Origin of the sequence: Modestobacter sp. VKM Ac-2984, from assembly GCF_026967985.1 — a bacterium.
Taxonomy (GTDB): domain Bacteria; phylum Actinomycetota; class Actinomycetes; order Mycobacteriales; family Geodermatophilaceae; genus Modestobacter.
The window spans coordinates 1-227,992 of record NZ_JAPVBJ010000001.1 but is presented as its reverse complement, the minus strand read 5'-3'; the positions used below and the strand labels follow the sequence as shown (position 1 = coordinate 227,992).

General features: G+C 74.3%; 220 protein-coding genes, 5 tRNA genes and 1 pseudogene (1 of these 226 cut by a window edge). 158 read left to right on the top strand and 68 right to left on the bottom strand.

The window, feature by feature from the left end:
- Nucleotides 1-1,389, top strand: the 3' portion of a protein-coding gene (locus tag O2W16_RS01130) for a potassium/proton antiporter (RefSeq protein ID WP_269156957.1). Its footprint begins 123 nt before the window's first position; only the last 1,389 of its 1,512 coding nucleotides appear in the window; the start codon falls outside the window, past its left edge; it ends in the stop codon at nt 1,387-1,389.
- Nucleotides 1,390-1,586: 197 nt separating this feature from the next.
- On the opposite strand, the gene mqo is transcribed toward O2W16_RS01130, so the two are convergent.
- Complete coding sequence (mqo, locus tag O2W16_RS01125) at nt 1,587-3,071, bottom strand: malate dehydrogenase (quinone) (protein WP_269156956.1); 1,485 nt, start codon at nt 3,069-3,071, stop codon at nt 1,587-1,589.
- A gap of 324 nt (nt 3,072-3,395) precedes the next feature.
- Between mqo and lspA the strand changes: the two genes are divergently transcribed.
- From lspA to O2W16_RS01100, 5 genes are all read left to right on the top strand, one after another.
- Nucleotides 3,396-3,974, top strand: coding sequence for a signal peptidase II (gene lspA, locus O2W16_RS01120; protein ID WP_269156955.1), 579 nt, complete (start codon nt 3,396-3,398; stop codon nt 3,972-3,974).
- A gap of 56 nt (nt 3,975-4,030) precedes the next feature.
- Nucleotides 4,031-4,996, top strand: coding sequence for an RluA family pseudouridine synthase (locus O2W16_RS01115; protein WP_269156954.1), 966 nt, complete (start codon nt 4,031-4,033; stop codon nt 4,994-4,996).
- Nucleotides 4,997-5,008: 12 nt separating this feature from the next.
- A complete protein-coding gene (locus O2W16_RS01110; RefSeq protein WP_269156953.1) occupies nt 5,009-5,806 on the top strand; it encodes a CPBP family intramembrane glutamic endopeptidase in 798 nt (265 codons plus the stop codon).
- A gap of 219 nt (nt 5,807-6,025) precedes the next feature.
- Nucleotides 6,026-9,580, top strand: coding sequence for a DNA polymerase III subunit alpha (gene dnaE, locus O2W16_RS01105; protein WP_269156952.1), 3,555 nt, complete (start codon nt 6,026-6,028; stop codon nt 9,578-9,580).
- A 110-nt stretch (nt 9,581-9,690) separates the two neighbouring features.
- Nucleotides 9,691-10,410 (top strand): DUF2567 domain-containing protein, encoded by a 720-nt coding sequence (locus O2W16_RS01100; RefSeq protein WP_269156951.1) that lies wholly within the window; start codon nt 9,691-9,693, stop codon nt 10,408-10,410.
- A 59-nt stretch (nt 10,411-10,469) separates the two neighbouring features.
- On the opposite strand, the gene O2W16_RS01095 is transcribed toward O2W16_RS01100, so the two are convergent.
- Nucleotides 10,470-11,405 carry an LON peptidase substrate-binding domain-containing protein gene (locus O2W16_RS01095; protein ID WP_269156950.1) on the bottom strand — a complete coding sequence of 312 codons (936 nt, stop codon included), beginning with the start codon at nt 11,403-11,405 and terminating at the stop codon, nt 10,470-10,472.
- A gap of 80 nt (nt 11,406-11,485) precedes the next feature.
- On the opposite strand from O2W16_RS01095, the gene hisD reads away from it, so the two are divergent.
- The 5 genes from hisD to hisH all read left to right on the top strand — a co-directional run bounded on the left by hisD (nt 11,486) and on the right by hisH (nt 15,414).
- A complete protein-coding gene (gene hisD / locus O2W16_RS01090) occupies nt 11,486-12,802 on the top strand; it encodes a histidinol dehydrogenase (RefSeq protein WP_269156949.1) in 1,317 nt (438 codons plus the stop codon).
- Nucleotides 12,803-12,807: 5 nt separating this feature from the next.
- Entirely contained in the window at nt 12,808-13,935 is a 1,128-nt protein-coding gene (locus tag O2W16_RS01085) for a histidinol-phosphate transaminase (RefSeq protein WP_269157468.1), read from the top strand.
- Nucleotides 13,932-14,528: an imidazoleglycerol-phosphate dehydratase HisB gene (gene hisB, locus O2W16_RS01080; RefSeq protein WP_269156948.1), complete on the top strand. Its 597-nt coding sequence runs from the start codon at nt 13,932-13,934 to the stop codon at nt 14,526-14,528. The genes O2W16_RS01085 and hisB overlap by 4 nt, the downstream gene beginning before the upstream one ends.
- Nucleotides 14,529-14,532: 4 nt before the next feature.
- The gene (locus tag O2W16_RS01075) at nt 14,533-14,709 is read left to right on the top strand and encodes a hypothetical protein (RefSeq protein ID WP_269156947.1); all 177 of its coding nucleotides are present in this window, start codon (nt 14,533-14,535) and stop codon (nt 14,707-14,709) included.
- A 66-nt stretch (nt 14,710-14,775) separates the two neighbouring features.
- On the top strand, nt 14,776-15,414 hold the full coding sequence (hisH, locus tag O2W16_RS01070; protein ID WP_269156946.1) for an imidazole glycerol phosphate synthase subunit HisH: 639 nt from the start codon (nt 14,776-14,778) through the stop codon (nt 15,412-15,414).
- Between the two features lie 64 nt (nt 15,415-15,478).
- Here the strand turns inward: hisH and O2W16_RS01065 are convergent, their stop codons facing one another.
- Nucleotides 15,479-16,246 (bottom strand): SDR family NAD(P)-dependent oxidoreductase, encoded by a 768-nt coding sequence (locus tag O2W16_RS01065; protein WP_269156945.1) that lies wholly within the window; start codon nt 16,244-16,246, stop codon nt 15,479-15,481.
- Between the two features lie 16 nt (nt 16,247-16,262).
- A complete protein-coding gene (locus O2W16_RS01060; protein ID WP_269156944.1) occupies nt 16,263-16,862 on the bottom strand; it encodes a nitroreductase family protein in 600 nt (199 codons plus the stop codon).
- Between the two features lie 128 nt (nt 16,863-16,990).
- On the opposite strand from O2W16_RS01060, the gene O2W16_RS01055 reads away from it, so the two are divergent.
- The 4 genes from O2W16_RS01055 (at nt 16,991) to hisF (ending at nt 19,411) form a co-directional block, all read left to right on the top strand.
- Complete coding sequence (locus tag O2W16_RS01055) at nt 16,991-17,410, top strand: phage holin family protein (RefSeq protein WP_269156943.1); 420 nt, start codon at nt 16,991-16,993, stop codon at nt 17,408-17,410.
- Between the two features lie 89 nt (nt 17,411-17,499).
- Nucleotides 17,500-18,231, top strand: coding sequence for a bifunctional 1-(5-phosphoribosyl)-5-((5-phosphoribosylamino)methylideneamino)imidazole-4-carboxamide isomerase/phosphoribosylanthranilate isomerase PriA (gene priA, locus O2W16_RS01050; protein ID WP_269156942.1), 732 nt, complete (start codon nt 17,500-17,502; stop codon nt 18,229-18,231).
- Nucleotides 18,228-18,620, top strand: a complete 393-nt coding sequence (locus tag O2W16_RS01045; protein WP_269156941.1) for a RidA family protein — start codon at nt 18,228-18,230, stop codon at nt 18,618-18,620. Before priA ends, O2W16_RS01045 begins: the two co-directional genes overlap by 4 nt.
- Nucleotides 18,617-19,411: an imidazole glycerol phosphate synthase subunit HisF gene (gene hisF, locus O2W16_RS01040; protein WP_269156940.1), complete on the top strand. Its 795-nt coding sequence runs from the start codon at nt 18,617-18,619 to the stop codon at nt 19,409-19,411. Before O2W16_RS01045 ends, hisF begins: the two co-directional genes overlap by 4 nt.
- Before the next feature lie 36 nt (nt 19,412-19,447).
- On the opposite strand, the gene O2W16_RS01035 is transcribed toward hisF, so the two are convergent.
- A complete protein-coding gene (locus O2W16_RS01035) occupies nt 19,448-20,077 on the bottom strand; it encodes a TIGR03085 family metal-binding protein (RefSeq protein ID WP_269156939.1) in 630 nt (209 codons plus the stop codon).
- A gap of 184 nt (nt 20,078-20,261) precedes the next feature.
- Between O2W16_RS01035 and O2W16_RS01030 the strand changes: the two genes are divergently transcribed.
- The 17 genes from O2W16_RS01030 (at nt 20,262) to O2W16_RS00950 (ending at nt 43,272) form a co-directional block, all read left to right on the top strand.
- Complete coding sequence (locus O2W16_RS01030; protein WP_269156938.1) at nt 20,262-22,067, top strand: ABC transporter ATP-binding protein; 1,806 nt, start codon at nt 20,262-20,264, stop codon at nt 22,065-22,067.
- The gene (locus tag O2W16_RS01025) at nt 22,064-23,872 is read left to right on the top strand and encodes an ABC transporter ATP-binding protein (protein WP_269156937.1); all 1,809 of its coding nucleotides are present in this window, start codon (nt 22,064-22,066) and stop codon (nt 23,870-23,872) included. Before O2W16_RS01030 ends, O2W16_RS01025 begins: the two co-directional genes overlap by 4 nt.
- Nucleotides 23,873-23,981: 109 nt before the next feature.
- Nucleotides 23,982-24,428 (top strand): hypothetical protein, encoded by a 447-nt coding sequence (locus O2W16_RS01020; protein ID WP_269156936.1) that lies wholly within the window; start codon nt 23,982-23,984, stop codon nt 24,426-24,428.
- 61 nt (nt 24,429-24,489) lie between these two features.
- Nucleotides 24,490-24,903, top strand: a complete 414-nt coding sequence (locus O2W16_RS01015) for a hypothetical protein (protein WP_269156935.1) — start codon at nt 24,490-24,492, stop codon at nt 24,901-24,903.
- An 81-nt stretch (nt 24,904-24,984) separates the two neighbouring features.
- Nucleotides 24,985-26,640: an FAD-binding dehydrogenase gene (locus O2W16_RS01010; RefSeq protein ID WP_269156934.1), complete on the top strand. Its 1,656-nt coding sequence runs from the start codon at nt 24,985-24,987 to the stop codon at nt 26,638-26,640.
- Nucleotides 26,637-27,374 (top strand): hypothetical protein, encoded by a 738-nt coding sequence (locus tag O2W16_RS01005; protein WP_269156933.1) that lies wholly within the window; start codon nt 26,637-26,639, stop codon nt 27,372-27,374. Before O2W16_RS01010 ends, O2W16_RS01005 begins: the two co-directional genes overlap by 4 nt.
- Before the next feature lie 80 nt (nt 27,375-27,454).
- Complete coding sequence (gene hisI / locus O2W16_RS01000; RefSeq protein ID WP_269156932.1) at nt 27,455-27,829, top strand: phosphoribosyl-AMP cyclohydrolase; 375 nt, start codon at nt 27,455-27,457, stop codon at nt 27,827-27,829.
- A complete protein-coding gene (locus O2W16_RS00995) occupies nt 27,826-29,331 on the top strand; it encodes an anthranilate synthase component I (protein ID WP_269156931.1) in 1,506 nt (501 codons plus the stop codon). Before hisI ends, O2W16_RS00995 begins: the two co-directional genes overlap by 4 nt.
- Nucleotides 29,328-29,987 carry a TIGR02234 family membrane protein gene (locus tag O2W16_RS00990; protein WP_269156930.1) on the top strand — a complete coding sequence of 220 codons (660 nt, stop codon included), beginning with the start codon at nt 29,328-29,330 and terminating at the stop codon, nt 29,985-29,987. Before O2W16_RS00995 ends, O2W16_RS00990 begins: the two co-directional genes overlap by 4 nt.
- Nucleotides 29,988-30,121: 134 nt before the next feature.
- On the top strand, nt 30,122-30,931 hold the full coding sequence (trpC, locus tag O2W16_RS00985) for an indole-3-glycerol phosphate synthase TrpC (protein ID WP_269156929.1): 810 nt from the start codon (nt 30,122-30,124) through the stop codon (nt 30,929-30,931).
- 77 nt (nt 30,932-31,008) lie between these two features.
- Nucleotides 31,009-32,403 (top strand): tryptophan synthase subunit beta, encoded by a 1,395-nt coding sequence (gene trpB, locus O2W16_RS00980; protein ID WP_269156928.1) that lies wholly within the window; start codon nt 31,009-31,011, stop codon nt 32,401-32,403.
- Nucleotides 32,400-33,203: a tryptophan synthase subunit alpha gene (gene trpA / locus O2W16_RS00975; RefSeq protein ID WP_269156927.1), complete on the top strand. Its 804-nt coding sequence runs from the start codon at nt 32,400-32,402 to the stop codon at nt 33,201-33,203. The genes trpB and trpA overlap by 4 nt, the downstream gene beginning before the upstream one ends.
- On the top strand, nt 33,200-34,291 hold the full coding sequence (lgt, locus tag O2W16_RS00970; RefSeq protein ID WP_269156926.1) for a prolipoprotein diacylglyceryl transferase: 1,092 nt from the start codon (nt 33,200-33,202) through the stop codon (nt 34,289-34,291). The genes trpA and lgt overlap by 4 nt, the downstream gene beginning before the upstream one ends.
- A gap of 398 nt (nt 34,292-34,689) precedes the next feature.
- Nucleotides 34,690-39,366 carry a glutamate synthase large subunit gene (gene gltB, locus O2W16_RS00965; protein WP_269156925.1) on the top strand — a complete coding sequence of 1,559 codons (4,677 nt, stop codon included), beginning with the start codon at nt 34,690-34,692 and terminating at the stop codon, nt 39,364-39,366.
- The gene (locus O2W16_RS00960) at nt 39,359-40,843 is read left to right on the top strand and encodes a glutamate synthase subunit beta (RefSeq protein ID WP_269156924.1); all 1,485 of its coding nucleotides are present in this window, start codon (nt 39,359-39,361) and stop codon (nt 40,841-40,843) included. Before gltB ends, O2W16_RS00960 begins: the two co-directional genes overlap by 8 nt.
- 129 nt (nt 40,844-40,972) lie before the next feature.
- A complete protein-coding gene (gene pyk, locus O2W16_RS00955) occupies nt 40,973-42,388 on the top strand; it encodes a pyruvate kinase (RefSeq protein ID WP_269156923.1) in 1,416 nt (471 codons plus the stop codon).
- A complete protein-coding gene (locus O2W16_RS00950; RefSeq protein ID WP_269156922.1) occupies nt 42,385-43,272 on the top strand; it encodes an acyl-CoA thioesterase in 888 nt (295 codons plus the stop codon). Before pyk ends, O2W16_RS00950 begins: the two co-directional genes overlap by 4 nt.
- Nucleotides 43,273-43,357: 85 nt before the next feature.
- Here the strand turns inward: O2W16_RS00950 and O2W16_RS00945 are convergent, their stop codons facing one another.
- Nucleotides 43,358-45,208, bottom strand: coding sequence for an aminotransferase class V-fold PLP-dependent enzyme (locus tag O2W16_RS00945; protein ID WP_269156921.1), 1,851 nt, complete (start codon nt 45,206-45,208; stop codon nt 43,358-43,360).
- Between the two features lie 74 nt (nt 45,209-45,282).
- Nucleotides 45,283-45,356: transfer RNA gene (locus O2W16_RS00940), tRNA-Leu, on the bottom strand.
- A gap of 68 nt (nt 45,357-45,424) precedes the next feature.
- On the opposite strand from O2W16_RS00940, the gene O2W16_RS00935 reads away from it, so the two are divergent.
- Together O2W16_RS00935 and O2W16_RS00930 are read left to right on the top strand one after the other, a co-directional pair.
- Entirely contained in the window at nt 45,425-46,045 is a 621-nt protein-coding gene (locus O2W16_RS00935) for an ANTAR domain-containing response regulator (RefSeq protein WP_269156920.1), read from the top strand.
- A 223-nt stretch (nt 46,046-46,268) separates the two neighbouring features.
- The gene (locus tag O2W16_RS00930; protein WP_269156919.1) at nt 46,269-47,597 is read left to right on the top strand and encodes an ABC transporter substrate-binding protein; all 1,329 of its coding nucleotides are present in this window, start codon (nt 46,269-46,271) and stop codon (nt 47,595-47,597) included.
- A gap of 121 nt (nt 47,598-47,718) precedes the next feature.
- Here the strand turns inward: O2W16_RS00930 and O2W16_RS00925 are convergent, their stop codons facing one another.
- The 6 genes from O2W16_RS00925 to O2W16_RS00900 form a co-directional block, all read right to left on the bottom strand.
- A complete protein-coding gene (locus tag O2W16_RS00925; protein ID WP_269156918.1) occupies nt 47,719-48,135 on the bottom strand; it encodes a DUF1772 domain-containing protein in 417 nt (138 codons plus the stop codon).
- A 79-nt stretch (nt 48,136-48,214) separates the two neighbouring features.
- The gene (locus tag O2W16_RS00920) at nt 48,215-49,102 is read right to left on the bottom strand and encodes an ABC transporter ATP-binding protein (protein WP_269156917.1); all 888 of its coding nucleotides are present in this window, start codon (nt 49,100-49,102) and stop codon (nt 48,215-48,217) included.
- A complete protein-coding gene (locus O2W16_RS00915; protein ID WP_269156916.1) occupies nt 49,099-50,142 on the bottom strand; it encodes an ABC transporter ATP-binding protein in 1,044 nt (347 codons plus the stop codon). Before O2W16_RS00915 ends, O2W16_RS00920 begins: the two co-directional genes overlap by 4 nt.
- Nucleotides 50,132-51,130 (bottom strand): branched-chain amino acid ABC transporter permease, encoded by a 999-nt coding sequence (locus O2W16_RS00910; RefSeq protein WP_269156915.1) that lies wholly within the window; start codon nt 51,128-51,130, stop codon nt 50,132-50,134. Before O2W16_RS00910 ends, O2W16_RS00915 begins: the two co-directional genes overlap by 11 nt.
- Nucleotides 51,131-51,133: 3 nt before the next feature.
- The gene (locus O2W16_RS00905) at nt 51,134-52,387 is read right to left on the bottom strand and encodes a branched-chain amino acid ABC transporter permease (RefSeq protein WP_269156914.1); all 1,254 of its coding nucleotides are present in this window, start codon (nt 52,385-52,387) and stop codon (nt 51,134-51,136) included.
- A 307-nt stretch (nt 52,388-52,694) separates the two neighbouring features.
- Nucleotides 52,695-53,102 carry a PaaI family thioesterase gene (locus tag O2W16_RS00900; RefSeq protein WP_269156913.1) on the bottom strand — a complete coding sequence of 136 codons (408 nt, stop codon included), beginning with the start codon at nt 53,100-53,102 and terminating at the stop codon, nt 52,695-52,697.
- Between the two features lie 90 nt (nt 53,103-53,192).
- Here O2W16_RS00900 and polA point away from each other — a divergent pair, with 90 nt between their 5' ends.
- Nucleotides 53,193-55,943: a DNA polymerase I gene (gene polA, locus O2W16_RS00895; protein ID WP_269156912.1), complete on the top strand. Its 2,751-nt coding sequence runs from the start codon at nt 53,193-53,195 to the stop codon at nt 55,941-55,943.
- A 58-nt stretch (nt 55,944-56,001) separates the two neighbouring features.
- Here the strand turns inward: polA and O2W16_RS00890 are convergent, their stop codons facing one another.
- Nucleotides 56,002-56,568 carry a 2'-5' RNA ligase family protein gene (locus tag O2W16_RS00890; RefSeq protein WP_269156911.1) on the bottom strand — a complete coding sequence of 189 codons (567 nt, stop codon included), beginning with the start codon at nt 56,566-56,568 and terminating at the stop codon, nt 56,002-56,004.
- A gap of 98 nt (nt 56,569-56,666) precedes the next feature.
- On the bottom strand, nt 56,667-57,527 hold the full coding sequence (locus O2W16_RS00885; protein ID WP_269156910.1) for a class I SAM-dependent methyltransferase: 861 nt from the start codon (nt 57,525-57,527) through the stop codon (nt 56,667-56,669).
- 230 nt (nt 57,528-57,757) lie between these two features.
- Between O2W16_RS00885 and rpsA the strand changes: the two genes are divergently transcribed.
- Nucleotides 57,758-59,224: a 30S ribosomal protein S1 gene (gene rpsA, locus O2W16_RS00880; protein WP_269156909.1), complete on the top strand. Its 1,467-nt coding sequence runs from the start codon at nt 57,758-57,760 to the stop codon at nt 59,222-59,224.
- 314 nt (nt 59,225-59,538) lie between these two features.
- Here the strand turns inward: rpsA and O2W16_RS00875 are convergent, their stop codons facing one another.
- Complete coding sequence (locus O2W16_RS00875) at nt 59,539-59,712, bottom strand: hypothetical protein (RefSeq protein WP_269156908.1); 174 nt, start codon at nt 59,710-59,712, stop codon at nt 59,539-59,541.
- 236 nt (nt 59,713-59,948) lie between these two features.
- Between O2W16_RS00875 and coaE the strand changes: the two genes are divergently transcribed.
- Nucleotides 59,949-60,545, top strand: a complete 597-nt coding sequence (gene coaE / locus O2W16_RS00870; protein WP_269156907.1) for a dephospho-CoA kinase — start codon at nt 59,949-59,951, stop codon at nt 60,543-60,545.
- 83 nt (nt 60,546-60,628) lie between these two features.
- Nucleotides 60,629-61,144, top strand: a complete 516-nt coding sequence (locus tag O2W16_RS00865) for a VOC family protein (protein ID WP_269156906.1) — start codon at nt 60,629-60,631, stop codon at nt 61,142-61,144.
- A 93-nt stretch (nt 61,145-61,237) separates the two neighbouring features.
- Here O2W16_RS00865 and O2W16_RS00860 read toward each other — a convergent pair.
- The 4 genes from O2W16_RS00860 to O2W16_RS00845 form a co-directional block, all read right to left on the bottom strand.
- Nucleotides 61,238-61,312: transfer RNA gene (locus O2W16_RS00860), tRNA-Val, on the bottom strand.
- A 53-nt stretch (nt 61,313-61,365) separates the two neighbouring features.
- A tRNA-Cys gene (locus O2W16_RS00855) sits at nt 61,366-61,436 on the bottom strand.
- A 42-nt stretch (nt 61,437-61,478) separates the two neighbouring features.
- Nucleotides 61,479-61,550, bottom strand: a tRNA-Gly gene (locus O2W16_RS00850).
- Nucleotides 61,551-61,669: 119 nt separating this feature from the next.
- Nucleotides 61,670-62,185, bottom strand: a complete 516-nt coding sequence (locus O2W16_RS00845) for an SsgA family sporulation/cell division regulator (RefSeq protein WP_269156905.1) — start codon at nt 62,183-62,185, stop codon at nt 61,670-61,672.
- A 174-nt stretch (nt 62,186-62,359) separates the two neighbouring features.
- Here O2W16_RS00845 and O2W16_RS00840 point away from each other — a divergent pair, with 174 nt between their 5' ends.
- The 25 genes from O2W16_RS00840 to O2W16_RS00720 all read left to right on the top strand — a co-directional run bounded on the left by O2W16_RS00840 (nt 62,360) and on the right by O2W16_RS00720 (nt 84,959).
- A complete protein-coding gene (locus O2W16_RS00840; protein ID WP_269156904.1) occupies nt 62,360-62,986 on the top strand; it encodes a sigma-70 family RNA polymerase sigma factor in 627 nt (208 codons plus the stop codon).
- Nucleotides 62,983-63,885: an anti-sigma factor gene (locus tag O2W16_RS00835; RefSeq protein WP_269156903.1), complete on the top strand. Its 903-nt coding sequence runs from the start codon at nt 62,983-62,985 to the stop codon at nt 63,883-63,885. The genes O2W16_RS00840 and O2W16_RS00835 overlap by 4 nt, the downstream gene beginning before the upstream one ends.
- A gap of 14 nt (nt 63,886-63,899) precedes the next feature.
- A complete protein-coding gene (locus O2W16_RS00830; RefSeq protein WP_269156902.1) occupies nt 63,900-64,391 on the top strand; it encodes a TIGR02611 family protein in 492 nt (163 codons plus the stop codon).
- Nucleotides 64,392-64,418: 27 nt separating this feature from the next.
- Nucleotides 64,419-64,490: transfer RNA gene (locus tag O2W16_RS00825), tRNA-Val, on the top strand.
- 107 nt (nt 64,491-64,597) lie between these two features.
- Nucleotides 64,598-65,005, top strand: a complete 408-nt coding sequence (locus O2W16_RS00820) for an HNH endonuclease (RefSeq protein WP_269156901.1) — start codon at nt 64,598-64,600, stop codon at nt 65,003-65,005.
- A gap of 10 nt (nt 65,006-65,015) precedes the next feature.
- The gene (locus O2W16_RS00815; protein ID WP_269156900.1) at nt 65,016-65,573 is read left to right on the top strand and encodes an MOSC N-terminal beta barrel domain-containing protein; all 558 of its coding nucleotides are present in this window, start codon (nt 65,016-65,018) and stop codon (nt 65,571-65,573) included.
- A 46-nt stretch (nt 65,574-65,619) separates the two neighbouring features.
- A complete protein-coding gene (locus tag O2W16_RS00810) occupies nt 65,620-66,768 on the top strand; it encodes a CapA family protein (RefSeq protein WP_269156899.1) in 1,149 nt (382 codons plus the stop codon).
- 82 nt (nt 66,769-66,850) lie between these two features.
- Nucleotides 66,851-68,914 carry a threonine--tRNA ligase gene (gene thrS / locus O2W16_RS00805; protein WP_269156898.1) on the top strand — a complete coding sequence of 688 codons (2,064 nt, stop codon included), beginning with the start codon at nt 66,851-66,853 and terminating at the stop codon, nt 68,912-68,914.
- On the top strand, nt 68,911-69,537 hold the full coding sequence (locus O2W16_RS00800) for an HIT family protein (protein WP_269156897.1): 627 nt from the start codon (nt 68,911-68,913) through the stop codon (nt 69,535-69,537). Before thrS ends, O2W16_RS00800 begins: the two co-directional genes overlap by 4 nt.
- Nucleotides 69,538-70,191 (top strand): phosphatidylinositol phosphate synthase, encoded by a 654-nt coding sequence (gene pgsA, locus O2W16_RS00795; protein WP_269156896.1) that lies wholly within the window; start codon nt 69,538-69,540, stop codon nt 70,189-70,191.
- Complete coding sequence (locus tag O2W16_RS00790) at nt 70,188-71,150, top strand: phosphatidylinositol mannoside acyltransferase (RefSeq protein WP_269156895.1); 963 nt, start codon at nt 70,188-70,190, stop codon at nt 71,148-71,150. The genes pgsA and O2W16_RS00790 overlap by 4 nt, the downstream gene beginning before the upstream one ends.
- On the top strand, nt 71,150-72,376 hold the full coding sequence (locus O2W16_RS00785; RefSeq protein ID WP_269156894.1) for a glycosyltransferase family 4 protein: 1,227 nt from the start codon (nt 71,150-71,152) through the stop codon (nt 72,374-72,376). The genes O2W16_RS00790 and O2W16_RS00785 overlap by 1 nt, the downstream gene beginning before the upstream one ends.
- An 11-nt stretch (nt 72,377-72,387) precedes the next feature.
- A complete protein-coding gene (locus tag O2W16_RS00780; RefSeq protein ID WP_269156893.1) occupies nt 72,388-72,924 on the top strand; it encodes a hypothetical protein in 537 nt (178 codons plus the stop codon).
- 64 nt (nt 72,925-72,988) lie between these two features.
- On the top strand, nt 72,989-73,894 hold the full coding sequence (pdxS, locus tag O2W16_RS00775; RefSeq protein WP_269156892.1) for a pyridoxal 5'-phosphate synthase lyase subunit PdxS: 906 nt from the start codon (nt 72,989-72,991) through the stop codon (nt 73,892-73,894).
- A complete protein-coding gene (pdxT, locus tag O2W16_RS00770) occupies nt 73,891-74,589 on the top strand; it encodes a pyridoxal 5'-phosphate synthase glutaminase subunit PdxT (protein ID WP_269156891.1) in 699 nt (232 codons plus the stop codon). The genes pdxS and pdxT overlap by 4 nt, the downstream gene beginning before the upstream one ends.
- Nucleotides 74,586-75,338, top strand: coding sequence for a YebC/PmpR family DNA-binding transcriptional regulator (locus O2W16_RS00765; RefSeq protein WP_269156890.1), 753 nt, complete (start codon nt 74,586-74,588; stop codon nt 75,336-75,338). Before pdxT ends, O2W16_RS00765 begins: the two co-directional genes overlap by 4 nt.
- Before the next feature lie 193 nt (nt 75,339-75,531).
- Nucleotides 75,532-76,113 carry a crossover junction endodeoxyribonuclease RuvC gene (gene ruvC / locus O2W16_RS00760; RefSeq protein WP_269156889.1) on the top strand — a complete coding sequence of 194 codons (582 nt, stop codon included), beginning with the start codon at nt 75,532-75,534 and terminating at the stop codon, nt 76,111-76,113.
- On the top strand, nt 76,110-76,745 hold the full coding sequence (gene ruvA, locus O2W16_RS00755; protein WP_269156888.1) for a Holliday junction branch migration protein RuvA: 636 nt from the start codon (nt 76,110-76,112) through the stop codon (nt 76,743-76,745). The genes ruvC and ruvA overlap by 4 nt, the downstream gene beginning before the upstream one ends.
- A complete protein-coding gene (gene ruvB / locus O2W16_RS00750; protein WP_331253720.1) occupies nt 76,742-77,869 on the top strand; it encodes a Holliday junction branch migration DNA helicase RuvB in 1,128 nt (375 codons plus the stop codon). The genes ruvA and ruvB overlap by 4 nt, the downstream gene beginning before the upstream one ends.
- A 158-nt stretch (nt 77,870-78,027) precedes the next feature.
- A complete protein-coding gene (gene yajC, locus O2W16_RS00745; RefSeq protein ID WP_269156887.1) occupies nt 78,028-78,363 on the top strand; it encodes a preprotein translocase subunit YajC in 336 nt (111 codons plus the stop codon).
- A 13-nt stretch (nt 78,364-78,376) separates the two neighbouring features.
- Nucleotides 78,377-80,011: a protein translocase subunit SecD gene (gene secD, locus O2W16_RS00740; protein ID WP_269156886.1), complete on the top strand. Its 1,635-nt coding sequence runs from the start codon at nt 78,377-78,379 to the stop codon at nt 80,009-80,011.
- Entirely contained in the window at nt 80,008-81,597 is a 1,590-nt protein-coding gene (gene secF / locus O2W16_RS00735; RefSeq protein WP_269156885.1) for a protein translocase subunit SecF, read from the top strand. The genes secD and secF overlap by 4 nt, the downstream gene beginning before the upstream one ends.
- A complete protein-coding gene (locus O2W16_RS00730; protein WP_331253719.1) occupies nt 81,594-82,181 on the top strand; it encodes an adenine phosphoribosyltransferase in 588 nt (195 codons plus the stop codon). The genes secF and O2W16_RS00730 overlap by 4 nt, the downstream gene beginning before the upstream one ends.
- Before the next feature lie 100 nt (nt 82,182-82,281).
- Nucleotides 82,282-84,687: a RelA/SpoT family protein gene (locus O2W16_RS00725; protein ID WP_269156884.1), complete on the top strand. Its 2,406-nt coding sequence runs from the start codon at nt 82,282-82,284 to the stop codon at nt 84,685-84,687.
- Nucleotides 84,687-84,959, top strand: coding sequence for a hypothetical protein (locus O2W16_RS00720; RefSeq protein ID WP_269156883.1), 273 nt, complete (start codon nt 84,687-84,689; stop codon nt 84,957-84,959). The genes O2W16_RS00725 and O2W16_RS00720 overlap by 1 nt, the downstream gene beginning before the upstream one ends.
- 19 nt (nt 84,960-84,978) lie before the next feature.
- Here the strand turns inward: O2W16_RS00720 and O2W16_RS00715 are convergent, their stop codons facing one another.
- Both O2W16_RS00715 and O2W16_RS00710 read right to left on the bottom strand, forming a co-directional pair.
- Nucleotides 84,979-85,623: a class I SAM-dependent methyltransferase gene (locus O2W16_RS00715; protein WP_269156882.1), complete on the bottom strand. Its 645-nt coding sequence runs from the start codon at nt 85,621-85,623 to the stop codon at nt 84,979-84,981.
- A 41-nt stretch (nt 85,624-85,664) separates the two neighbouring features.
- The gene (locus O2W16_RS00710; RefSeq protein WP_269156881.1) at nt 85,665-86,468 is read right to left on the bottom strand and encodes a peptidylprolyl isomerase; all 804 of its coding nucleotides are present in this window, start codon (nt 86,466-86,468) and stop codon (nt 85,665-85,667) included.
- Nucleotides 86,469-86,629: 161 nt separating this feature from the next.
- Here O2W16_RS00710 and O2W16_RS00705 point away from each other — a divergent pair, with 161 nt between their 5' ends.
- The 4 genes from O2W16_RS00705 to aspS are packed head-to-tail and all read left to right on the top strand — an operon-like array spanning nt 86,630 to nt 91,435.
- Nucleotides 86,630-87,313 carry an MBL fold metallo-hydrolase gene (locus O2W16_RS00705; protein ID WP_269156880.1) on the top strand — a complete coding sequence of 228 codons (684 nt, stop codon included), beginning with the start codon at nt 86,630-86,632 and terminating at the stop codon, nt 87,311-87,313.
- On the top strand, nt 87,313-88,578 hold the full coding sequence (hisS, locus tag O2W16_RS00700) for a histidine--tRNA ligase (RefSeq protein ID WP_269156879.1): 1,266 nt from the start codon (nt 87,313-87,315) through the stop codon (nt 88,576-88,578). The genes O2W16_RS00705 and hisS overlap by 1 nt, the downstream gene beginning before the upstream one ends.
- Nucleotides 88,575-89,600 carry an aldo/keto reductase gene (locus O2W16_RS00695; protein ID WP_269156878.1) on the top strand — a complete coding sequence of 342 codons (1,026 nt, stop codon included), beginning with the start codon at nt 88,575-88,577 and terminating at the stop codon, nt 89,598-89,600. Before hisS ends, O2W16_RS00695 begins: the two co-directional genes overlap by 4 nt.
- A gap of 56 nt (nt 89,601-89,656) precedes the next feature.
- A complete protein-coding gene (aspS, locus tag O2W16_RS00690; protein WP_269156877.1) occupies nt 89,657-91,435 on the top strand; it encodes an aspartate--tRNA ligase in 1,779 nt (592 codons plus the stop codon).
- 64 nt (nt 91,436-91,499) lie between these two features.
- Here the strand turns inward: aspS and O2W16_RS00685 are convergent, their stop codons facing one another.
- Complete coding sequence (locus O2W16_RS00685) at nt 91,500-92,267, bottom strand: DUF559 domain-containing protein (RefSeq protein ID WP_269156876.1); 768 nt, start codon at nt 92,265-92,267, stop codon at nt 91,500-91,502.
- A gap of 297 nt (nt 92,268-92,564) precedes the next feature.
- Nucleotides 92,565-93,422 (bottom strand): aldo/keto reductase, encoded by an 858-nt coding sequence (locus O2W16_RS00680; RefSeq protein ID WP_269156875.1) that lies wholly within the window; start codon nt 93,420-93,422, stop codon nt 92,565-92,567.
- Nucleotides 93,423-93,456: 34 nt separating this feature from the next.
- Here O2W16_RS00680 and O2W16_RS00675 point away from each other — a divergent pair, with 34 nt between their 5' ends.
- The 15 genes from O2W16_RS00675 (at nt 93,457) to nusB (ending at nt 107,819) form a co-directional block, all read left to right on the top strand.
- Nucleotides 93,457-94,818 carry a replication-associated recombination protein A gene (locus O2W16_RS00675; RefSeq protein WP_269156874.1) on the top strand — a complete coding sequence of 454 codons (1,362 nt, stop codon included), beginning with the start codon at nt 93,457-93,459 and terminating at the stop codon, nt 94,816-94,818.
- A 104-nt stretch (nt 94,819-94,922) separates the two neighbouring features.
- On the top strand, nt 94,923-95,348 hold the full coding sequence (locus O2W16_RS00670; protein ID WP_269156873.1) for a DUF948 domain-containing protein: 426 nt from the start codon (nt 94,923-94,925) through the stop codon (nt 95,346-95,348).
- Nucleotides 95,348-95,644, top strand: a complete 297-nt coding sequence (locus O2W16_RS00665; protein WP_269156872.1) for a hypothetical protein — start codon at nt 95,348-95,350, stop codon at nt 95,642-95,644. The genes O2W16_RS00670 and O2W16_RS00665 overlap by 1 nt, the downstream gene beginning before the upstream one ends.
- 59 nt (nt 95,645-95,703) lie before the next feature.
- Nucleotides 95,704-98,373, top strand: a complete 2,670-nt coding sequence (alaS, locus tag O2W16_RS00660; RefSeq protein WP_269156871.1) for an alanine--tRNA ligase — start codon at nt 95,704-95,706, stop codon at nt 98,371-98,373.
- Between the two features lie 203 nt (nt 98,374-98,576).
- On the top strand, nt 98,577-98,981 hold the full coding sequence (gene ruvX, locus O2W16_RS00655; RefSeq protein ID WP_442928890.1) for a Holliday junction resolvase RuvX: 405 nt from the start codon (nt 98,577-98,579) through the stop codon (nt 98,979-98,981).
- Nucleotides 98,978-101,020: an endolytic transglycosylase MltG gene (mltG, locus tag O2W16_RS00650; protein WP_269156869.1), complete on the top strand. Its 2,043-nt coding sequence runs from the start codon at nt 98,978-98,980 to the stop codon at nt 101,018-101,020. The genes ruvX and mltG overlap by 4 nt, the downstream gene beginning before the upstream one ends.
- A 28-nt stretch (nt 101,021-101,048) precedes the next feature.
- Nucleotides 101,049-101,840 carry a shikimate dehydrogenase gene (locus tag O2W16_RS00645; protein WP_269156868.1) on the top strand — a complete coding sequence of 264 codons (792 nt, stop codon included), beginning with the start codon at nt 101,049-101,051 and terminating at the stop codon, nt 101,838-101,840.
- Between the two features lie 10 nt (nt 101,841-101,850).
- Nucleotides 101,851-102,507, top strand: coding sequence for a prepilin peptidase (locus tag O2W16_RS00640; protein WP_269156867.1), 657 nt, complete (start codon nt 101,851-101,853; stop codon nt 102,505-102,507).
- Between the two features lie 35 nt (nt 102,508-102,542).
- The gene (aroC, locus tag O2W16_RS00635) at nt 102,543-103,721 is read left to right on the top strand and encodes a chorismate synthase (protein WP_269156866.1); all 1,179 of its coding nucleotides are present in this window, start codon (nt 102,543-102,545) and stop codon (nt 103,719-103,721) included.
- Entirely contained in the window at nt 103,718-104,248 is a 531-nt protein-coding gene (locus O2W16_RS00630) for a shikimate kinase (protein ID WP_269156865.1), read from the top strand. The genes aroC and O2W16_RS00630 overlap by 4 nt, the downstream gene beginning before the upstream one ends.
- Entirely contained in the window at nt 104,245-105,309 is a 1,065-nt protein-coding gene (gene aroB / locus O2W16_RS00625; protein WP_269156864.1) for a 3-dehydroquinate synthase, read from the top strand. The genes O2W16_RS00630 and aroB overlap by 4 nt, the downstream gene beginning before the upstream one ends.
- A complete protein-coding gene (aroQ, locus tag O2W16_RS00620; RefSeq protein ID WP_036335050.1) occupies nt 105,306-105,740 on the top strand; it encodes a type II 3-dehydroquinate dehydratase in 435 nt (144 codons plus the stop codon). The genes aroB and aroQ overlap by 4 nt, the downstream gene beginning before the upstream one ends.
- A complete protein-coding gene (locus tag O2W16_RS00615; RefSeq protein ID WP_269156863.1) occupies nt 105,737-106,849 on the top strand; it encodes a M24 family metallopeptidase in 1,113 nt (370 codons plus the stop codon). Before aroQ ends, O2W16_RS00615 begins: the two co-directional genes overlap by 4 nt.
- Nucleotides 106,850-107,410, top strand: a complete 561-nt coding sequence (efp, locus tag O2W16_RS00610; protein WP_269156862.1) for an elongation factor P — start codon at nt 106,850-106,852, stop codon at nt 107,408-107,410.
- Between the two features lie 4 nt (nt 107,411-107,414).
- Nucleotides 107,415-107,819: a transcription antitermination factor NusB gene (gene nusB, locus O2W16_RS00605; RefSeq protein WP_269156861.1), complete on the top strand. Its 405-nt coding sequence runs from the start codon at nt 107,415-107,417 to the stop codon at nt 107,817-107,819.
- A gap of 91 nt (nt 107,820-107,910) precedes the next feature.
- Here the strand turns inward: nusB and bldD are convergent, their stop codons facing one another.
- Nucleotides 107,911-108,453, bottom strand: a complete 543-nt coding sequence (gene bldD, locus O2W16_RS00600; protein ID WP_052091032.1) for a transcriptional regulator BldD — start codon at nt 108,451-108,453, stop codon at nt 107,911-107,913.
- Nucleotides 108,454-108,728: 275 nt separating this feature from the next.
- Here bldD and pyrR point away from each other — a divergent pair, with 275 nt between their 5' ends.
- The 16 genes from pyrR (at nt 108,729) to O2W16_RS00520 (ending at nt 126,585) form a co-directional block, all read left to right on the top strand.
- Nucleotides 108,729-109,352: a bifunctional pyr operon transcriptional regulator/uracil phosphoribosyltransferase PyrR gene (gene pyrR, locus O2W16_RS00595; RefSeq protein WP_269156860.1), complete on the top strand. Its 624-nt coding sequence runs from the start codon at nt 108,729-108,731 to the stop codon at nt 109,350-109,352.
- Nucleotides 109,349-110,278, top strand: coding sequence for an aspartate carbamoyltransferase catalytic subunit (locus tag O2W16_RS00590; RefSeq protein WP_269156859.1), 930 nt, complete (start codon nt 109,349-109,351; stop codon nt 110,276-110,278). Before pyrR ends, O2W16_RS00590 begins: the two co-directional genes overlap by 4 nt.
- Complete coding sequence (locus tag O2W16_RS00585; protein ID WP_269156858.1) at nt 110,275-111,579, top strand: dihydroorotase; 1,305 nt, start codon at nt 110,275-110,277, stop codon at nt 111,577-111,579. Before O2W16_RS00590 ends, O2W16_RS00585 begins: the two co-directional genes overlap by 4 nt.
- A complete protein-coding gene (gene carA / locus O2W16_RS00580; protein ID WP_269156857.1) occupies nt 111,576-112,742 on the top strand; it encodes a glutamine-hydrolyzing carbamoyl-phosphate synthase small subunit in 1,167 nt (388 codons plus the stop codon). The genes O2W16_RS00585 and carA overlap by 4 nt, the downstream gene beginning before the upstream one ends.
- Before the next feature lies 1 nt (nt 112,743).
- The gene (gene carB / locus O2W16_RS00575) at nt 112,744-116,058 is read left to right on the top strand and encodes a carbamoyl-phosphate synthase large subunit (protein ID WP_269156856.1); all 3,315 of its coding nucleotides are present in this window, start codon (nt 112,744-112,746) and stop codon (nt 116,056-116,058) included.
- A 26-nt stretch (nt 116,059-116,084) separates the two neighbouring features.
- Entirely contained in the window at nt 116,085-117,422 is a 1,338-nt protein-coding gene (locus O2W16_RS00570; protein WP_269156855.1) for a dihydroorotate oxidase, read from the top strand.
- The gene (gene pyrF, locus O2W16_RS00565; protein WP_269156854.1) at nt 117,419-118,297 is read left to right on the top strand and encodes an orotidine-5'-phosphate decarboxylase; all 879 of its coding nucleotides are present in this window, start codon (nt 117,419-117,421) and stop codon (nt 118,295-118,297) included. Before O2W16_RS00570 ends, pyrF begins: the two co-directional genes overlap by 4 nt.
- Complete coding sequence (locus tag O2W16_RS00560) at nt 118,294-118,596, top strand: hypothetical protein (protein ID WP_269156853.1); 303 nt, start codon at nt 118,294-118,296, stop codon at nt 118,594-118,596. The genes pyrF and O2W16_RS00560 overlap by 4 nt, the downstream gene beginning before the upstream one ends.
- A 349-nt stretch (nt 118,597-118,945) precedes the next feature.
- Nucleotides 118,946-119,275, top strand: coding sequence for an integration host factor, actinobacterial type (mihF, locus tag O2W16_RS00555; RefSeq protein ID WP_269156852.1), 330 nt, complete (start codon nt 118,946-118,948; stop codon nt 119,273-119,275).
- Nucleotides 119,276-119,325: 50 nt separating this feature from the next.
- Nucleotides 119,326-119,901, top strand: coding sequence for a guanylate kinase (gene gmk, locus O2W16_RS00550; RefSeq protein WP_269156851.1), 576 nt, complete (start codon nt 119,326-119,328; stop codon nt 119,899-119,901).
- 83 nt (nt 119,902-119,984) lie between these two features.
- Nucleotides 119,985-120,248: a DNA-directed RNA polymerase subunit omega gene (gene rpoZ, locus O2W16_RS00545; RefSeq protein ID WP_036335031.1), complete on the top strand. Its 264-nt coding sequence runs from the start codon at nt 119,985-119,987 to the stop codon at nt 120,246-120,248.
- 126 nt (nt 120,249-120,374) lie between these two features.
- Nucleotides 120,375-121,631 (top strand): bifunctional phosphopantothenoylcysteine decarboxylase/phosphopantothenate--cysteine ligase CoaBC, encoded by a 1,257-nt coding sequence (coaBC, locus tag O2W16_RS00540; protein WP_269156850.1) that lies wholly within the window; start codon nt 120,375-120,377, stop codon nt 121,629-121,631.
- 126 nt (nt 121,632-121,757) lie between these two features.
- Nucleotides 121,758-122,978 carry a methionine adenosyltransferase gene (gene metK, locus O2W16_RS00535; protein ID WP_269156849.1) on the top strand — a complete coding sequence of 407 codons (1,221 nt, stop codon included), beginning with the start codon at nt 121,758-121,760 and terminating at the stop codon, nt 122,976-122,978.
- A gap of 106 nt (nt 122,979-123,084) precedes the next feature.
- Nucleotides 123,085-125,037 (top strand): primosomal protein N', encoded by a 1,953-nt coding sequence (locus tag O2W16_RS00530; protein WP_269156848.1) that lies wholly within the window; start codon nt 123,085-123,087, stop codon nt 125,035-125,037.
- A 181-nt stretch (nt 125,038-125,218) separates the two neighbouring features.
- Entirely contained in the window at nt 125,219-125,797 is a 579-nt protein-coding gene (locus tag O2W16_RS00525; RefSeq protein WP_269156847.1) for an ArsR/SmtB family transcription factor, read from the top strand.
- Nucleotides 125,794-126,585 (top strand): SRPBCC family protein, encoded by a 792-nt coding sequence (locus O2W16_RS00520; protein ID WP_269156846.1) that lies wholly within the window; start codon nt 125,794-125,796, stop codon nt 126,583-126,585. The genes O2W16_RS00525 and O2W16_RS00520 overlap by 4 nt, the downstream gene beginning before the upstream one ends.
- A gap of 26 nt (nt 126,586-126,611) precedes the next feature.
- On the opposite strand, the gene O2W16_RS00515 is transcribed toward O2W16_RS00520, so the two are convergent.
- Nucleotides 126,612-127,106: a hypothetical protein gene (locus tag O2W16_RS00515; RefSeq protein ID WP_269156845.1), complete on the bottom strand. Its 495-nt coding sequence runs from the start codon at nt 127,104-127,106 to the stop codon at nt 126,612-126,614.
- 62 nt (nt 127,107-127,168) lie between these two features.
- Here O2W16_RS00515 and def point away from each other — a divergent pair, with 62 nt between their 5' ends.
- From def to O2W16_RS00500, 3 genes are read left to right on the top strand one after another with little or no spacing between them, the layout of a single operon-like run.
- A complete protein-coding gene (gene def, locus O2W16_RS00510; RefSeq protein WP_269156844.1) occupies nt 127,169-127,726 on the top strand; it encodes a peptide deformylase in 558 nt (185 codons plus the stop codon).
- A complete protein-coding gene (fmt, locus tag O2W16_RS00505) occupies nt 127,651-128,664 on the top strand; it encodes a methionyl-tRNA formyltransferase (RefSeq protein ID WP_269156843.1) in 1,014 nt (337 codons plus the stop codon). Before def ends, fmt begins: the two co-directional genes overlap by 76 nt.
- Entirely contained in the window at nt 128,661-130,076 is a 1,416-nt protein-coding gene (locus O2W16_RS00500) for an RsmB/NOP family class I SAM-dependent RNA methyltransferase (RefSeq protein ID WP_269156842.1), read from the top strand. The genes fmt and O2W16_RS00500 overlap by 4 nt, the downstream gene beginning before the upstream one ends.
- Nucleotides 130,077-130,148: 72 nt before the next feature.
- Here the strand turns inward: O2W16_RS00500 and O2W16_RS00495 are convergent, their stop codons facing one another.
- Nucleotides 130,149-130,535, bottom strand: coding sequence for a hypothetical protein (locus O2W16_RS00495; protein WP_269156841.1), 387 nt, complete (start codon nt 130,533-130,535; stop codon nt 130,149-130,151).
- Nucleotides 130,536-130,667: 132 nt separating this feature from the next.
- Nucleotides 130,668-132,146, bottom strand: coding sequence for an aldehyde dehydrogenase family protein (locus O2W16_RS00490; RefSeq protein WP_269156840.1), 1,479 nt, complete (start codon nt 132,144-132,146; stop codon nt 130,668-130,670).
- Between the two features lie 123 nt (nt 132,147-132,269).
- On the opposite strand from O2W16_RS00490, the gene rpe reads away from it, so the two are divergent.
- The 8 genes from rpe to O2W16_RS00450 all read left to right on the top strand — a co-directional run bounded on the left by rpe (nt 132,270) and on the right by O2W16_RS00450 (nt 138,220).
- Nucleotides 132,270-132,935: a ribulose-phosphate 3-epimerase gene (gene rpe / locus O2W16_RS00485; protein ID WP_269156839.1), complete on the top strand. Its 666-nt coding sequence runs from the start codon at nt 132,270-132,272 to the stop codon at nt 132,933-132,935.
- The gene (gene ribD, locus O2W16_RS00480) at nt 132,932-133,987 is read left to right on the top strand and encodes a bifunctional diaminohydroxyphosphoribosylaminopyrimidine deaminase/5-amino-6-(5-phosphoribosylamino)uracil reductase RibD (protein ID WP_269156838.1); all 1,056 of its coding nucleotides are present in this window, start codon (nt 132,932-132,934) and stop codon (nt 133,985-133,987) included. Before rpe ends, ribD begins: the two co-directional genes overlap by 4 nt.
- A gap of 1 nt (nt 133,988) precedes the next feature.
- Nucleotides 133,989-134,606, top strand: a complete 618-nt coding sequence (locus O2W16_RS00475) for a riboflavin synthase (protein ID WP_269156837.1) — start codon at nt 133,989-133,991, stop codon at nt 134,604-134,606.
- Nucleotides 134,603-135,898, top strand: a complete 1,296-nt coding sequence (locus O2W16_RS00470) for a bifunctional 3,4-dihydroxy-2-butanone-4-phosphate synthase/GTP cyclohydrolase II (protein ID WP_269156836.1) — start codon at nt 134,603-134,605, stop codon at nt 135,896-135,898. Before O2W16_RS00475 ends, O2W16_RS00470 begins: the two co-directional genes overlap by 4 nt.
- 84 nt (nt 135,899-135,982) lie before the next feature.
- Nucleotides 135,983-136,492, top strand: coding sequence for a 6,7-dimethyl-8-ribityllumazine synthase (gene ribH, locus O2W16_RS00465; RefSeq protein ID WP_269156835.1), 510 nt, complete (start codon nt 135,983-135,985; stop codon nt 136,490-136,492).
- Complete coding sequence (locus O2W16_RS00460; protein ID WP_269156834.1) at nt 136,489-136,752, top strand: phosphoribosyl-ATP diphosphatase; 264 nt, start codon at nt 136,489-136,491, stop codon at nt 136,750-136,752. Before ribH ends, O2W16_RS00460 begins: the two co-directional genes overlap by 4 nt.
- A 93-nt stretch (nt 136,753-136,845) precedes the next feature.
- Complete coding sequence (gene hisG / locus O2W16_RS00455) at nt 136,846-137,709, top strand: ATP phosphoribosyltransferase (RefSeq protein ID WP_269156833.1); 864 nt, start codon at nt 136,846-136,848, stop codon at nt 137,707-137,709.
- A 19-nt stretch (nt 137,710-137,728) separates the two neighbouring features.
- Complete coding sequence (locus O2W16_RS00450; protein WP_269156832.1) at nt 137,729-138,220, top strand: SSI family serine proteinase inhibitor; 492 nt, start codon at nt 137,729-137,731, stop codon at nt 138,218-138,220.
- Nucleotides 138,221-138,238: 18 nt separating this feature from the next.
- Here O2W16_RS00450 and O2W16_RS00445 read toward each other — a convergent pair whose 3' ends face one another.
- Nucleotides 138,239-139,234: a DUF2877 domain-containing protein gene (locus O2W16_RS00445; RefSeq protein WP_269156831.1), complete on the bottom strand. Its 996-nt coding sequence runs from the start codon at nt 139,232-139,234 to the stop codon at nt 138,239-138,241.
- 398 nt (nt 139,235-139,632) lie between these two features.
- On the opposite strand from O2W16_RS00445, the gene O2W16_RS00440 reads away from it, so the two are divergent.
- The 4 genes and pseudogenes from O2W16_RS00440 (at nt 139,633) to O2W16_RS00425 (ending at nt 144,441) form a co-directional block, all read left to right on the top strand.
- Complete coding sequence (locus O2W16_RS00440) at nt 139,633-141,459, top strand: PucR family transcriptional regulator (protein WP_269156830.1); 1,827 nt, start codon at nt 139,633-139,635, stop codon at nt 141,457-141,459.
- A 153-nt stretch (nt 141,460-141,612) separates the two neighbouring features.
- Nucleotides 141,613-143,055, top strand: a complete 1,443-nt coding sequence (locus tag O2W16_RS00435; protein ID WP_269156829.1) for a uracil-xanthine permease family protein — start codon at nt 141,613-141,615, stop codon at nt 143,053-143,055.
- A gap of 154 nt (nt 143,056-143,209) precedes the next feature.
- Nucleotides 143,210-143,587 (top strand): annotated as a pseudogene (locus tag O2W16_RS00430) (VOC family protein); the annotation flags it as partial.
- 95 nt (nt 143,588-143,682) lie between these two features.
- On the top strand, nt 143,683-144,441 hold the full coding sequence (locus O2W16_RS00425) for an SDR family NAD(P)-dependent oxidoreductase (RefSeq protein WP_269156828.1): 759 nt from the start codon (nt 143,683-143,685) through the stop codon (nt 144,439-144,441).
- Nucleotides 144,442-144,459: 18 nt separating this feature from the next.
- On the opposite strand, the gene O2W16_RS00420 is transcribed toward O2W16_RS00425, so the two are convergent.
- Nucleotides 144,460-144,855, bottom strand: coding sequence for an SRPBCC family protein (locus O2W16_RS00420; protein WP_269156827.1), 396 nt, complete (start codon nt 144,853-144,855; stop codon nt 144,460-144,462).
- Nucleotides 144,856-144,916: 61 nt separating this feature from the next.
- Here O2W16_RS00420 and O2W16_RS00415 point away from each other — a divergent pair, with 61 nt between their 5' ends.
- On the top strand, nt 144,917-145,567 hold the full coding sequence (locus O2W16_RS00415; RefSeq protein WP_269156826.1) for a hypothetical protein: 651 nt from the start codon (nt 144,917-144,919) through the stop codon (nt 145,565-145,567).
- A gap of 100 nt (nt 145,568-145,667) precedes the next feature.
- Nucleotides 145,668-146,591 carry a DMT family transporter gene (locus O2W16_RS00410; protein ID WP_269156825.1) on the top strand — a complete coding sequence of 308 codons (924 nt, stop codon included), beginning with the start codon at nt 145,668-145,670 and terminating at the stop codon, nt 146,589-146,591.
- Here O2W16_RS00410 and O2W16_RS00405 read toward each other — a convergent pair.
- A complete protein-coding gene (locus O2W16_RS00405; protein ID WP_269156824.1) occupies nt 146,588-146,974 on the bottom strand; it encodes an ArsR/SmtB family transcription factor in 387 nt (128 codons plus the stop codon). The two genes, O2W16_RS00410 and O2W16_RS00405, sit on opposite strands and share 4 nt — an antisense overlap.
- 116 nt (nt 146,975-147,090) lie before the next feature.
- Between O2W16_RS00405 and arsB the strand changes: the two genes are divergently transcribed.
- From arsB to O2W16_RS00390, 3 genes are read left to right on the top strand one after another with little or no spacing between them, the layout of a single operon-like run.
- Nucleotides 147,091-148,224 carry an ACR3 family arsenite efflux transporter gene (gene arsB / locus O2W16_RS00400; RefSeq protein ID WP_269156823.1) on the top strand — a complete coding sequence of 378 codons (1,134 nt, stop codon included), beginning with the start codon at nt 147,091-147,093 and terminating at the stop codon, nt 148,222-148,224.
- Complete coding sequence (locus O2W16_RS00395) at nt 148,221-148,631, top strand: arsenate reductase ArsC (RefSeq protein ID WP_269156822.1); 411 nt, start codon at nt 148,221-148,223, stop codon at nt 148,629-148,631. The genes arsB and O2W16_RS00395 overlap by 4 nt, the downstream gene beginning before the upstream one ends.
- A complete protein-coding gene (locus O2W16_RS00390; protein ID WP_269156821.1) occupies nt 148,628-149,053 on the top strand; it encodes an arsenate-mycothiol transferase ArsC in 426 nt (141 codons plus the stop codon). The genes O2W16_RS00395 and O2W16_RS00390 overlap by 4 nt, the downstream gene beginning before the upstream one ends.
- A 32-nt stretch (nt 149,054-149,085) precedes the next feature.
- On the opposite strand, the gene O2W16_RS00385 is transcribed toward O2W16_RS00390, so the two are convergent.
- The gene (locus tag O2W16_RS00385; protein WP_269156820.1) at nt 149,086-149,541 is read right to left on the bottom strand and encodes a hypothetical protein; all 456 of its coding nucleotides are present in this window, start codon (nt 149,539-149,541) and stop codon (nt 149,086-149,088) included.
- A 161-nt stretch (nt 149,542-149,702) separates the two neighbouring features.
- Here O2W16_RS00385 and O2W16_RS00380 point away from each other — a divergent pair, with 161 nt between their 5' ends.
- Nucleotides 149,703-150,956, top strand: a complete 1,254-nt coding sequence (locus tag O2W16_RS00380) for an APC family permease (RefSeq protein WP_269156819.1) — start codon at nt 149,703-149,705, stop codon at nt 150,954-150,956.
- Nucleotides 150,957-150,978: 22 nt separating this feature from the next.
- Here O2W16_RS00380 and O2W16_RS00375 read toward each other — a convergent pair whose 3' ends face one another.
- Nucleotides 150,979-152,391, bottom strand: a complete 1,413-nt coding sequence (locus tag O2W16_RS00375) for an FAD-dependent oxidoreductase (RefSeq protein ID WP_269156818.1) — start codon at nt 152,389-152,391, stop codon at nt 150,979-150,981.
- A 100-nt stretch (nt 152,392-152,491) separates the two neighbouring features.
- On the opposite strand from O2W16_RS00375, the gene O2W16_RS00370 reads away from it, so the two are divergent.
- The gene (locus O2W16_RS00370) at nt 152,492-152,851 is read left to right on the top strand and encodes an ArsR/SmtB family transcription factor (RefSeq protein ID WP_269156817.1); all 360 of its coding nucleotides are present in this window, start codon (nt 152,492-152,494) and stop codon (nt 152,849-152,851) included.
- Nucleotides 152,852-152,869: 18 nt separating this feature from the next.
- Here O2W16_RS00370 and O2W16_RS00365 read toward each other — a convergent pair whose 3' ends face one another.
- Complete coding sequence (locus O2W16_RS00365) at nt 152,870-153,682, bottom strand: DUF998 domain-containing protein (RefSeq protein WP_269156816.1); 813 nt, start codon at nt 153,680-153,682, stop codon at nt 152,870-152,872.
- A 49-nt stretch (nt 153,683-153,731) separates the two neighbouring features.
- On the opposite strand from O2W16_RS00365, the gene O2W16_RS00360 reads away from it, so the two are divergent.
- Nucleotides 153,732-154,064 carry a YnfA family protein gene (locus tag O2W16_RS00360; RefSeq protein ID WP_269156815.1) on the top strand — a complete coding sequence of 111 codons (333 nt, stop codon included), beginning with the start codon at nt 153,732-153,734 and terminating at the stop codon, nt 154,062-154,064.
- A 9-nt stretch (nt 154,065-154,073) separates the two neighbouring features.
- Here the strand turns inward: O2W16_RS00360 and O2W16_RS00355 are convergent, their stop codons facing one another.
- Nucleotides 154,074-154,505 carry a hypothetical protein gene (locus O2W16_RS00355; protein WP_269156814.1) on the bottom strand — a complete coding sequence of 144 codons (432 nt, stop codon included), beginning with the start codon at nt 154,503-154,505 and terminating at the stop codon, nt 154,074-154,076.
- Between the two features lie 102 nt (nt 154,506-154,607).
- Here O2W16_RS00355 and O2W16_RS00350 point away from each other — a divergent pair, with 102 nt between their 5' ends.
- Together O2W16_RS00350 and O2W16_RS00345 are read left to right on the top strand one after the other, a co-directional pair.
- On the top strand, nt 154,608-156,125 hold the full coding sequence (locus tag O2W16_RS00350) for a Mur ligase family protein (RefSeq protein WP_269156813.1): 1,518 nt from the start codon (nt 154,608-154,610) through the stop codon (nt 156,123-156,125).
- 45 nt (nt 156,126-156,170) lie between these two features.
- Nucleotides 156,171-157,382, top strand: a complete 1,212-nt coding sequence (locus tag O2W16_RS00345) for an MFS transporter (RefSeq protein WP_269156812.1) — start codon at nt 156,171-156,173, stop codon at nt 157,380-157,382.
- Between the two features lie 78 nt (nt 157,383-157,460).
- On the opposite strand, the gene O2W16_RS00340 is transcribed toward O2W16_RS00345, so the two are convergent.
- From O2W16_RS00340 to O2W16_RS00330, 3 genes are all read right to left on the bottom strand, one after another.
- On the bottom strand, nt 157,461-157,664 hold the full coding sequence (locus O2W16_RS00340) for a hypothetical protein (protein ID WP_269156811.1): 204 nt from the start codon (nt 157,662-157,664) through the stop codon (nt 157,461-157,463).
- Between the two features lie 98 nt (nt 157,665-157,762).
- Nucleotides 157,763-158,080: a hypothetical protein gene (locus O2W16_RS00335; protein WP_269156810.1), complete on the bottom strand. Its 318-nt coding sequence runs from the start codon at nt 158,078-158,080 to the stop codon at nt 157,763-157,765.
- Between the two features lie 4 nt (nt 158,081-158,084).
- Entirely contained in the window at nt 158,085-158,738 is a 654-nt protein-coding gene (locus tag O2W16_RS00330) for a DJ-1/PfpI family protein (protein ID WP_269156809.1), read from the bottom strand.
- Nucleotides 158,739-158,832: 94 nt separating this feature from the next.
- Here O2W16_RS00330 and O2W16_RS00325 point away from each other — a divergent pair, with 94 nt between their 5' ends.
- Nucleotides 158,833-159,795, top strand: a complete 963-nt coding sequence (locus O2W16_RS00325) for a GlxA family transcriptional regulator (protein WP_269156808.1) — start codon at nt 158,833-158,835, stop codon at nt 159,793-159,795.
- 133 nt (nt 159,796-159,928) lie between these two features.
- Here O2W16_RS00325 and O2W16_RS00320 read toward each other — a convergent pair whose 3' ends face one another.
- The 3 genes from O2W16_RS00320 to O2W16_RS00310 form a co-directional block, all read right to left on the bottom strand.
- Nucleotides 159,929-160,405: a hypothetical protein gene (locus O2W16_RS00320; RefSeq protein ID WP_269156807.1), complete on the bottom strand. Its 477-nt coding sequence runs from the start codon at nt 160,403-160,405 to the stop codon at nt 159,929-159,931.
- A gap of 18 nt (nt 160,406-160,423) precedes the next feature.
- The gene (locus O2W16_RS00315) at nt 160,424-160,813 is read right to left on the bottom strand and encodes a hypothetical protein (RefSeq protein WP_269156806.1); all 390 of its coding nucleotides are present in this window, start codon (nt 160,811-160,813) and stop codon (nt 160,424-160,426) included.
- Between the two features lie 103 nt (nt 160,814-160,916).
- Complete coding sequence (locus tag O2W16_RS00310) at nt 160,917-161,870, bottom strand: helix-turn-helix domain-containing protein (RefSeq protein WP_269156805.1); 954 nt, start codon at nt 161,868-161,870, stop codon at nt 160,917-160,919.
- A gap of 202 nt (nt 161,871-162,072) precedes the next feature.
- On the opposite strand from O2W16_RS00310, the gene O2W16_RS00305 reads away from it, so the two are divergent.
- Entirely contained in the window at nt 162,073-162,951 is an 879-nt protein-coding gene (locus O2W16_RS00305; protein ID WP_269156804.1) for an alpha/beta fold hydrolase, read from the top strand.
- 100 nt (nt 162,952-163,051) lie between these two features.
- On the opposite strand, the gene malQ is transcribed toward O2W16_RS00305, so the two are convergent.
- The 4 genes from malQ to O2W16_RS00285 are packed head-to-tail and all read right to left on the bottom strand — an operon-like array spanning nt 163,052 to nt 167,411.
- Nucleotides 163,052-164,983 (bottom strand): 4-alpha-glucanotransferase, encoded by a 1,932-nt coding sequence (malQ, locus tag O2W16_RS00300; protein WP_269156803.1) that lies wholly within the window; start codon nt 164,981-164,983, stop codon nt 163,052-163,054.
- Between the two features lie 57 nt (nt 164,984-165,040).
- Complete coding sequence (locus O2W16_RS00295; RefSeq protein ID WP_269156802.1) at nt 165,041-166,249, bottom strand: MFS transporter; 1,209 nt, start codon at nt 166,247-166,249, stop codon at nt 165,041-165,043.
- Nucleotides 166,246-166,845, bottom strand: a complete 600-nt coding sequence (locus O2W16_RS00290; RefSeq protein WP_269156801.1) for a TetR/AcrR family transcriptional regulator — start codon at nt 166,843-166,845, stop codon at nt 166,246-166,248. Before O2W16_RS00290 ends, O2W16_RS00295 begins: the two co-directional genes overlap by 4 nt.
- The gene (locus O2W16_RS00285) at nt 166,842-167,411 is read right to left on the bottom strand and encodes a sugar O-acetyltransferase (protein WP_269156800.1); all 570 of its coding nucleotides are present in this window, start codon (nt 167,409-167,411) and stop codon (nt 166,842-166,844) included. Before O2W16_RS00285 ends, O2W16_RS00290 begins: the two co-directional genes overlap by 4 nt.
- Nucleotides 167,412-167,483: 72 nt before the next feature.
- Here O2W16_RS00285 and O2W16_RS00280 point away from each other — a divergent pair, with 72 nt between their 5' ends.
- Nucleotides 167,484-168,014: a phosphoribosyltransferase gene (locus O2W16_RS00280; RefSeq protein ID WP_269156799.1), complete on the top strand. Its 531-nt coding sequence runs from the start codon at nt 167,484-167,486 to the stop codon at nt 168,012-168,014.
- 81 nt (nt 168,015-168,095) lie between these two features.
- Here the strand turns inward: O2W16_RS00280 and hrpB are convergent, their stop codons facing one another.
- Nucleotides 168,096-170,573, bottom strand: a complete 2,478-nt coding sequence (hrpB, locus tag O2W16_RS00275; protein ID WP_269156798.1) for an ATP-dependent helicase HrpB — start codon at nt 170,571-170,573, stop codon at nt 168,096-168,098.
- Nucleotides 170,574-170,680: 107 nt separating this feature from the next.
- Between hrpB and O2W16_RS00270 the strand changes: the two genes are divergently transcribed.
- The 6 genes from O2W16_RS00270 (at nt 170,681) to O2W16_RS00245 (ending at nt 179,493) form a co-directional block, all read left to right on the top strand.
- On the top strand, nt 170,681-172,768 hold the full coding sequence (locus tag O2W16_RS00270; RefSeq protein WP_269156797.1) for an elongation factor G-like protein EF-G2: 2,088 nt from the start codon (nt 170,681-170,683) through the stop codon (nt 172,766-172,768).
- Nucleotides 172,769-172,812: 44 nt separating this feature from the next.
- Nucleotides 172,813-174,492, top strand: coding sequence for an SLC13 family permease (locus tag O2W16_RS00265; RefSeq protein ID WP_269156796.1), 1,680 nt, complete (start codon nt 172,813-172,815; stop codon nt 174,490-174,492).
- Nucleotides 174,493-174,619: 127 nt separating this feature from the next.
- Complete coding sequence (locus O2W16_RS00260) at nt 174,620-175,825, top strand: cation:proton antiporter domain-containing protein (protein WP_269156795.1); 1,206 nt, start codon at nt 174,620-174,622, stop codon at nt 175,823-175,825.
- 72 nt (nt 175,826-175,897) lie between these two features.
- Nucleotides 175,898-176,947 (top strand): TIGR03885 family FMN-dependent LLM class oxidoreductase, encoded by a 1,050-nt coding sequence (locus O2W16_RS00255; protein WP_269156794.1) that lies wholly within the window; start codon nt 175,898-175,900, stop codon nt 176,945-176,947.
- Nucleotides 176,948-176,958: 11 nt separating this feature from the next.
- Nucleotides 176,959-178,638 (top strand): alpha-amylase family protein, encoded by a 1,680-nt coding sequence (locus tag O2W16_RS00250; protein WP_269156793.1) that lies wholly within the window; start codon nt 176,959-176,961, stop codon nt 178,636-178,638.
- Between the two features lie 156 nt (nt 178,639-178,794).
- Nucleotides 178,795-179,493, top strand: a complete 699-nt coding sequence (locus O2W16_RS00245) for a hypothetical protein (RefSeq protein ID WP_269156792.1) — start codon at nt 178,795-178,797, stop codon at nt 179,491-179,493.
- A gap of 66 nt (nt 179,494-179,559) precedes the next feature.
- Here O2W16_RS00245 and O2W16_RS00240 read toward each other — a convergent pair whose 3' ends face one another.
- The 4 genes from O2W16_RS00240 to O2W16_RS00225 all read right to left on the bottom strand — a co-directional run bounded on the left by O2W16_RS00240 (nt 179,560) and on the right by O2W16_RS00225 (nt 183,522).
- Entirely contained in the window at nt 179,560-180,306 is a 747-nt protein-coding gene (locus O2W16_RS00240; RefSeq protein ID WP_269156791.1) for a hypothetical protein, read from the bottom strand.
- A gap of 78 nt (nt 180,307-180,384) precedes the next feature.
- Nucleotides 180,385-181,149, bottom strand: a complete 765-nt coding sequence (locus O2W16_RS00235; RefSeq protein WP_269156790.1) for a sulfite exporter TauE/SafE family protein — start codon at nt 181,147-181,149, stop codon at nt 180,385-180,387.
- Nucleotides 181,146-181,934, bottom strand: a complete 789-nt coding sequence (locus tag O2W16_RS00230; protein WP_269156789.1) for a sulfite exporter TauE/SafE family protein — start codon at nt 181,932-181,934, stop codon at nt 181,146-181,148. Before O2W16_RS00230 ends, O2W16_RS00235 begins: the two co-directional genes overlap by 4 nt.
- Before the next feature lie 55 nt (nt 181,935-181,989).
- A complete protein-coding gene (locus O2W16_RS00225; protein ID WP_269156788.1) occupies nt 181,990-183,522 on the bottom strand; it encodes a GGDEF domain-containing protein in 1,533 nt (510 codons plus the stop codon).
- 155 nt (nt 183,523-183,677) lie between these two features.
- Here O2W16_RS00225 and O2W16_RS00220 point away from each other — a divergent pair, with 155 nt between their 5' ends.
- Nucleotides 183,678-184,211: an SRPBCC family protein gene (locus tag O2W16_RS00220; protein ID WP_269156787.1), complete on the top strand. Its 534-nt coding sequence runs from the start codon at nt 183,678-183,680 to the stop codon at nt 184,209-184,211.
- A gap of 63 nt (nt 184,212-184,274) precedes the next feature.
- Here O2W16_RS00220 and O2W16_RS00215 read toward each other — a convergent pair whose 3' ends face one another.
- The gene (locus O2W16_RS00215; protein WP_269156786.1) at nt 184,275-186,896 is read right to left on the bottom strand and encodes a DEAD/DEAH box helicase; all 2,622 of its coding nucleotides are present in this window, start codon (nt 186,894-186,896) and stop codon (nt 184,275-184,277) included.
- Between the two features lie 452 nt (nt 186,897-187,348).
- Between O2W16_RS00215 and O2W16_RS00210 the strand changes: the two genes are divergently transcribed.
- Nucleotides 187,349-188,206 (top strand): SDR family oxidoreductase, encoded by an 858-nt coding sequence (locus O2W16_RS00210; RefSeq protein ID WP_269156785.1) that lies wholly within the window; start codon nt 187,349-187,351, stop codon nt 188,204-188,206.
- 89 nt (nt 188,207-188,295) lie between these two features.
- Here the strand turns inward: O2W16_RS00210 and mmuM are convergent, their stop codons facing one another.
- From mmuM to O2W16_RS00195, 3 genes are all read right to left on the bottom strand, one after another.
- On the bottom strand, nt 188,296-189,210 hold the full coding sequence (gene mmuM, locus O2W16_RS00205; protein ID WP_269156784.1) for a homocysteine S-methyltransferase: 915 nt from the start codon (nt 189,208-189,210) through the stop codon (nt 188,296-188,298).
- A gap of 19 nt (nt 189,211-189,229) precedes the next feature.
- Nucleotides 189,230-190,009, bottom strand: coding sequence for a hypothetical protein (locus tag O2W16_RS00200; protein WP_269156783.1), 780 nt, complete (start codon nt 190,007-190,009; stop codon nt 189,230-189,232).
- Nucleotides 190,010-190,152: 143 nt separating this feature from the next.
- Nucleotides 190,153-190,644 carry a SixA phosphatase family protein gene (locus tag O2W16_RS00195; protein ID WP_269156782.1) on the bottom strand — a complete coding sequence of 164 codons (492 nt, stop codon included), beginning with the start codon at nt 190,642-190,644 and terminating at the stop codon, nt 190,153-190,155.
- A 69-nt stretch (nt 190,645-190,713) separates the two neighbouring features.
- Between O2W16_RS00195 and arfB the strand changes: the two genes are divergently transcribed.
- Together arfB and O2W16_RS00185 are read left to right on the top strand one after the other, a co-directional pair.
- Nucleotides 190,714-191,151, top strand: a complete 438-nt coding sequence (gene arfB, locus O2W16_RS00190; RefSeq protein WP_269156781.1) for an alternative ribosome rescue aminoacyl-tRNA hydrolase ArfB — start codon at nt 190,714-190,716, stop codon at nt 191,149-191,151.
- A gap of 37 nt (nt 191,152-191,188) precedes the next feature.
- Nucleotides 191,189-191,566, top strand: a complete 378-nt coding sequence (locus O2W16_RS00185) for a VOC family protein (protein WP_269156780.1) — start codon at nt 191,189-191,191, stop codon at nt 191,564-191,566.
- Here O2W16_RS00185 and O2W16_RS00180 read toward each other — a convergent pair.
- The 3 genes from O2W16_RS00180 to O2W16_RS00170 form a co-directional block, all read right to left on the bottom strand.
- Complete coding sequence (locus O2W16_RS00180) at nt 191,560-192,021, bottom strand: hypothetical protein (protein WP_269156779.1); 462 nt, start codon at nt 192,019-192,021, stop codon at nt 191,560-191,562. The two genes, O2W16_RS00185 and O2W16_RS00180, sit on opposite strands and share 7 nt — an antisense overlap.
- A gap of 42 nt (nt 192,022-192,063) precedes the next feature.
- Entirely contained in the window at nt 192,064-192,213 is a 150-nt protein-coding gene (locus tag O2W16_RS00175) for a hypothetical protein (protein ID WP_269156778.1), read from the bottom strand.
- A gap of 71 nt (nt 192,214-192,284) precedes the next feature.
- Entirely contained in the window at nt 192,285-192,719 is a 435-nt protein-coding gene (locus O2W16_RS00170; protein ID WP_269156777.1) for a hypothetical protein, read from the bottom strand.
- A 281-nt stretch (nt 192,720-193,000) separates the two neighbouring features.
- Between O2W16_RS00170 and O2W16_RS00165 the strand changes: the two genes are divergently transcribed.
- Genes O2W16_RS00165 through O2W16_RS00155 form a run of 3 tightly spaced genes read left to right on the top strand, consistent with a single transcriptional unit; the run spans nt 193,001 to nt 198,530 of the window.
- On the top strand, nt 193,001-195,586 hold the full coding sequence (locus tag O2W16_RS00165; RefSeq protein WP_269156776.1) for a molybdopterin oxidoreductase family protein: 2,586 nt from the start codon (nt 193,001-193,003) through the stop codon (nt 195,584-195,586).
- The gene (nirB, locus tag O2W16_RS00160) at nt 195,586-198,126 is read left to right on the top strand and encodes a nitrite reductase large subunit NirB (protein WP_269156775.1); all 2,541 of its coding nucleotides are present in this window, start codon (nt 195,586-195,588) and stop codon (nt 198,124-198,126) included. Before O2W16_RS00165 ends, nirB begins: the two co-directional genes overlap by 1 nt.
- A complete protein-coding gene (locus O2W16_RS00155; RefSeq protein ID WP_269156774.1) occupies nt 198,123-198,530 on the top strand; it encodes a Rieske (2Fe-2S) protein in 408 nt (135 codons plus the stop codon). The genes nirB and O2W16_RS00155 overlap by 4 nt, the downstream gene beginning before the upstream one ends.
- 31 nt (nt 198,531-198,561) lie before the next feature.
- On the opposite strand, the gene O2W16_RS00150 is transcribed toward O2W16_RS00155, so the two are convergent.
- Nucleotides 198,562-198,993, bottom strand: a complete 432-nt coding sequence (locus O2W16_RS00150) for a DUF2000 domain-containing protein (protein ID WP_269156773.1) — start codon at nt 198,991-198,993, stop codon at nt 198,562-198,564.
- A 159-nt stretch (nt 198,994-199,152) separates the two neighbouring features.
- On the opposite strand from O2W16_RS00150, the gene O2W16_RS00145 reads away from it, so the two are divergent.
- On the top strand, nt 199,153-199,833 hold the full coding sequence (locus tag O2W16_RS00145) for an AraC family transcriptional regulator (protein WP_331253727.1): 681 nt from the start codon (nt 199,153-199,155) through the stop codon (nt 199,831-199,833).
- Between the two features lie 5 nt (nt 199,834-199,838).
- On the opposite strand, the gene O2W16_RS00140 is transcribed toward O2W16_RS00145, so the two are convergent.
- Both O2W16_RS00140 and O2W16_RS00135 read right to left on the bottom strand, forming a co-directional pair.
- Entirely contained in the window at nt 199,839-200,633 is a 795-nt protein-coding gene (locus tag O2W16_RS00140; protein ID WP_269156772.1) for a hypothetical protein, read from the bottom strand.
- A gap of 121 nt (nt 200,634-200,754) precedes the next feature.
- On the bottom strand, nt 200,755-202,191 hold the full coding sequence (locus O2W16_RS00135) for an MFS transporter (RefSeq protein ID WP_269156771.1): 1,437 nt from the start codon (nt 202,189-202,191) through the stop codon (nt 200,755-200,757).
- A 200-nt stretch (nt 202,192-202,391) separates the two neighbouring features.
- Here O2W16_RS00135 and O2W16_RS00130 point away from each other — a divergent pair, with 200 nt between their 5' ends.
- Nucleotides 202,392-202,925, top strand: coding sequence for a DinB family protein (locus O2W16_RS00130; protein ID WP_269156770.1), 534 nt, complete (start codon nt 202,392-202,394; stop codon nt 202,923-202,925).
- A 91-nt stretch (nt 202,926-203,016) separates the two neighbouring features.
- Here O2W16_RS00130 and O2W16_RS00125 read toward each other — a convergent pair whose 3' ends face one another.
- The 3 genes from O2W16_RS00125 to O2W16_RS00115 form a co-directional block, all read right to left on the bottom strand.
- Entirely contained in the window at nt 203,017-203,991 is a 975-nt protein-coding gene (locus tag O2W16_RS00125) for a formate/nitrite transporter family protein (protein WP_269156769.1), read from the bottom strand.
- A 76-nt stretch (nt 203,992-204,067) separates the two neighbouring features.
- Nucleotides 204,068-204,517 (bottom strand): cyanase, encoded by a 450-nt coding sequence (gene cynS, locus O2W16_RS00120; protein ID WP_269156768.1) that lies wholly within the window; start codon nt 204,515-204,517, stop codon nt 204,068-204,070.
- Between the two features lie 240 nt (nt 204,518-204,757).
- Entirely contained in the window at nt 204,758-205,909 is a 1,152-nt protein-coding gene (locus tag O2W16_RS00115; RefSeq protein ID WP_269156767.1) for a uroporphyrinogen-III synthase, read from the bottom strand.
- 138 nt (nt 205,910-206,047) lie between these two features.
- Between O2W16_RS00115 and O2W16_RS00110 the strand changes: the two genes are divergently transcribed.
- From O2W16_RS00110 to O2W16_RS00090, 5 genes are all read left to right on the top strand, one after another.
- Nucleotides 206,048-206,557 carry a PH domain-containing protein gene (locus O2W16_RS00110; RefSeq protein WP_269156766.1) on the top strand — a complete coding sequence of 170 codons (510 nt, stop codon included), beginning with the start codon at nt 206,048-206,050 and terminating at the stop codon, nt 206,555-206,557.
- Between the two features lie 265 nt (nt 206,558-206,822).
- Nucleotides 206,823-207,470, top strand: coding sequence for a translation initiation factor IF-3 (gene infC / locus O2W16_RS00105; RefSeq protein ID WP_269156765.1), 648 nt, complete (start codon nt 206,823-206,825; stop codon nt 207,468-207,470).
- A gap of 92 nt (nt 207,471-207,562) precedes the next feature.
- Nucleotides 207,563-207,757 (top strand): 50S ribosomal protein L35, encoded by a 195-nt coding sequence (gene rpmI, locus O2W16_RS00100; protein WP_269156764.1) that lies wholly within the window; start codon nt 207,563-207,565, stop codon nt 207,755-207,757.
- 37 nt (nt 207,758-207,794) lie between these two features.
- Nucleotides 207,795-208,184, top strand: coding sequence for a 50S ribosomal protein L20 (rplT, locus tag O2W16_RS00095; protein WP_166756901.1), 390 nt, complete (start codon nt 207,795-207,797; stop codon nt 208,182-208,184).
- Nucleotides 208,102-209,094: a TrmH family RNA methyltransferase gene (locus O2W16_RS00090; protein WP_331253726.1), complete on the top strand. Its 993-nt coding sequence runs from the start codon at nt 208,102-208,104 to the stop codon at nt 209,092-209,094. The genes rplT and O2W16_RS00090 overlap by 83 nt, the downstream gene beginning before the upstream one ends.
- A gap of 1 nt (nt 209,095) precedes the next feature.
- Here the strand turns inward: O2W16_RS00090 and O2W16_RS00085 are convergent, their stop codons facing one another.
- On the bottom strand, nt 209,096-211,345 hold the full coding sequence (locus O2W16_RS00085; RefSeq protein WP_269156763.1) for a diguanylate cyclase domain-containing protein: 2,250 nt from the start codon (nt 211,343-211,345) through the stop codon (nt 209,096-209,098).
- 153 nt (nt 211,346-211,498) lie between these two features.
- Between O2W16_RS00085 and pheS the strand changes: the two genes are divergently transcribed.
- Genes pheS through O2W16_RS00070 form a run of 3 tightly spaced genes read left to right on the top strand, consistent with a single transcriptional unit; the run spans nt 211,499 to nt 215,854 of the window.
- Nucleotides 211,499-212,566 (top strand): phenylalanine--tRNA ligase subunit alpha, encoded by a 1,068-nt coding sequence (gene pheS / locus O2W16_RS00080; RefSeq protein WP_269156762.1) that lies wholly within the window; start codon nt 211,499-211,501, stop codon nt 212,564-212,566.
- Nucleotides 212,563-215,037: a phenylalanine--tRNA ligase subunit beta gene (gene pheT / locus O2W16_RS00075; RefSeq protein ID WP_269156761.1), complete on the top strand. Its 2,475-nt coding sequence runs from the start codon at nt 212,563-212,565 to the stop codon at nt 215,035-215,037. The genes pheS and pheT overlap by 4 nt, the downstream gene beginning before the upstream one ends.
- Nucleotides 215,030-215,854 (top strand): SDR family NAD(P)-dependent oxidoreductase, encoded by an 825-nt coding sequence (locus tag O2W16_RS00070; protein WP_269156760.1) that lies wholly within the window; start codon nt 215,030-215,032, stop codon nt 215,852-215,854. Before pheT ends, O2W16_RS00070 begins: the two co-directional genes overlap by 8 nt.
- Nucleotides 215,855-215,881: 27 nt before the next feature.
- Here O2W16_RS00070 and O2W16_RS00065 read toward each other — a convergent pair whose 3' ends face one another.
- From O2W16_RS00065 to O2W16_RS00050, 4 genes are all read right to left on the bottom strand, one after another.
- Nucleotides 215,882-216,199, bottom strand: coding sequence for an STAS domain-containing protein (locus tag O2W16_RS00065; protein WP_269156759.1), 318 nt, complete (start codon nt 216,197-216,199; stop codon nt 215,882-215,884).
- A 109-nt stretch (nt 216,200-216,308) separates the two neighbouring features.
- Nucleotides 216,309-216,746 carry a glyoxalase superfamily protein gene (locus O2W16_RS00060; protein ID WP_269156758.1) on the bottom strand — a complete coding sequence of 146 codons (438 nt, stop codon included), beginning with the start codon at nt 216,744-216,746 and terminating at the stop codon, nt 216,309-216,311.
- A gap of 22 nt (nt 216,747-216,768) precedes the next feature.
- Nucleotides 216,769-217,227 carry an NAD(+)--rifampin ADP-ribosyltransferase gene (arr, locus tag O2W16_RS00055; protein WP_269156757.1) on the bottom strand — a complete coding sequence of 153 codons (459 nt, stop codon included), beginning with the start codon at nt 217,225-217,227 and terminating at the stop codon, nt 216,769-216,771.
- 121 nt (nt 217,228-217,348) lie between these two features.
- Nucleotides 217,349-218,230 (bottom strand): diacylglycerol/lipid kinase family protein, encoded by an 882-nt coding sequence (locus O2W16_RS00050; RefSeq protein ID WP_269156756.1) that lies wholly within the window; start codon nt 218,228-218,230, stop codon nt 217,349-217,351.
- A 127-nt stretch (nt 218,231-218,357) separates the two neighbouring features.
- On the opposite strand from O2W16_RS00050, the gene argC reads away from it, so the two are divergent.
- Genes argC through tyrS form a run of 9 tightly spaced genes read left to right on the top strand, consistent with a single transcriptional unit; the run spans nt 218,358 to nt 227,693 of the window.
- Nucleotides 218,358-219,398, top strand: a complete 1,041-nt coding sequence (argC, locus tag O2W16_RS00045) for an N-acetyl-gamma-glutamyl-phosphate reductase (RefSeq protein ID WP_269156755.1) — start codon at nt 218,358-218,360, stop codon at nt 219,396-219,398.
- Nucleotides 219,395-220,546 carry a bifunctional glutamate N-acetyltransferase/amino-acid acetyltransferase ArgJ gene (gene argJ, locus O2W16_RS00040; RefSeq protein WP_269156754.1) on the top strand — a complete coding sequence of 384 codons (1,152 nt, stop codon included), beginning with the start codon at nt 219,395-219,397 and terminating at the stop codon, nt 220,544-220,546. Before argC ends, argJ begins: the two co-directional genes overlap by 4 nt.
- On the top strand, nt 220,543-221,601 hold the full coding sequence (argB, locus tag O2W16_RS00035) for an acetylglutamate kinase (protein WP_269156753.1): 1,059 nt from the start codon (nt 220,543-220,545) through the stop codon (nt 221,599-221,601). Before argJ ends, argB begins: the two co-directional genes overlap by 4 nt.
- Nucleotides 221,598-222,788 carry an acetylornithine transaminase gene (locus O2W16_RS00030; RefSeq protein ID WP_269156752.1) on the top strand — a complete coding sequence of 397 codons (1,191 nt, stop codon included), beginning with the start codon at nt 221,598-221,600 and terminating at the stop codon, nt 222,786-222,788. The genes argB and O2W16_RS00030 overlap by 4 nt, the downstream gene beginning before the upstream one ends.
- On the top strand, nt 222,785-223,735 hold the full coding sequence (argF, locus tag O2W16_RS00025) for an ornithine carbamoyltransferase (RefSeq protein ID WP_269156751.1): 951 nt from the start codon (nt 222,785-222,787) through the stop codon (nt 223,733-223,735). The genes O2W16_RS00030 and argF overlap by 4 nt, the downstream gene beginning before the upstream one ends.
- Complete coding sequence (locus tag O2W16_RS00020; protein WP_269156750.1) at nt 223,732-224,277, top strand: arginine repressor; 546 nt, start codon at nt 223,732-223,734, stop codon at nt 224,275-224,277. Before argF ends, O2W16_RS00020 begins: the two co-directional genes overlap by 4 nt.
- On the top strand, nt 224,274-225,716 hold the full coding sequence (gene argH / locus O2W16_RS00015; protein ID WP_269156749.1) for an argininosuccinate lyase: 1,443 nt from the start codon (nt 224,274-224,276) through the stop codon (nt 225,714-225,716). Before O2W16_RS00020 ends, argH begins: the two co-directional genes overlap by 4 nt.
- Before the next feature lie 4 nt (nt 225,717-225,720).
- On the top strand, nt 225,721-226,395 hold the full coding sequence (locus O2W16_RS00010) for a DNA-3-methyladenine glycosylase (protein WP_269156748.1): 675 nt from the start codon (nt 225,721-225,723) through the stop codon (nt 226,393-226,395).
- A complete protein-coding gene (gene tyrS, locus O2W16_RS00005) occupies nt 226,392-227,693 on the top strand; it encodes a tyrosine--tRNA ligase (protein WP_269156747.1) in 1,302 nt (433 codons plus the stop codon). Before O2W16_RS00010 ends, tyrS begins: the two co-directional genes overlap by 4 nt.
- Nucleotides 227,694-227,992: the final 299 nt, after the last annotated feature.

Sequence of the window (227,992 nt, the reverse complement as noted above, 5' to 3'; positions counted from 1 at the left end):
GTGGCGCTGGGGGAGAGCGGCCTCGGCGTCGACTTCGAGGACGTCGGGCTCACCCAGACCCTCGGCGTGGCCGCCCTCGTGGTGATCCTGGCCGAGGGTGGCCTGACCACCCGCTGGTCCGACGTCCGCCGGGCGGTGGGCCCGGGCATCGCACTGGCCACCGTCGGCGTGGTGGTCAGCATCGCCGTCGTCTCCTCGATCGCCGTCTGGCTGCTGGACTTCGACTGGCTGTTCGCCCTGCTGGTGGGTGCGGTGGTCACCTCCACCGATGCGGCCGCCGTCTTCTCCACCCTGCGCCGGATCCCGCTGCCCCGGCGGATGGTCGCCGCGCTGGAGCTGGAGTCCGGGCTGAACGACGCCCCGGTCATCCTGCTCGTCCTGGTGCTCAGCGAGCAGCTCACCGGCGGGGCCCCCTCGGTCTGGTACCTCGTCCTGGCCGAGGTGCTCGGCGAGCTGGCCGGCGGGACGGCGATCGGCGTCGGGATCGGCTTCGGCGGGGCCTGGCTGCTCCGGCGCGCCGCCCTGCCGCTGGTCGGCTTCTACCCGCTGGCCACCGTGGCCCTGTGCGTGCTGGCCTTCGCCTCCGCCGACCTGGTGCACACCTCCGGCTTCGTCGCCGTCTACCTGTGCGGCCTGGTGCTCGGCAACGCCGCGCTCCCGCACCGGGCCGGCACCATCGGCTTCGCGGAGGGGCTGGCCAGCCTCGCCCAGATCGGCCTGTTCGTGCTGCTGGGGCTGCTGGTCTCCCCGGCCCGGCTGCCCGACGCCCTGCTGCCGGCGCTGCTCGTGGGCGGCGCGCTGCTGCTGGTCGCCCGCCCGCTGTCGGTGCTGCTGAGCGTCGTTTGGTTCCGCATCCCGATCGCCCAGCAGCTGTTCATCTCCTGGGCCGGGCTGCGCGGCGCCGTCCCCATCGTGCTCGCGACGTTCCCGATCGCCGCCCAGGTGCCCGGTGCGACCCGGGTGTTCGACACGGTGTTCGTGCTCGTCGTCGTCTTCACCGTGGTGCAAGGCTGGTCACTGCCGGCCGTCGCCCGGCTGCTCCGGCTGGCCACCCCGGTCACCCCGCAGGACATCGACGTCGAGTCCGCCCCGCTGGACGAGCTCGGCGCGGAGCTGATGCAGCTCCGGGTGCCGGAGACGTCCCGGCTGCACGGCGTCTACCTGCCCGAGCTCCGGCTGCCCGAGGACGCCGCGGTCGTCCTCGTCGTCCGGGACGGCAAGCCGTTCGTCCCCGACCGGTCCACCCGGCTGATGCACGGCGACCAGGCGCTGCTGGTGTCCGCGCGCGGGTCCCGTCAGGAGGCCGAGCGGCGGCTGCGCGCGGTCAGCCGGGCCGGCCGGCTCGCCACCTGGCGCGGGGAGAGCGGCCAGCCCAGCGAGAGTGACTGAGCACGTCGCGACCCTCCGGGCCGCACCGCGGCCAGGAGCCGTGCCCCGGGCACGTTGAGCCGCTTGGAGCCGTGCCGTCGGGAGCCTCCGGCCCCGCGACGGCCCAGCTCAGCGGTCCTCCGGACCGCGGCCAGCCCGCGTCGGCGTGCGTTCGAGCGCCCCGATCGGGGGGCCTCCGGCCCCCGCGATCGGGGCGCTCAGCCCTGGAGTTCGAGCGTCTTCGTCGTGTCGGCGCGGACCTCGGCCATCAGCGCCGGCTCCTCGGACAGCTTGTGGCCGTAGGAGGGGATGGCCTCCTGCAGCAGCGGACGCCAGGTGTCCATCCGCTCCGGGAAGCAGCGCTCCAGCAGCGTGAGCATCGCCGAGGTGGCGGTGGAGGCCCCCGGGGACGCGCCCAGCAGGCCGGCGATCGAGCCCTCGGCCCCCACGATCAGCTCGGTGCCGAACTGCAGCACGCCGCGGCCGGTCGTCGCGTCCTGCTTGATGACCTGCACCCGCTGGCCGGCGGTGATCAGCTCCCAGTCGTCCTGCTCGGCGGTGGGGACGAACTCCTCGAGCGCTCGGAACCGGGCGCTGGTCGACTGCAGGACCTGGCCGATCAGGTACCTCGTCAGCGGGATGTTGGCGATCCCGGCGCCGAGCATCGAGCCCAGGTTGCCGCTGCGCACCGACTTCGGCAGGTCCCACATCGACCCGGCCTTGAGGAACTTGGGGGAGAAGCCGGCGTAGGGCCCGAACAGCAGGGCCTGCTCGCCGTCGATCAGCCGGAGGTCCAGGTGCGGCACGGACATCGGCGGCGCGCCGACCTTCGCCTGGCCGTAGACCTTGGCCTGGTGCTGGCCGACCAACTCGGGGGATCGGGTGCGGAGGAACTGGCCGCTGACCGGAAACCCGCCGAAGCCGCGGATCTCCGGGATGCCGGAGCCCTGCAGCAGCGGGAGCGCGCCGCCGCCGGCCCCGACGAAGAGGAAGCGGGTGCGCACGGTGCGGCTGCGGCCGGAGCCGGAGCGGACGGTGACCGCCCAGCGCCCGTCGGACTCCCGCCGGACCTTGCGGACCCGGGTGGAGGTGTGCAGCTCGACGCCCCGGCCGACCGCGGCGTCCAGCAGCAGCCGGGTCAGCGCGCCGAAGTTGACGTCGGTGCCGGCCAGCGACCGGGTCGCGGCGGCGACCTCGTCCGCCGGGCGGCCGGCCATCATCAGCGGCACCCACGAGGCGAGGACGTCGCGGTCGTCGGTGTACTCCATCTCCGCGAACAGCGGTTCGGCGGCCAGCGCGTCGTACCGGGTGCGCATGTACCGGCGCCCGGCCTCGCCGGTCACGAAGCTCACGTGCGGCACGGAGGTGATGAACCGCTTGGGGGAGTCGGTCAGCCCGGAGCGCACCAGGTGCGACCAGAACTGCCGGGACACCTGGAACTGCTCGTTGATGCCGACGGCCTTGGACGTGTCGACGTGGCCGTCGGGTGCCGCGGGGGTGTAGTTCAGCTCGCACAGGGCCGAGTGGCCGGTGCCCGCGTTGTTCCACGCGTCGGAGCTCTCACCGGCGACCTGGTCGGCGGACTCGAAGACCGCGACGGTCCAGTCCGGCGCCACGACGCCCAGGAGCGCGGAGAGCGTCGCGCTCATGATGCCGCCGCCGACGAGGACTACGTCGGGGTTCGAGGAACCATCCGTGGTCAAGATCTGCCTCCGTGACTGAGTGCGTACCGGTCCATCGTCGTCCGCCCCGGCGGGCGACACGTCCCGAACCCGGGAGTCCCCCCGATCTGAGGGGATGAGATGCATCACAGGGTCGCCTCCTCGAGGGTCCCCCGCGGCACCTCCGCCCGCAGCGCGGGTGACGGACGACGGGTCCGGCCGCCCCGCAGCCGACGGCCCCTGATCGTGCCCCGGCGCCCGGTCGCCCGGGACGGGGCCCTCCCGGCAGTCTGCCGAACGGGGCGCGGTCGGCCGCTATCGTCGTGACCGACGTGGTCACCGGGGCCGCCAACGGGGAGGACGGCGATGTCCGAGCAGCCCGATCCCACGACGGGTTCCTCGGCCGCTGCGGCCGGCCCGCGCGGCCGTTCCCGGGCCCGCCTGCTGCTCGGCCTGGCCGCCGCGGTCCTGGCCCTGGACCTGGCCACGAAGCTGATCGTCGTCGCCACGCTGTCCGACCGGGAGCCGCTGCGGCTGCTCGGCGGGGCGCTCTACCTCACCGAGGCGCGCAACACCGGTGCGGCCTTCTCCTTCGCCGAGGGCGCCACGCTGGTGTTCAGCCTGATCGCGCTGGCCGTGGTCGTGGTGATCGTGCGCAGCGCGCGGCGGATGCACTCGGCCGCCTGGGCGGTCACCCTCGGCCTCGTGCTCGGCGGTGCGCTGGGGAACCTGGTCGACCGGGTGTTCCGCGACCCGGGGTTCCTGCGCGGCGGCGTCGTGGACTTCCTCTCCGTGTTCGACCCCTACGGCGGGGTGTTCCCGATCTTCAACGTCGCCGACTCGGCGATCGTCTGCGGTGGCGTGCTGGGCGCGATCCTGGCCTTCCGCGGCATCGAGTTCGACGGCAGCCGCAGCGACGACCGGCCGGACGCCGTCACCGACTGAGCGCAGGACGGCCCGGCGGCGGCCGGCCGGAGTGCCCCACCCGTCACAATGGTGCGGTGATCAGCAGTCCCGGCCTGGCCTCTTCCGGCGGGCGACCCGGTGAACACCGGTCGCTGCCCGTGCCCGACGGGCTCGAGGGCCAGCGGGTCGACCAGGCGCTGGTGCGGCTGTTCGGGGTCTCCCGCGCCGTGGCCGCCGAGCTGGCGGACGGCGGTGCCGTCGTCGTCGACGGCCGTGCCCGGGGCAAGGGCGACCGACTGACCGCCGGCAGCTGGCTGGAGGTCGAGCTGCCGCCGCCACCGGGTGAGCCGGCCGCCCCGGTGCCGGTCTCCGGGCTGACGGTGGTGCACGACGACGACGACGTCGTGGTCATCGACAAGCCGGTCGGGGTGGCCGCGCACGGCAGCCCCGGGTGGACCGGGCCCACGGTCACCGGCGGACTGACTGCGGCCGGCTACCGGATCTCCACCAGTGGCGCGGCCGAGCGGCAGGGCATCGTGCACCGCCTGGACGCCGCGACCACCGGGCTCATGGTCGTCGCCAAGAGCGAACGGGCTTACACCCTGCTCAAGGCGGCGTTCAAGGAGCGCACCGTCGACAAGGGGTACCAGGCCCTGGTGCAGGGGCACCCCGACCCGTCCAAGGGCACGATCGACGCCCCGATCGACCGGCACCCCAAGCACGACTGGCGGTTCGCGGTGGTGACCGGCGGCCGCCCGTCGGTCACCCACTACGAGGTGGTGGAGGCCTTCCCGGCGGCCAGCCTCGTCGACGTCCACCTGGAGACCGGGCGCACCCACCAGATCCGGGTCCACTTCTCCGCCCTGCGCCACCCCTGCGTCGGGGACATGACCTACGGGGCCGACCCGACGCTGGCCGCTCGGCTCGGGGTGCAGCGGCAGTGGCTGCACGCGGTGCGGCTCGGGTTCGCCCATCCCGCCGACGGGCGCTGGGTCGAGTTCACCAGCGACCACCCCGCCGACCTGGCCGGCGCCCTGGCTGTCCTGCGCGCCGAGAACTGAGGCGCTCGCCTCGTGTCCGGAGCCCCCGACCTCCCTGCTGCACTCGCCGACTTCGGCGCAGCGCAGCTGGCGGCGGTGATCATCGCCGTCTACCTGGTCGTGGGGGAGCCGTTCGTCGGGTACGTGCTGCACCGGCGCTTCGAGGGGCGCCTGCGCACCGACCCGGCGGCGCGGCGGTCCTTCTACCGCCGGCTGCTGGTGCTCGAGTGGGGTCTGGCGGCGGTCACCGTCGTGGTCTGGCTCGCCGCCACCGGGGTGAGCGCGGCCGAGGTGGGGCTGCGCTGGCCGACCGGCTGGCCCGGACCGGCGACCTGGCTGGCGGTCGTCGTGCTCCTGGCGCTGGTCCTGCTGACCACCCGGGCGTTGCGCAGCGGTGCGGTCGCCGGGCCGCCGCCGGAGACGCTGCGCCGCACCCGGCCCGGCGAGGCCCGGCACGCCGAGCCACCCGGGCACTCGACGCTCGCGCTGCTGCCGCGCAGCCGGTCCGAGCGCCGGCTGTTCGCCCTGGTCGGGGTGACCGCGGGGGTGTGCGAGGAGTGGCTGTACCGCGGCTTCTTCCTCGCCGTGGTGGCGGCGCTGGCCCCCGGGCTGCCCGCCGTGGTGCTGGTCCTGGTCGCCGCGCTGGCGTTCGGGCTGGCGCACGCCTACCAGGGGCCGGCCGGGGTGGTGACCACCGGCGTCCTCGGGGGTGTGCTGGCCGGGGTCTACCTCGACACCGGCTCGCTCCTGCTGCCGGTGCTGCTGCACGCCGCGATCGACCTGCGGTTCCTGTTCGTGCCGGCCTCCGCGCTCCCGGCCGCCGTCCGGTGAGGCGCCGGGGCGGGTGTGACGGAGTGGTCCGGATCGCCGAGACACGTTCTGTCGGACCCTCGGCGTAGGACTCCGGAGGTGCGAGGATCGGGGACCGACACCCCGCACGGCAGCACCCCTGAACGGCCTTCCCCGCCGGTCACCCCAGAACGACCCGCCGCCCCTGTCCACCGCTGGTGGGCAGGCGGTGAGCACGACCCGTGAGGAGCACCACGCACCGTGAGCACCCCGTCCTCAGAGAACTTCGTGCACCTGCACGTGCACACCGAGTACTCGATGCTCGACGGGGCCGCCAAGCTCGGTGAGGTCACCAAGGCCGCGGCCGACGAGGGCATGCCGGCGCTGGCGATGACCGACCACGGCAACGTCTTCGGCGCCTACGACTTCTACAAGACCGCCAAGGCCGCCGGCGTGAAGCCGATCATCGGCATGGAGGGCTACTACACCCCCGGCTCCCGGTTCGACCGCGCCCCCTTCGACTTCGGCGACAAGCTGATGGACGAGGAGGGCGACGGCGGGAACAACCGAGGCAAGGCCGCCTACACGCACATGACCCTGCTGGCGAAGACGACCGAGGGGATGCACAACCTCTTCCGGATCTCCTCGCTGGCCAGCCTGGAGGGCCAGTACCGCAAGCCGCGCTTCGACCGCGACCTGCTGGAGAGGTACGGCACGGGCCTGATCGCCACCACCGGGTGCCCCTCCGGGGAGGTCAACATGTGGCTGCGGGCCGGCAAGGTGGACAAGGCCCGGCAGGCGGCGGCGGACTTCCAGGACATCTTCGGCAAGGAGAACTTCTACGCCGAGATCATGGACCACGGGCTGTCCATCGAGAAGAGGACCAAGCCGGCCCTGCTGGAGATCGCCAAGGAGCTCGGCATCCCGCTGCTGGGCACCAACGACCTGCACTACACCCACCGTGAGGACGCCCAGGCGCACGACGCCCTGCTGTGCATCCAGACCGGCTCCCGGCTCAACGAGACCAACCGCTTCAAGTTCAACGGCGACGGCTACTACCTGAAGTCCGCCGCGGAGATGCGCGCGCTGTTCCGCGAGCACCCCGAGGCCTGCGACAACACCCTGCTGATCGCCGAGCAGTGCGAGGTGCAGTTCACCGAGGGCGCCGACCTGATGCCGCGCTTCCCGCTGCCCGAGGGCGAGGACGAGACCTCCTGGTTCGTCAAGGAGGTCGAGGCCGGGCTGCACAAGCGCTACCCGGCCGGCATCCCCGACCACGTCCGCAAGCAGGCCGACTACGAGGTCGGGATCATCACCCAGATGGGCTTCCCGGGGTACTTCCTCGTGGTCGCCGACTTCATCAACTGGGCCAAGGACAACGGCATCCGGGTCGGCCCGGGCCGCGGCTCGGCCGCCGGTTCGATGGCCGCCTTCGCGATGGGCATCACCGACCTCGACCCGCTGCAGCACGGGCTGATCTTCGAGCGGTTCCTCAACCCCGAGCGCGTCTCCATGCCCGACGTCGACATCGACTTCGACGACCGCCGCCGGGGCGAGGTGATCCGCTACGTCTCGGAGAAGTACGGCGAGGAGCGGGTCAGCCAGATCGTCACCTACGGCACGATCAAGGCCAAGGCCGCGATCAAGGACGCCGCCCGGGTGCTCGACCGGCCGTACTCGGTGGGCGACGAGCTGACCAAGCTGATGCCCCCCGGCGTCATGGGCAAGGACATCCCGCTGTCGGGCATCTTCGACCCCAAGCACGAGCGCTACAAGGAGGCCGGGGAGTTCCGGGCCCGCTACGAGTCCGACCCGGGCGCGGCCGAGGTCGTCGACCAGGCCCGCAAGCTCGAGGGGCTGAAGCGGCAGTGGGGCGTGCACGCCGCCGGGGTCATCATCGGCCGGTACCCGCTGATCGACAGCATCCCGATCATGCGGCGCGAGGCCGACGGCGCGGTGATCACGCAGTTCGACTACCCGACCTGCGAGACCCTGGGCCTGCTGAAGATGGACTTCCTGGGTCTGCGCAACCTGACCGTGATCGACGACGCACTGCGCAACATCGTCATCAACGGCAAGGACCCGGTCGACCTCGACGAGATCAGCAAGGACCTCACCGACCCGGCCACGTACGCCCTGCTGTCCCGCGGGGAGACCCTGGGCGTCTTCCAGTTCGACGGCGGCCCGATGCGGTCGCTGCTGCGGCTGATGCGCCCGGACAACTTCGAGGACATCTCCGCCGTCGGTGCGCTGTACCGCCCGGGTCCGATGGGCGCGAACTCGCACACCAACTACGCGCTGCGCAAGAACGGCCAGCAGGAGATCACCCCGATCCACCCTGAGCTGGCCGAGTCGCTCGCGGAGATCCTGGGCCAGACCTACGGCCTGATCGTGTACCAGGAGCAGGTCATGGCGATCGCGCAGAAGGTCGCCGGGTACTCCCTCGGCAAGGCCGACCTGCTGCGCCGCGCGATGGGCAAGAAGAAGAAGTCGGTCCTGGACGCCGAGTACGTCGGCTTCGAGGCCGGGATGAAGGCCAACGGCTACTCCGCCGCCGCGGTCAAGACGCTCTGGGACATCCTGGTCCCGTTCGCCGACTACGCCTTCAACAAGGCGCACTCGGCCGCCTACGGCCTGGTCTCCTACTGGACCGCCTACCTCAAGGCCAACTACCCGGCCGAGTACATGGCCGGGCTGCTCACCAGCGTCGGCGACGACAAGGACCGCCGGCCGGTGTACCTGGCCGAGTGCCGCCGGATGGGCATCAAGGTGCTCCCGCCGGACGTCAACGAGTCCTCCTGGGACTTCACCGCCGTCGGTACCGACATCCGCTTCGGCATGGCGTCGGTGCGCAACGTCGGGCACAACGTCGTCGACTCGATCGTGCGGGCGCGCGAGGAGAAGGGCGCGTTCAAGGACTTCGCCGACTTCATGCGCAAGATCGACACGGTGGCGTGCAACAAGAAGGTCATCGAGTCCCTGGCCAAGGCCGGCGCGTTCGACTCGATGGGCCACTCCCGGCAGGGCATCGCCGCGATCCACGCCAACGCCGTGGACCAGGCGATGGGGGTCAAGCGCAAGGAGGCCGAGGGGCAGTTCGACCTGTTCGGCAGCTTCGGCGAGACCGCCGAGGACCCGTTCGGCTCCTCGCTGGACATCGCCATCCCCACCGCGGACTGGTCGAAGTCGGAGAAGCTGGTCTTCGAGCGGGACATGCTCGGCCTCTACGTCTCCGACCACCCACTGCACGGGGTGGAGCACGTGCTCACCTCGCACGCCGACACCGCGCTGGCCGAGATCATCGCCGGCGGGGTCGAGGACGGCGCCAACGTCACGATCGCCGGCATCCTGACCGCCGTCGGGCCACGCACCAACAAGCAGGGCGCGCCGTGGGCGATCGCCACGATCGAGGACCTCGAGGCCGGGCTGGAGGTGCTCTTCTTCCCCAAGACCTGGGCGCAGGTCTCGGACAAGGTGGTCCGCGACCAGATCGTGGTGGTCAAGGGCCGGATCAGCCGCCGCGACGACACGCCCTCGCTGTTCGCCTCCGAGGTGTACGTCCCCGAGGTCACCGACGGGCCCCGCGGTCCGGTGCTGGTCTCGATGCCGGCGGCCCGCTGCACGCCGCCGGTGGTGGAGCGGCTCCGCGAGGTGCTCGGCAGCCACCCGGGCACCACCGAGGTCCAGCTCAAGCTGCTCAACGGCGGCCGGGAGACGGTGCTGCGGCTGGACCAGGGGTTGCGGGTCCAGCCCAGCACCGCGCTGATGGGCGACATCAAGGCGCTCCTGGGCCCCACCAGCGTCGCGCTCCTGTGACGGCGGCCCCCGCTGCCTCCGGCCCGCCCGCACCCGAGCGGCGGAGCCTCGGAGGGGGCCGGGGGACGGCCTGAGTCGAGGCACACAGCCGGGGCAGCGACACTGGACCGGTGACCGATCCCCGTACCGCCGGGCCGGCGCCCGGTGCACCGGCCGGTCCCGGCGCTCTGCCGGCGTCCCGGCCCGCGACACCCCCACCGGGCTGGGTGCCCCAGCTGCCGGCGACCCGGGCCGGGTGGGCGCCCGGCCTGCGTGGCAGCCGCGAGGACGTGCGGACCGGGCTGATCACCGTGCTGGCCCTGACGGTCGCCGGCCTGGGAGCCGGCGCACTGTGGGCCTGGCTGGCCCCGCGGGCCGACTACCGGGTCACCGAGACCCAGATCGTGCCGGTGGTCGGGGTGCCGAGCGCCGAGGTGTTCTTCGCCGACGACGGCGTGTACGTCCTGGTGCTGGCCGGGCTGGGGGTGCTGGCCGGCGTCCTGGTGTGGCTGATCCGTCGCCGCCGCGGGGTGCCTGCGCTGGTCGGCCTGGCCGGCGGGATGGTCGGCGCCGGGGTCGTCGCCTGGCAGCTGGGTGAGCTGCTGGGGGCGGGGCCCACCGAGGCGGAGCTGGCCGAGGTGGGGGGGACGATCACCACCGGCGTGGACCTGGCCGCCACCGCGGCGCTGGCCATCGGGCCCTTCGCCGCCGTGCTCACCTACCTGGTCGCCACCGCGCTCACCCCCGACGACGACCTCGGCCGCCCCGACGACACCCCGCGGGCCGAGCAGCAGCTGCCGCCCCGCCCCCCGCTCCCGCCGGTGCCACCAGCAGCCCCCCGCCGCCCGTAGGCCCCTTGCAGGGTCCCGCCGCGAGCGTGCGAGCGGTGGGGGGCAAGGGGGTCCTTCAATCAGTTGGGGGTCATCGGGGTGGCGAACTGGCGCAGCGGCACCGGCACCGCGCCGAGGGTCCGCAGCAGGGTCAGCTCCCGCCGCAGCATCCGGGACTCCATGGCCAGCCGGCGGCGGGTCGCGGACTCGGCCAGCAGCGCCTGCCGGTCCTCGGTGGTCAGCAGGGCCACCGAGGCCACCAGGTAGGACAGGCCCCGGGCGTCGTCGCTGACCTCGCGCAGCAGGGCCGCGGTGTCGGCGATCCCGGCCGGGGCGGCGTCGTCCTCGGGCACCAGGTCCTCCGACGTCAGCGCCTCCAGCACCTCGTCCGGCAGCCCGTCGCCACCGCCCTGGCGGACGGCGACGTCGGCCACGTACCGGGCGAAGAGGTCGCGGACGTTGCCGGCCAGCAGCTCCAGCGAGCCGCGGGCCACCTCGGTGACGACCTCGTCGGCCTCGTGTCCGTGGCCGGCGTCCACGCCGACGAGCCCCTCGGCGTCCCCGGCGGCCTCCTCGGCCGCCTCCTCCTCGTGCAGCCACTCGACGACCGCACGCAGGTACGTCGGCGCGGCGCCGGCCTCACCGCCGGCCTCGCCGCCGTGCTCGACCACGTCGGCCGGTGCCAGGACGTCGAGCAGCCGGAACCGCTCACCACCGACGGTCACCACCTGGTACCCGCCGTCGGACTGGGGGGCGACCACCCGCAGCACCGCGGTGCAGCCGACGTCGAAGAGCGCCTCGGCGGGCGCGACGCGCTCCACCTCCCAGCCCTGCCGGATCGCCACCACGCCGAACCGGCGCGGTGCCCCCTCGGGGAGGGCGGACAGATCGGCGACGAGCTGGCGGTACCGGGGCTCGAAGATGTTCAGCGGCAGGACGACGCCGGGGAACAGCGGGGTCTCCAACGGGAACAGCGGGATGACCTCGCGGTCCCCGGTTCCCTCCTCCTCGCGCACGCCGGGAGCCTACGGGCAGCGGGGCCGGTGCACCCGCCGTCTACCGTGGGGTGTTCTCCCGTCGTACCCGGAGGTGCTCCGTGCTGTCCCGCATCGACCTGCGTGGTCCTGCTCTGCCCGGGCCGCGTGAGCTCGCCCAGCTGCTGCCGCGTGCCGGCGTCGACATCGACTCGGTGCTCGACGTCGTCCGGCCGATCTGCGAGGACGTGCGGCTGCGCGGCGCCGCGGCGGTCCGGGAGGTCACCGCGCGGCTGGACGGCGTGGACGTCCCGGACATGGCCGTGCCGCAGGCGGCGCTGGACGAGGCGCTGGCCACCGTCGACCCCGCGGTGCGCGCCGCCCTGGAGGAGTCGATCCGCCGCGTGCGGATCGTGCACTCCGACCAGCGCCGGACCGACGTCACCACCGACGTGGTGCGCGGCGGCACCGTCACCGAGCGCTGGGTGCCGGTGCGCCGGGTCGGCCTGTACGTGCCCGGCGGGCTGGCCCCGCTGCTGAGCTCGGTGGTCATGAACGTCGTCCCGGCGCAGCTGGCCGGGGTCACCTCGATCGCGGTGGCCAGCCCGCCGCAGCGGGACAACGGCGGCCTGCCCGACCCCGGGGTGCTGGCGGCGTGCGCGCTGCTGGGCGTCACCGAGGTGTACGCGGTGGGCGGGGCCCAGGCGATCGCCGTGTTCGGCTACGGCGCCGGGTCCTGCGCGCCGGTCGACCTGGTCACCGGGCCGGGCAACGTCTACACCACCGCGGCCAAGCGGCTGCTGCGCGGCCTGATCGGCATCGACTCCGAGGCCGGCCCCACCGAGGTCGCCGTCCTGGCCGACGACACCGCCGACCCGGTGCACGTCGCCGCCGACCTGATCAGCCAGGCCGAGCACGACCCGCTGGCCGGCGCGGTGCTGGTCACCACCAGCGAGGAGCTCGCCGACGCCGTCCTGGAGCTGGTGCCCGGTCAGGTGGCCGCCACCAAGCACAGCGACCGGATCACCACCGCGCTCGGGGGCACCCAGTCGGGCATCGTGCTGGTCGACGACCTGGACGCCGGGCTGGCCGTGGTCGACGCCTACGCCGCCGAGCACCTGGAGATCCAGACCCGGGACGCCCGTGCGGTGGCGATGCGGGTGCGCAACGCCGGCGCGGTCTTCGTCGGGCCGTGGGCGCCGGTCTCCCTCGGCGACTACGCAGCCGGTTCCAACCACGTGCTGCCCACCGGCGGCTGCGCCCGGCACTCCAGCGGGCTGAGCGTCCAGTCGTTCCTGCGCGGCATCCACGTGGTCGAGTACGACGAGCAGGCCCTCGCCGAGGTGGCCGGCCACATCGACGCGCTGGCGAACGCCGAGGACCTGCCTGCGCACGCCGCGGCGGTGCGGGCCCGGCAGCAGTCGCCGTCCCGGTCGTGACCGCGATGGAGGCGCTGCCGCTGCGGCCGGAGCTGCGGGGGCGGTCGCCCTACGGCGCGCCGCAGCCGCCGGCCGACCACCGGCTCAACACCAACGAGAACCCGCACCCGCTGCCCCCGGCGCTGCTGGCCGACCTGCAGGTGGCCCTGACCGAGGCGGCCATGGGGCTCAACCGCTACCCCGACCGCGATGCGACGGCGCTGCGGATCGACCTGGCCGCCTACCTGACCCGCACCAGCGGCGAGCAGGTCACCCCGGCGCAGGTGTGGGCGGCCAACGGCTCCAACGAGGTGCTGCAGCAGGTGCTGCAGACCTTCGGCGGCGCCGGGCGGACGGCGCTGGGGTTCACGCCGTCCTACTCGATGCACCCGATCCTCAGCGCGGGCACCGGCACCGCCTGGGTCGACGGGCACCGCCGCACCGACTTCACCATCGACCCGGCGGCCGCGGCCGCCCAGGTGCGCGAGGTGCGGCCCGACGTCGTCTTCGTGACCAGCCCGAACAACCCGACCGGGACCGCGGTCGAGCTGGACACCATCGCCGCGCTGTACGAGGCCACCTCCTACGACGACGGCGCCGGCGTGCTGGTCGTGGACGAGGCCTACACCGAGTTCGCCCGCTCCGGCACGGTCTCGGCGCTCTCGTTGCTGCCCGGCCGGCCGCGGCTGATCGTCAGCCGCACGATGAGCAAGGCGTTCGGGATGGCGGGGCTGCGGCTGGGCTACCTGGCCGCCGACCCGGCCGTGGTCGACGCCCTGCAGCTGGTCCGGCTGCCCTACCACCTGAGCTCGCTGACCCAGGCGGCCGCGCGGGCCGCGCTGGCGCACACCGAGCAGCTGCTGGCCACGGTCGACCTGGTCCGGACGGAGCGCGACCGGATCGTCGCCGCGCTGCCGGGCATGGGGCTGACCAGCGTGCCCAGCGACGCCAACTTCGTGCTCTTCGGGCACTTCACCGACTCCGCCGCGGCCTGGCAGGCGCTGCTGGACCGCGGGGTGCTGGTGCGCGACGTCGGCCTGCCGGGCTGGCTGCGGGTCACCGCCGGCACCACCGAGGAGACCGATGCGTTCCTCACCGCGCTGGGTGAGGTCGCACCGGCGCACCGCAGCTCTCTGGGAGGATCGACGGCATGAACCGCACTGCACGCGTCGAGCGCACGACCAAGGAGACCAAGCTCGTGGTCGAGGTCGACCTCGACGGCACGGGGACGGCCGACGTCGCCACCGGGGTCGGCTTCTACGACCACATGCTCACCGCGCTGTCCAAGCACAGCGGCATCGACCTCACCGTGCACGCCGACGGTGACCTGCACATCGACGCCCACCACACGGTCGAGGACGTCGCGATCGCGCTCGGTCAGGCGTTCGCCGAGGCGCTGGGCGACAAGCGCGGGATCACCCGCTACGGCGACGCGACGATCCCGATGGACGAGGTCCTGGTGCAGGCCGCCGTCGACCTGTCCGGCCGGCCGTACTTCGTGCACGCCGAGCCGGCGGACATGACGCCGATGATCGGGCCGGACTACCCGACGTCGCTCACCAAGCACGTGCTGGAGTCCTTCGCGTTCAACGCCCGGATCAGTCTGCACGTGCGGGTGCTCTACGCCGGCCGGGACGCCCACCACATCGTCGAGGGGCAGTTCAAGGCCCTGGCCCGCGCGCTGCGCACCGCCGTCGCCCTGGACCCGCGGGTCACCGACGTGCCCTCGACCAAGGGCGCTCTGTGACCTCGTGAACTTCGGCGTCGCGCTGATGGTCGTCGGCGGTTTCCTGCTCGGCGGCGCGTACAGCATCTTCAAGGCCGACTCCGACACCGACGGGCGCACCGGGGTGCAGGTGGCCTTCGCCGTCATCCTGCTGGTCGCCGCGCTGCTGGCGACCGCGGCCGGCGTCCTGCGCCTGGTCTAGGGGCGGTCGCCCCGCAGCCCGGGAATGCCGGCGGGCCGCAGCGGGCTGGTGGGTAGCGTGGGAGATGTGAAGAAGATCGTCGTCCTCGACTACGGGTCGGGCAACCTGCGCTCGGCCGAGCGCGCGCTGACCCGGGTGGGTGCCGACGTCACCGTGACCGCCGACCCGGAGGCCGCGCTGGAGGCCGACGGGCTCGTCGTCCCCGGGGTGGGCGCCTACGCCGCCTGCATGGACGGGCTGCGCGCCGTGGACGGGCCCAAGGTCATCGGCCGCCGGCTGGCCGGCGGGCGTCCGGTGCTCGGCATCTGCGTGGGCATGCAGATCCTGTTCGAGCGCGGCGTCGAGCACGGCCAGGACACCGAGGGCTGCGGGGAGTGGCCCGGCGTCGTCGAAGAGCTGCACGCGCCGGTGCTGCCGCACATGGGCTGGAACACCGTCTCCTCCCCGGAGGGGTCGACGCTGTTCGCCGGCCTGGAGGAGCAGCGCTTCTACTTCGTGCACTCCTACGGGGTGCGGGAGTTCCCGCTGGCCGAGCCCGGCGTCACCGGGCGGCTGACCCCGCCGGCGGTCACCTGGGCCGAGCACGGCGACCGGTTCGTCGCCGGGGTGGAGAACGGGCCGCTGTCGGCGACCCAGTTCCACCCGGAGAAGAGCGGCGACGCCGGCGCCCAGCTGCTCACCAACTGGCTCCACACGCTCGACTGACCCCGGCCCCGCTGCAGGGGCCCGCCGCGAGCTCGCGAGTGGTGGGGGGCAGCGGGGTCCTTCTTCAGCTCCGCAGGTAGCTCGCGCCGTTCACGTCGATGATCGTGCCGGTGGAGAACCGGGCTCCCGGCGAGGCCAGCCACAGCACCGCCGAGGCGACCTCGTCGGGGTCGGCGACCCGGCCGTAGGGCGACTGGGCGCGGACGGCGTCTCCGCCCGGGCCGTCGAGCACCTCGCGGGCCATCTCGGTCTGCACGAAACCCGGCGCCACGGTGCCGACCGAGATGCCGTGCGGGGCCAGCGCCAAGGCCATCGACTGGCCGAAGGCGTTCAGCCCGGCCTTGGACGCGCCGTACGCGGGGTTGGCCGGCTCGCCGCGGAAGGCGCCCCGGCTGGAGACGTTGACAACCGCGCCGCCACCGGCGGCGATCAGGTGCGGCAGTGCGCGGAACGTCGCGTTGGCCGGGCCGACCAGGTTGACCGCCAGGGTGTGCTGCCAGGCCGCCTGCCACTCGTCGTAGCCGGTCTCCAGCGGCGGGTGCGCGGTGAAGACGCCGGCGTTGTTGACCAGCACGTGCAGCCCGCCCAGCGCCGCGGCGGCCTCGTCGACCATCCGGCCCACGGCGGCGGGATCGGTGAGGTCGGCCTGCACCAGCACGTGCCCGTCGCCGGGCAGCTCGGCGAGCACCTGCTCGGCCCGCTCCCGTGAGCCGCCCCAGTGCACCGCCACCCGGTCGCCCTGGCCGGCGAACGCGAGGGCGATCGCGCGGCCGATGCCGCGGGAGGCGCCGGTCACCAGGACGGCGCGGGAACTCGGGGTCTGCGTGGCCACGCAGGGAGTCAACCAGTCACCAGCTGCCCCGGTGCACGACCTCGTCCAGGCCCCGCCGGCCGCGCTTGAGCGACGGCGACCGCTTGTCCTCGGCGCCGGGCCAGCCCACCGAGACGCAGCCGATCGGGGTGTAGGCGGCCGGCACCCCGAAGGCGGTGCGGAAGGCGTCGACACGCTCGGCCGGCACGCCGAAGAAGCAGGCGCCCAGCCCCTCGTCGACCGCGGTGAGCAGCATCAGCAGCGAGGCCATGCCGGTGTCGACGTCCCAGTAGGGCACCGGCCAGCGGGCCTCGTCGCGGTCGGTCCAGCCCTTGTCGGGCTCCGCGTAGCGCTGCAGGTAGGCGGCCTTGTGCGACAGCGGCACCACCAGCAGCGGCGCCCGGCGCATCCGGGTCAGCCAGCCGTCGGCCGGGCCGGCGTCGGTGGTCGCCGTCCAGAAGCGCTCCCGCTCCTCCGGCGTCTCCAGCACCAGGAACGCCCAGCCCTGGCTGAACCCGGCCGAGGGCGCCCGGATCGCGTGCTCGAGCAGCCGGTCCCGCACCTCGGGCGGCACCGGCCGGTCGGGGTCGTAGTCCCGCACCATGCGGCGGCGGCGGACGACGTCAGCGAACTCCACGGCACGACTCCATGCAGGGCACCCTGCCGCACCCGCCCGACAGGTTGTCGGCGCCCCGGTCGGGTAGGAGCGCACCGCGGCCGCCGGGGACCTCCCGGCCGTCGCCACCGCCGGACCGAGGGGCAGCCATGACGACGAGCGGACGGGGGACGCCGACCGGCGGCCTCGTGCAGAGCCTGCAGGGGAACGCGGCGTCGCTGGTGCGCCTGGAGCTCGACCGGCTCCGGCAGGAGCTGACCGACAGCGCGCGCCAGGCCGGCCGGGCCTCGGCGCTGCTGGGCGCGGCCGGGCTGCTCGGCATGGTCACGGTGGGGACCTCGGTGGCCCTGGTGCTGCGGTCGCTGGACACCGTGCTGCCCCGCCCGGCCTCGGCCGCGCTGCTGAGCGGGGTCTGCGGCGCCGGCGCCGGGGTGCTCGCCGCGCTGGGGGTCGCCGAGCTGCGCCGGGCGAGGCCGTTCGTGCCGGAGGAGACCGTGCAGAGCGTGAAGGACGACGCGCGGGCGGCCCGCCCCGGGGCGTCCGGGGGCACCGCGCCGCCGGCCGGCTGATCGGCCCGCCACCGGCCGCCGGGGAGGCCCGCCACCGGCCGCCGGGGAGGCCGGACCCGGCTGTCGGCGGGCTTCCCTAGGCTGTGCACGTGTCGAAGCTCCAGCTGCTCCCCGCCGTCGACGTCGCCGACGGCCTCGCCGTCCGCCTGGTCCAGGGGGAGGCCGGCAGCGAGACCTCCTACGGCGACCCCCTCGAGGCGGCGCTGGCCTGGCAGCGCGACGGTGCCGAGTGGGTGCACCTGGTCGACCTGGACGCCGCCTTCGGGCGGGGCTCCAACCGGGAGCTGCTGGCCCGGGTGGTCGGCTCGCTCGACGTCGACGTGGAGCTCTCCGGTGGCATCCGGGACGACGAGTCCCTGGCGGCCGCGCTGGCCACCGGCTGTCGCCGGGTGAACCTGGGCACCGCCGCGCTGGAGTCCCCGGAGTGGTGCGCGCGGGCGATCGCCGAGCACGGTGACCGGGTCGCCGTCGGCCTGGACGTCCGGGGCACCCGGCTGGCCGCCCGCGGCTGGACCAAGGAGGGCGGGGAGCTGTACGAGACCCTCGCCCGGCTGGACGCCGAGGGGTGCGCCCGCTACGTCGTCACCGACATCACCAAGGACGGCACGCTGCGCGGCCCGAACCTCGAGCTGCTCCGCGAGGTCTGCGCGGCCACCTCACGCCCGGTCATCGCCTCCGGGGGCGTCAGCTCGCTGGACGACATCCGCGCGCTGGCCGCGCTGACCGAGGTCGGCGTCGAGGGCTCGATCGTCGGCAAGGCGCTCTACGCCGGGCAGTTCACGTTGCCCGAGGCGCTTGCGCTGACCGAAGAACTGGCATGACCGCGCTGCGGCTGGGATCGGGGGCTCCCTGGGAGGCGGTCGTCGGCTACAGCCGGGTCGTCGTCCACGGTGACACCGCCTGGGTCAGCGGGACGACGGCGACCGTCGACGGCGTGGTCGTGCACCCCGGCGACGCCGGCGCGCAGACCCGGGCGGCGCTGGACACGATCACCCGGGCGCTGGCCGACGCCGGGTTCGCCCTCGGCGACGTGGTGCGCACCCGCCTGTACGTCACCGACATCAGCCGCTGGGAGGAGGTCGGGCGGGTGCACGGCGAGTTCTTCCGCGACGTCCGGCCGGCCACCGCGATGGTGCAGGTGGCCGCCCTGATCGACCCGGCGATGCTGGTGGAGATCGAGGCCGACGCAGTACGAGGGGCGGGATCATGAGCCTGGCCGTGCGGGTGATCCCGTGCCTGGACGTCGACGCCGGCCGGGTGGTCAAGGGCGTCAACTTCGTCGACCTGGTCGACGCCGGTGACCCGGTGGAGATGGCCCGGGTCTACGACGCCGAGGGCGCCGACGAGCTGACCTTCCTGGACATCACCGCCAGCTCCGGTGACCGGGAGACGACCTACGACGTCGTCCGGCGCACGGCGGAGAGCGTGTTCATCCCGCTCACCGTCGGCGGCGGGGTGCGCAGCGTCGCCGACGTCGACCGGCTGCTGCGCAACGGCGCGGACAAGATCGCGGTCAACACCGCGGCGGTGACCCGGCCGGAGCTGATCGCCGAGATCGCCGACCGGTTCGGCAACCAGGTCCTCGTGCTGTCCCTGGACGCACGCCGGGTGCGGGACGGCGTGCAGACCGACTCCGGGTTCGAGGTCACCACCCACGGTGGCCGGCGCGGCACCGGCCGGGACGCCGTGGAGTGGGTGGTGCAGGCTGCCCGGCTGGGCGTCGGCGAGGTGCTGCTGAACTCGATGGACGCCGACGGCACGCGCACCGGCTTCGACACCGACCTGATCGCCGCGGTGCGCCGCGAGGTCACCGTGCCGCTGATCGCCAGCGGGGGAGCGGGCGCGGTCGACCACTTCCCGCCGGCGGTGGCGGCTGGCGCCGACGCGGTCCTCGCGGCCAGCGTCTTCCACTTCGGCCAGCTGCGGGTCGGCGACGTCAAGCAGGGGCTGGCGGCCGCCGGCGTGCAGGTCCGGCAGGAGACCGACCACCCGCTGCGCTGACCGGCGGCGCCCGCGGCGCTGACCGGCGACCGCGGGTCAGTCGACGGTCAGGTCCACGCAGGCGACCTCGCGGCGGCCGCTCACCCAGAGCAGCACCTCCAGCGGGGCTCCGGTCACCGTGGTCGTCGGTTCACCGTCGTGCAGCCGGCGCTCGCTGCCCGCCGAGCCGTCGGGCACGTCGCTGCGCTGCACCAGCAGGCCGGCCGTCGGCCGCGGCGCGGCCCCGCCGCGGGCCAGCAACGGCACGCTCTTCCAGAGCTGGTCCTGCACCTGGCGCGGCAGCTCGCGCGGTGCCCAGCCGGGCTGTGCCCGCCGGACGTCCTCGTGGTGGATGACCATCTCCGCGGTGTTGACCAGCCGGTCCAGCACCGGCCAGGCGGTGGGCACCCAGGCCGGTGGACCCGACCGAACCTCGGCGACCAGCCGGGCGAAGTCCTGGTGGTCGCGGGCCCGGCCGTGCACCTTGTCCGTCCATCGCGCGAACGGCCCACCCAGCACGAACCCCGGCATGGCGTCGGGGCGGCGGTCGCGCACGACGAGGTGGGCGGCCATGTCCTGGGTGGCCCAGCCCTCGCAGCAGGTGGGCTGGTCGGGCCCCAGCTGCTCCAGCAGGTCGGCCAGCGCGGCCCGCTCCGACTGCGACACGGGCACGGCGGAGGTCGGCACCAGCCGAGGCTATATCCGTTCCGCCACCCCGGCTCCGCCGGCGAGACCGGTGCGTGACCCACGCCCAGCCCCCGGCGTCCCGGGCACCGACCGACCCGTCCTGGGCTCCTGCCGATTCCGTTAGGGGGCCTAAGGAATGCGCGTAGGCTGGCGACACCGACCGCTCGATCCCTGGAGGACCCCTGTGCCGCGCCGCAGAGACGCCGTCGTCCGGCGCGGGCTCCGTCACGTGCGCCGCGCCGTGCGCGAGCAACCGGGCATCTTCGCGCTGGCCTTCCTGGGCAGCAGCCTCTACGGCGGGATGACGGTCGCCAGCGCCTACGTCATCGGTGGGATCACCACCCGGGTGCTGATGCCGGCCTTCGAGGAGGGGGCCACCACCACGGCCGCGCTGACGCTGGCCGCCTTGGCGATCCTCGTCGTCGCCGTCCTGAAGATCGTCGGGATCATCGGCCGGCGGCTGTTCGCCGGGATGATGGCCTACCGGCTGCAGGCCGACTACCGCCGCCGGGTCACCGCCCAGTACCTCCGGCTGCCGCTGTCCTGGCACCAGCGGCACCCCACCGGGCAGCTGCTGTCCAACGCCAACTCCGACGTCGAGTCGGCCTGGTTCTTCGTCCAGCCGCTGCCCTTCGCGTGCGGCGCGCTGGTGATGGTGGCCATCACCAGCGTCGCGCTGGTGCTCACCGACCCGCTGCTCGCCGTGGTCGGGCTGGTCGTCTTCCCCCTGGTGTTCGTGATGAACGCCGTCTACAGCCAGGTCATGTCGCCCCGGATGGCGCGTGCCCAGCAGCTGCGCGCCGAGGTCAGCGAGATCGCCCACGAGAGCTTCGACGCCGCACTCGTCGTCAAGACGCTGGGCCGGGAGACCACCGAGACCAGCCGGTTCGCGGTGAAGGCCGACGAGCTGCGCGACGGGCTGATCTCGGTCGGCCGGGTCCGGGGCCTGTTCGACCCGCTGATGGAGGCGCTGCCGAACCTGGGCACCCTGGCGGTGCTGCTGATCGGGGCCCAGCGGGTCGCCGCCGGTGCCGCCGACGCCGGCGACCTGGTCTCCATCGCCTACCTGTTCACCCTCCTGGCGCTGCCGATCCGGGCCATCGGCTGGGTGCTGGCCGACCTGCCGCGGGCGATGGCCGGGTTCGACCGGGTGACCCCCGTGCTGGAGGCCACCGGGGAGATCCCGCACGGCCCCGACGCGGCGCCCGCCGGCGACCAGGGCGCCGTGCTCGACCTGCAGGACGTCTCCTTCCGCTACGGCGGTGCCGCCCGCCCGACCCTGGACGGCGTCACCTTCGACGTCGCCGCCGGGCGCACGCTCGCCGTCGTCGGCCCGACCGGCGCCGGCAAGTCCACCCTCGCCGGGCTGCTGGTGCGGCTGACCGACCCGGACTCCGGGGCGGTGCTCCTCGACGGGGTCGACCTGCGCACCCTCCGCGAGGGCCAGGTCAGCGACCAGGTGGCCTTCGTCGCCCAGACGACCTTCCTGTTCGACGACACCGTCCGCGACAACGTCACCCTGGGCGGGCCGTACACCGACGAGGAGGTCCACGAGGCGCTGCGCATCGCCGCCGCCGACGACTTCGTCGGCCGGCTCCCCGACGGCCTGGACACCCGGGTCGGCGAGCGCGGCGCCAGCCTCTCCGGCGGTCAGCGGCAGCGGCTGGCGCTGGCCCGGGCCATCGTCCGCCGTCCCCGGCTGTTGGTCCTGGACGACGCGACCAGTGCCGTCGACCCGTCGGTGGAGGCCCGGATCCTGGACGCGCTGCGCGCCGCCGACCGGCCGGCCACCGTCGTCGTGGTCGCCTACCGGCAGGCCACCATCTCGCTGGCCGACGAGGTGCTGTGGCTGGAGGCCGGCCGGCTGGTCGCCCGCGGCACGCACACCGAGCTGCTCGCCCGGGTGCCCGGCTACGCCCGCCTGGTGCACGCCTACCAGCCGCCCGAGCCCGGCCCGGCCGAACGCGAGCCCGCGGGGGTGTCGGCGTGAGCGACCAGCCGGTGCTGGCCACCGACCGCCGGTCGGAGAGCGCCACCGCGACCCTGCGCCGCGGCCTGCGGATGATGCCGGAGTTCCGCCAGGGGCTGCCCGCCACCTTCGCCCTGGCCCTGATCGCGACCGCCGGCCGGGTGGTCGTCCCGATCGCGGTGCAGCAGACCCTGGACCGGGGGCTCGGCGCACCGGGCGGCCCGGACATCGACCTGGTCCGCGACCTGGTCGCGATCTGCGCGGTCGTCGTGCTGATCACCAGCTTCGCCGTCTACCGGATGAACGTCCGGCTGTTCCGCACCACCGAGACGGCGCTGGCCGGGCTCCGGGTCCGGGCGTTCCGGCACGTGCACGACCTGTCGGTGCTGCACCAGCAGGGCCAGCGGCGGGGGTCACTGGTCTCCCGGGTGACCAGCGACGTCGACCAGCTGTCGGTGTTCATGCAGTGGGGCGGGGTGCTCGGGCTGGTCAGCCTCGGCCAGCTCGTGGTGGCCACCGCCGTCATGGCGGTCTACTCCTGGCAGCTGACCCTGCTGGTGCTGGTCTGCTTCATCCCACTGGCGGTGGCGATCAAGTTCTTCGCCCGCCGCCTCGCCGAGGTCTACGGGGTCGTGCGGGAACGGGTGGGCGACGTGCTGGCCGCCGTGGGGGAGTCGGTCATCGGTGCGCCGACGGTCCGGGCCTACGGCGTGCGCACCCGGACGGCGGCCCGCATCGACGGCGCCATCGACCGGCACTACCGCGCCTCCGTGCACGCGCAGAAGGTGACCGCCGGGGTCTACGTCAGCGGGGAGTTCATCGCCGCCGTCGCCAACGCGGCGGTCGTCGTGGTCGGCGTGCTGCTCGGCATCGCCGGGGACATCAGCGCCGGCACCCTGGTCGCCTTCCTCTTCCTGGTCACGCTGTTCGTCGCGCCGGTGCAGACCGCCAGCGAGGTGCTCAACGAGGCACAGAACGCCGTCGCCGGGTTCCGCCGGGTGCTCGACGTGCTGGACACCGAGCCCGACGTCCAGGACCCCACCGACGGCCGGCCGCTGCCGGACGGGCCGCTGGACGTGCGCTTCGACGCCGTCTCCTTCGCCTACGGCGCGGGGGCCGCCAAGGCCCTGGACGGCGTCGACCTGACCATCGCCGCCCGGACCCGCATCGCGATCGTCGGGGAGACCGGGTCCGGCAAGACGACGTTCGCCAAGCTCGTCACCCGGCTGATGGACCCCACCGGCGGCCGGGTGCTGGTCGGCGGCGTGCCGCTGGACGAGGTGGCCTTCGCGTCGTTGCGCGAACGCGTGGTGATGGTGCCCCAGGACGGGTTCCTGTTCGACGCCTCGGTGGCCGACAACGTCCGCTACGGCCGGCCGGACCTGACCGACGCGCAGATCGTCGCCGCCTTCGACGAGCTCGGCCTGCGGGACTGGCTGGACGGGCTGCCCGACGGCGTCAGCACGCCGGTGGGCCAGCGCGGGGAGTCGCTGTCGGCGGGGGAGCGGCAGCTGGTCGCGGTGGCCCGCGCCTACGTGGCCGACCCCGACCTGCTGGTGCTGGACGAGGCGACCAGCGCCGTCGACCCGGCCACCGAGATGCGGCTGACCCGGGCGCTGGACGCGCTCACCGACGGGCGCACCACGCTGACCATCGCGCACCGGCTGTCCACCGCGGAGCGGGCCGACGAGGTCCTGGTCGTCGACGCCGGCCGGGTGGTCCAGCGCGGCACCCACGCCCAGCTCGTGGAGGCCGACGGGCCCTACGCGCGGCTGCACGCCTCCTGGCGCCGCAGCTCCGGTCGGCAGTCCGAACCCGCCGCCTGACCCGCCGCCTGACCCGGCGCCGGGTGCCGGTGGGGCGGGTGGGACGCCGACCTCGCCCGTCCGGCCGGTGCGCGGACACCGACGACGCCCGAACCCCTAGCGTGCGGCCGTGCACCCCGCTCCGACCCGCCGCCGTCCGCCGCTGCCCGCCCTGGTCGCCCTGCCGCTGGCGGTGCTCACCGCCCTGGGCACGGCGTTGTTCGGTTTCGTCGCCCTGGCCTTCTCCAACGGTCACTTCGCCGACGGCAACTGGCTGGTGATCGCCGTCCCGGCGGTGCTGGCGGCCTGGCTGCTGGCCGGTGCCCTGCTGCTGCTGACCGGCCGTTCCTGGCTGGCACTGGTGCTGCCCGCTGCGGTGCTGTTCGGCCTGGTCGTCTGGGGGACCATCGCCGCCGGGCTCGGCACGGACACCGCCGGGTTCGTCGTCCTGCTGTGGCTGCTGCCCGCCGGCACCGCGGGGCTGGCCGCGCTCCCCGGCGTGCGCCGCTGGGTCACCGCGCGCCGGGGGGCCGGTCGTCCACAGCCCTCGGCTGAGTCGTCCACAGCCCTCGGCTGAGTCGTCCACAGCCCTCGGCTGACCGGCCGCACCGGCGCGCCGTTCTCCCTGGCGTCCCGGTGTGCGCACACCCGCGGAGTCCCCGCCCTGGTCGGCCCAGCTCGCCATCTCGGTCAGCCACCTCAGCGGCGTGCCACTGGTGTTCCTCGCGGTGCTGGCCGTCAGCTACGACGACGCCGTCGCCGAGGGCGGTCACTGGTGGGCGCTGCTGCTCCTGGTCCTGGCGATCGGGCAGTTCACCGGTGCGGCGCGGCTGCGCGCGCGGCGAGGGCGGCGGCTGCTGGTGGGCGCCTCGGTCGCCTCCGTCGTCGGCTGTGCCCTCGCCGCGCTGGTGGAGTCGATGCGGGCACCGGCGGACGGCGCGGCCGGGGTGCTCGTCCTGCTGGCGGTCGGGCCCGCGGCGGCCGCGCTCCTCGGCTCGTCGTCCGGGGCACGGCGCTGGACCGACCCTGCCGCCCCGCCGCCGTCCGGCTGAGCCGCGCCCACCGACCCGCCCGGGCGACTCGCACGCGCCGGACCGCCCGACCGGCGCCCCGGGCCAGCTAGCGTCCCCGGGGTGGGCAACGACGCTGACGTGATCGTGGTGGGGGCGGGGCTGGCCGGGTTGGTCGCCACCGCCGAGCTGGCCGACGCCGGGAAGCGGGTGCTGCTCCTGGACCAGGAACCGGTCGCCTCCCTCGGCGGGCAGGCGCACTGGTCCTTCGGCGGCCTGTTCCTCGTCGACAGCCCCGAGCAGCGCCGGCTGCGGGTCAAGGACTCCCTGGAGCTGGCTCGGCAGGACTGGCTGGGCACCGCCGGCTTCGACCGCGAGGAGGACCACTGGCCCCGCCAGTGGGCCGAGGCCTACCTGCAGTTCGCGGCGGGGGAGAAGCGCGCCTGGCTGCGCGAGCAGGGCGTCCGGTTCTTCCCGGTCGTGGGCTGGGCCGAGCGCGGCGGGTACACCGCCACCGGGCACGGCAACTCCGTCCCCCGGTTCCACATCACCTGGGGCACCGGGCCGGGCGTGCTCGCCCCGTTCCTGCGCCGGGTCGCCGACGCCGCTGCCCGCGGGCTGGTCGAGGTGCGCCACCGGCACCGGGTCGACGGCCTGGTGGTCACCGGCGGCGCGGTCACCGGGGTGCGCGGTGCGGTCCTGGAGCCCAGCGACGTCGCGCGCGGCGTCGCCAGCTCCCGCACCGAGGTCGGCGAGTTCGAGTACGCGGCGCAGGCGGTCGTCGTCACCTCCGGCGGCATCGGCGGCAACCACGAGCTGGTGCGCAAGAACTGGCCGGCGCGGCTGGGCCCGGTGCCGAAGCGGCTGCTCTCCGGCGTCCCGGCGCACGTCGACGGCCGGATGCTGGAGATCGCCCAGGGCGCCGGTGGCCGGGTGGTCAACCCCGACCGGATGTGGCACTACACCGAGGGCATCGCGAACCACTCACCGATCTGGGCCCACCACGGCATCCGGATCCTCCCGGGCCCCTCCTCGCTCTGGCTGGACGCGACCGGGTCCCGGCTGCCGGTGCCGCTGTTCCCCGGGTTCGACACCCTCGGCACGCTCGCGCACATCGGCACGACCGGGTACGAGCACACCTGGTTCCTGCTGACCCAGAAGATCGTGGAGAAGGAGTTCACCCTCTCCGGGTCCGAGCAGAATCCCGACCTGACGGGCAAGGACCTCAAGCTGCTGCTCACCCGGGTGCGCGCGGGTGCGGCGGCGCCGGTGCAGGCGTTCCTGGACAGGGGCGAGGACTTCGTCGTCGAGCGCACCCTGCCCGAGCTGGTGGCCGGGATGAACCGGGTCACCGGCGACTCCCCGCACGTCGACCTGGCCACCGTGGAGCGGGAGGTCGTCGCCCGCGACCGGGAGATCGCCAACACCTTCACCAAGGACCTCCAGGTGACCGCGATGCGCCAGGCCCGCACGTTCCTCGGCGACAAGCTGATCCGGGTGGCCGCCCCGCACCGGCTGCTGGACCCCGACGCGGGGCCGCTGATCGCCGTCCGGCTCAACGTGCTCACCCGCAAGTCCCTGGGCGGGCTGGAGACCGACCTGTCGGGCCGGGTGCTGCGTGCCGGGGGTGAGCCGTTCCCGGGCCTGTACGCGGCCGGGGAGGTCGCCGGCTTCGGGGGCGGGGGCATGCACGGCTACCGCTCGCTGGAGGGCACCTTCCTCGGCGGCTGCCTGTTCTCCGGCCGGGTGGCCGGGCGGGCGCTGGCGGCGGCGCTGTGACCACACCCGACTGGGACGCCGCTCCCGACTGGGACGCCGTGCCCGACTGGGACGCCGTGCCCTACGCCGGCCCGCCGTCCTACGGAGCTCCGCCGCCTCAGCAGGGGCAGGGATCCGCGTCCCAGGCGGGCCTCCCGCCGGGGTGGGGACCGCCGCAGGGGTGGGCGGCCCCGCAGGGCTGGCCACCGCCACAGGGCTGGGGTGCACCGGGCTGGGGTCCGCCGGCATGGGGTCCGCCGGGGGCCTGGGGCGGGCCGCGGCGCCCGGCCCGGCCGGGGTCGGTGGTCGCCGCCGCGGTGCTGGCGTTCGTCTCCGCGGTGCTGGTGGTCCTCGGCACGATCTACGGCCTGGCCTTCAGCGCACTGCTCAGCCTCGCGCGCGGGCCCTCGGCCGGCGTCGGCACCTGGACGGCGCTGGCCCAGCTGGCCCTGGTGGCCCTGCTCGTCGTCGGCGGGCTGCGGCAGCTGAACGGCGACCGGCGGTGGTTGCTGGGTGCCGGTGCCCTCCAGGTCGTTCTCTGCCTGCACTGGGTCGTCGTGCTCGACGACCTCTCCTCGCGGACCGTCGGCGACGTCCTCGGCTTCGTGCCGCTGCTCTACCTCGCTCTCGCGGGGACGGCGATCGGTCTCACCTTCCTGCCCGACGCCCGGGCGTGGGGCCGGCGGGCCGACCCGCCGGAACCGGCCCCGGGCCCCGAGCAGACGTCGGCAGGGGTGCGCTGGCCCACGGCCTGACCGGCCGGTTCCCCAGGGCCTGACCGGCCGGTTCGCCAGGGCCTGACCGGCCGCGACGCAGCGGGTGGGACGATCCCTGCATGTCCGCCCCTGCCCCCGACACCGCCCTGGACCCCGCCGTCGCCGCGCTGCTCAGCCGCGACCCCGCCGGCCTCGTCGCCGCCGTCGTGCAGCAGCACGACACCGGCGAGGTGCTGATGGTCGCCTGGATGGACGACGAGGCGCTGCACCGCACGCTCACCACCGGACGGGCCACCTACTGGTCCCGGAGCCGGGGCGAGTACTGGGTCAAGGGGGAGACCTCCGGCCACCGGCAGTGGGTGCGCGACGTGCGGCTGGACTGCGACGGCGACGCCCTGCTGCTGCTGGTCGACCAGGAGGGCCCGGCCTGCCACACCGGCGAGCGCAGCTGCTTCCACCGCCCGCTGCCGGCCACGCCCGGGGCGCCGGCATGAGCCTGCAGCTGGGCCGCACCAGCCCGACCCGCGCCGAGTTCGCCCACCTGGACGCCCCCGTCGTCCCGGTCACCCGCCGGCTGCTGGCCGACAGCGAGACCGCGGTGGGCATCTACCGCAAGCTGGCCGGCAACCGTCCGGGCACCGTGCTCCTGGAGTCCGCCGAGCAGGGCAAGCAGTGGTCCCGGTACAGCTTCGTCGGCGTGCGCAGCGCCGGGGTGCTGACCGAGGCCGACGGGACGACGGCCTGGCTCGGGGACCCGCTGCCCGGGCTCACCGACGACCTGCCGGGCGACCCGCTGGCCGCCGTCCGCACCCTGGCCCGCCGGCTCCGCTCACCGCGCACCCCCGGCCTGCCGCCGCTGACCGGGGGGCTGGTCGGCTACCTGGGCTACGACGTCGTCCGGCGGCTCGAGCGGCTGCCGCAGACCGCCGTCGACGACCTGGGCATGCCCGAGCTCGCACTGATGCTCGTCACCGACCTGGCGGTGCTGGACCACACCGACGGCACCGTGCTGCTCATCGCCAACGTGCTGGGCGGCGCGCCGGGCGGCTACGACGACGCCGTCGCCCGGCTCGACGCGATGGCCGCCGACCTGGCCGAGGCGTCACCCCCGGGCGTGGCGATGGTCGAGACCGCCGACGCGCCGCCGGTGACCAGCAACATGGGGCCGGGGGAGTACGAGGCCGGGGTCGAGCGGGTGCGCGAGCACGTCCGCGCCGGCGACGTCTTCCAGACCGTGCTGGCCCAGCGGTTCGAGCTGGCCACCGCCGTCGACGCCCTGGACCTCTACCGGGTGCTGCGGGCCACCAACCCCTCGCCGTACATGTACCTGCTGCGCTTCGCCGGCCGGCAGTCGCCGTTCGACGTGGTCGGCTCCTCTCCTGAGGCGCTGGTCACCGTCACCGGGAGCAGGGCCGTGGTGCACCCCCCGGCCGGCACCCGTCCCCGCGGCGCGACCCCGGAGGACGACGTCCGGCTCACCGAGGAGCTGCTGGCCGACCCCAAGGAGCGGGCCGAGCACGTCATGCTCGTCGACCTGGCCCGCAACGACCTGGGCCGGGTGTGCGAGCCGGGCACCGTCGAGGTCGCCGACTTCATGCGGGTGGAGCGGTACAGCCACGTCATGCACCTGGTCTCCACCGTCGCCGGCCAGGTGACCGCCGACCGGGACGCCCTGGACGTGTTCGACGCGACCTTCCCGGCCGGCACCGTCTCCGGTGCGCCCAAGCCGCGGGCGATGGAGGTCATCGAGTCCCTGGAGCCGACCCGCCGCGCGCTCTACGCCGGCACGGTCGGCTACGTCGACGCCAGCGGTGACATGGACATGGCGATCGCCATCCGCACCGCGGTGCTGCACGACGGGCGGGCGTACGTGCAGGCGGGCGCCGGCGTCGTGGCCGACAGCGACCCGGCCACCGAGGAGGCCGAGACCCGGCACAAGGCCCGCGCGGTGCTGTCGGCGATCGCCACCGCGGAGGGGCTGCGGGAGCTGTCGTGAGCCACCCCGCGCCCTCGGCGCCGGCCCCGGCCACCGCCCGGGGCCGGCGGGAGCTCACCGTCGCGGTCCTGCTGTGCGCGCTGTCCGGGGGGCTGGCGCTGTCGGCGTCGGGGGAGCCGTGGGCCGACGTCACGGTCGTGCGCGAACCGCCACTCCCGCCGACGGCGGAGGTGCTGACCGGCGGCCAGGCCGCCCCGCTGGTCGCCGCCTGTGGGTTGCTGCTGCTCGCCGCCGCGCTCGCGGTCATCGCCGTCCGCGGCGCCGGCCGGGTGGTGGTCGGCCTGCTCGTCGCGGCGTCCGGGGGCGTGCTCGGCTGGTCCGGCCTGCGGGCGGTCACCGGCTCGCTGGACCTCGGCGATGCCGTCGTCACGTCGGGGATCGGGCTGGGGGAGGCGCAGGTGACCGTGGACCCCGTGGCCACCTGGCCCGCGGTGGCCCTCGTCGCCGGCGTGCTCGGCGTGCTGGCCGGGGCCCTGGTGGTGCTCCGCGGCGGGGAGTGGCCGGGCATGGGGCGGCGCTACGAGCGCACCGGTCAGCCGGCGGCGCCGGAGCCGGCGCCGGCCCGCCCGACCCGTCCCGCCCGTCCGGAGACCGACGAGGACCGGCACCAGGCGGCCTGGAAGGCGCTGGACCGGGGAGACGACCCGACAGTCTGAACAGGGGCGTCCCGGGCGCGGTGCACCGGCCCCCCGGGACGGGACCGGACCCGACCCGTCTCTAGAGTGATCCGCGCGGTCCGAGTGGTGAGGGCCGGTCCGGTGCCACATCCTGAGAGGTCCGAGGAGGGGTCATGAGCGTCCTCGACGAGATCGTCGCCGGCGTCCGGGAGGACGTCGCCGCCCGTCAGGCCACCACCCCGCTGACCGAGGTGCAGGCCGCGGCCCGCGACGCCCGGCCCGCCCTGGACGCCCTGGCCGCGCTGCGCGCGCCGGGCGTCGGCGTGATCGCGGAGGTCAAGCGGCGCAGCCCGAGCAAGGGCGACCTCGCCGCGATCGCCGATCCGGCCGCGCTCGCCGCGCAGTACGCCGCCGGCGGTGCCCGGGCGATCAGCGTGCTCACCGAGGGACGGAGGTTCGGCGGGTCGCACGCCGACCTGGCCGCCGTCCGCGCCGCCGTCGAGGTCCCCGTGCTGAACAAGGACTTCGTGGTCAGCAGCTACCAGGTGCACGAGGCCCGGGCGCACGGCGCAGACCTCGTGCTGCTCATCGTGGCGGCGCTGGACCAGCCGGTGCTGATCGGCCTGCTCGAGCGGATCGAGTCCCTGGGCATGACGGCCCTGGTCGAGGTGCACAGCGAGGGCGAGGCCGACCGTGCGCTCGCCGCGGGCGCCTCGGTGATCGGCGTCAACGCCCGCGACCTGACCACCCTGTCGGTCGACCGCTCCACCTTCGAGCGGATCGCCCCGGGGCTGCCGAGCGAGGTCGTCAAGATCGCCGAGTCCGGCGTGCGCGGCCCGCACGACCTGATCAGCTACGCCGGCGCGGGCGCTGACGCGGTGCTGGTCGGCGAGGGCCTGGTCACCGCTGGCGACCCGCGGCAGGCGGTCGCCGACCTGGTCACCGCCGGTTCACACCCGGCCACCCCGCGCACCGCCCGCTAGTCAGTACGGCCTCCTTGCAGGGGCCCGACGCGAGCCTGCGAGCGGTGGGGGGCAAGGAGGTCCTTACGCTGGGGGGCATGACCCTCTCCGCGCCCGCACCGGCCCCTGACGTCCCCGACGCCACGGCGTCGGCGCAGTGGCCGGACGCCACGGGGCACTTCGGCGTCTTCGGTGGCCGGTTCGTCCCCGAGGCCCTGATCGCCGCGCTCGACGAGCTGACCGCGGCCTACGAGGCGATGCGGGTCGACCCCGCGTTCCTCGACGAGTACGCCACCCTGCAGCGCGACTACACCGGCCGGCCCAGTCCGATCACCGAGGTGCCGAAGTTCGCCCAGCACTGCGGTGGCGCCCGGGTGCTGCTCAAGCGCGAAGACCTCAACCACACCGGCTCGCACAAGATCAACAACGTGCTGGGCCAGGCGCTGCTCACCAAGCGGATCGGCAAGACCCGGGTCATCGCCGAGACCGGCGCCGGCCAGCACGGGGTCGCCACCGCCACCGCCGCGGCCTTGATGGGGCTGTCGTGCACCGTCTACATGGGCGAGGAGGACACCCGCCGCCAGGCGCTCAACGTCGCCCGGATGCGGCTGCTGGGTGCCGAGGTGATCCCGGTGACCACCGGGTCGCGCACGCTGAAGGACGCGATCAACGAGGCGTTCCGCGACTGGGTGACCAACGTCGAGACCACCAACTACGTCTTCGGCACCGTCGCCGGTCCGCACCCGTTCCCGATGATGGTCCGGGACTTCCAGCGGGTCATCGGCGACGAGGCGCGGGCCCAGTTGCTCGAGCGCGAGCAGCGGCTGCCCGACGTCGTCCTCGCCTGCGTCGGCGGCGGGTCCAACGCCATCGGCATCTTCACCGCCTTCGTGCCCGACGAGGCCGTCCGGCTGGTCGGCCTGGAGGCCGGTGGGGACGGCGTGGACACCGGCCGGCACGCGGCCACCATCACCGGGGGAGACCCCGGGGTGCTGCACGGCGCACGGTCCTACCTGCTGCAGGACGACAACGGGCAGACGGTCGAGTCGCACTCCATCTCCGCCGGCCTGGACTACCCCGGCGTCGGCCCCGAGCACGCCTTCCTGCACGACATCGGGCGGGCCGAGTACCGGCCGGTCACCGACGCCGAGGCGATGGAGGCCTTCGCGCTGCTGTGCCGCACCGAGGGGATCATCCCGGCGATCGAGTCGGCGCACGCACTGGCCGGGGCGATGGTCGTCGGCCGGGAGCTCGGCCCGGACGCGCTGCTGCTGGTGAACCTCTCCGGCCGCGGGGACAAGGACGTCGAGACCGCCAGCGCCTGGTTCGACCTGGCGGACCGGACGGCGCCGACCGACTCCGACGAGCGGGCGGTCGAGGCCGGCCGGGGCGCCGAGCCCGGGCCGGGGATGGACACCGACCAGCACACCACCGAGGGCGCGGTCAGCAACGACCGGGCCGTCGCCGGGCAGGACGCGGGGGAGCAGGCATGAGCAGCGCCCTCGCCGAGGTGATCGGCGCCGCCCGCGCCGAGGGCCGGGCAGCGCTCATCGCCTACCTCCCGGTCGGCTACCCGGACGTCGACACGTCGATCGCGGCCATGGTCGCGGCGGTGGAGGGCGGCGCCGACGTCGTCGAGATCGGGGTCCCGTACTCCGACCCGGGGATGGACGGGCCGGTCATCCAGGAGGCCGTGGACGTCGCCGTCCGGGCCGGGGTGGGCATGGCCGAGGTGCTGCGCGCCGTCACGGCGGTCGCCGACGCCGGGGCGGTGCCGGTGGTGATGAGCTACTGGAACCCGATCGAGCGCTACGGGGTCGACCGGTTCGCCGACGACCTGGCGGCGGCCGGTGGCGCCGGCGCCATCACCCCCGACCTCATCCCCGACGAGGCCGGTCCGTGGCTGGCCGCCAGCGACCGGGTCGGCCTGGACCGGGTCTTCCTGGTCGCGCCGTCGTCCACCGACGCGCGGCTGGCCGCCACCGTCGCCGCCTGCCGCGGTTTCGTCTACGCGGCCTCCACGATGGGCGTCACCGGCAGCCGGGCCACCGTCGGGGACGCCGCGGAACGGCTGGTCGCCCGCACCCGCGCCGCCGCCGGCGAGCCGCCGGTCTGCGTCGGCCTGGGGGTCTCCACCGGCGACCAGGCCGCCGAGGTCGCCGGGTTCGCCGACGGCGTGATCGTCGGCTCGGCGTACGTGCGGCGGCTGCTCGACGGTCACGGCGCTGCCGGCGTGCGTTCACTGTCCGTCGAGCTCGCCGAGGGCGTCCGGCGTGCGAAGGTGCAGGCATGACCGTGCTCGCGGACGCCGCCGTCCTCGCCGCGATCCCCAGCCCCACCCAGGGGGTCTGGGAGATCGGGCCGTTCCCGCTGCGCGCCTACGCGCTGTGCATCATCGCCGGCATCGTGCTGGCCTGCTGGCTGGGTGAGCGCCGCTGGGTGTCCCGTGGTGGCGCCCCCGGCGACGTCCTGGACATCGCCGTCTGGGCGGTGCCCTTCGGCATCGTCGGCGGCCGCATCTACCACGTCATCACCACCCCGCAGCCCTACTTCGGGGAGGGCGGCGACCCGATCCGGGCCTTCGCCATCTGGGAGGGCGGCCTCGGGATCTGGGGCGCCATCGCGCTCGGTGGCGTCGGCGCGTGGATCGGCTGCCGCCGGCGGGGCATCCCGCTGCCGGCCTGGGCCGACGCCATCGCCCCGGGCATCGCGCTCGCCCAGGCCGTGGGGCGACTGGGCAACTGGTTCAACAACGAGCTCTACGGCAGCGCCACCGACCTGCCGTGGGCGCTGACGATCTACCGCTGGAACGCCTCCGCCGGTCAGGCGGTCACCGGCCCCGACGGCGAGCCCCTGGTGCTGGGCACCTTCCACCCCACCTTCCTGTACGAGCTGCTGTGGAACCTCGGCGTCGCCGCGTTGGTGATCTGGGCAGACCGCCGCTACCGGCTCTCCCACGGGCGGGCCTTTGCGCTGTACGTGGCCGCCTACTGCGCCGGCCGGGTCTGGATCGAGATGCTCCGCATCGACACCGCCGAGCAGTTCCTCGGGCTGCGGCTGAACGTCTTCACGTCGGTCGTCGTCGGCCTGCTGGCCGTCGCCTACCTGATCGTCAACCGCGGCCGGCCGCGCGAGGTGATCACCCGCGGGGCGGACAAGGCCCGCGAGGAGGCCCCGGCCGAGGTCTCGTCGCCGACGGCGGGCACCACGGCCGCCACCACCGCGAACGGCACGGCCCCGGGCGCCACGACCTCGGGTGCGACGGCCGCCGGGCGGCCGGCGGCAGGCGGCACGGTCGCGGGGGAGACGGTCACCGACCGCGCCGGTGAGGACCGGGCCGGTGCGCGCACCGACGAGGGCGGTTCACCCGGGAAGGGCTGACCCCGGTACGGCGCGTCGGGGCGCCGTCCGCGCAGCTGGACGAGATGTTCCCGACACCTGGTCGACATGTCGCGCAGGTGTCCTCGCTGTGTACGCTCGAACCCGGCCGACCAGTGATCCTGGGCCGGTCGGCGACGTCGGACCGGGCCAGCGCTGCCCCGTGCACGACCATCCCGCGGCCACCCGTCCCTGCGGGTGTGCGGGTCCGTGATGCCGGCTCGACGTACCGTGTCCGCCGGCCTCCGCTGCCCCACTCGTCGGACCCTCCCCGGTCCTGGCGTGCACCACCCACCCGCTCTGACCACCCGGCGGGGTCTGCGACCCCCCGCACCAGCGCCACCCGCCGACCGGATCCCGGGCGGCGAGCGGCGCCGCGGCCAGCCGACGACGGGAGTGACATGTCTGACCTCGCCGCCCCCTCCGCGGGATCGCCTTCCCCGGCCGCATCTGCGCCGGCCGTGCCCTTCTCCGCGCTCCCGGCCGCCTCCGGGCTCTACGACCCGGCCAACGAGCACGACGCCTGCGGCGTCGCGTTCGTCGCCGACGCCCGGGGCCGTCGCTCCCGGAAGATCGTCGCCGCCGGTCTCACCGCCCTGCACAACCTCGACCACCGTGGCGCCGCGGGCTCCGAGCCCAACTCCGGTGACGGGGCGGGGATCCTGACCCAGGTCCCGGACGGGCTGCTGCGGGAGAGCGTCGAGTTCGACCTGCCGCCGCTGGGCGAGTACGCGGTCGGCATCGCCTTCCTGCCCGCCGACGAGACCGAGCGGGCCTCGGTCGTCGACGCCGTCGCCGGGCTCGCCGCCGAGGAGGGGCTGACCGTCCTGGGCTGGCGTGAGCTGCCGGTCGACCCGGACGGCGCCGACCTCGGGCCCACCGCCCGGCGGGTCATGCCGCACTTCGCCCAGCTGTTCGTCGCCGAGACCATCGGTGCCCGCGCCGACTCCCGCGCCTTCGGCGGCACCGCCGCCCCGCACGGGGTGACCCGGCTGGAGCGTCGCGCCTTCGTGCTGCGCAAGCGGGTCGAGCGGGCCGCCCGGGACGCCGGCACCAGCTGCTACATCGCCTCGCTGTCCTCCCGGACGATCACCTACAAGGGCATGCTGACCACCGACCAGCTGCCGGCGTTCTTCCCCGACCTGCAGGACGAGCGGTACGAGTCGGCGATCGCGCTGGTGCACAGCCGGTTCTCCACCAACACCTTCCCCAGCTGGCCGCTGGCCCACCCGTTCCGGTTCATCGCCCACAACGGCGAGATCAACACCATCAAGGGCAACCGGAACCGGATGCGGGCCCGCGAGGCCAAGCTGGAGACCGAGCTGTTCGACGGCCCGGCCGGTCCGGCCAGCGAGCTCGGGCTGGAGCGGATCTTCCCGGTCACCGCCAGCGACTTCAGCGACTCGGCGACCTTCGACGAGGTGCTCGAGCTGCTCCACCTGTCGGGCCGTTCGCTGCCGCACGCGGTGCTGATGATGATCCCGGAGGCGTGGGAGAACCACGACGAGATGGACGCGGCCCGCCGCGCCTTCTACCGGTTCCACTCCTCGATCATGGAGCCCTGGGACGGGCCGGCCTGCGTGGCGTTCACCGACGGCAGCCTGATCGGCGCCGTGCTGGACCGCAACGGCCTGCGCCCGGGCCGCTGGTGGCGCACCAAGGACGACCTGGTCGTGCTGGCCAGCGAGGCCGGCGTGCTCGACATCCCGGCCGCCGACGTGGTCGCCAAGGGCCGGCTCCAGCCGGGCCGGATGTTCCTCGTGGACACCGCCGCCGGGCGGATCGTCTCCGACGAGGAGGTCAAGGGCTCCCTGGCCGGCGCCGAGCCCTACGACGACTGGCTGCACGCCGGCCAGGTGCACCTGCCCCAGCTGCCCGAGCGGCGTCGCTCGCGGCCCAGCCACGAGTCCGTCGTCCGCCGCCAGTTGCTCTTCGGCTACACCGAGGAGGAGCTGCGCATCCTGGTGCAGCCGATGGCCGCCAGCGGCGCCGAGTCGATCGGCTCGATGGGCACCGACACGCCGATCGCGTCGCTGTCGGACCGCTCGCGGCAGCTGTACGACTACTTCACCCAGCTGTTCGCCCAGGTCACCAACCCGCCGCTGGACGCCATCCGCGAGGAGCTGGTCACCAGCCTCGGGCGCACCTTCGGCCCCGAGCAGAACCTGCTCGACGCCACCCCGGCCTCCTGCCGGCAGCTGTTCCTGCCCTACCCGGTCATCGACAACGACGAGCTGGCCAAGATCTTGCACATCGACGACGACGGCGACCTGCCCGGCTTCGCCGCCGTGCGGATCACCGGCCACTTCGACGTCGCCGGCGGTGGCGAGGCCCTGGCCCAGGCGGTCCAGGACCTGCGCACCAAGGTCAGCAAGGCGATCGCGGCCGGCGCCCGGGTCATCGTGCTGTCCGACCGGGACTGCGACGAGAAGCGCGCCCCCATCCCGTCGCTGCTGATGACCGCCGCTGTCCACCACCATCTGGTGCGCGAGCGCACCCGGATGCAGGTCGGCCTGGTCGTGGAGTCCGGCGACTGCCGCGAGGTGCACCACGTCGCCCTGCTGCTGGGGTACGGCGCGGCCGCGGTGAACCCCTACCTGGCGTTCGAGAGCGTCGAGGACCTCATCCGCACCGGCACGCTCACCGGCGTCCAGCCGGCCCAGGCCGTCCGCAACGTGGTCAAGGCCATGGGCAAGGGCGTGCTGAAGGTGATGAGCAAGATGGGCATCAGCACCGTCGGCTCCTACACGATGGCGCAGATCTTCGAGACGGTCGGGCTGTCCAAGGCCGTCGTCGACGAATACTTCACCGGGACGGCGGCCACCCTCGACGGCGTCGGGCTCGACGTGCTCGCCGAAGAGGTCGTGATGCGGCACCGCCGCGCCTACCCGAGCAACCCGACCGAGACGGCGCACCGGCGGCTGGAGACCGGCGGGGAGTACCAGTGGCGCCGCGAGGGCGAGGTGCACCTGTTCAACCCCGAGACGGTGTTCCTGCTCCAGCACGCCACCCGGTCCCGGCAGTACGACGTCTTCCAGCGCTACACCGACACCGTCGACGGTCTCTCGGCCCAGGCGGCGACGCTGCGCGGCCTGTTCACCCTCAGGACCGGGGCCCGGCCCGCCGTCCCGCTGGAGGAGGTCGAGTCGGTCAGCGAGATCGTCAAGCGGTTCCAGACCGGCGCGATGAGCTACGGCTCCATCTCCGCCGAGGCGCACGAGACGCTGGCGATCGCGATGAACCGGCTGGGCGGCAAGTCCAACACCGGCGAGGGCGGCGAGGACCCCGACCGGTTCACCGCCGACCCCAACGGCGACCTGCGGCGCAGCTCGATCAAGCAGGTCGCCAGCGGCCGGTTCGGCGTCACCAGCGAGTACCTGGTCAACGCCGACGACATCCAGATCAAGATGGCCCAGGGCGCGAAGCCCGGTGAGGGCGGTCAGCTGCCGGGGAGCAAGGTCTACCCGTGGGTGGCCCGCACCCGGCACTCCACGCCCGGGGTCGGCCTGATCAGCCCGCCGCCGCACCACGACATCTACTCGATCGAGGACCTCAAGCAGCTGATCCACGACCTCAAGAACGCGAACAACGAGGCGCGGGTGCACGTCAAGCTGGTCGCGGAGTCCGGGATCGGCACCGTGGCGGCCGGGGTCAGCAAGGCCAAGGCCGACGTCGTCCTGGTCTCCGGCTTCGACGGCGGGACCGGTGCGGCGCCGCTGACCTCGCTCAAGCACGCCGGCATCCCGTGGGAGATCGGCCTGGCCGAGACCCAGCAGACGCTGCTGGCCAACGGCCTGCGCGACCGGATCGTGGTGCAGGTCGACGGCCAGATGAAGACCGGCCGGGACGTCATCGTCGCCGCGCTGCTGGGCGCCGAGGAGTTCGGCTTCGCCACCGCGCCGCTGGTGGTCGAGGGCTGCGTGATGATGCGCGTCTGCCACCTGGACACCTGCCCGGTCGGCATCGCCACCCAGAACCCGGAGCTGCGCAAGCGGTTCACCGGCAAGCCCGAGTTCGTGGTGACCTACTTCGAGTTCCTGGCCGAGCAGGTGCGCGGGTACCTCGCCGAGCTGGGCTTCCGCTCCATCGACGAGGCCGTCGGTCACGCCGAGCTGCTGGACGTCGCACCGGCGATCGACCACTGGAAGGCCTCCGGGCTGGACCTGCGGCCGATCCTGGCCGTGCCCGAGCTGCCCGAGGGCACGCCGCGGCACAAGGTCCGCGACCAGGACCACGGGCTGGACGTCGCCCTGGACCAGACGCTGATCCAGCTGTGCGAGGGCGCCCTGCTCGACGCCCGCCCGGTGCACCTCGAGCTCCCCGTCCGCAACGTCAACCGCACCGTCGGCACGATGCTGGGCTCGATGGTCACCCGCCGCTTCGGTGGGGAGGGTCTGCCCGACGGCACCATCGACCTGACCTTCACCGGGTCGGCAGGGCAGTCCTTCGGGGCGTTCCTGCCCCGCGGGATCACCATGACCCTGGTCGGCGACGCCAACGACTACGTCGGCAAGGGCCTGTCCGGCGGCCGGATCATCGTCCGCCCGGCACCCGAGGCGAGCTTCCCCGCCGAGGACAACGTCATCGCCGGCAACGTGATCGGCTACGGCGCCACCTCCGGCGAGGTCTTCCTCCGCGGCCGGGTGGGGGAGCGGTTCTGCGTCCGCAACTCCGGGGCGCTGGCCGTCGTCGAGGGCGTCGGTGACCACGCGCTGGAGTACATGACCGGCGGCACCGCGGTGATCCTCGGGCCGACCGGGCGCAACATCGCCGCCGGCATGTCCGGGGGGATCGGGTACGTGCTCGACCTGGCCCGGCACCGGGTCAACACCGAGATGGTGGACGTCGAGGCGCTGGACGGGCAGGGCTCGGCCTGGCTGCGTGACGTCCTCGAGCGCTACTGCGCGGCGACCGACTCGGCGGTCGCGACCAGCCTGCTGGCCGACTGGGGCCGCTGGGCGGGCCGATTCAGCGTGATCATGCCGCGTGACTACCGGCGTGCCATGGAGGCCCGGCGGGCCGCCGAGGCCGCCGGCTACGACGTGGACCGTGCCGTGATGGAGGCAGCTCGTGGTTGACAGCACCGGGTTCCTGAGGTTCGACCGTGAGCTGCCGCCCCGGCGGCCGGTCGACCTGCGCCTGCTGGACTGGAAGGAGGTGTACCTGACCCGCGACACGGGTGAGGACGCCGTCTTCCCGGTGCAGGCCGTCCGCGATCAGGCGGCGCGCTGCATGGACTGCGGCATCCCGTTCTGCCACCACGGCTGCCCGCTGGGCAACCTGATCCCGGAGTGGAACGACCTCGCCCGCCGGGACGACTGGCAGGAGGCGATCGAGCGGCTGCACGCGACGAACAACTTCCCTGAGTTCACCGGGAAGCTCTGTCCGGCGCCGTGCGAGTCGGCCTGCGTGCTCAACCTGGAGAACGCGCCGGTCACGATCAAGCAGATCGAGTGGGAGATCATCGACCAGGCGTTCGTCAACGGCTGGGTCACCCCGCAGCCGCCGGCGGAGCTGACCGGCAAGAAGGTCGCCGTCATCGGGTCCGGGCCGGCCGGCCTGGCCGCCGCCCAGCAGCTCACCCGCGCCGGGCACCAGGTGACCGTCTACGAGCGCGACGACCGGATCGGCGGGCTAATCCGCTACGGCATCCCCGAGTTCAAGATGGAGAAGCGCCACCTGGACCGGCGGCTGGACCAGATGCGCGCCGAGGGCACCCGCTTCGTCACCGACGTCACCGTCGGCGGCAGCGCGGGCAGCCTGAGCACCGAGCAGCTGCGGGCCGAGCACGACGCCGTCGTGCTGGCGATCGGCACCCCGGTGGCCCGGGACCTGCCGCTGCCGGGCCGGCAGCTGGACGGCGTGCACTTCGCCATGGAGTACCTGCCGCACGGCAACCGCGAGGCGCTCGGCGAACTCGACGACCCGCCGTTGTCGGCCAAGGGCAAGAACGTGGTCATCATCGGCGGCGGCGACACCGGGGCGGACTGCCTGGGCACCGCGCACCGCCAGGGCGCGGCCTCGGTGGCCCAGCTGGACTACAAGCCGGCGCCGTCGGGCACCCGGCCCGAGGACAACCCCTGGCCGACCTACGAGATGGTCCTGCGGGTCTCCCCGGCGCACGAGGAGGGCGGCGAGCGGCTGTTCGCCGTCAACACCGAGGCCTTCCTCGGCGACGAGCAGGGCCGGGTCCGGGCGATCGAGGTCGTCGAGATCGAGGTCGTCGACGGCAGGCGCCGGCCCAAGCCCGGGAGCACCCGGGAGCTGCCGGCCGACCTGGTCCTCCTGGCGCTGGGCTACACCGGGCCGGAGACCACCGGTCTGGTCGAGGAGCTGGGCTGCGGCGTGGACGAGCGGGGCCGGGTGGCGCGCGACGACGAATACATGTCCAGCGTCCCCGGGGTGTTCGTGGCCGGGGACATGGGCCGGGGCCAGTCGCTGATCGTCTGGGCCATCGCCGAGGGGCGCGCCGCGGCCGCCGCCGTCGACACCTGGCTGACCGGCAACTCGATGCTGCCCCGTCCGGTCACCCCGCACGCCGTCCCGCTGCGCTGACCCGCTGGTCGGCCGCTGGTCGGCGCTGGTCATCGCGGGGATGAGACGTCCCTGACGACTGCTGCCCCTCGGGGGGACACGACGGACCCGGTCCGCCGTGCCCGCCCGAGGGGCGACTAGTTTTGCCTCATGTCTCGTCGCGCGAAGATCGTCTGCACCCTGGGCCCGGCGACCGGTTCCCTGGACCAGATCACCGCCCTCGTCGAGGCGGGGATGGACGTCGCCCGCCTCAACTTCAGCCACGGGAAGCACGCCGACCACGAGACGGCCTACCGGCACGTGCGGGAGGCCTCCGACAAGGTGGGCCGCGCCGTCGCCATCCTGGCCGACCTGCAGGGCCCGAAGATCCGGCTCGGCACCTTCGCCGACGGCCCGGTCGTCTGGGCCGCCGGCAGCCGGGTGTGCGTGACCGTGGAGGACGTCCCGGGCACCGCCGAGCGGGTCTCCACCACCTACAAGGACCTCGCCAACGACGTGCGGGTCGGTGACCGCCTGCTGATCGACGACGGCAAGCTCGCCCTCACCGTGGTCGAGGTCGACGGCCCCGACGTGTGGTGCCTGGTGCTCGAGGGCGGCCCCGTCTCCAACAACAAGGGCCTGTCCCTGCCCGGCGTCGCCGTCAGCGTCCCGGCCCTGTCGGAGAAGGACGCCGAGGACCTGCGCTTCGCGCTCTCCCTGGGCGTCGACTTCATCGCGCTGTCGTTCGTGCGGCACGCCAAGGACGTCGAGCTGGTGCGCGAGATCATGCGCCAGGAGGACGTCGAGGTGCCGGTGATCGCCAAGCTGGAGAAGCCGGAGGCGGTCGAGAACCTCGAGGCGATCGTCGAGGCGTTCGACGGCGTCATGGTGGCCCGCGGCGACCTGGGCGTCGAGCTGCCGCTGGAGCAGGTCCCGCTGGTGCAGAAGCGTGCGGTGCAGGTGGCCCGGGAGCGGAACAAGCCGGTCATCGTCGCCACCCAGATGCTCGAGTCGATGATCAGCGCCTCCCGGCCCACCCGGGCCGAGGCCTCCGACGTCGCCAACGCCGTCCTGGACGGTGCGGACGCGGTGATGCTGTCGGGGGAGACCTCGGTGGGCAAGTACCCCGTCGTCGCGGTCAAGACGATGGAGCGGATCATCGATGCGGTCGAGTCCGACGCCGTGCGGGTGCCCGAGCTGCTGGTGCCGCCGCGTCAGCGCTCCGGGGCCATCGTGCGGGCCGCCAAGGACATCGGTGAGGCCCTCGACGTCGCCGCGCTGGCCGCGTTCACGCTCACCGGCAAGACCGCCCAGCTGCTCGCCGCCCTGCACACCCGGCTGCCGATCCTCGCCTTCACCACCGACCCGGCGGTCCGCAGCCGGCTGGCGCTGTCCTGGGGCGTGGAGACCTTCCTCGTGCCCGAGGTGACCCACACCGACGACATGGTCGGCCAGGTCGACTTCTCGCTGCTGTCCATCGGTCGGCTGAAGGAGGGCGACAAGGTCGTCATCGTCGCCGGCAGCCCGCCGAACACCGCCGGCTCCACGAACCTGGTGCGGGTGCACGAGGTGGGGACCGAGGCGTGACGGCCGGGGTCGCGCAGCCGGGGGAGACCCCGGCTGCGGAGCTGATGATCGTCCTGGACCTGGAGGAACGGGGCCCGGACGTCTACGTCGGCCAGACCCCCAGCACGCCGTTGCAGCGGATCTTCGGCGGTCAGGTCGCCGCCCAGGCCCTGACCGCCGCCAACGCGACGGTCGGGCCGGGGCGGGTGGTGCACTCGCTGCACTCGTACTTCCTGCGCCCCGGGGACCCGCACGAGGAGATCCGCTACGAGGTCGACCGCATCCGGGAAGGTCGCTCGTTCAGCACCCGCCGGGTGGTGGCCCGGCAGACCCGCAAGGGGGAGGACGTCGCGATCTTCGCGCTGACCGCGGACTTCACCGCGGGGGAGCGCGCCGTGGTCGAGCACTCCCTGCCGATGCCCGAGGTGCCCGGGCCCGACGGCCTGCCCGGGCTCGCCGAGGTGACCGCGGCGCACCCCGACCAGGGCGCGGCGTCCGCGGCGATCGGGCGCGCGGTGGAGCAGCGGTACCTGGCCGACCCGTTCGACCCGCAGCCGCGGCTGCCCCCGGACACCGCCTTCCGGGTGTGGTTCCGGGTGGCCGGCCGGCTCCCCGACGACGACCACGTGCACGCAGCCGCGCTGACCTTCGTCAGCGACCTGACGCTGCTGTCGGCCGGGCTGGCGCGCAACGGTGGCGGCTGGGGCGGGTCGATCGTGGGCGCCAGCCTCGACCACGCCGTCTGGTTCCACCGGCCGGTGCGCGCTGACGAGTGGTTCCTCTACGAGACCGACAGCCCCGCGGCCGCCAGTGGGCGCGCGCTGTGCTTCGGTCAGATCTGGGCCGCCGACGGCACGCACGTGGCGACCGTGGCCCAGGAGGGCCTCATCCGCTCCCTCGGCTGACGCCCGCGGCTCCAGGCGCGCGGTCGTGCGCTCAGCGGGGTGACCGGCCTCCGGCGACCCCGCTGAGCGCACGACCGCCGCCGGGTCAGCGGGCCGGGTGCTCCGGGGCCGCCGGGGTCGGGACGTCCAGGTCGGCCTGTGCGCCCGCCTGGGTGGCCGTCTCGTCGCCTGCGGCGGGGGTCTCCACGGTGGGGGTCCCGGCGTCCGGGGTACCCGTGGTCGGCTTCTCGGCGTCCGAGGGTTCCGCAGTCGGGGTCTCGACGTCGGGCGCCTCGGTGGTCGGGGTGTCGATGTCCGGGGTGCCGGACGTGTCCTCTGCCGCGAGTTCGGTGCTCGGCTCGGTCTCCGGGGCCGCTCCGGCAGCTGCGTCCGCCTGCTCGGCCGCTGCCTGCTCGGCCGCGGCCGCGGCTGCGTCGGCGGCGGCCCGCTCGGCGGCGGCCTGGCGCTCGGCCAGCTCGCGGGCCCGCTGCTCGGCCTGCTGCTCGGCGAAGTCGTTGGCCAGCCAGTCGTGGCCCTCGCACAGCAACGTCCACAGCCGCTCCACGTGCGCCCGGGTGGTCGACGGGGCACCGATCGCGACCCGGAGCACCGCCCGGCCGGCCACGGTGGTGTGGGTCAGGAAGACCTCGCCGCCGTCGTTGAGCCGGTCCAGCAGGGTCATGGTGGCGACGTCGGCGTCCACGCCGCGCGGCCAGCGCGGCTGCAGGCAGACCAGCGACAGCGGGTGGGGGGCGACGACGTCGAACCGGTCGTCGGCCTGCGCCCAGCCGGCCAGCTCCTGGGCGAGCGCGACGTGGCCGCGGACGTGCTCCCGCAGCCCCTCGGCGCCGTACCAGCGCACCACGAACCACAGCTTGAGGGCCCGGAAGCGGCGACCCAGCTCGATCTGCCAGTCGCGGTAGTCGACGACCGCGCCGGTGTCGGTGGCCGCGTTGCGCAGGTACTCGGGGAGGATCGACAGGGCCCCGGTGAGGGCGGCCCGGTCGGCGACCCAGAAGAGCGTCGCGTCGAAGCCGGTCAGCAGCCACTTGTGCGCGTCGGTGGTGTAGCTGTCGGCCCACTCGACACCGGCCTGCAGCGGACGGAGCTCCGGCGCGACGGCGGCGACCCCGGCGTAGGCGGCGTCCACGTGCAGCCACACCCCGAAGCGCTGGCAGATCGGGCCGATCTCGGCCAGCGGGTCGATCGCGGTGGTCGACGTCGTACCGACCGTCGCGCAGACCAGGACCGGGACGAACCCGCGGGCCACGTCCCGCTCCAGCCGCTGCTGGAGGGCGTGGGGGCTCATCGCCAGTTCGGAGTCGACCTCGACCACGCGGATCGAGTCGGTGCCCAGCCCGGCGATCCGGGCCGCCTTCTCCATCGAGCTGTGCGTCTCGGCGGAGACGTAGACGGTGTGCTCCTCCGGCCGGACCCCCTGCCGCAGCGTCGCGCCCTTGCTCACCCGGTGCAGTGCAGCCAGCAGGGCCACCAGGTTGGCCCCGGAGCTGGAGTCCTGCACCACGCCGCCGCCGGTGCCGGTGGACGTGAAGGACCCGGGCAGGCCGAGCAGGTCGGCGAACCAGTCCATGACGTGCTGCTCGAGTTCGGTGGCCGCCGGGCTGGTCACCCAGGACATGCCCTGGACGCCGAGGCCCGCGGAGAGCAGGTCGCCGAGGACGGAGGGGCCGGAGGTGTTGGCCGGGAAGTAGCCGAAGAAGCCCGGGTGCTGCCAGTGCGTCACCCCGGGCAGCACGATCCGCTCCAGGTCCGCCAGGACGGCGGAGACCGGCTCGCCCTGCTCGGGGGCCGTCGCCGGCAGCATGGCCCGGACATCGCCGGGGGAGACCCGCGACCGGACCGGGTGGGCGGCGATTCCCGTCCAGTAGTCGGCGATCCAGTCGACGACCTCGTGGCCGTGCTGGCGGAACTCCTCAGGGGTCAAGTGGCCGGTCACTGGGCCACCGTATTGGCCGGTGACGCCCGTCGCGGCGGTGGGTCGTCCGGCCCGTGCTCCTGCTGGTGTTCGGGTGCCCCCGGTGCGACTCGAACGCACACTGCGCGGGTTTTGAATCCGCTCCCTCTGCCGATTGGGGTACGGGGGCCAGCTCAACCGGGTGAGCAGCAGGGTATCTGGCGGGGTCCGGCCTCGTGCGGCCGATAGGATCACCCGGTGACCAACGCACCGACCCGGGTCCTCATCGCAGAGGACGAGGCCCTCATCCGCCTGGACCTCAAGGAGATGCTGGAGGAGGAGGGCTACGTCGTCGTCGCTGAAGTCGGCGACGGGCAGGCCGCCGTGGAACAGGCGCAGCTGCTGCGCCCGGACCTCGTCGTCCTCGACGTCCAGATGCCCGTCCTCGACGGGATCGCCGCGGCCGAGCAGATCGCTGCCGCGCGCATCGCGCCGGTGATCGTGCTGACGGCCTTCAGCCAGCGGGAGCTCGTCGAGCGCGCCCGGGACGCCGGTGCGATGGCCTACCTGGTGAAGCCGTTCTCCAAGAACGACCTGGTGCCCGCGATCGAGGTGGCGGTGGGCCGGTTCCAGGAGATGCACGCCCTGGACGCCGAGGTGAGCGACCTGAAGGAGCGGCTGGAGACCCGCAAGGTCGTCGAGCAGGCCAAGGGCCGGCTCATGTCCGAGCGCGGCATGACCGAGGCGGAGGCCTTCCGCTGGATCCAGCGGACGGCGATGAACGAGCGCACGTCGATGAAGGCCCTGGCGCAGGCGATCCTGGCCACCGACGCGCAGCCGACCGGAGACCCCAGCCCGACCGCTCCCGCCGACTCCTGAGCCGCGGCGCCGGGGAACAGCTCCCGGCGCGTTGCGCCGGTGTGTCGCCCGCGCCACCGGTGTGGCGACTGCGCAACGTGCAGGTCACAACCCCATCACGGTGCGGTCGAGGGTGGTCCGACCCGCGCAACCGGCAGTTAGGTTCTCCGCACTGATCGGCTCCCCGACAGGCAATGGGGCCTGTCGGAGAGCGTGGAGCACACACCTCACTGGGAGTTCCTTGATGCGCACAGGCACATTTGCCCGCGCGACCGCCCTCTCCGGCGCTGCCCTCCTCGCGCTGACCGCCTGTGGCGGCAGCGACGAGGACGGCGGTACCGCTGCTGAGGATGCGAGCGGCGAGAAGCAGGTCAACATCTACGGCACCGACGGCAACATGGGCAACGCCCTCGGCGAGGACTTCTCGGACGAGGGTGCGCTCGTCGGGATGAGCGGCACCACGCCGCTGACCGAGCTCTCCGGCGACTTCACCGAGCGGCTGCTCGCGATCGACCCGGACCTGCAGGACTACAACTACGCCGGTGAGACCTACGACGCCGTCATCCTGACCGCGCTGGCGGCCCAGGCCGCCGGCAGCAGTGACGCCACCGTGTTCGCGCCGTACCTCAACGGGCTGACCTTCGGTGGAGAGGCCTGCGACAGCTACAGCGCCTGCCTGGAGATCATCAACGCCGGTGGCAACGTCGACTACGACGGTGTCAGCGGGCCGCTGAGCTTCGCCGAGGCCGGGGAGCCGGCCCAGGCCAGCTTCGGCATCCTCCAGTTCGGTGAGGACAACGCCCTCGACGACGCGGAGACCGACTTCGTCATCGCCGGTGACGAGGCCAACGCCGCCACCGACGAGGGCCCGGCCTACGCGCCGGCGGGCGCCACGGGTGACCCCCTGGTGATCGGCACCTTGCTGCCGCTGACCGGGAACCTGGCCTTCCTCGGCCCGCCCGAGGTCGCCGCTGCACAGCTGGCGGTCAACGAGGTCAACGAGGCCGGTGGCGTGCTCGGCCAGCCGGTGCAGCTCGTCGAGGGTGACTCCGGTGACGCCTCGACCGACACCGCCACCCAGACGGTCGACCGGCTGCTGCAGTCCAACGTCGACGCCATCGTCGGTGCCGCGTCGTCCGGGGTGAGCCTCACCGTCATCGACACCATCACCGGTGCCGGTGTCCTGCAGATCTCGCCGGCGAACACCTCCGACCAGTTCACCGAGTACGCCGACAACGGCCTGTACTTCCGCACTGCGCCCCCGGACACGCTGCAGGCCCGTGCGCTGGCCGACCTGATCGCCGAGGACGGCAACAACACCGTCGGCATCCTGGCGATCAACGACCCGTACGGCACGGGTCTGGCCGAGAACACCCGCGACAACCTGATCGCCGGTGGTCTGTCCGAGGACAGCATCAAGTACGTCACCTACGACCCGCAGGCGGCGAACTTCGACTCCGAGGTCCAGCAGATGGTGGACTTCAACCCCGACGCCGTCGTGGTCATCGGTTTCGAGGAGTCCTCGCGGATCATCCAGGGCCTCAACGCCCAGGGCATCGGGCCCCAGCGCTGAGCTGAGGCACGAGGCGCTGTGATCGTGCAGCGCTGAGGCTGTTCCACCCCGTTCCAGGCTGCGGCCCGGCACCCTCGAGGTGCCGGGCCGCAGTGCTGGGCGGGGCACGGCGGACCGGCCCTCAGCCGACCAGCAGCACGGCGAGGACGACGCCGGCGGTCGCCAGGCCCACCCGGAGGGCGTCCACGCGGAGCAGCCGACGGTGGACGGCGGCGTCCCAGCCGGCGTCCAGGCGGCGGTGCAGCGGCACGGCGCCGAGCGCGGTCACCAGCAGGACCAGGGCGGTCACCGTGGCCGCGGCGAGGGCCAGGCCCCACGGCGTCCCGGCCGGCGGGTCGACGAGCAGCCAGCCGCTGGTCACCGCCTGCGCGGCGAAGAGGGGCCCCACCACCCGGGCCACCCGGCGCTGGTGCGCACGCTCGTAGGCGGGGAAGGCAGCCGCGGGCACCTGGTCGAACTGGGGGTAGACGAGCACCCGCACGGTCCACTGGAAGCCGGCGTACGCGCTGACCGCGATCAGGTGGACGAGGAGGAGCACCGCGTGAGTCTGCCTCGCCCGATGGCACCGGGGACGACGACGGCCGGCCTCCCAGGGGAGACCGGCCGTCGCGGTGGTGTCACTGGGCCTTGGCGAGGGTCCCCAGGTAGAGCTCGATCACCTTCGGGTCGTTCATCAGCGACTTGCCGGTGTCGGTGTAGGCGTTGCGGCCCTGGTCGAGCACGTAGCCACGGTGGCAGATCTGCAGGCACCGCCGGGCGTTCTGCTCGACCATGATGATCGAGACGCCGGTGGCGTTGATCCGCCGGCAGCGGATGAACACCTCGTCCTGCAGCACCGGGGAGAGGCCCGCCGAGGGCTCGTCCAGGAGCAGCACGGAGGGGTCCATCATGAGTGCGCGGCCCATGGCCACCATCTGCCGCTCGCCACCGGAGAGGGCGCCGGCCTTGCCCTTCCGCCGGTCACCGAGGAGCGGGAACAGGTCGGCGACGTAGTCGAAGCGCTCCTTGAACGACTTCGGACGCAGGTAAACGCCCATCTGCATGTTCTCCTCGATGGTGAGCGAGGGGAACACGTTGTTGTTCTGCGGCACGTAGCCGACGCCCAGGGAGACCAGCCGGTGGGCCGGGGCCGACGTGATGTCCTCCCCGCGGAGCGTCACCGCGCCGGACCGGACCGGGATCAGCCCGAACAACGCCTTGAGCAGCGTGGACTTGCCGGCGCCGTTGGGGCCGATGATCCCGACGAGCTCGCCGTCGGCGAGGTAGAAGTCGCAGCCGTTGAGGATGTTGACCCCGGGCACGTAGCCCGCCACCAGGTCGTCGGCGCGGACCAGTGCACCCTCGGCGAGCCGCAGGTGCTCCTCCCGGGTGGCTGCCTTCTCCGCGGGCGACATGGCCGCCGCGGTGGCGGCCCCGGGCTCCTCGGCGACCGGCCGGTCCTGCTCGGACTCCGGGACCGAGAACCTGCGGTCCTCCGGCGGACCTGGTACGTCGGCGGTGCTCATCGTCCTGTCCTCCTCTTGCGGCCCCGGTCGGAGCTGATGACGTCCTCTCGCCGGGCACGTTCGGCCGCCTGGTCCTCGGCGAGGAAGCGGTCCTCCTCCTCCTCGGACAGCGGGGCGTCGTGGTGCGCGCCGAGGTAGGCGTCGACGACGGCCTTGTTCTGGCTGATGGAGTCCGGTGCGCCCTCGGCGATGACCTTCCCGGCGGCCATGACGACGACCCAGTCGCTGATGTCCCGGACGACGTCCATGTCGTGCTCGACGAAGATGACCGTCATGCCCTCCTCGCGGAGGTCCTTGACGTGGCCCAGCAGGCTCTGGGTCAGCGCCGGGTTCACCCCGGCCATCGGCTCGTCGAGCATCACCACCTGCGGCTCGCTCATGAGCGCGCGGGCCATCTCCAGCAGCTTGCGTTGGCCGCCGGACAGGCTGCCGGCGAAGTCGTCCTTCTTGGCGTCGAGCTTGAACCGCCGCAGGAGGTCCATCGCCCGCTCGGTGTTGGCCTTCTCCTGCGCCTTCCAGGTGCCGGGCACCAGGGCACGGAGGAAGCTCTCCCCGCGCTGCCCCTGGGCGCCGAGCAGCATGTTCTGCAGCACGGTGAGCCGGGACAGCGCCTTGGTCAGCTGGAAGGTGCGGACGACGCCGAGCCGGGCGACCTGGTGCGGGCTCAGCTTGCCCAGGTCGCGGCCGTTGAACGACCAGGTGCCGGTGTTGGGCTGGTCGAACCCGGTGAGCAGGTTGAACAGCGTCGTCTTCCCGGCACCGTTGGGGCCGATCAGCCCGGTGATCCCGCCGCGCTGGATCTCCAGGTGGTCGACCGACACCGCGGTGAGGCCGCCGAACGTGCGGGTGACGTGGTCGACGACGATCGCCGGGTCGGGCTTGGCGACGCCGACCTCCCAGGGGACGTCCCGGAGGGCGGCCTGGGCCACCCGCTGGGGCTGAGCGCGCGTGGCGCCGGCCGGGGCGGCACCGCCGGCCGGGACCGTGGCCTCCTCGGACCGTGCGGCGTGCGCGCCGTGGGGAGCGGGGTCAGCGGGCATCGAGCATCACCTCTCGTCGGTCACCGAAGATGCCCTGGGGCCGGAACACCAACAACAGCATGAGCCCGATCCCGACCAGCACGTAGCGCAGCTGCGCGACGTCGGTGGAGGAGAGCAGTTCCGCGGGGATGACCCCGTTGGCGATCAGGGAGCGCAGCCCGGTGTCGGCGAACTGCAGGATGAACAGCAGCAGCATGGACCCGATGACGGGGCCGAGCACCCGCGCCGCACCACCGAGGATCAGCGCCGCGTAGGCCAGGAAGGTGTTGGCGTTCTGGTACTGGTCGGGGATCGCCGAACCGGTGCCGATGGCGTACACCATGCCGCCGAAGGCGCCGAAGATCCCGCCGAGGACCAGGGCCTGCATCTTGTAGGCGTAGACGTTCTTGCCCAGCGAGCGGACGGCGTCCTCGTCCTCCCGGATGGCCTTCACCACCCGCCCCCACGGAGAGCGCATGAGCGCCCAGACGAGCAGCGAGCACAGCGCGACCAGGATCCACCCGATGGTGACGACCCAGAGCTCGCTGCCGCTCCAGGTGGTGCCGATCAGGTCGTACCGGCGACCGGTGTCCCAGGGAGCCAGCGCGACGAAGTCGCGGTTGAACGCCGACAGGCCCCGGGTGCCACCGGTGACCGGGGTGGCGGAGACGGATCGGAAGACCAGTCTCAGCCCCTCGGCCGTGGCGATGGTGACGATGGCGAGGTAGTCGGCGCGCAGGCGCAGCGTCGGCAGGCCGAGCAGCAGAGCGAGCACGACGGCGGCGAGCACCCCGACGAGGACGCCGACCCAGAACGGCAGCCCCCACTGGCTCACCGAGATGGCGATGCCGAAACCGCCGAGCATGGCGAAGGCGATCTGGCCGAAGTTGAGCAGGCCCGTGTACCCGAAGTGCACGTTGAGCCCGATGGCGAGCAGGGCGAAGAAGATCGCCTGGAACCCGAAGAACGCCTTGCCGGCGATCGCGAACGCGTTGAGGAGGTCGGCCATCGGTCAGCCGATCCTGGCGCGGCTGCCCAGGATGCCCTGGGGACGGATGACGAGGATGACGATCAAGAGGAGCAGGCCTCCGACGTACTTCATGTCATTCGGGATGACGAGGGTGGACATCTGCACGAAGACGCCGACGATGAGGCTGCCGAGCAGGGCGCCGTAGGCGGTCCCGAGCCCACCGAGGGTGACCCCGGCGAACATCAGCAGCAGCAGCCGGAAGCCCATGTCCCACTGGACCTGGTCGGAGAGGCCCAGGAGCACGCCACCGAGCGCGGCGAGCGCACCGCCGAGCACCCAGACGAAGAGGACCACCCGGTTGACGTCGATGCCGGAGGACGCCGCCAGGTCGCGGTTGTCCGACACCGCCCGCATCGCCTTGCCGATCTTGGTGCGCTGCAGCATGAGCGCCACCAGCACGAGCACGACGACCGCGATGACGATCGAGGCGATGTCCCGGTCCTGCAGGGTGAACAGGCCGTAGCTCCGCGCCCGCTGGCCCTGGTAGTCGGCGTAGGGGTTGGAGAACCCGCCGTAGAAGATCTGGTAGGTGTAGCGCAGCGCCAGGGAGAGCCCGATCGAGACGACCAGCGCCGCGATGAGCCCGGTGCCGCGGCGCCGCAGCGGCCGCCAGATGATCAGCTCGTTGAGGGCGCCGACGACCCCGCCGACCACCATCGCCAGGAGGGCGGCGGGGATGAGCGGTACCCCGCCCTGCACGTTGATGTACCAGGCCGCGATGGCGCCGATGGTGACCAGCTCGCCGTGGGCGAAGTTGGTCAGCCCGGTGGTGCCGTAGATCAACGACAGGCCGACCGCTGCCATGGCGATCAGGAGCCCGAACCGCAGGCCGTCGACGAACAGCTGGACGGCGCGGACGGTGCCGCCCCCGTCGTTGCGGCTGCCGTCGTTCAGGCCGATGTTGACCGGCTGCGCGCGCCCGGCGTCGACGGTGACGGTCCGGCTCGGCTCGCCGTTGACCTCGACGCCCTCCGGCAGGTCGTCGGGGTCGACGCTCACGACGTACTGGCCGGGACCCGGGAGGTCGACCTCCCACCGGCCGTCCTCGCCGGTCTGGACGGTGTCCACGATCTCGCCGTCGGGGGTGGCCACCTCGACGGTGACCCCTTCGATCGGGCCGCTCAGGCTGGTCTGCAGGGTGCCGCGCACCTGCTCGCCCGCCTCGGCTGCGGAGGCGACGCCGGGCGCCAGGGTGGCGAAGGCCATCCCGAAGGCGGCGAGGAGCAGGACCAGCACCAGTGGACGGTGGGCGCTGTGCCACCGGCGAGGGCTCCGCCGGTGTCCGGGTGGGTCCTCCCGGGTGGAGCTGCGTTCCCCGCACCTCGCGGCACGGTGGGGCGCGTGCGTCACTCGACCTCCCAGCCGTTGGATGTGAGCCGGGACAGTAACCCACTGCTGTTACGGGCATCGACCTGCTGGGACACACTGTGACCCTTCTGCGACACGCCGATGTGCTACTCGCCGGTAGTCCAGGGGCGACGTGTCGCCCGCGCGCGCGGCCCGGCGCCGCCCGGACCGGGGGCGGGGCAGGCCCGCGCCGGGTTCACCGGGCGGGGCGGATCAGGCAGGTGAGCCGTGCGCTGGCGGTCGGCCGGCCGGCCTCGTCGCTCACCGCGATCAGGAAGGTCGCCAGGGTCCGACCCCGCCGGACCGGTGTGCAGACCGCGGTGACCAGGCCGGACGTGGCCGCCCGCAGGTAGCTGGCGTTCAGCTCGATGCCGACCACCGTCCCGCCGGGCCCGGCGTGCAGCATCGCCGCCCACGACCCGACGCTCTCCGCCAGGGCGCAGGTGGCCCCGCCGTGCAGCAGGCCGAAGGGCTGTTCGTTGCCGGCCACCGGCATGGTCGCCACCAGCCGGTCGGGGGAGTAGTCGGTGATCTGGATCCCGAGCTTGTCGTCCAGCGGGCCCTGGGTGTCGGACGGCAGCCAGTCGGGACGCGCGGTGGTCATGCACGCACCGTAGTTGCGGCCCGGCTGCAGGGGCCTGCGCCGAGCTCGCGAGGCGTGGGGGGCAGCCGGGTCCTTCTAGGATCGCGGTCGATGTCCGCACCGGTGAGCACCTCAGCCAGCAGCCCAGCGTCCGCCTCCGACCCGGCCTCCGGGGTCCGTCCGCGGCTGCTGCTGCTCGACGGCCACTCGCTGGCGTACCGGGCCTTCTTCGCCCTGCCGGTGGAGAACTTCTCGACCACCACCGGGCAGCCGACCAACGCCGTCTACGGCTTCACGTCGATGCTGATCAACGTGCTGCGCGACGAGAAGCCCAGCCACCTCGCGGTGGCCTTCGACGTCAGCCGAAAGACCTTCCGCAGCGAGATCTACGCCGACTACAAGGCCAACCGCGCCGAGAGCCCGACCGACTTCCGCGGCCAGGTGAGCCTGGTGCAGGAGGTCCTCGGTGCGCTGCACGTCCCGGTGATCACCGCGGAGAACTACGAGGCCGACGACGTCATCGCCACCCTGACCGTGCAGGCGGTCGAGCAGGGCATGGACGTGCTGATCTGCACCGGCGACCGGGACGCGCTGCAGCTGGTCAACTCCCACGTCACGGTGCTCTACCCACGCAAGGGCGTCTCCGACCTCACCCGGTTCACCCCCGAGGAGGTGGAGGCCAAGTACGGCCTGACCCCCACCCAGTACCCCGACTTCGCCGCGCTGCGCGGCGACCCCAGCGACAACCTGCCCAACATCCCGAGCGTGGGGGAGAAGACCGCCGCCAAGTGGGTGCGCGAGTACGGGTCGCTGGACGCGCTGGTCGACCAGGTGGACACGGTGAAGGGGAAGGTGGGGGAGAAGCTGCGGGAGCACCTCTCCTCGGTGCTGCAGAACCGCCGGCTCACCGAGCTGGACCGCGCCGTCCCGCTGGAGGTCGGGCCGCAGGACCTGGCCGTCCAGCCCTGGGACCGCAACGAGGTGCACACCCTCTTCGACAACCTGCAGTTCCGGGTGCTGCGCGACCGGTTGTTCGCCACCCTGGCCACCCCGGCGCCGGAGGTCGACGGCGGCTTCGACGTGACCGCCGACCAGGTGGGCCCCGGGGGGCTGCGGGAGTGGCTGGACGCGCATGCGCGCACCGGCCACACCGGGCTGGTCTTCCGCGGGAGCTGGGGGCGGGGCACCGGCGAGCTCACCGGCATCGCGCTGGCCGCGGCCGACGACCACGCCACCTTCGTCGACCTGGGCCCCGACCTCGACGTCGCCGACGAGCAGGCGCTGGCCGGCTGGCTCGCCGACCCGGCCTCGCCCAAGGTCGTGCACGAGGTGAAGGGCCCGCTGCTGGCCGTCTGGAGCCGCGGCTGGGAGCTGGCCGGGATGGTCAGCGACACCGCGCTGGCCGCCTACCTCGCGCTGCCGGGGCAGCGGTCCTTCGACCTGGGCGACCTGGCGGTGCGCTACCTGCGCCGGGAGCTCAAGGACGCCGCCGAGCCGGAGGTCCAGCTCACCCTGGACGGGCTCGGCCCCACCGAGGACGACGTCGCCGCGGCCGCCGCACACGCCGACGTCCTCAAGGCGGTCGCGGTCAACGACCTCTCCGACGCCCTGGAGCAGGTGCTGGGCCAGAAGGGCGGCGGCCAGCTGCTCGGGGACATCGAGCTGCCGCTGACCCGGGTGCTGGCCGCGATGGAGCACCGCGGCATCGCCGCCGACCTGGACTCCCTGCACGAGCTGCAGCAGGAGTTCGCCGCCGCGGTCGCCGACGCCGCCCAGGAGGCCTACGCCGTCATTGGCAAGGAGATCAACCTGGGGTCGCCCAAGCAGCTGCAGGCGGTGCTGTTCGACGAGCTCGGCCTGCCCAAGACGAAGAAGAACAAGACGGGCTACACCACCGACGCCGAGGCGCTGACCACGCTGCTGGCCTCGACCGGGCACCCGTTCCTGGAGCACCTGCTGCGGCACCGCGACGTCACCCGGCTGCGCACCGTGATCGACGGGCTCATCCCCATGGTCGACGACGGGGGCCGCATCCACACCACGTTCCAGCAGACGATCGCGGCGACCGGCCGGCTCTCCTCGACCGACCCGAACCTGCAGAACATCCCGATCCGCAGCGCCGAGGGGCGCCGGATCCGGCAGGCCTTCGTCGTCGGCGCCGGATACGAGTCGCTGCTGACCGCCGACTACAGCCAGATCGAGATGCGGATCATGGCCCACCTGTCCGAGGACGCCGGCCTGATCGAGGCGTTCACCTCCGGGGAGGACCTGCACTCCTTCGTCGCGTCGCGGGCATTCGACATCCCGATCGAGCAGGTCGACCCGGAGATGCGCCGGCGGATCAAGGCGATGAGCTACGGCCTGGCCTACGGGTTGAGCGCCTACGGGCTGTCCCAGCAGCTGCGGATCACCCCGGAGGAGGCGCGCGGTCAGATGCACGCCTACTTCGAGCGGTTCGGCGGCATCCGCGACTACCTCGACGGGGTCGTGGACGACGCCCGGCAGACCGGCTACACCGAGACGACGCTGGGTCGCCGCCGCTACCTGCCGGACCTGACCAGCGACAACCGGCAGCGCCGGGAGATGGCCGAGCGGATGGCGCTCAACGCCCCGATCCAGGGGTCGGCCGCCGACGTCATCAAGGTGGCGATGCTGAACGTGGAGCGGGCCATCGCGGCCGAGGGGCTGAGCTCACGGATGCTGCTGCAGGTCCACGACGAGCTGGTGCTCGAGGTGGCGCCGGGGGAGCGGGAGACCCTGGAGGCGCTGGTGCGGCGGGAGATGGCCGGCGCGGCCCAGCTGTCGGTGCCGCTGGAGGTCTCGGTCGGCTTCGGCACCAGCTGGGACGACGCCGCCCACTGACGGCCTCGTCCGGAGGCTCGCCCGAGCTTGCGAGGGGGGAGGGGGACGAGGTCCTTCCTCAGCGGGTGGGGCGGCCCAGGGGAAAGGTGCAGACCTGCTGCCAGGACCCGGCTTCCCGGGTGCCGGCGTAGAGCGCGGCGGTGTCGATGCGGGTGCGCAGCGGCATCGCCGCGCACAGCACCTCCTGGGCCTGCTCGAGCCCGGCCAAGTCGCCCTGCCGGCGCTGCCCGATGCTCAGGTGCGGCACCGGATCGCCGTGCGCACCGCGGTAGGGAGGGTGGTCGGGGAACGCCTCGGCGACGATGCGGGTCAGCCGGCGGAACGGCTCGTCCGGTTCGGGGACGAGGTAGAGCATCTCGTCCCCGAACCACGCGGTCTTGGTGAACGTGCAGTCGAACGGGGACTCGGCGGCGAGCAGGTCGGCCAGGCCGGTCAGCACGGCGTCGTCCACCTGGCGTGGGGTGACGAAGGGGTAGATCAGCGACAGGTGGGCCGGGACCCCCCACGACGCGGAGACGTCGAACTGCTGGCGGTGCGGGTCGACCAGCGGTTCGGCGTCCGGGACCAACAGCACCACGGCGCTCTCGGTCGCATCGCCCAGGACGGACTGTGCACTCTGGTCCACCGCGCGGCTCCCTCGCTCCGTTCCGGCGTCACCGGGCGGGGCCGGTGTCGCTGGACAGCCTGGCAGGTCCGCGCCCCGATCGGCAGGTCGACGGCGGATCAGCCGGGCAGGTCGCAGACCAGGATGAGCGTCCCGGGCATCAGCGCACCGCGCTCCGGGGACCACTGCCCCCAGGTCTCGGTCCTCCCGGGCGTCCACTCCGGTTCGAGGAGGTCGCGCAGCACGAACCCGGCGCCGACGACGGCCCGCACCCAGTCGCCGATCGTGCGGTGGTGCTCGACGTAGACCGTCGTCCCGTCCCCGTCGGTCTCCACGTACGGCGCACGGTCGAAGTAGGAGGAGACGACGCGCAGGTCCGCCGGGTCGGGGGAGTCGGGCATCGGCCACCGCATCGGGTGGTTCACCGAGGCGACCAGCCGCCCGCCCGGGCGCAGCACGCGGGCGACCTCGGCGAGCACGGCCCGCGCGTCGGCGACGAAGGGGAGGCCGCCGAAGGCCGAGCAGGCCAGGTCCACGCTCGCGTCCGCCAGCGGCAGCGCCCCCGCGTCGGCCTGCAGCAGCGGGACGTCGATGCCGGTGGACCGGTTCAGCTCCGCCGCGCGGGCGAGCATGCCCCCGGACACGTCGAACCCCACCGGGGAGGCGCCGGCCGTCCGCAGCCAGCGGGCGCAGGGGGCCGACCCGCAGCCGATCTCCAGCACCCGCCGCCCAGCGACCTCGCCCAGCAGGTGCGCGTCGGCCTCCCGCAGCCCCTCGGGGCACCAGAGGAAGTCGGCGTCGCCGAGGTCGCTGCCGTGCTCGGCGAGGTAGGCCGGTGCGGCGGCGTCCCACCAGCCCCGGTTGGCCCGGGCGGACTCGGCCGGGCCGGCCGCACGGCGGGTCACCCCACCGGCCGCCGGGTACCCGTCCTCGGCCAGCGGCAGTGGGGTGGAGGAGGGGCGCGCGGGGGTGCTGTCCATGACGCGCCGATGGTGACACGCCGCCGGGTGGGTGACCGTCCCGGCCGGGCCGCACCCCTGGTGGACCGGCCCTCGCCGGGTCCGTACGATGGGGATCACGCCAGAGGTCTGTGGCGTCGACCTCCCTGTGCGGGGGTCGGCATCGCCGTCTCCCGTGAACCTCCCCGCGGTCGTCCTCGGCCGCGGGTGATCCTGTCCCTACGCATCCCCCGTCCGGAGCACTCGACCACATGACCTCCACTCAGGTCCGTCCCGACAGCACCCCCCAGATCGCGGTGAACGACATCGGCACCGCCGAGGACTTCCTCGCCGCGATCGACCAGACGATCAAGTACTTCAACGACGGCGACATCGTCGAAGGCATCATCGTCAAGGTCGACCGGGACGAGGTGCTGCTGGACATCGGCTACAAGACCGAGGGCGTCATCCCCTCGCGTGAGCTGTCCATCAAGCACGACGTCGACCCGACCGAGGTCGTCAAGGTCGGCGACGAGGTGGAAGCCCTCGTCCTCCAGAAGGAGGACAAGGAAGGCCGGCTCATCCTGTCCAAGAAGCGGGCTCAGTACGAGCGCGCCTGGGGCACGATCGAGGCCAAGAAGGAAGCCGACGAGGTCGTCACCGGCACCGTCATCGAGGTCGTCAAGGGCGGTCTCATCCTCGACATCGGCCTGCGCGGCTTCCTCCCCGCCTCGCTGGTCGAGATGCGTCGCGTCCGCGACCTGCAGCCCTACGTGGGCCGCGAGCTCGAGGCGAAGATCATCGAGCTCGACAAGAACCGCAACAACGTCGTCCTCTCCCGTCGTCAGTGGCTGGAGCAGACCCAGTCCGAGGTCCGCAGCGAGTTCCTCAACAAGCTCGCCAAGGGCCAGGTCCGCACGGGCGTCGTCTCCTCGATCGTCAACTTCGGTGCCTTCGTGGACCTCGGTGGCGTCGACGGCCTGGTGCACGTCTCCGAGCTGTCCTGGAAGCACATCGACCACCCGTCCGAGGTCGTCGAGGTCGGCCAGGAGGTCACCGTCGAGGTCCTCGACGTCGACCTGGACCGTGAGCGGGTCTCGCTGTCGCTGAAGGCGACGCAGGAAGACCCGTGGCGTCAGTTCGCCCGCACGCACCAGATCGGTCAGGTCGTGCCGGGCAAGGTCACCAAGCTGGTCCCCTTCGGTGCGTTCGTGCGCGTCGACGAGGGCATCGAGGGCCTGGTGCACATCTCCGAGCTGGCCGAGCGCCACGTGGAGATCCCGGAGCAGGTCGTGCAGGTCGGCGACGAGATCCTGGTCAAGGTCATCGACATCGACCTGGACCGTCGGCGCATCTCGCTGTCGCTCAAGCAGGCCAACGAGGGCGTCGTCGGCGACGAGGAGCAGTTCGACCCGGCCGCCTACGGCATGGCCGCGCAGTACGACGAGCAGGGCAACTACGTCTACCCCGAGGGCTTCGACGCCTCCACCGGCGAGTGGCTCGAGGGCTACGACGAGGCCCGCGAGACGTGGGAGCGGCAGTACGCCGAGGCGCAGGCCCGGTTCGAGGCGCACCGCAAGCAGATCGCGGCGGCCAAGGAGGCCGACGCCGAGGCTGCGGCCGGCGGCAGCTACTCCAGCGAGCCGGAGGACACGCCGGACGCCCCCTCGACCGGTGGCACCCTCGCCTCCGACGAGGCACTGGCGGCCCTGCGGGCCAAGCTCGCCGGCGGCGAGTGACCCAGCAGCTCGGCTGAGCAGCACCTGACCGTGCGCCGTCCACCTCCGGGTGGGCGGCGCACGGTCGTCTGTGCCGGAGGGTGACCCGACCTCGCCAGAGGCGTTGCCCGGACCGCGACGACCCCGTCGACCATGGAGGTCGACGGGGTCGTGGCCGTTCGAGGCTCAGCCCTGAGCTGTCGGACGGTGGGTGCGTGCCGGCTCGTCCGTGAGCCGTTGGCGGGCGGGCAGCCGGAGCGCCTCAGCCCGCGGTCCTGCGCTCCAGCCGCGCCCCACTCGTGAGCTCGCGAGGGGTGCTGGCAGGAAGCCCTGCGTCAGAGGCTGAGGATGATGGCGAATGCGGTCCGCGGACGGCCGCCGGCGTTGGCCAGGAAGTCCCAGGTGTGCCGGCCGGAGCGGACGCTGGGCATCAGGGCGCGGAGGAACGCGGTCCCCCGGCGGCTCTGCGGCAGGCGCTCGCGCACGCCCGGCAGGTCCGAGCAGCGCACCCCGGCAGGGTTGTCGAGCCGGTGCCGACCACGGCGGGGAGTGCCAGCGGCCGACAGTGCGCCATCGAGCGTGGAACGGGACATGGTCGGTTCTGCCTCTCTCCTGTGGCGGGGGAAGTCCACCGGGACGAAAGGTAGGTCCTGTGACTGGTGTGACTGGTGCGACGCGCCGAGGGTGCCGTCGCCGTGACCTCCCCGAGACCTGCGGGTGGGGTGCGCCCTCCTAAGGTCGGCCCGTGTTGAGGATCGGGTTGACCGGGGGCATCGGTTCGGGGAAGAGCACCGTGGCGGCTCTGCTGGCCGAACGCGGTGCGGTCGTCGTGGACGCCGATCGACTGGCTCGGGAGGTCGTGGCGCCCGGCACGCCGGGTCTGGCGGCGATCGCCGAGGAGTTCGGGCCCGACGTGCTGGCCGGGGACGGCGCGTTGGACCGGGCCGCGCTCGCCGCGGTCGTCTTCGCCGATCCCGCCGCTCGGGCCCGGCTGGACGCGATCGTCCACCCCCGGGTCCGCGCCCGGGCCGCTGAGCTGGCCGCCGCCGCGCCGCCGGGGTCGGTCGTGGTGCAGGACGTGCCCCTGCTGGTCGAGACCGGCCAGGCGGGCTCCTTCGACCTCGTGCTGGTCGTGGAGACCGATCCGGAGACCCGGGTGGCCCGGCTGGTGGACCGGGGCCTGTCCGCCGCCGACGCGCGGGCACGGATCGCCAGCCAGGCCACCGACGAGGAGCGCCGTGCGGTCGCCGACGTCGTGCTGCACAACGACGGTGGACCGGAGGCGCTGGCGGAGCAGGTGCAGCGGTTCTGGTCCGAGCGGGTGGAGCCGGCGACGCGCTGACCGCGGCGATGAGTTCCGGCGGCCGGTGCAGTCCTCCCTGCAGGCCCCCCGGTGCGGGGTGCCGGTCGAGGAGCGGAGTGGAGATGGCCCAGCAGAAGATCGTCCCGAACCTGTGGTTCGACACCCAGGCCGAGGAGGCGGCGCAGTACTACATCGACGTCTTCGGCACGGGGCGGGTGCTCGACGTCACCCGGTACCCGGAGGGGGCGCCCGGCCCGGCCGGGTCGGTGATGACCGTGGAGTTCGAGCTGGCCGGCCAGCGGCTCGTCGGGATCAACGGTGGTCCCCAGTTCCCCTTCACCGAGGCCGTCTCGTTCCAGATCGACTGCGCCGACCAGGCCGAGGTCGACCGGTACTGGGACCGGCTCGTCGGCGACGGGGGAGAGGAGGGCCAGTGCGGGTGGCTCAAGGACCGGTACGGACTGTCCTGGCAGGTGGTCCCGGCCGGCATGGCCGAGGTCTTCGCCGACCCCGACCCGGCGCGGGCGCAGCGTGCCGTGCAGGCGATGCTCGGCATGCGGAAGCTGGACGTGGCGGCGCTCCGCGCTGCCGCGGACGGTGTGCCGGGCGCTGCCGCGGACGGTGTGCCGGTCGGCTGAGTGGGGATCGTCACAGCAGGCCCGGACCACCCGCAGAGCTGTGGTCGAGACGACGACAGGCCCCAGGTCCGTGGACCTGGGGCCTGCTGGAGCTGGTGGGCGATACTGGGATCGAACCAGTGACCTCTTCCGTGTCAGGGAAGCGCGCTACCGCTGCGCCAATCGCCCGTACCGGTCTGCCGACCGGCCTGCCTCCACACCCGTGCTCCGTGGAGGAGACGAGGTGGAGACGGGATTTGAACCCGTGTAGACGGCTTTGCAGGCCGTTGCCTCGCCTCTCGGCCACTCCACCGCACACCGGGCGCCGATCCAGAGACCAACGCCCGGGGTTCCGAGCGGACGACGGGATTCGAACCCGCGACCCTCACCTTGGCAAGGTGATGCTCTACCACTGAGCCACGTCCGCGTTGCGGATCAAGTCCGCGTTACGGGGAGAACTCTAACCGACCCGATTCGGGCCTCCAAACCGGGGGGGTCCGAGGAGTGTCGGGACGGGGATCTTCGCTGGTCAGCGGCGCGTGGAGGTCAGTGCGACGTGGGGTTGTCGGTGCCGCCGCGCAGCAGCGCGGTGAGCTCCTCGTCGACCTGCAGGAGCTCGCTCTCCGCGCCGACCGGCACGAGGGCGTCCGTCTCGCGCAGGAACTGGCCGACCGCGGCGCCGGACACCTCGAACAGCGCCTCGCCCGACGGAGCGCGCAGCTGGAGGAAGAGCACGTCCAACCCGTTGCGGGCCGGCCACAGCCGGACGTCGCCCTCGCCGACCGGTCCGATCAGGCCGGCCCGCAGCAGGTCACGGCTGAGCAGCCACTCGACGCTGCCCTCGTCGTCCGGGTCTGCGTCGTCGAGGCCGGGCGCCTGGGCCGCCGCCTCGTCGTCGTGGACGTCGACCACCTCACCGCTGTCGTCGCCGAAGCGGACGCGCACGGCGAACGGGTCGGTGGAGTCGTAGACGAGGGCGGCCGGGACGGCCGTCCAGGACTGGGGGCCGATGAGGTGGAACGTCGTCCGAGCGGTGCAGCCGGACATCGAGTGGCGAGGCATGCCTCCTTAACGACCCAGAACGGCCCTTGGTCACGCATGGTCTCGGCGTGTCGCGCCACACCCGTCACATGCGCCCCAGGAGGCGACACCCGACACGGCCCGTCGCCGGCGCCCAGCCCGTCGCACGAGGTGGTGAACCGATCAGCGCCGACGCGCCGAACGCCGCGTGTGACCATGGGCCTCGTGAGCCGACCAGTGCGCAGTCCCGAGGACGGCGCAGCCGACCTCGAACTGGTCCGCCGGATGGCGGCTGGTGACCGCACGGCGGTCGACGACCTCTACCTGCGCTTCCGGCGCCCGGCCTTCGCCCTCGCCCGCCGGGTGCTGGCCGACGAGGTGCTGGCCGAGGACGTGCTCCAGGACGTCTTCCTGGGCATCTGGCGCAACCCCGGCGCCTTCGACGGCAGCCGGGGCAGCGTCGCCTCCTGGGTGCTGACGATGGTCCACCACAAGGCGGTGGACGCCGTCCGACGTGAGGAGTCGCATCGCCGCCGCACGGCACGGGCCGAGGAGGACATGGCCCTCGCGGCACCGACCGAGACACACGACGTCGAGGACGAGGCCTGGGAGCGGGTGGAGGCCGGTCGCGTGCGGACGGCGCTGCGCTCCCTGCCCGATCCGCAACGGGAGGCGCTGACGTTGGCCTACTACGGCGGGTACACCCAGCGGGAGGTGGCCGCCCTGACCGGCACCCCGCTGGGGACGGTCAAGACCCGGATGCTGGCCGGCATGCGCCGGCTCAAGGAGACGCTCGGCACGGGGTTGCCCGGGATCACGCCGGCCGACGGGACCTCCCGATGACCGCACCGACGAACGGCCGGGACGACGAGCACCGGCGCTGGGAGGAGCTCGCCGTCGGCTGGGCGCTGCACGCCCTCGAGCCCGAGGACGAGGACGTCTTCGCCGCCCACCTCGCCGACTGCGACCGCTGCGCGGACACGGTCGCCGAGACCGCCGAGGTCATGACGGCGATGTCCAGCGACCTGCCCCAGGCGGAGCCGTCGGACACCCTGCGCGACCGGCTGCGCGCCGCGGTCGAGGAGACCGAGCAGCTGCCGCAGAACACCCGCCCCGCGCGTCGGCGTGAGCAGTCCCCGGCTGCGGCGGCCCGTCCCGCTGCCCGGTCGGCCCCCTCCGGCGCCGGCACGGGCAGCACCTCCGCCCGGGACCTGCAGCTGCCCCTGCCCACCCGGTTCGCCGACCCGCGCCCGGCCTGGAAGCGGGTGCTGCCGACCGCGCTGGTCGCCGCCGGGGTGGCTGCGGTGCTGGCGCTGGGCGCCTGGAACGTCGCGCTCACCAGTGCCCGCGACGAGGCCGTGGCCGCAGCGGCCGAGCGGGCACAGGTGCTGGACGCGCTCCTGGAGCCGGGGCAGGCCACCATCGCCCCGCTCGCCGGGGACGAGGACGGACCGGAGCTCGCCACGGTCGTCGCCCGGGACGGTCAGCTGCAGGTGCTGGCCGACGGACTGCCGGTCAACGACCCCAGCGAGAGCACCTACGTCGTCTGGGGGTTGCCCGATGGTCCCCCGGTGGCCATCGGCACGTTCGACGTGGTCACTTCAGAGATCGACCTGCGAACCGTAGGCTCAGCGGCGACCGGACTCGACGAGTACCCCGCCTACGGCGTCAGCATCGAGCCCGGTCGACAGGCTCCGTCGGAACCGACGGACATCGTCGCGACCGGGCAGGTGACCAGCTGAACGGACAGGACACGATGGCAGCCCCGGGTGAGCACGTGCCGGGTCCGGCGGACCCGGACCTGCCCGAGACCGCCGAGCAGCGCCGTGCCCGCTACGACGCCGACGAGGTGCACAGCCTGCGGGAGCGGGTCGCCGAGGCGAGCTGGCGCCGGTGGATCGCCGCCCGCCGCAGCATGGACACCCCCTACCGGGGCGCGGTCGGGCTGGTGGGCGGCCTGGTCGTGACCTTCGGCATCGTCACCATCCCGCTCCCGGGGCCCGGGTGGCTGACCGTGATCGCCGGGCTGTTCCTGCTCGCCACCGAGTTCACCTGGGCCGAACGGGTGCTGGAGTTCACCCGGATGCACGTCGCCCGGTGGTCGGACTGGCTGAACCGCCAGCAGTTGGTCGTCCGCCTGGCCATCGCCGCCCTGACCGCGGCGTTCGTGGTGGCCGTGCTGATCGTGACCCTGCACATGACCGGCGTCCCGGACTGGGTGCCGGGGTGGGTGCCACTCTGGCGTTGAGCGTCTGGCAAGATGTTCGACGCACCCGGGCGATTGGCTCAGCGGTAGAGCGCTTCGTTCACACCGAAGAGGTCACTGGTTCGATCCCAGTATCGCCCACCGGATGCAAGGGCCAGGTGAACCCGGAGACGGGGAGCCTGGCCCTTCGTCGTCCCGGGGGTCCCTGGACCGGCGCGCCCGTCCCCAACGGGCGCACCATGGACGCGATGGCACTGGACCGGGCTGCCCGACTACGGGTCGCCGTGCAGCGCGACGGACCCACCTGCGTGTGGTGCGGCCGGACGTTCGGCGGGCAGGTGGTCCCGACCACCGAGCACGTGGTGCCACGGGTCAAGGGCGGGCCGTCCTGGCTGGAGAACGAGGTGGCCGCCTGCCGCCGCTGCAACTCCGAGCGCGGGCACACCGCGCCGGTCCCGTGGCTGGAGGAGTGCGAGCGCCGCGGCTGGCACCCCGACGAGCTCCGGCTGACCCGGGTGCTCGTCGCACTGGACGAGGCCATCGCCGAGCGTGGGGGGCAGCGTCGGGCCCGTCCGCACGTGGAGGCGCAGCTGCGGCGACTGCGGCGCCGGGGGAGCCCGTCGGCCGGGCAGGCCGCCCGGTCGCGCCCCGCGTAGCGTCGGCGAGGTGAGCGATGCGGTGGGCAAGGTCGGCCAGATCTCGGTGTACCCGGTGAAGTCCCTGGCCGGGCGGGTGGTCCCGGCCGTGGAGGTCGAGGACGCCGGCCTGCACGGGGACCGGGCGTGGTCGGTGGTCGAGGTCGACACCGGCGAGCGGGTCACCGTGAAGACCACCCCCCGGTTGAGCGAGGTCGTGCCCACCGGCGACAGCGAGGCCGACACCCTCACCCTCACCGAGGTGCTGGGGCGACCGGTCCGGCTGGCTGCTGCTGCGGGAGGCCCACAGGTCGACGCCGCCGCCGTCCACCTGGTGTCCCGCGAGGCCGTCGCGCGGGCCGCGGAGGGCGACGTGCCCGAGGGCTGCTCGGCCGACGACCCGCGCGCCAACCTGCTGCTGCACCTGCCCGACGGGCAGGACGAGCGGTCCTGGGTCGGCCGGCGGCTGCGGATCGGCACCGCGGAGCTCGACGTGGTCCGCACGCCCAAGCACTGCCTCGGCGTCTACGCCGAGGTCCGCACCCCGGGCCTGGTCGCCGAGGGGGACGAGGTCCAGCTGCTCGACTGACGTGGGCAGACCCGTCCCGGGCTCCGCGGTCGCTACCCTCCAGACCGTGACCAGGAGAGCTGCGGTGGCCCTGTGCGTGGCGCTGCTGGCCGGCTGTGGCGCTGACGTGGAGTCCCCGGTCGCGGAGGCGCCGGCCCCGTCGTCGTCGGCCCCGTCGGCCGCTCCGTCGTCGGCAGCGCCCCCGCCGGCGCCGGACTCGTTCACCCTCGTCGCGACCGGGGACGTCCTGGTGCACCAGGGTCGCGCGCTGACCTCCGGCGCCCAGCAGCCCGACGGCAGCTGGGACTTCTCCGCCGTCTTCGCCGGGGTGGCGCCGGTCCTGCAGGCCGCCGACCTGGCGATCTGCCACCTGGAGACGCCGGTCGCACCGGTCGGCGGGCCGTACTCGGGGTACCCGTCCTTCGCCGTCCAGCCCGAGATCGTCGACGCCCTCGCCGACGCCGGGTACGACCTGTGCTCGACCGCCTCCAACCACTCCCTGGACGACGGCTTCGACGGGCTGGTGCGCACCCTGGACGCCCTCGATGCGGCGGGCATCGCGCACACCGGCACCCACCGCAGCTCGGCGGAGAGCGAGCAGCCCGTGGTCGTCGACGTCGGGGGAGTCCAGGTCGGGCACGTGGCCACGACCTTCTCGCTCAACGGGGTCCCGCTGCCGGCCGACGCGCCCTGGGCGGTGGACACCTTCGCGGTGCCCGACGTCAGCGAGGTGCTGGCCGATGCGGCCGCTGCCCGGGCGGCGGGCGCGGAGGTGGTGGTGGCCAGCGTGCACTGCTGCGCCGAGTACGACCACGCGCCGACGGCGGCGCAGGAGGAGGCGGTGCGCACGCTGCTCGCCTCACCGGACGTCGACCTGGTGCTCGGGCACCACGCGCACGTCGTCCAGCCGTTCGAGCAGATCGGCGGCGAGTGGGTGGCCTACGGCCTGGGCAACCACCTCGCCGAGCACAGCACCCGTGGGTACGACACCGAGGACTCGGTGATCGCCCGGTTCACCTTCACCCGGGGCGAGGACGGCCGGTTCACCGTGTCGCAGGCCGAGGCGGTGCCGGTGCGGATCGAGGTCGGGGCTGCCGACGCCGGCGGTGCCGCCGTCCGCCTGGTGCCCGCCGACCCGGAGAGCGCCGCGCGGATCGGTGCGGTGCTCGACGCGCGGGGCGCGGTCGCCGCCGGGCTGGCGATCGTCCCCGGCTGACCGGGACCGTCGTCCCGGCGCACTAGTCTCGACTGCGCCCGGCCGACCGGTCGGGCCCGTCGCCTGACCTCCGGGAGCTCTCGTGTCCAGCCCGCCTCCGCCCACCGCCGCCACTGCCGCGATCCGGGTGCCGGCCGGGACGACGGCCCTCCAAGCGCTCAAGGACGCCGGGGTGCCGCTGAAGGGCCCGGACGGCGCGGTCGTCGTCCGGGACGTGGTCGCCGGCGACCTCAAGGACCTCGGCTGGGCCCCGGAAGCCGACGCGGAGGTCGAGCCGGTTCCCGCCGCCAGCCCCGACGGTCGCGCGGTCATCCGGCACTCCACCGCGCACGTGCTGGCCCAGGCCGTGCAGGACCTCTTCCCGGGCACCCGGCTGGGCATCGGCCCGCCGGTGGAGAACGGCTTCTACTACGACTTCGACCCCGAGCGGCCGTTCACCCCGGAGGACCTGCAGGCGCTGGAGAAGCGCATGCAGGCGATCGTGAAGCAGGGGCAGAACTTCAGCCGCCGGGAGATCGGTGACGACGAGGCGCGGGCCGAGCTGGCGCACGAGCCGTACAAGCTGGAGCTGATCGGGCTCAAGGGCGGTGCCGGCCAGGACGGGGCCGGCCAGGACGGGGCCGGCGAGGAGGTCGCCGAGGGCGCCGACGTCGAGGTGGGCGGCGCTCAGCTGACCATGTACGACAACCTCGACCCGCGCACCGGCGACCGGCTGTGGACCGACCTGTGCCGTGGTCCGCACCTGCCGCGGACCAGCACCATCCCGGCGTTCTCCCTCACCCGCAGCGCCGCCGCCTACTGGCGGGGGAGCGAGAAGAACCCGCAGCTGCAGCGGGTCTACGGCACCGCCTGGGAGAGCAAGGACGCGCACAAGGCGTACCTGGAGCAGGTCGCCGAGGCCGAGCGCCGCGACCACCGCAAGCTCGGCGTCGAGCTCGACCTGTTCAGCTTCCCCGACGAGATCGGCTCGGGCCTCGCCGTCTTCCACCCCAAGGGCGGGGTGGTGAAGCGGGAGATGGAGGACTACGTCCGCCGCCGGCACCTGGAGGAGGGGTTCGACTACGTCGGCACCCCGCACATCAGCAAGCGCGGGCTCTTCGAGACCTCCGGGCACCTGCCGTACTACGAGGAGACGATGTTCCCGGCCATGGAGCTGGAGAACAGCGAGTACTTCCTCAAGGCGATGAACTGCCCGATGCACAACCTGATCTTCCGGTCGCGCGGGCGGTCCTACCGCGAGCTGCCGCTGCGGTTCTTCGAGTTCGGCTCGGTGTACCGGTACGAGAAGTCCGGCGTCGTGCACGGCCTGACCCGCGTCCGCGGGCTGACCCAGGACGACTCGCACAGCTACGTCACCCCGCAGCAGGCGCCCGGGGAGGTCCGGCACCTGCTGGCCTTCGTCCTCGGCCTGCTGCGCGACTTCGGCCTGGACGACTACTACCTGGAGCTGTCCACCCGGGACGACGGCCCGAAGTTCATCGGCTCCGACGAGGAGTGGGCCACCGCCACCGCGGTGCTGGAGGAGGCGGCCCGGGAGACCGGCCTGGAGCTCGTCCCGGACCCCGGTGGTGCGGCCTACTACGGCCCGAAGATCTCCGTCCAGGCCCGCGACGCCATCGGCCGCACCTGGCAGATGTCCACCATCCAGTACGACTTCAACCAGCCGGCCCGCTTCGGCCTGGAGTTCAGCGCCGCCGACGGCACCCGGCAGCAGCCGGTCATGATCCACTCGGCGAAGTTCGGCTCCATCGAGCGGTTCTTCGGCGTGCTGACCGAGCACTACGCCGGCGCCTTCCCGGCCTGGCTCGCCCCGGTCCAGGTGGTCGGCATCCCGATCACCGACGAGCAGGTGCCGTACCTGACCGACGTCGCCCTGCAGCTGCGCCAGCGCGGCATCCGGGTGGAGGTCGACGACTCCGACGACCGGATGCAGAAGAAGATCCGCACCGCCAGCAAGCAGAAGGTGCCCTTCGTGCTGATCGCCGGGGCCACCGACGCCGAGGCGGGGGCGGTCTCCTTCCGCTACCGCGACGGCTCGCAGCGCAACGGCGTCCCGGTGGCCGAGGCGGTGGCCCAGGTGGCCGCCTGGGTCGAGGGTCGGCACAACAGCGACCCGACCGCGGAGACCCCGATGGTGGCCGGATGACCGGGGGCGCGGGCACTGGGACGGGCATGGGCGAGGAGCCGGTCGCCTACCGGGTGCCGCTGCGCAACGACGACGACGGGCCGACCTCGGGCTTCGAGCACCTGTGGACGCCCTACCGGATGGCCTACATCCGCGGGGAGAACAAGCCGACCGGCGACCACGACTGCCCGTTCTGCCTGATCCCGGCGATGTCGGACGAGGACGGGCTGATCGTGGCCCGGGGCGAGACGGTGTTCGCCGTGCTCAACCTCTACCCGTACAACGCCGGCCACCTGATGGTCGTGCCGTACCGGCACGTGCCCGACTACACCGACCTGACCATCACCGAGGTGGCCGAGCTCGGCGCCTTCACCCAGACGGCGATGCGCGTGGTGCGGTCGGTCAGCGGCGCGCACGGGTTCAACATCGGGATGAACCAGGGCTCGGTCGCCGGCGCCGGCATCGCCGACCACCTGCACCAGCACGCGGTGCCGCGCTGGGGCGGGGACACCAACTTCATGCCGGTGGTCGGGCTGACCCGGGTGCTGCCGCAGGTGCTGGCCGAGACCCGGGCCCTGCTGGCCGGCGCCTGGCCAGCTGCCGGCCAGGGGGCCGGCCCCGCCCCGCACCCGACGGTGGCCTGAGTGCTCGGCGTCAACCTCCGGCCGGCCGTCGGCCGCTTCTGGGCGCCCGTGGTGCGCGGCCTGGTCCGGGCCGGCGTCACCGCGGACGCGGTGACCCTCACCGGCACCCTCGGGGCGGTCGTCTCCGCGGTCTTCCTGATCGGGAACGGGCAGCTGTTCTGGGGCGCCCTGGCCGTGACCGTCTTCGTGCTGCTGGACATGCTCGACGGCGCCCTCGCCCGGGCCCGTGGGGGCGGTTCGGTCTTCGGTGCGGTGCTGGACTCCGCCGGTGACCGGGCCGCCGACGCCGCCATCTTCGGCGGGCTGGTCTGGTGGTTCTCCGGTGTCGGCGACAACCGGCTGCTGGTGCTGCTCGCGCTGCTGTGCCTGGTGCTCGGGGTGCTCACCTCCTACATCAAGGCCCGCGCCGAGGGGGTCGGGCTGTCGGCCGACGTGGGGATCGTCGAGCGCACCGAACGGCTGATCCTGGTGCTGGTCGGCACCGGGTTCACCGGCCTGGGCATCCCGTACGCGGTCCACGTCGCGCTGTGGGTGCTGCTCGTGGGCAGTGCCGTGACGGTCGCGCAGCGGTTCGCCGCAGTCCGCCGGGAAGCCCACGGACGTCGACTGCCGACGTCGCCCCCCGACCAGCCGTCCGAGCGCCCCGCCCCGTGAGCCGCCGCGTCGACCTGCTCGCCCGGCTCACCGACGCCGGGTACGCAGCCGGCTGGCGGGCCGTCCGGCTGCTGCCCGAGCCGGTGGCCCGAGCCGGCTTCGCAGCGGGCGGCGCGCTCGCCGTGCGCCGCGGCGGTCGGGGTGCCCGGCAGTTGCGGGCCAACCTGGACGTCGTCACCGGCGGCGGCCTGGACGACGCCGCGCTGGACGACCTCACCCGGCAGGCGATGCAGTCCTACGCCCGCTACTGGCAGGAGGCCTTCCGGCTGCCCACGCTGTCCAGCGAGCGCATCCTCGCCGGCTCGGAGCTGCGCGGCCGGGAGCACCTGGAGGCCGCGCGTGCCCAGGGCCGCGGCATCGTCCTCGCCCTGCCGCACAGCGGGAACTGGGACGCCGCCGGGGTGTGGCTGATCGCCTGGCTCGGCGGGCCCTTCCTGACCGTCGCCGAGCGGCTGCGGCCGGAGTCGCTGTACCGCCGGTTCGTCGCCTTCCGGGAACGGCTGGGCATGCGGGTCGTGCCGCTCACCGGCGGCGAGCGGCCCAGCTCGGCGGTGCTGCGCGAGTGGCTGGCCGACGGCGGGACCGCCTGCCTGCTGATGGACCGCGACCTGTCCGGCAGTGGTGTGCCGGTCACCTTCTTCGGCCGCCGGACGACGATGCCCGGCGGCCCGGCCCTGGTCGCGGCCCAGACCGGGGCCACCCTGCTGCCCGCCGTCTGCCAGTTCGACGGGGCGGGGTGGCAGTTCGTCGTCCACCCCCCGGTGCCGCTCGACGGGCCGGGCCGGCTGCGGGACCGGGTGACCAGCGCCACCCAGCAGGTCGCCGACGCCTTCGCCACGACGATCGCCGAGCGTCCCGAGGACTGGCACGTGCTCGGCCGGGTCTGGCCCGAGGTCGGCCCCGAGGGTCGTCTCCCGGCGCCCTCGGCCGTGTCCACGCCGGCGGCGGAGGTGGGGTGATGCGGATCGGGCTGGTCTGCCCCTACCAGTGGGACGTCCCCGGTGGCGTGCAGTACCACGTGCGCGACCTCGCCGAGACGCTGCGCGGGCTCGGACACCACGTGGAGGTCCTGACCCCGGCACTGCACGAGGAGTCGCTGCCCGCCGAGCACGTGACGTGGGCCGGTCGCGCGGTGCCGGTGCCCTACAACGGCTCGATGGCCAGCATCTCCTTCGGCCTGGTCTCCGCCGCCCGGGCGCGCCGCTGGCTGCGGGACGGGCACTTCGACGTCGTCCACGTGCACGAGCCGGCGTCGGTGTCGCTGTCGCTGCTGGTCTGCATCATCGCCGAGGGCCCGATCGTGGCCACCTTCCACGCGGCGACCACCCGGTCCAAGGTGCTCGCGGCGCTCGGGCCGTGGGCACGCCCGTGGCTGGAGAAGGTGTCCGGCCGGATCGCCGTCTCCGACTTCGCCCGCCGCGTGCAGGTCGAGCACCTGGGTGGCGATGCGGTGGTCATCCCGAACGGGGTGCACGTCGCGGCCTTCGCCGAGGGGCCGACGCTGGCCGGCTACCGGCGGGGCACCGACGCCCCGACGATCGGCTTCCTCGGCCGCTACGACGAGCCGCGCAAGGGCCTTCCGGTGCTCCTGGAGGCGATGCGGACCGTGGTCGCCGGACACCCGCGGGCCCGGCTGCTCATCGCCGGCCGCGGCGACCCCGACGAGCTGGACGAGCTGCTGACCGACGACCTGCGCCCGCACGTCACGGTCCTCGGGGAGCTGGACGAACCGGCGAAGGCGGCCTTCCTCCGGTCGATCGACGTCTACTGCGCCCCGAACCTGCTGGGGGAGTCCTTCGGGGTGATCCTGCTGGAGGCGATGGGCGCCGGCGCGCCGGTGGTCGCCAGCGACCTCGACGCCTTCGCCCGGGTCCTGGCGGACGGCGCCGCCGGGGTGCTGGTCCGGCGCGGGGACGCGGCCGCGCTGGCCGCAGCGCTCGGCGGCCTGCTGGCCGACCCCGCCCGGCGGGCGGAGCTGCAGGCGGCCGGCCGGCGGGCCGTCGCCGACTACGACTGGGCCGTGGTCGCCCAGCGGATCCTCGCCGTCTACGAGACGGTCGCCCCGCCGGGCGGCACCGGGGTGACCGCCTCCACCGCGGCCGACGCCGCCCTCCTGGGTGACCTCCCCGACGCGATCGGCGGACCCGCGGCGTCAGGGCCCTTCCGCAGGCGGGTGCACCGCTAGCCTGGTACGTCATGACCACCGCGACCTGGCTGCTGTTCGCCGCCGGGTTCCTGGTCGCCCTGGTGCTCCTCTGGACGGTCTGGACGCTCACTCGCCTGCGCCGGCTGGCCGGGCGGGTCCGCCGGGCGAGGGAGGTGCTCGACGCCGGGCTGCTGCGCCGGGCCGAGCTGGGGGCCGCGCTGGCCCGGGAACGCGCCGACGACCTCGGTGCCGACCTCGCCGGTGCCCTGGCCGCGGCCGCGGCCGGGGCCCGGGCACCGTCGGCCGGGGACCGGGAGGCCGCCGAGAACGCGCTCGGCCGGCTGCTCCGCCGGGTCCCCGCTGAGGTGCTCCCCTCGGAGCTCGAGGACGCCGGCATGCGGGTGGGCCTGGCCCGGCGGTTCTACAACGACGCCGTCCGGGACACCCGGACGCTGCGCCGGGGGCGGCTGTCCCGGGTGCTGCGGCTGCACGGCGACCGTCCGCTGCCCCGGTACTTCGACATCGACGACGGCCTGGACGCGGTGCTCACCGGTCCGGGCTCCGGCACCGCACGGCCGGTTGGCTGATCCGCCGTACGCTGGGACGTCCCCTCCCGCCGGTCCCCGGCCCGACGACCTGCGAGGCAGCAGCATGTCCCTGAACCACAGTGAGCCCACCGGCACCGGCACCGAGCGCGTCAAGCGCGGGATGGCCGAGCAGCTGAAGGGCGGCGTCATCATGGACGTCGTCACCCCCGAGCAGGCCAAGATCGCCGAGGACGCCGGCGCGGTCGCGGTGATGGCCCTGGAGCGGGTGCCCGCCGACATCCGCGTCGAGGGCGGCATCGCCCGGATGAGCGACCCCGACATGATCGAGGGCATCATCGGCGCGGTCTCCATCCCGGTGATGGCCAAGGCCCGGATCGGCCACTTCGTCGAGGCGCAGGTGCTGCAGGCGCTCGGCGTCGACTACGTCGACGAGTCCGAGGTGCTCACCCCGGCCGACGAGGCGCACCACATCGTCAAGAGCGCGTTCACCGTGCCCTTCGTCTGCGGCGCCACCGACCTCGGGGAGGCACTGCGCCGGATCTCCGAGGGCGCGGCGATGATCCGCTCCAAGGGCGAGGCCGGCACCGGCAACGTCGTCGAGGCCACCCGGCACATGCGGGCCATCCGGGCCGGCATCAAGCGGCTGGGCACCCTGGACGAGACCGAGCTGTTCGTCGCCGCCAAGGAGCTGCGGGCGCCGTACGACCTCGTGGTCGAGGTGGCCCGCACCGGTGCGCTCCCCGTCGTCCTGTTCACCGCCGGCGGCATCGCCACCCCGGCGGACGCCGCGATGATGATGCAGCTGGGCGCCCAGGGCGTCTTCGTCGGCTCGGGCATCTTCAAGTCCGGCGACCCGGCCCAGCGTGCTGCCGCGATCGTGCAGGCCACCACCTTCTTCGACGACCCCGACGTGATCGCCAAGGTCTCCCGCGGGCTCGGTGAGGCCATGGTCGGCATCAACGTCAGCACGCTGCCGGAGAGCGAGCAGTACGCCAAGCGCGGCTGGTGACCCCGCCGACGATCGGGGTGCTCGCCCTGCAGGGCGACGTCCGCGAGCACCTCGCCGCGCTGCGGGCGGCCGGCGCCGAGGCGCGGCCGGTGCGCCGGCCCGGTGAGCTGGCCGAGGTCGACGGGCTGGTCCTGCCCGGCGGGGAGTCCACCACGATGGCCAAGCTCGCCGGGCGGTTCGGCATGCTGCAGCCGCTGCGGGACGCCGTCCGCGCCGGGCTCCCCGCCTACGGGTCGTGCGCCGGGATGATCCTGCTGGCCGACACGGTGCTCGACGCCCCGGCCGACCAGGAGACGATCGGTGGCCTGGACGTGACGGTGCGCCGCAACGCCTTCGGCCGGCAGGTCGACTCCTTCGAGACCGAGGTGCAGCTGGCCGGGGTCCCCGGGCCGCCGCTGCACGCGGTGTTCATCCGGGCGCCATGGGTCGAGGAGGCCGGGCCGGACGTCGAGGTGCTCGGCCGGGTGGAGGGCGGACCGGCCGACGGTAAGATCGTCGCCGTCCGTCAGGGCCGGCTGGTGGCCACCAGCTTCCACCCCGAGCTGACCGGGGACACCCGGGTGCACGCTCTGTTCGTGGAGCTGGTGCGGGAGGTCGTGGAGCTGGTGCCGGAGGCAACGGCGATGAGGGCACGAGACCATGCGAGCAGTGCCGGCGCCGGAGCGGACGCGGGCAGTGAGGGGAGAACGTCGTGAGCGGGCATTCCAAGTGGGCGACGACCAAGCACAAGAAGGCCGGCATCGATGCCAAGCGCGGCAAGCTCTTCGCCAAGCTGATCAAGAACATCGAGGTCGCCGCGCGCACCGGCGGTGCTGACCTGTCGGGCAACCCGACGCTCTACGACGCCGTGCAGAAGGCGAAGAAGAGCTCGGTGCCCAACGACAACATCGACCGCGCGGTCAAGCGCGGCGGTGGCCTCGAGGCCGGCGGGGTCGACTACCAGGGCATCACCTACGAGGGCTATGCCGCCGGCGGCGTCGCCGTGCTGATCGAGTGCCTCACCGACAACAAGAACCGGTCGGCGATGGAGGTGCGCACCGCGATGACCCGCAACGGGGGGAACATGGCCGACCCCGGTTCGGTCTCCTACCTGTTCTCCCGCAAGGGCGTCGTCGTGGTCCCCGCGACCGGCACCACCGAGGACGACGTGCTGATGGCCGTGCTGGACGCCGGCGCGGAGGAGGTCCGCGACCTGGGCGACACCTTCGAGGTGGTCTGCGAGCCCACCGACCTGGTCGCCGTGCGCACCGCCCTGCAGGACGCCGGCATCGACTACGACTCCGCCGACATGGGCTTCCTGCCCAGCGTGCAGGTCGAGCTGGACGCCGACGGCGCGGGCAAGGTCTTCCGGCTCATCGACGCCCTCGAGGACCTCGACGACGTGCAGAACGTCTACGCGAACTACGACGTCTCCGACGAGGTCATGGAGTCCATCGACGCTTAGGCCCCCTCCGGTCGTGGCCTGAGCTCGCGAAGGGCTCGTGGGAGGGGGTCCTTCTGCCTGCTGCCCCCCACCACTCGCAGGCTCGCGGCGGGTCCCTGCAGCAGGGCCGTTCCAGCCCGTCACCAGCGTGTCGGAGGCGGGTGCGTTCGACCTCGGCGGTTAGCGTGGTTCGAACACGTGTTCGCGTCGGCTGGTGGAGGTCCTCATGCGGGTGCTCGGCATCGACCCGGGGCTCACCCGGTGTGGGTGGGGCGTGGTCGAGGGGCGCCCCGGTGCTCGACCGGTGGCCCTGGGGGTGGGCGTCGTCCGCACCTCGCCCGACCTCGACCTGGAACTGCGTCTGCTGGAGGTGCACACCGCCGTGACCGCACTGCTGCGCGAGCACCGGCCCACCGCGGTCGCCATCGAGCGGGTGTTCACCCAGAACAACAAGGGGACGGCGACCGGCACCGCGCAGGCAGCCGGCGTCGCCGCCCTGGCCGCGGCGCAGGCCGACGTGCCGGTCGCCTGGCACACGCCCAGTGAGGTCAAGGCCGCCATCTCCGGCAACGGCCGCGCGGACAAGGACCAGGTCACGATGATGGTCACCCGGGTCCTCGGGCTCGCCACCGCGCCCAAGCCCGCCGACGCCGCCGACGCCCTGGCGCTGGCCGTCTGCCACGTGTGGCGGGGGCCGGCGCAGCAGCGGCTGCGGGTCGCGGCCCTGGCCGGCGGCATCGGCGCCCCCGTCCGGCCGGCGACGCTGCCCCGCTGGACGGGGGTGACGCCCCGATGATCGCCTCGGTGAACGGCCGGGTGGCCGCGGTCTCGCCCGACGGCGCGGTCGTCGAGGTCGGTGGCGTGGGGCTGTCCGTGCAGTGCACCCCCGGCACGATCGCCCGGCTGGCGGTGGGGGAGCAGGCCCGACTGTCGACCAGCCTGGTGGTCCGCGAGGACTCCCTCACCCTCTACGGCTTCGCCGACGACGACGAGCGCCAGCTGTTCGAGCTGCTGCAGACCGCCAACGGCGTGGGCCCCCGGCTCGCCCAGGCGGTGCTGGCCATCCACCCGCCCCGCGAGGTGCGCCGGGCGGTGTCGATGGGCGACCTGAAGGCGCTGATGCAGGTGCCCGGGATCGGCAAGAAGGGCGCCGAGCGGCTGGTGCTGGAGCTGCGCGACCGGCTGGGCACGACGACGTCGGACACCTCGCTGGACGGCCCGCCCGTCGCCGGTCTCGGCGCGGTCACCCCGGTGGCCCCCTGGCGGGACCAGCTCACCGCGGCCCTGGTCGGGCTGGGCTGGTCGAGCCGGGAGGCGGACACCGCGCTCTCCGCCCTCGAGCCGGTGGCCGAGGAGCAGCAGCTGGCCGGCGGCGTCCAGGTCGCGGTCCTCCTGCGCCAGGCGCTGCAGATCCTGGGCCGGTCGTGAGCACCCCGTTCGACCGCGGGCTGTCCGCCGCCGACGCCGGGCCGGGCCGGTTCCCCGACGACGCGGTCGACCCCCGGGCCGGCGACGAGGAGCGGGTCGTCGAGTCGGCGCTGCGCCCGAACTCGCTGACCGACTTCATCGGCCAGCCCAAGGTCGCCCGCCAGCTCGACCTCGTGCTGGAGGGCGCCAAGCGCCGCGGCCGGCCGCCGGACCACGTGCTGCTCTCCGGCCCACCCGGGCTGGGCAAGACCAGCCTCGCGCTGATCATCGGCACCGAGCTCGGCACCGCCGTGAAGATCACCAGCGGACCGGCGATCGAACGCTCCGGCGACCTCGCCGCGATGCTGTCCAACCTCGGCCCCGGTGACGTGCTGTTCATCGACGAGATCCACCGCATCGCCCGGCCGGCCGAGGAACTGCTCTACATGGCGATGGAGGACTTCCGGGTCGACGTCGTCGTCGGCAAGGGGCCGGGTGCCACGGCGATCCCGCTGGAGATCCACCCGTTCACCCTGGTCGGCGCCACCACCCGCGCCGGGCTGCTGACCGGGCCGCTGCGCGACCGGTTCGGCTTCGTCGGGCAGATGGAGTTCTACGAGGTCGCCGACCTGGAGCGGGTGCTATCGCGCAGCGCCGACCTGCTGGGGGTCCACCTCACCGACGACGGCTCGGCGGAGATCGCCGGGCGCTCCCGCGGCACCCCGCGGATCGCCAACCGGCTGCTCCGCCGGGTCCGCGACTACGCCGAGGTGCGGGCCGACGGCCGGATCACCCGGGACGTCGCCCAGGCGGCGCTGGCCCTCTACGACGTGGACGACCTCGGGCTGGACCGGCTGGACCGGTCGGTCCTCGAGGCCCTCGTCGTCCGCTTCGGCGGTGGACCGGTGGGGGTGGCCACCCTCGCGGTGGCCGTGGGGGAGGAGCCGCACACGGTCGAGGAGGTCTGCGAGCCGTTCCTCGTGCGGGCCGGGCTGCTGGCCCGCACCTCGCGCGGGCGGGTGGCGACCGAGGCGGCCTTCCGTCATCTCGGGCACACCGTGCCGCGGGGCGGCCTGCCGCTCAGCGGCCTCACAACCGACCCGCCGTCGGACACACCGTCGTCACAGACCCTCTTCGACGCATAGACTCCTCGGCGCTGGCGCGCAACCCGGCTGCAGCCGGGGCGCCCCGCCCCGGAGCCACCCTGCGCAGGCGGGCGTGCGCCGGCGCCGATGTACCCGAGCGGCCCGATCCCGGGCCGCACCCACCGCGCGACTCGCTGCGGTAGAGAGGCTCACCCGTCGTGGAACAGTTCTTCCCGTTGATCCTGCTCGTCCTGGCCTTCGGCCTGCTGATCGTGCTGCCCGCCCGGCAGCGCAAGAAGCTGCAGGCGAAGGCCGAAGCGCTGCAGTCCTCACTGACCGTGGGCACCCCGGTCATGCTGACCAGCGGGATCCACGGCACGGTCGCCTCGCTCGGCGAGGGCACCGTCGGCCTGGAGGTCGCCCCGGGGGTCGTCATCACCGTCGCCCGCCCGGCGGTCATGGAGATCCGCCAGCCGGCGTCCGGCGCCGTTCCGCCCGAGGGGGCCACCGGCACCATCGACGGCGACGGCAACCCCACCGACCGCACCCGCTGAGCCGGGTCGACGCATGGCCGCCCGTCAGCTCCCCGCCCGCCGGTACTTCGCGGCGTTCCTCCTGATCGTCGCCGGGCTGTACTCCCTGGTCTTCCTCACCGGCGACCAGCGCACGCCGCAGCTCGGTCTGGACCTGCAGGGCGGGACGACGGTGACCCTCGCGGCCCGCACGCCCGACGGTCAGGCGCCCGACCCCGAGGACCTCGACCTCGCCCGCGAGATCATCGAGCAGCGCGTCAACGGCCTGGGCGTCGCCGAGGCCGAGGTCGTCACCGAGGGCAACAGCAACATCGTCATCTCGGTGCCGGGCGAGGACGGCGACCAGGCCCGTGAACTGGGGGCCACCGCGCAGCTGCGCTTCCGTCCGGTGCTCGTCGGTCCCGAGCCGGCCGCTCCGGCCACGGACCCGGCTGCCACGGACCCGGCCGCCACGGACCCGGCTGCCACGGACCCGGCAGCGACCGACCCCGCGGCGACCGACCCGGCGACCGACCCCGCGGCCACGGACCCCGCGGCCACCGAACCTGCTGCTGCCGACCCGGATGCACCCGTCGTCACCCAGGAGGAGGCGCTCGCCGAGTACGCGACGCTCACCTGCGACACGACGACCACCGAGGTCGACCAGCCCGGGTCCTACATCGCCGCGTGTTCCGACGACGGCACCGCGAAGTTCCTGCTCGGGCCGGCGGTCATCGAGGGCACCGACGTCGCCGACGCCACGTCCGGCACGGAGGTCGGCACCGGTGAGTGGGTCGTCAATCTCGACTTCACGTCCTCGGGTTCGGCCGCCTGGGCGGAGTACACGACGGCCAACGTCGGCAACAACGTGGCGATCACCCTCGACGGGCGGGTCGTCTCGGCGCCGACGATCAACTCGGCCATCGTCGGTGGCACCACCCAGATCACCGGCAGCTTCGACCAGGCCGCCGCCACCGAGCTGGCCAACCAGCTCCGGTACGGCGCCCTGCCCCTGACGTTCAGCCAGGCGACGGCCCAGACCATCACCACCGAGCTGGGCAGCGAGCAACTGCGCGCCGGGCTCATCGCCGGTGGGATCGGCGTCGCGCTCGTGTTCGTGTACGCGCTGCTCTACTACCGCCTGCTCGGCCTGGTGATGATCGCCAGCCTGGTGCTGTCAGCGGTCGTGGTCTACGCCAGCCTCGTGCTGCTGAGCCGGGAGATCGGCTTCGCGCTGAGCCTCGCCGGGATCGCCGGCTTCATCGTGTCCATCGGCATCACGGCCGACTCGTTCGTCGTCTACTTCGAGCGGCTCAAGGACGAGGTGCGCGAGGGGCGCAGCCTGCGCAGCGCCACGCCGCGGGCCTGGGTGCGGGCCCGCCGGACGATCCTGTCCGCCGATGCGGTGAGCTTCCTCGCCGCGGCCATCCTGTACTGGCTGGCCATCGGTGACGTGAAGGGCTTCGCGTTCACCCTGGGCCTGTCCACGGTGCTCGACCTGATCGTCGTCTTCCTCTTCACCCACCCCCTGATGGTGGTGCTCAGTCGGTTCAAGGGGTTCGGGACGAACCGCTTCTCCGGCCTGGGCCGGGTGGACCACAGCCGGCGACCGGTCCAGCCGTCACGGAGCGAGCGCGAGCTGGTCGGCGCCGCCACCGGCAGCAGCAGCACGAACGGGAGCAACCGATGACCCCCCGCGACCGCACCGGCGCCGACGGCGTCGGCCCCCAGGGCCACGGCCTGGGAGAGGACGCGCCGGAGGCGCAGGGCCCGGAGGTGCGCCCGGCGGCTCCTGCCCCGGACGCCACCGCCCCCGACGCCACCGCCTCCGACGCCACAGACCCGGACGCCACAGACCCGGACGCCACAGCCCCGGACGCCACAGACCCGGACGACACTGCCGGGTCGGTGGACCAGTCGGCCGGCGAGGAGCTGGACGGCGAGGAGGTCGACGACACCGACGTCCGCGACGAGGCGGCCGGTGACAGCACCGGCGACCAGGCGCTCGCCGATGCCGGGCTCCCCGCCGAGGGGACGATCCCGGGTGCCGCCCGGGCACGCCCCCGGGCGTCCCTGGCGCACCGGCTCTACAACGGCGAGGTCGGCCTCGACGTGGTCGGCCGGCGGCGCTTCTGGTTCCGGGTCACCGCCGTCGTGATGCTGCTGTGCGTCGCGGCGATGGTGTTCCGCGGCTTCAACTTCGGCATCGAGTTCGCCGGCGGGAACAGTGTGCGGGTGCCGGCCACCAGCGCCGAGCTCGGCGAGGTCCGCGAGGCCGCCGAGGACGCGGGAGCCCAGGTCTCCAGCGCCCAGGTGGTCGGTGGCGACTCCGTCCTGCTGCGCACCAGTGCGCTGGACAACGAGACCGAGACGGCCGTGGTCGCCGCGGTCGCCGACGCTGCCGGCGTCGACCCCTCCGAGGTCAGCCCGCAGTCGGTGAGCGCGGACTGGGGCGGCAACGTCACCAACCAGGCGCTGATCGCGCTGGCCGTCTTCCTGGTCGCTGTGGTGGCGTTCCTCGCCGTGCGGTTCCGGCCGACGATGGCGATCGCCGCCATCGTCGCGCTGCTGCACGACATCGTCGTCACTGCGGGGATCTACGCACTGATCGGCTTCGAGGTCTCGCCCTCGACGGTCATCGGGCTGCTGACGATCCTGGGCTTCTCGCTCTACGACACCGTCGTGGTGTTCGACAAGGTCGACGAGAACACCAAGGACCTCGACAAGAGCGCCCGATCGACCTACGGCGAGGCCGCGAACCTCGCGGTGAACCAGACGCTGATGCGCTCGATCAACACCTCGGTCATCGCGCTGCTGCCGGTGGCCGGGCTGCTGTTCGTCGGCGCCGGGCTGCTCGGGGCCGGCACGCTGAAGGACCTCGCCCTGGTCCTCTTCGTCGGTCTGGCCGCCGGCACCTACAGCTCCATCTTCCTGGCCACGCCGGTGCTCGCCGAGCTGGAGGAACGCCGGCCCGAGCAGCAGGCGCTGCGCCGGCGGGTGCTGGCCCGCCGGTCGGCCGAGGCCCGCCAGGGCGGTGCGCGGGTCGACGCCCCCGTGGCGACGGCCCGGCGGGGGAGCGGGGCCACCCGTCGCAGCGCGGTGGCGGTCGCCGAGCGGGAGGAGGCCCTGCCGAGCCAGCCGATGGCCGACGTGCAGATCGAGTCGCCGGCCTCGGTGCGCCCGAGCGCCCGGGGCGGGACCACGACCCCCCGGCCCGGTCAGCGGCCGAGCCGGCCGGGGCAGGGGCAGCGCCCGGCAGGTCGGAAGCGACGGTGAGCGCCGTCCAGGACGGTGAGCTGCCGATCGAGGAGCTGATCGCCAGCTTCTCGGTGGACGTGCCCGACTTCCCCGAGCACGGCGTGCTGTTCCGGGACCTGACGCCGGTCTTCGCCGATGCCGGGGCGTTCCGGCGGGTCGTCGACGCGCTCACCGAGCCCGCCGACGTCGACCCGCGGGCGGCTGCGCTGGGCCGGGCCGACGGCGGGCCGGGCTTCGACGTCGTGGCCGGCGTCGAGGCGCGGGGCTTCCTTCTCGCGGCCGCCGTCGCCCTGGACGCCGGGACCGGCGTCCTCCCGGTGCGCAAGGCGGGCAAGCTGCCCCGCGAGGTGGTCTCGGCCGAGTACGTGCTGGAGTACGGGACGGCGACCCTCGAGCTGCACGCCGACTCGATCACCCCCGGCCAGCGGGTGCTGCTGGTCGACGACGTCCTGGCCACCGGCGGCACGCTGGCGGCGGCCATCGCGCTGGTCGAACAGCTCGGCGGGGTGGTCACCGCGGTCGCCGTCGTGGTGGAGCTCATGGCCCTCGGCGGCCGGGAGCGGCTGTCCCCGCACCCGGTGCACGCGCTCTGGCGGGTCTGAGCCCGACCTCACCCCATCCCGGGTGAGCGCGGGGGGCGCGACCCGGTGGGGCGCGGCTAGCATGGGCAGGGTCTACCTCCTCAACAGTGCAGGAGCACCCGTGGCCTCTGACGTCGTCGCACCGCAGACGTCCGGCGCGCCCGCCGTCGAGGAGGCGCCGCCCCGCGTGCCGCTGCCCGAGCGGCCCGCCGTCCGTCGCCCCGACGACGTGGCCCCCGAGCCGGGCGGGGAGGCCGAGACCGCGCCCCGCCGCCGGGTCCGCGACCGGCTGGCCCGGCGGATCGTCGCCGGTCAGCGCTCCACCGGCATCCGTCCGGTGCTGGAGCCGCTCTCGGTGCTGCACCGGCAGAGCCACCCGAAGGCCGACCTCGCCCTGCTGCAGCGCGCCTACGACGTCGCCGAGGAGGCGCACGCCGAGCAGAAGCGCAAGAGCGGCGACCCCTACATCACCCATCCGCTCGCCGTCGCCACCGTGCTCGCCGGCCTGGGCATGGACACCACGACGCTGGTCGCCGCCCTGCTGCACGACACGGTCGAGGACACCGGCACCACGCTGGAGTCGATCACCGCCGACTTCGGCCCCGAGGTGGCGCACCTCGTCGACGGCGTCACCAAGATCGACAAGGTCAAGTTCGGGGACGGCGCGCAGGCCGAGACGATCCGCAAGATGATCGTCGCGATGTCCCGCGACCCGCGGGTGCTGGTCATCAAGCTCGCCGACCGGCTGCACAACATGCGCACGCTGCGCTTCCTCCCGCCGGAGAAGCAGGAGAAGAAGGCGCGCGAGACGCTGGAGATCCTCGCCCCGCTGGCCCACCGGCTGGGCATGAACACGATCAAGTGGGAGCTCGAGGACCTCGCCTTCGCCACCCTCTACCCCAAGCGGTACGACGAGATCGTGCGGCTGGTGGCCGAGCGGGCGCCGTCCCGGGACACCTACCTGGCCGAGGTCACCTCGGCGGTGACCGAGCAGCTCAAGGCGGCCAAGATCGAGGCCGCCGTCACCGGGCGGCCCAAGCACTACTACTCGATCTACCAGAAGATGATCGTCCGCGGCCGGGACTTCACCGACATCTGGGACCTGGTCGGCATCCGGATCCTGGTCGAGTCCGTCCGGGACGTGTACGCCGCACTCGGCATCATGCACGCGCACTGGCAGCCGGTACCCGGCCGGTTCAAGGACTTCGTGGCGATGCCGAAGTTCAACATGTACCAGTCGCTGCACACCACGGTGATCGGCCCGCAGGGCAAGCCGGTGGAGCTGCAGATCCGCACCCACGACATGCACCGCACCGCCGAGTACGGGATCGCGGCGCACTGGAAGTACAAGGAGAAGGCCCGGGCCGCGGGCGGCAAGGCCGACCTCACCCCGGCCCCGGGCGCCCCGGGCGACGACATGCTGTGGCTGCGCCAGCTGCTGGACTGGCAGCGCGAGGCGCAGGAGCCCGGCGAGTTCCTGGAGACGCTGCGCTACGACCTCGGTCCGCAGGAGGTCTTCGTCTTCACGCCCAAGGGCGACGTGATCAGCCTGCCGGGGGAGTCGACCCCGGTCGACTTCGCCTACGCGGTGCACACCGAGGTCGGGCACCGGTGCATCGGCGCCCGGGTCAACGGCAACCTGGTGTCCCTGGACAGCCGGCTGTCCAACGGCGACGTCGTGGAGGTGTTCACCTCCCGGTCGCCGAGCGCCGCCCCGTCGAAGGACTGGCTGACCTTCGTCGGCAGCTCCCGGGCGCGCACCAAGATCCGCCAGTGGTTCACCAAGGAGCGTCGCGAGGACGCCGTCGAGGCGGGCAAGGACGCGCTGACCAAGGCGATGCGCAAGGCCGGCCTGCCGCTGCAGCGCCTGCTCGGCGGGGAGTCGCTGGCCACCCTCGCCGCCGACCTGCACTACCCCGACGTCAGCGCGCTGTACGCGGCGGTGGGGGAGAACCAGGTCTCGGCGCACTCGCTGGTCGAGAAGCTGATCACCGCGCTGGGCGGGTCGGAGGGCGCGGCCGAGGACATCGCCGAGACGGCGATCCCGACCAAGCGCACCGTCGCCCGCACCGCCAGCGGCGACCCGGGCGTCGTCGTGCACGGCATGACCGACGTGTGGGCCAAGCTCGCCAAGTGCTGCACGCCGGTGCCCGGCGACGAGATCCTCGGCTTCGTGACCCGCGGTGGCGGCGTGAGCGTGCACCGCACCGACTGCACCAACGCCGCGGACCTGCAGGCCAAGCCCGAGCGGCTGGTCGAGGTCGACTGGGCCTCCCAGCCCGGCGCGGTGTTCCTGGTCGCGATCCAGGTGGAGGCGCTGGACCGGCACCGGCTGCTCTCCGACGTCACGCGGGCGCTGGCCGACGAACGGGTCAACATCCTCTCCGCCTCGGTGCAGACCAGCCGCGACCGGGTGGCGATCAGTCGGTTCACCTTCGAGCTGGCCGACCCGGCGCACCTGGGCGCGGTGCTGCAGACCGTTCGCAACGTCGATGGCGTGTTCGACGTGGAGCGCGTCACCGCCTGATGGACGTCCGGGGGGTCGACCCGCGGGACGTGCGCTGGGAGGTTGATCAGCCGGGGTACCGGGTGTACTTCTGGACCGACTCGGCCGACCCGGTGGGCATGCGAGTCTGCGACGAGTACGAGCTCACCGGTCCCGACGTGGCCGCGGCGTCGGTGCTCGCCTGGGCCGCCGAGCAGGCGGGAGAACGCCGCGCCGACTGGTTCGAGGTGTTCGTCGTCGTCGACCACGTGCCCGGCGACCGCGGGCTCGTGCGGCTCACGCCGTCCCGTTGACGGCCGGGCCGACGGTCGGTCAGCCGAGGCGGGTGGCGACGACGGCGTACAGCGGGTCGCCGACGCCCGGTGGGGTGCGCAGCGTGATCGTCGGCTCGGTGAACCGCCCGCTGCGCCGCACCAGCTCGGCGACGACGGCCCCGTGCTGCTGGTCGTCGGTGGCCAGCCAGCCGTGGACGGCCTTGGTGGGGAAGCAGCGGTTGGAGAAGGTGACCGCCAGCCGGCCGCCGGGGCGCAGGACCCGGCCCACGTCGGCGAGCACCTCGACGGGCCGGGTGAGGTAGTCGATCGACACGCAGCACACCGCGGCGTCGACGTCGTCGTCGGGCAGCGGGATGCGCGGGTCGGCGTTCAGGTCGTGCACCAGCCGCTGCGTGGCCGCCGGGTTGGCGGCCAGCTCCTCGTCGTTCATGCCGAGCACCACGAGCTCGGCGGGGGGCGTGCGGAAGTGCGACACCCACGAGGACATCAGGTCCAGCACCCGCGTCGGCCGGGGCGCAGCGCCGTCGATGCCCAGCTCGGAGTACAGCTCACCGACGGCGGTGATCGCGCCCTCGTCGATGTGCGTGACGAGCCGGGGCCGGTCGTAGAACCCGGCGTCCGGCCCATCGTCGCTGCGGTCGAAGAAGCCCGGCGGGAAGCCGGCGTACGGGTCGGCGTCCATCGCGCCTCAGTGTGCGGGCGGCGGCGTCGCCCCGCGAACGGTCAGGGTGCGGCGACGGTCGTCGACTCGATCGTCACCGGCTGGGCCGGCGGACCGTCGGAGGCGCCACCCTCGATGCCGGCGGCCGCGATGGCGTCCAGCGTCGCCAGCCCGGCCTCGTCGATGGTGCCGACGACGGTGTAGTCCGGCTGCAGCTGGCTGTCGGCGTAGACCAGGAAGAACTGGCTGGCGTCGGTGCCCTGCCCGGCGTTGGCCATCGCCAGCGTGCCGCGGGGGTAGGTCTCCGAGCCGGTCACCTGGGTCGGGAAGTCGTAGGTGGGGCCGCCGGTGCCGGTGCCGCTGGGGTCACCGCACTGCAGCACGCTCAGGCCGCCGCTGGTCAGCCGGTGGCAGGGCGTGTCCTCGAAGAAGCCCTGCTCCGCCAGGTAGACCATGCTCGCCGAGGCGCAGGGGGCGTTCGCCTGATCCAGGGTCAGGCCGATGTCACCGGCGGAGGTGGCCAGCGTCAGGTCGGTGGTGCCGGCCGCCGGGACCTCGGCCGGCGGGATGCCGACGTCGGTGAGGGTCTCGCTGCCGGAGGTGTCCGGGACGAAGTCGCAGGTCCCGTCGCTGCCGTCGACGACCGGGGCCGCGGTGGTGGCCTCGGGGGTGGCCGTGGCGTCCGCGGGCTCGTCGTCGCCCAGGCCGATGACGATGAAGACCGCCCCGGCCACGGCGAGGACGGCCAGGACGGCCACCCCGATCAGGGTGTTGCGCCGGCGCTTCTGGGCGATCTCCTCGCGGCGCTCGAGCTGCCGCTGCAGCCGTCGCTGCGCGGCCTGACGACGCTGCTTGTTGGTCGGCACTCTTCTCGGGCTCCTCGGGCTCTGCGCTCTGCCGCCGGCGGCGCGCGGCCCGGGCCGCGTGCCCACACCGCGGTGTGTGTCGAGTGCGGAGTGTAGGTGGGTCGTCTGTCCGGACCCTGGGAGCGCCAGGTGGGTGGATCCCGCCCGCGTAACCTGCACGGGTGCTCATCCGCTCCTTCCCCGCCGGCGCGTTCGGCACCAACTGCTACGCCGTCGCCTCCGGGCCCGGGCAGGAGTGCGTCGTCGTCGACCCGGGGATGGACGCGGTCGAGCCGCTGGCCCGGATGCTCGCCGACGACGGGCTCAAGCCGGTCGCCGTCGTGCTGACCCACGGCCACCTCGACCACACCTTCTCCGTGCTGCCGGTCTGCTCCGGCTACGACATCCCCGCCTACCTGCACCCCGAGGACACCGGCATGCTGTCGGACCCGGCGCGCTGGCACGGTCCGCAGCTCGCCCCGCTGATCACCGGCGTGCAGCTGCCGGACCCCGCCGACGTCCTGCCGCTGGCCGACGGGACGACGATCTCGCTGGCCGGCGTCGACCTGACCGTGCGGCACGCGCCGGGGCACACCCGGGGCTCGGTGGTCTTCTCCCTGGACCTGGGGGAGGCCCCCGGCCTGCTCGCCGGTGACGTGCTCTTCGCCGGCTCGGTCGGCCGGGTCGACCTCCCCGGCGGCTCGTGGGAGGACATGCTCGGCTCGCTGCGCGACGTCGTCCTGCCGCTGGACGACGAGACCGTCGTCCTCCCCGGGCACGGCCCGGCCACCACGATCGGGCGCGAACGCGCCACCAACCCGTACCTCGCGGAGGCCGCGAGTGCGCCGAAGGGACGAGGACTCTGATGACCGAGCCCATGCGGGCTCCGAAGGGCACGTTCGACACGCTGCCCCCCGACTCGGCGCAGTTCCTCGCCGTCCGCGACACCCTGACCGCGCCGCTGCGCCGGGCGGGCTACGGCTACATCGAGACGCCGACGTTCGAGGACACCGCGGTGTTCTCCCGCGGGGTGGGGGAGTCCACCGACGTCGTCTCCAAGGAGATGTACACGTTCACCGACCGCGGTGGCCGGTCGCTGACGCTGCGGCCCGAGCTCACCGCCGGGCTGATGCGGTCGTTCATCGAGCACCGGCTCTACGCCGGTGCCCTGCCGGTGAAGCTGTGGGCGGTCGGGTCGGCGTTCCGCTACGAGCGCCCGCAGGCGGGCCGCTACCGGCACTTCACCCAGGTCGACTGCGAGGCCCTCGGCGTGGACGACCCGGCGCTGGATGCGGAGATCGTGGCGCTGGGCGTGCAGGGGTTCCGCGACCTGGGCCTGCGCGACTTCGAGCTGCTGCTGACCTCGCTCGGTGACGCCACCTGCCGTCCGCAGTACCGCGAGCTGCTGGTCGACTTCCTGGCCGAGCTGGACCTGGACGAGGACACCCGGCGCCGGGCGGAGATCAACCCGCTGCGGGTGCTCGACGACAAGCGGCCCGAGGTGCAGGCCCAGCTGGACGACGCCCCGCTGATGGTCGACCACCTCTCCGACTCCACCAAGGCCCACTACGACGCCGTCCGTGAGCACCTCACCGACCTCGGTGTGAGCTGGACGGAGGCGCCCCGGCTGGTGCGTGGGCTGGACTACTACACGAAGACGACCTTCGAGTTCGTGCACTCCGGGCTCGGCTCCCAGTCGGCGATCGGTGGCGGCGGCCGCTACGACGGGCTGTCCGCGGCCCTCGGCGGGCCCGACCTCTCCGGCATCGGCTACGCCGTGGGTGTCGATCGCACGCTGCTGGCGGTGCAGGCGGAGGGGCTGGACGTCGTGACGTCCTCCGGCGTGCAGGCGTTCGTCGTCCCGCTGGGCGCGGAGGCCAAGCGGCTAGCGGTGAAGCTCGTCGGGCAGCTGCGGGAGGCCGGGGTCTCCGCCGACACCGTCTACGGCGACCGCGGGCTCAAGGGCGCGATGAAGGCCGCCGATCGGTCCGGTGCCTCGCACGCGGTGGTGCTCGGTGACCGCGACCTGGCCGAGGGGGTGGCCCAGCTGCGCGACCTGCGGTCGCACGAGCAGGTCGCCGTCCCCCTGGCCGAGCTGTTCGACCGGGTGCGTGCGACGGTGAGTGCGTGACTGTGACCGATGGGATCGCCGAATCCGCCAACACGCCCCTCGAGACCCGGCCGCTGGGCCGCACCGGCGCCGACGTCTCCGTCGTCGGCCTGGGCACCTGGCAGCTGGGCGGTGACTGGGGGAACGTCTCCGAGGACGACGCCGCCGCCGTCCTCGACGCCGCGCTCGACGCCGGCGTCACGCTGCTGGACACCGCCGACGTCTACGGCGACGGCCGTTCCGAGGAGCGCATCCGCAAGGCGTTGGCCGCCCGGGGCGAGCGCCCCTTCGTGGCCACCAAGGCCGGCCGCCGCGCCGACCCGTTCGCCGCGGAGACCTACACCCCGGAGAACCTGCGCGCCTGGATCGACCGGAGCCGCCGCAACCTCGGCGTCGACACCCTGGACCTGGTGCAGCTGCACTGCCCGCCGCCGGCCGTCTACTCCGACGAGCGGGTCTACGAGACCCTCGACGCGCTGGTCGAGGAGCAGGCGATCGCGGCCTACGGCGTCTCGGTCGAGACCGTTGCCGAGGGCCTGACCGCCCTGCAGCACCCGGGCGTGCAGTCGATCCAGGTCATCCTCAACGTCTTCCGGCGCAAGCCGCTGGAGCAGCTGCTGCCCGCCGCCCAGCGCGCCGAGGTCGGCATCCTGGCCCGGGTGCCGCTGGCCAGCGGGCTGCTGTCGGGGAAGTACTCCACCGACACGACCTTCGCCGCCGACGACCACCGGAACTTCAACCGCAACGGTGAGGCCTTCGACGTCGGCGAGACCTTCGCCGGGGTGCCCTTCGAGGTCGGTGTCGCCGCCGCCCGCGAGGTCGCCGAGATCGCCGGCCCCGACGTCACCACCGCGGCCTTCGCGCTGCGCTGGGTCATCGACCAGCCGGGCGTCACCACCGTGATCCCGGGCGCGCGGAACGTGCAGCAGGCGCTGGGCAACGTCGCCGCCGCAGCGCTGCCGCCGCTGAGCGCCGGCCAGCTCGCCGACCTCGAGCGCGTGTACGACGAGCGCATCCGCGCCCACGTGCACGACCGCTGGTGACCACCTCCTCGCTCCGCACCCCCTGAGACAGCGCACCTCCTGAGAAAGGCACTCCCTTGCTCCGCACCCACGACGCCGGCACGCTCCGCGCGACCGACGCCGGTTCCACGGTCACCCTCGCCGGCTGGGTCGCCCGCCGGCGCGACCACGGCGGGGTCGTCTTCCTCGACCTGCGTGACGCCTCGGGCTACGCCCAGGTCGTCGTCCGCGAGGAGGAGGCGCACGCGCTCCGCAACGAGTACTGCGTGCTCGTGACCGGTGACGTCCAGCGGCGTCCGGCCGGCAACGAGAACGCCGAGCTGCCCACCGGGGAGATCGAGGTCGTCGCCAGCACGCTGCAGGTGCTCTCGGCGTCCGCGCCGCTGCCGTTCCCGATCGAGACGGCGCAGGCCGCCGGCGACGACGTCCGGTACGCCCACCGCTACCTGGACCTGCGCCGCCAGGGTCCGGCGTCGGTGCTGCGGCTGCGCAGCGAGGTCAACCGGATCGCCCGCGGCGTGATGGCCGGCCACGGGTTCGTCGAGGTGGAGACGCCGTCGCTGACCCGCTCCACCCCCGAGGGCGCCCGGGACTTCGTCGTCCCGGTGCGGCTGCAGCCGGGGCACTGGTACGCCCTGCCGCAGTCACCGCAGCTGTTCAAGCAGCTGCTGATGATCGGCGGGCTGGAGCGGTACTACCAGATCGCCCGCTGCTTCCGGGACGAGGACTTCCGGGCCGACCGGCAGCCGGAGTTCACCCAGCTGGACTTCGAGATGAGCTTCGTCGACCGGGACGACGTGCTCGCGATCGCCGAGGACGTCATCCGGGCGCTGTGGCAGGAGCTGGCCTCCTACGAGGTGCCGGAGATCCCGCGGATGACCTACCGCGAGGCGATGGACCGGTTCGGCTCCGACAAGCCCGACCTGCGCTTCGGCATCGAGCTCACCGAACTGACGTCGTACTTCGCGGACACGCCGTTCCGGGTGTTCCAGGCGCCCTACGTCGGCGCGATCGTGATGCCCGGCGGCGGCTCGCAGCCGCGGCGGGCGTTCGACGCCTGGCAGGACTGGGCCCGCTCGCGGGGCCACAAGGGCCTGGCGTACGTGACCATCGCCGAGGACGGCACGCTCGGCGGTCCGGTCTCGAAGAACATCTCCGAGTCCGAGCGGGCCGGCCTGGTCGAGGCCGTCGGGGCACAGCCCGGGGACTGCGTCTTCTTCGCCGCCGGCCCCCGCCGCGGTGCCCAGGAGCTGCTCGGGGCCGCGCGCAACGAGATCGCCAAGCGGCTCGAGCTCATCGCCCCCGGGTCCTGGTCGTTCCTGTTCGTCGTCGACTTCCCGATGTTCGAGGAGACCGAGGACGGCGACTGGACCTTCATGCACCACCCGTTCACCTCGCCCACCCCGGAGTGGCGGGAGCGCTTCACCGAGGACAAGGGCGCGGCGCTGTCCGACGCCTACGACCTGGTCTGCAACGGCAACGAGCTGATGAGCGGCTCGGTCCGCATCGCCGACGCCGCACTGCAGGAGCGGGTGTTCCAGACCCTGGGCATGACCCAGGAGGAAGCCCGGGCGCAGTTCGGCTGGTTCCTGGAGGCCTTCGACTACGGCCCGCCGCCGCACGCCGGTGCGGCCATCGGCTGGGACCGGACGGTGGCGCTGCTGGCCGGCGTCGACTCGATCCGGGAGGTCATCGCCTTCCCGAAGACCGGCGCCGGCTTCGACCCGCTGACCGGTGCCCCCACGCCGATCACCGCAGCCCAGCGCACCGAGGCCGGGATCGACGTCGATCCCGACGCCGAGCCGGCCCCGGGCGAGCCCGGCGCCCCCGGCCCGACCGACCCGTCCAAGAAGTGACCGTGGGTTGATCATCGGCGAGTGGTTGCTCGCACCAGCGTGTCGGGCGACCACTCGCCGATGATCAACTCTGCTGAGGCCGCCAGCCGCGGCTGAGCAGGGCGCGGCGGGTCCGGTCGACGACGACGTGCGGACGGAGCAGGTGCGTCCGCGCGAACCGGAGCACAAGCCACCCGTCCGCGGCCATCAGCGAGTACCGGTCGACGTCTCGGGCGAACTGCTCCGGGTCGGCGTGCTGCCGTCCCTCGTACTCGAGCAGCAGCTTCCACTCGCGGTACCCCAGGTCGCCGTGCGCCACCTCGCGGCCCCGTCGGTCGGTCACCGGCACCTGGGGTTCAGGATCGGGCAGGTCGCTGACGACCAGCCAGTACCGCATCACGCTCTCCGGTCGGGACTGGGCCAGCGGGCTGAGCAGCGGGGCGCAGGCGCGGGCCCGCACCACGCCGCGCACCCGGTCGGCGCGCTCAAGGCGCGCGTCGAGGCGTGCTCTGTCCAGATGGCCGGCGCGCAGCAGGGCGTCTCCGACGGCCACCAGTTCCTGGGGTGGGAGCACGGCAGACACGTCCAGGAAGGTCTGCGCCCCTGAGGTGATCCGGAGGCCCCGGTCCAGGACCACGTCCTCGGCCTCCAGTCGTCGACCGTGCACCACCAGTCCCGCGTGCTGGGGGAGCACCCGGCGCGGGGTCAGCGCGACATGTGGGCGGGGTGGCGCGGGTATCGGCGCCCCGAGCAGCACAGCGGCCGTCTGGTGGCTGAAGGCGGCGTCCGCCGGCAGCACGGTGGACAGCAGTCCGAGTCTCTCGCGTTCGTCGATGGCGTCGTCGAGACGCACCACCACCCCATGTGCCAGTCGGACGAAGGAAGGTCCGCGTAGGACCGACCGGCTGAGGCCAGCGGAACGTGCGGTGGCTGTAGTGAAGAGCTGCGGTGCCATGCCTAGCACCGTCAGCGCTGCCCCCGCTCAACGGGAGTGCCTCCGTGCATCTGTGGACCCGCCGTGCTCCTGTGGACGGCGCCGTCCCGGCGGCTGGCCAGCGTTGATCATCGGCATCTGGCTGGTCGACACGCCGGGGTCGGCAGCCAGATGCCGATGATCAACGGAGTCTGAGCGTGAAGCTGAGGTTGAGGGTCAGGCGGTGTTGAGGCGGGCGAGCTGGGCGGTGGTGAGGGTCAGGTCTGCCGCGGCGGCCGAGTCGGTGATCGACTCCTTGCGGGAGGCGCCGGGGATGGGCAGGACAACGTCGGCCTGGGCGAGGTGCCAGGCGACCGTCACCCGGTACACCGACACGCCCAGCTCGTCGGCGACCGCCGCGAACTCCTGGGCCGTCGAACCCAGCGACTTGGCCGCCGACACCCCGCCGAACGGGCTCCACGGCAGGAAGGCCAGCCCGTGCTCCGCGCAGTGCGCCAGCTCATCGGCGGAGGAGCGCCAGTCGGGGGAGAACTGGTTCTGCACGCTGAACAGCGCATCGCCGACGATCTCCCGGGCCGTGTCGATCTGGTCGACGTCGGCGTTCGAGATCCCGGCCAGCTGCACCAGCCCGTCGTCCACCAGTCCGCGGAGCGCCCCCATCGACTCCTCCCACGGCGTCGCCGGGTCGGGCCGGTGGAACTGGTACAGCCCGATCGCCTCGACGCCCAGCCGGCGCAGCGAGGCCTCGCAGGCCCGGCGCAGGTACGCCGGTGAGCCGTCGAGGCCCCACTCGGCGCCGTGCCGGGTGTGCCCGCCCTTGGTCGCCACCAGCACGTCGTCCACGGAGCCGTAGGAGGCCAGCGCGCGGGCGACGAGCTCCTCGTTGTGGCCGAAGTCCGCCTCGGTGTGCGAGTAGGCGTCCGCGGTGTCGATCAGCGTGACGCCGGCGTCCAGCGCGGCGTGCACCACGGCCGCGGCCTCCTCCGGCGCGGGGCGGGGGTCCTTGGTGGACAGGGGCATCGCCCCGAGCCCCACTGCGCTGACGGTCCGGTTCCCGATGCGTCGCTTCTGCATGGGACCCTCGTGCCCCACGGGTAGCGTCGCAACCGTGACGGCAGGTGACGCGCGGCTGTTCGGGGGCGGGCTCTTCGACCCCGACCCGGCCGAGGGGCCGCCACCGGTCGACCCGGGAGCGCCGCTGGCGGTCCGGATGCGGCCGCGGTCGCTGGACGAGGTGGTCGGCCAGCAGCACCTGCTCGGCCCGCGGGCCCCGCTGCGCCGGCTGGTCGAGGCCGACGAGCCGATGTCCCTGGTGCTCTACGGCCCGCCCGGCACCGGGAAGACGACGCTGGCGCACGTCATCTCGCTGGCCACCCAGCGCTCTTTCGTGCAGCTGTCCGCGCTGGACTCCGGGGTCAAGGAGGTCCGCGCGGTCATCGCGAACGCCAAGCGCGAGCTGACCCACGCCGGCCGGCGCACCGTGCTGTTCATCGACGAGGTGCACCGTTTCTCCAAGACCCAGCAGGACTCGCTGCTGTCCGCGGTCGAGGACCGGATCGTCAGCCTGATCGCTGCGACCACCGAGAACCCGTTCTTCTCCGTGGTCAGCCCGCTGCTGTCCCGCAGCCTGGTGCTCGCGCTGCAGTCACTGGACGACGAGGACGTGCGCACCGTGCTGCGCCGGGCGCTGACCAGCGACCGTGGGCTGGACGGCGCGGTGACGCTGACCGCCGAGGCCGAGGAGCACCTGCTGCGGGTGGCCGGCGGCGACGCCCGCAAGGCGCTGACCGCGCTGGAGAGCGGCGCCGGGGCGGCCCGCGCGGCCGGCTCCGACGTCCTGGACCTGGCCACCCTGGAGACGGCGGTCGCCCAGGCGGCGGTGCGCTACGACCGCTCCGGCGACCAGCACTACGACATCGCCAGCGCGCTGATCAAGAGCATCCGGGGCAGCGACGTCGACGCGGCGCTGCACTACCTGGCGCGGATGGTGGAGGCGGGGGAGGACCCGCGCTTCATCGCCCGCCGGCTGGTCATCTCCGCCAGCGAGGACATCGGCATGGCCGACCCGACCGCGCTGCTCACCGCGGTCGCCGCCGCCGACGCGGTCGCCTTCATCGGCATGCCGGAGGGGCACTTCCCGCTGGCGCACGCCGTCGTCCACCTGGCCACGGCGCCGAAGTCCAACGCGATCACCACGGCGATGGGGGAGTCGGTCGCCGACGTCCGGGCCGGGCTGGCCGGGCCGGTGCCGGCCGGGCTGCGCGACGCCCACTACGCGGGCGCGAAGAAGCTCGGGCACGGCGCGACCTACGTCTACCCGCACGCCCACCCCGACGGCGTCGTCCCGCAGCAGTACCCGCCCGATGCGCTGGTCGGGCGCGACTACTACCGGCCGACCGGGCGCGGGGTGGAGGCGCAGATCGCCGCCCGGCTGGCCAAGCTGCGGGCGATCGTCCGGCGTCGCAGCTGACGCTCCCCGGCGCTGGCGGTCGGGCCGGTGCCCCGGCGGCTAGTGTTGCGCGACCGGTGGCCACTCACCGGGAACGTGCACGAGACGACGAAGGGGACCCTCGAGTGTCCGCAGGAGAGATCGCCGGGCTCATCGCCGCCGGCGCACTGGTGCTGCTCGTGATCCTGGTGGCGGTGCCGCTGCTCAAGCTCGGGCGGACGCTGGACGAGACGACGCTGACGATCCGCCAGGTCCGGGAGCAGAGCCAGCCGATCCTGAGCCAGGCGTCCACGACGGTCACCCACGTCAACGCCAACCTCGAGCGGGTCGACGACATCACCGGCAACGCCGCGAACGTCTCCAGCAACGTCGCCGCCCTCACCAGCGTGTTCGCCGCCACCCTCGGCAGCCCGCTGATCAAGGTCGCCGCCTTCAGCTACGGGGTCCGCAGCGCCTCCCGGAAGAAGCGGGAGGGCCAGGCCGTCGCCGACGCCGCCGCCCGCGACAAGGCCGAGCGGCGGGCTCGCCGCAGCGCCCGGCGGGCCGCCTGATGCGCCGGCTGTTCTGGCTGGCCATGGGCATCACCATCGGTGTGCTCGTCGTCCGCAAGCTGTCCGAGACGGCGGAGAAGCTGACCCCGCAGAGCCTGGCCGGCAACCTCGCCGACGGGCTGCGCGAACTGGCCGACGCGATCGGCGACTTCGGTGCCGACGTCCGCGCCGCGGCCGCCCTCCGGGAGGACGAGCTGCGCGCCGGCACCGGCCTCGACGCCCCGCTGCCGGACAGCAGCCAGGCCTCCCTGTCGAACGCGCTGCCCCGCCGCGGCGCCCACGCCGCGGACAGCTGAGCCATCCCCTCCGGGCGCCGCGCGCGCCCACCCCGCGCTGAAGGACCGAGACCACCCGCATGCAGACCGCCGAGATCCGCCGCCGCTTCCTGGAGCACTTCGAGAAGCGTGGGCACACCGTCGTCCCCAGCGCCTCGCTGGTGTCGCCGGACCCCTCACTGCTGTTCACCGTCGCCGGGATGGTGCCGTTCATCCCGTACCTGACCGGTCGTGAGCCGGCGCCGTACCCGCGCGCGACCAGCGTGCAGAAGTGCGTGCGCACCCTCGACATCGAGGAGGTGGGCAAGACCACCCGGCACGGCACGTTCTTCCAGATGAACGGCAACTTCTCCTTCGGCGACTACTTCAAGGCCGAGGCGATCGCCTTCGCCTGGGAGCTGGTGACCGGCGCGGTGGCCGACGGCGGCCTGGGGCTGGACGCGGAGCGGATCTGGCCGACGGTCTACCTCGACGACGACGAGGCGTTCGACGCCTGGCGGGCCTACGTCCCGGCCGAGCGCATCCAGCGCCGCGGCAAGGACGACAACTACTGGTCCACCGGTGCGGCCGGCCCGGCCGGGCCGTGCTCGGAGATCCACTACGACCGCGGGCCGGCGTACGGCCCCGACGGCGGGCCGGAGGCCGATCCCACCGGCGACCGGTTCCTGGAGATCTGGAACCTGGTCTTCATGCAGTACGAGCGGGGGCCGGGGGAGGGCAAGGAGTTCCCGATCCTCGGCGAGCTGCCGAGGAAGAACATCGACACCGGCATGGGCCTGGAGCGGGTGGCCTTCCTGCTCCAGGGCGTCGACAACATGTACGAGATCGACCAGGTCGCGCCGGTCCTGCACCGGGCCGCGGAGCTCGCCGGCGTGCGTTACGGCGCCGACCACGAGGCCGACGTCCGGCTGCGGGTGGTCGCCGACCACGTGCGCAGCGGCCTGATGCTGATCGGCGACGGGGTGACCCCGGGCAACGAGGGGCGCGGGTACATCCTGCGCCGGCTGCTGCGCCGGGCGGTCCGCTCGATGAAGCTGCTCGGGGTCGAGGAGGCGTCGCTGCCGGAGCTGCTGCCGGTCTCCCGCGACGCGATGAGCCCCAGCTACCCCGAGCTGGCCACCGACTTCGCCCGCATCTCCGGGATCGCCTACGCCGAGGAGGAGGCGTTCCGGCGCACCCTCACCGCCGGGACGGCGCTGTTCGACACCGCCGTCGGCCAGGCGAAGAAGGCGGGCACCCCGGCCCTGTCGGGTGAGCAGGCCTTCTCGCTGCACGACACCTACGGCTTCCCCATCGACGTGACCCTGGAGATGGCCGCCGAGCAGGGCGTCAGCGTCGACGAGGAGGGCTTCCGGGCCCTGATGAAGGAGCAGCGGGACCGCGCCCGGGCCGACGCGCGCGCCAAGCGCACCGGCGCGGTCGACGTGCTGGCCTACCGGCGGCTGCTGGCCGAGCACGGCCCCACCGACTGGCGGGCCTACGACACGCTGCACACCGACTCCCGCGTCCTCGGCGTGGTCGACGAGGAGGACACCGACGGCGAGCCGGTCGTCGGTCCCGGCTCGGTCACCCGGGTCGTGCTGGACCGCACGCCGTTCTACGCCGAGTCCGGTGGCCAGGTCGCCGACGCCGGCGAGCTGACCTGGGACGGCGGTCGGGCCGAGGTCATCGACGTGCAGCGCCCGGTCAAGGGCCTGGTCGCCCACCAGGTCCGGGTGCTGGAGGGGGAGCTGCGGGCCGGCACCGAGCTCACCGCCCAGGTCGACCGCGAGTGGCGGCTCTCGGCCTGCCAGGCGCACTCCGGCACGCACGTGCTGCACGCGGCGCTGCGCCAGGTGCTCGGCCCGCAGGCGCTGCAGTCCGGCTCCTACAACCGGCCCGGCCACCTGCGGCTGGACTTCGCCTGGCAGGGCGCGCTGTCCGCGCAGCAGCGGATCGACGTCGAGGACGTCGCCAACGCCGCCGTCCGGGCCGACCACGGGGTCCGCGCGCTCTACATGACGCTGCCGGAGGCGCGGGAGTTCGGTGCGCTCGCGCTGTTCGGGGAGACCTACGGCGAGCAGGTCCGCGTCGTGGAGATCGGCGGTGAGTGGTCGCGGGAGCTCTGCGGTGGCACCCACGTGCACGGCAGCGCCCAGATCGGCACCCTGGCGCTGACCGGCGAGAGCTCGGTCGGCTCCGGCTCTCGTCGGGTGGAGGCCGCCGTGGGCCTGGAGGGCTTCCGGTACCTGGCCCGCGAACGTGACCTGGTCCGCCAGCTCGCCGACCTGCTCAAGACCCCGCAGGACGGCGTCGCCGACCGGGTGAGCAGCATGCTGGAGCGGCTGCGGGAGGCCGACAAGGAGCTGGCCGACCTGCGCGCCCGGCAGACCCTGGCCGCCGCCGGCGACCTCGCGGCCGGCGCCCGAGAGCTGGGCGGCGTCGCCGTCGTGACCGGTGCACCGGCGGGGCTGTCCGGTGGGGACCTGCGCAGCCTCGCCCTGGACGTGCGCGGCCGGCTCGGCGAGCGGCCGGCGGCCGTGTTGCTGGCCTCGGCCGCAGACGGCAAGGTGGCCCTGGTGGCCACCGTGAACCCGGCGGCCCAGCAGCAGGGCCTGTCGGCGAACGACCTGCTGCGGGCGGCAGCGCCGGCCGTGGGTGGTCGCGGCGGTGGCAAGGCCGACGTGGCTCAGGGTGGCGGGACCGATCCCGCCGGCATCCCCGCAGCCCTGGCGGCTGTCGAGCAGATGATCGGAGCGGCCACGACGTGAGCGGGGCGTCCGACGGACCCGGTGGCGGGCCGGTGGCGGGGCGGACCAGCCGGTCCGGCCGCCCGCCGGCGCCCGCAGCCGCCCCGCCGGACGACCCGCCACCGCACGATGCGCCACCGCACGACGCCCCGCCGGAGAGCGGCCCACCGGCCTGGATGCCCGGCCGGCGACTGGGCGTCGACGTCGGGACCGTGCGGGTCGGCGTGGCCCTCTCCGACGCCACCGGCATGCTCGCCAGCCCCCTGGAGACGATCCGGCGGGCGAAGGACCAACGCGACTTGGACCACCTCGCTGAGCTGGTTGTGACACACGAGGTGGTCGAGGTGGTTGTGGGATTGCCAAAGCATCTGTCCGGAGCGTCGGGCGCGTCGGCAAGAGATGCCAGTGCATACGCTGAAGCCCTGGCCAGTCGCATTGGGAACGTCCCGGTGCACCTCGTCGACGAGAGGCTCTCCACGGTGACCGCAGCGGGTCATCTGCGCGCCGGTGGCATCGATGCCCGCCGCCAGCGTTCGGTGATCGACCAAGCAGCCGCCGTGGTCATCCTGCAGAGCCATCTCGACGAGCGACGACGCACTGGCCCCGACCTCAGGGGGCGCCACTCGTGACGGAGCCGACCCAGCCGCATGCCCGCGGTCGCCACTCCCAGTCCGACACCGGCGCCGGACGCCCGGCCGCCGACCTGTTGGCCGCGTGGGCGGGCGCTGCGACCCTGCAGCTCCCCGACGACGACGCGACCCTGCGCCCGCGCCGGCGCCGCCGGTACGTGGCCGACACCGACGCCCGCGCCCGCTCGGCGGGTGGGAGCGTCGACGTGGCGGACGTGGAGATCACCGGCCTGGCCGCCTCCGGCATCGCCGACGTCGGCCTCGCCGCCGCAGGCCTCGACGTGAGCGCCTTCGACCTCGGCCGGCGGACCACGGGCCCGGCGGCCCCCGGACTCGGGCAGCGCCCGGACGGGGCCGTCCAGGGCACAGCAGCCCGGCAGGTGGCCGTCCCGCAGACCGCCGAGATGCCGGCCGCGCCGCCGGCCGTCCCCAGCCTCGGGGCGACCGCACACGGGCCCGGTCCGGCGGCCGGCCGGCGGGTCCCGACCCCGCGGCCGCCCGCCGAACCCACCACCGCCGACCACGTCCGGGCGGACCGGTTCGCCGACGCCGGGACCGACCCTGGTTGGCTGTCGGCATCCAGCCGTCCCGTCCCCGGGTCGGCCGGACCGTCGCCGGTCCCGGCGCACGGGCCCTCCGGTGCACTCGCCGGGCTCGTCACCGGGCAGGGCGGCGCCGAGGTGCGCAACGCATCTCGGGACACGCCTGTCGAGGAGCCGGCCACGGTGGTGCACGCCGCACTGCCCGCCGACGAGCTCGACCCGGACGAGGAGCATTGGCGGATGGCCTCCGAGCGGCACGGGAGCGACGAGGGCGACCTCGATCCTGCCCATCTCGACCCCCACGACGACGGCACCGTCGTGCCGGCAGCCGACGCGGCCCCCGAGACCGGTGGCCTCGACGTCATCGGCGGCGGTGACCACGACGAGCACCACGACGAGTACGACGACGTCCACGCCGACGAACACGGCGGGGCGACCGGCAGCGGCCGGGGTGGGCGCCGACGCCGGGGCCCGGTGGTCGTCGGTCTGTCCCTGGTCGTCCTGGCCGCGCTGGTGGCGGGGATCTTCCTCGGTGGCAAGGCCCTCTGGGAGCAGGTGAACCCGGTGGCCGAGGACTATGCGGGCGCGGGTACCGGCGAGGTCGACGTCCGCGTCGAGTCGGGTGACTCGCTGCGGGCCATCGGCGACACGCTGGTGGAGGCCGGCGTCATCGCCTCGGTGCCGCCGTTCACCGACGCCGCGGAGGCCAACCCGGCCGCGACCGGCATCCAGCCCGGCGTCTACCGCCTGCGCGAGCAGATGTCCGGCCAGGCCGCGCTGGACCTGCTCCTGGACCCGGCGTCCCGGCAGGTCACCCGGGTCACCGTGCCCGAGGGCCTGCAGGTCACCCAGGTGCTCCAGCGGCTGGCCGACGAGGGCGGGCTGCCGCTCGCCGACCTGGAGGCCGCCGCCGCCGACCCGGCGCAGCTGGGCCTGCCGGCCTACGCCAACGGCTCGCTGGAGGGGTTCCTCTTCCCGGCCACCTACGACATCGAGCCCGGCCAGACGGCCGTCGACGTGCTCAGCAGGATGGTGGCGCGCACCGACCAGGTCCTCACGGACCTGCAGATCCCGGTCGAGCAGCGCCTGGCGGCGCTGACCGAGGCCAGCATCGTGCAGGCCGAGGCCGGCACCGTGGAGGACATGGGCAAGGTCGCCCGGGTGATCGAGAACCGGTTGATGGACGGCATGCGGCTGCAGATGGACAGCACCGTCAACTACGCCAGCGGCGAGACCGGGCTCCTCACCACCCCGGAGGACCGGGCCAACCCCTCGCCGTACAACACCTACGCGAACGCCGGCCTGCCGCCGGGCCCCATCGGCAACCCCGGTGAGGCGGCGCTGCGCGCGGTCCAGTCCCCGACCGAGGGGCCCTGGCGGTTCTTCGTGCTGACCAACCCGGAGACCGGCGAGTCGGCGTTCGCGGAGACGGTCGAGGAGCACCAGCGGAACGTGCTGGTCTTCCAGCAGTGGCTGCGGGACAACCCGGGCAATTGACGCACCGTCGCGACCCGGTCCGGCCGGCATGAGGGCAGCCGTCCTCGGCCGGCCGGTCGGGCACTCCCTGTCACCCCGGCTGCACCGGGCCGCCTACGCCGCACTCGGCCTGGACGACTGGACCTACGACGCCCTGGACGTCGGGGCCGAGGACCTGCCGGTGCTGCTGGCCGGACTCGGCCCGGAGTGGCGCGGGTTCTCGGTGACCATGCCGTGCAAGCAGGCGGCGGTGGCGGTCGCCGACGACGTCGACCAACTGCCGCGGCTGCTGGGCGCGGCGAACACCCTGCTGCGCACCGACGCCGGCTGGCGCGCGGAGAACACCGACGTCGCCGGTGTGGGGATGGCTCTCCAGCTGGGCGGCGTGGAGCAGGTCGAGCACGCCGCCGTCCTCGGGGCCGGGGGGACGGCGGCCGCAGCGGCCACCGCGCTCGCCTCCCTCGGCGCCCAGCAGGTGGACGTCGTCGTCCGGGAGCCCGCCCGTGCCGCCGACCTGCTCCGGGTGCTGGCCGCCCTCGGGGTCAGCGCCGACGTCCAGCGGCTGGACCGCACCGGCACGGTCACCGCGCCGGTGGTGGTCAGCACGGTCCCCGCCGGCGGCCAGGCCGCCGTCGCCGACCTCACCTGGCGTCGCGGACAGACGGTGCTGGACGTGCTCTACGCCGGCTGGCCCACCCCGCTGGCCCAGCGCGTGCAGGCGGCCGGCGGGCGGACCATCAGCGGCCTGGAGGTGCTCTTCTGGCAGGCCACCGCCCAGGTCGAGCTGATGACCGGCCGGCCGGCGCCGATCGAGGCCATGCGCGCCGCGCTGGACGCCTGACCGCACCCAGGTGACCGGGGTGCTCACCGGGGCTGCCGCCGTCCTGGGGCTGCTGCTCGGCCCGTGGCTGGCGACCGTCACGGTGCGGCTGGCCGAGCGTGACCCGGTGGCGCGTCCGTCGTCCGGGCGGGTGGTGGTGACGGCGGTCGGCGCCGCCGTGGCGCTCGCCGCCGCACCGGCACTGGCCGGTCTGCGGCCGGCCACCGTCGCGTTCGCCTGGTTCGGGGCGGCCGCGGTGGTGCTGGCCGGGGTCGACCTGGCCCGGCACCGGCTGCCCGACCGGGTCACCTTCCCGGCGGTCGCTGCCTGCGCCCTCGCCCTGCTCGTGGACGCCGCGGTGCTGGGCACCTGGCCCGCGCTGGCCCGGGGGGTCGTCGCCGCCGCGGTGGTGTTCGGCCTGGGCACCCTCGCGCGGGTCGTCCACCCCGGCGGTCTCGGCGGCGGCGACGTCAAGCTGCTCGGCCTGCTCGCCCTCCTCCTGGGCTGGGTGGGCTGGAGCGTGCTGGTGGCGGGGGTGCTGGCCGGGTTCGTGCTCGGCGCGCTGGGCTCGCTGCTGCTCATCGCCCTGGGCCGAGTCGGCTGGCGCACGGCCGTGGCGTTCGGCCCGCCGTTGCTGGTGGGCGCCTACGTCGCCCTGGGGCTGGCTGCCGCGATGCCCATGCCCTGACGGGAGGTGCGCCGTCGACTGGCAGAATCGCCGGCATGTTGCGCTGGTTGACCGCAGGTGAGTCGCACGGTCAACAGCTCACCGCCATCCTGGAGGGGCTGCCCGCCGGGGTGCGGGTGCAGACCACCGACCTCGACGCCCAGCTCTCCCGCCGCCGCCTCGGCCACGGCCGCAGTGCGCGGATGAGCTTCGAGGAGGACGTCGTCACCCTCACCGGCGGCGTCCGGCACGGGGTGACCCAGGGTGGGCCGATCGCCGTCCAGGTCGGCAACACCGAATGGCCGAAGTGGCAGAGCGTGATGGCCGCGGACCCGGTCGACCCGGACGTGCTGGATGGCCAGGCGCGCAACGCCCCGCTCACCCGCCCGCGCCCCGGTCACGCCGACCTCGCCGGCATGCAGAAGTACGGCTTCGACGACGTCCGCCCCGTGCTGGAGCGGGCGAGCGCGCGGGAGACCGCCGCCCGCGTCGCGCTGGGCACCGTGGCGCAGGCCTTCCTGCACCAGGTGCTCGGGGTGCGGGTGGTCAGCCACGTGGTCGCGATCGGGCCGGTCGCCGTCCCCGACGGGGTGCTGCCCGGGCCGGAGGACAACCCGCGGGTGGACGAGGACCCGGTGCGCTGTGCCGACCCGGCCACCAGTGCGCGGATGACCGCCGAGATCGACGACGCCCGCAAGTCCGGCGACACCCTGGGCGGGGTGATCGAGGTGGTCGTCCACGGCCTGCCGCCGGGCCTGGGCAGCCACGTGCACTGGGACCGCCGGCTGGACTCCCGGCTGGCCGGGGCGCTGATGGGCGTGCAGTCGGTCAAGGCCGTCGAGGTGGGTGACGGGCTGGAGACCGCCCGCCGGCGCGGCTCGGTCGCCCACGACGAGATCGACGTGGACGGCGACCGGCTGTCCCGGCGCACCGACCGGGCCGGCGGCATCGAGGGCGGCATGACCAACGGCGAGGTGCTGCGGGTGCGCGCCGCGATGAAGCCGATCAGCACGGTGCCGCGTGCGCTGGCCACCATCGACACCGCCACCGGTGAGGCCGCGGTCGCGATCAACCAGCGCAGCGACGCCTGTGCCGTGCCCCGCGGCAGCGTGGTCATGGAGGCGATGGTCGCCCTGGTGCTCGCCGACGCGGTGCTGGAGAAGTTCGGCGGGGACTCGGTGCCGGAGACCCGCCGGAACGTGCAGGGCTACCTCGACGCCCTGACCTACCGGTGAGCGGCCCCGCGCTGGTCGTGGTGGGGCCGCCCGCGTCGGGCAAGACGACGGTGGGCGCAGCGGTCGCGCGGGCCCTCGACCTGCCGTTCCGGGACACCGACGCCGACGTGGAGGCCCAGACCGGGACCACGGTGGCCGACCTCTTCGTGCAGCAGGGCGAACCGCACTTCCGGGCGCTGGAGGAGCAGGCCGTGGCCCGTGCGCTGGCCGAGCACGACGGCGTCCTGGCCCTCGGCGGCGGCGCGGTCACCAGCGCCGCCACCCGGGAGCGGCTGGTCGCCCACGGGCGGTCCGGCGGCGCGGTGGTCTGGCTGGACGTCGACGTCACCTCGGCGGCCAAGCGGGTGGGGCTGTCCCGCGACCGGCCGCTGCTGGCGGTCAACCCACGCGCCATGCTGCGGACCATGCTCGAGACCCGCGCCCCGCTCTACGCCGAGGTCGCCACCGCGACCGTCGTCACCTCGGCCCGTCCGGTCGAGGACGTGGTGGCCGACGTGCTCACCGCCGTCGGGGCGGGCACCCCGTGACCGCCCAGCGGATCACCGTCGGCGGCGACCGGCCCTACGACGTGCTCATCGGCCCGGGGGTGCAGGCCCGGCTGGGGCTGCTGCTCGACGGCACCGCCCGCGCCGCCGTCGTGCACAGCCGGTCGCTGGCCGCGGCGGCCGGTGCCGCGGTCGAGACGCTGCAGCAGGCCGGGGTCGCCGCCGAGGCGGTCGTCGTCCCCGACGGCGAGGCGGCCAAGACCGCCGAGGTCGCCGCCGGGGCCTGGGAGGAGTTCGGCCGGCTGGGGCTCACCCGGTCCGACGCCGTGGTCGGCGTCGGCGGGGGAGCGGTCACCGACCTGGCCGGGTTCCTCGCCGCCACCTGGACCCGCGGCATCCGGGTGGTGCAGGTGCCCACCAGCCTGCTGGCCATGGTCGACGCCGCGGTCGGGGGCAAGACCGGCATCAACACCGCGGCCGGCAAGAACCTGGTCGGGGCCTTCCACCCGCCGGCGGCGGTGCTGGCCGACACCGACGCGCTGGCCGGGCTGCCCGCGGCGGAGTTCCGCTCCGGGCTGGCCGAGGTCGTCAAGTGCGGGTTCATCGCCGACGGCCGCGTCCTGGAGCTGCTGGCGGCCGACCCGACGGGCCGGGCGGACACCGCCGAGCTGATCGCACGCGCCGTCCAGGTCAAGGCCGACGCCGTGACCGACGACCTCTACGACACCGGGCGCCGGGAGTTCCTCAACTACGGGCACACCCTGGGGCACGCGATCGAGCGGGTCGAGGACTTCGGCTGGCGGCACGGCGAGGCGGTGGCGGTCGGGCTGGTGTTCGCCGCCGAACTGGCCTGCCAGGCCGGGCGGCTGTCCCGCGCCGACGCCGACCGGCACCGTGAGCTGGTCGCCGCCATGGGGCTGCCCACCACCTACCGGGGCGACTGGGCCCAGCTGCAGTCGGTGATGCGGGTGGACAAGAAGGCCCGCGGTGCCTCGCTGCGCTTCGTCGTCCTCGACGGGCTCGGTGCGCCGGGCATCCTGACCGACCCCGACCAGGCCTGGCTGGACGCCGCCTGGGAAGCCGTGAACGGAGACCGTGCATGACGATCCAGGTGCTCAACGGCGCCAACCTCGGCCGGCTCGGGACCCGCGAGCCCGAGGTCTACGGCACGACGACCCACGCCGAGCTGGTGCAGCTGATCGAGGCCGCCGCCGCCGAGCTGGGGCTGGACGTCGTCGTCCGGCAGACCGACTCCGAGGGCGAGCTGCTCGGCTGGGTGCACGACGCGACCGACGCCGGCGACCCGGTGGTGATCAACCCCGGCGGGTGGTCGCACACCTCGGTCGTCCTCCGCGACGCGCTCGCGGCGGTGCCCGCCCCGGTGGTCGAGGTGCACATCAGCAACGTGCACACCCGCGAGCCGTTCCGGCACCACTCCTACGTCTCGGCCGTGGCCGACGGGGTGATCGTCGGGCTCGGGGTGCAGGGGTACGAGCTCGCGCTGCGCCACCTGGCCGCCCGGGGAGCCCGGTGACCCGCCCCGAGGCCGGCCGCCGGGACCGGCTGCGCGCCGCCGCGGCGGTCGCCGGGCTGGACGCCGTCCTGGTCACCGACCTGCTCAACGTCCGCTACCTGACCGGCTTCACCGGCTCCAACGGCGCCCTGCTGCTGGGTACGGACGGCGGCTCCGCGGGCAGCGGGGACCTCTTCGGCACCGACGGCCGGTACACCACGCAGGCCGGCACCCAGGTGCCCGACGTGGAGCTGCTGGTCGACCGGGCCACGATGCCCGCCCTGGCCCGGGCCGCCCGCACCGGCGGGGCGACCCGGCTGGGCTTCGAGTCCCACGTCGTGACCGTCGACGAGCTGCGCGGCCTGGAGCGGCTGCTCGGTGAGGACGGCGCGGCCGTGGAGCTGGTGAGCATCCGCCGGGCGGTGGAGGCGCTGCGCGCGGTCAAGGACGACGGCGAGATCGAGGCGCTGCGACGGGCCTGCGCGGTCGCCGACGCGGCGCTGGCCGAGCTGGCCGCCGAGGGTGCCCTGCGCCCCGGGCGCACCGAGCTGCAGGTGGGGCGGGAGCTGGACGCCCGGATGCTCGCGCTGGGTGCCGAGGCGCCGAGCTTCGAGACGATCGTGGCGGCCGGGGCGAACTCGGCCATCCCGCACCACCGGCCCGACTCCACCGAGCTGACCGAGGGCGACTTCCTGAAGCTGGACTTCGGGGCCACCGTCGACGGCTACCACTCGGACATGACCCGCACCCTGGTGCTGGGGCACGCGGCGGACTGGCAGCGCGAGGTGTACGAGCTGGTGGCGGCCGCGCAGGCGGCCGGCCGGGCGGCGCTGGCGGTCGGCGCCGAGGTGACCGCGGTGGACGCGGCAGCCCGCGACGTCATCGTCGCCGCCGGGCACGGCGAGCACTTCACCCACGGGCTGGGGCACGGCGTCGGCCTGGAGATCCACGAGGCTCCGGGCATCTCGGCACTGGGCGCAGGTACCCTGGCCGCTGGCATGGCCGTCACCGTGGAGCCAGGGGTGTACCTGCCCGGCCACGGCGGTGTCCGGATCGAGGACACCTTGATCGTCACGGACGACGAGCCCGAGTTGTTGACCCTCACGAGCAAGGAACTGCTGGTCCTCTAGATGGCTACCACCAACGACCTCAAGAACGGCACCGTCCTCAACCTGGACGGCCAGCTGTGGACAGTCACCGACTTCCAGCACGTGAAGCCGGGCAAGGGTGGCGCCTTCGTGCGCACCACCCTGAAGAACGTGCTCTCCGGCAAGGTCGTCGACCGGACGTTCAACGCCGGCCTCAAGATCGAGACGGCCAACGTCGACAAGCGGTCGATGACGTTCCTCTACGCCGACGGCACCGACTACGTCTTCATGGACGGTGACACCTTCGAGCAGATCTACGTCCCCGCCACCACCCTCGGGGACGGTGCGAACTACCTGCTGGAGAACACCGAGGTCACGGTGGCGGTGCACAACGAGACCCCGCTGTACGTCGAGCTGCCGGTGACCATGGAGCTGGTCGTGCAGCACACCGACCCGGGCCTGCAGGGCGACCGCTCCACCGGCGGCACGAAGCCGGCGACCCTGGAGACCGGTGCGGAGGTCCAGGTCCCGCTGTTCATCACCACCGGCGAGAAGCTGAAGATCGACACCCGCGACGGCCGCTACCTCGGCCGGGTCAGCTGACCTCGTGGCAGCCCGCACCAAGGCGCGCAAGCGCGCGGTCGACGTCCTCTACGAGGCCGACCTGCGCTCCAGCGATCCGCTCACGGTCCTGCGGGACCGCATCGCCGACGGCAACCCGCCGGTGCCCGAGCACGCCGTCCGGCTGGTCGAGGGCGCCGTCGCGCAGCAGGCCCGGATCGACGCGCTGATCGAGGAGCACGCCTCCGGCTGGTCGCTGGACCGGCTGCCCGACGTCGACCGGGCGATCCTGCGGATGGCCGTGTTCGAGCTGCTGTGGGTCGACGACGTCCCCGACGCGGTGGTCATCGACGAGGCGGTGGAGCTGGCCAAGGCGCTGTCCACCGACGACTCGCCGGCCTACGTCAACGGCGTCCTCGGCGGCATCGTCCGCGCCGAGATCCCCACCTGAGGCAGCCGCAGCCACCTGCTGCGAACGCGAACGGCCCACTCTGGAGACCAGAGTGGGCCGTACCCGTTCAGCGCCCTGCCGGGGGCCTTCGTCAGCGCGGCGCGCGGCGGCGGTCGCCCCAGTTCGCCTCGTCGTCGTCCTCGGTGGCGTAGCCGACGCCGTCGGCGCCCGGGGAGAGCACACCCCACTCGATGAGCCGGGTGGTCAGCTCGTCGGGGCTCATGTCGTAGATGATCGCCAGCGACTTCAGGTCCTCGGCGCGGATCGAGAGCACCTTGCCGTTGTAGTCGTGCCGCTGCGCCTGGATCGTCGAGGCGTAGCGGGCCAGCGGGCCGGCCTCGTCGGCCGGCAGCGAGCCCAGCGACTCCAGGTTGAGCACGATCTTCGTGCTCTTGGTGACCGCGGAGCTCGGCCGCGGGTCCGGCAGCAGCTCGGAGACGGGCACGCCGTAGAAGACGGCCAGCTCGGACAGCCGCTGCACGGTGACCGCGCGGTCGCCGCGCTCGTAGGAGCCGACGACGACGGCCTTCCACCGGCCGTGGGACTTGTCTTCCACGCCCTGCAACGACAGCCCTTGCTGGTTGCGGATGGCCCGCAGGCGGGCGCCCAGCGCCCTGGAGTAGTCGGTGCTCATGACCTCTGCTCACTGACTGTCGTCGGTAGGGAACGGTTCTGGTCACGCAGAGTACTGGCACAGCCGGTGTGGCGACAGCCCGGGAGCCCCCAACGGGTCAGAAGCCCTCGCCGGCCGAGGCAGGAACCATCGCAGCGACCGCCTGCCGGGTGCGACGCGGGCCACCTCCGGCGGTGCAGTACCGTCTTCGGCGGTCCACCTCGTCGTCGGCCGGTCCGGCCGGCGGCGCTGATCTCCTTTAACGACCCGTCCCGTGAGGCGGGGAAGGAGGCTTGATGACCACGTCATCAGAGCTGCCCGTGCCACCGCCCACCGAGCCGCCCGCCGGTGGCCCCCCGCCGTTGCTGAGCGCGGACGACGTCGCCCGGGTGGTCGACCGGATCGCCCACCAGCTGATCGAGCGCGCGGCGAGCGCCTCCTCCGCCGGCACCGCCGACGGCGGCCTCGGTGACCTGGTGCTCGTCGGGATCCCCACCCGCGGCGCCCCGCTGGCCCGCCGGCTGGCCGCCCGGATCGAGGCCTTCAGCGGCACGGCGGTCGACGTCGGCACCGTCGACATCACCCTCTACCGCGACGACCTGCGGCTGCGCGGCGTCCGGGCCCTGGAGGACACCCGGCTCCCGGGTGCCGGGGTCGACGGCCGGCTGGTGGTGCTCGTGGACGACGTGCTGTTCTCCGGCCGGTCGGTGCGCGCCGCCCTGGACGCGCTGCGGGACCTCGGCCGGCCGCGCGCCGTGCAGCTGGCGGTGCTGGTCGACCGCGGCCACCGGGAGCTGCCGATCCGGGCCGACTACGTGGGCAAGAACGTGCCGACCTCCCGCACCCAGTCGGTGAAGGTGCACCTGGCCGAGGTCGACGGGCTGGACGAGGTCCTGCTGACCGAGGGGGAGGACGCGTGAAGCGGCACCTGCTGGAGGCCGCGGACCTGGACCGGGCCGACGCGACCCTCGTCCTGGACACCGCCGGCCAGATCGAGTCCGCACTGGCGGGCCGGGAGGTCAAGAAGCTCCCCACCCTGCGTGGGCGCACCGTGGTCAACCTCTTCTACGAGGACTCCACCCGCACCCGGATCTCCTTCGAGCTGGCGGCCAAGCGGCTCTCCGCCGACGTCATCAACTTCTCCGCCAAGGGCAGCAGCGTCTCCAAGGGCGAGAGCCTGAAGGACACCGCGCTGACCCTGGAGGCGATGGGCAGCGACGCGATCGTCATCCGGCACCAGGCGTCGGGAGCGCCGCACCGGCTGGCCCGCTGGGTCAAGGGCAGCGTGGTGAACGCCGGCGACGGCACCCACGAGCACCCCACCCAGGCGCTGCTGGACGCCTACACGATCCGGCAGCGGCTGGGCCGGCTCGACGGCGTGCGGGTGGCGATCGTCGGCGACGTGCTGCACAGCCGGGTGGCCCGCTCCAACGTCTGGCTGCTGACGACCCTGGGTGCGGAGGTGACGCTGGTCGCCCCGCCGACCCTGCTGCCGGTGGGCGTGGGCAGTTGGCCGGTGGCGGTCAGCTACGACCTGGACGCCGTGCTGCCCAAGGTCGACGTGGTGATGATGCTGCGGGTGCAGGCCGAGCGGATGAACGCCTCGTTCTTCCCCAGCGCCCGCGAGTACAGCCGCCGCTACGGCCTGGACGGGCGGCGGATGGCCGTGCTGCCCGACGACGCGATCGTCATGCACCCCGGCCCGATGAACCGCGGCATGGAGATCGCCGCCGAGGTGGCCGACTCGGCCCGCTCCACCATCGTCGACCAGGTCGGCAACGGCGTGAGCGTGCGCATGGCCGTCCTGTACCTGCTGCTCGGCGGCGCTCCCGAGGGGACCACGTGACCACGTACCTGATCAAGAACGCGAAGCCGTACGGCGAGGACGCCGTCGACCTGCTGCTGGCCGACGGCGTGATCACCGCCGTCGGCACCGACCTGTCCGCCGACGGCGCCCAGGTGGTCGAGGCGGCCGGGTTGATCGCGCTGCCCGGCCTGGTCGACCTGCACACCCACCTGCGCGAGCCGGGCCGGGAGGACGCCGAGACGGTCGAGACCGGCAGCCGGGCCGCGGCGCTGGGCGGGTTCACCGCGGTGCACGCGATGGCCAACACCGACCCGGTCGCCGACACCGCCGGTGTGGTGGAGCAGGTCTGGCGGCTGGGCCAGGAGGCCGGCCTGGTCGACGTCGTCCCGGTCGGGGCGGTCACCGTCGGACTGCGCGGGGAGCGGCTGGCCGAGCTCGGCGCGATGGCCGACTCCGCCGCCCGGGTGCGGGTGTTCTCCGACGACGGGCACTGCGTCGCCGACCCGGCGCTGATGCGCCGCGCCCTGGAGTACGTCAAGGCCCTCGACGGGGTCGTCGCCCAGCACGCCGAGGAGCCGCGGCTCACCGTGGGCGCGCAGATGAACGAGGGCGACCGCTCCGCCCGGCTGGGGCTGGTCGGCTGGCCGGCCGCGGCCGAGGAGGCGGTGATCGCCCGCGACGTGCTGCTGGCCCGGCACGTCGGGGCACGGCTGCACGTCTGCCACGTCTCCACCGCCGGGTCGGTGGAGATCCTGCGCTGGGCGAAGTCCCGCGGGGTGCAGGTCACCGCCGAGGTGACCCCGCACCACCTGCTGCTCACCGACGAGTGCGCGGAGACCTACGACCCGGTGTTCAAGGTGAACCCGCCGCTGCGCACGGACGCCGACGTCCGGGCGCTGCGGGCCGGGCTGGCCGACGGCACGATCGACGCCGTCGCCACCGACCACGCCCCGCACGCGGTGGAGGACAAGGAGAGCGAGTGGGCCTCGGCCCGGCCGGGGATGCTCGGCCTGGAGCAGGCGCTCTCGATCGTCGTGCAGACCATGGTCGAGCCCGGGCTGCTCGACTGGCGCGGGGTCGCCGACCGCATGTCGGTCCGGCCGGCGGCCATCGGCCGCCTCGCCGATCGTGGTCCGGACTCCCACGGCCGACCGCTCGCCGTCGGCGAGCCGGCCAACCTGCTGCTGCTGGACCCCACGCACCGGGCCACGGTCGACCCGGCCGCGCTGGCCAGCCGCAGCCGCAACAGCCCCTATGCCGGCCGGGAGCTCCCCGGCCGGGTGGTCGCCACGTTCCTGCGGGGGACGGCGACCGTGATGGACGGGAAGGCACAGAAGTGAGCGACGCGATCCTCGTCCTCGAGGACGGCAGGACCTTTCACGGCGACGCCTACGGCGCGACCGGCACGACCGTCGGCGAGGCGGTGTTCTCCACCGGGATGACCGGCTACCAGGAGACGCTCACCGACCCCAGCTACGCGGGCCAGATCATCACGATGACGGCGCCGCACGTGGGCAACACCGGCGTCAACGGCGAGGACGACGAGAGCCGCCGGATGTGGGTGGCCGGCTTCGTGGTCCGCGACCCGGCCCGACGCCCGGCCAACTGGCGGGCCACCGGCAGCCTGGACGACGAGCTGGTCGCCCAGGGCGTGGTGGGGATCAGCGGCATCGACACCCGCGCGCTGACCCGGCACCTGCGTGACCGCGGCGCGATGCGGGCGGGGATCAGCACCGAGCTGGGGGCCGACGAGCTGCTGGCCCGGGTGACCGCCAGCCCGAGCATGACCGGAGCGGACCTCGCGCCGAGCGTCAGCGCGAGCGAGCCCTACGTCGTCCCGGCGGTGGGGGAGAAGCGGTTCACCATCGCCGCCCTCGACCTGGGCATCAAGACCGCCACCCCGCGGTACCTGGCCGAGCTCGGCGTCGAGACGCACGTGCTGCCGGCCACGGCGACCGCCGAGCAGCTGCTCGAGGCCGGGGTGGACGGCGTGTTCGTCTCCAACGGGCCCGGCGACCCGGCGGCCGCCGACTACGCGGTCGCCGCGGTGCGCGGGGTGCTGGCGGCCCGGCGTCCGCTGTTCGGCATCTGCTTCGGCAACCAGATCCTCGGCCGGGCCCTGGGCCTGGGCACCTACAAGCTGCGCTTCGGCCACCGCGGGCTCAACCAGCCGGTGCTGGACCGGGTCAGCGGCACGGTGCGGGTCACCAGCCACAACCACGGCTTCGCCGTCGACGCCCCGCTGGACCGGCCGGTCGACACCCCCTTCGGGCCGGTGGAGGTCAGCCACGTCGGGCTCAACGACGACGTCGTCGAGGGCCTGCGGCTGCTGGAGACCCCGGCGTTCAGCGTGCAGTTCCACCCGGAGGCCGCGGCCGGGCCGCACGACGCCAACCCGCTGTTCGGCCGGTTCGTCGACCTGATGGCCGCCGAGCGCGAGCGCGGGGAAGCGGTCAGCCCCCCGCTGACAGTGCAGGACACCACCGGCGAGAAGGGGGCCTGAGATGCCCAAGCGGACAGACCTCCAGCACGTGCTCGTGATCGGCTCCGGGCCGATCGTCATCGGCCAGGCCAGCGAGTTCGACTACTCGGGCACCCAGGCCTGCCGGGTGCTCAAGGCCGAGGGGCTGCGGGTCAGCCTGGTCAACAGCAACCCGGCCACGATCATGACCGACCCCGAGGTCGCCGACGCCACCTACGTGGAGCCGCTGACGCCGGAGTTCGTCGAGCGGGTGATCGCCAAGGAGCGCCCCGACGCGCTGCTGGCCACCCTGGGCGGCCAGACGGCGCTGAACCTCGCCATCGGGCTGTACGAGAACGGGGTGCTGGAGAAGTACGGCGTCCAGCTCATCGGCGCCGACGTCGACGCGATCAACCGCGGCGAGGACCGGCAGAAGTTCAAGGACATCGTGCGCTCCATCGGCGCCGACGCCCCGCGCTCGACGGTCTGCGGGACCGTCGAGGAGGCGCTGGCCACCGCCGCCGAGGTCGGCTACCCGGTGGTCATCCGACCCAGCTTCACCATGGGCGGGCTGGGCTCGGGCATCGCCACCGACGAGCCGATGCTGCGCCGGATGGCCGGCCACGGGCTGGCCGACTCCCCGGTGCACACCGTGCTGATCGAGGAGTCGGTGCTCGGCTGGAAGGAGTTCGAGCTCGAGCTGATGCGCGACCGCAGCGACAACGTGGTGGTCATCTGCTCGATCGAGAACATCGACGCGATGGGCGTGCACACCGGTGACTCGGTGACCGTCGCCCCGGCGATGACGCTCACCGACCGCGAGTACCAGCACATGCGCGACGTCGGCATCGCCGTGCTGCGCGAGGTCGGCGTCGACACCGGCGGCTGCAACATCCAGTTCGCCGTCCACCCGGAGACCGGCCGGCTGGTCGTCATCGAGATGAACCCGCGGGTGTCACGGTCCAGCGCCCTGGCGTCCAAGGCCACCGGCTTCCCGATCGCCAAGATCGCCGCCAAGCTGGCCATCGGCTACACCCTCGACGAGATCACCAACGACATCACCGGGGTCACCCCGGCGTCGTTCGAGCCGTCGCTGGACTACGTGGTGGTGAAGATCCCGCGCTTCGCCTTCGAGAAGTTCCCCGGTGCCGACCCGCGACTGACCACCACGATGAAGAGCGTCGGTGAGGTCATGGCGATGGGCCGCAACTTCACCGAGGCGCTGGGCAAGGCGATGCGGTCGACGGAGACCTCGGCGGCCGGGTTCTGGACCGACGCCGCCCAGCCCGCGGACGCCGCGGCACTGGTGGAGCAGTTGCGCACCCCCGTCGACGGCCGGCTGTACACCGCCCAGCGGGCCCTCGCCGCGGGCGCCACCGTCGAGCAGGTGTCCGAGGCCAGCGGCTTCGACACCTGGTTCGTCGACCAGATCGCCATGGTCAACGAGATCGGCGAGGAGGTCCGGGAGGCGCCGTCGCTGACCCCGGAGCTGCTGCGCCGGGCCAAGCGGCACGGCCTGTCCGACCGCCAGGTGGCCGTGCTGCGGCCGGAGCTGGCGGGGGAGGACGGGGTCCGCACGCTGCGCTGGCGGCTGGGCATCCGGCCGGTCTACAAGACCGTGGACACCTGCGCCGCCGAGTTCGCCGCCCGGACGCCGTACCACTACTCCTCCTACGACTCCGAGACCGAGGTGGAGCCGCGGGAGAAGCCGGCGGTGCTGATCCTCGGGTCGGGTCCGAACCGGATCGGGCAGGGGGTGGAGTTCGACTACTCCTGCGTGCACGCGGTGATGGCCCTGCAGGACGCCGGCTACGAGGCGGTGATGGTCAACTGCAACCCGGAGACCGTCTCCACCGACTACGACACCGCCGACCGGCTGTACTTCGAGCCGCTCACCTTCGAGGACGTCCTGGAGGTCGTGGAGGCCGAGCGCGCCGCCGGCCCGGTCGCCGGGGTCATCTGCACCCTCGGCGGGCAGACCCCGCTGGGCCTGGCGCAGCGGCTCAAGGACGCCGGCGTCCCGGTGCTGGGCACCTCCCCGGAGGCGATCGACGCCGCCGAGGACCGCGGCGAGTTCTCCCGGGTGCTGTCCGACACCGGCCTGCTCGCGCCCAAGCACGGCATGGCGACGACGTCGGCCGAGGCGGTGGCGATCGCGGCGTCCATCGGCTACCCGGTGCTGGTGCGACCCTCCTACGTGCTCGGCGGGCGCGGGATGGAGATCGTCTACGAGGACGCCATGCTGGAGGCCTACATCACCAAGGCCACCGACGTGAGCGCCGACCACCCGGTGCTGGTCGACCGGTTCCTCGAGGACGCCGTGGAGATCGACGTCGACGCGCTCTACGACGGCACCGACCTGTACCTGGGCGGGGTCATGGAGCACATCGAGGAGGCCGGGATCCACTCCGGCGACTCGGCGTGCGCGCTGCCGCCGATCACCCTGGGCGGGGAGGACCTGCAGACCATCCGGCGGGCCACCGAGGCGCTCGCCGCCCGGATCGGCGTGCGCGGGCTGATGAACGTGCAGTACGCGCTGAAGGACGACGTCCTCTACGTGCTGGAGGCCAACCCGCGCGCCAGCCGGACGGTGCCGTTCGTGTCGAAGGTGACCGCGGTGCAGCTGGCCAAGGCCGCGGCGCGGATCGCGGTCGGCCAGACGATCGCCCAGCTGCGCACCGAGGGCGTGCTGCCGGCCACCGGTGACGGCACCGACCTGCCGGTCGACGGCCCGATCGCGGTGAAGGAGGCGGTGCTGCCGTTCCACCGCTTCCGGACCATGGAGGGCCACGGGGTGGACACCGTGCTCGGGCCGGAGATGAAGTCGACCGGTGAGGTGATGGGCATCGACGCGGAGTTCGGCACCGCGTTCGCCAAGTCCCAGGCCGCCGCCTACGGCGACCTGCCGACCGGGGGCACGGTGTTCGTGTCGCTGGCCAACCGGGACAAGCGCTCGGCGGTCTTCCCGGTCAAGCGGCTGGCCGACCTGGGCTTCCGGGTGCTGGCCACGGTGGGCACCGCCCAGGTGCTCCGCCGCAACGGGGTCGCCTGCGAGGTGGTCGGGAAGTTCTCCCAGGGGCCGGGCAACGTGGTCGAGCGGATCCTGGCCGGCGAGATCGACCTGGTGGTCAACACCCCGTTCGGCACGCCGGGCAACAGCGGGCCGCGGCTGGACGGGTACGAGATCCGGGCCGCCGCGGTGAGCGCCGGCATCCCGTGCATCACCACCGTGCAGGGGATGGCGGCCACCGTGCAGGGCGTGGAGTCGCTGCGCCGCGGCGACATCGGGGTGCGCAGCCTGCAGGACCTGCACCAGGCCCTGGCCGCCGCCCAGGCGGCGGCCGGGACCACGGCATGACGGGGGGCGGGGGAGCAGACACGGTCGTGGTCGAGCTCGTCCGGGAGGTGCGGGCGGCCGGGCTGACCGGTCCGGTGCTCCGGGGCCTGCACGCGGCCGCCGTGACCCGGCTGGACGGCGCCCCCGCCCCCGAGCCGGTCTGGCTCGTCGAGCTGACCACCGAGCTGGACCGGGACGGGCTGGGCGCCGACGACCTGCCCGCCCTGGTCCGGCTGCTGGCCACCACCGGGATGCACCGGCTGCTGGCCCGGGCGGGGGTGTGCTTCCCGGCCTACGCCCTCACCGACGACGTGGCCGCTGCGCGCGTCGGACCGCCGGGGCCCCGGCTGCCGGTCCGCCCGCGGGCCGCCGGCAGCTGGTCGGTGCTGGGCCGGCGGACCGGCTTCCCGATCGGCGTCCCGGCCTGCCCGATGACCGGCACCGCCGCCTGGGTGCAGTACCTGGCCGGCAACGGCTTCAACCTGCTCACCTACAAGACGGTCCGCAGCCGCCCGCACCCGGCCAACCAGTTCCCCAACTGGGCGTTCGTGCCCTCGGTGCGCGAGCCGTTCGCGGTCGACGGCCCGCCGCCGGTGGTCACCGCCGAGCCGTCGGACTGGGTGCCGCCCGGCGACCCGGCGGTGACCAGCGCGAACTCCTTCGGGGTGCCGTCGCCGGACCCGGCGGTCTGGACCGAGGACGTCGCCGCGGCCGTCCGCTGCCTGGCCTCCGACCAGCTGCTGCTGGTCAGCGTGCTGGGCGAGGACGTCGGCGAGGGCCCGCCGCAGTTGCAGGCGATCGCCGAGGACTTCGCCCGCACGGCGCGGCTGGCGGAGTCCGCCGGCGCCCCGGTGGTGGAGCTCAACCTGTCCTGCCCCAACGCGCTGGACGCCGCCCAGGGCGGGGTGCGACCGCCGATCTGCCTGGACGCCGAGCTGACCACCGCGATCGTCGAGACCACCCGGCGCGCGCTGTCCAGCAGCACCGGGCTGGTCGCCAAGCTCTCCTGGCTGGACGCACCCGCGCTGGCCGGTCTGCTGCCGCGGATCGCCCCGCAGCTGGACGGGGTGGCCGCGATCAACACGGTGCAGTGCGCCGTGCAGCGCGCCGACGGCCGGCCCACCTTCCCGGGGCGGCCGCTGGCCGGGGTCTCCGGCGCCGCGGTGCGCGACCTCGCCCTGGACTTCACCGCCCGGCTGCTGGACCTGCGGGCGGCCGGCGGGTTCGACTTCGACGTCCTGGCGATGGGCGGGGTGACCGACCCCGCGAGCTGCGCGGCGCTGCTGGAGCTCGGCGCGGCCGGCGTGCAGACCGCCACCGGCGCCTTCGCCGACCCCTTCCTCGCCCGGGCGTGCGTCACCGAGCTCGCCGGGGCCGCGGCGTGAGCGGCACGTTCGGGGAGCGGCTGGCCGACGCCGTCGCCGCTCGCGGCCCGCTCTGCGTGGGCATCGACCCGCACGTGCCGCTGCTGGAGCGCTGGGGGCTGCCCGACAGCCCGGAGGGGCTGGCCCGGTTCACCGACGCCGTCGTGGACGCGCTGGCCGGGCACGTGGCGGTGCTCAAGCCACAGCTGGCCTTCTACGAGCGGCACGGCTCCCGCGGGCTGGCCGTGCTGGAGGAGGCCGTCGTGCGCGCCCGGGCGGCCGGGGCGCTGGTCCTGCTGGACGCCAAGCGCGGTGACATCGGCTCCACCATGGACGCCTACGCCGACTACCTGCGCCCCGAGCACCCCCTGGCCGTGGACGCCCTGACGGTCAGCCCCTTCCTGGGCCCGGGGTCCCTGCAGCCGGCCGTGGACACCGCCCGCCTGCACGGCGGTGGGCTGTTCGTCCTGGCCCGCACCTCGAACCCGGACGCCGGCACGCTGCAGCACGCACTGGTGGGGGAGCGCACCGCCGCCCAGGTCGTCATCGACACCGTGCGCGGCTGGAACACCCCGGGGTGGGTGGTGGGCGACCCGCTGCCCGACATCGCCGCGGTGCGCGACCTGGCGGGCCGGTGGGGCCCGACCACGGGCTCGTTCGGCGTCGTCGTGGGCGCCACCCTGCCCGACCTGGACGTCGACCTCGACGGGCTCGGCGGGCCGGTGCTCGCCCCGGGCCTGGGCGCCCAGGGCGGGTCGGCCGCCGACCTGCGCCGGCTGTTCGGGACCGGACGCGCCGTCGTCCCCACCGTCTCCCGGGACGTGCTGCAGGCCGGGCCGGACGCCGCCGCGCTGCGGGCCGCAGCCGACCGCTGGACGGCCGAGCTCACCGCGTGAGACGCGCGGCGCCCCGGGCGGTGCTGGCCCTCGGGGCGGCGCTGTGTGCGCTGGGCGTCGCGCTGTTCTGGCGGGCGAACCAGCCGGGGTCACCGACCGACGGCGGGTGGGCCGCCTACACGCCCCTGCCGGCGGGGACCGCGTACCAGAGCAGCCTGACCCTCTCCTTCGACGACGACCGCTGGGCGGTGCTCTGGACCGCCGGCCACGTCGTCGGTGCCGGGCTGGCCGTGGTCGGGCTGCTGGTGCTGTCCGGCCTGGCCGGGTGGCTGCTGGGCCGGCGGCGGCCTGGCCGGTGACCGTCGTCGCCATGGCGGGCCGGCCCCCGGTGCGGTCGCCGTGCTGGTGGTGGTGACAGGCGTCGCGGTCCTCGGTGGCCTGCTGCTGGCCGGGGTGGTCGGTCGGTCGCTGGGCGGCGGACGACCGGTTGACCAGCAGTGACGGCAGGGTTACGGGACCGCCCGGTCCGATCGCGTGTCCGTGCAGCACACCGGCCCGGCGCAGATGACACGGGGTCCAGGATGACCAGCGGGTTCGAGGTGACTAGGTTGGCGCCCAGGCTCACACCGAGGGCCGCCGTCCAGGCACACTCCACACCGAACGACACCGCCGGTCGCAGCGCCGGCACGATCACGATTGGGTTGCTCCGTGCCCCTTCCCGAGTTGTCCCCAGAACAGCGCGCCGCAGCCCTGGAGAAGGCCGCCGCGGCCCGCAAGGCCCGCGCCGAGCTGCGTGAGCGGCTGAAGACCAAGGGCGCGACGGTCGGCGACGTCCTCAAGCAGGGCGAGACCGACGAGGTCATCGGCAAGATGCGGGTCTCCGCGGTGCTGGAGTCCCTCCCCGGTGTCGGCAAGGCGCGCGCGGCCAAGATCATGGAGCGGCTCGAGATCTCCCCGACCCGTCGCGTCCGTGGCCTCGGCGCCAACCAGCGCAAGGCGCTGGAAGCCGAGTTCGCCGGCGAGGTCGTCGAGCCCTGAGTCCGTCCCTGTCCCGACCGACCCGCACCCCCAGCCCGAGGACGCCGAGCGTGGCCCGCACCCCTGCCCGCCTGACGGTCCTCTCCGGTCCCTCGGGGGTGGGCAAGGGCACGGTCGTCGCCGAGGTCCGGCGCCGGCACCCGGAGGTCTGGGTGTCGGTGTCGGTCACCACCCGTGCCCCCCGTGCGGGTGAGGTCGACGGTGAGCACTACTGGTTCGTCGACGACGACTACTTCGACTGGCTGATCGAGCACGACGGCCTGCTGGAGTGGGCGGAGTACGCGGGCAACCGCTACGGCACCCCGGTGGCACCGGTGCAGGAGCAGCTGGCCTCCGGCGCCCCGGCGCTGCTGGAGATCGAGTTGCAGGGCGCCCGGCAGGTGCGCGAGCGCGCACCGGAGGCCCAGCTGGTGTTCCTGGCCCCGCCGTCCTGGGCGGAGCTGGTCAGCCGGCTGGCCGGCCGGGGTACCGAGCACCCCGAGGTCCAGTCCCGCCGACTGGCGCTCGCGCAGGCCGAGCTGGACGCCTCCGGGGAGTTCGACGTGGTCGTCGTCAACGACGACGTGGCCAGGGCCGCCGACGAGTTGGTAGGCTTGCTGACTGCGTCTCCCCCCGCTGGTCCCTGACCGCGGTCGAGGGCGCACCCGAGGCGACCGTGCGGAGCCATCCGCCGCCCGCCCGCACACCGAGTTGAGGAGCACGCCCGCCCGTGTCCGGAGTCGCACCTGCCCCTGAGGGCATCACCAACCCGCCGATCGACGAGCTGCTCGAGCGGACCACCAGCAAGTACGGGTTGGTCATCTACGCCGCCAAGCGTGCGCGCCAGATCAACGCCTACTACAGCCAGCTCTCCGAGGGCCTGCTGGAGTACGTCGGCCCGCTGGTCGACACCGCGCCCCAGGAGAAGCCGCTGTCGATCGCGCTCCGCGAGATCAACGAGGGCCTCCTCGCCCACACCGCCGGCGAGAACTAAGTAGTTCTTCTTCGGCCCCCTCCGGTCGTGGCCTGAGCTTGCGAAGGCCTCGTGGGAGGGGGTCCTTTCAATGACGAAGCCCCCGGCTGGTGCCGGGGGCTTCGTCGTGTGTGGAGGATGGACCGCATGAGCCAGATCGTCCTGGGCGTGGGTGGTGGCGTCGCGGCCTACAAGTCCGCCCTGTTGCTGCGCGCCCTCACCGAGTCCGGCCACGACGTCCGGGTGGTGCCCACGGCGTCGGCGCTGCGCTTCGTCGGCGCCGCGACGTTCGAGGCGCTCAGCGGGAACCCGGTGTCCACCGAGGTCTGGGACGACGTCCCGGAGGTCGCCCACGTCCGGATCGGGCAGCACGCCGACCTGGTCCTGGTCAACCCGGCCACCGCGGACCTGCTGGCCCGGGCGGCGGCCGGGCGGGCCGACGACCTGCTCACCGCCACGCTGCTCACCGCGCACTGCCCGGTCGTCTTCGTCCCGGCCATGCACACCGAGATGTGGCTGCACCCGGCCACCCAGGACAACGTCGCGACGCTGCGCCGCCGCGGCGCGGTCGTGCTGCCCCCCGCGGTGGGGCGCCTCACCGGCCCGGACTCCGGCCCCGGGCGGCTGCCCGAGCCCGCCGACGTCGCGGCGCTGGCCGAGCTGGTGCTCTCCGCCGGTGCCGGCGCGCTCGCCCCCGACCTCACCGGCCGCCGGGTCGTGATCAGCGCCGGCGGCACCCGGGAGCCGCTGGACCCGGTGCGGTTCCTGGGCAACCGCTCGTCCGGGCTGCAGGGCTGGGCGCTGGCCCGGGTCGCCGCGGCCCGGGGCGCCGAGGTCGTGCTGGTCGCCGCCAACGTCGAGCTGCCGGCCCCGTTCGGGGTGCGGGTGGTGCCGGTGGAGAGCGCCGAGGAGCTCCGGACCGCGATGCACGCCGAGTCGTCCGGGGACCCCGGGTCCTCCGGGCAGGGGGCGGCTCGGCCGGCCGACGTCGTCGTCATGGCCGCCGCGGTCGCCGACTTCCGGCCCGCCACGGTCGCCGGCAGCAAGCTGAAGAAGGGCGGGGCCGCCGAGCCCAGCTCGGTGGAGCTGGTCCGCAACCCCGACGTCCTGGTCGAGCTGGTGGGCGCCCGGCTGCCCGGGCAGCTCGTCGTCGGCTTCGCCGCGGAGACCGGTGACGCCGAGGGCGACGTGCTGACCCACGCCCGCGCCAAGCTGGCCCGCAAGGGCACCGACCTGCTGGTGGTCAACGACGTCTCCGCCGGCCGCGTCTTCGGCCGGGCCGAGAACGAGGTGACGGTGCTGGCCACCGACGGGTCGGCGACCGCCGTGCCGCCCGGTCGCAAGGACGCGGTCGCCGCCGCGATCTGGGACGTGGTGTCCGACCGGCTGCCCCGGCAGGCCTGACACCACCGCCTCACCGAACGGGCGGGAGCTCCCGCCGGTAGCCTCAGCCGTCGGGCCGTCCACCATGTGGTGCAGCCCGGCCGACCGCGAGCAACGCGCTCGGCAGCCGACCGCAGGGAGAACCGAGTGCCACGCCGTCTGTTCACGTCCGAGTCGGTGACCGAGGGCCACCCCGACAAGATCGCGGACCAGATCAGCGACTCGATCCTGGACGCGATGCTCGCCCAGGACCCGCGCAGCCGCGTCGCCGTCGAGACCCTCATCACCACCGGCCAGGTGCACATCGCCGGTGAGGTCACCACCTCCGGCTACGTCGACATCGCCGACATCGTGCGCAAGACGATCCTCCGCATCGGCTACGACTCCTCCCGCAAGGGCTTCGACGGCGCCTCCTGCGGCGTCAGCGTCTCCATCGGCGCGCAGTCCCCGGACATCGCCCAGGGCGTGGACGTCGGCTACGAGACCCGCACCGGCGAGCTGAGCGCGGCCGAGCACCGGGCCGCGGCGGCCGACGACCTGATCGCGCGGCAGGGCGCCGGCGACCAGGGCCTGATGTTCGGGTACGCGACGGACGAGACCCCCGAGCTGATGCCGCTGCCGATCGCGCTGGCCCACCGGCTGTCCCGGCGGCTGTCGGCCGTCCGCAAGGACGGGTCGGTGCCCTACCTGCGCCCCGACGGCAAGACCCAGGTCACCGTCGTCTACGAGGACGACCGGCCGGTCGCCGTGGACACCGTGGTGGTCTCCTCCCAGCACGCCGAGGACATCTCCATCGACACGCTGCTCGCCCCGGACGTCCAGGAGTTCGTGGTCGAGCCCGCGCTGCGCGAGCTGGGCCTGCCCACCACCGGCTACCGGCTGCTGGTGAACCCGACCGGCAAGTTCGTCATCGGTGGCCCGATGGGCGACGCCGGGCTGACCGGCCGCAAGATCATCGTCGACACCTACGGTGGCATGGCCCGGCACGGCGGCGGCGCGTTCTCCGGCAAGGACCCCTCGAAGGTCGACCGGTCCGGGGCCTACGCGATGCGCTGGGTGGCGAAGAACGTGGTCGCCGCCGGGCTGGCCCGCCGGTGCGAGGTCCAGGTCGCCTACGCGATCGGTGCCGCCCACCCGGTCGGCCTCTTCGTGGAGACCTTCGGCACCAACACGATCCCCGAGGACGTGCTGGAGAAGGCGATCACCGCGGTGTTCGACCTGCGGCCCGGCGCGATCGTGCGGGACCTGGACCTGCTGCGGCCGATCTACGCGCCGACGGCGGCCTACGGCCACTTCGGCCGCACCGACATCGAGTTGCCCTGGGAGCGGCTGGACCGGGTCGACGCGCTGAAGTCGGCGGTGGCATAAGGACCTCCGGGCACCCCGCTGCGCACCGACGCGCAGCGGGGCACTGCAGGAGGGCCGTGCCAGCACGTCGCCGGGGACTGTCGGAGTGAGCGGGGAGACTGGTCCGGTGCGGGTCGCCCGGGTCGTCGTCGACGTGCCGTTGGCCCACCTGGACCGGCCCTTCGACTACGCCGTCCCCGACGAGCTCGCCGAGCAGGTGGTGGCCGGCTGCCGGGTCCGGGTGCGCTTCGCCGGCAAGCTGGTGGACGGCGTCGTCCTCGAGCTGGCCGCCCACACCGACCACACCGGGAAGCTGGCCCCGCTGGCCAAGGTGGTCTCCGCGGAGCCGGTGCTCACCCCGGAGGTCGCCGAGCTGGCCCGCTCGGTCGCCGACCGGTACGCCGGCTCGCTGACCGACGTGCTGCGGTTGGCCCTGCCGCCGCGCCGCGGAGCCCCGGAGAAGCGACCCCGGCTCGACCCGCCGCCGGCACCCGAGGCCCCCGACCCGGCGGGCTTCGCCCGTTACCCGACCGGGCCGCAGCTGTTGACCGCCGTCGCCGAGGGGCGGCCGGCGCGCGCGGTCTGGACCGCGCTGCCCGGGGAGGACTGGCCGACCCGGCTGGCCGAGCTGGCGCAGGCCGCGCTGTCCGGCGGTCGCGGTGCGCTGGTCGTGGTCCCCGACGGCAAGGACCTGGACCGGCTGGCCGCCGCGGCCGACCGGCTGCTGCCGGCCGGCTCGGTCGCCGTGCTGCGCGCGGACTCCTCGCCGGACACCCGCTACGGCCGGTTCCTCGCCGCCTCCCGCGGCACCGCCCAGGTGGTGCTCGGCACCCGGGGCTCGGTCTTCGCGCCGGTGCGGGAGCTGGGCCTGGTGGTCATCTGGGACGACGGTGACGACCTGCACGCCGAGCCGCGGGCGCCCTACCCGCACGCCCGCGACGTGCTGGTCCACCGGGCACACCTGGCCTCCTGCGCAGCCGTGGTCGCCGGGACCGCACGGACGGCGGAGGCGGCGCTGCTGGTGGAGTCCGGGTGGGCGCACGAGCTGATCGCCGACCGCGCCACCCTGCGCGCCGCCGCACCGCGGGTGGAGGCGCTGGGCAGCGACTTCGAGCTGGCCCGGGACCCGGCCGCCCGCTCGGCCCGGCTGCCGACCCTCGGGTTCACCGTGGCCCGGCGGGCGCTGGCCGACGGTGCGCCCGTGCTGATCCAGGTGCCCCGCTCGGGCTACGTGCCCTCCCTGGTCTGCGACTGGTGCCGCGCGCCGGCCCGCTGCGCGCACTGCGCCGGCCCGCTGGGGATCGCCCCGGCGCCGGGGCCCGGTGGCGTGCGGATCGCGGCCTGCCGCTGGTGCGCCCGGCCCGCGGCGACCTTCGACTGCCCGCACTGCCACGGCACCAAGCTGCGTGCCGCCGTCATCGGCGCCTCGCGCACGGCCGAGGAGCTGGGCCGGGCGTTCCCCGGCGCGGCCGTGCGGGTCTCCGGCCGCACCTCCGGCGTGCTGGCCACGGTCTCCGGTGACCCGGCGATCGTGGTCGCCACCCCCGGCGCCGAGCCGGTGGCCGAGGGCGGCTACGGCGCGGCGCTGCTGCTGGACTCCTGGGCGCTGCTGGGCCGGGCGGACCTGCGGGCGGGGGAGGAGACGATGCGGCGCTGGATGAACGCCGCGGCGCTGGTGCGCGCCGGCGGCCAGGTGGTGGTCGCCGCCGACGCGGCCCACCCGGTCGTGCAGGCGCTGGTCCGCTGGGACCCGGCCGGGCTGGCCACCCGGGAGCTGGCCGACCGCCGGGAGCTCGGGTTCCCGCCGGTCACCCGGATGGCCTCCCTGGCGGCGTCCCCGGCTGCGCTGGCGGACTTCCTGGCGGCGCTGCGGCTGCCCGAGGGCGCCGACGTCCTCGGTCCGGTGCCCGAGCCCCCCCGGCCCGGGCAGGAGGGCGAGCGGGAGCGCTACCTGGTCCGGGTGCGGCGCAGCGACGGGGCGGTGCTGGCGCGGGCACTGCACGACGTCCAGGGGGTGCGGAGCGCCAAGAAGGTCGCCGAGCACGTCCGCGTGCAGCTGGACCCGCTCGACCTCGCCTAGGTGGGCGTGACCGTCACGCCGGTGGCAGCGGCTGATCGGCGCACGGCCGCCGAAATCGTCGTGCCGCCCCGTCCGGCCTGGTCGGCCCGGGCGCATCCGTGCCGGACGGGAACCGGCCATCGGGCGGGGCAGCACGCCCGGAGGCCTTGACGACTTTTCTTGTCAGGAGAACGGTGACCTCATGCAGGACGTCGAGGTCATCGAGGACGCGGGAGCCGCCGCCGCCGCGCTGGACCCGGTCCGGGCCCAGCTGCTCGGCGAGCTGGCCGTCCCGGCCTCCGCCGCCGGGCTGGCCGCCCGGGTCGGCATCGCGCGCCAGAAGGTCAACTACCACCTCAAGGCGCTCGAGGCGCACGGCCTGGTGGAGCTGTCCGAGGAGCGCCGGCACGGGGGCATCACCGAGCGGGTGCTGCAGGCGTCGGCGGCGTCCTACGTCGTGTCGCCGGCGGCCGTCAGCGCGGCCGCGGCCGACCCCGACGCCAACGCCGACCACCTGTCGGCGGGCTACCTCGTCGCCCTGGCCGGCCGGCTGGTGCGCGAGGTCGGCGCCCTGGCGCGCCGGGCCGGCGCATCCGGCACGCGCCTGCCGACGCTGACCATCGACACGAAGATCGGCTTCCGCTCGGCCGCCGACCGGGCTGCCTTCGCCGACGACCTGACCGCGGCGGTGCTCGACCTGGCCGCTCGGTACCACCACGACGACGGGCGCCCGCACCGGCTCGTCGTCGCCGCCCATCCCGTTCCCGAGGAGAGAACATGAGCACGACCACGGACGTCCCGTACCGCCTGGAGTTCAGCGTCGAGGTCCCGGGCACCCCAGAACAGGTCTGGCAGGCCATCGCGACCGCCCAGGGCATGAGCGCCTGGTTCCTGCCGACCGAGATGGAGGAGCGCGAAGGCGGCTCCCTGCACTTCTCGATGGGTCCCGAGATGGGCTCGGACGGCCGGGTCACCGGCTGGGACCCGCCGCACCGCATCGCCTACGAAGAGGACTGGGCCGCCCTCATGGGCAAGGACCCGGATGCGCTGAGCCCGCTGACCTCGGAGTTCCTCGTCGAGGCACGGTCCGGCGGCACCTGCGTCGTGCGCGTCACCAGCAGCGGCTTCGGGACCGGCGCCACCTGGGAGTCGGAGTGGTGGGACGACATGGGCTCGAGCTGGACGCCGTTCTTCGACAACCTGCGCCTGTACCTGGCGCACTTCCCCGGCCAGGAGGCCACGCAGCTGGAGGCCACCGCCTCCCACCCCGGCGAGGCGGAGGCGCTCTGGTCGACGCTGCGCGACGCGCTCGGGCTGGGTGACGAGGGCGCGCCGGTCGAGGTGCGCGGCGCCACCGGCACGGTCGAACGTGTCGGCGAGCGGCAGGCGCTGGTCCGGCTCACCGCGCCGGTCCCCGGGATGCTGCGCGTCTTCACGTACGGCCTGGGTGACGGCACGGCGACGGCAGGGGTGCGGGCGTACCTGTTCTCCGCCGACGCCGCTGACCACGTGCGGCGCGAACAGCCGGCCTGGCAGACCTGGCTGCAGGAGCTCTCCGTCCCGGCCTGATCTCCGGTGCGAACTGCCCCGGGTGCTCAGCTGGTCGGCTGGTCCAGCAGTTGCACCAGTTCGGCGTCCAGCTGGGCGGTGGCCATGTCCTCGATCGCCCGCTCGGTGGCCCGGCGCCAGCGCACCGGGAGCGTCGACGCGGCGGCGCCCACCCCGACCACCACCCCCAGCAGCAGGTGCGGACGGCGGTGGCCGCGCCGGCGCAGGGCCCGGGCGGCCGGGCGGTGGACAGCCGTAGCCGCCAGCCCCCAGGCCGTCGTCGCCAGGGCCTGGTGGCGGGTCACCGCCCGGTCGGCCGGGGGCGTCGGCTCGGTCGGCATGCCCTGGAAGGTGCGCCGCAGCGCCGGCAGGTCGTAGGCCACCGTGTCGGCGGCCGTCGCCGCCATCAGGGCCAGGTAGACGCGCCACCGGGCCGCGGACCGGGGTGGCAGGTCGAGGGCGGCTTCGGCGCCGCCGACCATCATCCCGTCGACGAGGGTGCTGATCACGGCGTGGACGCGGTGGGCGGCGAGTGAGGCCATTGCTGCACCGTAGCCAGATCACCCTGCAGGCGCCGCAGCCCCCGGCACCTACGATCGTCCGCGTGAGCGTGACCCCCATCCGGATCATGGGCGACCCGGTGCTGCGCACCCCGGCCGCCCCCGTCGTCGACTTCGACGCCGAACTGCGTCAGCTCGTCGCCGACCTGACCGACACGATGCACGCGGCCGGCGGTGCCGGCATCGCCGCTCCGCAGATCGGCGTCGGCCTGCGGGTCTTCACCTGGTACGTCGACGGCGAGGTCGGCCACCTGGTCAACCCCGACGTCACGCCGGTGGGCGAGGAGACCGAAGAGGACGCCGAGGGGTGCCTGTCGATCCCCGGCTTCCGGTTCGACTGCCGCCGGCACCTCTACGTCGCCGCGACCGGCTGGAACATGTACGGCGACCCGGTCCGGGTGGAGGGGTCGCACAAGCTGGCCCGCGCCATCCAGCACGAGACCGACCACCTCGACGGCGTGCTGTTCGTCGACCGGCTCGACACCGAGGACCGCGCGGCCGCGCTCGCCGTCCTGCAGGACGCGGAGTGGCAGGGGGCGCAGTCCTGGCTGCCCGACGGCGCACCGGTGCCGGCGCCCGTGGTGAAGGTGAGCCCCCACTGAGGCTCCTGTTCGCCGGTACCCCGGCGCCGGCCGTCGTCGCCCTCGACGCGCTGCTGGACTCCGCCCACGAGGTCGTCGCCGTCCTCACCCGGCCCGATGCCCCGTCCGGCCGCGGCCGGCGCACCAGCCGGTCACCGGTCGCCGAGCGCGCCGACGCCGCGGGCATCCCGGTGCTCCAGCCACGCTCGCCCCGCGAGCCGGAGTTCCTCACCCAGCTGGCCGACCTCGCCGTCGACTGCGCCCCGGTCGTCGCCTACGGCGCCCTGGTGCCGCCGGCGGCGCTGGAGGTCCCGCGGCACGGCTGGGTGAACCTGCACTTCTCGCTGCTGCCCGCCTGGCGCGGTGCGGCACCGGTGCAGCACGCGATCATGGCCGGCGACGAGGTCACCGGCGCGGCCACCTTCCAGCTGGAGGCCGGCCTGGACACCGGCCCGGTCTTCGGCGTCGTCACCGAGCCGATCGGGGCCACCGACACCGCCGGCGACCTGCTGGACCGGCTGGCGGTCAGCGGTGCCCGGCTGCTGGTCGCGACCCTGGACGGCATCGCCGACGGCTCGCTGCGGCCGGAGCCCCAGCCGGCCGAGGGGGTCAGCCTGGCGCCGCGGATCGAGACCGAGGACGCCCAGGTCGACTGGGCCCTGCCGGCCCATGTCGTCGACCGGCGGGTGCGTGGCGTGACGCCGGCCCCGGGCGCCTGGACGACGTGGCGCGGCAACCGGCTGCGGCTGGCACCGGTGGAGCCGCTGTCCTCGTCGCTGGCGCTCGCACCCGGTGAGCTGTCGATCGGGTCGACCGGTGTCCTGGTGGGCACCGGGCGCGGTGCGGTGCGCCTGTCGTCGGTGCAGCCGGCCGGCAAGAAGATGCTCGCGGCGGCCGACTGGGCGCGCGGCGCGCGCCTGGAACCGGGCGAGCGACTCGGTGAGCAGGTGGCGGCATGACCGGCCCGGACGAGCGCGCCGCCCACAAGCGGCGCAACGACCCCGGCACCGGCAACCAGCGCCCGCAGTCCCGCCGGCACCGGCCCGTCCTGGACGGCGCCCGGCTGACCGCCTACGACGTGCTCGACGGGGTCTCCAGCCGAGCGGCCTACGCCAACCTGCTGCTGCCCCAGCTGCTGCGCGAACGGCAGCTGGAGCCCCGGGACGCCGCCTTCGCCACCCAGCTGGCCTACGGCACGCTGCGCGCCACCGGCACCCTGGACGCCGTCCTGACCACGCTGGTGTCCCGGCCGCTGGCCGAGCTCGACCCCAAGGTGCTGGACCTGCTGCGGCTGGGCGCCTACCAGTTGATCGACCTGCGGGTGCCGGCGCACGCCGCGGTCGACACCACGGTGGCGCTCACCCGGGCGATCGTCGGCACCGGCGCCTCCGGGCTGGTCAACGCCGTGCTGCGCAAGGTCGCGGCCGGCGGTGACCGGGCGGCCTGGGTCACCGCGCTCGCCCCGGCCGACGACGACGAGCGGCTCACCCTCACCACCGACCACCCGCGCTGGATCGTCGACGCCTGGCGCGACGCGCTCGCCGACGACGCCGAGGTGGAGGCCGCGCTGCTGGCCGACGACGCCGCGCCCGAGGTGCACCTCGTCGCCCGGCACGTCGACCGTGACGAGCTGGCCGCCGACTCCGGTGGCGACCCCGGCCCGTGGTCGCCGCACGCCGTCCGGCTGCACGGCGGTGACCCCGGCAAGCTCGCCGCGGTCCGCTCCGGCGCCGCGGCGGTGCAGGACGAGGGGAGCCAGCTGGCTGCCCTCGCCCTGGTCCGGGCGCCGCTGGAGGGCCCCGACGTGCGCTGGCTGGACATGTGCGCCGGCCCGGGCGGCAAGGCGGGGCTGCTGGCCGCCGTCCGGCCGGCCGGGGTGCACCTGACCGCCGTCGACCGCAGCGAGCACCGCGCCGAACTGGTCCGCGGCGCGCTGGCCGGCGCCGAGGACGTCGAGGTCCTGGTCGCCGACGGCACGGCACCGGACTGGCCGGCCGGGTCGTTCGACCGGGTGCTGCTGGACGCACCGTGCACCGGCCTGGGCGCCCTGCGCCGCCGGCCGGAGGTGCGCTGGCGCCGGACCCCTGCCGACGTCCCGCCGCTGGCCGAGCTGCAGCGGCAGCTGCTGGACAGCGCACTGGCCTCGGTCCGGCCCGGGGGAGTGGTCGCCTACGTGACCTGCTCGCCGCACACCGCCGAGACCGTCGCCATCGTCGATGCGGTCGCCGGCCGGGACGACGTCGAGGTGCTCCCCGTGGCCCCGCTGTTCCCCGAGGTGCCCGGCATCGAGCGCGGCGAGCACGCCCAGCTGTGGCCGCACCGGCACGGCACCGACGCGATGTTCATGGCCCTGCTCCGCCGCACCCGCTGAGGAACCGGGTGACCGGGGAGCCCCGGCACGGCTGGTGTCCGCAGCCGTGCCGGGGCTCCTGAGCGGTGGGCGTCAGCCGGCTTCGTCGGCCGGGTCGGCGCTCCGGCGGGTCAGCTGCTCGTGCCGCTCCTGCGCCTCCTGTGCACCGTCCAGGCCCAGCCGGTCCGCGATCTGGGTCCAGGTCAGCCCCTCACCGCGGGCCATGGTCAGCAGGCCGACTTCGAGGTCGTCCACCTCCGCCCGCAACAGCGGGAGCAGGCTGAGTGCTGCGACCAGGTCCTCGCCCTGCACCGAGGGCTCGGCGTCGTCGGTGTAGGCGAGGCTGCCCCCGGCCAGGCCGGTCACCAGCCGGACCGCCTCGTGCGGGCTGAGCGTGTACGGGTTCAGCAGTCGCGCCCGCGCCTCCGGGGTGGCCGCGTACCGCTCGTGGATGCGGAACAGGGCGGCGTGGTGGTTCATCGGCGGGCTGGGCGAGGGGCGGCGCCGAGCCGGTCCGGGTGCGGGGACATGCGGTCAGCGTGGGGTGCCGGGCGGCCGGTGGGCAACGGGATCGGCCACCGACCGCCCGTCAGACGTTCCCGCGGGAACGGCTCAGAAGGGGAACTGCCGCTTGGTGTGCTGGACGCTCACCCAGTGGTCGGTGGTGAACTCCTCGATCGCCCAGTCGCCGCCGAAGCGACCCAGCCCCGACTCCTTCTCCCCGCCGAACGCGGTGTTGTTCTCGTCGTTGAGCGGGGAGTCGTTGACGTGGGTCATCCCGGCGTCCACCCGCAGCGCGAAGTCCACCCCGCGCAGCGTGTTCTCGGTGAACACGGCGCTGGACAGGCCGTACTCGGTGTCGTTGGCGATCGCCAGCGCATCGTCCTCGTCGCGGGCCCGGATGATCGTGGCCACCGGCCCGAACACCTCCTGGCGGGCGGTCGCGACGTCGTTGCCGCCGAGCAGCACGTGCGGGGGCAGCACCGAGCCGATCGGGCCGGTCGGGTCACCGCCGAGGACCTGCTGGGCGCCGTCGGAGATCGACTGGGCGACCTTCTCCTGGATGCCCTCCAGCTGCTTGGCGTTGATGATCGGGCCGATCACCGTGTCCGGCTCGGTCGGGTCGCCGACCTTGAGCCCGCGCACCCGCTCGACGTAGCGCTCCACGAACTCGTCGTGCACGGCGTCGTCCACGATGATCCGGTTGGTGATCATGCAGACCTGGCCCTGGTGGAAGAACTTCCCGAACACGGCGGCGTCCACCGCGTAGCCGAGGTCGGCGTCGTCCAGCACCACCAGCGGCCCGTTGCCGCCCAGCTCCAGCGACAGCTTCTTCAGCCCGGCCTTCTCGGCGATCCCCTTGCCCACCGGGGTGGAGCCGGTGAAGGAGACGACCCGGGGCGTGGGGTGGGAGACGATCGCGTCGCCGATGTCGCTGCCGGAGCCGATCACCACCGACAGCAGGCCCTCGGGCAGCCCGGCCTCCTCGTAGATCTTGGCCAGCAGCAGGCCGCCGGTGACCGGGGTGTCACCGGCGGGCTTGAGGACGACGGCGTTGCCGACGGCCAGGGCCGGGGCGACGGAGCGGTTGGACAGGTGCATCGGCACGTTCCACGGGCTGATCACCGCGACCACCCCGACCGGGCGCCGGTAGACCCGGCTCTCCTTGCCCTCGATGTCGGCCGGCAGGATCCGGCCCTCGACCCGGTAGGGGTAGGACGCCGTCTCGTGGAAGTCGCGCAGCGTGATGGCGAACTCGAAGGCCGCGGTGGGGGCGGTGGCGCCGCTCTCCTTGATGTGCCAGTCGACGATCTCCTCCTCGCGGGCCTCCATGATCTGGCCGGCCCGGCGCATCACCGCGGCGCGCTCGCTGGGCAGCCGGGCGGCCCAGTCCCGCTGGGCCTCCTTCGCCCGGGCGTAGGCCTCGTCGAGGTCGTCGGCGTTGGCGAGCGGGATCTCGGTCAACGTCTCGCCGGTGTAGGGGTTGGTGTCGGTCGCGGTCTTCCCGGCCCGGCCGGCGCGCCAGGTGCCGGCGATCGGCATCCGGTCGAAGCCGTCGTAGCGGGCAGGTGCTGAGTTCTCCGATGCCATGGGGGACCGCGTACCCGGTCGTGCGCAACGGACACGTCCTCCGCCCGGCGGCAGTCCAGGGGAGTGCCGCCGGCTCCCCGGTCGCCCGGCCGGGGCGCTGAGCGCGGCCCCTACGATCAGCGCGTGTCCCGGGAACCCATGATCGCGCCCAGTCTGCTGTCCGCGGACTTCGCCCGGCTCGCCGACGAGGTGCAGCGGATCGCCGACGCCGACTGGGTCCACGTCGACGTCATGGACGCCCACTTCGTGCCCAACCTGACCCTCGGCCTGCCGGTGGTCAAGGCGATCCAGGCGGTCAGCCCGGTCCCGCTGGACTGCCACCTGATGATCGACGACCCGGAGCGGTGGGCTCCCGGCTACGCCGAGGCCGGTGCCCGCAACGTCACCGTGCACGCCGAGGCCTGCACCGACCCGCGTGCCGTGGCCCGGGACCTGAAGGCCGCCGGCGCGCTCGCCGGGCTGGCGATCAAGCCGGGCACCCCGTTGGAGGACTACCTCGACGTGCTGCCGGAGTTCGACACCCTGCTGGTGATGACGGTGGAGCCCGGCTTCGGCGGGCAGTCGTTCATGCCCGAGGTGCTGCCGAAGGTGCGGGAGGCCCGGCGGCTGGTCGAGGCCGGCCACCTCCAGCTGTTCCTGGAGGTCGACGGCGGGATCAACGCCGACACCATCGAGCAGGCCGCCGAGGCCGGCGCCGACGTCTTCGTCGCGGGCTCGGCCGTCTACGGCGCCGACGACCCCGGCCGGGCGATCGCCGCCCTGCGGGCCCAGGCCGCGCGCGCACGGTGAACGCCGCCGAGCAGGCGGCGATGGCCCGGGCCCGGGAGCTGGGGCTGCGGGTGCTGGGCACCACCAGCCCGAACCCGCCGGTCGGTGCGGTCGTGCTGGACGCGGCCGGCGCCGTCGTGGGGGAGGGGGCGACCTCCCCGCCGGGTGGCCCGCACGCCGAGGTGCACGCGCTCGCCTCGGCGGGGGAGCGCGCCCGTGGGGGCACCGCCGTCGTCACCCTGGAGCCGTGCGCGCACACCGGCCGCACCGGGCCCTGCGCCGACGCGCTGATCGCCGCCGGGGTCGCCCGGGTCGTCGTCGCCGTTCCCGAGCCGACCCGGCTGGCCACCGGCGGCGCGGCCCGGCTCCGCGCAGCCGGAGTCGACGTCGAACTGGGCGCCGAGCAGGCCGCGGCCGCCGAGGGGGCCCTGGCCGGCTGGCTGACCGGGGTGCACCAGCACCGGCCCCAGGTGGTCTGGAAGGTCGCCACCACCCTGGACGGGCGGGTCGCGGCCGCCGACGGCACCAGCCGCTGGATCACCGGGCCCCAGGCCCGGGCCGCCGTGCACGCGCTGCGGGCGACCTGTGACGCGGTGCTCGTCGGGTCCGGGACGGCGCTCGCCGACGACCCGCAGCTCACCGCCCGCGACGCCGACGGCCGCCCCGCCGACCGCCAGCCGTTGCGCGTGGTGCTGGACCGCCGCGGCCGGGTGCCCGCCACCGCCCGGGTGCACGACGACGCCGCACCCACCCTGGTCAGCCGGGCCGCCACCCCGGCCGCGCTGCTGGCCGAGCTGTTCGACGCCGACGTCCGCCGGGTGCTGCTGGAGGGCGGGCCCACGCTGGCCGCCGCCTTCCTCGCCGCCGGCCTGGTCGACGAGGCCGTGGTGCACGTCGCGCCCACGCTGCTCGGGGCCGGCGCCGCCATGGTGGGCGGGCTGGGAATCAGCACGATCACCGGGGCGCTGCACCTGCAGGTCACGGACGTCACCCGCATGGGCGGGGACGTGCAGATCCGGTTGCGGCCCACCGGGCACACTGGGCGGGGAATCTCGACCGGCGGAGGGAGCTGAGGTGTTCACCGGCATCGTGGAAGAGCTCGGCACCCTGGTCGCGCGTGAGGACGGCGCGGACAGCGCGGTGCTGCGCATCCGCGCACGCAAGGCGCTGCAGGACGTCGCGCTGGGCGACTCGATCGCGGTCAACGGCGTCTGCCTGACCGTGACCGGGGTCGAGCCCGGCCCCGACGGCGGCGGCGTCTGGAGCACCGACGTGATGGCCGAGACCCTGCGCCGCAGCAGCCTCGGCGCCACCGGCTCCGGCGACCGGGTCAACCTCGAGCGCGCCGTCACCCCGCAGACCCGACTGGGCGGCCACATCGTGCAGGGCCACGTCGACGGCGTCGGCACCGTGGTCTCCCGCACCCCCGGCGACGACTGGGAGGTCGTGCGGATCGCCGTCCCGGCCGAGCTCGCCCGCTACGTCGTGGAGAAGGGCTCGATCACCGTGGACGGCGTCTCGCTGACCGTGAGCGCGCTCGCCGACTCCCCGGAGCCCTGGTTCGAGGTCAGCCTGATCCCCACCACGCTGCGCGAGACCACCCTGGGCGACCGCGCCCCCGGTGACCGGGTCAACCTGGAGGTGGACGTCATCGCCAAGTACGTCGAACGACTGTTGGGAGCACGCCGATGAGCGGATTCCGGTTGGACTCCGTGGAGAGCGCGATCGCGGCGGTCAAGAGCGGCCGGCCCGTCGTCGTCATCGACGACGAGGACCGGGAGAACGAGGGCGACCTGATCTTCGCCTCCGAGCTCGCCACCCCCGAGGTGGTGGCCTTCATGGTCCGCTACACCTCGGGCTACGTCTGCGTCGCGGTGACCGAGGAGGACGCCGACCGGCTCGACCTCCCCCCGATGTTCCGGGTGAACCAGGACCGCCGCGGCACCGCCTACACCGTCACCGTCGACGCCCGGGAGGGCGTGACCACCGGCATCTCCGCCGCCGACCGGGCACACACCATCCGCACCCTGGCGTCTGCGGAGACCAGCTCTGCCGACCTGGCCCGCCCCGGGCACGTGGTGCCGCTCCGCGCCAAGGACGGCGGCGTGCTGCGCCGCCCCGGCCACACCGAGGCCGCCGTCGACCTCGCCGTCCTGGCCGGTCTGCGTCCCTCGGGGACGCTGTGCGAGGTGGTCAGCGAGAAGGACCCGACCGGCATGGCGCGCGGGGAGGAGCTGCGGGTCTTCGCCGACGAGCACGACCTGGTCATGGTCTCGATCGCCGACCTCATCGCCTACCGCAAGCGCTTCGACAAGCTGGTCGAGCGGGTCGCCGAGGCCCGGGTGCCGTTGCGCGCCGGGGAGTTCACCGCGGTCGGCTACCGCAGCTCCTACGACGAGCGCGAGCACGTGGCCTTCGTCTACGGCGACATCACCGCGAACGACGGTGAGGACGTGCTGGTGCGCGTGCACTCCGAGTGCCTCACCGGCGACGTGTTCGGCTCGCTGCGCTGCGACTGCGGCCCGCAGCTCGATGCCGCGCTCGCCGCCGTCGCCCAGGAGGGCCGCGGCGTCGTCCTCTACATCCGTGGTCACGAGGGCCGGGGCATCGGCCTGCTGCACAAGCTGCAGGCCTACCAGCTGCAGGACACCGGTGTGGACACCGTCGACGCCAACCTCGACCTCGGGCTCCCCGCCGACGCCCGCGACTACGGCACCGGCGCGCAGATCCTGGTCGACCTGGGCATCCACACCATGCGGCTGCTGACCAACAACCCGGCCAAGCGCGCCGGGCTGGAGGGGTACGGCCTGAAGATCACCGGCCGGGTCGCCCTGCCCAGCAACGTCACCGTCGACAACGTCGGGTACCTGCGCACCAAGCGCGACCGGATGGGCCACCTGCTGGAGATCATCGAGCCCGACGCCCCCGACACCGGCGGCGAGCCGCCCGCGCCGGGACGGCGCGCCGACGAGCAGCCGATGTGACCGGGTCACACCCCGGCCCACGGCACACTGCACCGTCCCTTACCGACCGTCCCAGCTGAGGACGAACAGCACCGAGGAGAACTCATGAGCGGGTCCGGAGCGCCGGGGCAGGAGCCCATCGACGCCGCGGGGCTGACCCTGGGGATCGTGGCGACCACCTGGCACGGCGACATCACCGAGTCGCTGCTGCAGCGGTCGATCGCCTGCGCGAAGGCCGCCGGCATCCCGGAGCCGACCGTCGTCCGGGTGCCCGGCGCGATCGAGCTGCCCGTGGTCGCCCAGGCCCTCGCCGCCACGCACGACGCGGTCGTGGCCCTCGGGGTCGTCGTCCGCGGGGGCACGCCGCACTTCGAGTACGTCTGCGACTCCTTCACCGCCGGCCTCACCCGGGTGTCGCTGGACTCCGGGAAGCCGGTCGGCAACGGTGTCCTCACCACCGAGGGCGAGCAGCAGGCGCGCGACCGCGCCGGCATGGACGACTCCGGTGAGGACAAGGGCTGGGAGGCGACCGCCGCCGCGCTGCAGACCGCCCTGGTGCTGCGTGAGCTGCGCACCCCCAAGCAGGGCACCGGCTTCCGGGTCGGTCCGGCGTGAAGACGTTCGACCAGCTGTTCGCCGAGCTGAGCGAGAAGGTGGCGGCCGGCGACCCCGCCTCGGGCACGGTCACCGCCGTGCGTGACGGCGTGCACGCCGCGGGCAAGAAGGTCGTGGAGGAGGCGGCGGAGTCCTGGATGGCCGCCGAGCACGAGGGCGCAGAGCGGACGGCGGAGGAGATCAGCCAGCTCCTCTACCGGGTGCAGGTGCTCATGCTGGCCCGCGGGCTCGGCCTGGACGACGTCTACGCTCACCTCTGAGCAAGGACCCCCTTCTCCTCACCCCTCGCAAGCTCGGGGCGAGCCTCTGAAGGGGGCCGACGGTGCCACCCCCGGGTTCAAAGGAGCTGTTCTGTGCTGCGCGTTGCCGTGCCCAACAAGGGTGTCCTCAGCGAGCCCGCGGCCGCGATGCTGGCCGAGAGCGGGTACCGGCAGCGGCGCACCACCAGTGAGCTGGCGGTCTACGACCCCGAGAACGACACCGAGTTCTTCTACCTGCGCCCGCGGGACATCGCGATCTACGTCGCGGCCGGCACGCTGGACGTCGGCATCACCGGTCGCGACATGCTGCTGGAGACCACCCCGCCCGAGGGTGGCGACGTGGCGGCCGAGGTGATGCCGCTGGGCTTCGGCCGGTCGTCGTTCCGCTTCGCCAGCCCGGCGGAGTCCCCGGTCGACGAGGTGGCGAAGCTGGAGGGCAAGCGGATCGCCACCGCCTACCCGGGGCTGCTGCAGCGCTTCCTGGACGAGACGGGCATGAAGGCCGCCGTGGTCAAGCTCGACGGCGCCGTGGAGACCGCGTGCCGGCTCGGCGTCGCCGACGCCGTCTGCGACGTGGTGGAGACCGGCACGACGCTGCGCGCGGCCGGGCTGCGGATCATCGGCGAGCCGGTGCTGGCCAGCGAGGCCGTGCTCGTCGGCCGGGCCGGTGCCGACGAGGTGCCGGCCGTCGCCCAGCTGCGCCGGCGGCTGCAGGGTGTCCTGGTGGCCCGGCGCTACGTGATGCTCGACTACGACTGCCCCAACGACCTGCTGGCCCAGGCCACCACCCGCACCCCGGGGCTGGAGGGGCCGACGGTGAGCCCGCTGCAGACGCCGGGCTGGTCGGCGGTGCGGGCGATGGTCCGCAAGGAGGACACCAACCGGGTGATGGACGAGCTGTGGGAGCTCGGCGCGCGGGCGATCCTGGTCACCAGCATCGCTGCGTCCCGCATCTGACCCGGGCAGACTGGCGGGCATGCGCCGCGCCGTCCTGCTGTCCCTGGTCGTCCCGCTGATGCTGCTCGCCGCCTGCGGTACCGCAGACGACGCCGGTCCGGCCGTCGGCTCCTCGACGCCACCCGTGACCGGCTCCCCGGCGGAGCCGACCGCGTCGGACCCGGCCACCACTCCGGGGGACGCCGACGGCGCCGACTTCGACCTGGTGGTCGAGTACGACCCGGGCGAGGGGGCACCGGTGGAGCGCTACACCCTCACCTGCGGAGAGACCGTTGAGGGCGACCTCCCCGACGCCGAGGCGGCCTGCGAACACCTGATGGAGCTCGAGGAGCCGTTCGCCCCGGTGCCGGACGACGCGATCTGCACCCAGCAGTACGGCGGGCCCCAGACGGCGCACGTCACCGGCGTGTGGCGGGGTGAACCGGTCGACCTCCAGCTCTCCCGCACCGACGGCTGCCGGATCGCGCAGTGGGAGCGGCTCGGACCGCTGCTCCCGGGACCGGCCGGCTGAGCGGCCGGCCCGCGCGGGTCAGCGGGGCCGGCTGGTCCGGTCGGCGAGGTCGATCGCGGTGCACAGCCCCAACGCCATCGCCCGCCCGCTGGTCGAGCCGGTGGCCAGCAGGGTGGTGATCGCCGGTGCGAGCGCACCGTGGCCGACCAAGCCGCGCAGCACGGCGGCGAACTCCCCGCTGACCCGGCCGGCGGCGGCATGCCGCAGCAGCGCCCGGGACAGCTCGGTGGTGCGCCCGGCGGCCAGCCCCGTCACGCCGGCGCCGAAGCGCTCGGCGGCGGGGTGCCCCAGCAGCACGAGCCCCGCGGTGACACCGGCCAGCACGTCGTCGCCGGCGGGGGTGAGGCCGGGGCCCAGCCCGATCAGACGGGTCGCGGTGCGCAGCGCGGCGTCGACGTCGGCCCGACGGACGGCGCCGCGCAGTGCGGCCAGCGGACCGCTGGGCCCGCTGGGCAGGCCGGGGAGGACGAATGCGCTGTGCGGCACGCCCTCGCCGTAGAGGGCCGAACGGAGCTGGCGGACCCCTTCGGGGAGCAGCGCCGGGCGTGCGGTGGGCAGCTTGGGCCGGGGGTCCCACCACGCGGCGGCGCTGACGGTCAGGTCGCCGACGGTCAACCGGCCGCCGCCCAGCCGGGCGGGGGCGCCGCTGGGCACCGAGACCAGGGGCCGGCCGTTGGAGGGCCGGAAGAGCACGCACCCCAGCGGCAGCCGGGCGGCGTCGGAGGTCAGCACGCCCACCACGTCGGGGCCCTGCGGGGTCTGCACGGTCAGGTACACCGCTGCGGGGACCGACAGCAGGACCCGCGCCGACCGGACCGGCCCGCGCAGCAGGTCGGCGATGCCGGTGCTGGCCTGGGCGGGCACCGAGGCGCCCGGCGCCCGGGCGCCGGGGGCTGCGGACCCACGTGGCAGGGGGATGGTCGGGACGCCGGCCCGGGCAGCGCGCCCGGTGCCGGTGTCGTCGGGGCTCGTGTCCCGGTCGTGGCCGCCGGTGCTCTCGTCGATGGTGCGCATGTGCCCTCCACCCGTGCGGTCGACGGGCGTCGCCTGCAGCGGGCCCGTCCCGGTCTGGCTTTCCCAGCCGGGACGCCGGGCCACCCGTCGATCGACGGAGCCGCCTACCATCCGAGCCGGGACGCAGGACGGGGGCTCGAACCTGGTGGCGCGTCCCCCGTGCCTGTATGGCGATTGTCGCCAAGTGTGCCTTCTGCCGTCCAGAGACGTCTGACAGAATCTCGCACAGCAGGCTCGTGCACGGTGTTTTGGGGGAACGTACAGTGACTGAACGTGATACGTCTGTGACATACGCTTCGCACAGCGACCGGGTGGCTACTTTCAGCACCATCCCCGCATCCGCCGAGCCTGTCCTCTCCCAGCTCCCGCCAGCCGACCGGACCGCCCTCCAGGACAGCATGGGGCTGACGGTCGACCAGCTCCTGCAGCTGCCCGGGCTGACCGGCGCGCTCGTCGTCGGCGGGGCCACCGGCACCCGCCGGATCGTCCGGCACGTGTCCGTGGAGGACCCGGCCGACCCCGTCGGGGGTGCCGGCCCGGACCTGCTCGTCGTCCTCGGTGCCCGGCTGCCCAGCGGCGACCCGGCGCAGAGCCGTGCGCTGATCGATCGGCTGCACCGGGCCGGCAGCGGCGCACTCGCCTACCGCTCGGAGGCCGGCTCGGGCAACCCGGCCGGCGACGTCCCCGCCGAGCTGCTCGCCGAGGCCGACCGCCGCGGCTTCCCGGTGCTCGCCCTGCCCGCGCGGGCCCGGCTGGACGAGGTGGTCGCCGAGGTGCTCGGCGCCATCATCGACAAGCAGACCCAGGCGCTGAGCCTCGCCAACCGGATGCACAACCAGTTCATCGACGTGGCGCTGTCCGGCGGGGGACTGTCCGAGGTCACCGCGCAGGTGTCGACCTTCCTCGCCGGGGCTGCCGTGCTCGGCCTGGGCCCGGACCGTGAGGTCGCCACCCACGCCGGCCCGCCGGAGGAGGTCGCCGAGATCCGCGACTGGCTGTGGCTGCTCGACGCCGCGGCCGACGACGCGTTCGCCGACCTGACCCCCTCCCGTCGGCTCTCGGGCAACCGCGCCGATCAGAGCGTGGTCACCCCCGCCGACGTGCTCGCCGACGCCGACCTCTCGCCGGCCGACGGCATCCTGCTGGTGCCCGGGCACCACGAGCTGCCCGGGGGGATCGGGGAGTACGCGGTCGCGCCGATCATGGCCGGTGACCAGCGGCACGGCTGGCTGGTCGCGGTGAACCGGCACGGCCCGATGCTGCTGGGCGCCGGTGCGGTCCTCGAGCAGGCCGCGGTCATCGCCGCGCTGTCGGAGATCCGTTCGCAGGCGGTGCACTCGGTGGAGCTGCGGTTCCAGGGCGACATGGTGCGCCGCCTGGTCGGTGGCACCTTCGCGCACACCGAGCGGGCGCTGGCCTACGCGCGCTCCTTCGGCTGGCGGCTCGACGGGCCGGTCGTCGTCCTGGTGACCGCCACGGAGACGGTGGCCGACGCCGGCGCGGACCCGACCCGGGCACTGGACGTGCTGGACCGGCTGGCCGACGGCTGGCGGGCCGCGGTCGACAGCGAGGTCGCCGGCGCCGCGGTCGCCGGGCTCGCCACCGAGATCGTCACCGTGCTCCCGTTGGACGGGCGCACGCCCGAGGAGCTCTCCAACCTGGTCGCCTCGGTGACCGCCCGGGTGAACGCCCGGCTGCGCCGGGTGGGCCGGCTGCTGGGCACCGGGATCGGCCGGCCGGCCGAGTCGCTGTCGGCGCTGGGGGAGGCCTACCAGCAGTCCCAGCGCGCCCTCGTGGTCGGGCAGGAGATCCACGGCGGCCACGCGGTCACCCACTTCGACCAGCTCGGCGTGTTCCGGCTGCTGTCGCTGATCCCGGACAGCAACGAGCTGCGCTCCTACGTCGACGAGGTGCTCGGCACCCTCGCCGACTCCTCCGACGCGGATGCGGTGGACCTGCGGGAGACCCTGCGGGTGCTGCTGGAGACCAACCTCAACGTCGCGGAGTCCGCGCGCCGGCTGCACTTCCACTACAACACGATGCGGTACCGGATCGGCAAGCTGGAGCGGCTGCTCGGCCCCTTCACCAGCGACCCCACGCTGCGGCTCAACCTGCTGCTCGCGCTGCACGCCGCCCGCATCCGCGGGCTGGACCAGCCGCACCGGCCGCCGGTGGAGAGCGTGGTCGCCGCCGTCCTGGACGACGGGCTCGAGTCCCTGGTCTGAGGCGGCGGCGTGTCCGCCGTGTTGCGGCGCCGTTCATCTGCCGGTCCGTGATGGGAACGTGTCCAGGACCCCCTGGTGTGATCGACGGACTTCTGCCACTGTCCGGTACCTCAGCGCTGAGCTACCTGTTCGGCGGAGCTGCGAGGAGGACCGATGGCGTTCGGCTGGAAGCTCTACGGGGACGGGAAGACCCCGCCGCTGGGTGACGCGGTGGCGCCCGACGAGCGGCTGTCCTGGCCGTTGACCGTCGGCATCGGCGCCCAGCACGTGGTCGCCATGTTCGGCGCCACGTTCGTCTTCCCGCTGATCATGGGGCTGGACGCCAACCTGGCGATCATGATGAGCGGGATCGCCACGATCATCTTCCTGCTCATCGTGCAGGGGAAGGTGCCCTCCTACCTGGGCACCAGCGCCGCGTTCGTCGGCGGCGTCGCGGCGGTCCGCGCCCAGGGCGGGGACAGCTCCGACGTGGTCGGCGCGATCCTCGTCTCCGGCATCGTGCTCGCGCTGGTCGGCCTGCTCATCCAGGCCGCCGGGGTGACCGTGGTGAACCGGGTGCTGCCCCCGGCGGTGACCGGCGCGGTGGTCCTGCTCATCGGCTTCAACCTCGCACCCGTCGCCGCAGGCCTGTACTGGCCGCAGGACCAGTGGGTCGCGCTGGCGACCATGGCGTTCGTCATCGTGGTCTCGCTGGCGCTGCGCGGGTTCTGGGCCAGGATCTCGATCCTGCTCGGCCTGGTCTTCGGCTACCTGCTGTCCCTGCTGCTGGACACCTTCTCCCAGGCGGTCACCTACGACGCGGCAGGCGTGGGGACGGCGCACGACCGGGTCGACCTCAGCGGCGTCGGCGAGGCCTCGTGGTTCGGGCTCCCCGAGCTCACCGCGCCGTCGTTCTCGGTCAACTTCGCACTGCTGGTGCTGCCCGCGGTCATTGCGCTGGTCGCGGAGAACGCCGGCCACGTCAAGGCGGTCGGCGAGATGACCAAGCGCGACCTGGACCCGGTGCTCGGCCGAGCGGTCTTCGCCGATGGTGCCGCCACCGTGGTCGCCACCTCGGTCGGTGGCTCCCCGACCACCACCTACGCGGAGAACATCGGCGTCATGGCCGCCACCCGGGTCTACTCGACCGCGGCCTACTACGTCGCCGCGCTGGTGGCGATCATGCTCGGGCTGGTGCCCAAGTTCGGCGCCATCGTCAACGCCACCCCCGGTGCGGTGCTCGGCGGGATCACCGTCGTCCTCTACGGGATGATCGGTCTGCTCGGCGCCAAGATCTGGAAGGAGAACCGGGTCGACTTCGCCAACCCGATCAACCTGGTGCCCCTGGCGGCCGGGATCATCATCGGCATCGGTGACGTCCAGCTGCGGTTCAGCAGCGAGTACTCCATCGGTGGCATCGCGCTGGGCACGATCGTCGCCGTCGTCGGCTGGCACGTCGCCCGGATGCTGGCCCCGGCGGAGATGAAGGCGTCGCTGTACCAGGAGGGTGGCTTCGCCGCCGGCACCGGCCCGGCTCTCAGGGCCACCGGCAGTCACAACACGGACCCGGGTGGGCCCGACCCCTCCGACGTCGACCGGGTGAACCGGACCCGCTGACCCTCGTGCGCACCGGCCCGGCTCCTCCCGAGGAGCCGGGCCGGTGGCACGTCCGGACCGTCCCGCGACGGCGTGCCTGTACGGATCCCGCCCGGTCACGTGATGATGGCCGCCGACACCAGCCGGGACGCCTGATCAGCACGGACAGCCAGGAGGCCACGTGGACTTCCGACTCCAGCTCGTCACCGTCCCCGTCTCGGACGTGGACCGGGCCAAGGTGTTCTACGTCGACCAGGTCGGCTTCCAGGTCCAGCAGGACGTCGAGGTCGACGAGGGCCACCGGTTCGTCGAGCTCGTGCCACCGGGTTCGGCCTGCTCGATCGCCCTGACCGCCGGCTACGTCGACGCCGAACCCGGCTCGCTGCGCGGCGTGCAGCTCGACGTCGACGACGTCCACGAGGCACACGCCGCCCTGCGCGCCGGCGGTGTGGCGGTCACCGACGTCCAGGAGCACCCCTGGGGCAGCTTCTGCTTCTTCGCCGACCCCGACGGCAACGGCTGGTCGGTGCACCAGCCGCCCCGCCTCGGCTGAACACCCGGTCGGGGGCGGCGCGCGGGCGTGAGCCCCGCCGTCCCGGGGCACTGGGGCTCCGGGGCCGCACCGGTCGGCCCGGGAGAGAGGGACGCATGACGGAGAACAGCCGGCCGCTGCAGGGGAAGGTCGCCCTGGTCACGGGGGCCTCGTCGGGGATCGGCGAGGCGACCGCGGTCGCGCTGGCCGAGGCCGGGGCGGCGGTCGCCATCGGCGCTCGGCGCAAGGACCGGCTCGACGCGCTGGCCACGAAGCTGCGGAACGACGGTGCCCGGGTGCTGCAGCTGGACCTGGACGTCACCGACGAGCAGGCCTGCGCCACGGCGATCGCCCGCACCCGCGAGGAGCTGGGCGGGCTCGACGTCCTGGTCAACAACGCCGGGGTGATGCTGCTGGGCACCATCGTCGGCGCCGACCCGGAGGACTGGCGCCGCATGATCGACACGAACGTGCTGGGTGTGCTCTACATGACCCACGCGGCGATCGAGGGCATGGTCGAACAGGGGTGGGGCGACGTGGTGAACATGTCCAGCGTCGCCGGCCGGACCGCCCGCAAGGGCGCCGGGGTCTACAACGCCAGCAAGTGGGCGGTGAACGCCTTCAGCGAGTCGCTGCGCCAGGAGGTCACCGGCCGCGGCGTGCGGATCAGCCTGGTGGAGCCGGGTGCGGTGGCCACCGAGCTGACCGACCACATCACCCAGCCCGAGGCCAAGCGGGCCTCGCAGGAGATGGCCGCGGGGATGACGCGGCTGCAGGCGGAGGACATCGCCCGGGCGGTGCTCTACGTGGTCAGCCAGCCGAGCCACGTGGCGGTCAACGAGGTGCTGGTGCGCCCCACCGACCAGGAGCGCTGAGACAGCCAGCAGTGGGGGTCAGCCGGCCTCGAGCACCCGCTGCAGGGTCTCGAGGTCGGCGGCCACCGCTGCGGAGTCGGCCTCGAACTCCTCGGCCGTGGCGCCGGCCGCCCGGCGGAGGGTGAAGACCACCTCGCTGCCGGCGCCGTCGGCGAGCACCCGCACCGGGTTGGTGGTGGTCGTGCCGTCGGGCAGGACGACGTCGTGGTCCAGCACGCCGTACTCGTTGACCGGCACGAACCGCACCAGCACCCGGCCCATCGGTGACTCGGCGACCCACTCGCCGCGCTCCCGTCGGATCCCACTGGCCAGGCCCGCGGCCCACAGCGGCAGGTGGGCCGGGTCGCGGACCCAGGCGTACACCGCGGCGGCGGGGCGGTCGACGGAGACGGTGAGGTGCCGGGACTCGCTCATGCCGGCATCGTGCCAGTCACGGGCTGGCATCGGCGGGGTCACCTGCGACACCCTGCCCATCGTGGACCCCATCTCGGCGCGCACCCGACCTGCGGAGACGGACGACGACCCCCGCTGGGCCCAGGCGCTGGCCAGCGCTGGACGGGCGCAGGGCGCCAGAACACGCCCACGGCTGCTGACCTGGTCATGGGTGCTGGCCCTGACGGTGCTGGCGCTGGCCGGCGTGCTGCTCGTGGCGGTGCTGTCCACGGAGGCACTGGTGCCCGAGCCCGGACCGTCCGGCGGCTGGGAGGCGGCCGGTCTCGCCGTCCAGGGCGCCGGCCTGGCGGTGATGGTCGGCTACGGGTTCGTCGCGTGGCGGACCGGGCTGTTCCAGGCCGCATGGTGGCAGCCGACCGCCGTGCTCAGCCGGGCACAGCGACGCAGCCTGCACGCCCAGGTCCGCGGGCGGGCGGCGGTCGACCCGGCGCGGCTGCCGCTGGCCAGGGCCCAGGCCCGACGGCTGCTGCTGCAGCGCGACCAGCTCCTGCTGCTCGTCGGTGTCCTCGTGCAACAACTGGGGCGCGCGATCGGTGATCCGACGCCGTCGACCGTGGCCTTCACGGCGGTGGCGACGGGTGTCCTGCTCGCCGTGGCCGGGCTGATGTGGCGGCAGGGCCGACGGGCGGCGCGGTTCCTCGCCGACCACCCGGACCCCGGGTCCCCGGTCTGACCGCATCGATCCGGCCATCGTCCGGGGCGGGACGGCCAATGCGGGTGCGACGACCGGAAACCGCCGGATCCCGTCGGCGGCGCCCCCTAGCGTCCGGTGCGTGTCCAGCCCCGCCCCGCGCGACCCGCTCACCCTCCTCGCCGTCAGCGTCACCGTCCTGGCCTGGGCGTCGGCGTTCATCGGCATCCGTGCGGTGGGCGAGGACCTCTCACCCGGGGCACTCGCGCTCGGCCGGCTGGCCGTCGGCACCGCCGTCCTCGGTGCGCTGCTCACCCGGCGCGGCTGGGTGGCACCGACCGCGGGGGAGTGGCGGCTGCTCGCCGTCTGCGGGATCGGCTGGTTCGGCATCTACAACGTGGCGCTCAACGCCGCCGAGCAGCACCTGGACGCCGGCACCACGGCGATGCTGGTCAACATCGGCCCGGTGCTGATCGCGGTCTTCGCCGGCCTGCTGTTGGGCGAGGGCTTCCCGCGCTGGCTGGTCATCGGCCTGGGCGTGGCCTTCTGCGGGGTGCTGCTGATCGGCTTCGCCACCCGCAGTGCCGGTGCCGACCTGCTGGGCGTCGCGCTGTGCGTGGTCGCCGCGGTCACCTACGCCGCCGGCGTCGTGGCGCAGAAGCCGTTGCTGCGCCGGCTGCCCGCGCTGCAGGTGACCTTCACCGCCTGTGCGATGGGGGCGGTCTGCTGCCTGCCCTGGGCCGGGGTGCTCGTCGACGAGCTGGGCACCGCGCCCGCGTCCTCGATCGCCGGCACCGTCTACCTCGGGGCAGTGCCGACCGCGCTGGCGTTCAGCACCTGGGCCTACGCGCTGCGCCGGATGGACGCCGGCCGGCTGGGAGCGACCACCTACCTGGTGCCGCCGATCGTCGTGCTGCTGGGCTGGGGGCTGCTGGACGAGGTGCCGCCGGCACTGGCCGTCGTCGGGGGCGGCGTCTGCCTGCTGGGCGTGGCCCTCTCCCGCCGGCGCACCCGGGTGCGCAGGCCGGTGCCGGTGCCGCAGGAGGCGGGGACCTCGACCGTCTAGCGGGGGCCGGGCTCTCCGCCGCCGGGCAGCGCGGTCACGACCGCGTCCAGCGCACCGGGCACCAGGGAGAAGTAGGCCCAGACCCCGCGCTTGTCCCGGGTGAGGAAGCCGGCGTCCACCAGCACCTTGAGGTGGTGGGACACGGTCGGCTGGGACAGGCCCAGCGGCTCGGTGAGGTCGCAGACGCAGACCTCACGGCCCTCGTTGCCGGCCACCAGGGCGAGCACCCGGAGCCGGGCCGGGTCCGCCAGCGCCTTGAGGGTGCGGGCCAGGTCGGCGGCCTGCTCGGCGCTCATCGCGCCGGCGAGCTCGGCGGGGGAGCACCCGGGCGCACCGACGTCGACCAGCTCGAGGTCCAGCCCCGCCGTTCGGCTGCTGTTCACCCGGCCAGTATCGACGGGGCATTGACGGCTGTCGATACCCCCGGCATCCTCTGGGACAGATAGACCGACGTCGATGCACAGCCTCCCGCACCGGGGGCAGAGGAGCAGCCCACCCCATGAGCGATCTCGCCGCGGAGACCCCCCGCTCCGGCACCGACCTCGAGACCCCGGTGCTGGCCCGGTTGTCCACCCTGGACCGCTTCCTGCCGGTGTGGATCGTCGCCGCGATGGTCCTCGGCCTGCTGCTCGGCCGGTTCGTCCCCGGGCTGGACGACGCGCTGGACGCCGTCCGGGTCGGTGAGGTCAGCCTGCCGATCGCCATCGGGCTGCTGCTGATGATGTACCCGGTGCTGGCCAAGGTGCGGTACTCCGAGCTCGACCGGGTGACCGGGGACCGGAAGCTGCTGGGCGCCTCGCTGGCGCTGAACTGGCTGGTCGGGCCGGCGCTGATGTTCGCGCTGGCCTGGCTGCTGCTGCCCGACCTGCCCGAGTACCGCACCGGGCTGATCATCGTGGGCCTGGCCCGGTGCATCGCCATGGTGCTGATCTGGAACGACCTGTCCTGCGGCGACCGGGAGGCCGGGGCGCTGCTGGTGGCGATCAACTCGGTCTTCCAGATCCTCGCCTTCGCCGTCCTCGGCTGGTTCTACCTCCAGGTGCTGCCCGGCTGGCTGGGGCTGTCGACCACGTCGGCGGAGTTCAGCTTCTGGGCGATCGTGCTCTCGGTGCTGGTCTTCCTCGGCATCCCGCTGGTCGCCGGCTTCCTGACCCGCACGATCGGCGAGCGCGCCAAGGGCCGCGACTGGTACGAGGGGACGTTCCTGCCGAAGATCGGCCCGGTCGCCCTCTACGGCCTGCTGTTCACCATCGTCATGCTCTTCGCCCTCCAGGGCGACGCGATCACCTCCAACCCGTGGGACGTCGCCCGGATCGCGCTGCCGCTGCTGGCCTACTTCGCGCTGATGTTCGGCGGGTCGTTCCTGCTCGGCATGCGGCTGGGGCTGGGCTACGCCAAGACCGCGACCCTCGCCTTCACCGCGGCCGGCAACAACTTCGAGCTCGCCATCGCGGTGGCGATCGGCACCTTCGGGGTCACCTCCGGGCAGGCGCTGGCCGGCGTCGTCGGGCCGCTGATCGAGGTGCCGGTGCTGGTCGGGCTGGTCTACGTCTCCCTCTGGGCCGCCCGCCGCTGGTTCCCTGGTGACCCGACCGTCCCCGCCGTCCCCGACCCCTCCCGGAGGAACGCATGACCAAGCCCAGCGTCCTGTTCGTCTGCGTGCACAACGCCGGCCGCTCCCAGATGGCCGCCGGCTGGCTGCGCCACCTGGCCGGGGACGCGGTCGAGGTGCGCTCGGCCGGTTCGGTGCCCGGCGACCAGGTCAACCCCTCGGCCGTCGCGGCGATGGCCGAGGTCGGCATCGACATCTCCGACCAGCGGCCCAAGGTGCTGACCACCGACGCCGTCGAGGCCTCCGACGTCGTCATCACCATGGGCTGCGGGGACGCCTGCCCGGTCTTCCCCGGCAAGCGGTACCTCGACTGGGCCCTGGAGGACCCGGCCGGCAAGGGCGTGGAGTCCGTACGCCCCATCCGGGACGACATCGAGGGCCGGATCCGCAGCCTGCTCGCCGAGCTGCAGGCGCCCGCCACCCGATGACCGGCCGGCCCAGCGTGCTGTTCGTCTGCGCGCGCAACTCCGGGAAGTCGCAGCTGGCCGCAGCGCTGATGGCGGACCTGGCCGGGGACGCCGTCGAGGTGCGCTCGGCCGGGACGGCGCCCGGCGACGCGCTGAACGAGCAGTCGGTCCGAGCCCTGCAGGAGCTGGGCATCGACATCTCCGGCGAGCGCCCGAAGCCGGTCACCGAGCAGCTGGTGCGGGACGCCGACGTCGTGGTGACCCTCGGCCAGGAGGCCCGGGTCGAGCCGGTGACCGGCACCCGTCTCCTCACCTGGGACGTCGACGAGCCGTCCGCGCGCGGCGTCGAGGGCATGGACCGGATGCGGCTGGTCCGGGACGACATCGCCCGTCAGGTGCGGTCGCTGGCCGCCGAGCTCGGCGTCGACCTGCGCCGGCGGTGAGCCCGGGGCGCGACCGCGGGTGCGGCCTCCGGTCAGGCGGGGGCGCCGGCGTCCTGGTCGGCCGTGAGGTGGGTGACCGGGACGTCCGTGGCCTTGCGCAGCCGGGCCGGGAGGTCGCGGCGCAACCACTTCGAGAGCCCGTGCGGCAGGATGGAGACGACGATCTCGTCGGCTGCGACGTGCTGGAGGGCCTCGCGGACCGCCTCGAGCACATCCGGGTCGCCGACCTCGCCGTCGACCGTGGCACCCAGCGTCCGGAGGTGTTCGAGCGCCTGCTCGAGGCGCTGGGCGGCCACGGCATAGGCGCGGTCGGCAGCCGAGGGTCCCAGGCTCGCGTAGGCGCTGGGGCCGTCCAGCTGGTCGTCCAGCGGCGTGGCCGGGGCCACGACGTGGAACTCGTGCGGTTCGGCGGCGATGCGTCGTTCCACGGCGGCACTGAGGGTGTCGGTGGTGAGGGTCTGGTTGGCGACGATCAGGCAGTGGCGCATGCTCGTGCTCCGGTTCGGTCGGTGACCCGCAGACGCCGTCATCGTGGCGTGGATCACGGTGGTGCGCCAGGGGTGCTGGGGGACGATGTCGGCGTCCGGACCCGACTCGATCGGGGCGCGAGGGCAGGAGCCGAGCTGCAGACCGGGAACGAGGAGTCGGTGTGACCGTCGGACCAGGCCTGTCCCGCCGGCTCGGCACCGGCGACGCCGTCGTCATCGGGCTGGGGTCGATGATCGGGGCCGGCGTGTTCGCCGCCTTCGCCCCGGCCGCGCAGGCCGCCGGCGCGGGGCTGCTGATCGGGCTGGCGATCGCCGCCGTGGTCGCCTGGTGCAACGCCACCGCGTCGGCCCAGCTCGCCGCGCAGTACCCCGCCTCCGGGGGCACCTACGTCTACGGGCGGGAGCGGCTCGGGGACTGGTGGGGCTTCCTCGCCGGCTGGGGGTTCGTGATCGGCAAGACGGCCAGCTGCGCGGCGATGGCGCTCACCTTCGCCGCGTACGCCGCGCCGGCCGGCTGGCAGCGCCCGGTCGCCGTGGCAGCCGTGCTCGCGCTCACCGCGACGAACTACCGCGGCGTCACCCGCACCGCCGGGCTCACCCGGGTCATCGTCACCGTCGTGCTGACCGCGCTGGCCGTCGCGGTCGCCGCGATGCTCCTCGGCGGTCCGGCGGGCGGGACGGCACCGGGGGACTGGGCGGTCGAGGGCGGCGTCCTCGGGGTGCTGCAGTCGGCGGGGCTGCTGTTCTTCGCCTTCGCCGGCTACGCGCGCATCGCGACCATGGGCGAGGAGGTCCGCGACCCGGCGCGGACCATCCCGCGCGCGGTGCTGCTGGCACTGGGCCTCACCGTCGCGGTCTACCTGGTGGTCGCGGTGTCCCTGTTGACGACGCTGGGCGCCGACGGCATCGCCGCCACCGCCGAACCGCTGGCCGCCGCCGTGGCCGCCGGCAGCTGGGACTGGGCCGGGCCGGTCGTGCGGATCGGCGCGGCCGCGGCGGCGCTCGGCGCGCTGCTGGCGCTGATCGCCGGCGTCGGCCGGACCAGCCTGGCGATGGGCCGGCAGGGCGACCTGCCGCGGTACCTGGCCGCGGTCCACCCGCGCTTCTCCGTGCCGCACCGGGCCGAGGTCAGCGTCGGCGTCGTCGTCTGCCTGCTCGTGCTGACCGTCGACCTGCGCGGCGCGATCGGCTTCTCCTCCTTCGGGGTGCTGCTCTACTACGCCGTCGCCAACGCCGCGGCGTTCACCCAGGACGGCGCGCACCGCCGGTTCCCCCGGGCGCTGCAGGTCCTCGGCCTGGTGGGCTGCCTGGTCCTGGTGGCGACCCTGCCGTGGCAGGCCGTGGTCACCGGCACCGCGGTCTTCGCCGTGGGCATCGCCTGTCGGGCCACCCGGCTGCGACTGGCGGCCCGGTGATCCCCTGACGGAGGTGCGGGGGTCAGCGGTCTGAGGAGGAGGCCCCGGAACCGACCGGCTGCGGGGCCGCACCGCAGCAGCTCACCGCCGCGGGCTCCTCGGCCGACCACCCGTGGGCACGGCCGGTGGCGAAGCCGACTCCGGCGGACTCGGCGGTCTCCCGGGCGCCCAGGTCGGTGCTGCAGACGCCGGTCGAGGGCAGGTGCAGCTGCACCGAGTCCGCGGCCTCGGTGTCCCCGGCCAGCGCGGCGGCGATCGAACGCACCTGCTCGTAGCCGGTGGCCAGCAGGAACGTGGGAGCGCGCCCGTAGGACTTCATGCCGACCAGGTAGAAGCCCTCGTCGGGGTGGGCCAGGTCGCGGTGCCCGTGCGGCGGCACGGTGCCGCAGGAGTGGGAGTTCGGGTCGATCAGGGGCGCCAGCCGGGCCGGGGCCTCGAGGGCGGGGTCGAGGTCGAGCCGCACCTCGCGCAGCACGTCCAGGTCGGGGCGGAAGCCGGTGGCGGCGGCCACCGCGTCGACCACCAGCTCCAGCGGGGCGCCGTCCCGGCCGGTCCCGAGCAGCCGCAGCCGGCCGTTCCCGGTCGGTGCGAGCTCGGTCCAGGTGACCTCACGGTGCAGCTCGACGTGCCCGGCCTGGACGGCGGCCTTCAGCGTCGAGCCGAGCAGCCCGCGGGCGGGGAGTCCGTCGGAGTCGCCGCCGCCGTAGAGCCGGGCGGGGGAGCGGCCCCGGATCGTCCAGCTGATCCGCGTGCCGGGCTCGCGCTGCTGCAGCTCCACCAGGGCCAGCAGCGTGTTCGCCGCCGAGTGGCCCATGCCGACCACCACGGTGTGCTTCCCGGCGAACCGGGCGCGGTCCCGGCCGAGCACGTCGGGCAGCGGCCCGACCAGCCAGTCGCCGGCCTGCTCCTCCCCGATCGCGGGGAGGCCGGCGGCGCCGAGCGGGTTGCGCTGCCCCCAGGTGCCCGAGGCGTCGACGACCGCCCGGGCGGTCACGTCCTGCACCCGGCCGTCGACGACGGTGCGCACCACGTACGCCCGGCCCTCCCGCCCGACGGTGCGGGTCTTGTCCACCCCGGCCCGGCTGACCGCGACCACCCGGGTGCCGGTGCGGATCCGGCCGGCCAGCTGCGGCGTCGCGGCCAGGGGCGCCAGGTACCGCTCGACGAGCTCGGCGCCGGTGGGCAACGCGGTCCGGTCGGGGGACTCCCACCCGGTCTGCTCGAGCAGCCGGACGGCGGCGTCGTCGACGTCGTACTCCCACGGGGAGAACAGCCGCACGTGCCCCCAGTCCCGCACCGCGGCCGCGGGGTGGTCACCGGCCTCCAGCACAAGCGGTTCCAGGCCCCGCTCCAGCAGGTGTGCGGCGGCGGCCAGGCCCACCGGGCCGGCGCCGATCACCACGACCGGCAGGTCCTTCGTCGTGTACGCGCTCATGTCGTGCTCACGTCCTCGCTCGTCGGTGATCCGTCCAACGTCGAGGCACGTTAACAGCGAACGCTGTTGACAACAACCACCGTATGGCAGACTGGTCGGCATGCGCCAGGACCTGGACGTGCGACTGCTCGACGTCGACGAGCTGACCTCTCCCGCCGACCGTGCCCGCCTGCTCGCCCCGCAGCTCAAGGCGCTCGGCGACCCGAACCGGCTGCACCTGCTCCTGCTGCTGGCCGAGGGCCCGCGCACGGTCCGGGAGCTGACCGACGCCGCCGGCATGAGCCAGACCCTGGTCAGCCACCACCTGGCGCCGTTGCGCGAGCAGGGGCTGGTCACGATCACGCCGAAGGGCCGCAGCAACGTCTACGCGCTGTGCTGCGAGGCCCTCGCCGGGCCGGTGAAGGCGCTGGCCACGCTGGCGGCGCTGACCCCCGAGGGCGCCGACGCCTGCTGCTCCTGATCAGACCTGGGCCGTCCGTCAGCGCCGGCGGGGGGCCCAGGGGTCGTCGGGGTCGAAGTCGTCGGACTCCTCCACCGGGGTGCCCGCGGCGCTGGTGCCCACCGGTGTCGCACCCTCGGACGGGCGGTGGGCGGCGGCCTCCAGGGCGGCGTCCCGCTCCGCGGCCCGCTGGGCCCGCTCCAGCCGGGCGTCCTCCCGCAGCTGCCGGCGGCTCGGCGTCCCGTCGGGGTTGGTGAGCGCCAGCCAGTCGTCCTTCTGCCGCCAGAGCGTCGCGCCGGCCAGGGGGAGGCCCAGCGGCACGACGTAGCCGGCCACCCGCTCCATGCCACCCTCGCCGAGCCCGACGAAGACCGCCGAGGCGAAGAAGATCGTCGCGATGACGCCGACCAGCCCGAGCAGGGCCAGCGTGGTGCCCAGCGCCTCCGAGCGCGGCCGCACCCCGTAGGCCAGCGCGATCAGCCCGATCCCGCCGCCGAGGAAGTGTGCGCCGGCCGCGATCGTGTGGACCGTGGTGTTGCCGTCGGAGGGGAAGAGCCCGACCAGGAGCACCCCGAGCCCGGCCACGACCAGCACCGGGCGGGCCAGCCGGCCACCCGTGCCGGCCAGCCCCGGCCGCAGCAGCAGTGCCCCGGTGATGATCAGCACCCCCTGCAGGACGAAGGAGGCGTTCATCAGCAGCCGGGCGGGCGAGGTCGCCGTCCCCAGGTCGCTGATCACGTCCGCGGAGTACGAGTAGCCCTCGTACTGCAGCGCCGCGATCGCCTCGACGACGAAGAACTGCAGGGTCAGCACCCACGCGAGCCCGCCCCAGCGGTACCGGCTGTCCGTCACGGTGAGCCATGGTCCCAGCCCCGGCTGTGCGACCGGGAGACTGGCCGGTGTGACCATCCGCTCCATCGCCCTGTTCGTGCTCGCCGCCCTGCTGGAGATCGGCGGCGCATGGCTGGTCTGGCAGGGCCTGCGGGAACACCGCGGCTGGCTCTGGGTGGGCATCGGGATGGTGTCGCTGGCGCTCTACGGCATGGTCGCCACGCTGCAGCCCGAGGCCGCCTTCGGCCGGGTGCTCGCCGCCTACGGCGGCGTCTTCGTCGCTGGGTCGCTGCTCTGGGGGATGGCCGCCGACGGCTTCCGGCCCGACCGCTGGGACGTCGCCGGCGCGTTGGTCTGCCTCCTCGGCGTCGCGCTGATCATGTACGCGCCCCGAGGCGCCTGAGCGCACCGTTCAGGCGCCGGGCCGGGTCCGGGCGTGGCCGAGCACGGCCGCGTACTGGTCGGGCGACAGCCACGACGGGTTGCTCCCGGCGGGCATCCGCAGCACCTCGGCCGAGCGGGTCGCCGGGTCGGCCAGCAGTTCCGCCCGGTCGACCGGGTCGGCCAGTCGGGTCCACCGGACGGCGACCGCCGGCCCGCCCGGGGCCGCGGCGTCCACCGGCCCGGCCAGCTCACCGAGGGCGTGCACCCCGGGCCGGTCGCGGCCGCTCACCCACAGCAGGCACGGCCGGCCCGGGGTCATCAGCGCGAGCCGGTAGGAGGGCCGGACGCACCGGTCCAGCACGGCGACGGCGCCGGGCTGCCAGTCGGGGAGCAGTGCCTCCGGCGGCCGGCTGCTCTTCAGCACCCAGCAGGCGACGTCCTCGGCGGTCAGCTGCGGCACGCCCTGAGCCAACCAGCTCGCCTCGCGTGTCGGAGCTTGAACGGTCGTGCACCACCGGGTCTCGCGCTGCCGAGTGTCGGTCGCTCGCCTACCGTCGGCCGCGTGTCGCTCCCCGCGGTGTCCTGGGCATCCGTCGAGTCCCGTGCCCGCACCGTGGCCGCCGGCCCCGTCGTCCGCTCCGGCGGCGAGGACCACCTGCTGCTGCACGATCTCGTCACCGACTCCCGGGCGGTGACCCCCGGCTGCCTGTTCGCCTGCGTGCGCGGGGCGCACAGCGACGGCCACCGGTTCGCCGAGTCGGCCCTGGCCCGCGGCGCCGCGGCGCTTCTCGTCGACCGGCCGCTGCCGGTGGCGGCGCCCCAGCTGCTGGTGCCCTCGGTCCGGGCCCTGCTCGGCCCGCTGGGCGCACTGCTGGCCGGGGACCCCGGGGAGCAGCTGCGGCTGGTCGGCGTGACCGGCAGCAACGGCAAGACCACGACCAGCACGCTGGTGCGTGGGGTGCTCGAGGCGGCGGGGGAGTGCGCCGGGGTGGTGACCACGCTGGGTGCGCGGGTCGCCGGGCAGACCCGGGGCACCCGGCTGACCACCCCGGAGGCGCCGGAGCTGCACGGGCTGCTGCGCTGGATGCTCGAGGCGGGCGCCACCAGCGCGGTGGTCGAGGCCTCCTCCATCGCGCTGGACGTCGGCCGGGTCGACGCCGTCCACGTCGAGGTGGCGGTCTTCACCGGCTTCGAGGAGGACCACCTCGACCACCACGGCACGATCGAGCAGTACTGGGCGAGCAAGGCGCTGCTGTTCACCCCGGAGCGCGCCGACAGCGCCGTGATCGTGGTCGACGACCCATGGGGCCGCCGGCTGGCCGACCAGGCGCGGGTGCCGGTGGCCCGGGTGGCCACCCGGCCGGGGGAGCCGGCCGACGTCCGGGTGCTGGCCTGGCGCACCGGCGCGGACGGCACCAGCCTGGTCGTCGAGGACGACGGCGGGCGGCACTGGGTCTGCTCGCCGTTGGTCGGCCGGGTGCACGTGGGCAACATCGCCGCGGCATGGGCGACCGGCCGCTCGCTCGGGCTGGCGCCGGAGACGATCGTCGCCGGCCTGGCCGCCACCGCGGCACCCGCGGGGCGGAACACCCTGCTGCGCGGGCCGGGCGGCCCGCTCGTCGTCGTCGACTACGCGCACACCCCCCGGGCGCTGGCCGCCGCCGTGCAGACCGCCCGCGACCTCACCGGCCCCGCCGGTCAGGTGCACCTGGTGCTCGGGGCCCGCGGTCGCCGCGACCGGTACAAGCGCCAGGGGCTCGGCGTCTCCGCCCGCGCGGCGGACGAGGTGTGGCTGACCAACGAGGGCAGCCACGGTGAGCGCCCGGAGGCGATCGTCGAGGAGCTGCGGGTCGGGCTGATCGGCAGCACCGCGACCGTGCGCACCGTGCTGGACCGCCGGGAGGCGATCACCGCCGCCGTGGCGGCCGCCGGCAGCCGGGACGTGGTGCTCGTCGTCGGTCGCGGCCACGAGACCACGCTGACCGACGACGGTGCCCCCGTGCCGCTCGACGACGCCGAGGTGGCGCAGGACGCGCTGGACTCCCGGGCCGCCGAGCTGCTGGACGAGCAGGCCTGCTGACCCCCCGCGCTGGGTGCCGAGCTCCACACGGGCAGGCTCCCGGGCGTGACGACGGGGGAGTGGCCGGGCCACCGGGCCGGTGAGCCGGCCTTCCGCCGGGCCGCGACCGCCGTCTTCCTCGCCGGCGTCGCCGTCTTCGTCAGCCTGTACGCCCCGCAGGCGCTGCTGCCGGAGTTCAGCCGCTCCTTCGGGGTGACCCCGGCGGCCTCGACCCTGGTCATCTCGGTCAGCACCGCCGCGCTGGCCGTGGGCCTGCTGGTGCTCGGGCCGCTCTCGGACCGCCGCGGCCGCACCGGCATCCTGCACGCCAGCCTCGCCGCCGCGGCGCTGCTCGCCGTGCTGATCGCGCTGGCCCCCGGGTGGGAGGCGCTGCTGGTGCTCCGCGGTCTGCAGGGCTTCGCCCTGGCCGGGCTGCCCGCCGTGGCGGTGGCCTACCTGCGCGAGGAGCTGCACCCGGCGATGAGCTCGCGGGCGATCGGGCTCTACGTCAGCGGCACCGCGATCGGCGGCCTGTCCGGCCGGCTGCTCACCGGTGTCCTCACCGAGCTGGGCGGCTGGCGGACGGCGCTGGGCGGTGCCGCCGTGGTGGCCGTCGGCTGCGCGGTCGCCGTCCGGCTGCTGCTGCCCCCGGCCCGCCGGTTCACCCCGCTGCTCCGGCAGGGCCGGCTGCTCCGCCAGCTCGGCGCGGCCTTCACCGACCCGGCGCTGCTGGCGCTGTACGGGCTGGCCGCGCTGCTGATGGGCGGGTTCGTCGCCGTCTACAACGCCGGCACCTTCCGGCTGGAGTCCGCGCCCTACTCGCTGACGCCCGCGGTGGCCGGGCTGGTGTTCCTCGCCTACCTGCTCGGGTCGGCGAGCTCACCGACCGCCGGCTGGCTGGCCGACCGGATGGGGCGGCGGGTGGTGGTGCCCGGCGCCGTGGCGCTGATGGCGGCGGGGATCGCCCTGACCCTGCCGACGCCGCTGTGGTGCGTCGTCCTGGGGCTGTGCGTGCTGACCATCGGGTTCTTCGCCGCCCACGGCGTGGCCAGCGGCTGGGTCGCGGCACGGGCCCAGCTGGGCGGTCGGCCGGTCGGGCAGGCCGCCTCGCTGTACTCGTTCTGGTACTACGTCGGCTCCTCGGTGGGCGGCACGCTCGCCGGCCGGGCCTGGCAGGACGCCGGCTGGCCCGGGGTCGCGCTGCTCGCCGGCGGGTGCGCGCTCGCGGCCCTGGTGCTCACCGGCGTGCTCGGCCGCACCCGTTCGCTGCAGCCCTGACCCGGACGCGACGAGGGCGGCGCCCCGGGTGGTCCCCGGTGCGCCGCCCTCGTCGGAGCCGGCTCAGGCCTCGGTGTCTCAGGCCTCGGTGGCGTCGTGCTCATAGGCGCCGGCCGGGTCGGCGTCGTCGGACTGCACCGCCTGGCGCTCGAGCTCGGTGCGGTGCTCGAGGACCTCGTCGGACAGGTGCGGGTCCTTGGCGTGCTCGGTGCGGTCCCGGGGGGCCGGCTCCTCGGGGGTGATCACGTCGTCGAGCGTCGGCTCGTCGTGCGGGCTGGTCATCGCGTCCTCCGCTCTCGTGGCCCGGCGACTCCGGGCGGCGTTCCCTCCCCGGTATCCCGAGAGGGTGCCTGCGCAAACCGGCCCGGTCGCGGGCACGGTCAGTCCGGGAGGCGGTGCCCGGTGACGGTGGACTGCGGGAGACGGCCGGCGCGGGAGTGGCCGTGCAGCTCGTCGCCGGCGACGACGACGTCGAAGGCCAGGCTGAGCCGCAGCGGCCGGGTGATGGTCTGCGTCCACGTCACCCGTTCCCCGTCCTGGTGGGGCGCCGTCCGGACGTCGTGCAGTGGGACCGTCTCGCCCTTCCCGGCGGCCTGGCCGGTGAGGCCGTCGTCGTGCTCGGTGAACGTCATCTCTGCCTCGATGCTGCCGATCGGGGTCCGCATGCGCAGGGCCCAGCGGCCGGGGAGCTGGCTCACGGGGTCAGGCCGGGAGGGGCTGGGAGCCGATGGGGCGCCAGACGGTGCCGCGGCGTTCGTGCTCGAAGAGCTCCTCCACCGCATGGGCGATCTGCGGCCCGAACTGCCGGTCCAGCAGGTGCAGTGCGAGGTCCAGGCCGGAGGTGACCCCGCCGGCGCTGACCAGGTCGCCGTCGTCGACGACGCGGGCGCGGACGAGGTGCGTGCCCGTGGCCTCGAGGACGTCGTTGCCCAGGTGGTGGGTGACGGCGTGACGCCCCTCGAGCAGCCCGGCCATGGCCAGCGCGAGGGACCCGCCGCAGACCGTGGCCACCACGGTGTCCGGTGCGCCGAACGCCTGCCGCACCTTGCCGGGCAGGCCGGTCTCACCCACGCGGGCCAGCAGGACGGGGATGGTGTCCACGACGTCGGGGTCGGCGGACACCGGGCCGGCTGCGCCCGGCACGATCACGAAGCCCGGTTCGGTGGGGGCGAGCACGTGGGTGGCGGTGAGCTGCAGGCCACCGGTGCCGCTGGTGACCGGGCCCGGGGCGTCGATGCCGACCAGCCGGACCTCGAGCCGGCCGCCGACTGCGGCAGCGCCAGCGCTGAGCACCTCGAAGGGTGCGATGACGTCCAGCGGGTCGAACCCGTCGAACAAGACGATCTGGGCCAGCACAGGGCTTCCTCTCTCGGGGGTGTGCAGCGAGCGTAGGAACCGGTGCGGCCGTCGCACGAGTGGCTCATCAGCCATGCTCCGCAACCATCTCGCCATGCCCAGCGCTACCGTCCACGGCGTGCACACCGTTGCGGTCCTGGCCCTGGACGGCGTCATCGCCTTCGACCTCGCCACACCGGTGGAGGTGTTCGGGCGGACCGCCGTCGACGGCGCGCCCGCCTACGAGGTGGTCGTCGCCGGTCCCCGGCGGACCGCCGCTGCGGGGCCGACCTCCTTGTCCGTGCCCCACGGCCTGGACCGGCTGATCGCTGCGGACACCGTGGTCGTCCCGGGCCGGAGCGATCCCAGCGCCTCACCGGAGCCGAGGGCGCTGGCCGCCCTCCAGGAGGCGGCCCGGCGGGGCGCGGGCATCGCCTCCATCTGCGTCGGCGCCCTCGACCTCGCTGCCGCCGGACTGCTCGACGGGCTGCGGGCAACGACCCACTGGCAGGCCGCCGGCGTCCTCGCCGCCCGGTACCCGGCGGTCGACGTCGACGCCGGTTCCCTGTTCGTGGACAACGGGCAGGTCCTCACCTCCGCCGGCGCGGCGGCCGGCCTGGACCTGTGCCTGCACATGATCTCCCGGGACCACGGAGGAGCGGTGGCCGCCGAGGCCGCCCGGACCGCGGTGGTGCCGCTCACCCGGGACGCCGGCCAGGCGCAGTACATCCGGGACGACGGACTGGGCAACGGCGGGCTGGCGGCGACGCTGCAGTGGATCGAGGACCACGCAGCCGGGCCCGTGACCATCGCCGACATCGCCCAGGTGAGCGCCGTCAGCGTGCGGACCCTGAACCGCCGCTTCGCCGACGAGGTCGGCACCACTCCCAGCGCCTGGCTCACCCGGTCCCGGGTCCGGCGGGCGCAACGGTTGCTGGAGACCACCGATTGGTCCGTCGAGCGCATCGCCACGGCCAGCGGGCTCGGCTCGGCCACCAACCTCCGGGCGCGGTTCTCCGCCGTCGTCGGCACCAGCCCCATGCGCTACCGGACCGCGCTCGGCACCGCCAGGCACTGATCCGCCTCACGCTGGGGCCCCGACGTGGTGGCGCAGAGCCGGCTGCTCGCAGCGCCCGGGTCGGGGTGCACGGGCGCGGTCGCGGCCACGGACTCGTCCCGTCGCCGGCTGCCGGGCCGCACGTGGGCGCCGGTCACGCCTCAGGCGGACCCGAGTGAGGTGACGGCGGCTGGGGCGATGGTCCCGACCGGAGCTGGACTGGCGGGGGCAGCGGGGTCCCCGCCGGGGGCAGCTCCACGACCTGCTCGCCGACGTGCACCCGGGTCGGCGTGTGCGGGTCCAGCCCGGCCGGGGGCTCGATCACCGTCGTGTGCGAGGCCAGGTCCGCGGTCATCACGTCGACGGAGCCCGGGGGGAGCGGGGCGGACTCCCTGCGGCCGATCGTCAGCGTCAGCTCGCCGTCCTGCACCCGGGCAGCCCGGGGCACGGTGGGATGGCTGCTGCTGCCCCAGGTGGTCACCGCGAGGAGGGCGCCGGCCTCGACCCACCGGACGCCGACGCCGGGGTGTCGTTCCCCGGGGCGTGGCGGGAGGCCGATGACCGGCAGCTCCCCGCCGTCCGGCCGGCCCTGAGCCCGGACGACGACCGGCTGCCCCTGCTCCTCCGTCATGCCGCGCACGGTAGGGGGTCAGCCCCGGCTGAGCTGCTCAGCGGGCAGCCAGGCCTCGACCAGCACCGGGCCGTGCGCGCCGACGACGGTGTAGGCGACCCGGCCGTGCCAGGCGTCTTCCCGCTGCCGCCACTCCACCAGCAGGCCCGGCCAGGTGCCGGGTGCGTCGGGGGGGTCCTGCACCCAGCAGTGCCGGCCGTGCCCGTTGCCCGCCGGACGCCGGGCCTCGGCGGCCGGCGGGGCAGGCGCCTCCGGCGGGGCAGGCGCCTCCGGCGGGGCGGGCGGCTCCGGCGGGGCGGGCGGCTCCGGCGGGGCGGGCGGCTCCGGCGGGGGAGCGGGCACCCCGGAACGGGCGGCGCGGTCGGCCAGCGAGCCGCCGTGCCGCCCGCGCTGCATCCCCCCGGCCACCCGGACATCGTCGCACGGATTCGAACACACGTTCGACAAAGGGCACCCGGGTGGCGAGTGTCAGCAGAACGGGCTTCCCGCGCTCGGGATGCCCGCTCAGCTGTCACTCGGTGACGGCCCCGCTGGCTTGCTGGGCCCGCCACTCCCGGGGCGTGGTGCCGAAGGCGGCCCGGAACCGGCGGCTGAAGTGCGACGGGTCGCCGAACCCCCACGACCGGGCGACGGCGGCGATCGGCCGGCCACCGGGCCGGGCCAGCTCCGCCCGGGCACCCTCCAGGCGCTGGTCGATGACCCACTGCTCCAGGCTGAACCCGGCCGCGGAGCACAGCCGGTAGAGCTGGCGGACGCTGATCGCGTGCTCGGCCGCGACGCGGGTGGCATCGAGGCCGGGGTCGGTCAGGTGCTGGCCCACCCAGGTGCGGATGCGGGGCAGCAGGCTCTCACCCGGCACCGTGTCGCCGGCGCCGTCGGCCGAGACCAGGAGCGCCCGCACCAGCTCGAGGGTGGCCACGGACAGCGCCGGCCACCCCGGGTCGGCGGCCAGCCGCTCGGCGTCCCGGGTGACCCGGTCGACGTGCGCCCGGACCAGCTCGTACAGCGGGCTGTCCGGCGCGCGCGGAGCCGCCCGGCGCACGACGTCCACCGACAGCCCGAGCCGGGCGACCGGGACCTGCAGGGCGCTGCCCGCACCCTCGGTGTCGCCCCAGCAGAAGTCGTACGGCGAGCTGATGTCGGTGACCGTGAGGGTGCCGGGCGGCAGCGCGCGGCGCCGTCCGCCCTGCTCGTGCCGGCCGGTGCCACGCTCCTGCACGTAGAGCGACAGCACCGGCGGGGTGTCCGCCGGGGTCCGGCGGCGGCTGACCACCAGCGGGCCGACGACGTCGGCGCGCAGCACCGGCAGGCCGCCGAGCTGCCAGGTGTCCAGCCGCACCTGCACGGATGCTGCCGGCTCGCGCAAGCGCACCCGGGAGCTCATGCCGGCCTGCAGCCGTGCGACCACCGCGGCCGGGTGGCGGTCGGCGCCGGTGAGCTGCCGGCTGTCCAGGAGCGTGACCATCGCGCCTCCCTGTTCGGGTGGTCGGCGACGCTGCCGCGGGCGCCGACATCCTGTCGCCCCGACGGGTTGCGGGGGAAGGGGGTCCGCCCTGGGCGGGTCGGCACCCAGGGGCCAGCACCGGGCACCGAGGGCACAGTCCCGGGGCGTCGTCGTCCCTAGCGTGCTGACCGCCACTGACCGCAGCACCGACGAAGGAGACGCCATGCCCGTCCTGAGCCACGACGGCATCGAGACCTACTACAAGGACTGGGGGACCGGGCAGCCGATCGTGTTCAGCCACGGCTGGCCGCTGTCGTCGGACGACTGGGACGCCCAGCTGATGTTCTTCGTGCAGCGCGGCTACCGCGTCATCGCGCACGACCGCCGGGGGCACGGCCGCTCGACCCAGGTCGCCGACGGGCACGACATGGACCACTACGCCGACGACCTGGCGGCGCTCACCGCCCACCTGGACCTGCACGGTGCCGTGCACGTCGGTCACTCGACCGGCGGTGGGGAGGTCGTCCGCCACCTCGCCCGGCACGGCGAGGACCGGGTCGCCAAGGCCGTCCTGATCAGCGCGGTGACGCCGATCATGGTGCAGACCGACGCCAACCCCGGCGGGCTGCCGCAGAGCGTCTTCGACGGCATCCAGGAGCAGGTGGCCACCAACCGGTCGAGCTTCTACCGCGACCTGCCGTCCGGGCCGTTCTACGGGTTCAACCGGCCCGGCGTGGAGCCGAACGAGGCGATCATCGCGAACTGGTGGCGCCAGGGCATGACGGGCGGGGCGAAGGCCCACCACGACGGCGTCGTCGCCTTCTCCCGGACCGACTTCACCGACGACCTGAAGAAGATCACGGTGCCGGTGCTGGTCATGCACGGCGACGACGACCAGGTCGTGCCCTACGCGGACTCCGCTCCGCTGGCAGTCGAGCTGCTGCCGAACGGGACGCTGAAGACCTACGCGGACTCCGCTCCGCTGGCAGTCGAGCTGCTGCCGAACGGGACGCTGAAGACCTACGCGGGCTTCCCGCACGGCATGCCGACCACCCAGGCAGAGACGATCAACGCCGACCTGCTGGAGTTCATCCAGAGCTGACGACGACCGGGGCGTGCCCGCGCGGCACGCCCCGCCGGCGCCGACCGCGGGCTGGTGGCTGTCTCGTGATGGTCGAGGCAGCCACCAGCCCGGTCTCGGCTCACCTGTGCTTGGTGCGGGTGCTCCGGCCGGTGCTCTTGCTGCGCTTGCCGCTCTTGACCTTGCCCTTGGTGGTGACCGGGTGCAGCCCCGCGTTCAGCACGCCGGCGACGGCCTGGACGCCGGGGTGCGCGGCCAGTTCCTCGGTGGGCACCGGCAGCGGCAGGCACCAGTTGGGCCGGGAGTTCGCGCCGGGCATGTTCGGCCGGCGCTCCTCGGCGAGCGCGTCGTCCAGCGTCGCCGACAGCAGGGTCGAGGGCGCGGTGGCCAGCTGCCGGTGGGCAGCCTCGACCGCCTGGGCCGGGGTGGCGTCCTCGGCGATGAAGTCCAGGTGCGCGAGCAGCGAGGCGCGGCCACGCAGCAGCTCCTCCTCGGTGCCCAGCCCGCGTTCCCGCTGCTCGGCGAGGTCCGACCCGGTCCACAGCCCGGCCACCGTCGGCAGGTCGTGGGTGGTGATGGCGGCCATCGCCTCGGCCGGCCACTGGGCGGGCTCGTCGTCCTCGAACCACAGCAGCCGGTAGGAGAGGATCCCGTGCTCGGCCATCGCCTCCCGGACGCCGTCCTCGACGGTGCCCAGGTCCTCGCCGACGACGATCGCCTGCGCGCGGTGGCTCTCCAGCGCGACGATGTCGAGCAGGTCCTCGTGCGGGTAACGGACGTAGGCACCCTCGGCCGCGCCACCGTCGGACGGCACCCACCACAGCCGGAACAGGCCCATCACGTGGTCGACCCGCAGGCCGCCGGCGCCGGCCATGGTCGCCCGGATCGACTGGATGAACGGCTCGTAGTCGGCGGCCTGCAGCCGCCAGGGGACCAGCGGGGGTGAGCCCCAGTCCTGCCCCTGGCTGTTGAAGGCGTCCGGCGGGGCACCGACGCTCACGCCCTGGGCGAGCACGTCCTGCCAGGCCCACGCGTCCGCACCGCCGCCGGCAACCCCGATCGGCAGGTCCTGGATCACGGTGGTGCCCTCGGTGGCCGCCCGCAGCTGGACGTCGAGCAGCCACTGCAGCCAGGCGTGGAAGGCGATCTCCCGGTCGTGGCCGGCCACGAAGTCGGCCACCGCGGCGCCGCGGGGGTCGCGGAGCGGCTCGGGCCAGGTGTGCCAGTCCGGGCCGTGCTCGTCGGCGATCGCGCACCAGGTGGCCCAGTCCATCAGCGGCTGGCCCTCGTGCCACCACCAGTCACGGAAGGGCGCCTCGTCGACCCCGGCGTCGAAGACCCGCTGGAGCACCCGGCGCTTGAGCGCCCAGATGGCGTCGCGGTCGATGAGCTCCCCGTCGTTGAGCGCCCGGCCGGCCTCGGCCTCCACGTCGACCGCGTCGGCGCCGGGCACCTCGGCGATCCGCAGGTAGACCGGGTTGCGGAACCGGCGGGTGGCCGGCAGGTAGGGGCTGTCCTCCTGGGCCGGCGTCGGGGCCACCGCGTGCAGCGGGTTGACCAGCACGAAGCCCGCGCCCTGCGCCTGGGCGAGCTCGCGCACGGTGCGCAGGTCGCCGAGGTCGCCGATGCCCCAGCTCTCCCGGCCGCGGGTGGCGTAGAGCTGCACCGCCCAGCCCCAGGCGCGCCAGCCCTCGGGCAGCCAGCAGCGCCCGGGGGAGACGATCAGCCGCCGCTCCCGGCCGTCGGGGGTGCGCAGCCGGTGGTAGCCGAGCGGGAAGTCCTCGGGCAGCTCGCCGTCGATCTGAAGGGTCCGCCCGTCTTCGCACTCGACGTCGGCGAGGTCGACCTCCAGGGCGTCCCCGGGCCGGGCGACGATCGGGGCGCGGTCCGGCAGGTCCGCGGGCGGGGTGCCGATCACCTCCCGCAGCCGGTCGATCGTCGACCGGGAGACGGTGTGCTCCTCGTCGAGGGCGTCGAGCCAGCTGGCGTCGATGCCCCAGGCGTCCGTGGGCGGGGCGGTCGCGGGCTTCGGCGGTGGGGCGGTGCTGGTCACCCCCCGATCCTCACCGGTCGCGGCGGGCTCTGCCCACTGGGGTGGCTGCGGAGGCCGTCACACCTGCTGCTCCGGCGGTCCGGCCGGCGGGCGGAGCGAGCCGGCGACCAGGACGGCGACGCCCAGCAGGACGGCGACGACGGTGAGCGCGCGCAGCACGGTGACCTGCTGCCCGAGCAGCCCGATCAGCGGTGGCCCGGCCAGGAACGCGCAGTAGCCGATGGAGGCGACGACGCTCACCCGCGCGGCGGCCTTCGCCGGGTCGTCGGCCGCGGCGCTCATCCCGGTGGGGAAGCCCAGCGACGCCCCGGCGCCCCAGAGCAGGGCACCGAGGAAGGCGACCGGCGGGGAACCGAACACGAACAGCAGCAGCCCGACGACGGCCAACCCGGCCAGCAGCCGGATCACCGGCACCCGGCCGTAGCGGTCCAGCAGCGAGCCGCCGAACCAGCGGGCCAGCGTCATCGCCGTGAGGAACAGGGCGAACCCGAGCGTGCCGGCGGTCGCCGAGGTGCCGTGGTCGTCGATCAACGCCACCGCCAGCCAGTCGTTGGCAGCGCCCTCGGCGAAGGAGAAGGCCAGCACGACCACGCCGATGACCAGCGTGCGTGGCTCCCGCCAGGCAGCCAGTGCGCTCACCCGCTCGGCCGGGACGCCGTCGGGGTCGGTGTCGACGTCGGGGACGAAGCCCCGGGTGGTCAGCGGCACGACCACCGCGACCAGCACCGCGACCCCGGCAAGGTGGACCGGCACCGGCACGTCGAGGGCGACCATCGCCGTCCCCAGGAGCGCCCCGGCAACCGTGCCCAGGCTGAAGCCGGCGTGGAAGCGGGACATGACGATCCGGCCCAGGTGCCGCTCGACCACGGCGCCCTGGACGTTCATCCCGACGTCCCAGGCGCCGTTGGACAGGCCCATCACGAACAGCCCGGCCGTCAGCACGGTCACCGAGGTGACCGAGCCGACCGCGATGACGACCATCGCCGCGGCGAGCACGAGCGCCATGACGATCACGGTGGCGCGCGAGCCGATCCGCCCGATCAGGGTGCCGGCCAGCGGCAGGGCGATCACCGAGCCGGCCGCGATGGCCAGCAGCACCAGGCCGAGCGCGGCCGGGTCGAGGTCGAGCCGGTCCCGGACCTGGGGGATCCGGCTGGCCCAGCTGGCGAAGGCGAACCCCGCGCCGATGAAGGCGGTGTAGACCGCCCGCATGGCGGTGGTCACCCGGGCCGGGTCGGGTGACCGGCGGACGTCGGTGCTGGTCAACGCGGGAGCTCCTGCGGGGTGGTGGGGCGCACGGCCCGGGCGATGATCTCGCGGGTCTCGGCGCGGGACACCGGCCGGATGGAGAGGACCTTGTGCATGACCAGGCCCTCGACGAGCGCGTCGACGCCGCGGGAGGTGGTCGGGTCGACGAACCGCTCGAGCACCCCGCGGCTGCGGCGCATCCAGGACTCGGTGACCGTGCGCAGTGCGGGGTCGCGGAGCGCGGCGAGGAAGAGCTCGTAGGCGACGGCCCAGTCGCGGTCGTCGGCGTCGGCGTCGGCGTGCACCAGGTCGGTCACCGCCTCGACGACGTCGTCGAGGCTGGCGGCGTCGGCGAAGTGCGCCTCGTACTTCACCGCCATCCGTTCGGCGTGCAGCGCGAACGCCTGCGCGCGCAGGTCGTCCAGCCCGGTGAAGTGGTAGGTCAGCGAGCCCAGCGGGACGTCGGCGGCCGCGGCGATCAGCCGGTGGGTGGTGCCGGCGACGCCGTGCTCGGCGATGACGTCGACGGTCGCCTCGACGATCCGCGCCGCCCGGTCGGGGTCGTGCCGCCGCACCGGCCGGTCGCCCGTCTCGGGGTCGGGGGCCTGGCTCACGGGAGCGGTCGGACGACGCGGGCCGGGCTGCCGACCGCGACGACGTCGGCGGGCAGGTCCCGGGTGACCACCGAGCCGGCGCCGACCACGGTGTTCGCGCCGATCCGGACGCCGGGGCAGACGATGACGCCGCCGCCGAGCCAGACGTTGTCCTCGATCACGATCGGCTCGGCGGACTCCCACTTGTCCCGCCGGGGGCCGGCTTCGAGGGGGTGGGTCGCGGTCAGCAGCTGGACGTTCGGGCCCAGCTGCACGTCGTCGCCGATGGTGATCGGGGCGACGTCCAGGCAGACCAGCCCGAAGTTGGCGAAGGTGCGCGACCCGACGGTGGTGTGCCGGCCGTAGTCGCAGTGGAACGGCGGGCGGATCTCGCTGCCGGGGCCGAACGCGCCCAGCAGCTCCTCCAGCACCGCGCGGCGGGCCGCGCCGTCAGTGGGGTCCATCGCGTTGTAGCGGTGCGACAGCGCCTGTGCCCGGGTGCTCGCGGCGGCGATCTGGGGGTCGTCGGCGATGTAGGGGTCACCGGCTGTCATCCGCTCGTACATCGAGCGCGTGTCGCTGGTCATGTGTACGACCGTACACATCGATGCGTACAGAAGTACACAATGGTTCCCGAGGTGGGCGGGCATGATCCGGCGGTGGATCCCGCACGGACGGCACTGCTCGCGAACTTCCGGTGGATCGGCAGCCATGCCGACGTGTGGCGGGTGTTCGCCGACGGCGACGCTCTGCGCGCCGTGGTGGCCGGCCTGGTGGACCCCTGGCGCGATCAGCGGGTCACCCGGGTCGTGGGGATCGAGTCGCGGGGCTTCCTGCTCGGCGGCGCCGCCGCCGTCGCCCTGGGCGTGGGGTTCGTGGCCGTGCGGAAGGGGGACGGACTGCTCCCCGGCGCGGGGCTCACGACGGAGGCAGGTCAGGACTACCGCGGTCTGCGCCATCGCCTGCGGATGCAAGCGGTGCTGACGGCCGGCGAACGGGTGCTCCTGGTCGACGACTGGGCGGAGCGCGGCAGTCAGGCCCTGGCTGCCCGCCACCTCGTGGAGTCCGCAGGCGCGGAGTTCCTGGGTGTCTCCCTGCTGATCGACCAGCTGGACCCGGCGGCCCGGTCGGCGCTGGGCCGGGTCACGGCGCTGGCGACCGCCGAGGACCTCGGCCCACCCGCCGGATGAGCTCGGTCGCCTGCCTCGAGGGCGTTGCGTCCTCGCCGTGGTGTGCGTCGCCCGTCGGTGGGCCGTCGGCCACGGGTCGGGTCAGGTCCCGCGGGGCTTCGCCCGGCGGGTCGGGACGGCGGTGGCCGGGTCCTCCGGCCAGGGGTGGCGGGGGTAGCGGCCGCGCAGCTCGCTGCGCACCGCCGGGTAGCCGGTGACCCAGAAGCCGGCCAGGTCCGCGGTGGTGGCGACCACCCGGGAGGCGGGGGAGAGCAGCTGCAGGCGCAGCGGCCGGCCGGCGACCACCGGGGCTGCCGCCCAGCCGAACACCTCCTGCACCCGCACCGACAGGGTCGGCACCTCGGGGTCGCCGTAGTCCACCCGCACCCGCGAACCGGTGGGCACCTCGACCCGTTCGGGCACCAGCTCGTCCAGCCGCCCGGCCAGCTGCCAGGGCAGCAGCCCGCGCAGCGCCGCGGTCAGGTCCACCCGGGCGAGGTCCCGGCGGCTGCGGGCGCCGGACAGCGCGGGACCGTCGGCCAGCGCGGCGAGCAGCGACTCGTCGTCCACCGCCGGCCACGGCTCACCCAGCCCGGCGTGCGCGGCGGCCAGCCGCTCCCGCAGTGCCCGGGCGGCCGGCGTCCAGGTCAGCAGGGCCAGCCCGTCACGGCGCAGCCCCTCGGCGAGCGCCGCGGTCACCGCCGCCGGGTCCGGGTCGGGAAGCGGTCGCTCGGCGAGCACGATCGCACCCAACCGCTCGACCCGGGCCGCCCGCACGTCGCCGTCCCGCCAGGTCACCTCCGGCCCGTCGGTGTGCGCCGCGGCCCCGGCCGCCAGCGCCGTCGCCTCGTCCACCGCGACCGCCGCGCGCACCCGGGCGTCGCGCCGCCCCGGCGCGCGGTCGGCCGCGGCCACGGCCAGCCAGCCCGCCCCGCCCAGCGCGGTCCCCGGCGCGAGCTCCGCGCCGGTGCCGGCGGCCAGCAGGTAGGTGCGCTCGGTGCCGGGACGCCGGCGGGCCAGCCACTCCGGGTGCGCCAGCCCGACCAGCAGCCCGGCGGCGGCGTCGTCCGGCAGTCCGGTGTCCGGCGCCGACGGGGCCGCCCGGGTCAGCCGGGCCACCTCGTCCCGCCAGCGCGCCGCCGGGCCGCCGGACTGACCGCGCAGCGCCCGCCACTCGGCGACCAGGTCGTCGGAGCGGGGCGTGACGTCACCCGACAGCAGGGCCACGACCTCCGCCGCCCGCCGCCGGCCCACCTGCGCGGCGCCGTCGAGCAGCGCCCGGGCCAGCCGCGGGTGCGCCCCGACGGCGGTCAGCGCCCGGCCGCGCGGGGTGACCCGGCCGGCGTCGTCCACCGCACCCAGCCGGCGCAGCGTCGCCCGGGCCACGGCGAACGCGGCCTCCGGCGGTGCGTCCGGCAGTGCGAGCCCGGCGCCGTCCGGGGCACCCCAGACCGCCAGCTCCAGGGCCAGCCCGGTCAGGTCGGCGAGGGCGACCTCCGGCTCGGCGGCCGCGGGCAGCCGGTCGTGCTCGGCGGCCGACCAGAGCCGGTACACCCGCCCGGGCGCCTCCCGCCCGGCCCGTCCGGCCCGCTGCACCGCCGAGGCGCGGGAGACCCGGACGGTGACCAGCGCACCCATCCCGCGAGCCACGTCGAACCGCGGCACCCGGGCCAGGCCGGCGTCGACCACGGTGCGCACACCGGGCACGGTCAGGCTGGTCTCGGCGACGTCGGTCGACAGCACCACCCGGCGCCGCGGCCCCGGGGTGAGGGCGGCGTCCTGCTGCTCGGGCGGCAGCCGGCCGTGCAGCGGCCGGACGTCGGCGTCCACGCCGGTCAGCAGCCCGGCGACCCGGCCGATCTCGGCGGCGCCGGGGAGGAAGACCAGCACGTCGCCGGACGTCTCGGCCAGGGCCCGGCGCACGGCCTCGGCGACCGCGGTCAGCAGCCGCGGGTCCACGACGGTGCCGTGCGGCGGGGCGACCGGCGGGCTCGGCGGGCACCAGACCGGCTCCACCTCGTGCAGCGACCCGGTCGCCTCGAGCACCGGTGCATCGCCCATCAGCTCGGCCAGCCGGCCGGCCTGCGCGGTCGCCGACATGGCCAGCAGCTCCAGCTCCGGGCGCAGCGCGGCCCGGACGTCGAGGGTGAAGGCCAGCGCGAGGTCGGTGTCCAGCTGCCGCTCGTGGCACTCGTCGAGCACCACGGCCGACACCCCGGGCAGCTCCGGGTCGGCCTGCAGCCGGCGGACCAGCAGGCCGGTGGTGACCACCTCGACGCGGGTGGCGTCGCTGCGCCGGCTGTCCCCGCGCACGCTGTAGCCCACCGATCGCCCCACCGGCTCGCCCAGCAGCGACGCCATCCGGCGGGCCGCGGCCCGGGCGGCCACCCGCCGGGGCTCGGCCACCAGCACCCGGCCGGGCAGCCGGCCGGCGAGGGCCAGCGGGACGAGCGTGGTCTTGCCGGTTCCCGGCGGGGCGACCAGCACCGCAGCGCCGGCCGCGGTCAGCGCCGTGTCGAGGGCGGGCAGCACCGCGCGGACCGGCAGGTCGGTCCCGGGAGTCCCCGACGGTGGCAGCACGCGGGCCAGTCTCGCCTGCCGTGCAGACCCGACCCTGCCCAGGACTTGTCCGGGTCGGCATCCGGGGCCAGGGTGGGCACCTGGGACGACGACGTCCGGAGGTCTGCGTGGCGACGCACAGCGGCAGCAGCAACCGAACCGGCGTGGGTGCACCGGCACCCCGCCCGCCCGAGCGGGTGCGCAACGTGGCGCTGGTGGGCCGCGCCGGCGCGGGCAAGACCACCCTGGCCGAGGCGCTGCTGGTCGCCGCCGGGGCGCTGCCCCGCGGTGGCCGGGTGGAGGACGGCACCACCTGCCTGGACACCGAGGAGGTGGAGGTCCGGCTCCAGCACTCGGTCTCGCTGCACGCCGCGACGGTCGAGCACGCCGGTCACCGGGTCACCCTCCTGGACACCCCGGGCGCCCCGGACTTCGTCGGTGAGCTGCGCGCCGCGCTGCGGGCCGCCGACGCCGCGCTGGTCGTCGTCTCCGCCGTGACCGGGGTGGACGCGGGCACCGTGCAGGTGTGGGACGAGTGCGTCGTCGCCGGGTTGCCGCGGGCGGTCGTGGTCACCCAGGTCGACCGGCCGCGGGCCGACGTCCCGGCCGTCGTGCGGAGCTGCCGGGAGCTGCTCGGCGCCGGGGTCCACCCGCTGCACGTGCTCGGGGACGACGGCGCGCTCACCTCGCTGCTGGAGCCGCTGCCCGGTGACCCGGAGCGCGACCGGCTGCGCGCCGAGCTGATCGAGGGGGTGATCGCCGAGAGCGAGGACGAGACGCTGATGGACCGCTACCTCGCCGGTGAGCCGATCGAGGTCGCCGACCTGGTCGCCGACCTGGAGACGGCGGTCGCCCGCGGGGACTTCCACCCGGTGCTGTGCGCCGCGCCGCCCACCGGGCTCGGGGTGGGCGAGCTGCTGGACCTGCTGGTGAGCGCCTTCCCCTCGCCGCTGGAGCGCCCGTGCCCACCCGTCGTCCGGCCGGACGGACGGCCGGCCGGGCACGTGGGCTGCGACCCGGCCGGGCCGCTCGTCGCCGAGGTGGTGCAGACGACGACCGACCCCTACCTCGGCCGGATCTCGCTCGTGCGGGTCTTCTCCGGCACCCTGCGACCCGACGCCCCGGTGCACGTCTGCGGCGCCGGATCGGGGCACGGCTGGGGCGAGCAGCACCCCGACCACGACGCCGACGAGCGGGTCGGGGGCATCGCCGCCGTGCTGGGCAGCACGCTGCGGCCGGTCGCCGAGTGCCCGGCCGGTGACCTCTGCGCCGTCGCCCGGCTGAGCAGCGCCGAGACCGGCGACACCCTCTCCGACCCGGAGCACCCGCTGGTGGTGCCGCCCTGGCCGCTGCCGGACCCGCAGCTGCCGGTGGCGGTCGAGGCGGCCTCGCGCAGCGACGAGGACCGGTTGGCCGCCGCGCTGAGCCGGCTGGTCGCCGAGGACCCGGCGGTGCGGGTGGAGCGGCGGCCGGACACCGGGCAGCTGTTGCTCTGGTGCGTGGGGGACGCGCACGCCGAGGTGCTGCTGGACCGGCTGCGCGGCCGGTACGGCGTCGCGGTGCAGACCCCGCCGGTCCGGGTGCCGCTGGTGGAGACGCTCGCCGGTCCGGCCACCGTGACCGGGCGGCACGTCAAGCAGTCCGGCGGGCACGGCCAGTACGCCGTGGTGGTCCTCGAGGGCCGGCCGGGGCCACCCGGGTCCGGGGTCACCTTCAGCCAGCGGGTCGTCGGCGGGGCGGTGCCCACCCAGTTCCACGGCAGCGTGGAGAAGGGCGTGCGCGCCCAGGCCGCCCGCGGGGTGAGCGGGCGGCCGCTGGTCGACGTGGAGGTGGTCCTCGTCGACGGCAAGGCGCACTCCGTCGACTCCTCCGACGCCGCGTTCTCCGCCGCCGGCGCGCTCGCTCTGCGGGAGCTCGCCGCCGCGGCCGGCACCCAGGTGCTGGAGCCGTGGTGCGCCGTGGAGGTGACGGTGCCCGCCGAGCACGTCGGCCCGGTCCTCGGCGACCTCGCCGGGCGGCGGGCCCGGGTCACCGGGAGCGTCGCGGACCCCGCGCGCGAGGAGACGACGGTGCACGCCGAGGTGCCGGAGCGGGAGCTGATCACGTACCCGCGCGCGCTGCGGTCGGTGTCGCACGGCACCGGCCGGTTCACCCGCCGTCCGCTGGATCACGAACCGGCGCCCGCCGCCGTCGTCACCGACCTGCAACCGGCCTGACCCGGGCCGGATGCACCGGTCGAGCGTCGAGGAGAGGACCCACCGTGGCACGACGGGCAGGTCAGCAGCAGGCACCCGGGCACGAGGTGACCGACCGCAGCAAGCCCGCCACCGGACGGGGCGGTGAGCAGGCGAACGTCACCGACACGTCGGTCCCGCCCGGCCGCCAGTGGGCGGGCCGGATCGGCGGACCGGTCGCCGCGCTGGTCGTCTACTTCCTGCTCCGCCAGGACGACGCGCTGAGCACGGCCGGCCGGACGACGGCGGCGATCGGCGTGCTGCTCGCCGTCTGGTGGATGACCGAGGCGCTCCCGCTGCCGGCGACCGCGCTGGTGCCGATCGTCGCCTTCCCGCTGCTCGGCGTGCTGTCGGTGGAGGAGGCGACCGCGCCCTACGCGAACCCGAACATCTTCCTGTTCATGGGCGGCTTCATGATCGCCCTGGCCATGCAGAAGTGGGAGCTGCACCGGCGGATCGCGCTGCTCACCGTGCGGGCGGTGGGCACCAAGCCACCCCGGCTGATCGCCGGGTTCATGCTCGCCACCGCCTTCCTGAGCATGTGGGTGAGCAACACCGCGACCACGGTGCTGATGCTGCCCATCGGGCTCAGCGTGCTGATGCTCGTGCTGGACCGGGTGGCCGCCGGCAGCGTCGACGCCGAAGCCGTCGAAGCGGCCACCGACACCGACGGCGGCAGCGACACCCCCGGCGACGGCGGCCCGGCGGTCACCGAGCTCATCCAGGACTCCGACACCCGGAACTTCGCCGTCGCCCTGATGCTGGGCATCGCCTACGCGGCCAGCATCGGCTCGCTCGCCACGCTGATCGGCACCCCGCCCAACCTCATCCTCGCCGCCTTCGTGGAGCAGAACTACGACATCGAGCTGGGCTTCGGCGAATGGATGCTGATGGGCCTGCCGCTGGCCGCGGTCTTCCTGGTGCTCGCCTGGCTGGTGCTCACCAAGGTGGCCTTCCGGTCCGGGCTGCGCGACATCCCGGGCGGGAAGCGGGTGATCCAGTCCGAGATCGAGAAGCTCGGCTCGATGTCCCGGGGCGAGTGGACTGTGCTGGTGGTCTTCGTGACCACCGCCCTGCTGTGGGTGTTCCGCCAGCCGCTGACCGGATGGACGGCGCTCACCGACGTGCTGCCGTTCGTGGCCAACCTCGACGACGCCACCATCGCCATCGCGGCCGCCGTCGCGCTGTTCCTCATCCCGGTCAAGGCCCGGGAGGGCGTCTCCGCACTGGACTGGCAGCAGGCGCAGAAGCTGCCCTGGGGCGTGCTGCTGCTCTTCGGCGGCGGCCTGAGCCTGGCCGCCGCGGTGCAGGCGAGCGGGCTGGACGAGTACGTGGGCAACCAGGTGGGCGCGGTGGGGACGCTGCCGGCCATCCTCCTGGTGGTCGTCACTGCCGGAGTCGTCCTGCTGCTCACCGAGGTGACCAGCAACACGGCGACGGCGGCGGCCTTCCTGCCGGTCCTGGGCGGGGTCGCCCTGGGGCTCGACCTCTTCCCGCTGGTGCTCCTGGTGCCCGCGGCGCTGGCTGCCACCTGCGCGTTCATGCTGCCGGTGGCCACCCCGCCGAACGCGATCGTGTTCGGCTCCGGCTACGTCACGATCGGGCAGATGATCCGCGCCGGCGCCGTCCTCAACGTGATCGGCATCGTGCTGATCACCGCCGCGGTCTACTTCCTCGGCGGGGTCGCCCTGGGCATCACCTTCTGAGCCCCCCTCGGCCGCGGGACCAGCGTCCGGCCGGGTGTTTCCCGCCGGGCTGCCGGTGGGCAGGGGTCGCCGGGGCACGTGACCGGCGCGTCGTCCTGCCGCACCCGAGCCGGCGGAGGAGGGCGTCATGGAAGACCTGCACCTGGGGTACGCGCTGGTCGGCAGCCTGGCCGTCGCCCTGGCCGCGCTGTCCAGCAAGATGCGCGACCTGCCCTTCAGCGAACCCCTGCTCGCGCTCCTGCTCGGAGTGGTCGTCGGCCCGCAGGTGCTCGGGCTGGTCGAGATCAGCGAGGGGATCCAGACGCCGCTGGTGCACGAGATGTCCCGGGTGCTGCTCGCCGTCTCCCTGATCGGGGTGGCGCTGCGGTTCCCGGTGCGCCGGCTGCGCCCGGTGGTCACCCCGACGACCGTGCTGGTGACGGTGGGGATGCTCGGGATGGCCGCGCTCTCGGCCGGCCTGGCCTGGCTGGTGCTCGGCGTCCCGCTGGCGCTGGCTGCCCTCATCGGCGCCTGCATCACGCCGACCGACCCGGTGCTCGCCTCCAGCGTGGTCACCGGGAAGCCGGCCGAGGAGCACCTCCCGGCCCGGACCCGGCAGCTGCTGTCGGAGGAGTCGGGCACCAACGACGGACTGGCCCTGCCCCTGGTGCTGCTGGGGATCGCCCTCGTGCTGGGGGACTCCCTCGGGCACGCCGCCCTCGACGGCCTGTACCAGGTCGCCGTCGGCGTCGTCGTCGGGATCGTGGTCGGCCTGATCGCCGGCCGTGCGATGAGCTTTGCGCAGAGCCGCTCCGACGTCGACCAGGGCGCGTCGCTGGTCTTCACGCTGGTGCTGGCGGTCGCGGTGCTCGGCATCGCCCGGATCGCCAACTCCGACGGCATCCTCGCGGTGTTCATCGCGGGACTGGCCTACAACTTCACGGTCGCCCAGGACGAGGTCGGCCCGCAGGACACCATCGACGAGGGGGTCAACCGGTACGTGGTGCTCCCGCTGTTCCTGCTGCTGGGCATCCTGCTGCCCTGGTCGGCATGGGCCGACCTCGGCTGGGCGGCACTCGTCTTCCCGGTGGCCGTGCTGCTGCTGCGGCGGCCACCCGTGCTGCTGGCGCTGGCCCGACCGCTCGGGCTCAAGCTGCGCGATGCGGTCTTCCTCGGCTGGTTCGGGCCGATCGGCGTCAGCGCGCTGTTCTACCTGACCCTCAGCGAGGAGCACGGCGTCACCGATCCGCGGCTGTGGGCGGCCGGCACCCTGGCGGTCGCGGCCAGCACCCTCGCGCACGGGGTCAGCTCCGCACCCGGCCGGCGGCTCTACCGGCGGGCCGCGGACAGCTGATCACCGCTGCGCCTGATGGTTGCCGGTTGCACTCACCCTGCGGTTGATCACCACTGCCGGTAGGCATGCGGCATGACGGTGATCGGCTTCCACAACTCCCACGAGCAGGTGCACCCCAGCGACCTGCTCCGCGCGGTGCAGCACGCCGAGCAGGTGGGTTTCACCGCGGCGATGTGCTCCGACCACCTCGAGCCGTGGAACCCGCGGCAGGGTCAGTCGGGGTTCGCCTGGTCCTGGCTGGGTGCGGCTATGGCGACCACCGGGCTGCCGTTCGGAGCGGTCAACGCCCCCGGGCAGCGGTACCACCCGGTGATCATCGCCCAGGCGATCGCGACCCTGGGCTCGATGTTCCCCGGCCGGTTCTGGGTGGCGCTGGGCTCCGGTGAGGCGATGAACGAGCACATCACCGGGCACGTCTGGCCGCGCAAGGAGCTGCGCGACGCGCGGCTGCGGGAGTGTGTCGACATCATCCGGGCGCTGCTGGCCGGCGAGGAGGTCAGCCACGACGGGCTGGTCACCGTCGACCGGGCCCGGATCTGGACGCTGCCCGAGCAGCAGCCGGCGCTCATCGCCCCCGCCGTGACGGCGAAGACCGCCGCCCGGCACGCCGAGTGGGCCGACGGCCTGGTCACGATCAACCAGCCGCACGACACCCTGCGCGAGGTGATCGCCGCCTACCGGGACGCCGGCGGGCAGGGGACGCTGACCATCCAGGTGCACGTCTCCTGGGACCCCGACCCCGACCGCGCCGTCGCGCTGGCCCACGACCAGTGGCGCAGCAACGTCTTCCCGCCGCCGCTGTGCTGGGACCTGGACAGCACCACGGCCTTCGACCAGGCCAGCGCGCACGTCAGCCCGGAGGCCGTGGGGGAGGCGGTGCGCATCTCCAGCGACCTGGCCCAGCACGCCGCCTGGATCCAGGAGTACGTCGACCTGGGGTTCGACCAGGTCTACCTGCACCACGTGCCCAAGGAGCAGGTGCCGTTCCTGGACGCCTTCGGGGAGCACGTGCTGCCCCAGCTGGACGTCACCGCACCGGCCCCCGCGGTCGCGATCGACCCACCCGGCCCGGTCGAGCCCCGCCGTCCGGCGCAGGCCCCCGAGCCCGCCGTCCTGGACTGAGGAGCAGACCGATGCGGATCACCGACACCTCGGACCTGTGGTGGAAGAACGCCGTCGTCTACTGCCTGGACGTCGAGACGTTCATGGACTGGAACAGCGACGGGATCGGCGACCTCGAGGGGCTGGCCCAGCGGCTGGACCACCTGGCCGACCTCGGCATCACCTGCCTGTGGCTGATGCCCTTCTACCCGACCGCCGGGCGGGACGACGGCTACGACATCACCGACTACTACGCCGTCGACCCCCGGCTGGGCACCCTCGGCGACCTGGTCGAGATGATCCGGACCGCGAACGACCGGGGCATGCGGGTGATCGCGGACCTGGTGGTCAACCACACCTCCGACCAGCACCCCTGGTTCCAGTCGGCGAAGGCCAGCAAGGACTCCCCGTACCGGGACTTCTACGTGTGGCGGGAGGACCAGCCGCCGGACACCTCGGGCCAGGTGGTCTTCCCCGATGCCGAGGAGGGCATCTGGACGCACAGCCCGGAGACGGACGCGTGGTACCTGCACCGCTTCTACGCCGAGCAGCCCGACCTCGACGTCACCAACCCGCGGGTCCGGGACGAGATCGCCAAGATCATGGGGTTCTGGTTGCAGCTCGGGCTGGCCGGCTTCCGGGTCGACGCCGTCCCGTTCCTGCTGGAGACCGCCGGGGTGGACGAGGACTCCGCCGCGCACTTCCCCGACCCGCACGAGTACCTGCGCGCGCTGCGCGCCTTCCTGGGACGGCGGACCGGGTCCGGGGTGCTGCTGGGTGAGGTGAACCTGCCGTTCGAGCAGCAGGCCGAGTTCTTCGGCGGCCAGGACGGCGACGAGCTGACCATGCAGTTCGACTTCAACACGATGCAGCAGATGTACCTGTCGCTGGCCCGCTGTGACGCCGGGCCGCTGGCCGCCTCGCTGGCCGCCCGCCCGGAGATCTCCCCGGACAGCCAGTGGGGCACGTTCGTCCGCAACCACGACGAGCTGACCCTGGACAAGCTCGGCGACGACGAGCGCGCCGAGGTGTTCGCCGCCTTCGGCCCGGAGGAGGAGATGCAGGTCTACGACCGGGGCCTGATCCGCCGGCTGCCGCCGATGCTGGCCGGCGACCCGCGGCGGGTGCGGATGGTCTACAGCCTGCTGTTCTCCCTGCCCGGGACCCCGGTGCTCTTCTACGGCGAGGAGATCGGGATGGGCGAGGACCTCTCGGCCGGCAGCCGGCTGTCGGTGCGCACCCCGATGCAGCGGACCAGCGGCGCCAACGGCGGGTTCTCCGACGCTGCGGCGGAGGAGCTGACCCGGCCGGTCGTCGACGGTGGCTTCGCCCCCGAGTTCGTCAACGTCGCCGACCAGCGCCGCGACCCGGACTCGCTGCTGTCGTTCATGAAGCTGCTCATCCGTCGCTACCGGGAGTCCCCAGAGCTCGGCTGGGGTGGGTTCCAGCTGCTGGAGCAGCCGCACGCCGCCGTCCTGGCGCACCTGTGCACCTGGGACGACGGGGCACTGGTCGCGGTGCACAACCTCGGCGCCGAGCCGCTGTCGGTGCCGCTCACGGTGCCCGGCTGCGGCGCCGGGCACCGGCTGGAGGACCTGCTCACCGCCGGCGGCGCCCAGCTGGCCGACGACGGGTCGGTCGAGCTGGCGCTGGAGGGCTACGGGTACCGCTGGCTGCGGGTGGTCACCGAGGACAGCCGCCGGATCCTCTAGCTGACACTGTGGCCCTGTAGCTGACGCTGTGGCCTTGCGGGATCACGGTGGGTCACTCCCCGCCGTGGTCCCGCGCGTCCCACCCGCCACACCCGGGTTCCTGCGCGGGTTCGTCGGAGGGCGCACCTACCGTCCGCACCCGAGGTGATCACACAGATGAGCGACGAGCAGGACGTGCGGGCGGCCGGAACGGTCGACCGGGGTCGACGGACGGAGACCGGGTCGACGGCGGCGGTGGTGCCCGACCAGCGGACGCAGGGCGAGCCGGAGGTGGCCCCGCCGACGGCGCCGGATGCGGCACCGCCGGAGCCGCAGGCACCGCCGGTGGCTCCGGCGGGGGAGAGGCCGGACGGTGTGCCCGCGGGTGCGTCGGTCCCGGCGTCTCCGGCGCCCGCCGCGGACGGCGCGCCCGAGCCGCGGGACGACCCGGCTGCCGAACCGCAGGGGGCGCCGCACCCGACCGCGCCGGTCGGCTTCCGGCCGCGGCCGCGGATGCCCCGGCGCGGGGGCCCGATGGTGCGGATGGGGCCCTGGGCGCCCGTGGCCGGCGCAGGCCTCGGTCTGCTGCTGGGCCTGGTCGTCGTGCTCTTCCTGGCGCCGGCGGTGGACACCTTCGACCAGCGGCTGTCCCTGGTGTTCGTCGTGCTCGGGCTGAGCCTGCTGGGCGCGGGCGGCACCCTGCTGGCCGACGAGGTCCGGTTGCTCCGCCGGGGCGCCCAGGCCGCCGAGGTGCGGGCGTCGAACGCCGGGGTGATCGCCGGCCTGCTCAACGGCCTCACCCCGGCCCGGCTGCTGATCACCGCGAGCGCCTTCGTGCTCCTGCTCAGCGCCTACGTGACCAACGGCGGCGTCTGACGCCCGGTTCTCGCAGCACACGGCCCGGTCAGCTCTGCCCCCGCTGACCGGGTCGCGCTGCTCGGGTCAGGTGCCGGTGCCCGCGGTCCGCAGCTCGGCCAGCGACAGCCGACCGGTCACGAGGTCGTCGGCGACGTCGTCCACGACCCGGTCGGTGGCGAAGGCGTGCGCCCGGAGGACGGCCAGGGCGTCGGCGGTGTCCAGACCCAGGGCGACGTTCACCATGCCGGTCGCCTGCCAGACCTTCGCCCGGCTCGACGCGTCCGGCGTGTCCCACCAGCTGCGTCGGGTCTCCGTCACCGGGGCGCCGGTCACGGTGGCCGCCATGGCGCGGGTCAGCGCCTCGGTCACCTGCGCGACGTCCTCCCGGTCGGTGGCCGACAGCGAGGCCAGGTCGCGCACCCAGAGGTCGAGGACGACCAGGGGCCCCAGCGGCGGCGGCAACGGCACCGACAGGACGCCGCGGAAGGGCGTCTCGCCGACCAGCGAACCGTGCAGTTCCGGCCAGTTCCGGGCGATGTCCGCCGCGTCGAAGGCGATGGCGTGGCCGTCGTCGTGCGCGCGCAGGCAGGGACCGGCGCCGTGGGTGAACTGCAGGCGCTCGGCCCGGGAGGTCGTCGGGTCGCTGGCGCCGATCGGCGTCCGCCGGCCGTGCACGTCGTGGATGCTCAGCCCCGCACCGTCGATGGGCAGGGCGGCCACGCAGGCCTGGGCGAGCCGGACGCCGAGCAGCTCCGGCCCGCGCAGCTCGGCCGGCGGCAGCTGACCGAGGGCGGCGCTGAACCGCTGTGACGCAGGGAGAGGGCCGTTCATGGTCGCTCCTGTCCGAGGGCGCGGGGCCGCGCCTGGCCAGCCTGGCGGCCGGGACGGCGGGGCACCACCGGAGCGCCCTCAGCCGAAGGCGTCGAGCCCGAGGCGGACGGCGAGGGCCAGCCCGGCCACGGCGATGAGCCGGCGCAGCAGCGTCTGCGGCACCCGGCGCACCACCCGCGGGCCGAGTCGACCGCCGAGCAGGAAGCCGATGGCCAGGGGGAGGGCGGCCAGCCAGGCGACGTCGGCGAAGAAGGCGTAGCCCAGCGCGGCCACCCCGTTGGCCAGGGCCAGGACGACGTTCTTCAGCGCGTTGCTGCGCGGCACGCCCTCCCCGGTGACCAGCAGGTACACCGCCAGCAGCAGCACCCCGGCGGCAGCCCCGAAGTACCCGGCGTAGACGGAGGCGGCGAAGGTGCCCACGACCAGGCTCCAGTGGTCCCGAGCCGGCCGGCCCGCCGCCGCGTCGGCGGCCAGCTCCCGGGGCGGCCGCTGGACCAGGATGGCGATCGCCGCTCCGGCGATGAGGAAGGGCACCAGCTTCTCGAACGCCCCGCTCGGGGTGGACAGCAGCAGCACCGCCCCGACGACGCCGCCGAGCAGCGCGACGGGCCCCAGCCGGACCAGCCGGGCGCGCTGGCCGGTCAGCTCCGGCCGCGAGGCGCTCACCGCGCCGACCCCGCTGAGCACCAGGGCGACGGTGTTGGTCACGTTGGCCGCAACCGGCGACAGGCCGGTGGCCAGCAGCGCGGGGTAGCTGATCAGGGAGGCCAGGCCGGCGATGCTGCCGATCAGCCCGGCGCCGATGCCGGCCAGCACGAGGAGCCCGAACTCCAGGGCGCTCATCGGCGCAGCAGCACCCAGATCGCGGTCACCCCGAGCACCACGATCGCGCTGCGCAGCAGCGCCGTGGGCAGCCGCCGGCCCAGCGTCGACCCGACGTACCCGCCGACCAGTGCGCCGCCGGCCACCAGCGCGGCCGCGGCCCAGTCGATCCGCTCCGTCGCCACGACCACGTAGGCCAGCGCGGCCACGGCGTTGACGGCGAGGGTCAGCACGTTCTTGATCGCGTTGAGCCGGTGCAGCGGCTCGCGGAGCAGCAGCCCGAAGATGCCGATCTGCAGCACCCCCTGGCTCGCGGCGAAGTAGCCGCCGTAGGTGCCGGTCGTGTACGCGCCGGCGAAGAGCGCGGCCAGCCGGCCGCGGCCGATCCCCTGCTCCTCCTCGACGGTGCCCGCCCGGGCCCGCCGGGCAGCCAGCCGGCGCTGCAGCAGGGGTTGGACGGCGACCAGCACGACGGCCAGCCCGACCAGCACCGGCACGATCGTCTCGAAGGCCGAGGCGGGCAGGTGCAGCAGCAGGAAGGCGCCGGTGAGCGCACCCAGCACCGACGCCGGGAGCAACTGGAGCAGCAGCCGGCGCTGGCCGTGCAGCTCCCGGCGGTAGCCGATCGCCCCGGTCAGGTTGCCGGGCACGAGGCCCAGGGAGTTGGTGATGGTCGCGGTCACCGGTGGCAGCCCGACGGCCAGCAGCACGGGGAAGGTGACCAGCGTGCCGGAGCCGACGACGGCGTTGATGCCGCCCGCGGCCAGCCCGGCGGCGGCCACCGCGACCATCTCCCACACCGTCATGCCCGCATCGGCGCGAGGGTGTCACAGCGGCCTCGTGTGAGCCCGCGCACGGCAGTCAGGTGCGGGTCAGTTCCCCGGTGGTGACCGGTGGCGGTGAACCGGCGACCTGCACCCGGTTCTTGCCCGCCGCCTTGGCCGCGTACATCGCCAGGTCGGCCTGCTGCAGGGTGCTGGTCCAGGAGACGCCGGGCAGCACGCAGGCGGCTCCCACGCTCGCGCCCACCTGCGCCGTGCCGACGGCCAGCTGCACCGGCGCGGAGGCCACCTCGACCAGTCGCCGGGCCAGTGCCGCGGCGTCCCCGGCGTCGGCGGCGTGCACCAGGACGGCGAACTCGTCGCCGCCCAGCCGGGCGCACAGCCCCGGCGTACGGACGGCGCCGGCCAGCCGTGCGCCCACGGCCCGCAGCAGCTCGTCGCCCGCCGCGTGGCCGAGCCGGTCGTTGACCAGCTTGAAGTCGTCCAGGTCGACGAAGAGCACCCACGGGTCGCCGTCGGTGCCGGCGGAGGCTGCCGCCAGGGCGGCGGAGAAGGTGCTGCGGTTGGCCAGGCCGGTGAGGGCGTCGGTGCGCGCCTGCAGTTCCAGCTCCCGGTGTGCGCTGGTGGCCCGCACGGCGAGCGCCGCCTGGGCCACCAGCGACTGGACGAGGGCCACGCCCTCGGGGTGCAGCACGCTGCCACCCAGCAGGAGGTGCCGGTCCGGTTCGTCCGGCATCGGGATCGCTGCCCAGCAGTGCGCCCCACCGGCCGCGGTCACGAGCTCCTGCGGCGCGGTGACGCCCCGGGGCTCCTGCGCGGTGGTGGCGTCGGCCAGGTCTGTGGCGACCGCGGTGCGGTCGAGGGTGCCGGGGGGCTGCCGGAGCAGGCCGACCGACCGCTGGACGACCAGGTGTGCTCCGTCGTCGGCGACGACGACCATGGACAGCCCGGGGGTGATCCGGCAGATCTCCGCGGCGGCCTCCCAGCCGTGCTGCCGGATCTGCCCGACGTCGGTGACGCCGAGCAGTTGGGTGGTCAGGCGGGCGAGCGTGGCGTCCCAGGCCTGCGCGTGCTGGTGCTGCTGCAGCACCGAGACGAGGTGCCGGGAGACCACGGCGAGCAGCGGCGCGATCGGCAGGGCGCCGAGCAGCGGGGCAGCCGGTGCGGCCGTGGCGTGCCAGGGAACGACCTCCCACAGCGCGAGTGCGGCGACCAGGCCGGTGCACTGGGCGGCCGTGTACGCCCAGGTCTCCCGGGTGTGGCCGTAGACGGCGCGGAACCACAGCGCGGGGAAGGTGACGCCCAGGGCCACTGCCGGCACCGGTGAGGCGAGCGCGAACGCGCAGATGGCGAGGGCGTCGAGGAGGTCCAGGGCGACCGACCCATGGCGTGCGGTGTAGCGGTGCAGCCAGGAGGCGACCAGGGCGGCCGTGGACAGCGCGATCACGGCCAGCTGCCAGCTGCCCGCACCTGCCGCGGCCCCGAAGGAGGTGAGGCCCAGGGAGATCAGGGCGCAGGCGCCGAACAGCCAGCGGGTGCGCTCGACCAGCTCGGCGGGACGACGGAAGACCGCCCAGCGCGTCGCCGGCCGCGTCGCCGGGGGTGGGGTCATGGCGGTCCTCGTCCTCGGGCCCGGCTCTGCTCGCCGGTGCGTCCACCCAGGTCTTCGGCGTCCGGGGCTCGGACCTGGATCACCCGTCTGGGTCGATCGCCTTCCCCGGGGCTGGGGCATGGACAGCTCCCGCGCGGGTGGGCAGAGTGCCAGCCGTGCCCCGACACCCGCCCGCGTACGACTTCCGCACCGTCTGGCGGGTGCCCGGCACGATCGCCGAGGTGTGCGCAGTGCTCAGTGACAGCGCCGCACTGCCCCGGTGGTGGCCGGCGGTCTACCTCGACGTCGTCCCGGTCGACGACGGCGGGCCGGACGGCGTGGGGCGCACGGTCGAGGTGTTCACCACCGGCTGGGCGCCCTACACGCTGCGCTGGACGCTGCGGATCACCGAGCCGATGACCGACACCGGGTTCGCCCTCGCTGCGGACGGTGACCTGGTGGGCGGTGGCCGCTGGACCTTCGCGCAGGAGGGCCCCGAGGTGGTGATCACCTACGACTGGCAGGTCCGCGCGGCCAAGCCGCTGCTGGCCAGACTCAGCTGGCTGTTGCGCCCGGCGTTCGAGGCCAACCACCGGTGGGCGATGGCCCGCGGGGAGGAGAGCCTGGCCCTGGAGCTCCGCCGCCGGCGCGACCCGACCGCCGTCGTCCCGCCGCCACCCCGGCCGACCTTCCGGCGGCTGGCCCGCTGACCCCGGCCCCCGTGCAGGGGCCCGCCACGAGCTCGCGAGTGGTGGGGGGACGGGGGTCCTTCTTCAGTCCTTGCGGCCGGCGTCGACCAGGCGCATCACCAGGACGCCCTCCTCGTCCGAGGCGTCCAGGTCGATCTCGGCGTCGAAGCCCCAGTCGTGGTCACCGGCCGGGTCGTCGAGGATCTGCCGCACCCGCCACAGCCGCGGCTCGGTCTTGTCGATGATCAGCAGGGCCGGGCCGCGGGCGTCGCCGCCGGTGTTGAGCTCGGCGTGCTCGGCGAAGTAGGCCTGGACCACCTCGCCCCACCGGTCGGCGTCCCAGCCGGAGCCGGCGTCCAGCTCGCCCAGGTCGTACCAGCGCCGCCGGGCGATGAGCTCGACCCGGCGGAACAGGGCGTTGCGGATCATCGCGGTGAAGGCCCGCTCGTTGCCGGTCAGCGGGCGGGGGCGGGCCGGGACGGCGACGGGCGCGTCCAGCGGCTGGTCGGCGCTGGTCAGCTGCTCCCACTCGTCCAGCAGCGAGGAGTCGACCTGGCGCACCAGCTCGCCCAGCCACTCGACGATGTCGGTGACCTCCTCGGTGCGGGCGTCGGCGGGCACGCCCGAGCGCAGCGCCTTGAAGGCGTCGGAGAGGTAGCGCAGCACCGCCCCCTCGGAGCGGGTGAGCCCGTAGTGGTTGACCAGCTCCCGGAACGTCATCGCCTGCTCCCACATGTCCCGGACGACGGACTTGGGGGAGAGCTGCGCATCGCGCGCCCACGGGTTGCCGGCGGAGTAGACCTCGAAGGCGTGCTCGAGGAGCTCCTCCAGCGGCTTGGGGTAGGTGATCTCCTCGAGCAGCTCCATCCGCTCCTCGTACTCGATCCCCTCGGCCTTCATCTGGGCCACGGCCTCGCCCTTGGCCTTGTTCAACTGCGCGGAGATGATCTGCCGGGGGTCGTCCAGCGTCGCCTCGATCACCGAGACGACGTCCAGGGCGTAGGTGTCGTTGCCCTCGGCGTCCGGGCCGGGGGAGAGCAGCCCGATCGCGGCCAGCGCGAACGTCGACAGCGGCTGGTTGAGCTGGAAGTCCGGCGGCAGGTCCAGGGTCAGCCGGTAGCGGCGGCCGTCGGGTTCGGGGACCTCGAGCCGCTCGATCACCCCGGCGGTGATCAGCGACCGGGCGATGCCGATCACCTCGCGGATGTGCTTCAGCTGCCGTGGACGTGGCTCGTGGTTGTCGGTGAGCAGCCGGCGCATCGCCGCCACCGGGTCGCCCGGCCGGGCCAGCACGTTGAGCACCATCCCGGTCGAGACCCGGAAGTGGCTGCTCAGCGGCTCGGGCTCGGCGGTGATCAGCCGCTGCTGGGTCGACTCGCTCCACGGGACCATGCCCTCGGGGACCTTGCGGCGCACCAGCTTGCGGCGCTTCTTCGGGTCGTCGGCGACCTTGGCGAACTGCTTGAGGTTCTCCACCTCGTGCTCGGGCGCCTGGACGACGACGGTGCCGGCCGTGTCGTAGCCGGCCCGCCCGGCCCGGCCGGCGATCTGGTGGAACTCCCGGGCCTGGAGCAGCCGCATCCGGGTGCCGTCGTACTTGCTCAGCGCGGAGAACACCACCGTGCGGATCGGCACGTTGATGCCCACGCCGAGGGTGTCGGTGCCGCAGATGACCTTGAGCAGCCCCGCCTGGGCCAGCTGCTCGACCAGCCGCCGGTACTTGGGCAGCATCCCGGCGTGGTGCACGCCGATGCCGTGCCGCACCAGCCGCGACAGCGTCGTCCCGAAGGCGGAGGAGAACCGGAAGCCGCCGATCAGGTCGGCGATCGCCTGCTTCTCCTCCTTGGTGGAGACGTTCACGCTCATCAGCGCCTGGGCGCGTTCCAGCGCGGAGGCCTGGGTGAAGTGCACGACGTAGACCGGGGCCTGCTTGGTGTCCAGCAGCTCCTGGATCGTCTCGTGCATCGGCGTCGTCGCGTAGTAGTGGTGCAGTGGCACCGGCCGCTCGGCGTGGGCGACCAGCGCGGTGGGCCGGCCGGTGCGCCGGGTGAGGTCCTCCTGGAGTGCGGTGACGTCGCCGAGGGTGGCGCTCATCAGCAGGAACTGCGCCTTCGGCAGCTCGATCAGCGGCACCTGCCAGGCCCAGCCGCGGTCGGGGTCGCCGTAGAAGTGGAACTCGTCCATCACCACCAGGCCGATGTCGGCGTCCGGCCCCTCGCGCAGCGCGATGTTGGCCAGCACCTCGGCGGTGCAGGCGATGATCGGGGCGTCGGCGTTGACGCTCGCGTCGCCGGTGAGCATGCCGACGTTCTCGGCGCCGAAGACCCCGCACAGGGCGAAGAACTTCTCGCTGACCAGCGCCTTGATCGGCGCGGTGTAGAAGCTCACCCGGTCGGTGGCCAGCGCCGCGTACTGGGCGCCGGTGGCCACCAGCGACTTGCCCGACCCGGTCGGGGTGGCCAGGACGACGTTGGCGCCGCTGACCAGCTCGATCAGCGCCTCCTCCTGGGCCGGGTACAGCGTGGTGCCCGACGCCTGCGCCCACTCGGCGAACCGGGTGAAGACCGCGTCCGGGTCCTCGCCCAGGGCGAACAGCGACGAGAGGTCGCTGGGGTCGGCGATCAGCGGCGGGGCGTCCGGCGAGGGCAGCGCGGCAGCGGGGGAGTCGGCCGGGGTCGAGTCGGTACCGGCAGGAGAGAGCGTCATCGTGGGGAACAGCGTGCCCGACGCCCCGGACGTTCCCGCACGGACGCCGCGGACCCCGCTCCACGTGCGGCTCAGGTCACAGTTCGGTCACGACGCCTCAAGCGGAGGAGTGGAACCGGCCGATCCCGGTCACTGGGTGAACAACAGGTGAACGGAAGGTGGATCGGACATGCGTGAGAGTCGTTGCCCCGAGTGTCGCTGGGTGCCCGTCGTGGACGGCGCCGGCCGTCGTCATCTGGAGATGCGGTGGGACCGCCCGGGCAGTGCCGTGGTCCCGTTCCCCGGCGCCGCCGGCCTGTCCAGCCGGGCTGCCTGACGGTCGACCCGGCCGGTTCACCGGTCAGCGGCGAGGGTAGGCGCGAGCACGACGCGGCATCGGGTCGGCGCACGGGCGCCGGCTGCGTGAGCAGAGCGCGGGGGTGCCGCCGCCCGACCTCGCAGGAGGAACCACCGTGTCGTCACCTCGCCCCGAGTCGCAGCCGGAACAGCAGCAGACCCCGCCGGGCACGCTCGGTGAGATGGACCCGAAGCCGGACCACGGCGAGGAGAGCTACCGCGGCTCCGGCAAGCTGACCGGGAAGCGCGCCGTGATCACCGGCGGCGACAGCGGCATCGGCCGCGCCGTCGCCATCGCCTTCGCCCGTGAGGGCGCCGACGTCCTGATCGCCTACCTCGACGAGCACGAGGACGCGCAGGAGACGGCCAGGTACGTCGAGGACGCCGGCCGGACGTGCGTGCTCATGCCCGGGGACCTCGCCGACCGGGCGCACGCCAAGACGATCATCCCGAAGGCCCTCGAGGAGCTGGGCGGGATCGACGTGCTGGTCAACAACGCGGCGTTCCAGATGAACCACGAGTCGCTGGACGAGGTCACGGACGAGGAGTGGGACCACACTCTCGCGCTGAACCTGACCGCGATGTTCACCCTGATCCGCGATGCCGTGCCGCACATGCAGCCGGGCGCCTCGATCATCAACTCCTCGTCGGTGAACTCGGACAACCCGAGCCCCACCCTGGCGCCGTACGCGATGACCAAGGCCGGCATCGCCAACTTCACCGCCAGCATGGCGCAGCTGCTGGGGGAGAAGGGCATCCGCGCCAACAGCGTCGCGCCCGGGCCGGTGTGGACGCCGCTGATCCCCTCCACCATGCCCGCGGAGAAGGTGGCCGCCTTCGGTGGCAACACCCCGCTGGGCCGGGCCGCCCAGCCGGCCGAGCTGGCGCCGGTGTACGTGCTGCTGGCCAGCGACGAGTCGAGCTACGTCTCCGGCGCCCGGATCGCCGTCACCGGCGGCCGGCCGATCCTGTAGTGCCGCCTGAGGTCACCGGCTCTCCGGCCGAGTGAGCAGTTCCGGTCGCTGACGCCAGCGTGTCCGCACGTGTCGGCGACCGGAACTGCTCACTCGCGGGGGAGTGGGACGGTGTCGGCGATGGCGCGGACGTCGTCCGGTCGCACCCGGCAGCAGCCACCGACCAGCCGGGCGCCGGCGGCCAGCCACCCCGACACGTCGCCGACCCCCGGCCGGCCGGTCCAGCGGCGGGCGGCGGCGTCCCACACCTCGCCGCTGTTCGGGTAGGCCACTCCCGGCTTCCCGCTGGCCGCGGCGGCGGCCACCGCAGCAGGCACCGCGGCCGGGTCGGTGCAGTTGACCCCGATGGCGATGACCGCATCGACGTCCCGTGCCATCGCGCAGACCTCGGCCAGCGGCTCGCCGCGCCGGGTGCGCGGGACGCCGTCCGGGCCGGTGGTCGAGGTCAGCGACAGCCAGGCGGGCACGCCCAGCTCGGTCAGCTCGGCCAGCAACGCCTCCACCTCGGCGGCCGCAGGCAGCGTCTCGCAGGCCAGGACGTCGGCCCCGGCCTCGGCCAGCACGGCCAGCCGTGGCCGGTGGAACGCGCGCAGCTCGGCGACGGAGACGCGTTCGACGTAGTCGCCGGTGTACTCCGAGCCGTCGGCCAGGAAGGCGCCGTAGGGGCCGACCGAGGCCGCGACCCAGCCGTCCCGGCCGGCCCGGGCCAGGCCGTCCCGGGCCAGCTGCACCGAGCGGGCCATCAACGTGCGGGCCTGCCCCGCGTCGATCCCGACGGCGGCGAAGCCGGGGAAGGACGCCTGGTAGCTGGCGGTCGTGGCGACCTCGGCGCCGGCGCTCGCGAAGGCGGCGTGCGCGGCGACGACGGCCTCCGGGTCGTCGCGCAGCAACCGGGCCGACCAGAGCGAGGAGGTGACGTCGTGCCCGCGGAACTCAAGCTCGGTGGAGAGGCCGCCGTCGGCCACGACGGTCCCGGTGCGGAGTGCCTCGGCCAGGGTGGTCACCCCGCCATGCTCCTCCGGGTCAGTTCGGGGTGCGGCGGCGCCGGTCGGCCGCCACGAAGGCGACGGCCAGGGCCAGCGGGGCGGCGGCCGCGATCCCGGTCACGGCCAGGACGTCGGCGAGACCGGCCGTCGACCGGGCGGAGGAGGACAGCAGTGCCCAGCCCAGGCCGCACAGCGGCACGGTGACCAGCCCGGTGCCCAGGGCCAGCCGCACCCGGGCAGCGCGCCCGTCGTGCCGGGCGACGAACCCCGCGAGGACGGCGGGCACCGCGATCACGGCACAGCGCGCCACCACGTCGCCCGGGCCCTCGACGCCGGCGAAGGAGGCGAGCGACACGGTGGCGGCCAGCGAGACGACGGCCGCGCCCCCCAGCAGCGTCCACCAGGTCTGGACGGCGGTGGCCGAGCGCAGCACCGCCGCCGGCCGCGTCAGCCGGCCGGCGGCCCACACGCACAGCGCGGTGCCCAACAGCAGGAAGGTGACCAGCGACTGCGGGACGTCGGTGACCGACCCACCGGCCCGGGTGGGCAGCTCCCACGGCTGCCGGCCCAGCAGGGCGAGCAGGACGCTCAGCGCCGCCCCGACCGCGACCAGCCAGGCCGGGTGCAGCGGACGTGCGGTGGTCTCCGCGGCGACCCGGGCGTCGAGGGCCTCCGCCCGGCGCAGGAGATCGGCCATCACCGGGTTGGTGGTAGCGACCTCCGCCGGCTGGGGACCGGCCGGTCGCGCGCCGTCCGAGAGGGAGGCGACGGAGTTGCCGGTCACCAGGTGCAGCCGGGGTGAGGCGTCCTGAGTCACTCGCCCAGCGTCACACCCGGTGACCGACTCGGCCAGGTGAGTCGATGTGCTTCAGCCGACCGGGCGACAACCGGGCCGCCCGGTGTCGGCGGTGGCGCCCCTCGGACCTGGTCGTTCACCCGACCGGTGGCTCCCCGTGACGCTCAGTCGCTGCCCGGGACCGCGAAGGCGGACAGCCGCGCGGTGCCGGGGCTCACGGCGGAGAACGGCGTGCTCAGCTCGAGGACGGCCACCCCGCCGGCCGGGAACCCGCTCGCGGAGCCGCGCCGGGCCGCGTCGTCCCCCTGCCCGTCGTCGAGGAGCGCCACGAGCACGCTGATCGAGGGGTTGTGGCCGACGACGGCCAGCTGGTCCACCTCGTCGGGGGTCTCCCGCAGCACCGCCAGCAGCGCCTCGACGGTGTTGTCGTAGAGCCGCGGGTCCAGGGCGGGAGCCACCCCGCCGGTCCGTTCCCAGGTCTGCACCGTCCGGCGGGCGGGGGAGACCAGGGCCCGCGACGGTGCCAGGCCGTTGTCGGCGAGCCAGACGCCGATCGCGGTGGCCCGGTGGGCGCCGGCGGCAGTCAGAGGGCGGTCTGCGTCGACGGCGGCGGAGCCCGCCTGGGCGTGGCGGACGAGCACGAGACGGCGGGGCACCGCCCGAGTCTGGCACCGGGACCGGGAACTCGGTCGTGACGGCGTCCGCCGTCCGGGAGACTGTTCGACGTGGCTGGAGACGATGCGTTCGGGGACCTGCCGGTGAGCGACCGCCTGGTCGTCCCGGCCGGGGCGCTGTCCTGGCGTTTCTCCCGGTCGTCCGGGCCCGGCGGACAGGGCGTGAACACCGCCGACTCCCGGGTGGAGCTGGCGGTCTCGCCACTGCAGCTGCCCGGGCTCACCGAGACCCAGCGCCGGCGGCTGGTCGAGCGGCTCGGCGACCGGCTGGTCGACGGCGTGCTGACCATCGCCGCCAGCGAGCACCGGCAGCAGCTGCGCAACCGCGAAGCCGCCCGGGCGAGGCTGGCCGCGCTGCTCCGCGGGGCGATCGCACCCCCGCCGGCGGCCCGGCGGAAGACCAAGCCGACCCGCGGCTCCAAGGAACGGCGGATCACCGCGAAGAAGCAGCGCGGGGAGACCAAGCGGCTGCGCGGCCGGTGGGACTGAACGCCGCCACCCTGCTGCAGAGGTGTAGGACCAGCGCATGCGCATCGACCGGATCGACCACCTGGTGCTCACCGTGGCCGACCTCGACCGGACCGTCGCCTTCTACACGCAGGTGCTCGGCATGGCCGTGGAGACCTTCGGCGAGGGGCGGACGGCGCTGCGGTTCGGCCGGCAGAAGATCAACTTGCACGTGCGCGGCGCCGAGTTCGAGCCCCGGGCCGCGCAGGCCGGCACCGGCACGGCCGACTTCTGCCTGGTCACCGAGGACCCGCTGGACCAGGTGCGCGACGAGCTCGCCGCGCACGGCGTGCCCGTCGAGGTCGGGCCGGTGAGCAAGCAGGGGGCGCTCGGGGAGATGCGCAGCGTCTACGTCCGTGACCCGGACGCCAACCTGGTGGAGATCTCCCGCTACTGACCGTCCGACCGGTCCCGCTGTCCGGCGGCGCCGGCCAGCCGGTCCCGCAGCCAGCCCACCTGGAACTCGGGGACGGCGAGTTCGAGGCGGCCCTCGGGGGTCCGGACGGTCAGCACCCGGGACCTCACCGCCTGCATGCGCCACACCTCGCGGGCTCTCGGCCGGCGGGTCTGGGGGTCGACGCTGAGCACCGGGACCGCATGGGCCGACCGGTCACCTCGGAACCTCCGACGCAGCACGAGTTCACCCCGCCGCGGCGTCGCGTGGTAGCTCCGCCAGTTCCGGGGCAGCGACGGGCCCCAGCCGTCCGTGGCGCGCGCGGACAGCTCGGTGCGTCCCTCGCGCATCCGGCGCCGCAGCCGTTGGTGGCGGAGCCACCGGCCGAACAGCCCGCCCACCCCGGCACCGATCGCCGGCATCAGCAGGGCCAGGGTCTCGCCCCCGTCCTCGAACACCGGCTCAGACTGGCACGGATCGCCGGGACGGACGGGGAGAGCTCAGCGCCGTCGGGCGACCCGGGTGCCGACGAGGACGCCCAGCAGCGTCCAGAACGAGCCCACGCCGACCCCGGCGAGCACCACCCAGAACGGCACCCGCATCTCATCGGTCGCCACCTGCACCAGCCGCTGCTCGGTCTGCTCGTCCACGGCGGACAGCCTGCCCCGCAGCCGAGCCGCGCACCAGCCTCCCGGCGCACCGGCCTCGGCTCGCCGGGGCGTCAGTCCGGCCCCGGCTCGCCCACCACGTGCTCGACCGGCAGGTCGAAGGACCGCGACACCCGGCTCGGCAGGTCGGCCCGCAGCCAGCGGGAGACCCCCCGACTCAGGGTCGACACCACGATCTCGTCGGCGCTGAACCGGCGCAACGCCAGGCGCACGGCCTGCAGCGGATCGGAGTCGCCCACCTCGCCGTCCGCGGCTGCCCCGAGTCCGCGGATCTGCACCAGCGCATCGGTCAGACGCTGGGCGGCCAGGGCCCGCGCGTGATCGGCCGGCGCGTCGCCCTCGGACCTCACGCGCTGCTGGTGGGCGACCGGCGTGGCGGGGACGACGACGTAGAAGACGTGTTCCCGGGCGGCCATCCGCTGCTGGATCGCCTCCAGCAGGCGAGGCCCGCCGAGGGTCTGGTTGGCGAGGACCAGGCACCGTCGCATCGTCTTCCACCCGTCTGTCGATCGGGACCGCGTCGGTCGACGGTAGGACGCCCGCCGCCACGGCGGCGACCCCAGCTGCGCCAGGACGACGCACCGAGTGACAGCTGAGCGGGCTTCCCGGCCCGGGGAAGCCCGCTCAGCTGTCACTCGCCGGACGCCGGCCGCGCGGGGCGCCGCGCGGCGCGGCGCACCGTCCTGGGCGGTCGGGTGTGAGGGCGACGGAACGCGAGCTTGACCTGAGCGCCCCCACCGGGAAACCGGGCCACCGCACGCTCGCAGATGTGTCCGCCGCCGTCTCGTTGCCCACCCCCGGCCGGGGTCCAGGCGGGGGCACGCGCACCACCGCGACCCACTGCCCGTACTGCTCGCTGCAGTGCGGGGTCACGATGACCGCCGGCGACCGCCCGGCCACCCTGGTGCCCGCCGACTTCCCGACCAACCGCGGCGGGTTGTGCTCCAAGGGCTGGTCGGCCCCCGAGCTGCTCGACCACCCCGAACGGCTCACCCGGCCGCTGGTCCGCGCCGACCCCACCGACCGGACCAGCCCGCTGGTCGAGGCCAGCTGGGAGGTCGCTCTCGACCGGGTCGTCACGGCGATCCAGGCGACACAGCGTGACCACGGGCTGGACGCGGTCGGCTGCTTCGGCGGCGGCGGGCTGACCAACGAGCAGGCCTACCAGTTCGGCAAGTTCGCCCGGGTGGCGCTGCGCACCAGCGCCATCGACTACAACGGCCGGTTCTGCATGTCCTCGGCGGCCGGCGCGGCGATCCGGGCGTTCGGGCTCGACCGCGGGCTGCCCTTCCCGCTCTCCGACATCGCCGAGGCCGACGTCGTCGTGCTGGTCGGCAGCAACCCGGCCGACACGATGCCCCCGGCGATGCAGTGGTTCGACGCCGGCCGGGCGCGCGGCGCCGAGCACATCGTCGTCGACCCGCGCCGCACCAACACCGCCCGCCACGCCACGCTGCACCTGCAGCCGCTGCCGGCCACCGACCTGGCCCTGGCCAACGGGCTGCTGCACATCGCGATCGCCGAGGGGCTGGTCGACGAGGCCTACGTCGCCGCGCGCACCACCGGCTTCGACGCCGTCCGGGCCGGGGTCGCCGGGTACTGGCCCGACCGGGTGGAGCGGCTCACCGGGGTGCCGGTCGAGCAGCAGCGCCGCACCGTCTTCGCCCTGGCACGGGGACGGCGGTCGATCATCCTGACCGCCCGGGGCGCCGAGCAGCACCGCAGCGGCGTCGACACCACCCAGGCCTGGATCAACCTCGCCCTGGCCCTCGGCCTGCCCGGCCGCGAGGGCAGCGGCTGGGGCACCGTCACCGGGCAGGGCAACGGGCAGGGCGGCCGCGAGCACGGGCAGAAGGCCGACCAGCTGCCCGGCTACCGGAAGATCACCGATCCGCAGGCACGCCAGCACGTCGCCGCCGTCTGGGGCGTCGACCCCGACGACCTCCCCGGGCCCGGCCGCAGCGCCTTCGAGCTGCTCGACGCCCTCGGCACCGAAGGCGGGGTCCGCACGCTGCTGGTGATGGCCTCCAACGTCGCCGTCTCCGCCCCCGACGCCCGGCGGGTGATCAGCCGGCTGCGCGACCTGGACTTCCTCCTGGTCAGCGACTTCTTCCTCTCCGAGACCGCCGAGCTCGCCGACGTGGTGCTGCCCAGCGCCATGTGGGCGGAGGAGGAAGGGACGATGACCAACCTGGAGGGCCGGGTGATCCGCCGCCGCCGCGCGATGGACCCGCCCGACGGCGTCCGCGACGACCTGCAGCTGCTCGCCGAGCTGGCCGGCCGGCTGGGGGTGTCTGGCTTCAGCGGGGACGCCGAGACCGTCTTCACCGAGCTCGGCCGGGCCAGCGCCGGCGGCCCGGCGGACTACTCAGGCATCACCTACCGGCGGATCGACGACGAGCAGGGCCTCTTCTGGCCCGTTCCCGATCGAGACCACCCCGGCACGCCGCGGCTGTTCACCGACCGGTTCGCCACGCCCGACGGCCGGGCCCGGTTCTGGCGGGTCGAGCAGGTCGACGCCCACGAGCGCCCCGACGCCGAGTACCCCTACGTGCTCACCACCGGCCGGGTGCTCGCCCAGTACCAGTCGGGCACCCAGACCCGCCGTTCCCGCAGCCTGCAGCTGGTCGCCCCCACCCCGCGGGCAGAGCTCCACCCCGACCTGGCCCGCACCCTCGGCATCGGTCAGGACGACGTCGTGGAGCTCGCCACCCGGCGCGGCCGGGCCCGCTTCCACGCGCTGATCACCGACACGATCCGCCCGGACGTCGTCTTCGCCCCCTTCCACTGGGGCGGCGGCTCCAGCGCCAACGCCCTCACCGACCCGGCCCTGGACCCGACGAGCCGGATGCCGGCCTTCAAGGCCTGCGCGGTCGCAGTCTCCCGGGTCGGCGAGCCCGAGGAGCGCATCCCACCACCGGAGCCGGCCACCCAGCCGCAGCCCGGCCCACACGCCCGACCGACGGCCCACACCCCGCACGCCCCATCCCGGAGGAGGACCACCAGCGTGAAGAGCACCCCGCGCTTCCTGCACGGCGTCTACCCGATCACCGGCGAGGGCCTGGGCAAACCCGGCCCGCTGGACCCCGCCCTGCGCTACCAGGTCCCCGAGGGCAAGAGCGCCCAGGCGCTCTACTTCCGCGGCGGCAACTCCACCGGCGAGCTCGTCTACGTGCTGCTGGTGCGCGACGGCCAGCCGATGCGCTGGTTCCCGATCGGCGCCAAGGGCGACTGCCACGTGCCGCTGCGGGTGGTCGAGGACCTCGACGGCGGCACCGTGGTCGAGCTGCACGCCGCCGCACCGGTGGGCGTCACCGGCGACCTGGTGCTCGACCTGGGCCTGGTGGAGGTCTGATGACGGCGGTCCTGGGTGGGCGCCCGGCAGGCGTGAGCACCCTGCACTTCGCCATGGACGACGCCGACGGGACCGACACGCGGCAGCGGCTGGTCGTGGTCGGCAACGGCATGGCCGGGGCGCGGGTGGTCGAGGAGGTGCTCGAACGCGGCGGCGGCGAGCAGTTCGCCATCACCGTCTTCGGGGAGGAGCCGCACGGCAACTACAACCGGATCATGCTGTCCCACGTCCTGGCCGGGGAGGAGCACGAGGACGACATCGTCCTCAACAGCCACGACTGGTACGCCGACCAGGGCGTGACGCTGCGCGCCGGGGTGCGGGTCGACCGGATCGACACCCACGCCAAGATCGTCTACGCCGCCGACGGCACGACGACGGCCTACGACCAGCTGGTGCTGGCCACCGGCAGCCGCTCGTTCGTCCCGCCGATGACCGGCCTGTACACCGCCGAGGAGCAGCTGCTCCCCGGCGTCTTCGGCTTCCGCACCATCGACGACACCCGGGCGATGCTGGCGGCCGCCGCCGAACACGAGCGGGCCGTCGTCGTCGGCGGCGGGCTGCTCGGCCTGGAGGCCGCCCGCGCCCTGCAGGGGCACGGGCTGGCCGTCGAGGTCGTGCACGCCGGCACCCACCTGATGAACCAGCAGCTGGACCCCGACGGCGGAGCGATCCTGAAGCACAGCGTCGAGGCGCTGGGCATCGTCGTCCACCTGGCCACCCGCACCACCGAGGCGATCGGCCCGGACCGGGTGCGCGGCATCGTGCTGGCCGACGGCCGGGCGATCGACGCCGACATGCTGGTCATCGCCGCCGGCATCCGGCCGGTCACCGAGGTCGCGCTGCTCAGCGGCCTGGAGGTCGAGCGCGGCATCGTCGTCGACGACCAGCTGCGCACCGACGACCCCGACGTCTACGCGGTCGGGGAGTGCGCCCAGCACCGCGGCGAGCTGTACGGGCTGGTCGCCCCGGTGTGGGAGCAGGCCCGGGTGCTCGCCGACCTGCTCACCGGCGTCGATCCCGAGGCGGAGTACCACGGCTCCCGGACGGCGACGAAGCTCAAGGTCGCCGGGGTCGACGTCGCCACGATGGGCGTCAACCGGCCCGAGCGGGACACCGACGAGTTCCTGGTCATCTCCGAGCCGCGGCGCGGGGTGCACCTGTCGGTCGTCGTCCGGGACGACAAGCTGGTCGGCGCGACCCTGCTCGGCGACACCCGCAAGGTCGCCTTCCTGACCCAGGCCTTCGACCGGGGCACCCCGCTGCCCGCCGAGCGGATCCGGCTTCTGGTCGACCTCTCCGACGGCGCCGCGGAGGTGGGCGTCGCCGAGCTGCCGGGCGACTCGCAGGTCTGCAACTGCAACGGGGTGACCAAGCAGGCGCTGGTCGACACCGTCAAGGCCGGGACCACCAGCGTCGGCGGCTGCATGGACGCCACCCGCGCCGGCAAGGGCTGCGGCTCGTGCAAGCTGCTGGTGAAGCAGGTCGTGGAGTGGGCCGCCGACGGCGACGTCACCGAGGACGCCTCGGCGAGCTGGTACGTGCCGGGCATCCCGCTGGCCAAGCCCGAGCTGATCGCCGCCATCCGGGACCAGCAGCTGCGCAGCGTCTCCGCCGTCTTCGCCGCCCTGGCCCCGGGCGGGGAGGAGGACGCCACGTCGAAGATGGGGCTCACCTCGCTGCTGCGGCTGGTCTGGGGTGCTGCGTACGAGCAGGAGAACGACGCCAAGTTCATCAACGACCGGGTGCACGCCAACATCCAGCGCGACGGCACGTTCAGCGTGGTCCCGCAGATGAAGGGCGGGGTGACGACGGCGGCCCAGCTGCGCACGATCGCCGACGTCGCGGAGAAGTACGAGGTCCCGATGATCAAGGTCACCGGCGGTCAGCGGATCGACCTGCTCGGCGTCCGCAAGGAGGACCTGCCCGGCATGTGGGCCGACCTGGGCATGCCCTCGGGCTACGCCTACGGCAAGAGCATGCGCACGGTGAAGACCTGCGTCGGCAGCGACTTCTGCCGGTTCGGGCTCGGCGACTCCACCCAGCTGGGCATCGACCTGGAGACCCGGTTCCAGGGCATCGAGAGCCCGGCCAAGATCAAGATGGCCGTGGTCGGCTGCCCGCGGAACTGCGCCGAGGCCTACGTCAAGGACGTCGGCGTGGTCGCCGTCGGCAACGGCAGGTGGGAGGTGTACGTCGGCGGTGCGGCCGGGGCCAGCGTGCGCAAGGGCGACCTGCTGGCCACCGTCGACTCACCCGCGGCGGTGATGCAGTTGGCCGGCCGGTTCGTCCAGTACTACCGGGAGAACGCCAACTGGCTGGAGCGCACCTACGACTTCGTGCCCCGCGTCGGGCTGGAGCAGGTCCGGGCGGTGGTGCTGGACGGCAGCGCGGAGGTCCTCGCCGCGCTGGACGCCGGCCTCCAGCGCTCGATCGACGCCTACACCGACCCCTGGGGCCAGGACGGGGCGCAGCCGGCCACCCCCGGCCAGTTCCGCACCGCGCTGCCGCTGGTCGACCTGCCGACGGTGCCGGTCCGATGAGCGTCACCCACTCCGACGCCCCCGAGGCGCCCACGACCGCACCGCCGAAGGCCGGCACGCCGGCCACCGAGGTCACCGACGGGCCGGCGACCGGGGGAGCGGGCGTGCCGCACGTGGTCGGCCGGGTGGACGACGTGCCGCCGGGGGAGGGCCGGGCGTTCGTCGCGGGCGGGACCCAGGTCGCCGTCTTCCGGCTGCGCGACGGGTCGCTGCACGCCACCCAGGCGGCCTGCCCGCACTCCGGCGGACCGCTGGCCGACGGGCAGACCGACGCCGGCGTGCTGGTCTGCCCGCTGCACCTCTACGCGTTCCGCTGGTCCGACGGCGCGTGCACCAGCGGCGCCCCACCGGTCCGGCTCTACCCGGTCGCCGAGCAGGACGGCGCTCTCGTCGTCACCGTCTAGCTGGCCGGCCCGACGTGGACCGCTCGGTGCGTCAGGGGTGCATGCGGGCACCCTTCATGACCTTGTCGACGGCGTGCCTCGGGCCGTGGACGGCGAGCCCGACGAGGTCCAGGTCGGGGCCGGCGACCGCGCGGACGGCGGCCCGGTTCTGCACGTCGCCCGGTGTGCTGAACAGCTCGGCGGTGAAGACGGCGGGGGTCAGCGACCGCTCCAACGCCCGGGTGCGCGCCGTGCGCAGCAGTGCGGCCGGCCCGGCGAGCACGAGCACCGGCTGACGCAGCATCGGCAGGTAGCCGGTGCCGTCGGCGTCCACGTACGGCTCGCCGACCAGCTCCGGGCCGGTCGCGGTGACCCCGCTGACCAGGAACGCGGTGACGTTCAGCGCCTGCCAGGGGGCGAGGTCCTCGCGCAGCAGGACGGCGATCTTCGTGGCCCAGCGGGGTGCCTCGTCGGGGGTGTCCATGCTGCTCAGCGTCGCGGACCGCCGTCCGCCGGGTCTTGTACGTTCCTGACGTGAGCGAGGTGGTCGCCTGGCGGCCGGACGTGCCCGGGCTGACCGAGGTCTTCCACGCCCACTTCACCGACCACGTCTCACCCCGCGCACACCCACGAGTCGTGGACGCTGCTGCTGGTCGACGACGGGGTGGTCCGCTACGACCTGGACCGGCACCCGCACGGCGCCTCCCGGGCCGAGGTCACGCTGTTGCCGCCCGGCGTGCCGCACGACGGCCGGTCGCAGTCGCCCGGCGGCTTCCACAAGCGGGTGCTCTACCTGGCCGCCGACACCCTCGGCGCCGACCGGGTCGGCGTGGCCGTCGACCAGCCGGCGTTCGACGACGACGCCCTGCGCGCCCGGCTCTCCGCCCTGCACGCGGCGGTGCGGCCCGGTAGTGACGCCTTGGAGGCGCAGAGCCGGTGGGCGTTCGTGCAGGAGCGGCTCGGCCAGCACCTGGACCGCGCCGTGGCCGCTCCGCCGGCCGTGCGGGACGACGCCGTGGCCGACCGGGTGCGTGACCTGCTGGACGCCCGGGTCGCCGAGGGGCTGGCGCTGGAGGAGGCCGCGGCGCTGTTCGGGGTCTCCGCGACCCACGTCGTCCGGGCGTTCACCAGGCGGCACGGCCTGCCGCCGCACCGCTACCTGACCGGCCGGCGGATCGACCTGGCCCGGCGGTTGCTGCTCGACGGGATGCCCGCCGCCGAGGTGGCCGGCGCAGCCGGGTTCGCCGACCAGTCGCACCTGACCCGGCACTTCCGCCGGATGATCGCGACGACCCCGGCGGCCTACGCGCGGTCTGCGGGCTGACCGGGTCAGGCGGGGGGCAGCTCGAGGTCGGCGAGGGCGGCGGCGACGTCGTCCTCGCGGACGAAGTCCAGGGCCAGCAGCCGGTGCACCAGCACCCCGCGGCGCGTCAGCCGCAGGTCGGTCGGGCGCAGTCGCGGCCGGACGGCGCCAGGGCGGGAGACGACCGGTGCCGGGTCGAGCAGCCCGCTGCGCTGCAGGTCCGTGACGTCCTCCCGGGCACCCCAGGCCCGCCAGCCGCGCGGTTCGTCCTCCAGGGCGCCCAGCGGCAGCGGGGCCCGGTCGCGCCGGCCCACGGCGGCGAGGAAGACCAGCTGCCGCCAGCTGCACAACTCGGCCAGCTGCAGCGCCCGGGCGGCCAGCGCCACGTCGACGTCGGGGGAGACGACCACCTCGGCGACCAGGTAGCCGAGGTGCCGCACCCGGCGTTCCTCGGTGGTCTCCCGGGCGGCCTGGACGACGTCCTCGACCAGCCGCTCGGCGGCCGACCGGGCCGCGGTGCTCACGCTGAAGAAGCCGTCGCTGCGCACCGGGCGGCCCTGGTGGGCGCGGGTGACCGACAGCTCGGCGGCGAAGGCGAGGGCGGCGCCGGCCCGCGCGCGTTCCCAGGTCAGCGGCAGCTCGGCGGCCGAGGTGGCGGCGTCGCGGAGGCAGGAGGCGAGCCGATCGTCCAGCCGCAGCGGGCTGGACCCGGGCTCGAAGAGCAGCCCGGCGACGGCCCGGGTCATCGACCCGGCGACCAGCTCCCCGGTCTCGACCAGGTCCCGGCCGGGCACGCGCTCATCGCCGATGGGTTCCCTCACGCGGTGATCATGGCCCGCCGCGCCCGGTGACGCACCTGGCGCGGGTCCCGTCTCACCACGGCGGGGCAGCGCACGGCCGCCCCGCACCCGGGGCGGGTGCGGGGCGGCCGGGGACGATCGGTCAGACGCCGGCCTGCTGCATCAGGGTGCCGCGGCGCAGGTAGACGAACCAGGTCACCGCGACGCAGGCGATGTAGAAGCCGCAGAAGGCGCCCAGGGCGGTGACCACGCTGCCGGTGGCGAGGTAGGACTCCGACACGATCCGCGGGATGAACACCGCCCCCAGCGCACCGACCGCGGAGATGATGCCGACGGCCGCGGCGGTGTCCCGGCGCGCCCGGTAGAGCACCTGCGCCGGGGAGTCGGCCGACCGCGCCGCGGCGGCCTCGGCCCGGTAGATGATCGGGATCATCCGGTAGGTCGACCCGTTGGTCATCCCGACCACGGCGAACAGCACCAGGAAGCTGGCCAGGAACCCGCCGAAGCTGCCGGCCCCCAGCGCAGCGATGGCGGCCCCGATCGCCACGGCCTGGCCGATGAAGGTGACGATCGTGACCTTTGCACCGCCCACCCGGTCGGCGAGCCACCCACCGAAGGGCCGGGACAGCGAGCCGACCAGCGGCCCGAGGAAGGCGTAGCGGTAGGTGTCGGCGGCGAACTCGTTGGCCAGCACCAGGGGGAACGCCCCGGAGAACCCGATGAAGGAGCCGAACGCGCCGATGTAGAGGAAGGACATGATCCAGGTCTGCTTGCGCCGGGCGATCGCGGCCTGGTCGGCGATGTTGGCCTTCGCCCCGGACAGGTTGTTCATCCCGAACCAGGCGCCGACGACCGCCAGGACGATGAACGGCACCCAGATCAGCGCCACGTTCTGCACGTACCGGGCGTCGCCGCCGGCCGTCGTCCCGGTGCTCCCGCCGATCACCGCGATGGTGCCGGCGGTGACGGCCAGCGGGCCGACGAGCTGGATGATCGCCACGCCGATGTTGCCGCCGGCGGCGTTGAGGCCGAGGGCGAAGCCCTTCTCCTTGTCCGGGTAGAAGAAGGAGATGTTGGCCATCGAGGAGGCGAAGTTGCCGCCGCCGAAGCCGCAGGTGATCGCGGTCAGCACCCAGAACCAGTAGGGCTGCCCGGTGGTCGCGGCAACCACGAGCATGGTCACCGGCACCAGCAGCAGCGCCGCGCTGACGACCGTCCAGTTGCGCCCACCGAGCAGCGCCGGCATGAAGGTGTAGGGCACCCGCATGATCGCGCCCACCAGGCCGGCGGTGGCGACCAGCCAGAAGAGCTGGTCGCTGGTGAAGCCGTAGCCGATCGAGGCGAGGACGGCGGTGGCGACGCTGAACATCTGCCAGACGCTGAACCCGATGTTCTCCGCGAGCACCGACCACACCAGGTTGCGGCGGGCGACCGGCTTCCCCTGCGGTGAGGCCCAGAACGCCGGGTCCTCCGGGGCGTAGTGCTCGATCCACCGACTGCCACCCCGGGCCGCGGTGGCGCCGCCGGGAGGGGTCGGGGCAGCGGCTGCGCCCGGGCGGTGGAGCTGGGTCTCTGTCATGAGCTCATCCCTGGTTCGAGGCCGGACCGCGGGCGCCCACCCGGCTGGGACGGCGCCGGGGACGACGCTAGGAACCGGGCGTTTCCACCCGACCGCGACGGCGTGACCGGTGCGGTACATGCCCCGCACGCGCAGCCGGACGACGCTGTGAGGCCCGGGAACCGCCCGGCGCGGGGCCGTCGGTCCTACCGTCCAGGGGCATGACGGACCGACTCGTGCTGCCCGTGCTGCTCCGCGGCTGGGACGAGGCACGCGGACGACTGGACCTGCGGCTGGCCGGGCTGGAGGACGCGGAGTACCTCGACGAGCCGCTGAGCGGCGCCTGGTCGGTGCGCCGCGAGGACGACGGCAGCTGGACCGCGGACTGGGCCCACCCGGCCCCGGAGCCGGCGCCGGTCACCACGATCGCCTGGCGGCTGTGGCACCTGGCCTCGGGCTGCTTCGCCGACTACCTCGCCCAGACGCCGGCCGGGCGGCAGCTGGCGCTGACCGGCCGGGAGTGGCACGGCGACGCGGCCTCGGCGTTGCGGGACCTGGACATCGCCGCGACCGCGTTCCGCACGGCGATGACCGACCTGGGGGAGGAGGGGATGTGGCGGCCCCTCGGGCCGGCCTGGGGGCCGTACTCCGACTCCAGCTGGGCCGACCTGCTGGTGCACGCCACCGACGAGCTGGCTCACCACGGTGCGGAGATCGCCTTGCTCCGTGACCTCTACCGCTGGCGCTGGCGCTGACGCCGGCCCGGCGGACCGACGACGAGGCGGCCCCTCCGGAGAGAGGCCGCCTCGTCGTCGTGCCGTGCGCGCCGCCGGCGCCGGTCAGGGGTCAGCGGGCGCCGACCGTGGTGGTGTCGACCACCACGGTCGTGGTGTCGGCGGTCGTGGTGTCGGCGGTCGTGGTGTCGGCGGTCGTGGTGTCGGCGGTCGTGGTGTCGGCGGCGGTGGTGTCGGCGGCCGTGGTGTCGGCCGGCACGGCGAGCACCGGGAGGACGGCGGCGTTGCGGGGCGCCGCGGTGCGGGCGTGGGTGGCGTAGAGGGTCAGCCCGACGAAGGTCACCCCGCCCACCAGGTTGCCCAGCACGGTCGGGATCTCGTTCCAGATCAGGTAGTCCGAGACGGAGAAGTCGCCGCCCAGCATCAGGCCGGAGGGGAACAGGAACATGTTGACGATCGAGTGCTCGAAGCCCATGTAGAAGAAGACCAGGATCGGCATCCACATGGCCACGACCTTGCCGGTCACCGACGTCGACATCATCGCGGCGACGACCCCGGTGGAGACCATCCAGTTGCACAGCACCGCGCGCAGGAACAGCGTGAGCATCCCGGCGGCGCCGAACTCGGCGTACCCGACCGTCCGGCCCTCCCCGATGGAGCCGATCGCCTGGCCCACCTCGCTCGGCGGCATGGCGAAGCCGTAGGTGAAGATCACCGCCATGATCACGGCGATGGTGATCGCCCCGCCGAAGTTGCCGAGGAAGACCAGTCCCCAGTTCCGCAGCATGCCGCGCACGGTCACGCCCGGCCGCTTGTCGAACAGCGCCAGCGGCACCAGCGTGAAGACCCCGGTCAGCAGGTCGAAGCCGAGCAGGTAGAGCAGGCAGAAGCCGACCGGGAAGAGCAGCGCCCCGACGATGGGCTGGCCGGTCTGCACGGTGACCGTGACCGCGAAGGCCGCGGCCAGCGCCAGGATGGCCCCGGCCATGAACGCCCGGATCAACGTGTCGCGGGTGGCCATGAAGACCTTCGCCTCACCCGCGTCGATCATCTTGGTGGTGAAGTCCTTGGGGCTCAGGTAGGACATGAGGTGCTCCTCGGCTGCGCGGAAGGGGTGGCGGCGCACGCGGGCGTGGCGGCGCGTGGCGGTGCAGGGACTCCGGTCACCACCGGTAGTCCAGGAACTTCCCGTCGAAGGTGACGACGACCCGGTCGCCGTCCGGGTCGGACCGGCGGGCGATGTCGACGCGGAAGTTGATCGCGCTCATGATCCCGTCGCCGAACTCCTCGTGGATCAGCTCCTTGAGCGCCGGCCCGTAGACCGACAGCGCCTCGTGGAAGCGGTAGACCGTGGGGTCGGTCAGGGTGGCCGGGTCGGCGCCGCGGGAGGGCTGCAGGCGCAGGCTCTCCTCGACGCTCTCGTCCAGCCCCAGCAGCAGGCACGCGCACCGTGCCTGCTCCGGGGTCATCGGGTGCTGGCCGAGCAGGGCGGCGGTGGTCCAGACGACCGGCGCACCGATCTCCTCGGCGAGCTGGGCCCAGGTCAGGCCACGCCTGATGCGGGCGGCGACCACCAGGGCGGCGGCGTCGGACTTCGGGAGGACGGGGGTCATCGAGCTCCTCGGGTGCGGTCGGCCGGGTCGTCCGGCCGGGCAACGCGAACGCTAGGGAGGAGCCGTTTCGGGACAGACGCGGCGACGTGACCCGCACGGAACAACGGTCGCACCGGCCCGGTGGCACCGGTGTGAGGGCCAGGACACGCGTTCGACCCCGCCGGTCAGCGGCGTGCCGGCCCGGCCGGCCCGGCCGGCCGGGCACGCCGGCCCGCGAGGTGGTTCAGCCGGCCAGGTGGTTCAGACGGCGAGGCGGTAGCCGCGCTTGACCACGGTCTGCACCACGGGCGCGCCCAGGGCGGCGCGCAGCCGGGTCACGGCCATCTCCACGGCGTGCGCGTCGCCGCCACCGGAGAGCTCGCTGAGCAGGTCGGCGCGGGAGACGACGACGCCGGGACGCCGGGCCAGGGCGCGCAGCACCGCCATCGGTCCGGGCGCCAGCTCCACGAGCCGGCCGTCCAGGACGACGGCGTGCCCACGGACCTGGAGGCTGTGCGGACCGGAGTGCAGCACCGGGTGCCGGGCCGGCAGCTCGGCGACGACCGAGCGGGCCAGCGCACCGAGCCGGGCCCTCTCGGGCTGGACGGACCGGACGCCGGCGGCCTCGAGCGGCGCAGCGGTGACCGGGCCGACCGCGACCGGGAGCACCGCGTCGGTGAGGGCACTGAGGACGCCGGAGTACACGCCCTCCTCCTCGGCGACCTGCAGCAGGCTGGCGGCGGCCGGTGCGCTGGTGAAGGTGACCGCGTCGACGGCGCGCGCGGCGATCACCGCGACCAGCCGGCGCAGCGGAGCGGTGTCCTCGGGCAACACCCAGCGGTAGACCGGCACCTTGATCACCTCGGCACCGGCCCGCACCAGCCCGGCGACGAGCTCGGGCAGCGGGTCGCCGTGCAGCTGGACGGCGATCCGGCGGCCGGGCAGCGGGCCCTCCGCCCCGGACAGCAGGTGCGACAGCACCTCCGCCGAGCTCTCCGACTCCGGGGACCAGGCGTCGACCAGGCCCGCCCCGCGGATCGCGCCGCGGGCCTTCGGTCCCCGGGCCAGCACCCGGGCGGTGGCCAGGTGCTCGCGCAGCGGCAGGTCCCAGGCCTCGGCGGCCTCCAGCCAGCCGCGGAACCCGACCCCGGTGGTGGCCACCACCAGGTCGACCGGTGCGGCGAGCACCTCCCGGGTGGCCGCGACCAGGTCGGCGTCGTCGGACAGCGGGACGATCCGGATCGCCGGGGCGTAGAGCACCCGGGCACCCCGGCGGTCCAGCAGCGCGCCCAGCTCCTCGCTGCGGCGGGCCGCGGTCACCGCGACGGTGTAGCCGGCCAGTGGCAGCAGGTCCGGCACCGGGGGCTCTCCGGCAGGGCTGGCCACGGGGTGGTCGAGCTGGCTGTCGGTCACCGCTCCATGGTGCGTCCTCGGTGTTCCATCCGTGTGACGTCCCGCCCCAGGAGTGGACGTCCTGGGTGCGGTGCTCCGGTGAGGCCGTCCCGACCTGCACGTCTGCGCGCCGCTCCCGGGAGCGGGCAGGATGGTGGCGTGCCCGCCGAGCCCACGCCCACCGACCCCGCGCCCCACCCGGTCTCCGCCGTCCCGCGCCGCCTGCGGGTGATCACCGCGGTGATGGCGGCCGGTCTGGTGATCGTGATGAGCGTGGTCGCACTGCTGCTCAAGGAGTCGACCACCGGGGTGGTGGCCTTCCAGACCTCCGACCAGGTGGCCATGGTGGGCCTCGGTCTCGCCATGGGGGCGGGGGTGCTGTCGCTGGGGCGGTCCCGGGTGGACGCCGACGCCTCCGGGGTGCGGATCCGCAACGTCGTCATCAAGCACGAGGTGCCCTGGTCGGCGGTGCGCGCGGTGCGCTTCGACCAGCACTCGCCCTGGGCCAGCCTGCTGCTCAGCAACGACGACGAGGTGGCGATGGGGGGGATCCAGGCCGCCGACGGCCAGCGGGCGCTGGTCGCCGTCCGGGGGCTGCGGGCGCTGCTGGCCGACCACCGGGAGCGCAACCCCGCGCCGCGCGAGGACCTGCTGTACCCCCGGGAATGACGCCGGGGGCCCGGGCGCTGTACTGTGAGCACGCCTCCCCCCGCTACATCGAGGCGCGTGAACCACAGCGGCCGTCGTCTGCAGAGACCGGCGGTCACTGACCAAAGAGGAGCCCGCTCCCACCTGGCGCCGTACAGGCGTCCAGGTCCCCGGATCGCGCAGGTCGGCCCCGGCTGGCTCGCGCGGCCGCGACGGCACCCCCGCCCCGGGGTGCTCGCTGCGGCACCCCGGCGAGTGGGCCCCGTGAGCACCAGCTCACGGGGCCTTGCTGCGTCGGCGACCCGGGACGGGTGCGACTCCTCCCCGCAGCAGCAGAGGAGAGGCCATCACCGAGCCCCGCATCAACGACCGCATCCGCGTTCCCGAGGTCCGCCTGGTCGGACCGGAGGGCGAGCAGGTCGGCATCGTGCCGATCGGCGAAGCGCTGCGCCTGGCCCAGGACTCCGAGCTCGACCTGGTCGAGGTCGCGCCCATGGCCCGGCCTCCCGTCGTCAAGCTCATGGACTACGGGAAGTTCAAGTACGAAGCCGCGCAGAAGGCCCGTGAGGCCCGGCGGAACCAGGCGCTCACCGTCATCAAGGAGATGCGGCTGCGCCTCAAGATCGACCCGCACGACTACGAGACCAAGAAGGGCCACGTCGAGCGCTTCCTCAAGGGCGGCGACAAGGTCAAGATCACCGTGATGTTCCGCGGTCGCGAGCAGTCCCGCCCGGAGATGGGCTACAAGCTGCTGCAGCGGCTCGCCGGAGACGTGGCCGACCTCGGGGTGGTGGAGTCCAACCCCAAGCAGGACGGCCGCAACATGGTCATGGTGATCGCGCCGCACCGCAACCAGGCGGCGACCGACGACGCGCGGCGCTCCGCGAAGGCCGAGAAGCAGGCGGCATCCGGGGAGCAGGCCCCCCCGGCCTGAGCCGGGCGAGGGCCCCCGCACGACCGAGACGGCCCACGCCAGGAGCAGCTCGCTGCTCCTGGCGCGGACAGACACTGAACAAGGACGAGGACATGCCGAAGAACAAGACCCACAAGGGCGCGGCCAAGCGCATCCGCGTCACGGGCACCGGGAAGCTGGTGGCTGAGCACACGAACAACCAGCACAAGTTCGAGCACAAGTCCTCGAGCCGGAAGCGCCGTATCAGCGGCACCGCAGAGCTCTCTCCGGCGGACACCAGCCGGATGAAGAAGCTCCTCGGTCTCTGACCGTCCCTTCCCGTAACCAGCAGACAGGAGCTCTCACGTGGCACGCGTGAAGCGGGCGGTCAACGCCCAGAAGAAGCGCCGCACGACCCTCGAGGCGGCCAGCGGTTACCGCGGCCAGCGCTCGCGGCTGTACCGCAAGGCCAAGGAGCAGATCCTCCACTCGGCCACCTACAACTACCGCGACCGCAAGGTCCGCAAGGGTGACTTCCGCAAGCTGTGGATCACCCGGATCAACGCCGCGGCCCGGCAGAACGACATGACCTACAACCGGTTCATGCAGGGCCTCAAGCTCGCCGGGATCGAACTGGATCGTCGTGTCCTGGCCGAGCTCGCCGTGAACGAGCCTGCCACCTTCGCCACGCTGGTGGAGTCCGCCCGGGCCGCGCTCGCCGCGAACCCCGAGGCGACCGGCGCCCAGGCCGCCTGAGCACGACCCCAGTTCGAAAGAGGACCCCGTTTCCCCTCACCACTCGCACGTCGGTCGGCCCCGTCCAGAGGCTCGCGCCGAGCTTGCGAGGCGTGAGGGGGACGGGGTCCTTCCACTGCTGACCGAGCGCTCGACGCGGGTCGCCGGTGCCCGCAAGCTCACCCGGCGCAGCGGCCGGGACGACGCCGGCGCCTTCCTCGCCGAGGGGCGGCAGGCGGTCAGCGAGGCACTGGCGCAGGCCGAGTCCGAGCCCGGCGCCGTCCTCGAGCTGTTCGTCACCGAGGCTGCGGCGGACACCCACCGCGACCTGCTGGCGGCCGCCCGGGTGCCCGTGCACGTGGCCACCGACCGGGCGGTCGCCTCGCTGTCGGAGACCGTGACGCCGCAGGGGCTGGTCGCCGTCTGCGCGCTGCGCGACGTGCCGGCCGGGACGCTCGTGACCGACCCACCGCGGCTGGCGGTCGCGCTGGCCGAGCTCAACGACCCGGGGAACGCCGGCACGGTGCTGCGGACCGCCGACGCCTGCGGCGCCCGCACCGTGGTGTTCGGCGCCGGCTCCGCCGACCCCTACGGCGGCAAGGTCGTGCGCAGCAGCGCCGGCAGCCTGTTCCACGTCGACGTCGTGCGCAGCACGCCGCTGGCCGAGCTGGTGCCGCAGGTGCAGGCCGCCGGCACGACCGTGCTGGCCGCCGATGGCGGGGGAGAGGTGGCGCTGGACACCGCCGGGGACGAGGGGCTGCTCAGCGGGCCGGTGCTGTGGCTGTTCGGCAACGAGGCCCGCGGGCTGGACCCCGCGCTGGCCGACCTCGCCGACGCGCGGGTGCGCATCCCGATGCGGGGCCGGGCGGAGAGCCTCAACCTGTCGGTGGCCGCCTCGATCTGCCTCTACGCCACCCAGCTCGCCGAGTAGGTCAGAGGTCGGCCGGGTGCTTGGCGGCGTACATCCGGGCGTCGGCCCGGTGCAGCAGCGGGCCGAACTCGGCGCCGTCGTCCGGGTGGACGCTGATCCCCGCGCTGGCCCGCACCTGCACGGTCTGCGTGCACAGCACCACCGGCTCGGTCACCGCCGCCACCAGCTGCTCGGCCACCTGACCGGCCTCCCGCAACGCCGTCGACGGGTCCAGCCCGAGCAGCCCGACGAGGAACTCGTCGCCCCCGAGCCGGGCCAGCAGGTCACCCCGGCGCAGCCGGCCGCGCAGCCGGTCGGCGACCACCTGCAGCAGCTCGTCCCCGGCGGCGTGGCCCAGGGCGTCGTTGACCGCCTTGAAGCCGTCGAGGTCCAGGAAGAGCAGCGCGACCGCTGAACCGTCGAGCCGGGCCTGCCACAGCGCGGACTCCATCCGCTCCTCGAAGCGGCGCCGGTTGGGCAGCGCGGTGAGCGGGTCGGTGTAGGCCAGCTCCTCGATCTGCGCCAGGTGCTGGCGGGTGCGGTCCCGCTCGCGGAGCAGCTCTCGCTCCGCGGTCACCCGGCCGGTGACGTCGGTCTGCACGCCGATGTACTGGATGACGTCGCCGGCGGCGTCGAGCACCGGGGCCAGGTGGATCTCGTTCCACCACGGCTCCCGGTCCGGCCCCCGGTGGTTGAGCAGCGTCGCCCGGAACTCTGCGCCCTCCCGGATGGCCAGCCGCATCCGGTCCACCGTGCCCGGGTCGGTGTCCTGTCCCTGCAGGAAGCGGCAGTTGCGGCCCAGCACCTTCCCGGCCTCGAGCCCGGCGAGCTGCTCGAAGGCGGCGTTGACGTAGACCAGCGGCTGGTCCGGCGCCGTCATGTCCGCGATCGTGACCCCACTGGTCGTCGCCGCCAGCGCGCGGCGCAGCAGCGCCTCCTCGACCGTGCCGCCGGTCGCACCCGTCGTGATCGCGGCGCCGGCGGCCGGAGTGGGCCGGTCCGCCACCGGCAGCTCCGGGGCCGGCTGGGCGGCGACCCGGGCGACCAGGGCCACCGCGGCCCGTTCCACGGTGGAGCGGTCGTAGGTGAGGGCGTACTCGTACCGGCGCTGCAGGTCCGGACCGCTGTCGCCGAGGTCACGGGCGAGCAGCGCGGCACTGAAGTGCGGGCTGAGCACGACGACGTCCCACTCGCCGCGCACCGGGTCGTCGGCCGCCAGGTGTGCCCCGCGCACGCCGGGCACCGGCTCGATGGGGAGGTCCTCGCCCAGCGCGGCGACGAAGCCGGTGCGGGCCACCAGGTCCCGGTAGCGCAGCGACGTCGACGGGGTGAAGTGCCGCGCCTCCTGGAACGTGGCGGCGACCACGCAGGTCTCGCCGAGTCGCATCGCCTGGCGCTCCAGGTGCTTGCTGAGCTCGATGAGCAGCGCCTTGGGCGCCGTCCGCAGCTGGGTGCCCGGGGGCAGGCAGCTGAACGGGGAGGCATCGGTGTCGACGGGGGAGGAGCTGTACGACGGGAGGTCGAGCCGTCCGACGGCCCTGCCCGGCGCCGCGGTGGACGCCGGTCGGCCGAAGTGCCAGCCCTGGCCGAGGCTCGCCCCGAGGGCGCGCGCCATGGCCAGGTGGGCCTCGTCCTCGATCCCCTCGGCGAGGATGAGCGCACCGGTGCGCTCGGCGTAGCCGTTGACCGCGTTCATGATCTCGGCGACCGCGGGCCCGGGGCGCTGCTGGACCAGGCGCAGGTCGAGCTTGACCACGTCCGGGCGCAGCAGGGGCATGAACGCCAGGGACATCGACTCCGCCCCGACGTCGTCCAGGGCGATGCCCCAGCCCACCTCACGGACCCGCTCCACGGCGCGCAGCAGGTCCGCCGGGCGGGTCGCCAGCGCCCGCTCGGTGATCTCCACGACCACCCGCAGCCCCGCCGGGGCGGAGGTCGCGATGGCGAGCAGCTCCTCCAGCGGCGCGGAGTCCAGCACCTGCGGCTCGACGTTGACGAACACGGTCAGCGGCGGCCCGAGCTCGGCGGCGACCGCGCCGCGCAGCGCGGCCGACCGGCACAGCGCGTCCAGTTCGGCGAGCCGGCCGGCCGACCGGGCGGCGGCGAAGAGGGCGTCGGGGGTGTGCAGCGGACCCTGCGGCCCGCGGGCGAGCGCCTCGTAGGCGACGACGCGGCCGGAGTCCAGCTCGACGATGGGCTGGTAGAGGCTGTGCACGCTGCCGGAGGCGAGGACCGCGTCGATCGTCGCGACAGGGGCGTGGGTCGAGGTCACGATCGGGGGATCGGCGCCGGCCGGCCGGAACTCGCCTGCGGCGGACCGCGCACCACCCGTGGGGGTGAGTCGTGGGCGTCGTCCGCGGGGTCCCCGTGCTCGTGGCCCGACCCGGGCGCGCCGACCAGCTCCGTCCGGGCAGAATGGCCTCCCGTGTCTGGCGCCAACGACCCCTATGACCCCAAGCAGGTCGCCGCGCTGTCCGCGGAGGCCCTCGACGCCGCGGTGCACGCAGCGACCGAGGCCTTCGCCGCCGCCGGTGACCTGGACGCCCTGGCGGCCGTCCGACCGGCCCACCTGGGCGATCGCGCGCCGATCCTGCTGGCCCGCCGGGAGCTCGGGGCCCTGCCCCCGCACGCCCGCTCGGACGCCGGCAAGCGGGTCAACGCCGCCCGCGTCGCGGTCACCGAGGCGCACGCCGCCCGGCTGGCGGTGCTGGAGGCCGAGCGGGACGAGCGGGTGCTGCGCCAGGAGCGCGTCGACGTCACGCTGCCCTGGGACCGTGCCCTGCCCGGCGCCCGGCACCCGCTCACCACGCTGACCGACCGGATCTCCGACGTCTTCGTCGGGATGGGGTACGAGATCGCCGAGGGTCCCGAGCTCGAGGCCGAGTGGCTGAACTTCGACGCGCTGAACACCGGCCCGGACCACCCGGCGCGATCGCTGGCCGACACCTTCTTCGTCGCACCGGAGGACTCCGGGCTGGTGCTGCGCACGCACACCAGCCCCGTGCAGGCGCGCACGATGCTCGAGCGCCGCCCCCCGATCTACGTGGTCGCGCCCGGCCGGGTCTACCGCACCGACGAGCTGGACGCCACGCACACCCCGGTCTTCCACCAGGTCGAGGGCCTGGCCGTCGACCGCGGCCTGACCATGGCCCACCTGCGCGGCACGCTGGACCACCTGGCCCGCCAGCTGTTCGGTGCCGACGCGCTGACCCGGTGGCGGCCGCACTTCTTCCCCTTCACCGAGCCGTCGGCGGAGTTCGACGTCTGGTTCCCCGAGCACCGGGACGGGCCGCGCTGGGTGGAGTGGGGTGGCTGCGGGATGGTCAACCCCCGGGTGCTGGTCGCCTGCGGCATCGACCCCGAGGAGTACACCGGCTTCGCCTTCGGGATGGGCATCGAGCGGGCGCTGCAGTTCCGCTCCGGGGTCGGCGACATGCGCGACATCGTCGAGGGCGACGTCCGCTTCACGAGTGCGTTCGGAGTTGAGCAGTGAAGGTCCCGATCAGCTGGCTGAGCGAGCACGTCGACATCCCCGCGGGGACGACCGTCGAGGAGCTGGACGAGGCGTTCGTCCGGCTCGGCTTCGAGGTCGAGGAGGTCCTCCGCGCGCCGGTCACCACCGGCCCGCTGGTGGTCGGCCGGGTGCTGGACATCGAGGAGCTCACCGGCTTCAAGAAGCCGATCCGGTACTGCCAGGTGGAGGTGGGCGAAGAGGCACCCCGGGGCATCGTCTGCGGCGCCCGCAACTTCGCCGTCGACGACCTGGTCGTCGTGGCGCTGCCCGGTGCGGTGCTCCCCGGCGGCTTCGCCATCGCGGCACGGAACACCTACGACCACGTCTCCGACGGGATGATCTGCTCGGTCCGCGAGCTGGGCATCGGCGAGGACCACGCCGGCATCCTGGTGCTCGGCGAGGTGGGGTTCACCCCCGGGACGCCGGCCGCGGGCGTGCTGGGGCTGGACGACGTCGTCTTCGACCTGGAGGTCACCCCTGACCGCGGCTACGCGATGAGCCTGCGGGGCATCGCCCGCGACCTGGCCGGCGCCCTGGGCGTCGACTGGCGCGACCCGGCGGCCCTCACGCCCCCGGCGTGGTCCGGTGAGCCGGGCTGGGCGGTCGAGGTCGCCGACCCGGCCCGCTGCGACCGGTTCTCGATGCTGGCGATGGAGGGCCTCGACCCGGCCGCCCCCAGCCCGTGGGAGCTGCGCCGGCGGCTGGCCCAGTGCGGCATCCGCAGCATCTCCCTGGCCGTCGACGTCACCAACATCGTCATGCTCGAGCTCGGCCAGCCGATGCACGCCTTCGACCGCGACACCGTCACCGGGCCGATCACGGTGCGGCTGGCGAGCGCCGGCGAGCGGCTGACCACCCTGGACGGCGTCGACCGGGCGCTCACCACCGACGACCTGCTGATCGCCGACGAGTCGGGGCCGATCGGGCTGGCCGGGGTGATGGGCGGTGCCTCGACCGAGATCGGCGCGAGCACCACCGCGGTGCTGCTGGAGGCCGCGCACTGGGAGCCGGCCGGCATCGGTCGCGGGGTGCGCCGGCACAAGCTGCCCAGTGAGGCGGCCAAGCGCTTCGAGCGGGGCACCGACCCCGACGTCACCGTCGTGGCCCTGGCCCGGGCCGCCGCGCTGCTGGCCGAGCACGGCGGCGCCCACGTCGCCGGCGCGCCCGTCGACCTGGACGTGCGCCGCCCGCGCCCGGCGATCGCGCTGGACGCCGGCCGGCCCGGCCGGATCGCCGGCGTGGAGTACCCGCCGTCGCAGGTGGTGGAGGTGCTGCAGGCCATCGGGGCGACCGTCGAGGGGGACGGCCAGCAGCTGCAGGTGACCCCGCCGTCCTGGCGCGCTGACCTCACCGACCCGGCCGACCTGGTCGAGGAGGTCGTGCGCTACCTCGGCTTCGACGAGATCCCCTCCGTGCTGCCGACCGCGCCGCCGGGCCGCGGGCTCACCGAGCGCCAGCGCCGCCGGCGCAGCATCGGTCGCGCCCTGGCCGACGCCGGGTACGTCGAGGCGCCGTCCTACCCGTTCGTGGGGGAGGCGCAGCTCGATGCCCTCGGGCTGCCCGCGGACGACGCCCGGCGGCACCTGATCACGCTCCGCAACCCGCTGTCGGAGGAGGCCCCGGCGATGCGGACGACGCTGCTGCCTGGCCTGCTCGGCACCCTGGCGCGCAACCTGGCCCGCGGTCAGCGGGACGTCGCCGTCTTCGAGCACGGTGCGGTCTTCCCGGGGGGCCCGCGCACGCAGGCCCCGGTGCCCGGGGTCGACCGGCGCCCGGACGACGACGTGCTGGCCGCGCTGCTCGGCGCGGTGCCCGAACAGCCCTGGCACGTGGGCGTGGTGCTGGCCGGGAACGTCGAACCGCGCGGCTGGTGGGGGCCGGGCCGGGCGGGCAGCTGGGCCGACGCCGTGCAGGCCGCGCGCACCGTGGCCGCCGCGGCCGGCGTCGAGCTGACCGTGCGGGCCGGTGAGCTGGCTCCCTGGCACCCGGGCCGCTGCGCCGAGCTGCTCGTCGGCGACGGCGCCGAGGCGACGGTCGTCGGGCACGCCGGCGAGCTGCACCCGCGGGTGTGCGCGGCGCTGGACCTGCCGGCGCGGACCTGCGCCATGGAGCTCGACGTCGACGCCCTGCCGGCGGCCCCGGTGGCGGTCGGGCCGCACGTCTCGACCTTCCCCCCGGTGCTGGTCGACCTGGCGCTGGTCGTCGCCGACGCCGTCCCGGCCGCGGACGTCGAGGCGGCGCTGCGGGAGGGCGCGGGTGAGCTGCTGGAGGTGCTGCGGCTCTTCGACCTCTACACCGGTGCCCCGGTGCCGGCCGGTTCGCGGTCGCTGGCGTACGCGCTGACGCTGCGGGCGCCGGACCGGACGCTGACCGGCGAGGAGGCGAACGCGGCGCGCGACGCCGCCATCGCGCTGGCCGTGGAACGGACCGGGGCGGTGCTCCGTGCCTGAGGCCCGAGACGGGGCCGATCTGACCGGCACGGTCGCGCTGGTCACCGGCGCCTCCGCCGGCATCGGCCGGTACCTGGCGCAGGGGCTGGCCGAGTGTGGCGCGACCGTGGCCGGCCTGGCCCGTTCGGCCGACCGGCTGCACGGGGCGATGGCCGAGGTCGCCGATGCCACCGGCGCCCGCACGCTGGCCGTGCCCGCCGACGTCACCGACCCCGACGCCGTGCAGGCCGCGGTCACCCAGGTGGTCGCGGAGCTCGGACCGGTCACCCTGCTGGTCAACAACGCCGGCCTCATCGACGCCGCCGAGGTGCCGCTGTGGGAGGCCGACCCCGACCAGTGGTGGCAGGTCGTGGAGAGCCAGGTGCGCGGGCCGTTCCTGGTCTCCCGCGCCGTCGTCCCCGGGATGCTGGCCGCCGGCGGTGGCCGGGTGATCGGGCTCGCCAGCGGCCTGGGCACCCGGGGGAGCGACGTCTACAGCGCCTACTCGGCCGGCAAGACGGCCCAGATGCGGATCACCGAGGCGATCGACCTGGCCGGTGCCGAGCACGGCGTGCGCGCCTTCGACCTCGCGCCGGGTGTGATCGACACGGAGATGACCCGGGCGATGCCGATGCACGCCGGGCGCACCGAGTGGACCCGCCCGGAGGACGTCGTGGCCCTGGCCCTGGCGATCGCCGCCGGGGAGCTGGACCAGTGGTCGGGGCGGTTCTTCCGGGCCGGCGCCGACGACCTCGACGTGCTGCGCGCCACCACGCCACAGGACGCCGCACGCCGGCTGCGGTTGCAGCCCTACGGAGCCGAGGACCCGATCGGCTGAAGCCGCGGCCTGCGGTGACCGAGGCGGTCAGCAGACCGCGGTGAACAGCACGCCGATGCCGGTCATCTCGAGCATCCGCCGGACCATGGCGGACGGCCGGCGGAGCTCGGGCAGCCCCCCGGCCCGGCGGGTCTGCTCGGTCTCCCGCACCAGCAGCCGCAACGCCCGGCCGTCCAGGAACGTGGCCGCCGAGAGGTCGACGGCGCCCGCTCCCGGGGTGCGCGGCCCGCCCGCGTCCCAGGCCTCGACCACCAGGCTGTCGACCTCCCCGCAGAGCCGGAGCACGGTCACGCCGTCCTCCTCGACCAGGTCGATCCCGCCGGACAGCTGCTGGACGTCGCGCATGGCGGTGTTCCTCCCCCTGCCCGGCGTCCATCGCCGGGGCAGGGGGGACTGTGCACGGCACTGCTGACAGAACGCCCTCAGAGTCCGAGGACCGGCTGTGCGGCGACCGTCAGCCGGCCGCTTCCTCGACCACCCAGACCGTGTTGCCGTCCGGGTCGCGGACCGCGAACAGCAGCGGCGCGCCGGGCACCCGGGTCGGAGTCGGGTCGAGGTCGACGTCGCCGCGGGCGGCGAGCCGCCGGTGCTCGGCGAGCACGTCGCTCGACTCGACCCCGACCGCGCCGCCGCCGGGGGAGCCGCCCATCGGCGGGTTCAACGCCAGCCGCGCCGACGAGCCGGGCGGGGCGACCTCCAGCCAGCGGTCCGTGCCGTGCTCGCCGAAGCGGTCGTCGCCGCGCACCTCGAAGCCGAGCACGTCGGTGTAGAAGGCCCGGGCGGCGTCCTGGTCGCTGACGGAGAACATGGTGACGGCGAGCTGGGTCAGCGTGGTGGTCTGGGGCTGGGTCTGCGTCATGCCGGTCAGACCGGTGGCGACGGCCGAACTCATCGGTGGGCGGCCACCGGGACGGTCAGTCCTCGATGAGGTCCCGGCCCTGCTCCCGGAGCAGCGCCAGGTGGTCCAGCATCCCCTGGAGCGCCGCCGGGTCGTGTCCCTGCCAGCTGTCCAGCTCGCTGACGACGCGCAGCGGGTGGCGGGTCCGGTAGGACCGGGTGGGGTTGCCCGGGAACCGCTTGTCGGTCACGTTCGGGTCGTCCTCGAACGGGCCCAGGGGCTCCACGACGTAGATGCGTCCCCGCTCCCCGCCGCCGGCGAGTGCAGCCGCCAGCTCCGCGCCCCAGGCGGCGGTGTCCACGAGCGCGGTGAAGTAGACGTGGTTGGACACCCGGCCCGCCTGGAAGTTCGAGCCATGGCCGGGGACCAGCTCGACACCGGCCACCAGGGCGACCCGGGTCCCGTGGAAGAAGGGGCCCTGGACGTGCCCGCAGCTGTCGTAGGTCGCGGGGACGGGGAGGCTGCTCTCGTCCATGGCCGGATCTCCTCGGGGTCGTCTCCGTCGGCTGCTGCGCTGCGGTGTCAGCCGGACCAGCCTGTCGCGGATCGGCGGGCCTGACCTCCTCGCCACCTGGGACCCCCGCCGGTCCCGCGCGTCAGAACACGGTGGCCAGCGCCCGTGGCGCGATGTCCACGGTGACCAGCGTGTCGGCCTCGAGCTCCACCAGCTCGCCGTCCAGCTGCAGCGGCATGGGGACCAGGGTGGTGAAGGCGTAGTGGGTCGCGCTCGGCTGCCGGCCCAGCCCTCGGGTCGCGGCGCGCAGCGCGGTGCCGAGGACCCGGAGCTTCCCGGTCCGTCGCTGGGCGATCACCTCGAACCGGCCGTCGTCGGGGCGGGCGCCCTCGCTCAGCGTGGCCACCTTGGCCATCTGGGCGATGTTGGCGAAGAGCAGGCTGTCGATGGTGCGCTCCTCGCCGTCTTCCTGACGGATCGGGAAGGGCCGGAAGCGGGTGAAGCCGCGGAGCACCGAGAGCGCCTCCCGCCACGACCCCTTGCCGCCCTTCTCGATGTCGACCGCGATCACCGGGGTGAGCCCGGCGCCGATGTAGGAGTGGGCGTACCGCACCTCGGCGTCGCTGCCGCTGCCGAGCGTGAGCCGCAGCAGGTCGATCCGCTGGACGTCGCCGGCCACGATCGCGTCGGCCAGGTGGTGCTCGCGCGTGGTCCGGCGGTGGTCGTTGGCGTTGCCGGCCGCCCGCACCCCGCAGACCGCGTCGGGGTTGCCCGCCTGCATGACCCCGTCGACGACCTCGTTGTAGCCGCCGTCCCCGCTCACCGAGACCAGCAGCGGCCGCCCCGTGGCCGCGACCTCGCGAGCCAGTTCGCGGGCGTGGCCGGCGCGCTGGGTCGGGCAGAGCGTCACGGGGACGTCGGGGAGGCGCCGGGCCAGCTCGGCCTGCAGCTGTTCGGCCGACCCCGCTGCCTCGCCGGTGCTGTTCGGGTTGAAGATGACGACGATCCGGTCGAACGGGCTCACAGGTGACGGCCTCCTCGGCGTGGTCGGGCACGGCTGCCCGCGGAGACCCTGCCCGAGAACCGGGCTCTGCACGCACCGGCCCACCTCGCACTGCACGGTCATGCACGGCCAGGTATGGTCATGCACCGTGAACAGCCAACAGACGTGGACGGTCGGGGTCACCGGCGCCACCGGGTACGCGGGCGGTGAGGTGTGCCGGCTGCTGGCCGGGCACCCGAACCTCCGGCTGACCGGGGTGCATGCCAACTCGAGCGCCGGCCGACGCCTGGGCGAGCTGCAGCCGCACCTGCTGCCCTACGCCGACCTCGAGGTCCAGGGCAGTGACGCGGCCTCGCTGGCCGGCTACGACGTCGTCGTGCTGGCCCTGCCGCACGGGGAGTCCGCGGCGATCGCGGCCCAGTTGCCCGCCGACACGCTGGTCATCGACTGCGGCGCCGACCACCGGCTCAACGACCCGGCCGCCTGGGCCCGCTGGTACGGCGGCGAGCACGCCGGGCACTGGCCCTACGGCCTGCCCGAGCTCCCCGGTCAGCGGGAGCAGCTGGCCGCTGCCCGGCGGATCGCCGTCCCGGGCTGCTACCCGACCTCGGTCACCCTGGCGATGGCCCCCGCGCTGGCCGCCGGGCTGGTCACGCCGGACGTGGTGGTGGTGGCGGCGAGCGGCACCTCCGGGGCCGGCAAGAGCGCCAAGCCGCACCTGCTCGGCAGCGAGGTGATGGGCGCGGCCAGCGCGTACGGCGTCGGCGGCGTCCACCGGCACACCCCGGAGATGGTGCAGAACCTGGCGCAGGCCGCCGGTGCGCCGGTGCGGATCAGCTTCACCCCCACGCTGGTGCCGATGAGCCGGGGCATCCTGGCCACCTGCTCGGCCCCGCTGGCCGACGGCGTGGACGCCGTCCGGGCGCGGGCGGCCTACCAGGAGGCCTACGGCGACGAGCCGTTCGTGCACCTGCTGCCGGAGGGCCAGTGGCCCACCACCGCCGCGGTGCTCGGTGCGAACACGGTGCAGCTGCAGGTCGCGGTCGACCCGGACGCCGGCCGGCTGGTCGTCGTGGCCGCCGTCGACAACCTCACCAAGGGCACCGCCGGCGCCGCCCTCCAGTGCGCCAACCTGGCCCTGGGCCTCCCCGAGACCACGGGTCTCCCGCTCGTCGGAGTCGCACCGTGAGCGTGACCGCCCCGGAGGGGTTCCGGGCGGCCGGTGTCGCCGCCGGCCTGAAGTCCAGCGGTGCGCCCGACGTCGCGCTGGTCGTCAACGACGGGCCGGACGACGCTGCGGCCGCGGTCTTCACCACCAACCGCTTCCCGGCCGCCCCGGTGCTGTGGAGCCGCCAGGTGCTCGCCGACCACCGGCTGCGTGCGGTCGTGCTCAACTCCGGCGGCGCCAACGCCTGCACCGGCCCCGAGGGCTTCGCTGACACCCACAGCACCGCCGAGCGCGTCGCGGCCGAGCTGGGCATCGGTGCGGTCGACGTCGCGGTGGCCTCCACCGGGCTGATCGGGGTCCGGCTGCCGATGGACACCCTCCTCGCCGGGGTCGGTGCCGTGGTGGCGGGGCTGTCCGCCGACGGAGGGCCCGACGCCGCCCGGGCGATCATGACCACCGACTCGGTGCCGAAGACGACGGTGCAGACCGGGGACGGCTGGACCATCGGCGGGATGGCGAAGGGCGCGGGCATGCTCGCCCCCTCGCTGGCCACGATGCTCGTCGTCCTCACCACCGACGCCGTCGTGCCGGCCGAGGTCCTCCAGCCCGCGCTGCGGGCGGCGACCAGCGTCAGCGTCGAGCGGGTCGACTCCGACGGCTGCCTGTCCACGAACGACACGGTGATCGTGCTGGCCAACGGCGCCAGCGGGGTCACGCCCAGCGCGGAGGAGTTCACCGCCGCCCTCACCGCGGCCGCCACCGACCTGGCGATGCAGCTGCTCGCCGACGCCGAGGGCTCGACCAAGGACATCGCGATCACCGTGCGCAACGCGGCCAGCGTCGCCGACGCGGTGACCGCCGGCCGGGCCTGCGCCCGGAACAACCTGCTCAAGACCGCGCTCTTCGGCAACGACCCCAACTGGGGCCGGGTGCTGGCCGCGATCGGCACCACCGACGCGGCGTTCGAGCCCGACCAGGTCGACGTGACGATCAACGGCGTCACGGTCTGCCGCAACGGGGCGATCGGCGATCCGCGCGAGGGCGTCGACCTGTCCGGACGGGCGATCAGCATCGACGTCGACCTGCGGGCCGGCACCGAGCAGGCCACGATCTGGACCAACGACCTGTCCCTCGCCTACGTCCACGAGAACTCGGCCTACTCGACATGACCAGTGACCCGACCAGCAGCGACAGCCCGGCGCAGGATCCCACGCCGCCCGACGTCGCCCCCGACCTCGCCACCCCGCCGGCCCGGCGCTCGGTGGGCAGCCCTCGGATCATGCGCACGCACGACCCCGAGGGCGATGCGCGCAAGGTCGCCGTCCTCACCGGTGCGCTGCCCTGGCTGCGCGAGTTCCACGGCCGCATCGTGGTGGTGAAGTACGGCGGGCACGCCATGGTCGACGAGCAGTGCCGGCACGCCTTCGCCGAGGACATGGTGTTCCTGCGGACCTGCGGGATCCTGCCGGTCGTCGTGCACGGCGGCGGCCCGCAGATCAACGGCATGCTCAGCCGGCTGGGCATCGAGAGCGAGTTCCGCGGTGGGCTGCGGGTCACCACCGAGGAGACGATCGACGTCGTCCGGATGGTGCTGACCGGGCAGGTCGGCCCCGAGGTGGTCGGCCTGATCAACTCCTACGGGCCGCTGGCCGTCGGGCTGTCCGGTGAGGACGGCGGGCTGTTCACCGCCGAGCGGACGCACGCGATGGTCAACGGCGAGCCGGTGGACGTCGGCCTGGTCGGCGACGTCGTCTCGGTCGACCCCGCACCGGTGACCGCGCTGCTCGAGGCCGGGCACATCCCGGTCGTCGCCACCGTCGCCCCGGACGCCTCAGGCCAGGTGCACAACGTCAACGCCGACACCGCGGCCGCGGCGCTGGCCGTCGCCCTGGGCGCGGTCAAGCTGGTCGTGCTGACCGACGTCGAGGGCCTCTACGCCAACTGGCCCGACCGGGACTCCCTGGTCCAGAAGATCGACGCGACCGAGCTGGCCGAGATCCTCCCCTCCCTGGACGCCGGGATGATCCCGAAGATGGCCGCCTGTCTGCGGGCGGTCGAGGGCGGGGTGCGCCGGGCGACCGTCATCGACGGGCGGCTGCCGCACGCCCTGCTGCTGGAGACCTTCACCACCGAGGGCACCGGGACGATGGTCGTCCCCGCCCGCACCGACCTCACCCAGACCGACACCACGGCACCGACACCGGAGGGAGTGACCGCACCATGACGCACACCGAGGAGCTGGCCACCCGCTGGTCGGCCGTGATGATGGGCAACTACAAGACGCCGCCGGTGGCGCTGGCCCGTGGCGCGGGCGCGACGGTCTGGGACGTCGACGGCAAGGAGTACACCGACCTGCTCGGCGGGATCGCCACCACGATCCTCGGCCACGCCCACCCGGCGGTGGTGCACGCGATCACCGCCCAGGCGCAGCTGCTGGGCCACGTCTCCAACCTGTCCATGCACGAGCCCGGGGTGCTGCTGGCCGAGCGGCTGCTGGAGCTCGCCGGGCGGCCGGGCCGGGTCTTCTTCTGCAACTCCGGCGCCGAGGCCAACGAGGCCGCCTTCAAGCTCAGCCGGCTCACCGGGCGGCCCGAGGTGGTCACCGCGATCGGCTCCTTCCACGGCCGCACCATGGGCGCCCTCGCGCTGACCGGGCAGCCGGCCAAGGCCGCGGCGTTCGCGCCGCTGCCCGGCGGGGTGCAGCACGTCCCGTACGGGGACGAGGACGCCCTGTCGGCGACCGTGGGGGAGCAGACCGCGATGGTGCTGCTGGAGCCGATGCTGGGGGAGGGCGGCGTGCTGCCGGCCCCGCCCGGCTACCTCACCGCGGCCGCGGAGACCGCCCGCGCGGCGGGTGCCCTCTTCGCCGTCGACGAGGTGCAGACCGGCAGCGGGCGCACCGGGCAGTGGTTCGCCCACCAGGCCGACGGCCTGCAGCCCGACGTCATCACCCTGGCCAAGGCCCTCGGCGGCGGCCTGCCGCTGGGCGCCACCCTGGCCTTCGGCGCGGCCGCGGACCTGATGACCGCCGGGTCGCACGGCTCCACGTTCGGCGGCAACCCGATCGTCGCTGCCGCCGCGCTGGCCGTGCTGGACACGATCCGCGACGAGGGGCTGCTGGAGCGCGCCAAGGAGATCGAGCACCGGGTCGCCGCCGGCATCGACGCGCTGGGCCACCCGGGCATCAGCGGCGTCCGGGGCCGGGGTGCGCTGCTCGGCGTCGTCCTCACCGCGCCGGTCGCCGCCGCGGTCGAGACCCACCTGCGAGCCGCCGGGTTCCTCACCAACGGCGTGGCCGCCGACGTCGTCCGGCTGGCGCCGCCGCTGGTCGTCACCGACGCCCAGCTCGACGCCTTCGTCACCGCCCTCCCCGCCGCCCTGGACGCCGCCCTCCAGGACGCGGACCAGTGACGGTCCGGCACCTCACCCGGGACGACGACCTCACCCCAGCGGAGCAGGCGGAGGTCCTCGCGCTGGCCGCCCGGCTCAAGGCCGACCGGCACACCGCCGCCGCGCCCACCCCGCTGAGCGCGGCGAACGGCACCCAGCGCACCGTCGCGGTGCTGTTCGACAAGCCCTCCACCCGCACCCGGCTCTCCTTCGCCGTCGGGATCACCGAGCTCGGCGGGCAGCCGCTGGTCATCGACGGCGCGGCCAGCCAGCTCGGCCGCGGGGAGTCGGTGGAGGACACCACCCGGGTGCTCGACCGGCAGGTCGCCGCGATCGTCTGGCGGACCTCGGGCCAGGAGCGGATGGACGCGATGGCGGCGGTCAGCCGGGTCCCGGTGGTCAACGCGCTGACCGACACGTTCCACCCGTGCCAGGTGCTCGCCGACCTGCAGACGGTGCTCGAACGGCGCACGCAGCTGGCCGGGCTGACCCTCAGCTACCTGGGCGACGGCGCCAACAACATGGCGCACTCGTACCTGCTGGGCGGCGCCCTGGCCGGCATGCACGTGCGGATCGGCTCGCCGGAGGTCTTCCGGCCCGATCCGGCGGTGCTCACCCGGGCCGGGGAGATCGCGGCGGAGACCGGTGGGTCGGTGCAGTGGACGGCCGACCCGGCAGCCGCCGCCGACGGCGCCGACGTGCTGGCCACCGACGCCTGGGTGTCGATGGGCCAGGAGTCCGAGCACGCCGCCCGGACCGGGCCCTTCGTGCCGTACGCCGTCGACGAGCAGGCGCTGACCCGGGCCGCCGACGACGCCGTCGTGCTGCACTGCCTGCCGGCCTACCGCGGCAAGGAGATCGCCGCCTCGGTCATCGACGGGCCGCAGAGCGCCGTGTGGGACGAGGCGGAGAACCGGCTGCACGCGCAGAAGGCGCTGCTGCTGTGGTTGCTGGAACGGTCGCGGTGACCACGGCGCTGACCCGCTCGGCCCGACACGCCCGGATCGCCGAGCTGATCACCGCCGGCCCGGTGACCTCGCAGACCCAGCTGGCCCGCCTGCTGGCCGAGTCCGGGGTCGACGTCACCCAGGCGACGCTCTCCCGTGACCTCGAGGAGCTCGGCGCGGTCAAGCTGCGCGGGTCCGACGGGGCGCCGGCCTCCTACGTGCTGCCGCCGGAGAACGCCCCGCTGCGCCCGGCGCAGTCGGCACCGGCCCGGCTGACCAGGCTGCTGGCCGACCTGCTCACCAGCGCCGAGGGCAGCGCGAACCTCGCCGTCGTCCGCACGCCGCCGGGCGCCGCCCAGTTCCTCGCCTCCGGGCTGGACAAGGTGGGCCTGCCCGACGTGCTGGGCACCATCGCCGGGGACGACACTCTGATGGTCGTCTCCCGGGACCCCCACGGGGGCCCCGCGCTCGCCGCCCGGCTGCGCGCGCTCGCCGAGCGCGCCCGGCCGGCGCACGGGGACGACGCCGACCTGCAGGCCGACGTGGAAGAGAGCGCAGAGTGACCGAGGGCAACGCCGGCAGCCAGACCCGACTGTGGGGCGGCCGTTTCGGCGGTGGCCCGTCACCGGCGATGGCGGCGCTGTCGAAGTCCACCGACGTCGACTGGCGGCTGGCGCCCTACGACCTGGCCAGCTCCCGGGCGCACGCCCGGGTGCTGGAGCGGGCCGGGCTGCTGACCGTCGACGAGCTGGCCAAGATGATCGGCGCGCTCACCGAGCTGTCCGCCGAGGTCGGCGACGGCACGTTCGCCCCGATCGAGGCCGACGAGGACGTGCACGAGGCGCTCGAGCGCGGCCTGCTGGAGAAGCTGGGCCCGCTCGGCGGCAAGCTGCGCGCCGGCCGCAGCCGCAACGACCAGGTCGCCACCGACCTGCGGCTGTACCTGCGGCACAACGTGCGCCGGCTGGTCGGTGAGCTCGCCGCGCTGGAGAACGCGCTGGTCGGGCTGGCCTTGCGCTACCGCGACGTCGCCGCGCCGGGGATGACCCACCTGCAGCACGCCCAGCCGGTGCTCATCGCCCACCAGCTGCTCGCCCATGCGCACTCGCTGTCCCGCGACGTCGACCGGCTGCTGGACTGGGACCGGCGGGCGGCGGTCAGCCCGCTGGGCGCCGGCGCGCTGGCCGGCTCCTCCCTGGCGCTGGACCCCGACGCCGTCGCCGCGGAGCTGGGCTTCGACCGGGCCGCCGACAACAGCATCGACGCGGTCAGCGACCGCGACTTCGCCGCGGAGTTCTGCTTCGTCGCGGCCCTGCTCGGGGTGCACCTGTCCCGGATGGGGGAGGAGGTCGTGCTCTGGACGTCGACCGAGTTCGGCTGGGCCCGCCTCGACGACGCCTGGGCCACCGGGTCGTCGATCATGCCGCAGAAGAAGAACCCGGACATCGCCGAGCTGGCCCGGGGCAAGGCCGGCCGCTTCGTCGGCAACCTGACCGGTCTGCTGACCATGCTCAAGGGCCTCCCGCTGGCCTACGACCGCGACCTGCAGGAGGACAAGGAGCCGGTCTTCGACTCCGTCGAGCAGCTGCTCCTGCTGCTGCCCGCGGTCACCGGGATGATCGCCACCCTGACCCTGCGCCCGGAGGTGATCGAGGCCGCCGCCCCGCAGGGCTTCGCCCTGGCCACCGACGTCGCCGAGTGGCTGGTGTCCAACGGCGTCCCGTTCCGGTCCGCGCACGAGATCAGCGGTGCGATGGTCGCGTTCTGCGAGGAGGCCGGTCTCGAACTCGACGAGCTGGACGACGAGCAGCTCGCCGCCATCGACGAACGGCTCACCCCGGAGGTGCGGTCGGTGCTGACCGTGCCCGGTGCGCTGGCGGCCCGGCGGGCCCGCGGTGGGACGGCGCCGGAGCGGGTGGCCGAGCAGCTCGGCACCCTCACCGAGCAGGCCCGGCAGCACACCGAGTGGGCGTCGTGGTCGCCGGTGGCCGGGGCCCTCTAGCCCCGTGGCCGCCGACCTCCCGTCGTCCGACCGGCCCGGGTCGGGGCCGCTCCTCACCGAGGACGCCCTGCTCGGGCCGGTCGACGAGGTGGCCGGCTCGCTGCTGGGCTGCTGGGTGGTGACCGACCGTCCCGGCGGCCAGGTCGCGCTCCGGCTCACCGAGGTCGAGGCCTACTCGGGACAGGGGGAGGACCCGGCGTCCCATGCCCACCGGGGCCCGACCCCGCGGGCGGAAATCATGTTCGGTCCGCCCGGCCGGCTGTACGTCTACTTCAGCTACGGCGTGCACTGGTGCGCCAACGTCGTCGTCGGCCCGGCCGGGCGCGCCTCGGCGGTCCTGATGCGCGCCGGTGAGGTGCTGGTGGGGGAGTCGCTCGCGGCGTCCCGGCGCCCGGCCGCCCGGGTGCCGCGGGACCTGGCGCGCGGTCCGGCCCGGCTCACCCAGGCGCTGGCGATCGGCCCCGACGACCGGGGGACGGACCTGCTGGACCCGGCCTCGCCGGTGCGGCTGCACGCCGGCCCGGCACCGGCGGGCATCTCGGCCGGACCCCGGGTCGGGATCAGCGTGGCGACCGAGCTGCCCTGGCGGTTCTGGGAGACCGACGCCCCTTCGGTGAGCGTCTTCCGGGCGGGCGGGAAGCCGCGGCGTCGGGGCCCCAGGCAGGATGGACGACCGTGACCTCTGCGCATTCCGTGATCGACGAACTGCACCGCCGCGGGCTGATCGCCCAGAGCACCGACGAGGACGCCCTGCGCGCCCACCTCGCGGAGGGCCCGGTCACGTACTACTGCGGCTTCGACCCCACGGCGGCGAGCCTGCACGTCGGCCACCTGATCCAGTTCATGGTGCTGCGCGCCCTGCAGCGGGCCGGCCACCAGCCGATCGTGCTGGTCGGCGGGGCGACCGGGCTGATCGGCGATCCCCGCCCGTCGTCCGAGCGGCAGCTGAACGACCCCACCCAGGTGGCGACCTGGGTGGACGGGATCCGCCGCAGGGTGGCGCCGTTCCTCGACCTGCCGGCGGCCGAGCAGGGGCTGCGGGAGCCGATCTACGTGGACAACCTGGACTGGACGTCGCCGCTGTCGGCGATCGACTTCCTCCGCGACCTCGGCAAGCACTTCCGGGTCAACCGGATGCTGGCCAAGGAGGCGGTCTCCGCCCGGCTCAACTCCGACGCGGGGATCAGCTACACCGAGTTCAGCTACCAGATCCTGCAGGCCAACGACTTCCGGGAGCTGTTCCGCCGGCACGGCTGCACGCTGCAGAGCGGTGGCTCCGACCAGTGGGGGAACATCACCGCCGGGACGGACCTGGTGCGGCGCACCGAGGGGGCGGCGGCCCACGCCCTCGCCACCCCGTTGATCACCACCGCCGACGGGAAGAAGATCGGCAAGACCGAGGGCGCCACGATCTGGCTGGACCCGGAGCACACCAGCCCGTACGCGTTCTTCCAGTACTGGCTCAACATCGATGACGTCGACGCCCGGGCCTGGCTGCCGCTGTTCTCCGAGCGCCCGGCCGAGGAGGTGGCGGCGCTGATCGCCGAGTCCGAGGAACGTCCCGCCTCCCGGGCGCCGCAGCGCGCCCTGGCCGAGGAGCTCACCCGACTGGTGCACGGCGCCCCGGAGCTGGCGCAGGCCGAGGCCGCCGGCCGGGCGCTGTTCGGCCGGGCCGAGCTCACCGAGCTGGACCCGCAGACCCTGGCCGCCGCGCTGACCGAGGCCGGCGCCGTGGAGGTCGACGACCCCGCGCTGTCGGTGGCCGCCCTGCTCCAGCGGGCGGGCCTGGCGTCGTCTCTGACCGACGCGCGGCGCACGGTCAAGGAGGGCGGGGCCTACGTCAACAACGTCCGGGTCAGCGACCCGGATGCGGTGCCGGCGCCGGGGGACTGGCTCCCCGGGGGGTGGCTCGTGCTCCGCAAGGGCAAGCGTTCGGTGGCCGGCGTGCACTGCCCGGGAGCCGGTCGGGCCGCCTGAGCTGGGTGGTCCCCGGCTCCGCCGTCCGTCGCCCCCCGCGTGTGAACGCCGGGTGACGGCGACGTTCCAGCCAGGTGGCGGGCGTCACTCGGTCCGGGTTTGACACGTCCCGCGCAGCCACGTAACTTTCTCTTTGCGCCGGGAACGACCGCGAGGCCGGGACCGGGCGCCGAGCAGGACAACACAAGCCGGAGACGACGACCTGAGAGGGTCTGGTTCGCCGCGCGTCCGCTCCTTGAGAACTCAACAGCGTGCCGAAAGTCAGTGCCAAGTAACAAATCCCCCTTCGGTGTCTTCGG

What these genes read in the sequence shown, in the direction of transcription:
- lspA (WP_269156955.1), top strand. Translation starts at nt 3,396, where the DNA reads ATGTCCGAGCAGCCCGATCCCACGACGGGTTCCTCGGCCGCTGCGGCC.
- O2W16_RS01085 (WP_269157468.1), top strand. Translation starts at nt 12,808, where the DNA reads ATGGAGGCGCTGCCGCTGCGGCCGGAGCTGCGGGGGCGGTCGCCCTAC.
- hisB (WP_269156948.1), top strand. Translation starts at nt 13,932, where the DNA reads ATGAACCGCACTGCACGCGTCGAGCGCACGACCAAGGAGACCAAGCTC.
- O2W16_RS01055 (WP_269156943.1), top strand. Translation starts at nt 16,991, where the DNA reads ATGACGACGAGCGGACGGGGGACGCCGACCGGCGGCCTCGTGCAGAGC.
- O2W16_RS01045 (WP_269156941.1), top strand. Translation starts at nt 18,228, where the DNA reads ATGACCGCGCTGCGGCTGGGATCGGGGGCTCCCTGGGAGGCGGTCGTC.
- hisF (WP_269156940.1), top strand. Translation starts at nt 18,617, where the DNA reads ATGAGCCTGGCCGTGCGGGTGATCCCGTGCCTGGACGTCGACGCCGGC.
- hisI (WP_269156932.1), top strand. Translation starts at nt 27,455, where the DNA reads ATGTCCGCCCCTGCCCCCGACACCGCCCTGGACCCCGCCGTCGCCGCG.
- O2W16_RS00995 (WP_269156931.1), top strand. Translation starts at nt 27,826, where the DNA reads ATGAGCCTGCAGCTGGGCCGCACCAGCCCGACCCGCGCCGAGTTCGCC.
- trpC (WP_269156929.1), top strand. Translation starts at nt 30,122, where the DNA reads ATGAGCGTCCTCGACGAGATCGTCGCCGGCGTCCGGGAGGACGTCGCC.
- trpB (WP_269156928.1), top strand. Translation starts at nt 31,009, where the DNA reads ATGACCCTCTCCGCGCCCGCACCGGCCCCTGACGTCCCCGACGCCACG.
- trpA (WP_269156927.1), top strand. Translation starts at nt 32,400, where the DNA reads ATGAGCAGCGCCCTCGCCGAGGTGATCGGCGCCGCCCGCGCCGAGGGC.
- lgt (WP_269156926.1), top strand. Translation starts at nt 33,200, where the DNA reads ATGACCGTGCTCGCGGACGCCGCCGTCCTCGCCGCGATCCCCAGCCCC.
- gltB (WP_269156925.1), top strand. Translation starts at nt 34,690, where the DNA reads ATGTCTGACCTCGCCGCCCCCTCCGCGGGATCGCCTTCCCCGGCCGCA.
- pyk (WP_269156923.1), top strand. Translation starts at nt 40,973, where the DNA reads ATGTCTCGTCGCGCGAAGATCGTCTGCACCCTGGGCCCGGCGACCGGT.
- O2W16_RS00930 (WP_269156919.1), top strand. Translation starts at nt 46,269, where the DNA reads ATGCGCACAGGCACATTTGCCCGCGCGACCGCCCTCTCCGGCGCTGCC.
- O2W16_RS00920 (WP_269156917.1), bottom strand. Translation starts at nt 49,102, where the DNA reads ATGAGCACCGCCGACGTACCAGGTCCGCCGGAGGACCGCAGGTTCTCG.
- O2W16_RS00915 (WP_269156916.1), bottom strand. Translation starts at nt 50,142, where the DNA reads ATGCCCGCTGACCCCGCTCCCCACGGCGCGCACGCCGCACGGTCCGAG.
- O2W16_RS00910 (WP_269156915.1), bottom strand. Translation starts at nt 51,130, where the DNA reads ATGGCCGACCTCCTCAACGCGTTCGCGATCGCCGGCAAGGCGTTCTTC.
- O2W16_RS00900 (WP_269156913.1), bottom strand. Translation starts at nt 53,102, where the DNA reads ATGACCACCGCGCGTCCCGACTGGCTGCCGTCCGACACCCAGGGCCCG.
- polA (WP_269156912.1), top strand. Translation starts at nt 53,193, where the DNA reads ATGTCCGCACCGGTGAGCACCTCAGCCAGCAGCCCAGCGTCCGCCTCC.
- O2W16_RS00885 (WP_269156910.1), bottom strand. Translation starts at nt 57,527, where the DNA reads ATGGACAGCACCCCCGCGCGCCCCTCCTCCACCCCACTGCCGCTGGCC.
- rpsA (WP_269156909.1), top strand. Translation starts at nt 57,758, where the DNA reads ATGACCTCCACTCAGGTCCGTCCCGACAGCACCCCCCAGATCGCGGTG.
- O2W16_RS00865 (WP_269156906.1), top strand. Translation starts at nt 60,629, where the DNA reads ATGGCCCAGCAGAAGATCGTCCCGAACCTGTGGTTCGACACCCAGGCC.
- O2W16_RS00845 (WP_269156905.1), bottom strand. Translation starts at nt 62,185, where the DNA reads ATGCCTCGCCACTCGATGTCCGGCTGCACCGCTCGGACGACGTTCCAC.
- O2W16_RS00840 (WP_269156904.1), top strand. Translation starts at nt 62,360, where the DNA reads ATGGGCCTCGTGAGCCGACCAGTGCGCAGTCCCGAGGACGGCGCAGCC.
- O2W16_RS00835 (WP_269156903.1), top strand. Translation starts at nt 62,983, where the DNA reads ATGACCGCACCGACGAACGGCCGGGACGACGAGCACCGGCGCTGGGAG.
- O2W16_RS00830 (WP_269156902.1), top strand. Translation starts at nt 63,900, where the DNA reads ATGGCAGCCCCGGGTGAGCACGTGCCGGGTCCGGCGGACCCGGACCTG.
- O2W16_RS00820 (WP_269156901.1), top strand. Translation starts at nt 64,598, where the DNA reads ATGGCACTGGACCGGGCTGCCCGACTACGGGTCGCCGTGCAGCGCGAC.
- O2W16_RS00800 (WP_269156897.1), top strand. Translation starts at nt 68,911, where the DNA reads ATGACCGGGGGCGCGGGCACTGGGACGGGCATGGGCGAGGAGCCGGTC.
- O2W16_RS00785 (WP_269156894.1), top strand. Translation starts at nt 71,150, where the DNA reads ATGCGGATCGGGCTGGTCTGCCCCTACCAGTGGGACGTCCCCGGTGGC.
- O2W16_RS00780 (WP_269156893.1), top strand. Translation starts at nt 72,388, where the DNA reads ATGACCACCGCGACCTGGCTGCTGTTCGCCGCCGGGTTCCTGGTCGCC.
- pdxS (WP_269156892.1), top strand. Translation starts at nt 72,989, where the DNA reads ATGTCCCTGAACCACAGTGAGCCCACCGGCACCGGCACCGAGCGCGTC.
- ruvA (WP_269156888.1), top strand. Translation starts at nt 76,110, where the DNA reads ATGATCGCCTCGGTGAACGGCCGGGTGGCCGCGGTCTCGCCCGACGGC.
- secD (WP_269156886.1), top strand. Translation starts at nt 78,377, where the DNA reads ATGGCCGCCCGTCAGCTCCCCGCCCGCCGGTACTTCGCGGCGTTCCTC.
- secF (WP_269156885.1), top strand. Translation starts at nt 80,008, where the DNA reads ATGACCCCCCGCGACCGCACCGGCGCCGACGGCGTCGGCCCCCAGGGC.
- O2W16_RS00720 (WP_269156883.1), top strand. Translation starts at nt 84,687, where the DNA reads ATGGACGTCCGGGGGGTCGACCCGCGGGACGTGCGCTGGGAGGTTGAT.
- O2W16_RS00715 (WP_269156882.1), bottom strand. Translation starts at nt 85,623, where the DNA reads ATGGACGCCGACCCGTACGCCGGCTTCCCGCCGGGCTTCTTCGACCGC.
- hisS (WP_269156879.1), top strand. Translation starts at nt 87,313, where the DNA reads ATGACCGAGCCCATGCGGGCTCCGAAGGGCACGTTCGACACGCTGCCC.
- O2W16_RS00680 (WP_269156875.1), bottom strand. Translation starts at nt 93,422, where the DNA reads ATGCAGAAGCGACGCATCGGGAACCGGACCGTCAGCGCAGTGGGGCTC.
- O2W16_RS00665 (WP_269156872.1), top strand. Translation starts at nt 95,348, where the DNA reads ATGCGCCGGCTGTTCTGGCTGGCCATGGGCATCACCATCGGTGTGCTC.
- alaS (WP_269156871.1), top strand. Translation starts at nt 95,704, where the DNA reads ATGCAGACCGCCGAGATCCGCCGCCGCTTCCTGGAGCACTTCGAGAAG.
- O2W16_RS00645 (WP_269156868.1), top strand. Translation starts at nt 101,049, where the DNA reads ATGAGGGCAGCCGTCCTCGGCCGGCCGGTCGGGCACTCCCTGTCACCC.
- aroC (WP_269156866.1), top strand. Translation starts at nt 102,543, where the DNA reads ATGTTGCGCTGGTTGACCGCAGGTGAGTCGCACGGTCAACAGCTCACC.
- aroQ (WP_036335050.1), top strand. Translation starts at nt 105,306, where the DNA reads ATGACGATCCAGGTGCTCAACGGCGCCAACCTCGGCCGGCTCGGGACC.
- efp (WP_269156862.1), top strand. Translation starts at nt 106,850, where the DNA reads ATGGCTACCACCAACGACCTCAAGAACGGCACCGTCCTCAACCTGGAC.
- bldD (WP_052091032.1), bottom strand. Translation starts at nt 108,453, where the DNA reads ATGAGCACCGACTACTCCAGGGCGCTGGGCGCCCGCCTGCGGGCCATC.
- pyrR (WP_269156860.1), top strand. Translation starts at nt 108,729, where the DNA reads ATGACCACGTCATCAGAGCTGCCCGTGCCACCGCCCACCGAGCCGCCC.
- carB (WP_269156856.1), top strand. Translation starts at nt 112,744, where the DNA reads ATGCCCAAGCGGACAGACCTCCAGCACGTGCTCGTGATCGGCTCCGGG.
- coaBC (WP_269156850.1), top strand. Translation starts at nt 120,375, where the DNA reads ATGAGCCAGATCGTCCTGGGCGTGGGTGGTGGCGTCGCGGCCTACAAG.
- O2W16_RS00525 (WP_269156847.1), top strand. Translation starts at nt 125,219, where the DNA reads ATGCAGGACGTCGAGGTCATCGAGGACGCGGGAGCCGCCGCCGCCGCG.
- O2W16_RS00520 (WP_269156846.1), top strand. Translation starts at nt 125,794, where the DNA reads ATGAGCACGACCACGGACGTCCCGTACCGCCTGGAGTTCAGCGTCGAG.
- O2W16_RS00515 (WP_269156845.1), bottom strand. Translation starts at nt 127,106, where the DNA reads ATGGCCTCACTCGCCGCCCACCGCGTCCACGCCGTGATCAGCACCCTC.
- O2W16_RS00500 (WP_269156842.1), top strand. Translation starts at nt 128,661, where the DNA reads ATGACCGGCCCGGACGAGCGCGCCGCCCACAAGCGGCGCAACGACCCC.
- O2W16_RS00495 (WP_269156841.1), bottom strand. Translation starts at nt 130,535, where the DNA reads ATGAACCACCACGCCGCCCTGTTCCGCATCCACGAGCGGTACGCGGCC.
- O2W16_RS00490 (WP_269156840.1), bottom strand. Translation starts at nt 132,146, where the DNA reads ATGGCATCGGAGAACTCAGCACCTGCCCGCTACGACGGCTTCGACCGG.
- O2W16_RS00470 (WP_269156836.1), top strand. Translation starts at nt 134,603, where the DNA reads ATGAGCGGATTCCGGTTGGACTCCGTGGAGAGCGCGATCGCGGCGGTC.
- ribH (WP_269156835.1), top strand. Translation starts at nt 135,983, where the DNA reads ATGAGCGGGTCCGGAGCGCCGGGGCAGGAGCCCATCGACGCCGCGGGG.
- O2W16_RS00450 (WP_269156832.1), top strand. Translation starts at nt 137,729, where the DNA reads ATGCGCCGCGCCGTCCTGCTGTCCCTGGTCGTCCCGCTGATGCTGCTC.
- O2W16_RS00445 (WP_269156831.1), bottom strand. Translation starts at nt 139,234, where the DNA reads ATGCGCACCATCGACGAGAGCACCGGCGGCCACGACCGGGACACGAGC.
- O2W16_RS00440 (WP_269156830.1), top strand. Translation starts at nt 139,633, where the DNA reads ATGGGGCTGACGGTCGACCAGCTCCTGCAGCTGCCCGGGCTGACCGGC.
- O2W16_RS00435 (WP_269156829.1), top strand. Translation starts at nt 141,613, where the DNA reads ATGGCGTTCGGCTGGAAGCTCTACGGGGACGGGAAGACCCCGCCGCTG.
- O2W16_RS00425 (WP_269156828.1), top strand. Translation starts at nt 143,683, where the DNA reads ATGACGGAGAACAGCCGGCCGCTGCAGGGGAAGGTCGCCCTGGTCACG.
- O2W16_RS00420 (WP_269156827.1), bottom strand. Translation starts at nt 144,855, where the DNA reads ATGAGCGAGTCCCGGCACCTCACCGTCTCCGTCGACCGCCCCGCCGCC.
- arsB (WP_269156823.1), top strand. Translation starts at nt 147,091, where the DNA reads ATGAGCGATCTCGCCGCGGAGACCCCCCGCTCCGGCACCGACCTCGAG.
- O2W16_RS00395 (WP_269156822.1), top strand. Translation starts at nt 148,221, where the DNA reads ATGACCAAGCCCAGCGTCCTGTTCGTCTGCGTGCACAACGCCGGCCGC.
- O2W16_RS00390 (WP_269156821.1), top strand. Translation starts at nt 148,628, where the DNA reads ATGACCGGCCGGCCCAGCGTGCTGTTCGTCTGCGCGCGCAACTCCGGG.
- O2W16_RS00385 (WP_269156820.1), bottom strand. Translation starts at nt 149,541, where the DNA reads ATGCGCCACTGCCTGATCGTCGCCAACCAGACCCTCACCACCGACACC.
- O2W16_RS00375 (WP_269156818.1), bottom strand. Translation starts at nt 152,391, where the DNA reads ATGAGCGCGTACACGACGAAGGACCTGCCGGTCGTGGTGATCGGCGCC.
- O2W16_RS00370 (WP_269156817.1), top strand. Translation starts at nt 152,492, where the DNA reads ATGCGCCAGGACCTGGACGTGCGACTGCTCGACGTCGACGAGCTGACC.
- O2W16_RS00340 (WP_269156811.1), bottom strand. Translation starts at nt 157,664, where the DNA reads ATGACCAGCCCGCACGACGAGCCGACGCTCGACGACGTGATCACCCCC.
- O2W16_RS00325 (WP_269156808.1), top strand. Translation starts at nt 158,833, where the DNA reads ATGCCCAGCGCTACCGTCCACGGCGTGCACACCGTTGCGGTCCTGGCC.
- O2W16_RS00320 (WP_269156807.1), bottom strand. Translation starts at nt 160,405, where the DNA reads ATGACGGAGGAGCAGGGGCAGCCGGTCGTCGTCCGGGCTCAGGGCCGG.
- O2W16_RS00310 (WP_269156805.1), bottom strand. Translation starts at nt 161,870, where the DNA reads ATGGTCACGCTCCTGGACAGCCGGCAGCTCACCGGCGCCGACCGCCAC.
- O2W16_RS00305 (WP_269156804.1), top strand. Translation starts at nt 162,073, where the DNA reads ATGCCCGTCCTGAGCCACGACGGCATCGAGACCTACTACAAGGACTGG.
- O2W16_RS00285 (WP_269156800.1), bottom strand. Translation starts at nt 167,411, where the DNA reads ATGACCAGCGACACGCGCTCGATGTACGAGCGGATGACAGCCGGTGAC.
- O2W16_RS00260 (WP_269156795.1), top strand. Translation starts at nt 174,620, where the DNA reads ATGGAAGACCTGCACCTGGGGTACGCGCTGGTCGGCAGCCTGGCCGTC.
- O2W16_RS00255 (WP_269156794.1), top strand. Translation starts at nt 175,898, where the DNA reads ATGACGGTGATCGGCTTCCACAACTCCCACGAGCAGGTGCACCCCAGC.
- O2W16_RS00250 (WP_269156793.1), top strand. Translation starts at nt 176,959, where the DNA reads ATGCGGATCACCGACACCTCGGACCTGTGGTGGAAGAACGCCGTCGTC.
- O2W16_RS00245 (WP_269156792.1), top strand. Translation starts at nt 178,795, where the DNA reads ATGAGCGACGAGCAGGACGTGCGGGCGGCCGGAACGGTCGACCGGGGT.
- O2W16_RS00240 (WP_269156791.1), bottom strand. Translation starts at nt 180,306, where the DNA reads ATGAACGGCCCTCTCCCTGCGTCACAGCGGTTCAGCGCCGCCCTCGGT.
- O2W16_RS00235 (WP_269156790.1), bottom strand. Translation starts at nt 181,149, where the DNA reads ATGAGCGCCCTGGAGTTCGGGCTCCTCGTGCTGGCCGGCATCGGCGCC.
- O2W16_RS00230 (WP_269156789.1), bottom strand. Translation starts at nt 181,934, where the DNA reads ATGACGGTGTGGGAGATGGTCGCGGTGGCCGCCGCCGGGCTGGCCGCG.
- O2W16_RS00225 (WP_269156788.1), bottom strand. Translation starts at nt 183,522, where the DNA reads ATGACCCCACCCCCGGCGACGCGGCCGGCGACGCGCTGGGCGGTCTTC.
- O2W16_RS00215 (WP_269156786.1), bottom strand. Translation starts at nt 186,896, where the DNA reads ATGACGCTCTCTCCTGCCGGTACCGACTCGACCCCGGCCGACTCCCCC.
- O2W16_RS00185 (WP_269156780.1), top strand. Translation starts at nt 191,189, where the DNA reads ATGCGCATCGACCGGATCGACCACCTGGTGCTCACCGTGGCCGACCTC.
- O2W16_RS00170 (WP_269156777.1), bottom strand. Translation starts at nt 192,719, where the DNA reads ATGCGACGGTGCCTGGTCCTCGCCAACCAGACCCTCGGCGGGCCTCGC.
- nirB (WP_269156775.1), top strand. Translation starts at nt 195,586, where the DNA reads ATGACGGCGGTCCTGGGTGGGCGCCCGGCAGGCGTGAGCACCCTGCAC.
- O2W16_RS00155 (WP_269156774.1), top strand. Translation starts at nt 198,123, where the DNA reads ATGAGCGTCACCCACTCCGACGCCCCCGAGGCGCCCACGACCGCACCG.
- O2W16_RS00150 (WP_269156773.1), bottom strand. Translation starts at nt 198,993, where the DNA reads ATGGACACCCCCGACGAGGCACCCCGCTGGGCCACGAAGATCGCCGTC.
- O2W16_RS00135 (WP_269156771.1), bottom strand. Translation starts at nt 202,191, where the DNA reads ATGACAGAGACCCAGCTCCACCGCCCGGGCGCAGCCGCTGCCCCGACC.
- O2W16_RS00130 (WP_269156770.1), top strand. Translation starts at nt 202,392, where the DNA reads ATGACGGACCGACTCGTGCTGCCCGTGCTGCTCCGCGGCTGGGACGAG.
- O2W16_RS00125 (WP_269156769.1), bottom strand. Translation starts at nt 203,991, where the DNA reads ATGTCCTACCTGAGCCCCAAGGACTTCACCACCAAGATGATCGACGCG.
- cynS (WP_269156768.1), bottom strand. Translation starts at nt 204,517, where the DNA reads ATGACCCCCGTCCTCCCGAAGTCCGACGCCGCCGCCCTGGTGGTCGCC.
- rpmI (WP_269156764.1), top strand. Translation starts at nt 207,563, where the DNA reads ATGCCGAAGAACAAGACCCACAAGGGCGCGGCCAAGCGCATCCGCGTC.
- O2W16_RS00065 (WP_269156759.1), bottom strand. Translation starts at nt 216,199, where the DNA reads ATGCGCGACGTCCAGCAGCTGTCCGGCGGGATCGACCTGGTCGAGGAG.
- O2W16_RS00060 (WP_269156758.1), bottom strand. Translation starts at nt 216,746, where the DNA reads ATGAGTTCGGCCGTCGCCACCGGTCTGACCGGCATGACGCAGACCCAG.
- arr (WP_269156757.1), bottom strand. Translation starts at nt 217,227, where the DNA reads ATGGACGAGAGCAGCCTCCCCGTCCCCGCGACCTACGACAGCTGCGGG.
- argB (WP_269156753.1), top strand. Translation starts at nt 220,543, where the DNA reads ATGACCAGTGACCCGACCAGCAGCGACAGCCCGGCGCAGGATCCCACG.
- O2W16_RS00030 (WP_269156752.1), top strand. Translation starts at nt 221,598, where the DNA reads ATGACGCACACCGAGGAGCTGGCCACCCGCTGGTCGGCCGTGATGATG.